This window comes from Mesorhizobium sp. M0938 (assembly GCF_040319125.1).
Taxonomy (GTDB): domain Bacteria; phylum Pseudomonadota; class Alphaproteobacteria; order Rhizobiales; family Rhizobiaceae; genus Mesorhizobium; species Mesorhizobium robiniae.
In genome coordinates this window covers 281610-475124 of sequence record NZ_JAMYNS010000004.1, presented here as the reverse complement: position 1 = coordinate 475124, position 193515 = coordinate 281610, and the positions used below count along the sequence as shown (strand labels likewise).

The 193515-nt window shown below is 62.0% G+C and carries 174 protein-coding genes, 5 tRNA genes, 3 pseudogenes and 1 riboswitch (1 of these 183 cut by a window edge); of the genes and pseudogenes, 91 read left to right on the top strand and 91 right to left on the bottom strand.

Features of this window, described 5'->3' with window-relative positions; all coding sequences use genetic code 11:
* Nucleotides 1-200 precede the first annotated feature (200 nt).
* Complete coding sequence (locus NKH73_RS09915; protein WP_352930731.1) at nt 201-1166, bottom strand: RgsD C-terminal domain-containing protein; 966 nt, start codon at nt 1164-1166, stop codon at nt 201-203.
* A gap of 155 nt (nt 1167-1321) precedes the next feature.
* On the opposite strand from NKH73_RS09915, the gene NKH73_RS09910 reads away from it, so the two are divergent.
* Nucleotides 1322-1906: a nitroreductase family protein gene (locus NKH73_RS09910; protein WP_352930729.1), complete on the top strand. Its 585-nt coding sequence runs from the start codon at nt 1322-1324 to the stop codon at nt 1904-1906.
* The gene (locus tag NKH73_RS09905) at nt 1907-2515 is read left to right on the top strand and encodes a flavin reductase family protein (RefSeq protein ID WP_352930727.1); all 609 of its coding nucleotides are present in this window, start codon (nt 1907-1909) and stop codon (nt 2513-2515) included. It abuts the gene before it with no gap.
* 67 nt (nt 2516-2582) lie between these two features.
* Here NKH73_RS09905 and NKH73_RS09900 read toward each other — a convergent pair whose 3' ends face one another.
* The gene (locus tag NKH73_RS09900) at nt 2583-4496 is read right to left on the bottom strand and encodes a hybrid sensor histidine kinase/response regulator (protein WP_502893869.1); all 1914 of its coding nucleotides are present in this window, start codon (nt 4494-4496) and stop codon (nt 2583-2585) included.
* Nucleotides 4497-4822: 326 nt separating this feature from the next.
* Between NKH73_RS09900 and NKH73_RS09895 the strand changes: the two genes are divergently transcribed.
* A complete protein-coding gene (locus NKH73_RS09895; protein ID WP_352930723.1) occupies nt 4823-6262 on the top strand; it encodes a DUF7125 family protein in 1440 nt (479 codons plus the stop codon).
* A complete protein-coding gene (locus NKH73_RS09890; RefSeq protein ID WP_352930719.1) occupies nt 6259-7311 on the top strand; it encodes a sensor histidine kinase in 1053 nt (350 codons plus the stop codon). Before NKH73_RS09895 ends, NKH73_RS09890 begins: the two co-directional genes overlap by 4 nt.
* 163 nt (nt 7312-7474) lie before the next feature.
* Here NKH73_RS09890 and NKH73_RS09885 read toward each other — a convergent pair whose 3' ends face one another.
* Complete coding sequence (locus tag NKH73_RS09885) at nt 7475-8365, bottom strand: HpcH/HpaI aldolase/citrate lyase family protein (RefSeq protein ID WP_352930717.1); 891 nt, start codon at nt 8363-8365, stop codon at nt 7475-7477.
* A 3-nt stretch (nt 8366-8368) separates the two neighbouring features.
* Complete coding sequence (locus NKH73_RS09880; RefSeq protein ID WP_352930716.1) at nt 8369-8821, bottom strand: MaoC family dehydratase; 453 nt, start codon at nt 8819-8821, stop codon at nt 8369-8371.
* A gap of 218 nt (nt 8822-9039) precedes the next feature.
* Here NKH73_RS09880 and NKH73_RS09875 point away from each other — a divergent pair, with 218 nt between their 5' ends.
* Complete coding sequence (locus NKH73_RS09875; RefSeq protein ID WP_352930714.1) at nt 9040-10161, top strand: DUF2336 domain-containing protein; 1122 nt, start codon at nt 9040-9042, stop codon at nt 10159-10161.
* On the opposite strand, the pseudogene NKH73_RS09870 reads toward NKH73_RS09875, so the two are convergent.
* Nucleotides 10158-12220: pseudogene (locus NKH73_RS09870) on the bottom strand (FUSC family protein). The gene NKH73_RS09875 and the pseudogene NKH73_RS09870 sit on opposite strands and share 4 nt — an antisense overlap.
* Before the next feature lie 40 nt (nt 12221-12260).
* Nucleotides 12261-14312 (bottom strand): DNA topoisomerase IV subunit B, encoded by a 2052-nt coding sequence (gene parE / locus NKH73_RS09865; RefSeq protein WP_352930713.1) that lies wholly within the window; start codon nt 14310-14312, stop codon nt 12261-12263.
* 260 nt (nt 14313-14572) lie between these two features.
* Between parE and NKH73_RS09860 the strand changes: the two genes are divergently transcribed.
* The gene (locus NKH73_RS09860) at nt 14573-15742 is read left to right on the top strand and encodes a GGDEF domain-containing protein (protein WP_352930711.1); all 1170 of its coding nucleotides are present in this window, start codon (nt 14573-14575) and stop codon (nt 15740-15742) included.
* An 85-nt stretch (nt 15743-15827) separates the two neighbouring features.
* Here the strand turns inward: NKH73_RS09860 and gcvP are convergent, their stop codons facing one another.
* The 8 genes from gcvP to NKH73_RS09820 all read right to left on the bottom strand — a co-directional run bounded on the left by gcvP (nt 15828) and on the right by NKH73_RS09820 (nt 24831).
* Nucleotides 15828-18638 carry an aminomethyl-transferring glycine dehydrogenase gene (gcvP, locus tag NKH73_RS09855; protein ID WP_352930710.1) on the bottom strand — a complete coding sequence of 937 codons (2811 nt, stop codon included), beginning with the start codon at nt 18636-18638 and terminating at the stop codon, nt 15828-15830.
* 16 nt (nt 18639-18654) lie between these two features.
* Nucleotides 18655-19023 carry a glycine cleavage system protein GcvH gene (gene gcvH / locus NKH73_RS09850; protein WP_352930708.1) on the bottom strand — a complete coding sequence of 123 codons (369 nt, stop codon included), beginning with the start codon at nt 19021-19023 and terminating at the stop codon, nt 18655-18657.
* An 8-nt stretch (nt 19024-19031) separates the two neighbouring features.
* A complete protein-coding gene (gcvT, locus tag NKH73_RS09845) occupies nt 19032-20150 on the bottom strand; it encodes a glycine cleavage system aminomethyltransferase GcvT (protein ID WP_352930707.1) in 1119 nt (372 codons plus the stop codon).
* A gap of 148 nt (nt 20151-20298) precedes the next feature.
* Nucleotides 20299-20385, bottom strand: a riboswitch (glycine riboswitch).
* A gap of 174 nt (nt 20386-20559) precedes the next feature.
* A complete protein-coding gene (locus tag NKH73_RS09840; protein WP_352930705.1) occupies nt 20560-21348 on the bottom strand; it encodes a molybdopterin-binding protein in 789 nt (262 codons plus the stop codon).
* Between the two features lies 1 nt (nt 21349).
* Nucleotides 21350-22231 carry a cytochrome b/b6 domain-containing protein gene (locus NKH73_RS09835; RefSeq protein WP_352930703.1) on the bottom strand — a complete coding sequence of 294 codons (882 nt, stop codon included), beginning with the start codon at nt 22229-22231 and terminating at the stop codon, nt 21350-21352.
* A gap of 113 nt (nt 22232-22344) precedes the next feature.
* The gene (locus tag NKH73_RS09830; RefSeq protein WP_352930701.1) at nt 22345-23028 is read right to left on the bottom strand and encodes a DUF1345 domain-containing protein; all 684 of its coding nucleotides are present in this window, start codon (nt 23026-23028) and stop codon (nt 22345-22347) included.
* 134 nt (nt 23029-23162) lie between these two features.
* Nucleotides 23163-23630, bottom strand: coding sequence for a YaiI/YqxD family protein (locus NKH73_RS09825; RefSeq protein ID WP_091597173.1), 468 nt, complete (start codon nt 23628-23630; stop codon nt 23163-23165).
* Between the two features lie 73 nt (nt 23631-23703).
* Nucleotides 23704-24831, bottom strand: coding sequence for an S-(hydroxymethyl)glutathione dehydrogenase/class III alcohol dehydrogenase (locus NKH73_RS09820; RefSeq protein ID WP_352930699.1), 1128 nt, complete (start codon nt 24829-24831; stop codon nt 23704-23706).
* A 201-nt stretch (nt 24832-25032) separates the two neighbouring features.
* Here NKH73_RS09820 and NKH73_RS09815 point away from each other — a divergent pair, with 201 nt between their 5' ends.
* Both NKH73_RS09815 and dnaE read left to right on the top strand, forming a co-directional pair.
* Entirely contained in the window at nt 25033-27045 is a 2013-nt protein-coding gene (locus tag NKH73_RS09815; protein WP_352930697.1) for an acetyl-CoA carboxylase biotin carboxylase subunit, read from the top strand.
* A gap of 196 nt (nt 27046-27241) precedes the next feature.
* Nucleotides 27242-30769, top strand: coding sequence for a DNA polymerase III subunit alpha (gene dnaE, locus NKH73_RS09810; protein WP_352930695.1), 3528 nt, complete (start codon nt 27242-27244; stop codon nt 30767-30769).
* Between the two features lie 58 nt (nt 30770-30827).
* Here dnaE and NKH73_RS09805 read toward each other — a convergent pair whose 3' ends face one another.
* The 3 genes from NKH73_RS09805 to NKH73_RS09795 all read right to left on the bottom strand — a co-directional run bounded on the left by NKH73_RS09805 (nt 30828) and on the right by NKH73_RS09795 (nt 32860).
* On the bottom strand, nt 30828-31376 hold the full coding sequence (locus NKH73_RS09805) for a dihydrofolate reductase family protein (protein WP_352930772.1): 549 nt from the start codon (nt 31374-31376) through the stop codon (nt 30828-30830).
* A gap of 219 nt (nt 31377-31595) precedes the next feature.
* Nucleotides 31596-32522 carry an SRPBCC family protein gene (locus NKH73_RS09800; protein ID WP_352930693.1) on the bottom strand — a complete coding sequence of 309 codons (927 nt, stop codon included), beginning with the start codon at nt 32520-32522 and terminating at the stop codon, nt 31596-31598.
* Nucleotides 32519-32860, bottom strand: a complete 342-nt coding sequence (locus tag NKH73_RS09795) for an ArsR/SmtB family transcription factor (protein WP_352930691.1) — start codon at nt 32858-32860, stop codon at nt 32519-32521. The genes NKH73_RS09800 and NKH73_RS09795 overlap by 4 nt, the downstream gene beginning before the upstream one ends.
* A 218-nt stretch (nt 32861-33078) precedes the next feature.
* Between NKH73_RS09795 and NKH73_RS09790 the strand changes: the two genes are divergently transcribed.
* Together NKH73_RS09790 and NKH73_RS09785 are read left to right on the top strand one after the other, a co-directional pair.
* Nucleotides 33079-34089 carry a methyltransferase gene (locus tag NKH73_RS09790; protein ID WP_352930689.1) on the top strand — a complete coding sequence of 337 codons (1011 nt, stop codon included), beginning with the start codon at nt 33079-33081 and terminating at the stop codon, nt 34087-34089.
* Between the two features lie 102 nt (nt 34090-34191).
* Nucleotides 34192-34995: a potassium channel family protein gene (locus NKH73_RS09785; RefSeq protein ID WP_352930687.1), complete on the top strand. Its 804-nt coding sequence runs from the start codon at nt 34192-34194 to the stop codon at nt 34993-34995.
* A 103-nt stretch (nt 34996-35098) separates the two neighbouring features.
* Here NKH73_RS09785 and NKH73_RS09780 read toward each other — a convergent pair whose 3' ends face one another.
* Nucleotides 35099-35980 (bottom strand): DMT family transporter, encoded by an 882-nt coding sequence (locus NKH73_RS09780; RefSeq protein ID WP_352930685.1) that lies wholly within the window; start codon nt 35978-35980, stop codon nt 35099-35101.
* 186 nt (nt 35981-36166) lie between these two features.
* Here NKH73_RS09780 and NKH73_RS09775 point away from each other — a divergent pair, with 186 nt between their 5' ends.
* Nucleotides 36167-36673, top strand: a complete 507-nt coding sequence (locus NKH73_RS09775; RefSeq protein ID WP_352930683.1) for a hypothetical protein — start codon at nt 36167-36169, stop codon at nt 36671-36673.
* A 265-nt stretch (nt 36674-36938) separates the two neighbouring features.
* On the opposite strand, the pseudogene NKH73_RS09770 reads toward NKH73_RS09775, so the two are convergent.
* The 3 genes and pseudogenes from NKH73_RS09770 to NKH73_RS09760 all read right to left on the bottom strand — a co-directional run bounded on the left by NKH73_RS09770 (nt 36939) and on the right by NKH73_RS09760 (nt 40786).
* A pseudogene (locus NKH73_RS09770) lies at nt 36939-37999 on the bottom strand (alpha/beta hydrolase family protein).
* Nucleotides 38000-38200: 201 nt separating this feature from the next.
* Entirely contained in the window at nt 38201-39274 is a 1074-nt protein-coding gene (locus NKH73_RS09765; protein WP_352930681.1) for a helix-turn-helix domain-containing protein, read from the bottom strand.
* Nucleotides 39275-39457: 183 nt separating this feature from the next.
* On the bottom strand, nt 39458-40786 hold the full coding sequence (locus NKH73_RS09760; protein ID WP_352930680.1) for a DNA polymerase IV: 1329 nt from the start codon (nt 40784-40786) through the stop codon (nt 39458-39460).
* A gap of 67 nt (nt 40787-40853) precedes the next feature.
* Here NKH73_RS09760 and NKH73_RS09755 point away from each other — a divergent pair, with 67 nt between their 5' ends.
* Both NKH73_RS09755 and NKH73_RS09750 read left to right on the top strand, forming a co-directional pair.
* The gene (locus NKH73_RS09755; RefSeq protein WP_352930678.1) at nt 40854-41429 is read left to right on the top strand and encodes a GNAT family N-acetyltransferase; all 576 of its coding nucleotides are present in this window, start codon (nt 40854-40856) and stop codon (nt 41427-41429) included.
* A 166-nt stretch (nt 41430-41595) separates the two neighbouring features.
* The gene (locus NKH73_RS09750; RefSeq protein ID WP_352930676.1) at nt 41596-42306 is read left to right on the top strand and encodes a DUF6065 family protein; all 711 of its coding nucleotides are present in this window, start codon (nt 41596-41598) and stop codon (nt 42304-42306) included.
* 605 nt (nt 42307-42911) lie between these two features.
* On the opposite strand, the gene NKH73_RS09745 is transcribed toward NKH73_RS09750, so the two are convergent.
* Both NKH73_RS09745 and NKH73_RS09740 read right to left on the bottom strand, forming a co-directional pair.
* A complete protein-coding gene (locus NKH73_RS09745; protein ID WP_352930674.1) occupies nt 42912-43694 on the bottom strand; it encodes an anti-sigma factor family protein in 783 nt (260 codons plus the stop codon).
* Nucleotides 43691-44233 carry an RNA polymerase sigma factor gene (locus tag NKH73_RS09740; RefSeq protein ID WP_352930672.1) on the bottom strand — a complete coding sequence of 181 codons (543 nt, stop codon included), beginning with the start codon at nt 44231-44233 and terminating at the stop codon, nt 43691-43693. Before NKH73_RS09740 ends, NKH73_RS09745 begins: the two co-directional genes overlap by 4 nt.
* Before the next feature lie 119 nt (nt 44234-44352).
* On the opposite strand from NKH73_RS09740, the gene NKH73_RS09735 reads away from it, so the two are divergent.
* Nucleotides 44353-45780 (top strand): S8 family serine peptidase, encoded by a 1428-nt coding sequence (locus tag NKH73_RS09735; RefSeq protein ID WP_352930671.1) that lies wholly within the window; start codon nt 44353-44355, stop codon nt 45778-45780.
* A gap of 62 nt (nt 45781-45842) precedes the next feature.
* Here NKH73_RS09735 and NKH73_RS09730 read toward each other — a convergent pair whose 3' ends face one another.
* Nucleotides 45843-46496: a hypothetical protein gene (locus tag NKH73_RS09730; RefSeq protein ID WP_352930669.1), complete on the bottom strand. Its 654-nt coding sequence runs from the start codon at nt 46494-46496 to the stop codon at nt 45843-45845.
* Nucleotides 46493-46792, bottom strand: coding sequence for a DUF3572 domain-containing protein (locus NKH73_RS09725; RefSeq protein ID WP_128242743.1), 300 nt, complete (start codon nt 46790-46792; stop codon nt 46493-46495). The genes NKH73_RS09730 and NKH73_RS09725 overlap by 4 nt, the downstream gene beginning before the upstream one ends.
* Nucleotides 46793-47042: 250 nt before the next feature.
* Here NKH73_RS09725 and NKH73_RS09720 point away from each other — a divergent pair, with 250 nt between their 5' ends.
* The gene (locus tag NKH73_RS09720; protein WP_281035461.1) at nt 47043-47399 is read left to right on the top strand and encodes a response regulator; all 357 of its coding nucleotides are present in this window, start codon (nt 47043-47045) and stop codon (nt 47397-47399) included.
* A 33-nt stretch (nt 47400-47432) separates the two neighbouring features.
* Nucleotides 47433-48806, top strand: coding sequence for a PleD family two-component system response regulator (locus tag NKH73_RS09715; protein WP_352930666.1), 1374 nt, complete (start codon nt 47433-47435; stop codon nt 48804-48806).
* A 403-nt stretch (nt 48807-49209) separates the two neighbouring features.
* Here the strand turns inward: NKH73_RS09715 and rpmG are convergent, their stop codons facing one another.
* The 8 genes from rpmG to NKH73_RS09675 form a co-directional block, all read right to left on the bottom strand.
* Nucleotides 49210-49377, bottom strand: a complete 168-nt coding sequence (gene rpmG, locus NKH73_RS09710; protein ID WP_006201775.1) for a 50S ribosomal protein L33 — start codon at nt 49375-49377, stop codon at nt 49210-49212.
* A gap of 171 nt (nt 49378-49548) precedes the next feature.
* The gene (locus tag NKH73_RS09705) at nt 49549-50007 is read right to left on the bottom strand and encodes a YqfO family protein (protein ID WP_352930664.1); all 459 of its coding nucleotides are present in this window, start codon (nt 50005-50007) and stop codon (nt 49549-49551) included.
* 104 nt (nt 50008-50111) lie between these two features.
* On the bottom strand, nt 50112-51287 hold the full coding sequence (locus tag NKH73_RS09700; protein WP_352930662.1) for an MFS transporter: 1176 nt from the start codon (nt 51285-51287) through the stop codon (nt 50112-50114).
* Nucleotides 51288-51308: 21 nt separating this feature from the next.
* The gene (locus NKH73_RS09695; RefSeq protein ID WP_352930660.1) at nt 51309-52043 is read right to left on the bottom strand and encodes an NUDIX hydrolase; all 735 of its coding nucleotides are present in this window, start codon (nt 52041-52043) and stop codon (nt 51309-51311) included.
* Nucleotides 52044-52115: 72 nt separating this feature from the next.
* Complete coding sequence (locus NKH73_RS09690; RefSeq protein ID WP_352930658.1) at nt 52116-52568, bottom strand: DUF983 domain-containing protein; 453 nt, start codon at nt 52566-52568, stop codon at nt 52116-52118.
* Nucleotides 52568-54874 carry a ribonuclease R gene (gene rnr, locus NKH73_RS09685; protein ID WP_352930657.1) on the bottom strand — a complete coding sequence of 769 codons (2307 nt, stop codon included), beginning with the start codon at nt 54872-54874 and terminating at the stop codon, nt 52568-52570. Before rnr ends, NKH73_RS09690 begins: the two co-directional genes overlap by 1 nt.
* A gap of 6 nt (nt 54875-54880) precedes the next feature.
* Complete coding sequence (gene topA, locus NKH73_RS09680) at nt 54881-57508, bottom strand: type I DNA topoisomerase (RefSeq protein ID WP_352930655.1); 2628 nt, start codon at nt 57506-57508, stop codon at nt 54881-54883.
* A gap of 452 nt (nt 57509-57960) precedes the next feature.
* On the bottom strand, nt 57961-58338 hold the full coding sequence (locus NKH73_RS09675; protein ID WP_352930653.1) for a COG4315 family predicted lipoprotein: 378 nt from the start codon (nt 58336-58338) through the stop codon (nt 57961-57963).
* 173 nt (nt 58339-58511) lie between these two features.
* Here NKH73_RS09675 and NKH73_RS09670 point away from each other — a divergent pair, with 173 nt between their 5' ends.
* The 4 genes from NKH73_RS09670 (at nt 58512) to NKH73_RS09655 (ending at nt 63652) form a co-directional block, all read left to right on the top strand.
* Nucleotides 58512-59258: a cytochrome c biogenesis CcdA family protein gene (locus NKH73_RS09670; RefSeq protein ID WP_352930651.1), complete on the top strand. Its 747-nt coding sequence runs from the start codon at nt 58512-58514 to the stop codon at nt 59256-59258.
* A gap of 136 nt (nt 59259-59394) precedes the next feature.
* Nucleotides 59395-60756 (top strand): bifunctional UDP-N-acetylglucosamine diphosphorylase/glucosamine-1-phosphate N-acetyltransferase GlmU, encoded by a 1362-nt coding sequence (gene glmU / locus NKH73_RS09665; protein WP_352930649.1) that lies wholly within the window; start codon nt 59395-59397, stop codon nt 60754-60756.
* Nucleotides 60757-60991: 235 nt separating this feature from the next.
* Complete coding sequence (gene glmS / locus NKH73_RS09660) at nt 60992-62815, top strand: glutamine--fructose-6-phosphate transaminase (isomerizing) (RefSeq protein WP_352930647.1); 1824 nt, start codon at nt 60992-60994, stop codon at nt 62813-62815.
* A gap of 78 nt (nt 62816-62893) precedes the next feature.
* Complete coding sequence (locus NKH73_RS09655; RefSeq protein WP_352930645.1) at nt 62894-63652, top strand: DUF502 domain-containing protein; 759 nt, start codon at nt 62894-62896, stop codon at nt 63650-63652.
* On the opposite strand, the gene recG is transcribed toward NKH73_RS09655, so the two are convergent.
* Nucleotides 63604-65712, bottom strand: a complete 2109-nt coding sequence (gene recG / locus NKH73_RS09650; RefSeq protein ID WP_352930643.1) for an ATP-dependent DNA helicase RecG — start codon at nt 65710-65712, stop codon at nt 63604-63606. The genes NKH73_RS09655 and recG overlap by 49 nt on opposite strands.
* Nucleotides 65713-65805: 93 nt before the next feature.
* On the opposite strand from recG, the gene NKH73_RS09645 reads away from it, so the two are divergent.
* The 6 genes from NKH73_RS09645 (at nt 65806) to NKH73_RS09620 (ending at nt 73001) form a co-directional block, all read left to right on the top strand.
* Nucleotides 65806-66093: an FAD assembly factor SdhE gene (locus NKH73_RS09645; protein ID WP_352930641.1), complete on the top strand. Its 288-nt coding sequence runs from the start codon at nt 65806-65808 to the stop codon at nt 66091-66093.
* 12 nt (nt 66094-66105) lie between these two features.
* A complete protein-coding gene (gene mfd / locus NKH73_RS09640; RefSeq protein ID WP_352930639.1) occupies nt 66106-69603 on the top strand; it encodes a transcription-repair coupling factor in 3498 nt (1165 codons plus the stop codon).
* Nucleotides 69604-69782: 179 nt separating this feature from the next.
* On the top strand, nt 69783-71156 hold the full coding sequence (locus NKH73_RS09635; protein ID WP_352930769.1) for a class II 3-deoxy-7-phosphoheptulonate synthase: 1374 nt from the start codon (nt 69783-69785) through the stop codon (nt 71154-71156).
* A gap of 301 nt (nt 71157-71457) precedes the next feature.
* Nucleotides 71458-71877, top strand: a complete 420-nt coding sequence (locus NKH73_RS09630; RefSeq protein ID WP_352930637.1) for a GFA family protein — start codon at nt 71458-71460, stop codon at nt 71875-71877.
* A gap of 74 nt (nt 71878-71951) precedes the next feature.
* Complete coding sequence (locus tag NKH73_RS09625) at nt 71952-72311, top strand: diacylglycerol kinase (protein WP_352930635.1); 360 nt, start codon at nt 71952-71954, stop codon at nt 72309-72311.
* 102 nt (nt 72312-72413) lie between these two features.
* Nucleotides 72414-73001, top strand: coding sequence for a hemerythrin domain-containing protein (locus NKH73_RS09620; RefSeq protein WP_352930633.1), 588 nt, complete (start codon nt 72414-72416; stop codon nt 72999-73001).
* A 3-nt stretch (nt 73002-73004) separates the two neighbouring features.
* Here NKH73_RS09620 and NKH73_RS09615 read toward each other — a convergent pair whose 3' ends face one another.
* Nucleotides 73005-73601, bottom strand: coding sequence for a DedA family protein (locus NKH73_RS09615; RefSeq protein WP_352930631.1), 597 nt, complete (start codon nt 73599-73601; stop codon nt 73005-73007).
* The gene (locus NKH73_RS09610) at nt 73598-74161 is read right to left on the bottom strand and encodes a DUF1003 domain-containing protein (RefSeq protein ID WP_352930629.1); all 564 of its coding nucleotides are present in this window, start codon (nt 74159-74161) and stop codon (nt 73598-73600) included. The genes NKH73_RS09615 and NKH73_RS09610 overlap by 4 nt, the downstream gene beginning before the upstream one ends.
* Before the next feature lie 90 nt (nt 74162-74251).
* Between NKH73_RS09610 and NKH73_RS09605 the strand changes: the two genes are divergently transcribed.
* The 5 genes and pseudogenes from NKH73_RS09605 (at nt 74252) to gltX (ending at nt 81082) form a co-directional block, all read left to right on the top strand.
* The gene (locus tag NKH73_RS09605; RefSeq protein WP_352930627.1) at nt 74252-74965 is read left to right on the top strand and encodes a DNA-3-methyladenine glycosylase I; all 714 of its coding nucleotides are present in this window, start codon (nt 74252-74254) and stop codon (nt 74963-74965) included.
* Nucleotides 74966-75101: 136 nt separating this feature from the next.
* Nucleotides 75102-76817: an NAD+ synthase gene (locus tag NKH73_RS09600; protein ID WP_352930625.1), complete on the top strand. Its 1716-nt coding sequence runs from the start codon at nt 75102-75104 to the stop codon at nt 76815-76817.
* Between the two features lie 55 nt (nt 76818-76872).
* Nucleotides 76873-77286 carry a GNAT family N-acetyltransferase gene (locus tag NKH73_RS09595; protein ID WP_352930623.1) on the top strand — a complete coding sequence of 138 codons (414 nt, stop codon included), beginning with the start codon at nt 76873-76875 and terminating at the stop codon, nt 77284-77286.
* Between the two features lie 489 nt (nt 77287-77775).
* A pseudogene (locus NKH73_RS09590) lies at nt 77776-79579 on the top strand (ABC transporter ATP-binding protein).
* A gap of 129 nt (nt 79580-79708) precedes the next feature.
* The gene (gene gltX / locus NKH73_RS09585; RefSeq protein ID WP_352930621.1) at nt 79709-81082 is read left to right on the top strand and encodes a glutamate--tRNA ligase; all 1374 of its coding nucleotides are present in this window, start codon (nt 79709-79711) and stop codon (nt 81080-81082) included.
* Here the strand turns inward: gltX and NKH73_RS09580 are convergent.
* From NKH73_RS09580 to NKH73_RS09570, 3 genes are all read right to left on the bottom strand, one after another.
* The gene (locus tag NKH73_RS09580) at nt 81000-82145 is read right to left on the bottom strand and encodes a DUF2865 domain-containing protein (RefSeq protein WP_352930619.1); all 1146 of its coding nucleotides are present in this window, start codon (nt 82143-82145) and stop codon (nt 81000-81002) included. The two genes, gltX and NKH73_RS09580, sit on opposite strands and share 83 nt — an antisense overlap.
* 82 nt (nt 82146-82227) lie before the next feature.
* A complete protein-coding gene (locus tag NKH73_RS09575; RefSeq protein WP_352930617.1) occupies nt 82228-84552 on the bottom strand; it encodes an NADP-dependent malic enzyme in 2325 nt (774 codons plus the stop codon).
* A 210-nt stretch (nt 84553-84762) separates the two neighbouring features.
* A complete protein-coding gene (locus NKH73_RS09570; protein ID WP_502893870.1) occupies nt 84763-85593 on the bottom strand; it encodes a LysR family transcriptional regulator in 831 nt (276 codons plus the stop codon).
* Between the two features lie 145 nt (nt 85594-85738).
* Here NKH73_RS09570 and NKH73_RS09565 point away from each other — a divergent pair, with 145 nt between their 5' ends.
* Nucleotides 85739-86815, top strand: a complete 1077-nt coding sequence (locus tag NKH73_RS09565) for an alpha/beta fold hydrolase (protein ID WP_352930613.1) — start codon at nt 85739-85741, stop codon at nt 86813-86815.
* Nucleotides 86816-87113: 298 nt separating this feature from the next.
* Here the strand turns inward: NKH73_RS09565 and NKH73_RS09560 are convergent, their stop codons facing one another.
* A complete protein-coding gene (locus tag NKH73_RS09560; RefSeq protein WP_352930611.1) occupies nt 87114-88058 on the bottom strand; it encodes a LysR family transcriptional regulator in 945 nt (314 codons plus the stop codon).
* A gap of 138 nt (nt 88059-88196) precedes the next feature.
* Between NKH73_RS09560 and NKH73_RS09555 the strand changes: the two genes are divergently transcribed.
* Nucleotides 88197-89165: an MBL fold metallo-hydrolase gene (locus NKH73_RS09555; protein ID WP_352930609.1), complete on the top strand. Its 969-nt coding sequence runs from the start codon at nt 88197-88199 to the stop codon at nt 89163-89165.
* A gap of 308 nt (nt 89166-89473) precedes the next feature.
* Here the strand turns inward: NKH73_RS09555 and NKH73_RS09550 are convergent, their stop codons facing one another.
* Nucleotides 89474-90253, bottom strand: coding sequence for an SDR family oxidoreductase (locus NKH73_RS09550; protein WP_352930607.1), 780 nt, complete (start codon nt 90251-90253; stop codon nt 89474-89476).
* A gap of 120 nt (nt 90254-90373) precedes the next feature.
* Between NKH73_RS09550 and NKH73_RS09545 the strand changes: the two genes are divergently transcribed.
* Nucleotides 90374-91195, top strand: a complete 822-nt coding sequence (locus tag NKH73_RS09545; protein ID WP_502893871.1) for a UDP-2,3-diacylglucosamine diphosphatase — start codon at nt 90374-90376, stop codon at nt 91193-91195.
* 127 nt (nt 91196-91322) lie between these two features.
* Nucleotides 91323-92540, top strand: coding sequence for an MFS transporter (locus NKH73_RS09540; protein ID WP_352930605.1), 1218 nt, complete (start codon nt 91323-91325; stop codon nt 92538-92540).
* Here the strand turns inward: NKH73_RS09540 and dgcA are convergent.
* Complete coding sequence (dgcA, locus tag NKH73_RS09535; protein ID WP_352930603.1) at nt 92511-93494, bottom strand: N-acetyl-D-Glu racemase DgcA; 984 nt, start codon at nt 93492-93494, stop codon at nt 92511-92513. The genes NKH73_RS09540 and dgcA overlap by 30 nt on opposite strands.
* 78 nt (nt 93495-93572) lie before the next feature.
* Here dgcA and NKH73_RS09530 point away from each other — a divergent pair, with 78 nt between their 5' ends.
* The 4 genes from NKH73_RS09530 to NKH73_RS09515 all read left to right on the top strand — a co-directional run bounded on the left by NKH73_RS09530 (nt 93573) and on the right by NKH73_RS09515 (nt 97686).
* Nucleotides 93573-94760 carry an ABC transporter permease gene (locus NKH73_RS09530; protein ID WP_352930601.1) on the top strand — a complete coding sequence of 396 codons (1188 nt, stop codon included), beginning with the start codon at nt 93573-93575 and terminating at the stop codon, nt 94758-94760.
* A gap of 1 nt (nt 94761) precedes the next feature.
* Nucleotides 94762-95583 carry an ABC transporter ATP-binding protein gene (locus NKH73_RS09525; RefSeq protein WP_352930599.1) on the top strand — a complete coding sequence of 274 codons (822 nt, stop codon included), beginning with the start codon at nt 94762-94764 and terminating at the stop codon, nt 95581-95583.
* A 14-nt stretch (nt 95584-95597) separates the two neighbouring features.
* Entirely contained in the window at nt 95598-96971 is a 1374-nt protein-coding gene (locus NKH73_RS09520; protein ID WP_352930597.1) for an MlaD family protein, read from the top strand.
* A 100-nt stretch (nt 96972-97071) separates the two neighbouring features.
* Entirely contained in the window at nt 97072-97686 is a 615-nt protein-coding gene (locus NKH73_RS09515; protein ID WP_352930595.1) for an ABC-type transport auxiliary lipoprotein family protein, read from the top strand.
* Nucleotides 97687-97887: 201 nt separating this feature from the next.
* On the opposite strand, the gene NKH73_RS09510 is transcribed toward NKH73_RS09515, so the two are convergent.
* From NKH73_RS09510 to NKH73_RS09480, 7 genes are all read right to left on the bottom strand, one after another.
* The gene (locus NKH73_RS09510; protein ID WP_352930593.1) at nt 97888-98796 is read right to left on the bottom strand and encodes a carbohydrate ABC transporter permease; all 909 of its coding nucleotides are present in this window, start codon (nt 98794-98796) and stop codon (nt 97888-97890) included.
* A gap of 1 nt (nt 98797) precedes the next feature.
* Entirely contained in the window at nt 98798-99736 is a 939-nt protein-coding gene (locus tag NKH73_RS09505; protein WP_352930591.1) for a carbohydrate ABC transporter permease, read from the bottom strand.
* 105 nt (nt 99737-99841) lie between these two features.
* Entirely contained in the window at nt 99842-101167 is a 1326-nt protein-coding gene (locus NKH73_RS09500) for an ABC transporter substrate-binding protein (RefSeq protein ID WP_352930589.1), read from the bottom strand.
* Between the two features lie 39 nt (nt 101168-101206).
* Nucleotides 101207-102295 carry an ABC transporter ATP-binding protein gene (locus NKH73_RS09495; protein WP_352930587.1) on the bottom strand — a complete coding sequence of 363 codons (1089 nt, stop codon included), beginning with the start codon at nt 102293-102295 and terminating at the stop codon, nt 101207-101209.
* Between the two features lie 289 nt (nt 102296-102584).
* Nucleotides 102585-102824, bottom strand: coding sequence for a DUF2188 domain-containing protein (locus NKH73_RS09490; RefSeq protein ID WP_065008174.1), 240 nt, complete (start codon nt 102822-102824; stop codon nt 102585-102587).
* Between the two features lie 30 nt (nt 102825-102854).
* The gene (locus NKH73_RS09485; protein WP_352930585.1) at nt 102855-103148 is read right to left on the bottom strand and encodes a DUF982 domain-containing protein; all 294 of its coding nucleotides are present in this window, start codon (nt 103146-103148) and stop codon (nt 102855-102857) included.
* A 97-nt stretch (nt 103149-103245) separates the two neighbouring features.
* On the bottom strand, nt 103246-104349 hold the full coding sequence (locus tag NKH73_RS09480) for an NADH:flavin oxidoreductase/NADH oxidase (RefSeq protein WP_352930583.1): 1104 nt from the start codon (nt 104347-104349) through the stop codon (nt 103246-103248).
* Between the two features lie 202 nt (nt 104350-104551).
* Between NKH73_RS09480 and NKH73_RS09475 the strand changes: the two genes are divergently transcribed.
* Together NKH73_RS09475 and NKH73_RS09470 are read left to right on the top strand one after the other, a co-directional pair.
* The gene (locus NKH73_RS09475) at nt 104552-105130 is read left to right on the top strand and encodes an NUDIX domain-containing protein (protein WP_352930581.1); all 579 of its coding nucleotides are present in this window, start codon (nt 104552-104554) and stop codon (nt 105128-105130) included.
* Between the two features lie 262 nt (nt 105131-105392).
* A complete protein-coding gene (locus tag NKH73_RS09470; protein ID WP_352930579.1) occupies nt 105393-105671 on the top strand; it encodes a hypothetical protein in 279 nt (92 codons plus the stop codon).
* 123 nt (nt 105672-105794) lie between these two features.
* Here NKH73_RS09470 and NKH73_RS09465 read toward each other — a convergent pair.
* Nucleotides 105795-105880, bottom strand: a tRNA-Leu gene (locus NKH73_RS09465).
* 506 nt (nt 105881-106386) lie between these two features.
* Here NKH73_RS09465 and NKH73_RS09460 point away from each other — a divergent pair.
* Together NKH73_RS09460 and ade are read left to right on the top strand one after the other, a co-directional pair.
* The gene (locus NKH73_RS09460) at nt 106387-106566 is read left to right on the top strand and encodes a hypothetical protein (protein ID WP_352930577.1); all 180 of its coding nucleotides are present in this window, start codon (nt 106387-106389) and stop codon (nt 106564-106566) included.
* Nucleotides 106567-106976: 410 nt separating this feature from the next.
* The gene (ade, locus tag NKH73_RS09455) at nt 106977-108788 is read left to right on the top strand and encodes an adenine deaminase (RefSeq protein WP_352930575.1); all 1812 of its coding nucleotides are present in this window, start codon (nt 106977-106979) and stop codon (nt 108786-108788) included.
* A 26-nt stretch (nt 108789-108814) separates the two neighbouring features.
* Here the strand turns inward: ade and NKH73_RS09450 are convergent, their stop codons facing one another.
* Together NKH73_RS09450 and NKH73_RS09445 are read right to left on the bottom strand one after the other, a co-directional pair.
* A complete protein-coding gene (locus tag NKH73_RS09450; RefSeq protein ID WP_352930573.1) occupies nt 108815-109978 on the bottom strand; it encodes an alpha/beta hydrolase in 1164 nt (387 codons plus the stop codon).
* A 152-nt stretch (nt 109979-110130) separates the two neighbouring features.
* Nucleotides 110131-111198 carry an alpha/beta hydrolase gene (locus NKH73_RS09445; RefSeq protein ID WP_352930571.1) on the bottom strand — a complete coding sequence of 356 codons (1068 nt, stop codon included), beginning with the start codon at nt 111196-111198 and terminating at the stop codon, nt 110131-110133.
* A 335-nt stretch (nt 111199-111533) separates the two neighbouring features.
* Between NKH73_RS09445 and ilvA the strand changes: the two genes are divergently transcribed.
* Entirely contained in the window at nt 111534-112790 is a 1257-nt protein-coding gene (gene ilvA / locus NKH73_RS09440) for a threonine ammonia-lyase IlvA (RefSeq protein ID WP_352930569.1), read from the top strand.
* Between the two features lie 24 nt (nt 112791-112814).
* Complete coding sequence (locus NKH73_RS09435) at nt 112815-113369, top strand: DUF1697 domain-containing protein (protein WP_352930567.1); 555 nt, start codon at nt 112815-112817, stop codon at nt 113367-113369.
* A gap of 23 nt (nt 113370-113392) precedes the next feature.
* Here NKH73_RS09435 and NKH73_RS09430 read toward each other — a convergent pair whose 3' ends face one another.
* Nucleotides 113393-113686 (bottom strand): DUF2218 domain-containing protein, encoded by a 294-nt coding sequence (locus NKH73_RS09430; protein ID WP_352930565.1) that lies wholly within the window; start codon nt 113684-113686, stop codon nt 113393-113395.
* 29 nt (nt 113687-113715) lie between these two features.
* Nucleotides 113716-114156 (bottom strand): lactoylglutathione lyase, encoded by a 441-nt coding sequence (gene gloA / locus NKH73_RS09425; protein ID WP_352930563.1) that lies wholly within the window; start codon nt 114154-114156, stop codon nt 113716-113718.
* Nucleotides 114157-114374: 218 nt separating this feature from the next.
* Between gloA and NKH73_RS09420 the strand changes: the two genes are divergently transcribed.
* From NKH73_RS09420 to NKH73_RS09405, 4 genes are all read left to right on the top strand, one after another.
* Nucleotides 114375-114968: a cold-shock protein gene (locus NKH73_RS09420; RefSeq protein WP_473635089.1), complete on the top strand. Its 594-nt coding sequence runs from the start codon at nt 114375-114377 to the stop codon at nt 114966-114968.
* Nucleotides 114969-115071: 103 nt separating this feature from the next.
* Nucleotides 115072-115596 carry a DUF192 domain-containing protein gene (locus NKH73_RS09415; protein ID WP_352930559.1) on the top strand — a complete coding sequence of 175 codons (525 nt, stop codon included), beginning with the start codon at nt 115072-115074 and terminating at the stop codon, nt 115594-115596.
* 16 nt (nt 115597-115612) lie between these two features.
* The gene (locus NKH73_RS09410) at nt 115613-116380 is read left to right on the top strand and encodes an alpha/beta fold hydrolase (RefSeq protein ID WP_352930557.1); all 768 of its coding nucleotides are present in this window, start codon (nt 115613-115615) and stop codon (nt 116378-116380) included.
* Nucleotides 116381-116459: 79 nt separating this feature from the next.
* The gene (locus NKH73_RS09405; RefSeq protein ID WP_352930555.1) at nt 116460-116960 is read left to right on the top strand and encodes a GNAT family N-acetyltransferase; all 501 of its coding nucleotides are present in this window, start codon (nt 116460-116462) and stop codon (nt 116958-116960) included.
* Between the two features lie 6 nt (nt 116961-116966).
* On the opposite strand, the gene NKH73_RS09400 is transcribed toward NKH73_RS09405, so the two are convergent.
* On the bottom strand, nt 116967-117566 hold the full coding sequence (locus NKH73_RS09400) for an HD domain-containing protein (protein WP_352930553.1): 600 nt from the start codon (nt 117564-117566) through the stop codon (nt 116967-116969).
* A gap of 145 nt (nt 117567-117711) precedes the next feature.
* Between NKH73_RS09400 and cysE the strand changes: the two genes are divergently transcribed.
* A complete protein-coding gene (cysE, locus tag NKH73_RS09395) occupies nt 117712-118560 on the top strand; it encodes a serine O-acetyltransferase (RefSeq protein WP_095489508.1) in 849 nt (282 codons plus the stop codon).
* 145 nt (nt 118561-118705) lie between these two features.
* On the top strand, nt 118706-118909 hold the full coding sequence (locus NKH73_RS09390; RefSeq protein ID WP_013531334.1) for a DUF3126 family protein: 204 nt from the start codon (nt 118706-118708) through the stop codon (nt 118907-118909).
* Nucleotides 118910-119254: 345 nt separating this feature from the next.
* Here the strand turns inward: NKH73_RS09390 and NKH73_RS09385 are convergent, their stop codons facing one another.
* On the bottom strand, nt 119255-119986 hold the full coding sequence (locus NKH73_RS09385; protein WP_352930550.1) for a hypothetical protein: 732 nt from the start codon (nt 119984-119986) through the stop codon (nt 119255-119257).
* A gap of 135 nt (nt 119987-120121) precedes the next feature.
* Between NKH73_RS09385 and NKH73_RS09380 the strand changes: the two genes are divergently transcribed.
* Both NKH73_RS09380 and NKH73_RS09375 read left to right on the top strand, forming a co-directional pair.
* The gene (locus NKH73_RS09380) at nt 120122-120460 is read left to right on the top strand and encodes a DUF6949 family protein (protein WP_352930548.1); all 339 of its coding nucleotides are present in this window, start codon (nt 120122-120124) and stop codon (nt 120458-120460) included.
* Nucleotides 120461-120484: 24 nt separating this feature from the next.
* Nucleotides 120485-121012, top strand: a complete 528-nt coding sequence (locus tag NKH73_RS09375; protein WP_352930546.1) for a gamma carbonic anhydrase family protein — start codon at nt 120485-120487, stop codon at nt 121010-121012.
* Between the two features lie 39 nt (nt 121013-121051).
* Here NKH73_RS09375 and NKH73_RS09370 read toward each other — a convergent pair whose 3' ends face one another.
* The gene (locus NKH73_RS09370; protein WP_352930545.1) at nt 121052-121276 is read right to left on the bottom strand and encodes a YjiS-like domain-containing protein; all 225 of its coding nucleotides are present in this window, start codon (nt 121274-121276) and stop codon (nt 121052-121054) included.
* Between the two features lie 174 nt (nt 121277-121450).
* Here NKH73_RS09370 and NKH73_RS09365 point away from each other — a divergent pair, with 174 nt between their 5' ends.
* Nucleotides 121451-123463, top strand: coding sequence for a BTAD domain-containing putative transcriptional regulator (locus tag NKH73_RS09365; protein WP_353018181.1), 2013 nt, complete (start codon nt 121451-121453; stop codon nt 123461-123463).
* 106 nt (nt 123464-123569) lie between these two features.
* Here NKH73_RS09365 and NKH73_RS09360 read toward each other — a convergent pair whose 3' ends face one another.
* The 3 genes from NKH73_RS09360 to NKH73_RS09350 all read right to left on the bottom strand — a co-directional run bounded on the left by NKH73_RS09360 (nt 123570) and on the right by NKH73_RS09350 (nt 126026).
* Nucleotides 123570-124178: a transglutaminase-like cysteine peptidase gene (locus NKH73_RS09360; protein ID WP_352930541.1), complete on the bottom strand. Its 609-nt coding sequence runs from the start codon at nt 124176-124178 to the stop codon at nt 123570-123572.
* A 475-nt stretch (nt 124179-124653) separates the two neighbouring features.
* Nucleotides 124654-125271 carry a PilZ domain-containing protein gene (locus NKH73_RS09355; RefSeq protein WP_352930539.1) on the bottom strand — a complete coding sequence of 206 codons (618 nt, stop codon included), beginning with the start codon at nt 125269-125271 and terminating at the stop codon, nt 124654-124656.
* A 116-nt stretch (nt 125272-125387) separates the two neighbouring features.
* Nucleotides 125388-126026, bottom strand: coding sequence for a PAS domain-containing protein (locus NKH73_RS09350; RefSeq protein WP_352930537.1), 639 nt, complete (start codon nt 126024-126026; stop codon nt 125388-125390).
* A gap of 399 nt (nt 126027-126425) precedes the next feature.
* On the opposite strand from NKH73_RS09350, the gene NKH73_RS09345 reads away from it, so the two are divergent.
* Nucleotides 126426-127184, top strand: coding sequence for a rhomboid family intramembrane serine protease (locus NKH73_RS09345; protein ID WP_352930536.1), 759 nt, complete (start codon nt 126426-126428; stop codon nt 127182-127184).
* 258 nt (nt 127185-127442) lie between these two features.
* The gene (locus NKH73_RS09340) at nt 127443-127874 is read left to right on the top strand and encodes a CBS domain-containing protein (protein WP_023798170.1); all 432 of its coding nucleotides are present in this window, start codon (nt 127443-127445) and stop codon (nt 127872-127874) included.
* Nucleotides 127875-127925: 51 nt separating this feature from the next.
* Here the strand turns inward: NKH73_RS09340 and NKH73_RS09335 are convergent, their stop codons facing one another.
* A complete protein-coding gene (locus tag NKH73_RS09335) occupies nt 127926-128183 on the bottom strand; it encodes a YjhX family toxin (RefSeq protein ID WP_352930533.1) in 258 nt (85 codons plus the stop codon).
* A gap of 291 nt (nt 128184-128474) precedes the next feature.
* Here NKH73_RS09335 and gatB point away from each other — a divergent pair, with 291 nt between their 5' ends.
* Complete coding sequence (gene gatB / locus NKH73_RS09330; protein ID WP_352930531.1) at nt 128475-129974, top strand: Asp-tRNA(Asn)/Glu-tRNA(Gln) amidotransferase subunit GatB; 1500 nt, start codon at nt 128475-128477, stop codon at nt 129972-129974.
* Nucleotides 129975-129978: 4 nt separating this feature from the next.
* The gene (locus tag NKH73_RS09325; RefSeq protein ID WP_352930765.1) at nt 129979-130467 is read left to right on the top strand and encodes a GNAT family N-acetyltransferase; all 489 of its coding nucleotides are present in this window, start codon (nt 129979-129981) and stop codon (nt 130465-130467) included.
* Between the two features lie 71 nt (nt 130468-130538).
* Here the strand turns inward: NKH73_RS09325 and NKH73_RS09320 are convergent, their stop codons facing one another.
* From NKH73_RS09320 to panB, 3 genes are all read right to left on the bottom strand, one after another.
* Nucleotides 130539-131936: an ArnT family glycosyltransferase gene (locus NKH73_RS09320; protein ID WP_352930529.1), complete on the bottom strand. Its 1398-nt coding sequence runs from the start codon at nt 131934-131936 to the stop codon at nt 130539-130541.
* A gap of 163 nt (nt 131937-132099) precedes the next feature.
* Complete coding sequence (panC, locus tag NKH73_RS09315) at nt 132100-132951, bottom strand: pantoate--beta-alanine ligase (RefSeq protein WP_352930527.1); 852 nt, start codon at nt 132949-132951, stop codon at nt 132100-132102.
* A complete protein-coding gene (panB, locus tag NKH73_RS09310; protein ID WP_352930525.1) occupies nt 132948-133790 on the bottom strand; it encodes a 3-methyl-2-oxobutanoate hydroxymethyltransferase in 843 nt (280 codons plus the stop codon). The genes panC and panB overlap by 4 nt, the downstream gene beginning before the upstream one ends.
* Before the next feature lie 227 nt (nt 133791-134017).
* Here panB and NKH73_RS09305 point away from each other — a divergent pair, with 227 nt between their 5' ends.
* The 3 genes from NKH73_RS09305 (at nt 134018) to NKH73_RS09295 (ending at nt 135552) form a co-directional block, all read left to right on the top strand.
* The gene (locus NKH73_RS09305; protein WP_352930523.1) at nt 134018-134416 is read left to right on the top strand and encodes an NADH:ubiquinone oxidoreductase subunit NDUFA12; all 399 of its coding nucleotides are present in this window, start codon (nt 134018-134020) and stop codon (nt 134414-134416) included.
* 126 nt (nt 134417-134542) lie between these two features.
* Nucleotides 134543-135118: a DUF2155 domain-containing protein gene (locus tag NKH73_RS09300; RefSeq protein WP_502893872.1), complete on the top strand. Its 576-nt coding sequence runs from the start codon at nt 134543-134545 to the stop codon at nt 135116-135118.
* Between the two features lie 65 nt (nt 135119-135183).
* The gene (locus NKH73_RS09295; protein WP_095489491.1) at nt 135184-135552 is read left to right on the top strand and encodes a hypothetical protein; all 369 of its coding nucleotides are present in this window, start codon (nt 135184-135186) and stop codon (nt 135550-135552) included.
* 29 nt (nt 135553-135581) lie between these two features.
* Here NKH73_RS09295 and aat read toward each other — a convergent pair whose 3' ends face one another.
* The 6 genes from aat to NKH73_RS09265 form a co-directional block, all read right to left on the bottom strand.
* A complete protein-coding gene (gene aat, locus NKH73_RS09290) occupies nt 135582-136199 on the bottom strand; it encodes a leucyl/phenylalanyl-tRNA--protein transferase (RefSeq protein WP_352930520.1) in 618 nt (205 codons plus the stop codon).
* Between the two features lie 29 nt (nt 136200-136228).
* The gene (gene accC / locus NKH73_RS09285; protein ID WP_352930518.1) at nt 136229-137572 is read right to left on the bottom strand and encodes an acetyl-CoA carboxylase biotin carboxylase subunit; all 1344 of its coding nucleotides are present in this window, start codon (nt 137570-137572) and stop codon (nt 136229-136231) included.
* A gap of 19 nt (nt 137573-137591) precedes the next feature.
* Nucleotides 137592-138050, bottom strand: coding sequence for an acetyl-CoA carboxylase biotin carboxyl carrier protein (accB, locus tag NKH73_RS09280; protein WP_352930516.1), 459 nt, complete (start codon nt 138048-138050; stop codon nt 137592-137594).
* Between the two features lie 26 nt (nt 138051-138076).
* The gene (gene aroQ, locus NKH73_RS09275) at nt 138077-138511 is read right to left on the bottom strand and encodes a type II 3-dehydroquinate dehydratase (protein ID WP_352930514.1); all 435 of its coding nucleotides are present in this window, start codon (nt 138509-138511) and stop codon (nt 138077-138079) included.
* Nucleotides 138512-138760: 249 nt separating this feature from the next.
* Nucleotides 138761-139564, bottom strand: a complete 804-nt coding sequence (locus tag NKH73_RS09270) for a DsbA family protein (protein WP_352930512.1) — start codon at nt 139562-139564, stop codon at nt 138761-138763.
* Between the two features lie 84 nt (nt 139565-139648).
* Nucleotides 139649-141043 (bottom strand): M48 family metalloprotease, encoded by a 1395-nt coding sequence (locus NKH73_RS09265; RefSeq protein ID WP_352930510.1) that lies wholly within the window; start codon nt 141041-141043, stop codon nt 139649-139651.
* Between the two features lie 194 nt (nt 141044-141237).
* Between NKH73_RS09265 and NKH73_RS09260 the strand changes: the two genes are divergently transcribed.
* Both NKH73_RS09260 and NKH73_RS09255 read left to right on the top strand, forming a co-directional pair.
* Nucleotides 141238-142386: a pyridoxal phosphate-dependent aminotransferase gene (locus NKH73_RS09260; protein WP_352930508.1), complete on the top strand. Its 1149-nt coding sequence runs from the start codon at nt 141238-141240 to the stop codon at nt 142384-142386.
* Between the two features lie 5 nt (nt 142387-142391).
* Entirely contained in the window at nt 142392-143321 is a 930-nt protein-coding gene (locus tag NKH73_RS09255) for a glutaminase (RefSeq protein ID WP_352930506.1), read from the top strand.
* Nucleotides 143322-143427: 106 nt separating this feature from the next.
* Here NKH73_RS09255 and NKH73_RS09250 read toward each other — a convergent pair whose 3' ends face one another.
* A complete protein-coding gene (locus NKH73_RS09250) occupies nt 143428-146391 on the bottom strand; it encodes an Rne/Rng family ribonuclease (RefSeq protein WP_352930504.1) in 2964 nt (987 codons plus the stop codon).
* Between the two features lie 674 nt (nt 146392-147065).
* Here NKH73_RS09250 and NKH73_RS09245 point away from each other — a divergent pair.
* The 6 genes from NKH73_RS09245 to NKH73_RS09220 all read left to right on the top strand — a co-directional run bounded on the left by NKH73_RS09245 (nt 147066) and on the right by NKH73_RS09220 (nt 154547).
* Nucleotides 147066-148343, top strand: coding sequence for an N-acetylmuramoyl-L-alanine amidase (locus NKH73_RS09245; RefSeq protein WP_352930502.1), 1278 nt, complete (start codon nt 147066-147068; stop codon nt 148341-148343).
* Between the two features lie 213 nt (nt 148344-148556).
* Nucleotides 148557-151010, top strand: coding sequence for a penicillin-binding protein 1A (locus NKH73_RS09240; RefSeq protein ID WP_352930500.1), 2454 nt, complete (start codon nt 148557-148559; stop codon nt 151008-151010).
* 201 nt (nt 151011-151211) lie between these two features.
* Nucleotides 151212-152343 (top strand): peptide chain release factor 2 gene (prfB, locus tag NKH73_RS09235; RefSeq protein WP_352930498.1). Its coding sequence is split into 2 segments (ribosomal slippage): nt 151212-151277 and nt 151279-152343, totalling 1131 coding nucleotides; the frame shifts between segments, so codons are not numbered across the junction.
* A 443-nt stretch (nt 152344-152786) separates the two neighbouring features.
* Nucleotides 152787-153173 (top strand): hypothetical protein, encoded by a 387-nt coding sequence (locus tag NKH73_RS09230; protein ID WP_352930496.1) that lies wholly within the window; start codon nt 152787-152789, stop codon nt 153171-153173.
* A 190-nt stretch (nt 153174-153363) separates the two neighbouring features.
* Nucleotides 153364-153732 carry a GFA family protein gene (locus tag NKH73_RS09225; protein ID WP_352930494.1) on the top strand — a complete coding sequence of 123 codons (369 nt, stop codon included), beginning with the start codon at nt 153364-153366 and terminating at the stop codon, nt 153730-153732.
* 164 nt (nt 153733-153896) lie between these two features.
* Entirely contained in the window at nt 153897-154547 is a 651-nt protein-coding gene (locus NKH73_RS09220) for a YiaD family glycine zipper/OmpA-like lipoprotein (RefSeq protein ID WP_352930492.1), read from the top strand.
* Between the two features lie 54 nt (nt 154548-154601).
* On the opposite strand, the gene NKH73_RS09215 is transcribed toward NKH73_RS09220, so the two are convergent.
* Both NKH73_RS09215 and NKH73_RS09210 read right to left on the bottom strand, forming a co-directional pair.
* Nucleotides 154602-154877, bottom strand: a complete 276-nt coding sequence (locus tag NKH73_RS09215; protein ID WP_352930490.1) for a DUF2798 domain-containing protein — start codon at nt 154875-154877, stop codon at nt 154602-154604.
* Nucleotides 154878-154911: 34 nt separating this feature from the next.
* Nucleotides 154912-155796 (bottom strand): NmrA/HSCARG family protein, encoded by an 885-nt coding sequence (locus NKH73_RS09210; RefSeq protein ID WP_352930761.1) that lies wholly within the window; start codon nt 155794-155796, stop codon nt 154912-154914.
* A 127-nt stretch (nt 155797-155923) separates the two neighbouring features.
* Between NKH73_RS09210 and NKH73_RS09205 the strand changes: the two genes are divergently transcribed.
* Nucleotides 155924-156817 (top strand): LysR family transcriptional regulator, encoded by an 894-nt coding sequence (locus tag NKH73_RS09205; RefSeq protein ID WP_352930488.1) that lies wholly within the window; start codon nt 155924-155926, stop codon nt 156815-156817.
* A 203-nt stretch (nt 156818-157020) separates the two neighbouring features.
* Here NKH73_RS09205 and NKH73_RS09200 read toward each other — a convergent pair whose 3' ends face one another.
* From NKH73_RS09200 to NKH73_RS09170, 7 genes are all read right to left on the bottom strand, one after another.
* Nucleotides 157021-158658 carry a DEAD/DEAH box helicase gene (locus NKH73_RS09200; RefSeq protein WP_352930486.1) on the bottom strand — a complete coding sequence of 546 codons (1638 nt, stop codon included), beginning with the start codon at nt 158656-158658 and terminating at the stop codon, nt 157021-157023.
* A 191-nt stretch (nt 158659-158849) separates the two neighbouring features.
* Entirely contained in the window at nt 158850-159623 is a 774-nt protein-coding gene (locus NKH73_RS09195; protein ID WP_352930484.1) for an NAD kinase, read from the bottom strand.
* Between the two features lie 488 nt (nt 159624-160111).
* Nucleotides 160112-160873, bottom strand: coding sequence for an MBL fold metallo-hydrolase (locus tag NKH73_RS09190; protein WP_352930482.1), 762 nt, complete (start codon nt 160871-160873; stop codon nt 160112-160114).
* 3 nt (nt 160874-160876) lie between these two features.
* The gene (locus NKH73_RS09185) at nt 160877-161941 is read right to left on the bottom strand and encodes an ABC transporter ATP-binding protein (protein ID WP_352930480.1); all 1065 of its coding nucleotides are present in this window, start codon (nt 161939-161941) and stop codon (nt 160877-160879) included.
* The gene (locus NKH73_RS09180) at nt 161938-162720 is read right to left on the bottom strand and encodes an ABC transporter permease (RefSeq protein WP_352930478.1); all 783 of its coding nucleotides are present in this window, start codon (nt 162718-162720) and stop codon (nt 161938-161940) included. Before NKH73_RS09180 ends, NKH73_RS09185 begins: the two co-directional genes overlap by 4 nt.
* Nucleotide 162721: 1 nt before the next feature.
* A complete protein-coding gene (locus NKH73_RS09175) occupies nt 162722-163588 on the bottom strand; it encodes an ABC transporter permease (RefSeq protein WP_352930476.1) in 867 nt (288 codons plus the stop codon).
* A 13-nt stretch (nt 163589-163601) separates the two neighbouring features.
* Nucleotides 163602-164708, bottom strand: coding sequence for a polyamine ABC transporter substrate-binding protein (locus tag NKH73_RS09170; protein WP_352930474.1), 1107 nt, complete (start codon nt 164706-164708; stop codon nt 163602-163604).
* A 91-nt stretch (nt 164709-164799) separates the two neighbouring features.
* Here NKH73_RS09170 and NKH73_RS09165 point away from each other — a divergent pair, with 91 nt between their 5' ends.
* Both NKH73_RS09165 and NKH73_RS09160 read left to right on the top strand, forming a co-directional pair.
* On the top strand, nt 164800-165414 hold the full coding sequence (locus tag NKH73_RS09165; protein ID WP_352930472.1) for a TetR/AcrR family transcriptional regulator: 615 nt from the start codon (nt 164800-164802) through the stop codon (nt 165412-165414).
* A gap of 135 nt (nt 165415-165549) precedes the next feature.
* Nucleotides 165550-166116, top strand: a complete 567-nt coding sequence (locus NKH73_RS09160) for a DUF2569 family protein (RefSeq protein ID WP_352930470.1) — start codon at nt 165550-165552, stop codon at nt 166114-166116.
* 30 nt (nt 166117-166146) lie between these two features.
* Here the strand turns inward: NKH73_RS09160 and NKH73_RS09155 are convergent, their stop codons facing one another.
* The 4 genes from NKH73_RS09155 to NKH73_RS09140 form a co-directional block, all read right to left on the bottom strand.
* Nucleotides 166147-166752, bottom strand: coding sequence for a cupin domain-containing protein (locus NKH73_RS09155; protein ID WP_352930468.1), 606 nt, complete (start codon nt 166750-166752; stop codon nt 166147-166149).
* Between the two features lie 199 nt (nt 166753-166951).
* Nucleotides 166952-167146: a hypothetical protein gene (locus NKH73_RS09150; RefSeq protein WP_352930466.1), complete on the bottom strand. Its 195-nt coding sequence runs from the start codon at nt 167144-167146 to the stop codon at nt 166952-166954.
* A gap of 216 nt (nt 167147-167362) precedes the next feature.
* The gene (locus NKH73_RS09145) at nt 167363-167602 is read right to left on the bottom strand and encodes a hypothetical protein (protein WP_352930464.1); all 240 of its coding nucleotides are present in this window, start codon (nt 167600-167602) and stop codon (nt 167363-167365) included.
* Between the two features lie 178 nt (nt 167603-167780).
* A tRNA-Thr gene (locus tag NKH73_RS09140) sits at nt 167781-167856 on the bottom strand.
* A gap of 158 nt (nt 167857-168014) precedes the next feature.
* On the opposite strand from NKH73_RS09140, the gene NKH73_RS09135 reads away from it, so the two are divergent.
* Nucleotides 168015-168182: a hypothetical protein gene (locus tag NKH73_RS09135; protein WP_352930462.1), complete on the top strand. Its 168-nt coding sequence runs from the start codon at nt 168015-168017 to the stop codon at nt 168180-168182.
* Between the two features lie 254 nt (nt 168183-168436).
* Nucleotides 168437-168793, top strand: a complete 357-nt coding sequence (locus NKH73_RS09130) for a hypothetical protein (RefSeq protein ID WP_352930460.1) — start codon at nt 168437-168439, stop codon at nt 168791-168793.
* On the opposite strand, the gene NKH73_RS09125 is transcribed toward NKH73_RS09130, so the two are convergent.
* Nucleotides 168761-169255: a YbaK/EbsC family protein gene (locus NKH73_RS09125; RefSeq protein ID WP_352930458.1), complete on the bottom strand. Its 495-nt coding sequence runs from the start codon at nt 169253-169255 to the stop codon at nt 168761-168763. The two genes, NKH73_RS09130 and NKH73_RS09125, sit on opposite strands and share 33 nt — an antisense overlap.
* 61 nt (nt 169256-169316) lie before the next feature.
* On the bottom strand, nt 169317-170201 hold the full coding sequence (bhcR, locus tag NKH73_RS09120; RefSeq protein ID WP_352930456.1) for an HTH-type transcriptional regulator BhcR: 885 nt from the start codon (nt 170199-170201) through the stop codon (nt 169317-169319).
* Between the two features lie 203 nt (nt 170202-170404).
* Here bhcR and gcl point away from each other — a divergent pair, with 203 nt between their 5' ends.
* The 3 genes from gcl (at nt 170405) to NKH73_RS09105 (ending at nt 174110) form a co-directional block, all read left to right on the top strand.
* Entirely contained in the window at nt 170405-172186 is a 1782-nt protein-coding gene (gcl, locus tag NKH73_RS09115; protein WP_352930454.1) for a glyoxylate carboligase, read from the top strand.
* Between the two features lie 13 nt (nt 172187-172199).
* Nucleotides 172200-172997, top strand: a complete 798-nt coding sequence (hyi, locus tag NKH73_RS09110) for a hydroxypyruvate isomerase (RefSeq protein WP_352930452.1) — start codon at nt 172200-172202, stop codon at nt 172995-172997.
* Nucleotides 172998-173219: 222 nt separating this feature from the next.
* Nucleotides 173220-174110, top strand: a complete 891-nt coding sequence (locus tag NKH73_RS09105) for a 2-hydroxy-3-oxopropionate reductase (RefSeq protein ID WP_352930759.1) — start codon at nt 173220-173222, stop codon at nt 174108-174110.
* 4 nt (nt 174111-174114) lie between these two features.
* Here the strand turns inward: NKH73_RS09105 and NKH73_RS09100 are convergent, their stop codons facing one another.
* Together NKH73_RS09100 and NKH73_RS09095 are read right to left on the bottom strand one after the other, a co-directional pair.
* Entirely contained in the window at nt 174115-174609 is a 495-nt protein-coding gene (locus NKH73_RS09100) for a hypothetical protein (RefSeq protein WP_352930450.1), read from the bottom strand.
* Between the two features lie 11 nt (nt 174610-174620).
* A complete protein-coding gene (locus NKH73_RS09095) occupies nt 174621-175469 on the bottom strand; it encodes a TrmH family RNA methyltransferase (protein WP_352930448.1) in 849 nt (282 codons plus the stop codon).
* A 201-nt stretch (nt 175470-175670) separates the two neighbouring features.
* On the opposite strand from NKH73_RS09095, the gene NKH73_RS09090 reads away from it, so the two are divergent.
* A tRNA-Tyr gene (locus tag NKH73_RS09090) sits at nt 175671-175755 on the top strand.
* 70 nt (nt 175756-175825) lie between these two features.
* Nucleotides 175826-175899: transfer RNA gene (locus NKH73_RS09085), tRNA-Gly, on the top strand.
* 233 nt (nt 175900-176132) lie between these two features.
* Here the strand turns inward: NKH73_RS09085 and NKH73_RS09080 are convergent.
* From NKH73_RS09080 to NKH73_RS09070, 3 genes are all read right to left on the bottom strand, one after another.
* Entirely contained in the window at nt 176133-176804 is a 672-nt protein-coding gene (locus tag NKH73_RS09080) for a peptidoglycan recognition protein family protein (protein WP_352930446.1), read from the bottom strand.
* A 182-nt stretch (nt 176805-176986) separates the two neighbouring features.
* Nucleotides 176987-177412 carry a GFA family protein gene (locus NKH73_RS09075; RefSeq protein ID WP_352930444.1) on the bottom strand — a complete coding sequence of 142 codons (426 nt, stop codon included), beginning with the start codon at nt 177410-177412 and terminating at the stop codon, nt 176987-176989.
* Between the two features lie 36 nt (nt 177413-177448).
* Entirely contained in the window at nt 177449-178336 is an 888-nt protein-coding gene (locus NKH73_RS09070; protein ID WP_352930442.1) for a DMT family transporter, read from the bottom strand.
* Between the two features lie 307 nt (nt 178337-178643).
* On the opposite strand from NKH73_RS09070, the gene tuf reads away from it, so the two are divergent.
* The 12 genes from tuf to rpoC all read left to right on the top strand — a co-directional run.
* Nucleotides 178644-179819 carry an elongation factor Tu gene (tuf, locus tag NKH73_RS09065; RefSeq protein WP_352930425.1) on the top strand — a complete coding sequence of 392 codons (1176 nt, stop codon included), beginning with the start codon at nt 178644-178646 and terminating at the stop codon, nt 179817-179819.
* Between the two features lie 167 nt (nt 179820-179986).
* Entirely contained in the window at nt 179987-181654 is a 1668-nt protein-coding gene (locus tag NKH73_RS09060) for a COG3904 family protein (RefSeq protein WP_502893873.1), read from the top strand.
* Nucleotides 181655-181764: 110 nt separating this feature from the next.
* A complete protein-coding gene (locus tag NKH73_RS09055; protein ID WP_352930438.1) occupies nt 181765-182250 on the top strand; it encodes a group II truncated hemoglobin in 486 nt (161 codons plus the stop codon).
* Between the two features lie 162 nt (nt 182251-182412).
* Nucleotides 182413-182488 (top strand) — tRNA-Trp (locus NKH73_RS09050).
* A 371-nt stretch (nt 182489-182859) separates the two neighbouring features.
* Entirely contained in the window at nt 182860-183063 is a 204-nt protein-coding gene (gene secE / locus NKH73_RS09045; protein WP_029352158.1) for a preprotein translocase subunit SecE, read from the top strand.
* Nucleotides 183064-183090: 27 nt separating this feature from the next.
* A complete protein-coding gene (nusG, locus tag NKH73_RS09040) occupies nt 183091-183618 on the top strand; it encodes a transcription termination/antitermination protein NusG (RefSeq protein WP_006333333.1) in 528 nt (175 codons plus the stop codon).
* A 173-nt stretch (nt 183619-183791) separates the two neighbouring features.
* A complete protein-coding gene (rplK, locus tag NKH73_RS09035; RefSeq protein WP_029352163.1) occupies nt 183792-184220 on the top strand; it encodes a 50S ribosomal protein L11 in 429 nt (142 codons plus the stop codon).
* A gap of 4 nt (nt 184221-184224) precedes the next feature.
* The gene (gene rplA, locus NKH73_RS09030; RefSeq protein WP_095488825.1) at nt 184225-184923 is read left to right on the top strand and encodes a 50S ribosomal protein L1; all 699 of its coding nucleotides are present in this window, start codon (nt 184225-184227) and stop codon (nt 184921-184923) included.
* A 392-nt stretch (nt 184924-185315) separates the two neighbouring features.
* Entirely contained in the window at nt 185316-185834 is a 519-nt protein-coding gene (gene rplJ / locus NKH73_RS09025) for a 50S ribosomal protein L10 (protein WP_065011395.1), read from the top strand.
* A gap of 54 nt (nt 185835-185888) precedes the next feature.
* Complete coding sequence (gene rplL, locus NKH73_RS09020) at nt 185889-186266, top strand: 50S ribosomal protein L7/L12 (RefSeq protein ID WP_023680442.1); 378 nt, start codon at nt 185889-185891, stop codon at nt 186264-186266.
* Between the two features lie 253 nt (nt 186267-186519).
* Nucleotides 186520-190656 (top strand): DNA-directed RNA polymerase subunit beta, encoded by a 4137-nt coding sequence (gene rpoB, locus NKH73_RS09015; RefSeq protein ID WP_352930435.1) that lies wholly within the window; start codon nt 186520-186522, stop codon nt 190654-190656.
* 151 nt (nt 190657-190807) lie between these two features.
* A protein-coding gene (rpoC, locus tag NKH73_RS09010) for a DNA-directed RNA polymerase subunit beta' (protein WP_352930433.1) crosses the window boundary here: on the top strand, nt 190808-193515 show its 5' portion. Its footprint extends 1489 nt past the window's final position; only the first 2708 of its 4197 coding nucleotides appear in the window; it begins with the start codon at nt 190808-190810; its stop codon lies off the right edge, out of view.

Below are 193515 nucleotides of genomic sequence, written 5' to 3'. Positions count from 1 at the left end.
CTCGTCGGCACCATCAAGCCTGACGAATGCGCAAACTACTTCAACAACGCTGGATATGCTTCCGTAAAAACATGAAAGACTCTAGCGCCCGCCGAACCGCGCGGCCGCGGCCAAATCCTGCCGCGACGCATGCGCAAGGCTGCCTGATCAGCCAAATCATAGGCTGCTGGACGCCAAACCCGCACGGCACTTCGGATGGTTTAGTCGGCGCCTTCCTGGGGATCGATCGCCGAGGCCTCGGTGGCGAGGACCTCGATTTCCTTGTTCTGCCCGGCCACGACCGTCAAATCCTGCTGGTAGATGCGGTCGCGGTTCTTGGCGATGATGGTGTAGTCGCCCTCGGCCAGCACCATCGAGGCAAAGGCGCCGACGGTTTCCTTGATGGGATCGCCGGATTCGTTGAGCAACGACCAGGACGTGTCGGCAATTGCCTCTCCGCCCGGCTCGCGCACCAGCTTCATGGTCATCTCCGCCGCATGATGCTCGACCGCCGCTTCGGTCAGCTTGCCGGCCTCGACGCGGATGTCGGAGCGGATGACGGCATTCACCGAGCCGTAGGTCGAGACGACGTGGTAGACGCCCGCGTTCAGCCGCACGACACTGTTCGGCTCGACGTCGGGTATGATCAGGGCGCGATCGTGATTGGCTTCGGCTTGGCCCTCATAGATCGAAAAGCGCAGCTTCTTCGGCGGTATGCGCACGCCGCCCGACAGCACGGCATCGAGCTTCAGGCCGCCGGCATCGAGCACGAGGCTTTCGCGCTTGGCGTCCTTGCCGACGGTAATGCGCTTGGTTGCGCCGGCTCGGCCGTAGGAGGCATGGACCAGATAGCTGCCGGGCTCGAGCTGAAACACCGCGCTGCCGCCATGGGCGGAAGCGACCATCGGCAGTTTGCCGTCGCCGGTCGGTTCAGGCTTGAAGACGCGCCAGACGATGCCGCGCGTGATGTCGGCGCCCTTGTCCGTCAATTGCGCCGACAGCGTGATCGCCCCGCTGCTCCCCAGCGCCAGCGATTTCTCGTTGCTCGGAGACGCATAGCTCGAAATTCCGGGAAGCTTTAGATCGCTAAGGCCGTCCACATCCTGCGCGACGGCGGACGAAACCGGCACCATGAACAGTGCGGTGCCAAGCCAGATTGGGAAAAGACGCAGGAACCCCTCAAACATGCCTTGCTTTGAAGCCCAAGGCGGTGGCAATTTCAAGGCTTAAGAGTCCGGACCAAGTCTGTTTCGAGCTCTACCGTCCGGCGCGCCGCGCCAATGCCCAAGCCGCCCGATGTCCGATGGTGCGCTTCAGCTCAAATCCTAGGAGACTTGCGCCCATGGCGTCGCCGATCATCGACTTTCTGCTGACCCGAAATTCCGCGCCGATCCCGGAGTTGAAGGAACCGGCGCCCAGCGACGCCGACATCGCGACGATGATTGCCGCCGCCTCGCGGGTGCCGGACCATGGCCGGCTGGAACCCTGGCGCTTCATTCTCTACCGGGGCGAGGCGCGCGTGGAGATCGGCAAGAAGTTGGCAGCCCTTGCCGAACAGCGCGAAGGGCCTCTGCCGGAGGGCCGCCGCAACCAGGAATTGGCGCGTTTTTCGCGCGCGCCGCTGGTGATCGGCGTAGTATCGAATCCGAAGGAAAACCCAAAAATCCCGCAATGGGAGATGTTCCTGTCGGGCGGCATGGCGGCGATGAACCTGATGATATCAGCCAATGCGCTGGGTTATGGGACCAACATGATCAGCAACTGGTATTCCGATGTGCCGGAGGGCAGGGCGATCCTGGGGCTGGCGCCGCATGAGCGCGTTGTCGGCTTCGTCCATATCGGCTCCTACCAAGGGCCGGCGCCGGAGCGGCCGCGGCCCGATCCGACAAAACTCTACGCCGACTATGCAGGACCCTGGGTGGGCTGAATGTTCTACGAGCCGGCAAAGGGTCATGGGCTACCGCATGACCCGTCCAAGGCGATCGTGGCGCCACGGCCGATCGGCTGGATCTCGACGGTGAACAAGGCCGGCAAGATCAATCTCGCCCCCTACTCCTTCTTCAACGCATTTTCGACCAGACCCTTCATCGTCTGGTTCTCGTCCGAAGGCGAGAAGGACAGTGCCACCTTCGCCGAAGAGACAGGTGAGTTCGTCGCCAACCTCGTCAGCCGCGATCTCGCTGAAAAAATGGCCCGCACGGCGGTCGATGCGCCGCGCGGTGTCAGCGAATTCGACTATGCCGATCTCATCATGGCGCCTTCGCGCCTCGTTGCGCCGCCCCGCGTGGCGGCGGCGCCGGCGGCGCTCGAATGCCGGGTGACGGAAATCCTGCGGCCAAAGGCGCTGGATGGGACGCCGACCAGCGCTGTCGTCGTTGCCGGCGAAGTTGTCGGCGTGCATATCGACGATGCGTTCCTGAACGACGGTCTGTTCGATATCGTCAAGGCGGGCAATGTCGGCCGTCTCGGCTATATGGATTATGCCAGTGTCAGCGAGATCTTTTCGATGCGCCGGCCGCGCTGGGGAAGAGATTAGGGCTGGGATAGAATTAAGCACTTGGTTCTTGAAGGCCGGCTCGCTCTAGCAGTTGGTAATCCGGTGACTAAACGGCAGTGCTGGCTATCGCGCTCGCTAATTCGTGTTCTGTGAACGGCTTGCTGAGAATCTTCATCTCCCTAGCACCCGGCAGCTCAGCGTAACCTGTCGCTATGATTACGGGAACATTCGGCCACTTATCCTTGATTGCATCGAACAGCTGTAGGCCAGTCATCTTCGGCATCGCGTGGTCCGTTATGACGAGGTCGAACGACTGCTCCTCCAACAGTCGAAGCGCTGCCGTTGCCGAATGCGCCTCCGCAACCGTATGCCCAAGGTCCTCAAGCATGGCAGCGGTATTCAACAGCACCAGGGCATCGTCATCCACTGCCAGGATTCGCAGAGGGGCAACCTCGGTGGTTTGCTGGCTGAGGACGTCCTGCTCGCGCGCGAGATCTGAGGTCGTGGCAGCCACCGGCAGCCACATTTCCGCGGTCGTGCCTGCTCCCTTGCGGCTCCGGAGAAGCAGGCGCCCGCCCATCTGTTCCATCATCCCATGCACCATCGAGAGACCCAGGCCGGTTCCCTTGCCAACGCCTTTTGTGGTGAAGAACGGTTCCGTCGCGCGGGCAAGCGTCTCGTCGTCCATTCCTTCGCCGCTGTCAGTTATCGAAAGGCAGACATATTGGCCTGGTGCCAAACCCGCATCCCGGACTTGGCTGGCGCTTTCCTGCCGGGCGGAGATCAAGATCGTCCCGCCGTCGGGCATGGCGTCCCTGGCGTTGACGCAGAGATTAAGCAGTGCGAGTTCGATTTGGCTTTCATCAACCATGACCTGGTTGAGCGAAAGCGGGAATTTGGTCTCTATAATAGCCCTGGAGCCTAGCGATCGCTCCAACAACTCCTTCATTCCCTGTATCAGCCCAATGATTTCGACAGGCTTTGGGTCGAGTTGCTGCCGCCGGGCAAAAGCCAGCATGCGCTGCGTCAACGACGCGCCCCGCTGCGCGCCGAGCACGGCATTGTCGAGGAGACGCAATAACTGTGGATCGTCGGGCAGCCGTTTGCGAAGCAACGCGAGGCTACCCAAAACCGCCATCAGCAGATTGTTGAAGTCGTGAGCGACGCCGCCTGTCAGCTTGCCGATCGCATCCATCTTTTGTGAATGGAAAAGAGCCTCACGCGCCTGGTCCAATGACTCCTGCGCCTTCTTGCGTTCGGTGATGTCGCGCGTGATCTTCGCAAATCCCAGGATCTTGCCGTCGTCGTCCCGAATTGCGTCGATGACCACGTGTGACCAGAACCTGGTGCCGTCCTTGCGTACCCGCCAGCCTTCCCGTTCAACGCGTCCTTCACGAGCAGCGGTCTCCAGCGCACGCTGCGGACTGCCTCGCTCGCGATCTTGCGGCGTATAGAACTGCGAAAAGTGCTTGCCGATTATTTCATCTGCCGAATAGCCTTTGATGCGCTCTGCGCCCGAGTTCCAGCTCGTGATTATTCCTTCAGGGTCGAGCATATAGATCGCATAGTCCGTCACGCCCTGAATCAGACGTTGAAACTGCTCCTGGCTTTTGCGCAGTTCCTCCTCGGCTTTCTTTCGCTCGGTAAGATCGCGGGTGACTTTGGCGAAGCCGGTCAATTGGCCGCTAGGGTCGCGGATCGGATCAATTACGACATGAGCCCAGAAACGAGTCCCGTCGCGGCGGACCCGCCAACCTTCGCTCTCGAACTTGCCCTCGCGGGCTGCTATTTCCAGTGCCTGCGCGGGCAGACCGCTTTCCCGATCCTCAGCCGTATAAAAAAGTGAGAAATGCTGACCAATGATCTCGCCGGAGAAATAGCCTTTGAACCGCTCGGCGCCTGCGTTCCAGCTGTTCACGATCCCCGAGGGATCCAGCATATAGATTGCGTAGTCGGTGACGGCCTGAACGAGAGTGCGATAACGATCCTCGTCGCCGACATTGGTTGTCCGTTGGATCATTCCCCCATCCATCTTCTTGGCTTAACCATACAAAATGCCATCGCGCAGCATTGGTTCCCGGCGACGTTCAAGAGCAATGCGCAAAACGACTGCGACAGGGTGCTCGTTATGGATCCCTGCCGGCGATGCGACGGCCCACACCGCATTTTCAGGTTATTCGAGCTGACAACTTGCCTTGCACGGGCGCGCCGATTACAGAAAAACGAGTTCAGAGAATTGAGGCGCCTCAACAAGCGGCCGACAGGTTTGCCCGCTGTCATCTTTCGAACGCATTTGATACCCGACGATGGGCTTGCGGTTCCCAACCTGTTGGACACGAGGCAAACATGGCAGAGCGAAAGAAACAGCCCGTTGTAAGTTCCGGTATCGCCGGCTTGGACGAAATTCTCCGCGGTGGACTGCCAGCTTCGAATTTTTACATTGTGCAAGGCGATCCAGGCGCAGGCAAGACAACCACTGCTTTGCAATTTCTGCGCGCGGGGGTGGCGGCCGGTGAGCGCTGCATCTATGTCAGTCTTTCGCAAACCGCCTCCGAGCTCGAAGCGATTGCGTCTTCACACGGCTGGACGCTCGACGGAATTCGGGTCGAAGAACTTTCAGCTTCTGAGACCGTGAGTGGCGCAGCCGATCAGACCATTTTTCAGACCGCCGACCTTCGGCTGGATGAGACACGGAAGGCGATCGAACGCGCGATCGAAGAACACAAACCACATAGGCTGGTTTACGATTCCCTGCTTGAAATCCGGCTGATCACCGGCGACACGCCGAGGTTTCGCCGCGAACTGATTGGCTTCAAGGCTTTCCTCGCCAAACGAGGCATTATTGCGATGCTTCTCGACACACAAACCAGCGGCGGCGATCATAACGGCGAGGAGATAGAGGGCATCGCTCACGGCGTGATCCGGCTTGACAAATCCCTTGAGGATTATGGTGCCGTACGCCGTCGCATCGAAGTAAGTAAGATGCGCGGTGTGCCCTATGCCGACGGTTATCACGACATGGCCATTCGCGAGGGCGAAGGCGTCGTCGTGTTCCCGAGGATTGTACCCGGTTCGGCCACCGACGTTGCCAAGCCGCAACTGATCAAATCCGGGGTGGATGCCCTCGACGAGATGTTCGGGGGAGGCCAGGAGTCAGGAACGATCACGCTCGTGATTGGCCAGTCCGGGACCGGCAAGTCGACGATGTCGTCGCTTTACGCCACCGCGGCTCTTCAGCGCGGCGAAAGTGTTGCCCTTTTCCTATTCGAGGAGCGGCTGGAGACATTCTTTCGCCGGTCGGAGGGCTTGGGGATGGATCTGCGGCAGTTCCACAAGGACGGTCAACTGGTCATCTACGATTTCAGCCCGAACGAGATCTCGCCGGGCGAGTTCGGCCAGATCGTGCAGCAAGTGGTCAGCCGCAACAATACGCGCGTTGTGGTGATCGACAGCTTCACCGGCTATCTGAATTCGCTCCCACATCGCGAAAAAGCGGTCCTCGATATCCAGTCTCTCCTCAAACATCTCGCGCGTGCGGACGTGCTGACCATGCTCATTGTCGCTCAGCATGGATTGCTTGGACAAAATGTCGGGATCGACGTGGATGTCAGCTTTCTCGGTGACACGGTGCTTCTTCTTCGCATGGCCGAGCATGAGGGCCGGCTAAGGCGCAATATTACGGTCGTCAAGAAGCGCCACGGCCCGCACGACCTCGATGTCCGGGAACTCTTCATCGCGAGTTCCGGTGTTTCGGTCGTTGCTTACAATCCTTTGCCTGAGACGTGAGCGACACCGAGCATAACGGTGTGGGAACACTCGATTGGGTACTTATATTGGCGCCCTACCGCAAGGACGCCTCCTACACGGCCTCCCTGCTGCAGGAACGCGGCGTCCGGGCCAAAGCAGCCAGCACGGCAGACTTGGGAAATCTGCTTGCAGAATCGCCGGGAGTGCTTGTCGTTACGCATGAAGCCCTAGATCCAGTGGCAATCGCTACAATCGCCAGCTTCCTTCAACACCAGCCGAACTGGTCGGAAATTCCCATAATAGTCCTGCTCGACCGTGCGGCGTCTCAGGTGCGCATCCAAGCGGCCTTGAATGCCGCCTGGCCACGTTCACGCCAGATATTCTATCAACGTCCCGTGGCGGCGCTGGAACTGATAAGCGGCATCCAGTCCGCACTCCTCACCAGAGCCCGCCAGCGCGACGTGCGCGATTACCTTGAGCGGGAGACGGAGCTGCGCCACGAGCTAAACCATCGGGTGAAAAACATCCTGGCAACCGTCGTATCCATCTTCGAGATGACGCGGCGCGGTGCAACCTCGGCAGACGGCCTCGCAGAAGATTTCAAAGGACGATTGAGAGCTTTGTCGAATGTTCATTCTGCGGTCTTTGCTGCAGGAGGTGAGACGGTGCCTTTGATGGATGTCGCCAATTCTATCCTTGCGCCATACAGTTCGGAACGGCAAAGCGGCGTCATCATCGAGGGACCTGAGGTGCTGCTTTCGCGCGAGGCCGGCACAACCCTCGCCCTCTGCCTTCATGAACTCGCAACAAACGCCATCAAGTATGGTGGTCTATCCCAGCCCGAAGGCCGGATTCGTCTGGAATGGAAGATTACCTCGAGCTCGGAACCAGCGTTGACGCTGACGTGGATCGAATCGGGGGGGCCGTTGGTCATCGACCCCTCGCGCGTAGGATACGGAACACGGTACATGCGCGCCGCTTTGACCAGTCTGTTTGGAGAGCCTCCTGATCTTATCTTCGCGCCGGATGGTCTGCATTTCTCGGTCCGCGGTCTACTTTCCCGCCTCTCTCCAGAACCAACCGACTAGACTGGCGGCACCGTTGGCTCGTTGCGGCGGGCAACGCCATGATCAGTGCTGCGCATGGTGAGCGGCAGGCCTATCGGGCTGTTCCGTCAATTTCGCGGAACGGATGAGCCGCCTCCCGGCAGGACGCGAGCAGCCATCGTCGGAAGAGCCCGGCGTCGCGCGATCAGACTAAATCAGGCCAAACTCCGGTCGCCCTAGCGCGTGCCAGAAGCCGTTCTGCGAGCCGGAGATGCGGCCGGTCGTACATCTTGCCGTCGATGCCGACGACGCCGGGATTTCCAGCCGCCTCGAATGCCTGGACGATCGCCCTGGAGTGTTTCACCGCCTCGGTCGACGGCGTGAAGACGGCGTTGATGACCGGGACTTGCGCCGGATGGATCGCCATCTTGCCGGTGAAGCCGTCGCGTTCCGCTTCTGCGCACTCGGCTTCAAAGCCGGCCATGTCGCGAAAACCGGGAAAAACCGTGTCGATCGCAGCGACTTCTGCGGCACTTGCGGCGAGGATGGTCATGGTGCGGGCGAAACGGAACACATCTGTGTAGCGGCCATTTTCGTCGCGGGCCGCGCGCGCGCCGATCGCGGCCAAGAGATCTTCCGCGCCCCAGGTGATGCCCGCCAGCCGCGCGCTTGCCTTTGCGTAGGTCGCAGCAGCCAGCACGCCGGCGGCCGTTTCGGTGACGATCGGCAGAATTTTGATACCGCCGTCCGGTACGCCGTTCTCGGCCTCGTGCACCCTGAGCTTGGCCGACAGATGCTGCACGTCCTGTCCGCTGTTCGACTTCGGCAGCATGATGCCGTCGGGTTTCACCGGCACGACTGCAGCCAGATCGTCATCGGTCAGGCCGGTCGAGAGATCGTTGATGCGTATATAAATCGCGGAATTGGTTTGATGACGGTGTTCAGTGATAAAGTGTGCTGCGGTGTCGCGCGCCAACACTTTGTTTTGGGGCGCGACCGAATCCTCGAGGTCGACGATGACAACGTCGGCGCCGGCGCCAAACGCCTTTTCCAGCTTCTTTTCGGAATCGCCGGGAACGAACAGCAGCGAGCGCATCGGTCAGGCTGCCTTCTTCATCATCATCGCCTGCCTCGTGCATTTGGCAACCAACATGTCATTCTGATTGTAGGCGCGGTGCTCGAACTCGACGATGCCGCGGTCCGGCTTCGATTTCGAGTCGCGCACCGACACCACCGTCGTCTCGACGCGGATGGTGTCGCCGTGGAACACCGGATGCGGAAACACCGTCTCACTCATGCCGAGATTGGCAACGGTGGTGCCGACGGTGATGTCGTTTACCGAAATCCCGATCATCAGGCCCAGCGTGAACAGCGAATTGACCAGCGGCTTGCCCCACTCGCTCTTTGCGGCGAAGTCGAAGTCGATGTGCAGCGGCTGCGGGTTCAGCGTCATCACCGAAAACAGCATGTTGTCGCTTTCGGTAACGGTTTTGCGCAGCGTGTGCCGGAAGACGTGGCCGACGACGAACTCTTCCAGATAAAGCCCGGCCATGGTCGATGGTCCTCCGATGCGAAGATTCAGAGTATCAGAGCGTACTTTCCGAAGGGAGGCACATCGCTCTAAGGGTTGATAGGCGCTGCATAGCGCGCTCGCAAGCCAGTTAACAAATCAAGCCAGTTAACAAACATGGTGAACCGTTCGTAAACCATTTCTGTCTACGGTCTTCACTGGGGACAGAACGGGCTTGGGCTAGGGGCGTAGCGGACGGCATGGTTGTTTCGCATTTCCTGAAATGGATTTACACGGCAAGGGTCTCGGAGCGCGCCGCGGCGGCAAGCGCACTGGCCCGCGCCTACATCAATGCCGATCTGCCTTTCGAGGACCGCTGCGCGGCTGAAGCGGCGCTGACCCTGCTGCTCGACGATGCCTCGTCGAAGGTGCGGCTGGCGATGGCGGAGGCGCTGTCGATGAGCCATCACGCGCCGCTGCAGATCATCAGTGCGCTGGCGTCCGACCAGCCGGAAGTCGCAAGCCTGGTGCTGGCACGTTCGCCGATGCTCACCGATGCTGATCTGATCGACCGCGTTGCCCGCGGTCAGAAGGCGACGCAGAAACTGATCGCGGATCGTCCGCGCGTCTCGATGGCGGTCGCCGCGGCGATTGCCGAAATCGGCGAGCCGGAAGCCTGCGCCACGCTGCTCGCCAACAGCGGCGCCGACATCGCTTCGCTCAGCTTCCGCCGTATCGCCGAGCGCCACGGCCATCTGTCCCTGGTGCGCGAAGCGCTGATCACTGACGCGCGTTTGCCTGCCGACTGCCGGCATATGCTGCTGATAAAACTGGGTGAAACCCTTAAAGGCTCGCCGCTGGTGGTGGCGCTGATGGGACATGCCAGAGCCGAGCGCGTCATGCGCGATGCCTGCGTCAAGGCTTCCGTGACACTGATCGAAGGCACGCGCCGCGAAGAGCACGCGGCGCTCGTCGAACATCTGCGCCTGCGAGGTGCCCTGACCGCAAGCTTCATCATTCGCACCATCGCGCATGGCAAGGTCGACTTCTTCGGCTCGGCGCTGGTCGCGCTCAGCCAGCAATCCGAACAACGGGTGAGGGCGCTGCTGGCCGGCGGGCACGATGTGGCGCTGCAGGCGCTGTTCCGCAGTGCCGGCCTTGCCGCGGCCACGCATGCGATCATCCTGCGCGCGCTGAAGATCTGGCGCGAGGTTGCCAATGGCAAGCGCCTGGCCGGCGTTCAGGAAGTCAGCTGGCTGATGCTGAAGGAACTCGGCGGCCAGTCAGCCGAAGGCGATCTCGCCGGGCTGGTGAAGTCAATCCATCTTGACGCGCTGCGCGAAAACGCGCGGGGTCATGCGCTGGCGATCGCGGCGGCTTAGAGTCCATTCTTCGCAAAGAAATGCGGAAAATCCTCGATCGCCCCGGCGATGATGCGTAGCGAGGCTGCGATCTGCAACATTTCGGTGGCGTCGCTTCGCTCGGTAACGGCAGCTGCATACTGCCGCGCGACAGTGATGATCGCCGTTTGCGGTTCGTCGGGTCGCCGGAAGAGCAGTTCGCGCGCCAGTTCCCGCAGGAAATGGGTGATTGAAAGCGCGGTTTCGGCGGGGATCGCTGAACTTTGCTGCGCATTGCGCAGCCGCAGGATTTCAAGGCCGACTGTGACGGCGGCTATGCTGCCGCCGAGAACGACATCGCCTTTCTTGCCCATGCGCTGCATGAGCGGCATTAGTTGATTAACCCGGTCATAGGCGAGGCTTTCGAACGCCTCGCGTCTTGGCACGCGCTGATGCAGGCAGAGGCGCGCCAGATCTTCCCGCATGGCTCGCAAGATGCGGCCGACGGTGACCCACGGATCGGCGGGCAGCACGATGACGAAGACGCCGATCGCCAGAAGAATGCCGACCACGACGGAGGCCGAGCCGGCGAAGAACGGTCCGGGGTCGTAGGACATGGCCTGATGCGGATTGAGGAAGGCGAGGAAATTGATGGCGAAGGCGGTCGCCACGCCGACATAGTGCGGATTGGCCATTGCCAGCGCCGCGGGCACCAGGATCGGCACGACAAAGAGTGCGAACCAGCCGAAGCCAGGCAAAGCGGGGAGCGCGACCTGGCCGACTAGAAATGCAAAGGGCAAGGCCAACAGCGTTCCCTTGAAGAAGCCCCAGGCCGATTGCACGGGATCGGGACGCGCGGCAAACAGGCTGGAGACGACGGCGACAAGGATGACTGTGCCCGCCGCTTCGGACCATTTTGTCGTCAGCCAGAAGGCGGCGACCAGTAGTGTGGCAAGTGCCGCGCGCACCGCGTTTCGCCACGCGGCGTGGTAGTCGCGATGCACGACCAGCGCCGGGTACCTGCGTTCACGTGTGCGGCGCGAGGCCGGCGTTCGTAACGCGTCCAGACCGCGCAGCACTTGCTTTAGGGCCTCCGCAAAATCGGCGGCGATGGTGAGGCGGGTGACTGCGCCGCTGTCATCGCCTCGGCCTGCCGCCATGTCGGGCGTTTGTCGTGCCCTGTCGGCGATCGCGTCGAGCCGCGTCACCCAGGGTGCCGTGTCGTTCAACGCGTCCGGCTTGGCTGCCAGTTCGCCGACTAGGGCCTGCAACTCGGTGCGCACCGGTATGAGGGCCGCGTTTTTCGGTGCGGCATGGGCATGCAGCGCGCGCGCCGCGGACAAGGCCGACAAAAGCTGGCCGATGGTGCGGCGGACCGGATAGGCGCGCGTCGCGAAGCTCGGCGCTTCCAGCCTTGCATAGGCTCGCATTTCACCCAGCGTCTGGGCGTCTGCGATCAGTTTTCGGTGCAGGTTGGCTAGCGTTGCTGCGTCGCCGCCGGAGAACGCGCCGCCAGCATAGGCCGCAAGGTCGAGGATACAGCGCTTTAGCCTGCCGATGATGGCGTCAGCCGCCAGTTTCGGCAGGATCAGCCGGCTGGTCAGGGCGGCGCAGACGATGCCAAGCGCGATCTCCGCACAGCGCGCCACAGCGAGATCGACAACGAGATGTGGCTGGCCGAAAGCCGGTAGCCCGATGATCATCGCCGTATAACCGGCAAGCGCCGCGCCATAGGCTTCAGGGTTGCGGAGCAGCGACGAGACGAGGGTACAAAGGCCTATCCAGACGGCAAGCGCCGTGACGAGTAGCCAGAGGTTGGCGCCAAGACCGTGGTGGTGCCGATTGCCGCCAGCGCGCCGGCCAATGTGCCGAGCAGCCGATAGAAGCCCTTCGCCAGCACCATGCCGGCGACCGGCTGAGCAACGATGAACACCGTCATCATCGCCCATTGAGGGTGGTCGAGCTTGAGCGCGTAGGCGGCGAGGAGTGCGATCAGTCCGGCAGAAACCGTGCGCAGAGCGAAAATCCAATCCGAGCGCGTTGGTGGCGTCAGGCCGGCGATTCTCGCGGCAAGATCGCTCCGCAGCCGGTCCCAGATCACACGCTCATCTCCACATTCGATGCGAACGGGTAGAAGATGCTCAGATATCCAGCACTTCCGTCGCGGCGAACTCCGCGCGTTCCTGGATGAAGCGGAAGCGGGCTTCCGGCTTGGTGCCCATCAGCGCGTCGACCGCGTCCTTGGTGGCGGTCTCGGCGTCGATCACATCGACCCTGAGCAGCGTGCGCTTCCTCTGGTCCATGGTTGTTTCCTTGAGCTGGGCAGCCATCATTTCGCCGAGCCCCTTGAAGCGGCCGATTTCTACCTTGCCGCGTCCGGTGAATTCGGTGCGCAGAAGCTCATCCTTGTGTGCATCGTCGCGGGCGTAAGCGACCTTGCCGCCTTGCCGGATCGAATAGAGCGGCGGCACCGCCAGATAGAGATGGCCACCGCGGACCAGGTTCGGCATCTCCTGATAGAAGAAGGTGATCAGCAACGAGGCGATGTGGGCGCCGTCGACGTCGGCGTCGGTCATGATGATGACCCGGTCATAGCGCAGATCCTCGTCGCGGTATTTTGAGCGTGTGCCGCAGCCAAGCGCCTGGATCAGGTCGGAGATCTGCTGGTTGCCGGCAAGCTTGTCGTTGCCGGCGCTGGCGACGTTCAGGATCTTGCCGCGCAACGGCAGAACTGCCTGGCTGGCGCGGTCGCGCGCCTGTTTTGCCGAGCCGCCGGCCGAATCGCCCTCGACGATGAAGAGCTCAGCGCCGGCCGCGGCATTCTGCGTGCAGTCGGCGAGCTTGCCGGGCAGGCGCAATTTGCGCACAGCGCTCTTGCGCGACACTTCCTTTTCCTGGCGGCGGCGCACCCGTTCGTCGGCACGCGCGATCACCCATTCGAGCAGCTTCGAGGCTTCCTGCGGGTTGTCGGCCAACCAGTGATCGAAGGGATCGCGGATGGCGGTCTCAACGATCCTGATCGCCTCGATCGTCGCCAGCCTGTCCTTGGTCTGGCCGACGAATTCCGGCTCGCGGATGAATACCGACAGCATGCCGGCCGCCGAGATCATGACGTCTTCCGAGGTAACGATCGAAGCACGCTTGTTGCCGACCAGATCGGCATAGGCGCGCAAGCCTCGCGTCAAGACGTTGCGGAAGCCGGCCTCGTGCGTGCCGCCTTCGCCGGTCGGAATGGTGTTGCAGTAGGAATTGAGAAATCCGTCGCCGCCGAACCAGGTCACCGCCCATTCGAGGGAGCCATGGCCGCCTTGCCTGTCGCTCTTGCCGGCGAAGATTTCGCGAGTGACCTGGAATTCGTCGCCGAGTGAGGCTTTCAGATAATCCTTGAGGCCACCTGGAAAATGGAACTCGGCCTTGGCCGGCGTCGTGTCCTTCTCCTTGATCAGCGAGGGGTCGCAGGTCCAGCGAATCTCAACGCCACCGAACAGATAGGCTTTCGAGCGCGTCATGCGGTAGAGCCGCGCTGGCTCGAAAGCAGCACCCTTGCCGAAGATCTGCTCGTCGGGATGGAAGCGGATTTTGGTGCCGCGGCGGTTATGCACCTCGCCGAGTTGCTCCAGACCGGTCACCGGAACGCCGCGCGAAAAACGCTGGCGGTAGAGCTGGCGGCCGCGTGCGACCTCGACCTCGAGATGGTCCGACAGCGCGTTGACGACGGAGACGCCGACGCCGTGCAGGCCGCCCGAGGTCTCGTAGACCTTGCTGTCGAACTTGCCGCCGGAATGCAGCGTCGTCATGATGACTTCGAGTGCCGGCTTCTTGAATTTCGGGTGCGGATCGACTGGAATGCCGCGACCATTGTCGGTGACGGCCAGATATCCGTCGGCGGAAAGCTCGACATCGATGAAGGTCGCATGGCCTGCCACCGCCTCGTCCATCGAATTGTCGATGACCTCGGCGAACAAATGATGCATCGCCTTGTCGTCGGTGCCACCAATATACATGCCAGGCCGGCGCCGCACCGGCTCCAGCCCTTCGAGAACCTCGATGTCGGCGGCGCTATAGCTCTCACTGCCGTCGCGGGATGCCGGGCGCTTCGCCGCCTGCACCAGCGGGTCGGCCGGGCGCGCGGCGGCGCGAACCGGTTGCGGCTGCTTGTCCATCGTGCCGAAAAGATCGTTATTGTCGTCCATGCTGGTCCTGGATTCCGATGCTGCGAATCACCACCCGATACTGCCACGCTTTTTGCGGGCAGGCGACGGAGGTTCCTGTTACGTTCGAGGATAGAGCCTCTTACTGCAAAACCATTCCACAACCAAGCGGCAGCTTGGCGCATCGACGCTTTGTAAACCTTGTCCGAAGGTTGCGCCGGAAGGTTGGCCGAAAAACGGTATCAGCGCACTGCCGCTGACCTAGAATGCAGCGGAACTCCTGAAGAGGCTGCCGCTTACGCATGTTGGATTACAGTTCGCTCCTGCTCGCGGCGGCGCTGTCGGGCACGTGCCTCAGCATCACCATGTTTGCGATCTGGTTCACCGCGCCACAGGCACGCTCTATGCTGACGGTGGCGTGCGGCATTCTTGTGCTCGTCGTGCATGTGGTCTTGTTTTGGCACTATGCCAGGGGTCCCAGCCCCTGGCTTTGCCAGATTGTGCTTGCGCTTCTCAGCCTGGGCTTCCTGATCCTGTGCCTGTCGGCCATGCAATATCTCGGCATGCGCGACTATAGGCGCGCGGTTCTGCCGACACTGGCTGCGATGGCCGTTTGCGCGGGCGCGACGTATCTCGGGTTTGACGGTGTCGGCTTCATCATCACCTACACGACGGTAACCGCGCTGCTCCTGGCTATGGGAGTGATTTTCTGGATCAAAGGGGATCATGACAGCCGGATATTGCTGGTCGTTTCGTTCCTGAGCGGCGTCTGTGCGCTGTCCTTCGGACTTTGCGGCGCGGTCCTGCTGGTCAAGGGCCAATGGGTGCTCGGCATTGCGCCCGACAACTGGGCCGAACGGTTGAATTCCGTCGTGGCGGTCGCCTGCATGACCGGGCTCGGTGCTTTGACGCTCTCGCTCCACCATTTGCGGGCGCAGATCGAATTAAAGGCCGAGACCATGACCGACCCACTGACCGGGCTGATGAACCGGCGGGCGTTAACGGCATTCTACGGTGAACGGGTTTTCGGTCCGTTCATGTCCGTCGCCATATTCGACCTCGATCATTTCAAGAGGACGAACGACGTATTCGGTCATCCCGTTGGCGATCAGGTTCTGCGCCGCTTCGCCGCTGTCATCAGGAAATACGCCAGGACCGGGGTCGACGCCTTCCGGCTGGGCGGCGAGGAATTCGTGCTGGTCATGTCTCGGATGACGGAAGACAAGGCTTATGACATTGCGAGCAAGATCAGCGTCGCCTTCGGCACGGAAGTCGTCGCCACCCAGCTTGGTCCGTTGCGTAGCACAGTCAGTGGCGGCATCGGCTTTGGCGGGACAGACGGCACCAGTCTCGACGATGTGCTGGCCGAAGCCGACGCGGCACTCTATGCGGCAAAGCGCGCCGGTCGAAATCGCGTCGTCGCCCAGAACAAGGCGAGCAAGGCCGACGCGCCGGCCTTACGTTCTGCCTGATTGAGGCTTCTATCTTAGCTTAGACTCTTGCCCGAAAACCGGATTCCACTTTGTGCTGCGCTGACCTTCGGTTCGGGATTATGGTCTACTCCGCCGCCCCCAGATATTCCGACAGCGGCGGGCAGGAGCAGACGAGGTTGCGGTCGCCGGCGACATTGTCGATACGCGATACCGGCGGCCAGTATTTGGCTGATGTGTCGGCGTCGCCGGCCGGATAAGCCGCCTCCAAACGCGAATACGGGTGGGTCCACTGGGCCGCCAGTGCCTCGGCGGCGGTATGCGGCGCATTGACCAGCGGATTGTCGGCCAGGGGCCATTCGCCTTTCGCCACCTTGGCTGCCTCGCCCGATATCGCGATCATCGCTTCGCAAAAGCGGTCGAGTTCGCCCTTGGGTTCGGACTCGGTCGGCTCGACCATTAGCGTGCCCGCCACTGGAAACGACATGGTCGGCGCATGGAAACCATAGTCGATCAGCCGCTTGGCGATATCGTCGACGCTGATGCCGGCGCTGTCCTTGATCACGCGGGTGTCGAGGATGCATTCATGCGCGACGCGTCCGTGCCTGCCTTTGTAGAGCACCGGGAAATGCGCCTCGAGCCGCGTCGCGATGTAGTTGGCGGAAATGATCGCCGTCTCGGTTGCCTGCTTCAGGCCCGAAGCGCCCATCATGCGGATATACATCCAGGTGATCGGCAGGATCGAAGCGCTGCCGAACGGTGCGGCCGACACGGCATGGCCGGAGCCTTCAGTGACGTGGCCGGGCAGATATGGCTTGAGATGCGCCTTGACGCCGATCGGGCCGACGCCGGGGCCGCCGCCGCCATGCGGGATGCAGAAGGTCTTGTGCAGGTTCATGTGGCAGACATCGGCACCGATGTCGCCCGGCCGAGCGAGGCCGACCAGCGCGTTGAGATTGGCGCCATCGAAATAGACCTGGCCGCCATGCTCATGGATCAACGCGCAGAGGTCACGCGCGCCTTCCTCGAAGACGCCATGCGTCGAGGGATAGGTGAACATCAATGCCGCGAGGTTCTGCGCATGCTCGGCAGCCTTGGCCTTCAGATCGTCAACGTCGATGTTGCCGTCTTCGGTGCAGCGCACGACGACGACGCCCATGCCGGCCATCGCCGCACTCGCCGGATTGGTGCCATGCGCCGATGACGGAATCAGGCAGACCGTGCGGTGGCTTTCGCCGCGTGAGCGGTGATAGCCGCGAATGGCGAGCAGCCCGGCATATTCGCCCTGGCTGCCGGCATTGGGCTGCAGGGTCGCCGCGTCGAAGCCGGTGATCTCCGCCAGCCAGGCTTCCAGCTCGCCGATCATGGCGCGGTAGCCGGCCGAGTGGCTTGCCGGTGCGAAGGGATGCAGATTGGCGACGCTTGGCCAGCTTACCGGCATCATCTCGGCGGCGGCGTTGAGCTTCATGGTGCAGGATCCGAGCGGGATCATGGCACGGTCAAGCGCCAGGTCCTTGTCGGCCAGCCGGCGCAGGAAGCGCATCATCTCGGTTTCCGAGTGGTTTTCGTGGAACACCGGCTGACTGAGAAACTCCTTGCCGCGTGGCTGCCCTGGCATAGTGCGCCCGGCAGCGGGGCCCGCCTTGGCGCCGAACAGCGCCGCGATCGCGTCCAGATCGGCATCGGTCGAGGTCTCATCGAAGCTGATGCCGATGTGGTCAGCGTCGATGACGCGCAGCAATCGGCCGGTCTTTTCGGCGGCGGCGGCGATCGCGTCGGCTCTGCCCTTCACTTCCACCGTCACCGTGTCGAAGCGGCGTGCGCCAAGCACCGAAACGCCTGCTGCCTTAAGGCCGGCTGCCAGGCTGCTGGCCAGCGTGTGAATGCGCTCCGCAATCGCCTGCAGCCCGGCGGGACCATGCCAGATCGCATAGGCCGTCGCCATGTTGGCGAGCAGCGCCTGCGCGGTGCAGATGTTGGAGGTCGCCTTGTCGCGGCGGATATGCTGCTCACGCGTCTGCAAGGCGAGACGATAGCCGGGGCGGCCTTTGCTGTCGGTAGACTGGCCGACAAGGCGGCCGGGCATCAGCCGCGTCAGCCTGTCGGAAACGGCGCAATAGGCAGCGTGCGGGCCACCAAAGCCCATCGGCACGCCAAACCGCTGCATCGGGCCGACAGCGATGTCGGCGCCAAGCCTAGCCGGTGCCTCGGTCAGCGTCAGGCCTAGCGGATCGGCAATGAAGACGACCAGCGCGCCTGTGGCACGGGCCTTCTCGATTGCCGCCCTGTGGTCGCCATAGACGCCAAACGTATCGGGCCATGAGACGAGCAACGCCGCGGTGTTGTCGTCGATCGTGTCGCCGTCGACCTCGATGCCGAGCGGCTCGGCGCGGGTGCGCACGACGTCGAGCGTCTGCGGATGCGGGGTGCCGGCCAGCGCTACTTTGGTTCGCTTGTCGCGATGATGGCGCAACGCAATGCCGACCGCCTCGGCCACCGCCGTCGCCTCGTCGAGCAGCGAGGCCGAGGCCACCGGCAGACCGGTTAGTTCGGTGACCAGCGTCTGGAAATTGAACAGCATTTCGAGCCGGCCCTGGCTGATCTCGGCCTGGTAGGGCGTGTAAGCCGTATACCAGGCCGGGTTCTCGAACAGATTGCGCTGGATGACCGGCGGCACATGGACGCCGTGGTAGCCGGCGCCGATGAAGCTCTTCAGAACTGTATTGCTCGCCATTGTCGCCGAAAGCTCGGCCAGCGCCTCCGCTTCGCTCGCCGGTGCCGGCAAGGATAGCGGCCTGTCGAGCCGGATCGATTTCGGCACTGCCTGGCTGATCAGCGTCTCGACTGAGGGAACGCCGATCGTCGCCAGCATGGCTCTGACATCGTTGAGGCCAGGGCCAATATGGCGGGCCGAGAAGGGGTAGGGTGCTACAGTCATCTTCCTGGTCCTGCTATCAACCAATATGGGCTTTGTAGGCCGCCTCATCCAGGAGACCTTCGAGCTGGCTCTCGTCGGCCAGTTTCATCTTCCACAGCCAGCCGTCGCCGGTCGCCGCCGAATTGACCAGCGACGGATCCGACGACAGCGAGGTGTTGGCCTCGGTGATCTCGCCGTCGACCGGTGCATAGACGTCCGATGCAGCTTTGACGGATTCGACCACGACGGCGGTATCGCCCTTGGCCAGCTTTTTCCCAAGCTCCGGCAATTCGACAAAGACGAGATCGCCGAGCTGTTCCTGCGCATAGTTGGTGATGCCAACGGTAGCGACACCGCCTTCGACGCGGAGCCATTCGTGATCTTCGGTGAAATAGGTTTTTGCCATGAGAAGGTTCATCCTTTGCGATAGCGATGCGGCGTGAAGGGCAGGGGATTGATATCGATCGGGATTTTCGTCCCGCGAACGTCGGCGAAGAGTTTTGCTCCAGGTTTGGCCAGCGCTGTCTGAACGTAGCCCATGGCGACCGGATGGCCGGCCGAAGGGCCGAAACCGCCGGAGGTGACATGGCCGGCGGGATTGTCGTTGGCGTCGAAAAGGGCAGCACCGGCGCGCACCGGCTGGCGGCCTTCCGACTTCAGGCCGACGCGTTTCTGCGTCGGGCCGCGCTCCAGGATTGAACGCAATGCATCGGCACCGATGAAAGCGCCAGAGGCGCGAACTTCCTTTGGGATAGCCCACATCAGTCCGGCGCTGGCCGGGTCGATCTCAGGCGTGATGTCCAGTCCGTGCAGGCACAGGCCTGCTTCAAGCCGCAGGCTGTCGCGGGCGGCTAGCCCGACCCACATCACGCGCTCGTCCTCAAGCAATTTGGCGACGAGATTTCGCGCGTCGGCTTCCGGCAGGCCGATCTCGAAACCGTCTTCACCCGTATAGCCCGACCGGCTCATGAACCAGTTCTCGCGGGGCTCAAAGCCATGCATGAACAGCAGTGTTCCGTTCTCGATGCCGGCGCGGGACAGGGCGGCCCAGGCTTCGGGCCCCTGAATGGCCAGGAAGACGCGGTCGAGTGCGTCCACTTTGGCTCCAAAACCACTCTTTGTGTCAGAATCCACGGCAAAAGCGCGCAGGTGCTTTTCGTCGGCTTCGGCATTGCCGGCATTGGCGACGACCATGAAGCGTTGCTGTCCGAGCCTGGTGACGATCAAATCGTCGATGATGCCGGCGGCTTCGTTGAGAAAGAACGTGTATTTGGACTGGGAAATCTCAAGCGCGCCGGCGTCGAGCGGGCATGTGCGATTGAGCAGCGCCTCGGCGCCCGGCCCACTGATCTCGAACAGCTTCATGTGCGAGATGTCGAACAGGCCAGCATGCTCGCGGGTGTGAAGGTGCTCCTTCATCACGCCGGCCGGATAGGTCAGCGGCATCGACCAGCCGGCGAACGCGCCAAAGCGCGCACCGGCGGCCACGTGAAGGTCTTCGAGGGGAAGGTGTTTGGTATCGTCGCCCGTCATGTCGTCTCCAGAGTCGCACGCAATCGGCCGCGAATGGCGGCCAGTCCGTGCCCCTCTGTCTGAAGCCTGAGAGACTCGCGCCCCGTAACTCTGTCGGCAGCGCTTACACCTTCGGCGCGGGGGCAAGCCCCGACTTTCCAGAGTGTCTTTCCCGTCTACGGTTCTTTTGCCTGAGAGATTTCGGGCGATTTCCCCTTCGGCGGCAGCTCTCGCTGCTCTCTCCCGCAAACAGGTAGGACTCAATGTGAGCCCTCGACTCGTTATCCATAGCCTGTGGGCGACACCTTGTCACCTGCCAGCGACACCTTACCGACAAGTCTTCGCTGACCATGCCAGAAATCCACCCGGCGCTGAGGCCGCTGATCGACAAGCTCGCTTAGGCGGTTGCAACAGCGTCGCGCCGGTTCGGTCAAATGCCGCCGTACCAGTCGTAGCCATTGTCCTCCCAGTAGCCGCCCCTGCCGCCGCCGATGGCGGCGAAACTGTCGACCAGTTCGATCTTGCGGAGATATTTCGGCATCTTGTAGCCGATCTGGCGCTCGACGCGGACACGCAACGGCGCGCCGTTCTCGACGGGCAGCGGCTTGCCGTTCACGCCATAGGCAAGGATCGTCTGCGGGTGACGGGCATCGATCAGGTCGATCGAGCCGTAATATTTGACGTCGCCGGACAGGCTGCGATCGATCGTGTCGAGACAATGGAACATCACGTAACGCGCCTGCCGCTTGACCACCGCCTGCTCCAGCACCAGCGACAGCGGGGTGCCGGTCCATTTGGCGATACAACTCCAGCCTTCGACGCAGTCGTGACGGGTGATCTGGGTGCGGCTTGGCATGTTCATCAGTTGGTCGCGGCTCAGCGATAGTGGCTTTTCGACGAGGCCGGAAACCTCGAGCCGCCAGTCGGCGAAATTGTTGGCGAGCAGGCCCTTGTAGACATCGTCGCCCGGCGCGGTGACGCCATTCGGCCGCTGCGGCTGGCGAATGTCGGCTTCGGTGAATTCCGGCGCCAGCGAATCGCCGGCAAGCAGGCGTTGCGCGCGCCAGGTCAGGCCGTTGGCGCCTTCGAGGAAGCTGCGCAGCCCGTCGCCGACGCCAAGCTGGCTGTCGAAGGCATCGCAACCCGACAGCATGATACCGGAGACGCCGAGGCTGGCCGAGGTCAGGAATTTTCTGCGGCTGATCACAAACTTCGCCATCTCACGCACTCCTCCGGGGCGTCTTGCTGCCTTGCGCCGGCGGATCGGTTCGGTACCAGCCGGTGATGATGGAACGCAGCTCGTTGATCGGCCCGGCGGCGAAGATCATCAGCATATGGATGATGAAGAAGGCGACGAGCAGCAGCATCACGATGAAATGAATCGTCCGCGCCGTCTGCCGGCCGCCGAGCAGATCGTTGAGGAACGGCAGCACGGCGTTCATGCTCGGCGACATGGCAAGGCCGGTGATGATCATCAGCGGCAGCAGCACGAACATGACGCCGCCATAGGCCATCTTCTGCAGCGTGTTGTACTCGCGCCTGTGGTGGAACTTGAATCTGGCATGATCGACGATGTCTCGCGGCAAGCGCTTGAGATCGTCGATACGCGGAGCAAGATCGCGGCGCAGATGGCCGTCGATCAGGCTGGCGACCAGCCAGACGACCAGCGTCGTGGTCAGTATCCAGGCGAAGAAGAAATGGACGACGCGGGCGGTGCCGAGGTCGTAATAGGAGGGGATCGTCGCCCAGGACGGGAAAGCCCGGGACGTCTCCCGACCCGCCGGTCCCGACCAGCCGAGCACACCGGTGGTATCGAAGCGCCTGCCGAAGATTTCGGTGTAGCCGCGCGGGCCGTTTGCGGTGTTCTCCGCGCCGATGGCGAAGATGGTGTTGTCATAGGCGAATCCCGACTCCTTGCCGATATAGAGCTGGGGGCGGGCGTTGAAGATCTGCAGGCCGGAAAGCAACATGAAGAACAACGAGATGGCCCAGAGCCAGTGCGTCAGCCGGGTCCAGCGCGACTGCCGGTAGATTAGCGTCGCCTCCTGCGGCGCGGAAGTATCTGGCACGGCGGTGGATTGGCTCCTGGCAACCGATTCCATTTTTTCGCGTCCTTCCGGCCGCTCAGTCGGCCTTTGCGATCGTTCTCCTCCCAATACGTTGCCAGCCAAAGCGATGTTTCATCCGATCACGGAATTATTACGGCCTGCCGACATTACCGGCTCCCGAGACTGACGGCGAGGTTGACGGCGGCGGCGACGATCACTGTATTGAAAAAGAACGACACGATCGAATGCAAGAGCACGATGCGACGCATTTGGGTGGTCGAAACCGCGGTATCGGAGGTTTGTGAAGTCATGCCGACAGTGGTCGAGAAATAGAGGAAATCCCAGCCGTCAGGCCGCTCCTTACCGGCAAACACGACACCGCCGACGGGCTTTTTCTGCTTCGCTTTGCTGCCGGGGTCGGTCTCTTCGTCGTTCAGCCAGTAAACATGGGCGTAGTGCAGCGCCGTCATGGCGTGGATGGTGAACCAGCCGAGCGGGATCGACAGCAGTGCGAAGGTGAGTTCGACAGGATGCGCGCTACCCTCCCGATTGATCAATTGAAACAACGAGATAATCGCGACGGCGACGACAATCAGCGTCACGGCAAAGATGACCAGCACCGGCTGATCGGTGGCGCGGGCATTCTTGCTCAGATAGCGGTCAGTGAGCAGCGGCATCTGGGCGACGACAATGATGGTGTAGGCGGCGAAAAACGCGTTGGCGCCGATCGAAAAGGCGAGCGGCGTGCGCAAGGCCAGCGCGATCGCCAGCGCCACCACACCGATGCAGGCCGATACCGCGAACTGCATGTGGCGGTGCAGTGGTTTCTTCAGGGGCATCTCGGTCGTCATGGCCCGGCCTCTGGTGGCGGTCTTACCGCCGCTCGTCTGTTGAGACTCGGACATTATAGCACTTTGACTGTACGCGTGATGCCGAGGACCGATTCCCGGTTCTGCTGCGCTGACCTCCGGTAGGGATCGAAGCGCTAGCCCAGCGCAGCGGATTTCAGCGCACGCCGCAAGATGCGGTCGAGTTCGCCGAGAAACCGCGAGCGGTCCTGCGGCGCGAAACTGGCGTTGTAGCCCTTGCTTTCGCCGGTCTCGCGCAGGTGCTGCTTGAGGTCGCGCATCGCCACCGCCATGCCGATCGTTTCCGGCGTGAACGGGCGCCCGGTCGGCCCAAGCACGTGGGCGCCGAGCGCCACGGTGCGGGCGGCAAGCGGGATATCTGATGTCACAACGATGTCGTTGGGCTTGGCATTGTCGACGATCCAGTCGTCCGCCGCATCGGCGCCCTTGGACACGACGACATTGCGGATCATCGGATCGCGCGACGGGCGCAGGCCGCCATTGGAGACGAAGGTGACGACGACGCCATGGCGCTCGGCGACTTTCTCGACCTCGGCCTTCACCGGACAGGCATCGGCGTCGACGTAAATTGCGGGTGCGGGCATGGTTCATTCCAACGCGTGTGGGCGGTCGCTATCTCGCGGTCCAAGTTGCGATACCAGCGGCTTGTGGTTCTCGTCAGTAAACCACCACGCTCCTGATGCTCTTGCCCTCGTGCATCAGGTCAAAACCCTTGTTGATGTCTTCGAGCTTCAACGTGTGGGTGATCATCGGGTCGATCTCGATCTTGCCGTCCATGTACCAGTCGACGATCTTCGGGACGTCGGTGCGGCCACGCGCGCCGCCGAAGGCGGTACCCATCCAGGTGCGGCCGGTGACGAGCTGGAACGGCCGCGTCGAGATCTCCTGGCCGGCACCGGCCACGCCGATGACCACCGACTTGCCCCAGCCGCGATGCGATGCCTCAAGCGCCTGGCGCATCACCTTGGTGCTGCCGGTGCAGTCGAACGTATAGTCGGCGCCGCCGATCTGGTCGGCACCGCGCTTGGTCATGTTGACGAGATAGGGCACGATATCGCCATCGATCTCCTTCGGATTGACGAAATGCGTCATGCCGAATTTCTCGCCCCATTCCTTCTTGTCGTTGTTGAGGTCGACGCCGATGATCATGTCGGCGCCGGCAAGGCGCAGCCCCTGGATGACGTTGAGGCCGATGCCGCCGAGGCCGAAGACGGCGGCCGTGGCGCCGATTTCGACCTTGGCCGTGTTGATCACCGCGCCGATGCCGGTGGTGACGCCGCAGCCGATGTAGCAGATCTTGTCGAAGGGCGCGTCTGGATTGACCTTGGCCACCGCGATCTCGGGCAGCACGGTGAAATTGGAGAAGGTCGAGCAGCCCATATAGTGGAAGATCTTGTCCTTGCCGATCGAGAAGCGCGACGAGCCGTCCGGCATCAGGCCTTGCCCCTGAGTAGCGCGAATGGCGGTGCACAGATTGGTCTTTCTGGACAGGCACGACGGGCACTGCCGGCATTCCGGCGTGTAGAGCGGGATGACGTGGTCGCCCTTCTTGACCGAGGTGACGCCCTTGCCGATATCGACGACGATACCGGCCCCCTCATGGCCGAGGATCGCCGGAAAGATGCCTTCGGGATCGGCGCCCGACAGGGTGAATTCGTCGGTGTGGCAGATGCCGGTCGCCTTGATCTCGACCAGCACCTCGCCGGCGCGCGGGCCGTCGAGGTCGACCTCCAGGATCTCCAGCGGCTTTCCGGCGGCGACAGCGACAGCGGCACGGGTTTTCATCAAACATCTCCTCTCAGGGCAAATCTGCAATTGGGGCCGAGCATTAGCGTATCTGCAGGTGCTGGACTATGGGACGAATTGACAGTTGGTAGCCGGGTTTTGGTCGGCGGTGGCCGACTTGCATCCGGGATAGCCGTCAACTGCCTTGACCGGCCGGGCGAAGCCCATCAAAGAAAAGGCAGCCGAGGGAACAAAAACCGCATGTTCACAAAAATCCTGATCGCCAATCGCGGCGAGATCGCCTGCCGCGTCATCAAGACGGCGCGCAAGATGGGCATCGCCACCGTGGCGGTCTACTCGGACGCCGATCGCGACGCAGTGCATGTTGAGATGGCCGACGAAGCGGTGCATATAGGGCCTTCACCGGCCACGCAGAGCTATCTGGTGCCGGAGAAGATCATTGCTGCCTGCAAGGCGACCGGTGCTGAAGCCGTCCATCCCGGTTACGGGTTTCTGTCGGAACGCGCGTCGTTCTGTGAGGCGCTGGAGAAAGAAGGCATCATCTTCATCGGCCCAAAAACCAGAGCGATCAAGGCGATGGGCGACAAGATCGAATCGAAGAAATTCGCCAACGCCGCAAACGTGTCGACCGTACCCGGCTGGCTTGGCGTTATCGAGAACGCCGATCATGCCGAGAAAATCGCCGGCGAGATCGGCTATCCCGTGATGATCAAGGCCTCGGCCGGCGGCGGCGGCAAGGGCATGCGCATCGCCTGGAGCAAGGCCGAGGTGCGCGACGGGTTCGACCGGGCGCGGTCGGAGGCCAAAAGCTCGTTCGGCGACGACCGCGTCTTCATCGAGAAGTTTGTGGTCGATCCGCGCCACATCGAGATCCAGGTGCTGGCCGACGCACATGGCAACGCGCTTTACCTCGGCGAGCGCGAATGCTCGATCCAACGCCGCAACCAGAAGGTCGTCGAAGAGGCGCCTTCGCCTTTCCTCGACGCCAAGACCCGCAAAGCCATGGGCGAGCAGTCGGTGGCGCTGGCCAGGGCGGTCGACTACCAGAGCGCCGGCACGGTCGAGTTCATCGTCGACAGCGAAAAGAACTTCTATTTCCTTGAAATGAATACGCGATTGCAGGTCGAGCACCCGGTGACCGAGCTCGTCACCGGCATCGATCTGGTCGAGCAGATGATCCGCATAGCTGCCGGCGAAAAGCTCGCTATCAAGCAGAGCGACGTCAAACTGAACGGCTGGGCGGTCGAAAGCCGGCTCTACGCCGAGGACCCGTATCGCAATTTCCTGCCGTCGATCGGCCGGCTGACGAGATACCGGCCACCAGAGGAGGGACAGCTCAGCGATGTCGTCATCCGCAACGACACCGGCGTCACCGAAGGATCTGAAATTTCGATGTTCTATGACCCGATGGTCGCCAAGCTGTGCACCTGGGCGCCGACGCGGCTTGCGGCAATAGACGCCATGTCCGAGGCGCTGGACAGCTTCGTTGTCGACGGCATCGCGCACAACATACCGTTCCTGGCGGCACTGATGCAGCATCCGCGCTGGCGGGATGGTCGACTGTCAACAGGTTTTATCGCTGAGGAATATCCCGACGGGTTCGCGCCGATCGTGCCTGACAGCGAGGAAAAGGCCGTTCTGGCATCGATCGCCACTGCGGTCGAACTGCTGCGCCGCGACCGGCTCGACCGGCTTGGCGGGCGGTTGGCGCCGCATTCGGGTGCGCTGAAACGCGACTGGGTGGTCAAGATCGGCGAGGATTACCTTTCGGCTTCCATTCTCGAAGGCATGATCTCCATTCCGATGGAGCTCCATCTGTCGATCGATGGCGGCAAGGCGCTGACGGTGGTGTCGGACTGGCGGCCGGGCGATCTCATCTGGCGCGGCACGGTCGGCGACCGAAGAATCGCGGCGCAGATCCGGCCGGTCCTGAACGGGTTTGGCATCGCCTGGAAAGGCATGTCGGTGACAGCCCGCGCCATGCTGCCGCGCACCGCCGAGCTCGAAAGGCTGATGCCGGAAAAAGTGGCGCCGGACACGTCGAAGATGCTGCTCTGCCCGATGCCGGGCCTCGTTGTGTCGATCGCCGTTGCCGAGGGGCAGGAGGTCAAGGCCGGCGAGACGCTGGCCGTGGTCGAGGCGATGAAGATGGAAAACGTGCTGCGCGCCGAGCGCGATCTCACCGTGTCGAAACTCAACGCGAAGCCGGGCGACAGTCTGGCCGTCGATGCGGTGATCATGGAATTCGCGTAAGGCTGTAAAAAAAACCGCCTCGCCGGCGGGCCGTTGGCGCAAATCAGCACCATGCATATATTCCTAGCATAAATGCCGTCACAAAGCAATGGATCGCAAGCTTGCAGGGCTCGAATCGCAAAGCTGGACTCGCATCGTCCGGTGCCGGACAATACAACTCCATCGACTGAGTCCTTTCAAGCGGCGCTAAAAAAGCATGGCGAATGAGACACTTCCACGCGACCCGTTGCGGCGCGAAGCCTTTGTAAAGGCGTCGAGACCGGAAGTGCCGGCGCGGCCGTTCATCCATCTGCGCGTGCATTCGGCCTATTCGCTGCTCGAAGGCGCCTTGCAGCTCGGCACGGTTGTCAGCCATGCGGTCAAGGACGAGGCTCCAGCCATCGCCGTCACCGACACCAACAATCTGTTTGGCGCGCTCGAATTCGCCCAAAAAGCGGTGAAGGAGGGCATCCAGCCGATCATCGGCTGCCAGACGACTCTCGCCTTTTCCGGCGAAGCCAGCGATAGCCAGCGCGACCGCAGGCGGCAGGGCCCGGAGATGCGGCCGGTGGTTCTGATCGCGGCGACCGAGGCCGGTTACAGCAATCTGGTCAGGCTGGTCAGCCGGGTCTATCTCGAAACGCCGCCCGGCGAGGCTGTGCATCTGACGACTGAGATGTTGCAAGGCCATTGCGACGGCCTGATCTGCCTCAGCGGCGGGCCGCGCGGTCCGATCGGCAACGCTTTGAAAGAGGACCGCCGCGATCTCGCCGAGACACGGCTTTTGGCGCTCAAGGCGCTGTTCGGTGACCGCCTCTATGTCGAGCTGGAACGGGTTTCCGGCTATGACCGCGCCATCGAGCAATCGTCCGTCGATCTTGCATACAGCAATGACCTGCCGCTGGTCGCCACCAACGAGGCGTTTTTCTCGTCGCGCGACGACTATGAGGCGCATGACGCGCTGATCGCCATCGCCGAAGGTTCGGTGGTCGCCGTCGACAATCGCCGGCGCCTTTCGCCCGACAATTTTCTGAGAAGCCAGGCCGACATGGCGAGGCTGTTCGCCGATCTGCCGGAGGCGATCGACAACACCGTCGAGATCGCGCTGCGCTGCTCCTACTATCCCAAGACGCGCAATCCGATTCTGCCGCGTTTCACAGGCAGCGATGTCGCCGACAACGACGCCGCGCTGAAGGCAGAGGCCGACGAACTGCGCCGCCAGGCGCACGAGGGGCTGGATGCGCGGCTCGCGGCGCATGGGCCCACACCCGGCTATACGGTCGAGCAATATCGCGAACGGCTCGATTTCGAGCTCGGTATCATCGAGAAAATGAAATTCCCCGGCTATTTCCTGATCGTTGCCGACTTCATCAAATGGGCCAAGGCGCAAGGCATTCCGGTCGGGCCGGGCCGCGGTTCGGGCGCCGGCTCGCTGGTGGCGTATTCGACGACCATCACCGACATCGATCCGCTGCGTTTCTCGCTGCTGTTCGAGCGCTTCCTCAATCCCGACCGCGTGTCGATGCCAGACTTCGACATCGATTTCTGCCAGGACCGGCGCGAGGAGGTGATCCGCTACGTCCAGCAGAAATACGGCCGCGACCAGGTCGGCCAGATCATCACCTTCGGTACGCTGCAGGCCCGCGCGGTGCTGCGCGATGTCGGCCGCGTGCTGCAGATGCCCTATGGCCAGGTCGACAAGCTATCCAAGATGGTGCCGTCGAACCCGGCCAATCCAGTCAAGCTCGCCGACGCCATCGCCAACGAGCCGCGCTTTGCCGAAGAGGCCGAGCGGGAGCCGATCGTGCAGACGCTGCTCGACATGGCGCAGAAGCTGGAAGGGCTCTACCGCCACGCCTCGACCCATGCCGCCGGCATCGTCATCGGCGACCGGCCGCTATCGGAACTGGTGCCAATGTACCGCGACCCGCGCTCCGATATGCCGGTCACCCAGTTCAACATGAAATATGTGGAGCAGGCCGGGCTGGTTAAGTTCGACTTCCTCGGCCTGAAGACGCTGACCGTGCTGGAGACCGCAGTCAAGCTGATCCGCCGCCGCGGCATCGAGATCGATCTCGCGCACATTCCGCTCGACGACCCCGATACCTACGCCATGCTGTCGCGCGGCGAAGTGGTCGGCGTGTTCCAGGTGGAAAGTGCGGGCATGCGCAAGGCGCTGATCGGCATGCGGCCCGATTGCATCGAGGATATCATCGCGCTGGTCGCGCTTTACCGGCCGGGACCGATGGAGAACATCCCGACCTATAACGCCAGAAAGCATGGCGAGGAGGAGATGGCGTCGATCCATCCGAAGATCGACCATCTGGTGAAGGAGACGCAAGGCGTCATCGTCTATCAGGAACAGGTGATGCAGATCGCGCAGGAGCTCTCCGGCTATTCGCTGGGCGAAGCCGATTTGCTGCGCCGCGCCATGGGCAAGAAGATCCGCGCCGAGATGGACAAGCAGCGCGAGCGCTTCGTCTCGGGCGCCGTCGAGCGGGGCGTTAGCAAGCCGCAGGCCGACTTCATCTTCGATCTGCTGGCAAAGTTCGCCGACTACGGTTTCAACAAGTCGCATGCCGCCGCCTATGCGGTCGTCTCTTATCAGACGGCCTATCTGAAGGCGCACTACCCGGTCGAGTTCCTGGCCGCGTCGATGACGCTCGACATGGGCAACACCGACAAGCTCGCCGATTTCCGCCAGGATGCGCTGCGCCTCGGCATCGATGTCGTGGCGCCCTCGGTGATGACGAGCTTCCGTCCCTTCGAAGTTGGCGAGAACCGGATCTTCTATTCGCTGGCCGCGCTCAAGGGCGTCGGCGACGCGGCGGTCGAGCACATCGTCGCCAAGCGCGGTGAAAAACCGTTCAAGAACCTCGCCGATTTCTGCGAAAGGGTCGATCCGAAAATCGTCGGCAAGCGGGTGTTCGAAAGCCTGATCATGGCCGGTGCGCTCGACTGCTTCGGCCACGACCGCGCCGCGATGATGGCGGGCGTCGAGCGGATGATGGGGCTGGCGTCGCTGGCGCAGCAGAATGCACTGTCGGGCCAGCACGACATTTTCGGCGCCTCGCTCGGCGCGCAGTCGCAGGCGCTCAACCTGCCGGCGACCGACCCATGGCTTGCCGCCGACCGCCTGCACCGTGAATTCCAGGTGGTCGGCTTCTATCTCTCGGCCCATCCGCTGGACGAATACAAGGCGGCGCTGCAGAAGATGCGGGTGCAGACCTGGGCCGAATTCTCGGCCGCCGTCAAGCGCGGCGCTGCCGCCGGCCGGCTTGCTGGCACCGTCACCACCAAACAGGAGCGCAAGACGCGCACCGGCAACAAGATGGGCGTCGTGCAGTTTTCCGACACGTCAGGCCAGTATGAAGCCGTGCTGTTTTCCGAAGGTCTGGCGCAGTATCGCGACCTGCTCGAGCCCGGCCGTTCGGTGGTGATCACCGTTTCGGCAGAGGACAGGCCCGAAGGCGTCAATCTTCGCATCCAGACCGTGCAGTCTCTGGAAGACGAGGCAAGCCGCATCCAGAAGGCCCTGCGCATCTTTGTCAGGAATGACCGACCGGCATCGGCGATTCAATCGCAGCTTACCCAACGCGGTGACAGTCAGGTGAGCATTATCGTCATCAAGGATGAGGCGCAGGGCGAGGTCGAGATCGAACTGCCCAATCGTTACCGCGTCTCGCCACAGATCGCGTCGGCCATGCGCGCGGTGCCGGGCGTGGTGGAAGTGGAACTGGTGTGAGCTAGAGCGCTTTGCGTTTTGGTGGAATAAACCCCGCGCTCTGAGAGCAGATAGATCGTCATTGTATGCTCTCCGGCGCGTAATGGAGGATGACAACACCTGACTTGAGCGTCCTCGTCTCCAGATGCTTCAAGAGTATTCGGTTCGGGCCGCCCTTGAAGAGCGGCGTGCCTCTCCCGAGAACGACGGGGTTGATCCCGAGGTGATACTCGTCGATCAGGCCGTGCTCCATCAGGGTCGCCGTGAGGTCGGCGCTGCCGAACACGAAGATGTCTCCGCCGTCCCTGGTCTTCAGCTTGGAGACTTCTTCCGCGACATTGCCGTTGAGGAGCTTCGTGTTGTTCCAGTCGGCGCTTTTCAGCGTGCGCGAGAAGACCACCTTCTCGATCTGATTCATGAAGTCCGCGATCCAGCCTTGCTCGGAGGGCCAATAGGCTGCCATGAGCTCGTAGGTCACGCGGCCGAAGATCAGCGTGTCGGCCTTTTTCTGGGTCTCACGAATGTAGTTCTCGAGTTCTTCTTCGAAAACGAACCAGCTGATGTCCCTGTCCGGACCTTCGAAGAATCCGTCGACGGTCACCATGTCCCATATGATCAATTTTCTCATAGGATCCTCCTCTTCGTGTATCCCTTTGTGAATTCTCGGCCCTATCCCGCGAAGCGGAAGCGCATGTTGGAGATCTGCCCCGCTTTCGAGATCTCGGGTCTTCCCCAGCCCGATCGGCTCCATGCCCTCCTGGATGCTATTGCCGATGAGGACAGGCGCGACATGGATGAGGACCTCGTCCGCAGGCCCTAATTCGAGCCGACGGGAAGTCGCAGTATTTCAGCGGGATGCGACGAAGCGTTCCAGTTTGCCCAGAGTTTGCAGTCCCAGTTCCACTGCACCGAAGCCCTTCGCTTCCTGGAACTCGGCAGCCGTGCTGAATACCATGCCCAGCGTTACCTTCGTTGCCCCGTCCTGATCCTCGAACGAGGCCCAGGCGTCGGCATGTTTCGGCCCGTTCTCGCCCCAATGCAGCGTATAGCCGATCCTCTCCTCGGGCCGGACCTCGTTATAGAGATGGTGGTTCGGGAAGACCGTGCCGTCAGGCGCGATCATGTCGAATACCCATTCGCCGCCCGTTCGCAAGTCGATCCTCTTTGTTCGACAGGAGAAGCCTTCCGGCCCCCACCATTGCGGCAGCGTTTCAGAGTTCATCCAGGCGCCCCACACGATGGATCGTGGCGCCCGAATTACCCGCTGCAGCACCATGGTTCGTTCCGCCGCGCCCGCGAGGTTGTCTAGTCCCGCGCCGAAGCCTTCCCGATAGCCTGCCTCCATGTCCTGCGCCAGCGAGGAAAGCTGCACCGTTACGACCAACCGGCTGCGCTCGTCCGCGCCTTCGAAATCGGCTGTCACCAGCGCGGCCGATTGCGTCACGCCTTCGGACGAGATTACCTCGTAGTTCACGCTGCACAGCGCCGGCTTCAACGCCAGCCAGCCGCACTCGCAGCGGATGTCCGGCTGGCCCTCTACTTTGCAGAGCGAGACTTCGCGTCCACCCACCCTGGTGTCGGCCTCCAAGAACTCCACGGTGACCGAGGGCGATGGCGCAGCCCAGATCGCCCGCGCGGCCGGGGCCGTCCATGCCTCCCACAGCGCCGCCAACGGCGCGGCCACGTCCCGCTCGAAGGTCAGCGTCGCAAAGCGGTCTTTCCTATCGTCAGGCACCGCGCGGGTCGCACTGTTTGTCGGGAGGTTCTGTGTCATTCTGCGCGCTCCTTCATCACATTCATTACAAACGCGTCCAACCGGTCGAGCCGAGCTTCCCAGATGGCCCGCTGTTCATCGAGCCATGTCCGCACCGGATCCAGAGCCTCGGGTACGATGGCGCAGGTGCGTATTCGCCCGTCTTTGGAGGTGGAGATCAACCCTGCTTCCTCCAGCACAGAAAGGTGCCGCATTACCGTGGGCAGACGCAGTCCCGTGGGACCAGCCAGATCCGTTACCCGCGCAGGTGTTTCGGCGAGCCGGGTCAGGATCGACCGGCGGGTCGGATCAGCCAGCGCATGAAAGAGTAGCGATAGATCAGGGTCATGCTTAGCCATGTCGCTAACTATCGCCTGACCAGCTGGTGACGCAAGCGAAAACTTCGTCAAGTCGCTAAGTTTTTTCGCCCACCACGCGGAGTCCTTGGAGCATGGTTCCGTCTGTTTCGACGGCGTTACGCCACTCAGCGCCGGCATTATCCGGTTACAATGCCGTTGGTACTATGAGCTCGGCTCGCCATACGGCCTGGCTCTTTTGGTGGCCGGGGGAGTGTGTCGTGGATGAGCGGACAGCCGCTGCCGAACTCCAGAAGATGGTCAATGGGTTCCAGGTATCTCAGGCGATATGCGTCGCCGCCACGCTGGGCATCGCAGATCATCTCAAGGATGGGAAACGCACCAGCGACGAACTTGCCGTGTTGACCGATACCCATCCGCGGGCGCTCTACCGGCTGCTGCGCGCCCTTGCGTCGGTCGGCGTGTTCCATGAAGCGGAAAACCGGTTCTTCTCACTGACCCCGGTTGGCGCCGCGTTGCGATCCGATGTTCAGCATTCGGTCGCGCCGTGGGCTATCCTGGCCGGACGGCCATATTTCCGTCAGGCATGGAGCGATCTGCTGCACAGTGTCAGTACCGGTGAAAACGCCTTTCGCCACGCTTTTGGCAAGGGCGTTTGGGAATACCGGGCAGAGCATCCGGAAGAGTCCGTCACCTTCGACCGGGCGATGACGGCCATGTCGCGTGGTGTCGCCGCCGCGGTAATCGCGGCCTATGACTTCCGGCCGTTCTCTGTCGTCATGGATGTCGCGGGCGGGCAGGGCGCGCTGCTTGCCGAAATCCTCCGCCGCAATCCCGGCCAGCGCGGCATTCTGTTCGATCAGCCGCAGGTCGTGGCGAAGGCAGGCCCGGTCTTTGACGCCGCGGGTGTGGCCGATCGATGCGATATCGTCGCCGGCGATTTCTTCGTCTCGGTTCCCGAGGGCGCCGATGCGATTGTGCTTAAATGGATCCTGCATGACTGGGACGACGACACAAACATCCGGATCCTGAAAACCTGCCGCCGGGCGATGCGCCCAGAAGGCAAACTTCTGGTGCTTGAGAGCATTCTGGCGCCGCCCAACGAAGGCGCCAGCGCAAAATTCGGCGATCTGAACATGCTGATCATGCCGGGCGGGCAGGAGCGCACGGCGGAAGAATTCAGGTTGCTGCTTGCGGCATCGGATTTCCGGGTCGCGAATATTATCGAAGCCGGACCTCGCATCAGCATCATCGAGGCGCAGCCGGTCTGATTGCTTTCCGGGTTTGAAACTCTCCGGATGTTCTCAACCAACGGCGGCTTCCGCTGCTCTGCCCACTGGACGGCTGTCGCAGCGAACGTTATCGCAGTTGTCATGAAGGCGGCAGACAAGGACGGAGCGCAGGAGTTTTCAGCCTTGGCACGGCTGCGCGATACGTTGCGCAAGCTTTATCACGGGCGCACGCCCGCGGCTTTCCGGTTCCAACTGGCGGCGATCATCATCGACCTTGCCATCATCGCCTTCTTCATCGCCACACCTGTGATCCAGGAGTCGTCTTCGTTCCTCTGGCTTGACTATTCGGTCGCAGCACTTGTCGCCGCCGACATGATTGCACGGCTGCTTGCCTCAAACGACATGCTGCGCCTGATGAAACAGCCGACGTCGTGGGTCGACGCCTTTATCCTGCTGACGCTGCTGATGCCTTCGGCGCTGGCCAATCTGGGGTTCCTGCGCATATTGCGGCTGTGGTCGCTGTCGCGCAGCGGCTCCCTGTGGCGGCATTTCGAGATGCGCGGCCTCAAAAAATGGCGCGAGGCGAGCCACGCAGTCATCAATCTCCTGACATTCCTGTTTGTCGTCACCGGTTTCGTCTACACCTTCTTCTTCCGCACCGGGGCCGGTCTCGAAGGCTATGTCGACGCGCTCTATTTCACCGTCGCCACCGTGACCACGACCGGTTTCGGCGACATCGTCCTGCCTGGAATAGCCGGCAAGCTCACCGCCATCGTCACCATGATCATCGGCATATCGCTGTTCGTCAGGCTGGCGCAGGCGCTTTTCCGGCCCGCCAAGGTCTTCTTCCCGTGCCCGCAATGCGGCCTTCAACGACACGAGCCCGACGCCGTCCACTGCAAGGCCTGCGGGCATCTCCTCAAGATACCCGACGAAGGCGACTGAAACGCGAGGCTAGAGCGCGGTTTTTGTGAGACAAAACAGCCCTCTGGCTCTTTGCTTTGACGCGTTTTGTCGGGCGCCAAACAAAGACGCTTGGCAGCAAACGCTAAGACGCTGCCACTTCCGCAGGTTTGGTGGCTTTCTTCTGCAGGTTGAGCAGATTGCCCATCAGGATCAGCAAGGCGCCGCCGGCGGTGAAGGCGTCGATCTGCTCCTGATAGAGCAGCCAGCCGATCAGCGCCGACAGTGGCACGCGTAAAAAATCCATCGGCGAGATGACGGTCGCGTCGGCATAGGCAAGCGCGCGGGCCATGCAGAAATGCGACGACATGCCGGTGAAGCCGATCAGCAGGATCCACGGCCACAGTTCGAGCGGCGGATTGCGCCATTGGTAGAGCGCCGGGGCAAGACCGAGCACCGACTGGATGACCAGCATCCAGAAGATGATGCACACGACGCTGTCCGTCCGCGTCAGCGATTTGACCAGAACCACTGATATACCGAAGCAGACCGCGGCACCTAGCACGATGACATGTCCCGGATCGACGGAGCCAACGCCCGGACGGACGATGATCATCACGCCGATCAATCCGAGCACGATGGCCGCGAGTCTTGGCCGGCTTAGTCTTTCGCCAAGAAAGCCGACCGCCAGAATGGCCGTCCAGATCGGCGTCGTGAATTCGATCGAGATGAGTACGGCCAGCGGGATCAGCGTCAGAGCGTAAAGCCAGGCTGCCTGACCTGTATAGTGAATAACGTTGCGGGCGATATGGGCGATGGGTCGTTTCGTGCGCATCGCAGCAAAGCCGCCTGACATCATCACCAGCGGCAGGAGTATGAAAAAGCCGATCACCGAGCGCAGCTCCACCACCTGGAAAACGTTCAGCTCGGCGGTCGTGGCGCGACCGGCGACCGACATCGCTAGAAACGAGGCGACCGACAGCGCCATCCAGAACGCGGCCTTGGGGATCGAGGGTGAGGGTGCCATGCGCGCTATGTCGCAAGCCCGGACTTTCACTGCAACCGCTAAGGCGATGCATTCGGCTGGGCCAGATGCTGCGCGTTGCAAAACAGTCATGTTGAAGGCGGAACCTGCCATGGCGGCAGGCGTTGATTCTCAGTATTGATCCCAGAAGGAAGTGCCTTGTTTCCGATCTCAACGAGGAGAGATTCGATGAAATCATTTGCACCATTTGCACTTGCCGGCTGCCTGACGGCTGCAGCTGGCGCGGCTCACGCCGACGAAGCCGATTTTCTCCGCTCGTTCCAGGGCAATTTTACCGGGAAGGGGACTGTCAAGGTAACCACCGAGGCACCGACGGTGAACGTCTCCTGCCGCTTCAGTTCCGACGCGACATCGAACTCATTGTCGCTGGACGGCACCTGCCGCGGTCTCGTCGTGGTGACGCGCGCCATCAGCGCCGACCTGAAGTCCAGCGGGACGAAGTACACCGGCACCTATGTCGGATCCCGCACCGGGCCAGCACAACTCAGCGGCAGGCGCTCGGGCAATGCCATAAATCTCGGCATTCGCTGGGCGAAGGAGGTCAATGGCGATCGCACGGCGCAAATGACGGTCGAGAAGAACGGCGAGGACGGCATGCGGCTGACCGTTATCGACGTCGACCCGAAAACCGGCGAGCGCGTGATGACCAGCCGGATCGATTTGCGGCGCACTTGATCTTCTCGTCTGGCATGATCTCTTCGGAAAACCGGTTTTCCACTTTTCGCTTACGCGGCTCTCCGGTTCGGGATCATGGTCTAGCCAGTTGTGAAAATCTGACGCTTGGTACCTGACGCGAAAGACGGCTCGGGGTGGCTAGCAGTCCTTGCGGTTGTCGCAAAAATCAGTCGCGAAACTCTCACTTTGCGATAGGCAAACCACTCATTGGATGGCCAAGGCAAAACTCTCGCGAATTCAGGATTTTGCGAAACCATGCTGCCCATCAATGTTCCGTCTTCAGCGCTCGATCAAAAGCCTCAGTGACCATATTGACCAACTGCTTATGAATTTCGAGGCGGGGTGTCCTCCTCCGTCCGAGCAGATGCGATCTCCGATCTTTTCGGAATCAGCGATCTCGGCCGCGCCGGGTTTGCATACGCCAAACATGCTGTAATGGCTCGCATCCTCGATCGTGGAATACTTACCCTCCGGAATGGCCTTAGCTATCCCGGAAGCGAGCGCGGTCCGAGGGATCTTTCCTGGTCGGCCAAGGTTCACGATCTCGACAGGAATGGAAACCTCCGAAAACGTATTGGTCTGAAACACGTCCACCGGCGCAGGATCAATCGCCATGGCAAACTGAATTTTTCTGTCTTCATTGTTCCGACCAGCCAGCTTCATATCCATGGCGTGAAGATCAACGCCGCTTTGCCTTACCCAACCGCAAAGCGAGGGATTGAGGGCGTCGGTGTCGCAGTAGCTTGCCAGACGGATTGGGTCGATACGAGCGCCGACAAGCGCCAAAACAGTGTTTCCGCCCGCCGAAAGCCCGAGTGCGCCGACCCTGCCGGCTTCGAGGCTTTCCTTAAAAGGCGCATCCTTCTCGATCGCATCCAAGGTCGCTGTGATATCGGCAGGCCTCAGCCAAAGCTTCATCGTCTCTGCTGCTGATCTGTTCGCCCCGGCGTTCCCGGGATGAGTAGGAGCCAACACGATGAACCCCTGTTTCGCCAATGGCGTTGCAATCCAACTCATAGCTTGCGGAGTTCCTCCCAAGCCAGCGCCATGGGATAGCAAGATCAGTGGATATTTTCCGCGCGAGATCGGGGCTTCGGCCATGGCGTCCGTTCCCACGAAAAATACGCTCTCGCCAAGCGTGACAGGTTTGCCGCCTGGGTCCGCCGGATACCAAACGGTCACGGCAAGATCGCTGCCTCGCTCTTTGGAGGGAGCCACAATCTGGCGCACACCGACAAATTCGCTGGCAGAAGCCGAGTGATGCGCCATCAGCATGGGAGAGATGATGCCGCAAAGCAATGTCGCGAGTTTTATCAACAATTTCATAGGATTTCCTCGTATGGCCTTCATCCTCGGCACGCTGCTGATCTTCATCCGCATTCTGATTTTATGCTGACGGAGACGAGCGTGGGGTCAGGCTGAAACTTGCCCAAAAGAGAACACGGCGCGCCCTCTAACACGATCTTGGACGTTCGAGATCGCGATTCAGGTCGTTTCGTGCGATGACTTTGGCCGGAGGGCAAAGGGCTACGAGGCGGGCGCTTCCGTTCGCGCATCGGGCGCGGGAGATGTCTCGCCGCCCTTGCGCCGATAGCTGCTCGGCGTCATGCCTGTGACGCGTAGGAATTCCCGATTGAAGTTCGATTTTGTGCCGAAACCAGATTCCAGCATGATGACGGTCACCGGATCGCGTGTCGTGACCAGCCGTCGTTTGGCATCGCTGACCCGGTATTCATTCACAAGTTGTGAGACGTTGCGGCCGTGAATCCGGTTCAGAGCGCCGGAAATCTGGCGTCCCGGGATGCCGGCACGTCGTGCAAGACGCTCCAGCGTCAAATCCGGATCGCGATAAAGATGTTGCTCCCGCATTAGAGCATCGACCCGGCCTGCTATTGCTTCGTCGTCCTCGATGCTTGTTGACGCTGGCAATGCGGAGGAGGAGGCGAAGTCGTCCGCAGAGGAATTTGTCTCATTGTCGGGATGAGCATTGTCTGCGACCGTGGCGGCATAACCGGCGACCGCCAACCATAGAACGCTCGCAACGCTTAGAAGCGTTCGCGCCTGCTGGCCATCACCAAGGACGAGATCGAGCGACACTATTGCGTCGATTAAGGCTGTCACAACAAGCATGATGGCCACTGCGACGAGTGCTTTATGTGCGGTCCATTCATCGGTGATACGTACGGCGGAAAGAGCGCCCGGCCCCTTCCGGGCAACCCTTAGAAGCGCAAGACCATATCCGAGGTAGATGGCAAAGAGAACGATATCGATTGGTGCGCGCCAGAAGGCGACGAGAATTGCAACGATGCTCGCCGGTACCAGGTGCGGCAGTATGTCGGTGGGTCTTACAAGCCTATTGCGACGGAGCTGGTCGAAAGCTGCAAAGGTGAGCGCGGGAAGGACCGCCGCGACGACTGGCTGAATAAAACGGGCCGGATCCCAGCCAACGTTCCAGTTCAGTCCCGACAAGACTGCCTGAGCGGCAAAAGTGGCGACGAGCAGAGGAAACAGCCATAGTTTCCGTTCTCCCTGCCGGATCATCCGCACCAAGATGAGGCAAAGAACAATGGAGATGACGAATGGAAGCGGTATCGAAGGCATGAGTGACCATTACCACGGACGGTTTTTTTAGTCGTATGCGTCAGTCTAGGATTCGCAAAACTCCCGATTAAAGCGACAGTTTCACACCCGGCTTTTGCGACATCGCGTAAATCAAGTTTTGCGACATTCTCCAAGCTTCGGGCCCAACAGGTATTCCGCATTGGGGGTACCAAGCGTCAGACGCTAGTCCTCAATCGGCTCGGGCGGGTGGGCATTGCTGCCCTTGCCGAAGGTATAGCCCGTCTCCACCGCCTTGCGGCCGAACTTGTCGCGCAGCGTATCGATGGCGCCTTCGGCCATCGCGCGCTTGCGCGACTGGATGTCGACGAGGTCTGGCGGATCGGCCTTTTCGTCGTTCGAGAGGTCGCTGACACCGATACCGAGCAGCCGGTATCTTGTGCCGTTCGCCTCCTTGCGCAGCAGCTCGAGCCCGGTCGAAAAAATGCGGTCGGCCAGCCGTGTCGGGTCGGCAAGCTGGCGGTTGCGCGTACGGGTCTTGAAATCCTGGGTCTTCAGCTTCAGCACGACGGTGCGCCCGGCAATGCCGGATTTCTTCAGCCGCCCCGAAACCTTTTCCGACAGTGCTCTCAGCACCGAAACCAATTCATCCAGGGAAGCGATGTCGGTGTCGAAGGTGGTCTCCGCCGAGACGCTTTTTGCGTCCTGGTCGGGATGGACGCGGCGTTCGTCCTCGCCGCGTGAAAGATGATAGAGCCGGTCGCCCATCACGCCGTAGCGGCGCATCAGGTCGCTGCGCTCCATGCGCTGCAGCTGGCCAATCATCCGGATGCCGTCCCGTTCAAGCGTGGCGGCGAAGGCTTTTCCCACCCCCCAGATCAGCGTCACCGGCTGCTCGGCCAGAAAGCCTGACGCTTCGGCCTCGCCGATCACCGAAAAGCCGCGCGGCTTGCGGAAGTCCGACGCCACCTTGGCCAGGAACTTGCAGTAGGAAAGTCCTGCTGAAACGGTGATGCCGATCTCCTTCTCCACGCCGAGCGCGAAGCGTGCCAGCACCACCGCAGCCGGCAGGCCGTGCAGGCGCTCGGTGCCGGCAAGGTCGAGGAATGCCTCATCGATGGATATCGGTTCGACCAACGGCGTCAGCGCCTGCATCATGGCGCGCACCTCACGGCCAACGCGTGCATATTTTTCCATGTTCGGCGGGATGACGACCGCTTCCGGACAGGCTTCGAGCGCTTTGAACATCGGCATTGCCGAGCGCACCCCGTGGATGCGGGCGATGTAGCAAGCGGTGGATACGACGCCGCGCTTGCCGCCGCCGATGATCAACGGCCGATCTTTCAGGGCCGGGTTGTCGCGCTTCTCGACCGCCGCGTAAAAGGCGTCGCAATCGATATGGGCAAGATGCAGCCGGTAGAGCTCCCGATGGCGGGCTAGCCGTGGGCTGCCGCAGCGTTCGCAGCGCCGTGCCTCGCTGCGCTGGAAGCTCAGGCAGTCGCGGCAAAAACCGTGATCGGGATTGTTGACAGAGGCCGCCATCGCTGCGAACATAAAGAGAACAAATGCAATGGTACGTCAGGACGGACGCCACGACAAGCGGCGGGCCGGGAGAGAGATCATGAATACGACCATAGCGCCACTGGTGCCCGAGCTTTGGGCGGATTTCGAAGATCTTTTTGGTAAGCAAGGTGCCTGCTACGGCTGCTGGTGCACGCATTTCCGGCTGTCGCCGGCAACGCGCCGCGCCAGCAACCGGGAACGGAACAAGGACCACATCAGGGCGCGGATCGAGGCCGGGCCGCCGCCGGGCCTGCTGGCGTTCGAAGATGGCAAGGCGGTCGGCTGGATGCAGATCGGCCCGCGCGCCGACGTGCCCGAATGGAACAATAAGGGCAGGGGATCGGCACCGGTCGATCCCGCTGACGCCACGGATCCCGGCGTCTGGGCGATTTCCTGCTTCTTCATCCGCGTCAAGGCGCGCGGCAGGGGCGTCAGTCATCGCCTGGTCGAAGGCGGTATCGAATTTGCCCGCCAGAACGGCGCGCGGCTGGTCGAGGCGTGTCCGATCGACCTGTCGAAGGATTCGCGTTCGATCGGGCTGTTCGTCGGCTCGTCGCGGGTCTTCGAAAAAGCCGGTTTCGAGAGGCTGGTCGAGCGCAAGGCCGGCCGGCCGCTGATGCGATTGGTGCTTTAGCTGCGAGCTTGCGCGCCGTTGTCGCGGCAGTCGCTTGAACCATGATGGCCGGCCTGCATGGGCTGACGAGACGGCGCCAATGGACGGCCTTGCCGATACAATGCGATCAGCAGGAATAAATCCTTCTGCGGTTCGTTCCTCCTCGGATTTTCCATGGAGGCTATCGATGTTTCATTTTTCCCAGACCTCTCGTTCGATCCGGTTTCTCTGCCGGCCGGAAGACCATGGCGTCATCGCCCCGCCAGTGGCGGCCAAGACGGTCCTGCCGGACTGGTTCCGCAAATTGCCGGCGGTCGATTCGCAGCATGCGTCAGCTACCAACAATGGCCTCACTATCAAGCGCTGCATGCCGTTTCTCGATGCGATGACGACCGGCTGGATCCTGCCGCTCGCAGCGACCGTCCGCCTTGAGATCAAGAATGGCGGCCGCACGGTCGATGCCGGCTGGGAGTTCGACAGGACTATGGTGAGCAATCATGGCGCCCATCAGGTCGCCGGCAACCCGAAGGAACCGGGTCCGCCTTGCAAGTTTCACAACTACTGGTCGATCCGTACTCCGCCGGGATGGAGTTCCTTGTTCCTGCCGCCGCTCAACAGGCCGGCTCAGCCTTTCGAATGCGTCGCCGGCATTGTCGATACCGACACCTATGCAGCCCACATCCATTTTCCGTTCTTTGCGACCGCGCCAGACGGCCTCTACGTCATCGAAAAGGGAACGCCGCTCGTCCAGGTCATTCCGATCCGCCGCGAAGGCGCGGCACTGAAGGCGGAGATCCGGGCGGAAACCGGCGGCGAGGCGACGGAGCGCGAAACCGTCTACCGCAACACGATTGCGAGCGAAGGCTGGTATCGCAAATGGGCCCGCGCAGCCCGTTAGACTTTTTCTCGGAGAAGAATGCGAAACGGGGCCGCTGGGGCCCCGTTTCTTTTTGGATCGATAGAGCGGATTTTCAGATCGAAGCGTACTGCCGCTCTACCTCTGAAGTCCGTTGCTCTAGCGCGACCGCCAGGTGCGCGACCACCCGCGATCCGAACCATTCGAGTTCGAATTGGAGGAGCTGTTCGACGATGAGTTCGAATTCGAGTTGCTCGACGAATTGGAGCTGGAATTCGACGAACCGTTGGACGAAGAGTTCGAGCTCGAATTGCTCGACGAATTAGAGCTGGAATTCGATGAACCGTTGCTCGACGAATTGGAGCTCGAATTTGACGAACTGTTGCCCGCGACGATGAAGGAACCGTCGCTTTGGCTGGTCATTGCGGCCGGCGGACGCTCGGTTTCCAGGGGCGCCGGATACTCCTTCGCCTGCGCCGCCGTGCTCGCGAGCGCTGCCATTCCTGCGACCAGTGTCGACTTGAGTTTCCAGTATCTTGTCATGGTAGTTACTCCTTGTTTCAGACTGGACCGGCAGTTGCGGTCCGGCGGAGTAACGGGCGATTGCCGGCTTTATTCCATTCAGGAGCAAGCCGGCCGCCGCAGCTTCACTTCCGATCCTTCTGACGGACCTCGGTCAGCGCTTGAACTTCCTCCTCGGCTGACATCGGCGCGCCTGCTTCGATCGCCGAGAGATAAGCGTCGAGGGCTTCGGTCGACGAAGCCGGGGCGTACCCTCCGGCGTCGCCGGGCGCTACGACCGCGAAGCTGACGCGCCATTCGTCGCCGGAACGGCAGGCGACCGACACGACCGTGGAGCGGTTCTGAGAGTCGACCTCGAATTCGCGGCACAAATCCTGCGAATTGTTGCGGAAGGTGGCGATAGCCCGGAACCGGTCGCTAATCCCGGCGAGCCTGATTTCCTTCCCGGATTCGACCGTTTCAAGGGCTTGGCCGAGGGCTGGCCTGATGACGCCGGCAACCCACAGCCCGCCCTGTGCGCGTTCGTTGGTGCCTGCAGCCCAATACCCTGCGAGCGCGCCGACGACGGCCGCGAGAGAGGCGGCAATTGGCAGCATCCATTGAGACCTGGATCGAGGTCCCGCTATCCGCCCGCCGCCGAAGGGCAATACCGATGCCGTCCTCTCGCCGGCGCGCCTGGCCTCGATCATCTGCTCGACGGCCGCGACAAGTTTTTCGGGAACCGGCTCGTCGAGCAGCGGCTTCAGCGCGACCTGCGCCTGCGCTCTGGTTTCGATGAACATAGCGACCCTGGTAACCAGACGGTCGTCGGTTTCCATCGCCCGCTCGATCCTGGCGGCCATGTCGGGATCAAGCTCACCGTCGGCGAACTGCATCAGGATCTCGTCCGAAAAAATCTCCTCGGTCATTTGCTAGCCCCTTTTGTGACCGCAGAACGGGTGGGAGCCATGGATATTCCAGTGGCGTCCGCCAGATTCTTCCTCGCCCGGGCCAGCCTGCTCATCACCGTCCCGATTGGCACGGCAAGAACTTCCGCGGCTTCCTTGTAGGAAAGCTCTTCGACACAGACCAGAAGCAGCACGTCGCGCTGATCGTCGGCGAGCTCGCCGATGGCTTGCGCCACGCTGTTCAGCGCCAGCCGCGCTTCCATCTCGCGCTCGCCGGAAACGCCGGCGATGTCATGGCGCCCGTCGATATCTTCCTGCGGGCCGGCTGTCTTGCGCTTGCGGATGTCGTCGATCCACAGATTTCGGAGAATCTTGAACATCCAGGCGTCGAAGCGCGTCCCCCGCTCGAAGCTCTGCTCGTTGGCGAGCGCCCGCTCGCAAGCTCGCTGGACAAGGTCGTCCGCCAAGTCGCGGGACCGGCAGAGCGCAATCGCGAACCGCCGCAGATTCGGGAGAAAGGCGACAAGCTGATCTTGGACGCGGTCGGTTTTTTCCGGCATGTTGCTCCAAGCTCTGGAATAAAGCGGCCCCGCGCCCGTTCCTCGCAACGCTAGCTTATTGCCGGATGGGTCCGCTAGCCTCGCGATGTTGAAAATCGGCAACGGCCGGAAGGGAGATTATGAGCGACACCTCATGGCTGAGACCAAAAGCCCTGCTGGCGTTCTGGGTAGCTGTCGCGTTGCTGGTCGATCCCCAGGCGCCGAGCGGCCAGATGGCGTTCGGCGAGTTTGGACCGAAATCGGCGTTCGCCGATGACGATGGTGGCGGTGGTGATGATGGTGGTGACGATGACGGCGACGGTCGATCTAGCTCGTCCTCTGATCGTTCGGGAACGGTTCCTCGCTGGTCGACCCGACCGTTTCGCACACTGACCGATCGGTTTCTTCCGCGACCGCCAAGACGCGGCGGCGGCAGGCGCGCGCAACGGCCCGTCGTCCCTTTGCCGTCTCGGGCGCCGGACCAGATCGTGGCCACCGGGCTGAGTTCGGCTGAAATCGGTCGGCTTCAGGCAACGGGCTTCACCGTCCTGGACCGCGCCGACATCCAGCTTCTGGGGTCGGAGTTGGTCCGGCTGCGCATACCACCCAATACGCCGCTGGAGGCTGCGCGCGATCTTGTCATCGACGCCGCTCCGCGGTCGACAGCAGATTTCGTGCATTACTACCGGCCCGGACAAGAAGCCGAATGTGCCGGACCTCACTGCGCCGCCGCCGGCCTGATCGGCTGGCCGGCCCATATCGGTCTTCCCGCCGGCTGCGGCGGCAATGTCACGATCGGCCTCATCGACACGGCGATCAATCCCGCGCATGCCGCCCTCGCGAAAGGCCGGGTCGAAGTTCTTCGCCTGTCGGACGACGGCTTTCCCGAGTCCGGCCGCCAGCACGGCACCGCCGTCGCGGCCCTGCTCGTCGGTGGCGCCGACAGCCGCACCCCAGGCCTCCTGCCGCACGCCAGGCTTATCGCGATCGATGCGTTTCACCGGGGCAATCGCCAGGATGACCGCTCGGACGCCTATGATCTTCTTCGCGCGCTCGATCTTCTTTCCATGCGCGGCGTGCAGGTGACGAATATGAGCCTGTCAGGTCCTGCGAATGCGCTTCTTGAGCAGTTTGTCCGAAGACTTGCAGAACGCGGCATGGTGATCGTCGCCGCCGCCGGCAATGGCGGTCCAAGGGCCGGACCGTCCTATCCGGCGGCATACGCGGATGTGATCGCGGTGACGGCGGTTGATCGCATGAAACGTCCCTACAGGCGTGCCGGCCGCGGCGAGCATATCGACCTGGCCGCCCCCGGTGTCGAAGTGTGGACCGCCGCTTCTGTCAGCGGCGCCCGGTCGAAGACCGGCACCTCTTTCGCGGCGCCGTTTGTTGCCGCCGCAGCGGCGTTGATGATGTCGGCAAACAGCAACGCCACGCCAGCCGACATTCATGACGCACTCGGCAAATCGGCGGAAGATCTCGGCGCGCCGGGCAAGGACGCCGTCTTCGGCTGGGGCCTACTCAATGCCCGCGCCGCTTGCGCCGTCATACCGAAGAAGGCGACCTGACGCTATCGCACCGACGCCACAGCGCCTGTGACGGCATGGTCTGCACTGGCCGTTTGTGCGCCTTACAATCCGAGCGCCGCCGCGATCTTCGGCGCGGCTTCGCGCCAGTCCTCGACCACAACGATGTCGTCGGGCATCGGTGGCAGGAAGGCGCGCATCGAATTCTCGGCCATCAGATGGAAGAGATGGGCATCGGCGACCGAATTGCGCGTCGATACCAGATTGTTCGGCTGGTCGTCGACGAAGGCGACCGGCCGGCCCTTGTTCCCACGTAGCTTGGCCACCGCTGGACCCTTTGCCATTTCGGTGGTCAAGAGCGGATAGGTCAGCCCGAGGGCATCGAGATGGGCGCGGCGAACCGCGCGATGCTTGTGTGGCATGGCCGTCAGCATGACGATCTCGGCGCGGTCGCCGAGTGTGGTCAGCGCCTCGGCGGCGCCGTCGGTTATGCTTTGCCAGTCGGCCTGCGCATGGAAGAACTCGTCCAGAAGTGCGGTCACCTCCGCCTGCTCGACCAACCGGCCGCTCGCCTGTTCGGCGATGTTGCCGGTCAGGCGGAAGGAGGCAAAGGTCAAGCCGAAGCCGCGTGCTTGAAGAAAATGCGGAAACGGCCTGATGAATTCGAGCACGACGTCGTCGACATCAAGCACCAACAGCGGCCGGTCGTCGGCGGCCAGTTCCTCGATTTGCCGCGCAGTTTCGGGATCGTCGCTCATATGGAATGCTCATGATTGTCGTCGCCAAGCGGCAGCGCCCGCAACGCCTTGCCGACGGAAGCCGGCGGCGTGCCGGTTTCCTCGGCGAACCGCATGAGCGTCGGCTCATGAGCGAGGATGAACTGCAGCACGCCGGCCAGGAACCCCGGCTCGCCGGCTGCCTGGCGGATGGAATGCGCCTCGATGCCGGTGATCGCCAGGAAACGGGGCAGAAGTTCCGGATCGGCGGCGACGAAGCCCAATGCCTTCACGGCAATGGTTTCCGCTTCCTCGCGCATTGACGCTGCGTTTGCCATCACTACCTTCTTGTGCGGTGGAATGAGTCTCTTTTTGGCAGTAATCGCAAGCGTCGCCTGCGGCAAGCCATCTGCCTCTGCAATGCGGTGTTCGAGGTGAAATCCGAAGCTTTTCCGGCAGTCGGTTTCCGTTTCGTCAATTATATTGCCGTAGAGTCGAGTAGGGTTTGGTGCGTGCCGGCGAGGGCGCATGACGGCAACCTTCGAGCGGAAGGCGGGCCGGGACGGGAAATCGATGCCTAAGAAGGTCATGATCGTCGAGGACAATGAGCTCAACATGAAGCTCTTCCGGGACCTCATCGAAGCGAGCGGTTACGAGACGGTACGCACGCGCAACGGCCTGGAAGCGCTGGATCTGGCGCGGCTGCACAGGCCGGACCTCATTTTGATGGACATCCAGCTGCCCGAAGTGTCGGGGCTGGAAGTGACCAAATGGCTGAAGGAGGACGACGACCTCCATGTCATACCGGTCATTGCCGTCACGGCATTCGCAATGAAGGGCGATGAGGAACGCATCCGCCAGGGTGGTTGCGAAGCCTATATTTCCAAGCCGATCTCGGTGCCGCGTTTCATCGAAACCATCAAATCTTACCTGGGCGATGCCTGATGCGCCCTTCCAGCCGAGCCGGAGCTTCATGAGATGACTGCGCGGATCCTCGTCGTCGACGATATCCCTGCCAATGTGAGGCTGCTCGAGGTCCGATTGCTTGCCGAATATTTCGAGGTGCTGACCGCCACCAACGGGCTGGACGCGATCGAGACCTGCGAAAACGGCAAGGTCGATGTCGTACTGCTCGACGTGATGATGCCCGACATGGACGGGTTCGAGGTCTGCCGGCGGCTGAAGAGCGATCCGGCGACGTCGCACATCCCCGTCGTCATGATCACGGCGCTCGACCAGGTTTCGGACCGGGTGCGCGGCCTCGAGGCCGGTGCCGACGATTTTCTGACCAAGCCGGTCAATGATCTGCAATTGATGACGCGCGTCAAAAGCCTAGTCAGGCTGAAGTCGTTAACGGACGAACTGCGCCTCCGCGCCTCGACCACGCGCAACATCGGTATCGAGGAGCTGTTGAGCCGCAACTTCGCATCGGCAGACACCACGCCGAAGGTTCTGCTGATCGACGAGCGCAAGCCCTCCATCGAGCGCATCCAGAAAATGCTGCGCGGCAGCGCCGATCTGGACATTGCCACAGATCCACATGCCGGCTTCTTCCAGGCGGCCGAGACGTCCTATGAATGCGTGATGATCTCGACGGCCTTTGCGGACTTCGATCCGCTTAGGCTCTGCTCGCAACTGCGTTCGCTCGATCGTACTCGTTTCCTGCCGATCATCCTTCTGGCGCAGGAAGGTGAGGAGGGGCGTATCATCCGCGGCCTCGAACTCGGCATCAACGACTATCTGATGCGGCCGATCGACCAGCAGGAGCTGACGGCTCGGCTGCGCACGCAGGTGCGCCGCAAGCGCTACAACGACCAGCTGCGCGCCAGCGTTACCCAGACCATCGAGATGGCGGTGACCGACGCCCTGACGGGATTGCACAATCGCCGTTATCTGGACAGCCATCTGCAGACGTTGTTCGACCGCGCCGTGGCGCGGCGGCGGCCGCTGTCGATGATGATCACCGATCTCGACCGCTTCAAGACCATCAACGATGCGCATGGTCACGACGGCGGCGACGAGGTGCTGCGCGAATTCGCTCGGCGGCTGCGCAAGAATGTGCGCGGCATCGATCTCGCCTGCCGCTTCGGTGGCGAGGAGTTCGTGGTGGTGATGCCGGACACGGACGGCGCAGTCGCCGAAAAGGTCGCGGAGCGCATTCGCGCCGAAATCGCCCAGATGCCGTTTGCAGTCGGTCACGACGGCAAGACCATCGAGGTTACCGTCAGCGTCGGCGTCTCTTCGGTGCTGAAGGGCTTGGACTCGGTTGCCGGGCTGATGAAACGCGCAGACCTCGCGCTCTATGAAGCCAAGAGCGCCGGCCGCAATCGCGTTGTCGCCAAGGCGGCTTAGCGCCGATTATCCAGTCGGTGCGACAGGGTTACGAATTTACCTTAACGCAAGCGATTCGCAGGGCTTGGTTAAGAAATTGTTGATTTTCACAGGCCGTTGCGCAAATGTGCAGACCAATGACGGAACCGGCGCGAGGGTAGATCGCCGGGTCGATCCGAAGAATACCCCATGATTCAGGTCCGCCGCATCTCCTGGGTCCGTGGGGTCGGCCGGCCGGCGCTGGCACATAGTGGCCTCCTCGTACCGCTGCCAAACGCCGACCGGCCCCCTCTTTCCAAAATGACATCGAGACTCTGCGCTAAGCCTTGGGGCTAAGCATTGGAAATTTCGGACTTTTCTAAGCCTTGAAAACCAAAACGCCGCCCCATGGGACGGCGTTTCGGTGTTGCGGAGGAAAACCAGATTACTTGATCTTGGTTTCCTTGAACTCGACGTGCTTCTTGGCGACCGGATCGTATTTGCGGAACGACAGCTTGTCCGTCTTGGTGCGGCTGTTCTTGCTGGTCACGTAGAAGAAACCGGTGTCGGCGGTCGACAGAAGCTTGATCTTGATGTTTGCGGCTTTGGCCATGTTGTTCGTCCGTTATGTTCGTGGAGTTCTAGCCGCTGGAGCACGGGGAAACACCCGGACGCGGGAAACTTGGCGCGACACATAAAGAACGCGCCCGGAAAGTCAACCCCGCGAGGCTTCGGCGCAGTCTCTTACGTGCCGCACCAGAATATCAGCCAGCAACGTTCCTGACTATGCGTCTTCCCTAACCGGCGGAGCCACCTTCTTCCAGTCTCCCGTGGTGTTCCACCAGCGGTTCGGGTTGGAGCGGTCGTCCAATCCCTTGGAGCGGCTGGCAAGGATCGGTTGAATGCGGATCACGGGCTCTTGATAGCTGTGGGCCTGGAATATCGCTTCGACAATACGGGCAGCCAATGCCTGGTCGTCGGGCAATTCGAACGACACTTCCACCGTGCCATGCCGTCGGCGCAATTCCGTCTCGGCGCCGGCGGCCGCGCCTTCGAGCGGCCGGTAGCGCTCGATGCCGTGCGCCGACTGATAGGCATTGCTGTCGTATTTGCCCATGGTGAGCGGCGCGATAGCGACCACCGCTTCCATGATGCGGTCGACATCGGAGGCCGGCGCTTGAAAGGTCACAAGCAGCAGCAATTCCATCCGTACCGATATCGTTTCAAACCCGGAGTCGATCATGATGGCATCCTCAGCGTAGTGGTGGTGGTGCTGACAATCTATCCAGGTGCTGCTGACACGGTTATGTCAGCAGCCTCTCGCCACGAGGCATCGATCGGCCCTTTCTAAAGGATTTTTCGGACGAGCCTGATGCCGACCAGCGCGATATAGAAGGCGAAGAACACGCCGAGCGCCCAGCCGAAGCCCGAGGGGCCGAAAAGGTCCATGCCGATGCCGATCGCTTGCGGGCCGAGCACCATGCCGACACCGTAGCAGAGCACGAAGGCGGCGTTGGCGGAGGCCAGTTCGTGGCCGGAAAGCTGGGAGCCGAGATGGGCGAGGCCGATCGTGTACATCGCTGCTACCACGCCGCCCCAGACGAACAGAAGCGCCGCCATCAGGTGCCAATTCTGCGCGAAGTGGGGCATGAAGATGGTGCCGGCAAGCCCGATGGTTGCACAAGCCAGAAGCAGGTAACGACGGTCGCTGACACGGTCGCTGATCATGCCGAGCGGGATCTGCAACAGCACGTTGCCGAGACCGATCATGGTGAGCAGGAGGGCGGCGTCGGCCTCTGAGTAACCGATGCGGCTGCCATAGATCGGGAACAGCGCAAAGCCGCCGGTCTCGACCGCGCCGAATACCAGCACCGCGGCGGTCGCCGTCGGCACCAACCAGATGTAGCGCAGGAAGTTGCTGGTCTCGCCATTGGAGACAATCGTCGGGCTCTCGTTGCGGGCGGCCAGAACCGGAATGGCGGCCAGCGTCACCAGTGCCATGATGACGCCGAAGGGCAGGAAGCCGGTGCTGCCGAGATGGGAGAACAGCCACGGCCCGGCGGCAAAGCCGAGCGACAGCACGGTGGCGTAGATACCGAGGACCAGGCCGCGCCGGTGCGGCGGCGCCGAGGTGCTGATCCAGAATTCCGACAGGATGAACAGCACCGTCAGCGCGATGTGCAGCAGGATGCGCAGCGGGAACCACATCCAGAAGTCCGGCGCGAAATGGAAGCCGACAAAGGCCAGCACTCCCGTGGCGATCATGGCCAGCATCGTCCAGGCGACGCCGAATCGCATGGCGAGCGGGGTGGCGAGCGGTGCGCCAGCGATCGAGGCGAACCCGGCGACAGCGGTGTTGAAGCCGATCATCGACGCGGAATGGCCGCGCGTTTCGAGGATGACGCTGAGCAGCGGCATGCCGAGGCCGATGGCAATGCCGACGACGCTGATCGACGAGATCGCAGCGATCATCGGCAGCCAGTGTACGCGTTCTTCGACCTCTTGCTGGGTATCGACCGTCATGGGATGTGAATGCTCTATGCTTTACAGAATTTCGCGGACGAAGCGATTGCGGACAAGCCGGTAGAACGGCACGGAACCGCCGGGGCGCAGCAGCGGATCGTCGACGAGCCGCTTCTCCAGCTCTTCGAGGATCGCCCTGGTGATGTCGGGAATATCGGCCCGCCTGGCCTTGGCGAGCGGCAGCCAGACCAGTTCCTCCAGCTCGTTGGTCGGGCCGCCGTCCGGCAGTTCCACGGCGACGTCTTCGCGCCAGGCGCTGAAGAAGCGCGTGTCGAAGCGCCGCACGCGGTTCGGCGGCGTGATGGCACGCGCGATGAAGCGCAGCGCTTCCAGAGAAGGTTTTACGCTGTGTTCGGCAAACCCTTGCCAATCGCGCCTGCTCGTCGCGAAGGCGCCTTTCCGGCCGATCAACAGGCCTGCCTCCTCATAGGTCTCGCGGATCGCCGACAGGGCGATGGCGCGGGCGCGGGCCGGACTGATGCGGCCAACGCCGGCGGTCAGCCTCGTTTGTTCCTCGGGGTGCAACGCGGTGGCGACGGGGATTCGGCTGTCGGCAGGATCGGTGCGGCCACCAGGAAAGACGAATTTCCCCGGCATGAAGGCATGACGGGCGTGGCGCCGGCCCATCAACACCTGGAACTCGTCGCCCTTGCGGTCAAGCAGGATCAGCGTCGCGGCGTCGCGCGGACGTATGGGCTTGGCGTCGAGCGCGATCCGCTCGACCTTGTCGACTTCCGCCTTGGTCATACCGTCCATGCGCACGACCTAGCGGAATCTTCTCCGATGCGAAAGTGGCGTCCAGCCATGCCGATTGCGCCAGCCTCGGTTTCAAGCCTCGGGATGCGACTCGATCAGATCTTCTTCCCCGCCGAAGCCATGCATATAGAACGCCCATTGCAGGCCTATGACGGCGCCCTTGACCGGCTGCAGCAAGACGACTGCCATGAGGATGGTCAACGGCACCCAGATAGCGATGTGCTGCCAGGTGGATAAGGTGGAGGTCGCTTCGACGCCCATAAACGCGCCCAGTACGATGTGGCCAACGATGACCACCACCAGATAGGCAGGCAGGTCGTCGGCGCGGTGGTGATGAAGCTCCTCGCCGCAGCGATCGCATTTGTCGACCGTCTTGACGAAAGCGCGAAACAGCTTTCCTTCGCCGCAATGCGGGCAGCGGCCAAGCGCGCCACGCTTCATCGCCGTCCATAACGGGCGGGCGACCCGGCCCGAGTGATGTTCGCCGCCGAAAACATGTTGGTTCATTTTCAGTTCGCTTGGCATTACCGTCTCCTGCCGCGCGAGCCTGGACGCGATTGCGACGCCCGGGCGCGGCCTTTGGCCTTGTGAAACGACCTGACAGAGCCGGGCAGCGGCTTTGGGTCGGTCAGCATCTCGAAACGCATCGCGCCGGCCATAGGCGCCACCTCGATCAGGCGAACCTCGACGCGGTCGGCAAGCTGATAGCCCTTGCCGGTGCGTTCTCCGAAAAGCGATCGGGCAGTTTCATCGTATATATAGTAATCGCCGTCGAGACTTGACACCGGGATGAAACCATCTGCGCCATACTGCGGCAATTGGACAAATAGTCCCGATTTGGTGACGCCCGAAATGCGCGCGTCGAAACGCTCGTCGACGCGCTCGGCCAGATAGGCGGCGATCAGCCGGTCGACCGTGTCGCGCTCGGCGGCCATGGCACGGCGCTCGGTGGCCGAGATCAGCGCGGAAACTTCTTCCAGCCGCTCCGCCTCGTCCTGCGTCAGTCCACCCGCACCAAAGCCGAGCGCGGCAATCAGCCCGCGATGCACGATCAAGTCGGCATATCTGCGGATCGGCGAGGTGAAATGCGCGTAGCGCTTCAGATTGAGACCGAAATGGCCGATGTTGCTGGGCGAGTACTCGGCCTGCATCTGCGAGCGCAGCACCACCTCGTTGACCAGCCCCTCATGGTCGGCGCCGCGGACGCGATCCAGGATGCCGTTGAACTGGTTAGGCCGCATCTGCGCGCCGCGGGCCAGCGACAGGCCCAGCGTCTGCAGGAATTCGCGCAGCGATTCCTGCTTGGCGAGCGAAGGCGCGTCATGAATGCGATAGACCAGCGCCTGCCGTTTCGCCTCCAGCGTCTCGGCAGCCGCGACATTGGCCTGGATCATGAACTCTTCGATCAGCTTGTGCGCGTCGAGCCGCTCCGGCACGATCACCCGATCGACAGTGCCGTCCTCCTTGAGCAGGATTTTCCGCTCCGGCAGGTCGAGCTCCAGCGGCTGGCGCGTGTCACGGCCGCGCTTCACGACGGCGTAGGCATCCCACAGCGGCTTCAGCACCGTGTCGAGGATCGGGCCGGTCTTGTCGTCCGGCGCGCCATCGATCGCGGCCTGCGCCTGTGGATAGGCGAGTTTCGCCGCCGATTTCATCATGACGCGGTGGAACGAATGCCTGAGCTTATGGCCATCGGCCGAGAAGGTCATGCGGACCGCCAGCGCCGGGCGGTCCTGGCCTTCGCGCAGCGAACAAAGGTCATTGGAGATGCGCTCCGGCAGCATCGGCACGACGCGATCCGGGAAATAGACCGAATTGCCCCGCTTCAGCGCCTCGCGATCGAGCGCGGTGCCATAGCGCACATAGGCGGCGACATCGGCAATCGCCACGGTGACGACCACACCGCCGGGGTTCTTCTCGTCCGGATCTGATACTGCGAACACCGCGTCGTCATGGTCCTTGGCGTCGGCCGGATCGATGGTGACCAGCGGCAGGTCGCGCCAATCCTCGCGGCCGGCCAGCGCCGCCGGTTTGACCGCATCGGCCTCGGCGATGACGTCTGCTGGAAAAATATGCGGAATGTCGTGCGCGTGGATGGCGATCATCGAGACCGCCTTTTCGCTGGTCAGCGAACCCAGCACCGCCAGCACCTTGGCTCTGGGCAGCCCGTAGCGGGAGGCTCGCGCCGGCTCGACCTCGACCAGATCGCCGTTCTTGGCGCCGTTCTGGAATTCCTTGTCGACGACCAGCTCCGGCTGGCGTCTTTCGACAGGCTCGATGCGGAAGGTACCGTCCTGCAGCACGCGAAAGACGCCGAGAACGGCATCGGTGCGCTTCTCGAAGATCTTCATCACCCGCCCGGTATACGCTGGGCCCGTCACGTCATCGGTTGGAAAGGTTTTGGCTAACACGCGGTCGCCGATGCCCGGTGTCGGGCCGCCGCCGCCACGCGACACCCGGATCGCTACGACAGGAGGCTCGCCAGGGCCCACGGCTTCGGTCGGGTGCGCCAGCAGCACGCCGTCGGCGTCGCGGCCAAAAATGTCGAGCACGGCGACATGGGGCAGGGCGCCGACACGGGCCAGCCGCTTGCGCTCCTTGGTCAGCAGGCCCTCGTCCTGCAGGTCGCGCAAAATATCCTTCAGCCAGATACGGTCCTCGCCGCGCAGCGCGAACGCCTTGGCGATGTCGCGTTTGCCGGAGCGATCCGGATTTTCGGCGATGTAACGCAGGATTTCGTCACGGGACGGCCGGTAGTCGTCTTTCACCTTGGCGCGGGTATCGGCGGTGCGCGGGTCGCCGCGGCTTCGTCCGGTGATCCTGCGCGCCACGATGTCCTATCCCTTTTTGTTGGCCGCTTTCTTGGCCGTCGGTTTTTTGGCTGCCGCAGGCTTTTTGGCAGGTGCGGCCGCCTTGCGGAAGGGCTTTCTGCCGCCATTGCCACCCTTGGCTTCCTTCTCGGCAATCAGCGCCACCGCGTCCTCGATCGTCACCGACTGCGGGTCCTTGCCCTTCGGCAGCGTCGCATTGACCTTGCCGAAATTAACATAGGGCCCGTATTTGCCGTCACGCACGACGATCTTGCCGCCGCCCGCCGGATGCTCGCCAAGTTCCTTCAAGGCGGCGGGCGTGCCGCCATTGCGGCCGCCCGGACCCTTCAACTGTTTCTCGGCGATGACCGAAACGGCGCGGTTGAGACCGATCGAGAACACGTCCTCGATGCTTTCGAGATTGGCGTAGGTGCCGTCGTGCAGCACGAACGGACCGTAGCGCCCCAGTCCGGCCGAGATCATCTTGCCGGATTCCGGATGCTTGCCGACGTCGCGCGGCAGCGACAGCAGGGCGAGGGCCTTTTCGTGGTCGATCGAATCGACCGTCCAGCCCTTGGGCAGGCTGGAGCGCTTGGCTTCCTTGCCGTCGCCGCGCTGGATATAGGGGCCGAAACGACCGCTGCGCAGGGTGATTTCCTCCGCCGTGTAGGGATCCTTGCCCAACACCTTGGTGCCGTCCTCGCCATTGCCGTTTTCGCCATTGGGATTGGCGGCGTCGCCAAGCTGACGGGTGAACGAGCATTCGGGATAGTTCGAGCAGCCGACGAAGGCGCCAAACTTGCCGAGCTTCAGCGACAGGTTGCCGGTGCCGCATTTCGGACAGATGCGAGGGTTCGAACCGTCTTCCCGCGCGGGAAACACCAGCGGTGCCAGTTCTTCGTTGAGCGCGTCGAGCACGTCGGTGACACGCAATTCCTTGATGTCGGCGACGGCGCCTGAAAAATCCTTCCAGAAATCGCGCAGCACGTCCTTCCAGGCGAGCTTGCCGTCGGAAATCTCGTCGAGTTTTTCCTCGAGTGAGGCGGTGAAATCATATTCGACATAGCGCTCGAAAAAGCTTTCGAGAAAAGCCGACAGCAGCCGGCCCTTGGCCTGCGGCAACAGCTTGCGTTTGTCCATGCTGACGTAGTCGCGGTCCTCGAGCGTCTTCAGGATCGCCGTGTAGGTCGAGGGACGGCCGATGCCGAGCTCTTCCAGCTTCTTGATCAGCGAGGCTTCCGAATAGCGCGGTGGCGGCTCGGTGGTGTGCTGGGTGGCGTTGATCGCCTCGCGGGCGAGCTGTTCGCCGGCGCGGATCTCAGGCAGACGGCGGTCTTCCTCGTCTTCCGAATCCTCGTCCTTCTGGTCGGTGTAGGCGGCAATGAAGCCGTCGAAGCGAATGACTGAACCGATGGCGCGCAGCTCCGCGGTGCGGGGGCCGTTGACCGCCTCGATCTCGGCCGTAGTGCGCTCGATCTCGGCCGGCTGCATCTGGCTGGCGATGGCGCGTTTCCACACGATTTCGTAGAGCCGTGCCTGGTCGGCATCGAGATATTGCCTGACCGAAGCGGGCGTGCGCATGAAATCGGTCGGGCGGATCGCTTCGTGCGCTTCCTGGGCGTTCTTGGCCTTGGTCGTGTATTGGCGCGGCTTCTCCGGCAGATATTTTGGGCCGAACTCCTTGGCGATCGCATCGCGCGCGGCAGTGATCGCCTCGGGCGCCATCTGCACGCCGTCGGTTCGCATATAGGTGATCAGGCCGGTGGTCTCGCCGCCGATGTCCATGCCTTCATAGAGCCGCTGCGCCACCTGCATGGTGCGGTTTGCCGAAAAGCCGAGGCGCGAGGAGGCAGCCTGCTGCAGTGTCGAGGTGGTGAAGGGCGGACCTGGATTGCGCTTGGTCGGCTTGGCTTCGACCGAGAGCGCCTTGAAGGTCGCGCCTTCCAGCATCGCCTTGATGTCGTCGGCCTGCGCCTTGTTCGAAATGTCGAGCTTTTGCAGCTTCTTGCGGTCGAAGGCGGTCAGCCGTGCCTCGAAATTTTCCTTGCGCGGCGTGCCGAGAATGGCAGCGATCTGCCAGTATTCCTCGCGGATGAAGCGCTCGATCTCCGATTCGCGATCGCAGACGAGACGCAATGCCACCGACTGGACGCGGCCGGCGGAACGGGCGCCCGGCAGCTTGCGCCACAGGACGGGCGACAGCGTGAAACCGACGAGATAGTCGAGCGCACGGCGGGCGAGATAGGCGTCGACCAGCGGCGCATCGATCTGGCGCGGATTGGCCATCGCTTCCAGCACCGACGACTTGGTGATGGCGTTGAAGACGACGCGGCTGACCGGCTTGTCCTTAAGCGCGCGCTTCTGCTTCAGCACTTCCAGAACATGCCAGGAAATGGCTTCGCCCTCGCGATCCGGATCGGTGGCGAGGATCAGGCCGTCGGCGTCCTTGACCGCCTTGGCGATGTCGGCAAGACGTTTGCCCGAGGCGGTGTCGACAGCCCATGACATGGCAAAGTCCTCGTCCGGGCGCACCGAGCCATCCTTGGCCGGCAGATCGCGGACGTGGCCGAACGAGGCCAGGACCTTATAGTTCTTTCCGAGGTACTTGTTGATTGTCTTCGCCTTGGCCGGCGATTCGACGACGACGACGTCCATGAGGTCTCATATCAGTTGTGATGCGGCAGAAGAATTCCGCTGCGCGCGACGAAATCGTACAATTTGTCGCTCACATGGCCGGGCTTTTGCATCCGGTCAAGGGGAAGCGCCCAAAATGCAGTCCTGCATTGAGTGCACAACCCAAGAGCGAGTTATGTGATATCCGCATTCCAGATAAGGGGAGCGGCTGCCCTATCGTTGGACAAGCCGGCAATGAATCCGGAAGAAACGGGACAAATTCCTCCGCGGATATAAGAGAAACATCGATCATGCGCCAGCCCCAGCTGAACAGAAGCCCGGCATGATGCTCTGTGGGAGGGCAGGAGAGGCGTGGCGAGTGGGGCTCATATGCCCAGCGGACACAGTACCAGGATCTGGCCGCCGGAAGGCCTGTGGGGATACTCGGCGGCCAGCGATTTCCCGCCGTCAAGGCAGGGATGCAGGTTCGGAGCTTAGTCGGCCTTGGCTATGTGCCAGACGCCGCCGACGCCGTCGCCGGTCACATCGCCAGCCTTCTTGTCCTTGATGAACGTGTAGAGCGGCTTGCCTTCATAGGCCCACATCTTGGTGCCGTCGGTGCGCTCGACGATCGTCCATTCGCCGTCGGCCTTGGCATCAGCCTCGGCTTTCAGCGGCGGCCAGTTGGTGGCGCATTTGTCGTAGCAGTTCGACTTGCCCGTCTCGTCCTTATCGTAGGTATAAAGGGTCATGCCGTTGGCATCGGTGTAGATCTTGGTGCCGCCGACATCGGCTTCCTTCCACGCTTCGGCGGCATAGGAGGCGGCGGTGCCGAGCAAAAGCAGCGTCAGCCCGACTGTGATCGATTTCATGAGGTTCTCCCTGATATGATCGAGAAGCGCGCGGAAAGTCGCGGCCTCGTTGCATCAACGCACGTGGTGTGTCGTTTCTTCCTCGATGCAGGGCGGCAACTTGCCACGCAATGGTGATTGGCGGACAAGCCCGTGCGCCGCTATATCGGCGCCGCTACGGTTGGAGTTCGGAAATGGCATTGGATATAGGCTATGTCAGCGCGGTCGGGGCGGGGGCGATCTCGTTCCTGTCGCCTTGCGTGCTGCCGCTGGTGCCGCCCTATCTCTGCTATATGGCCGGCGTGTCGGTCGATGATTTCCGCGGCAATGCCGGCGTAACGGCCAAGGCCGAGGCGCGCAGCGCGCTGCTTTATGCCTCGATGGCCTTCGTTCTCGGCTTCTCCACCGTGTTCGTGGCGTTGGGCGCCGGCGCCTCGACCATCGGCCGGCTGCTGCGCGTCTGGCAGGAACCGCTGGCGATGGCTGCGGGCGTGCTGATCATCCTGATGGGATTGAACTTCCTCGGCATTTTGCGCATCCCGCTGCTGTCGCGTGAGGCGCGTTTCCAGTCGCAGGGCAAGCCGGCCAGTATTGTTGCCGCCTATGTCATGGGACTTGCCTTCGCCTTCGGCTGGACACCCTGCATCGGACCGGTGCTGGGACCGATCCTGACGCTGGCCGGCGGCCGCGAGACGGTGGGCGAGGGCGCGGCTCTGCTTGCCGCCTATTCGCTCGGCCTCGGCATACCGTTCCTGATCGCGGCGATGTTTTCCGGCGCCTTCATGCGCTTTCTCGGAAAGTTCCGCGTCCATCTCGGCCGTGTCGAAAAGGCGATGGGCGCACTGCTGGTCGTCGCCGGCGTCTTTTTCCTGACCGGAGGCGTGCAGGCGGCGTCCTACTGGCTGCTGGAAAATTTCCCGGTGCTGGGGCAGTTGGGGTAGGACTCTTGAGCCGTGGACCCGTTGATTAAGAGTCAGCTGCTCTACCGTCTCACCGGAATTTAACCGCATTGGTGCAGCATGGCGCCAATGCTAGACATGCGTTGATTCCCAACCCTTTTCATATGGTTGCCATTCCATGAGCCAGAGAACCTGCCTGTCCGTCATCCTCGCCGCCGGCGAAGGCACGCGCATGAAGGGCGCCGTGCCGAAAGTGCTGCACACAATCGCCGGCCTGCCGATGGTCGCCCATGTCGTGAGAGCTGCCGAGGCCGCCGGAGCGGGCGACCAGGCACTGGTGATCGGCCATGGCGCGGAAGAGATGCGCAAGGCCACGGAAAAGTTCGCGCCGAAGGCGGAAACCTTCATCCAGGAAAAACGCCTCGGCACCGCACATGCCGTTCTGGCTGCTCGTGACGCGATATCAAAGGGTTACGACGACATCCTGGTAATGTTCGGCGATACGCCGTTGATCGATCCGGAGGTGCTGACTGCTGCGCGCTTGAAGCTGGCCGAAGGTGCTGCCGTCGTTGTGGTCGGCTTCCGCACGTCAAATCCTTCCGGCTATGGCCGGCTGATCGAAAAAGGCGGCAAGCTCGTCGCCATCCGCGAGGAGAAGGACTGCACCGACGAGGAGAAGAAAATCACCTTCTGCAATGGCGGGCTGATGGCGGTCGCGGGCAAGCACGCGCTGCAGCTGCTTGATCAAGTCGGCAGCAACAACGCCAAGGGCGAATATTACCTCACCGACATCGTCGAGATCGCCGGCGGACAGGGTTTTGATGTCGTTGCCGCAGAAGCCGGCTTCGAGAATGTGCTCGGCATCAACAACCGCGCCGAACTCGCCGAAGCTGAAGGCATCTGGCAGCAGCGCCGGCGGCGTGAGGCCATGCTCTCCGGCGTCACGCTGATCGCGCCCGAAACCGTGTTCTTTTCCCACGACACTGAGATCGGCGCCGACACTATCGTCGAACCCAATGTCTGGTTCGGACCAGGTGTGAAGATCGCCACGGGCGCCAAGATCCATGCTTTCAGCCATATCGAAGGCGCCACCATCGCCTCGAACTGCGATGTCGGCCCGTATGCGCGGCTGCGGCCGGGTGCCGATCTCAAGCTGAAGGCCAAGGTCGGCAATTTCTGCGAGGTCAAGGGAGCCACGATCGAGGAAGGCGCCAAGGTCAACCATCTGACCTATATCGGTGATGCCCGCGTCGGCGCCGGCGCCAATATCGGCGCTGGAACCATCACCTGCAATTATGACGGCTATTCGAAGTTCTTCACCGACATCGGCGAGGGCGCTTTCATCGGCTCGAACTCCTCGCTGGTGGCGCCTGTTACAATCGGCAAGGGCGGCTATATCGCTTCGGGAAGCGTGATCACCGAAAGCGTCCCCGACGATGCGCTGGCCTTCGGCCGCGCCCGCCAGAGGACGCTGGCCGGCAAGGGCAAGGAATTGCGCGAGCGTTTTGCTTCGGCCGCGGCGGCCCGGAAAAAAGCCTAGCCGCTACGACTGCATCATGTCTTTGACGGATTTCGGGAACCGCTGGGCGCGGTAGTATGCGCGTACGGAAAAACCGAGCGATTGCGGTAACCGGATTGCAAGGGCGCTCTGGCATGGTGCATGTGTGCAAGAGCAGTTCCGGCTGATACGGGACGAAACGCAATGTGATTTTCGCGGCAGCCCGGCCGTCTCTAAATGGCGCTGGGTTTCATGCCGGAATCGGGGGCAAACGTCTATGTGCGGTATTGTCGGAATTGTCGGTCACTCGCCGGTCGCGCCACTCATCGTCGATGCGCTGAAAAGGCTCGAATATCGCGGCTACGATTCCGCCGGTGTCGCCACCATCGAGCATGGCAAGCTTGGGCGCCGCCGCGCCGAGGGCAAGCTGGTCAATCTCGAGCGCCGGCTGAAGGACGAACCACTCGACGGCACGATCGGCATCGGCCACACGCGCTGGGCAACGCATGGCGTGCCGAACGAAACCAACGCGCATCCGCATTTTTCCGACGGCGTCGCCATCGTCCACAACGGCATCATCGAGAATTTCGCCGAATTACGCGACGAGCTGATGCGCGACGGCTACAAGTTTTCATCGCAGACCGACACCGAGGTCGTCGCTCATCTGGTGGCGCGCGAACTGGCCAGGGGCCTGAAGCCGGTCGAGGCCGCGCACCAGGCGCTGAAGCGGCTTGAAGGCGCCTTTGCGCTGGCCATCATGTTTAAGGGAGACGAGGACTTGATCGTCGGCGCGCGCAACGGCCCGCCGCTGGCCGTCGGTCATGGCGAGGGCGAGATGTTTTTGGGCTCCGATGCCATCGCGCTTGCCCCGTTCACCAATTCGATCACCTATCTGGAGGACGGCGACTGGGCGGTTGTGCGCCGCAACGAGGTCGCCATCTTCGACATGGACGGCAACAAGGTCGACCGCAAGCGCCAGCAGTCGCTCAGCACCAGCTTCATGGTCGACAAGGGCAATCGACGCCATTTCATGGAGAAGGAAATCCATGAACAGCCCGAAGTGATCTCGCACACGCTGGCGCATTATGTGGATTTTGTCAGCGGTGTCTCGAAGCCGCTCGACCTGCCGTTCGATTTCGCCAAAATCGACCGGCTGGCGATTTCGGCCTGCGGCACCGCTTATCTGGCCGGCCTGATCAGCAAATACTGGTTCGAACGCTACGCACGGCTGCCGGTCGACATCGATGTCGCTTCAGAATTCCGTTATCGTGAAATGCCGCTGTCGAAGACCGACGCTGCGTTCTTCATCTCGCAATCGGGCGAGACCGCCGACACGCTGGCGTCCCTGCGCTATTGCCGCAAAGCGGGCATGAAAATCGGCGCGGTCGTCAATGTCCGCGAATCGACGATGGCGCGAGAATCCGACGTCATCCTGCCGACGCTGGCCGGGCCGGAGATCGGCGTCGCCTCGACCAAGGCCTTCACCTGTCAGCTTTCGGTGCTGGCTTCGCTTGCCGTGCGGGCCGGCGTGGCGCGCGGAACGATTTCGCATGAACAGGAGAAGGCCCTGGTGCGCGCGCTGTCTGAAGCGCCGCGCTATGCCAATCAGGTCCTGAAGCTCGACGAGCAGATCGAAAAGGTCGCGCGCGACCTCGCCCACTACAAGAACGTGCTTTATCTCGGCCGCGATACCAATTTCCCGCTGGCCATGGAAGGCGCGCTGAAGCTCAAGGAAATCTCCTACATCCACGCCGAGGGCTATGCCGCCGGCGAATTGAAGCATGGGCCGATCGCGCTGATCGACGAGAACATGCCTGTCATCGTCATTGCCCCGCATGACCGCATCTTCGAAAAAACCGTATCGAACATGCAGGAAGTGGCGGCGCGCGGCGGCAAGATCATCCTGATCACCGACAGCAAGGGCGCCGCGCACGCCACGGTGAAGACGATGGAAACGATCGTGCTGCCGGATGTGCCGGAAATCATCTCACCGATCATCTACGCGCTGCCGATCCAGATGCTTGCCTATTTCACCGCGGTATTCATGGGCACCGACGTCGACCAGCCGCGCAACCTGGCGAAATCGGTAACTGTGGAGTAAGCGTGGTTTAAAAAATTCGCAGTTCCAAAGCCGAATGCGCTTCACTAATGTGCGCCGCAATCAGCGCTGCGGTGAATCATGTCGGATGCTCCCAGAACTTCAGGCATGACCCGGCTGCGGAATTATTTCCTGACAGGCTTTGTCGTCTGCGCGCCGCTGGCGATCACCGCCTACATCGCTTGGTCGTTCATCGGCTGGGTCGATTCCTGGGTGAAACCCTATATTCCGGCGCGCTACAACCCCGATAGCTATCTGCCGGCGCCGGTTCCGGGATTCGGACTGATCGTCGCTTTGATCCTGATCACCCTGATCGGTTTCCTGACCGCCAATATCGTCGGCCGCGCCATCGTCAACTTCGGCGAGCGGCTGCTCGGCCGCATGCCGCTGGTGCGCGGCATCTATGGCTCGCTAAAGCAGATCTTCGAAACCGTGCTGTCGAACAAGGGCGAGATGTTCCGCCAGGTCGGACTGGTCGAATACCCGCGCAAGGGCGTCTGGTCGCTGGTCTTCGTCGCCAGCGAGAAGGAAACCGAGATCAACCAGAAGCTCGACCAGGAAGGCAACCCGCTGATAGCGGTGTTCATGCCGTGCACGCCCAACCCGACCACCGGTTTCCTGATGTATGTGCCGAAATCCGATGTCGTGCTGCTCGATATGACCATCGAAGACGGTGCCAAGCTGATCGTCTCGGCCGGGCTGGTCGCACCGGAGGTCAAAACGAAAATGGTGACATTGAACGGCAAGCAGATCGGCGTTCAGATCGCCAATCCACCGGTGGGTGTCGGGCCTCAGCCGGCGCGCAAGAGCCGCACCGCTTCGTCGCGGCCGAACAAATAAAGCAGCATGCGAAGGGCTGCGCCGCGTTCGGATTGCAGCTCGGGATCGCGCGACAGGATCAGCCGTGCGTCGTCGCGGGCGGCTTCGAGCAGGTCGGCATGCGCCTCGATGCGCGCCACCTGGAAGCCCGGCGTGCCGGACTGGCGGGTGCCCAGCAGCTCGCCTTCGCCACGCAGCTTCAGATCCTCCTCGGCAATGCGGAATCCGTCCTCGGTCTCGCGCATCACCGACAGCCGGCGCGTTGCCGTCTCGCCGAGCGGGTCCTTGTAGAGCAGCACGCAGGAGGACGGTTTTTCGCCGCGCCCGACCCGGCCGCGCAATTGGTGCAGCTGGGCGAGGCCAAAGCGCTCGGCATGCTCGATGACCATGATAGTCGCATCCGGCACATCGACGCCGACCTCGATGACCGTGGTGGCGATCAGGATGCGTGTCTCGCCGGCCTTGAAGGCGCGCATCGCCTCGTCCTTGTCGGCGCCCTTCATGCGCCCGTGCACCAGGCCGATCTGTTCGCCGAACAAAGGCTTCAGCGAAGCAAAACGATCCTCTGCCGACATCAGCTTGATCTCTTCGGACTCCTCGACCAGTGGACAGATCCAGTAGATCTTCTGGCCGTCGGCGACGGCGTCGCGCATGCGCCCGACCAGTTCGTCGAGCCGTTCTAGCGGCAGGGTGACGGTGCGGATCGGCTGGCGCCCGGCCGGTTTTTCGGTCAGCTTCGAAACATCCATATCGCCGAAAGCGGTCAGCACCAGCGTGCGCGGGATCGGCGTCGCCGTCATAACCAGCATGTCGGGCGCGTCGCCCTTGGCGGTGATGGCAAGCCGCTGGTGGACGCCAAACCGGTGCTGTTCGTCGATGACGGCAAGGACGAGGTCGTGGAATGTCACCGTTTCCTGGAACAGGGCGTGGGTGCCGACGACGATGTCGATCTCGCCACTCGCCAGACCGGCCAGCGTCTCGGTGCGCTCGCGACCCTTTTCGCGACCGGTGAGGATGGCAATGCGCAAGCCGGCTAGCTCCGCCAAAGGCGCAATCGTCGCAAGATGCTGGCGCGCCAGGATTTCGGTCGGCGCCATCAATGCCGCCTGGCCGCCGGCCTCGACGGCGCGCGCCATGGCGAGCAGCGCTACAACCGTCTTGCCGGAGCCGACATCGCCCTGCAAAAGCCGCAGCATGCGTTCTGGATCACCGAGATCGGCATTGATCTCGGCCAGGGCGAATTCCTGGCTGGCAGTCAGTGAATAGGACAGGGCTTTGCGCAGCTTTTCGACGATGCGGCCATCGCCGACCAATGGTCGGCCGGACAGGCGGCGGACTTTTGCCCGCACCAGCGCCAGCGACACCTGGCCTGCCAGAAACTCGTCATAGGCGAGACGCCGCCAGGCTGCGCCGTCGACCGACACGTCGATCGGATCGCCGGGATTGTGGATGCGGGCGAGCGCGTCGCGGAAGGCAGGAAAGGTCTGGCGGCGCATAAAGGCGTCGTCTTGCCATTCCGGCAGCACTGGCAGGCGAGCGAGCGCCTGGCCGATCGCCCGGCGCAGCACTTTTCCAGAGAGCCCGGCCGTGAGCGGATAGACCGGCTCGACCAGCGGCAGGTTTTCCGCTTCGCTGGCCAGCGCGATATGGTCGGGATGAACCATGGTCGGGCGGCCGTTGAACCATTCCATGCGTCCGGAGACCACGACATGCTCGCCTTCGGGCATCGCCTTTTCGAGGTAGGCGGCGTGCGCATGGAAGAAGGTTAGCGCGATCTCGCCGGTGTCGTCATGGGCGTAGACCCGGTACGGCACCGATCTGTTGCCGCGCGGTGGCGGCTGGTGGCGGTCGATGCGCACATCGAGAGTGACGATCGCGCCTTCGGCCGAACCGGCGATACCCGGTCGGTTGCGGCGGTCGATCACCGTGTGGGGCAGCACGAACAGAAGATCGCCGGCGCGCGCTGCCCGGTCGCCGAGATCGGCCGGCACCACCTTTTCGATCAGTGCGCCGACCTTCGGCCCAACGCCGGCAAGCGAGATGATCGGGACAAACAGCGGATCGAGGAGGGAAGGGCGCATGATGTCAGCTTATGTCGCGACGGCCGCAGCGCAAAGGCTGACACCGCCGTCTATCCACGCTATATGCGCCGCTTCAGGCAAGGATGCGGGACAATGACAGGAACAAGACGATCCAGCGAGGGGCTCGACGTCCGCCGCCGCAAGCTTCTGTTTCGCTCCTGGCATCGCGGCATGCGTGAAATGGACCTCATTCTCGGCAGTTTCGCAGACGCCGAGATCGGCGCCTTGACCGGCGACGAACTCGACCAATATGAAAGGCTCCTCGACATTCCCGATACCGAATTCCTGGCCGTGGTCACCGGCGAACGCCCGATTCCCGCTGGTATCGACTGTGCTGTCCTGCAAAAGATCCTGGCGTCGCGCCAGGCGATGACATTCTGAACACGTGATTTCATGAGCCTGATTCCCACTATCGGTCTGCCCAAGGGCCGTGCCGGCCAGTTCGTCGTCGACGGCGTCGCCGACGGCTATGAAGCCTTTGCGCTGGTGCAGGCCGCGCACGAGATCGCGCCTGCTAAGCCAGTGCTGTTCGTGGCGCGCGACGGCCAGCGACTGCCCTCGATCGTCGAGGCGCTCTCATTTGCAGCACCCGGCCTGCCGGTGCTGGAACTGCCGGCCTGGGACTGTCTGCCTTACGACCGCGTCTCGCCCGGCTCGGATGCCGCCGCACGGCGGCTCGATGCGCTCACCGCGATGATTGCGCTGGCGAAAAAACCGCACCGCGCCGTCGTTCTGACCACCGCCAATGCGCTGCTGCAGCGCATTCCGCCGGCAAGCCTCGTCGAGGCGCAGACCTTTCACGCCAAACCCGGCAACCAGATCGACATGAACGCACTGGTATCGCGGCTGGAGATATCAGGCTTCGAACGGGTGCCGACGGTACGCGGCGTCGGCGAATTCGCGGTGCGCGGCGGCATTCTCGACCTGTTCGCACCCGGCTGGAGCGAAGCGCTGCGGCTCGATTTCTTCGGCGACACGCTGGAATCGATCCGCGTCTTCGACGCCGCCACGCAGCGCACCACCGGCCAGCGCAAGTCGATGGCGCTGCAGGCGATGAGTGAAGTGGCACTGACGCCGGAAACCATCAGCCGTTTCCGCCGCAGCTACATCGAAGCCTTTGGCGCGCCCTCGCGCGACGACGGGCTCTATGCGGCGGTCAGCGAGGGACGGCGTTTCGCCGGCATGGAGCATTGGCTGCCGTTCTTCTACGAGCGGCTGGAGACGGTGTTCGACTATCTGCCGGATACGCCTGTCGTGTTCGACCATCTGGCGCATGAGGCGCTGACCGAGCGCCATGCGCTGATCCTCGACCATTACGAGGCGCGCAGGAAGCAGGCCGACGGCGCGCTGAAGGACGCCGTTCCCTACAAGCCGGTGCCGCCGGACCTGCTTTATCTGTCGCCCGAAAACCTCATCGCCTCGCTTGGCCCGCGCGAAGCGATCGACTTCACGCCGTTCGACGCGCCCGACGCCGGAGCGAAAAAAGTCTTCCATGCCGGCGCGCGGCATGGCCGTAGCTTTGTCGAGGAGCGCGCCGACCCCAACATCAACGTCTTCGACGCCGTCGTAAAACACATTGCCGATGAGCGGGCCGACCGCCGCCGCGTCGTCATCGCCGGCTGGACCGAAGGTTCGCTTGACCGGCTCGGCCAAATCCTGGCGGAACATCATCTCGGCAATCTCAAGCCGATCGCCACGCTGGCCGAGGCGGAGAAGCTCGAACCGGGGCAGGCGGCACTTGCCGTGCTGCCGCTCGAATCCGGCTTCGAGACCGAGAAACTGGTCGTCATCGCCGAGCAGGACATTCTGGGCGACCGGCTGATCCGCCGCTCGAAGCGCAAGAAGCGTCCTTCCGACTTCATCGCCGAGGCCTCGGCGTTGTCCTCCGGCGACATCGTCGTCCATACCGACCACGGCATTGGCCGCTTCATCGGGCTGCGCACCATCGAGGCGGTCGGTGCGCCGCATGATTGCCTCGAAATCCATTACGCCGGCGACGACCGGCTGTTCCTGCCGGTGGAGAACATCGAACTTCTGTCGCGCTATGGCTCTGACACAGCCGAAGCGACGTTGGACAAGCTTGGCGGTGGCGCCTGGCAATCGCGCAAGGCGCGGCTGAAGCGGCGGCTGCTCGACATGGCCGGCCAGTTGATCCGCATCGCCGCCGAGCGGCAGATGCGTGCCGCTCCTTCGCTGGTGCCGGCGGAGGGCCTTTATGGCGAGTTCGCCGCGCGCTTTCCTTATGAGGAAACCGACGACCAGCAGACGGCGATCGATTCGGTCATGGACGATCTGGGCGCTGGAAAGCCGATGGACCGGCTGATCTGCGGCGATGTCGGCTTCGGCAAGACGGAGGTCGCCCTTCGCGCCGCCTTCATCGCGGCGATGGAAGGGTTTCAGGTTGCGGTGGTTGTCCCGACGACGCTATTGTCACGCCAGCATTTCAAGACTTTTTCGCAGCGCTTCTCCGGCCTGCCGATCCGCGTCGCTCAGGCCTCGCGGCTGGTCGGCGCCAAGGAACTGGCCGAGACCAAGAAGGGCATCGCCGAAGGCACGGTCGACATCGTCGTCGGCACTCACGCGCTGCTCGGCGCCTCGATCTCGTTCAAGAATCTCGGCCTGTTGATCATCGACGAAGAACAGCACTTTGGCGTCAAGCACAAGGAACGGCTGAAGGACCTGAAGAGCGACGTGCACGTACTGACGCTGTCGGCGACGCCGATCCCGCGCACGCTGCAGCTGGCATTGACCGGCGTGCGCGAACTGTCGCTGATCGCCACCCCGCCGGTCGACCGCCTGGCGGTGCGCACCTTTATCTCGCCGTTCGACCCGCTGGTCATCCGCGAGACCCTGCTGCGCGAGCGCTACCGCGGCGGTCATTCCTTCTACGTCGTGCCGCGCATCAGTGATCTCTCGGAAATTCATGATTTCCTTCGGGAATCCGTGCCCGAGCTGAAAGTGGCCGTCGCTCACGGACAGATGCCGCCCGGCGAGCTCGACGACATCATGAATGCCTTCTACGACGGCCAGTACGACGTGCTGCTGTCGACCACCATTGTCGAATCCGGCCTCGATATCCCGACCGCCAATACGCTGATCGTACACCGCGCCGACATGTTCGGCCTGTCGCAACTCTACCAGTTGCGCGGCCGCGTCGGCCGCTCGAAGGTGCGTGCCTATGCATTGTTCACGCTGCCGGCCAACCGCAAGCTGACCGACACCGCCGAGCGCCGGCTGAAGGTGCTGCAGTCGCTCGACACGCTCGGCGCCGGCTTCCAGCTCGCCAGCCATGATCTCGACATCCGCGGGGCCGGCAATCTTCTCGGCGAAGAGCAGTCTGGTCATATCAAGGAGGTTGGCTTCGAGCTCTACCAGCAGATGCTGGAAGAGGCTGTCGCCGAGGCGAAGGATTCCGGCGAGGTTCAGGATGGCGGCTGGTCGCCGCAGATCGCCGTCGGCACCGCGGTGATGATCCCGGAGAGCTATGTTCCGGACCTGCAGTTACGGCTGGCGCTCTATCGCCGCCTTGGCGACCTCGAAAACACCGAAGAGATCGACGCCTTCGGCGCCGAGCTGATCGACCGCTTCGGCCCGCTGCCGGAGGAAGTGAAGCATCTCTTGAAGATCGTCTTCATCAAGGCGCTCTGCCGCAAGGCCAATGTGGAAAAGCTCGATGCAGGGCCAAAGGGCGTCGTCATCCACTTCCGCAAGCGGGAGTTCTCGAACCCCGTCGGACTGGTTAGGTTTATCGGAGAGCAGGGCTCGCTGGCCAAGATCCGGCCGGATCACAGCGTCGTTTTCGTTCGCGACTGGCCAACACCTGAAAAGCGGCTGGCAGGATCCGCCGTCGTCATGACGCAATTGGCTCGGTTGGTGGAGAAGGCTGCGTAGCAAGGCGTTTCTGGTGCTTCAGCCAATGACTACGCCGGCAGTTTTGCCGCGCCACGCCATTCGCCACACGTCCAAATCCGGTCTAGAATAGGAAATCGGCTTCGTGTAAGGAGCCGCGATCCCATATTGGGGCGAATGGCGGGCGATAGCACCCGCTGGAAAGAGCGTTGGGTGCAACGATGACGAAATGGTCGCCGAATTCGTGGAGAGCAAAGCCGATCCAGCAGGTTCCTGCCTATCCGGATCTCAATGCGCTAAAGAACACGGAAGCCCAGCTTGCCAGCTTTCCGCCGCTGGTTTTTGCAGGTGAGGCGCGCAAGCTGAAGAAGCAGCTTGCTGCTGTCGCTGCCGGTGACGCATTCCTTCTGCAGGGCGGCGATTGCGCCGAGAGTTTCGCCGAGCATGGCGCGGACAACATCCGCGACTTCTTCCGCGTCTTCCTGCAGATGTCCGTGGTGCTGACCTTCGCCGGGGCGCAGCCGGTGGTAAAGGTCGGTCGTGTCGCAGGCCAGTTCGCAAAGCCGCGCTCGTCCGACAACGAGACCAAGGGTGGCGTGACGCTGCCCAGCTATCGTGGCGACATCATCAACGGCATCGAGTTCGACGCAAAGTCGCGCATTCCCGATCCCGCACGCCAGGAGATGGCCTACCGCCAGTCGGCGGCGACGCTCAACCTGTTGCGCGCCTTCGCTCAGGGCGGCTACGCCAGCCTGGAGAACGTGCATCAATGGATGCTCGGCTTCGTGTCGGACAGTCCGCAGGGCGAGAAATACGGTGCGCTCGCCAACCGCATCACCGAAACAATGGACTTCATGAAGGCCGTCGGCATTACGTCGGAGACAAATTACGCGCTGCGCGAGACCGATTTCTACACCAGCCACGAGGCGCTGCTGCTCGGCTATGAGGAGGCGCTGACCCGCGTCGATTCGACCTCAGGCGACTGGTATGCAACCTCCGGCCATATGATCTGGATCGGCGATCGCACCCGCCAGCCCGATCATGCCCATGTCGAGTACTGCCGTGGCATCAAGAACCCGCTTGGCCTGAAATGCGGCCCATCGCTGACGCCGGATGGCCTGTTGCAGCTCATCGACCTGCTCAACCCGGAGAATGAGCCCGGCCGGCTGACGCTGATCGCGCGCTTCGGTTCCGACAAGGTCGCCGACCATTTGCCGAAGCTGGTGCGCGCGGTGAAGAAGGAAGGCCGCAGCGTGGTGTGGTCGTCGGATCCGATGCATGGCAACACCATCGAGGCCGCTGGCTACAAGACGCGACCTTTCGACCGCATCCTGAAGGAGGTGCAGACCTTCTTCGAGGTGCATCGCGCCGAAGGCACGCATCCGGGCGGCATCCATATCGAGATGACCGGCAAGAACGTCACCGAATGCACCGGTGGCGCCCGCGCCATCACCGCCGAGGAACTGCAGGATCGCTACCACACCCATTGCGACCCGCGCCTCAATGCCGACCAGGCGATCGAGCTGGCATTCCTGGTCTCGGACCTGCTCAAGAAGAGCCACCCGGTCCAGCACAAGCAGGCCGTGAACGGCTGATTTCAGCCGCCAACGGAATTCACGGCCAAAGAAGCGCCGGAGAAATCCGGCGCTTCTTTGATTCAGTCAGCGGCCTCATTGTGCTGATCTCCCGAAATTCGCTTTGAATTCCACTCGCCTTGCGACGGAGGCGCCGATGGCCAAACCGGTCAGCGCCCGCATTCCAACCGCTTCGTGCAACTTGCTGTGCGGAACATGCCCGCCGAATGTCGCATTTGCTTGGGCACAACCGCCGTAAAACTGGAATCCTGACGGGATGCCGTGGACGGCGAGTGGGATGGCGATTTCGTTGGAGGCCGAGATGGATGACAATCACAGCGGATCATGCCTGTGCGGAGCCGTGCGGTTCAAGACGCGGGGGCCCTTGCGCGGGGTGATCTATTGTCACTGCTCGCAGTGCCGGAAGCAGACCGGGCATTTCGTAGCCGCAACCGCTGCCAAGGACGCCGACATCGATATCGAAGGGAAGGATGCGCTCAGCTGGTATGGTGCTTCCGATGTGGCCAAGCGCGGGTTCTGCAGCACCTGCGGTTCGCTGCTGTTCTGGAAGCATGGCGAACTGGACTCGATTTCGATCATGGCCGGCTCCTTCGACAGGCCGTCAGGCCTCTCCGGCCAAAGCCATATCTTCGTCGGCGACAAGGGAGATTATTATTCGATCGACGATACGCTGCCCCAGTTCGAAAGGTCGGCCCCGTCGATCAAGGTCGCCGACGAATGATTTTGCAGCGATAGCCTTATTCCCTTGATCCGGCCATTGCGCTATCCCCTGCCGGTGATTCGGAAAGGTTTGGTATGCAGCGGCTGATCGATGCTTTCTTCAATTCGGTGCGGGCGTTTCAGAAATTGGCCGCCAGCGAAAAAGCCTTCCAGCAGGAGCTGATGCTGCTCGTGCTGGCGCTGCCGCTCGGCTGGTTTGTTTCGGTGTCCTGGCGCGGCTATGCGCTGCTGATCGGCGCGGTGCTGCTCTTGATCATGGTCGAAGTGCTGAACACCGGCATCGAGGCAGCATGCGATGCGTTCAGCCGGGAGTTCAACGTCGATATTCAGCTCGCCAAGGACTGCGGTTCGCTGGCGGTGCTGATTTCGGTGGTGATCGTTGCCGGCATCTGGGGCATCGCCATCATCGAGCGCATTACGGGGCTACCGATCTAGTATCTCACCTCTTATATGACGGTCACCACGGCCTGATCCCGACCATGAGCTATTCCGAAAACCGGCATGCGCTTTTCGGGATCATGGCCTGAGGAGACCGTCATGGGTGAAGGTGCCGATTCTCTGCTGCTCGAGCGGGCAGGCCTGCCGGACGATCTGCGCTGGCTGACCGAAAAATATCCGCGAGAGGTCTGGCAGGCACATTCCAACATTCACGGCATCGCCAACATGTGGCTGCAGCGGCACGACATGTTCCGCGAGCTCGGCGGCATGCTGACCAACGGCATTGGCGACTATCGCGAGGGCAGGCTGACGGCGCCGGAGTTCGCGCGCTGGTTCGCGCCGCGCCTCAACCATTTTCTCGGGAATCTCGACGGCCACCACAATGTCGAGGATCAGCACTATTTTCCGGTCTTCGCCAAGGCGGAGACAAGGCTGAAGGGCGGATTCGAGATTCTCGATGCCGATCATCACACGATCCATGAAGGGCTGGAGCGCAATGCCGAGACGGCGAACGCCTTCATCCGCACGCTTCAGGAGAGCGAGGACAAGCAGCGCTTTGCCGCCGATACCTATGCCAACGAGAACAGCCGGCTGATCGCCATGCTGACCCGGCACCTTGCCGATGAGGAAGACCTGATCATTCCGCTGATCCTCGACCGTGGCGACCGGGCGCTCGGTGTCGGCTGATCCTCACCTCTCCTTAACGTCGCTGGCACGTTCTTTCTTGGCGACATGGTGAGCGACGAACCAGGCGAGGGCGGCCGCTGCCAGGCCAATCGCCAGAGCGATCAGCAGTCGCTCGTGACGGGCCAGCGCCTGCCCGACGATGCGCTCCGCGCCCAGCCCGAAGACATAGCCGATGGCGGCGAACAATGCGGCCCAGATGATCGATGAAATGGCGTTGAGGATGACAAAGCGCGTCACGGCAATACCGGACAGTCCTGCCGCGATGCCCCCGACCAGGCGCAGGCCATAGATAAAGCGGTTCGACAGCACGAAAATGTCGGGATGGCTGGAGACAAGACGATAGGCGTGGCTGAAGCCCGGCCGGCCCCTCAATTTGATCACGAGCGGATGGTCGGCGAAGCTTCGGCCGAGGGTGAAAAAGAAAGTGTCGCCGACAAAGGCGCCGATGGCCGCCGCCAGAAACGCCTGCCACAGGACGAAGGCATGCTGATGCGCGAAAAAACCGCCAAGGAGGGCGGCACTTTCGCCTTCCGCGATACAGCCTAGAAAGACGGCAATCAGCCCATATTGCTCTATGAGATTATGGATGGCATCCGTCATGGACGCGTCCGCTGCTTCGACAGAATCTCGTCGATCCGCTTCACCTGTTCGGCCAGTTGCGCGATCTCGTCACGCATGCCGACGATCTGGCTGTGGCGCAGTTCGTCCAGCTTCTCATGCAGCGCCATGATCTCGATCTCGGCCTTGAGATTGACCTCGTAGTCGTGCGCGGCATCGATACGATCGCGCTCGGTCTGGCGGTTTTGCGCCATCATGATCACCGGCGCCTGCAGGGCCGCCACCATGGAAAGCACGAGGTTGAGGAAAATGAAGGGATAGGGATCGAAGGCATCGCGCGTCAAAAGCCAGACATTGCCTGCCGTCCACACAATCAGGAAGGCGATGAAGGTCAGGATGAAGGACCACGAACCTCCGATCCGGGCGATGGTGTCGGCGAGGCGGTCGCCAAACGTCTGGTGAAAAGCGACGGCTTTGTTGGTGTCCTTCGCGATTGTGGTGCGTTCGAGCGTTGATTGCAGCACCTGACTCTCAAGTGCGCTTAGCCCGTCTGGCCTTCGCTTCAGCCAGCGGTTTGCCAGCTCTTCGATCGTCTTGTTCATTGTCGCCTCCGTCGTCAGCGTCCGCGATAGACCTAGAGGCTGCCGGTTCGCACGGGAAGTGGTAGATTGACGCGATAAGGTGAGGAAACAATGATGGATTTTCAGAGAATCCGCGCCCGCGCGGCCAAACGCAAGGGCGGGGAAGCTGCGCTGGCGTCGCTGCTGGGTCCCATGCCTGACAACGCCGCGGTAGCTGACATTACAGACGACCGCATCCTCTCGACCATGGCCGAGCGTGTTTTCGCCGCTGGTTTCGTCTGGCGCGTCATCGAGCAGAAGTGGCCTGGTTTCGAAGAGGCATTCCTCCGCTTCGAGCCGAAGCGGCTGCTGTTCCAGCCGGACGATTTCTGGCACGATCTGACAGCCGACCAGCGCATCGTGCGCAACCCGCAGAAGATCAAATCTGTCCGCGACAACGCCGTGTTTGTCGAGCGAGTGTCGAAGGAACATGGCGGCTTCGGCAGGTTCCTCGCCGATTGGCCGGCCGACGACCAGGTCGGGCTGATGGCCTATCTCGGCAAGCATGGCAGCCGGCTTGGCGGCCACACCGGCCAGTATTTTCTGCGCTGGCTGGAGTGGGACGCCTTCATCGTCTCGACCGACATGGCCGCGGCGCTGCGCGACGCCGGTCTGGATATTGCCGAAAGCCCGACGTCGAAGAGGGATCTCGACAGGATCCAGAACCAGATCAATGCCTGGGCGGCGCAAACCGCGCTGCCGCGCCGGCACATTTCGCGCATTCTGGCGATGTCGGTCGGCGAGAACCATTCGCCGGAAGCGCTGCGCGAATATATGGGTGAATAGGACAGAACGACGTGCCGATCGGTCCGACACGATCGACATCCTCGATCGGACTGACACGAATGACATATGTCTTCGGTCTGGGTGGTCCAAATGAACGCCATTGCCCGGGCAATTCTGTCGCGCTAAGTCAGCAGGCATGACCGACAAGACCGCTTCCGACATATTGCGCGTCGCCGTTGCCCAGCTAAATCCGACGGTGGGCGACGTCGCCGGCAATCTCGCCAAGGCGCGCGAGGCGAGGGCGGATGCCGCTCGCCAGGGCGCAGACCTCGTTCTGTTCACTGAGCTTTTCCTCGCTGGCTATCCGCCCGAGGATCTGGTGCTGAAGCCTGCATTCCTGAAGGCCTGCGAGCGAGCGGCGCAGGATTTTGCTGGCGATACCGCCGATGGCGGGCCGGGCGTCATCATCGGCACACCGCTGAAGCGCAAGAGCGGCACGCACAATTCGATCATCGTTGCCGATGGCGGCAAGATCCTTGCCGAGCGCTACAAGCTCGATCTGCCGAACTACGGCGAATTCGACGAGAAGCGCGTCTTCCAGGCCGGCCCTGAAATCCAGGGGCCGGTCAATTTCCGCGGCGTGCGTTTGGGGATTCCGATCTGCGAAGACATATGGGGCGATGTCGGTATCTGCGAGACGCTGGCCGAAAGCGGCGCTGAAATCCTGCTCGTGCCGAACGGCTCGCCCTACTATCGCGGCAAGGTCGACGTTCGCCACCAGATCGTCATTCGACAGGTTATCGAATGCGGATTGCCGATCATCTACGCCAATCAGCTTGGCGGCCAGGACGAGCTGATCTTCGACGGAGCGTCGTTTGCCATCGGCGCCGACAAGACGCTTGCCTTCCAGATGAGTCAGTTCGAGGAGACGGTCAACGTCACCACCTGGAAGAGAAGCCGTGCCGCCGCAGGCGTGCAAAATGGGAATAACTCCGAGGGCTGGGTCTGCTCCGAAGGGCCGATGTCGAGGATCCCAGAAAAGGAGGAGGCCGATTATCGCGCCTGCATGCTAGGCCTGCGCGATTACGTCAACAAAAACGGCTTCAAGAATGTGGTGCTCGGACTTTCCGGCGGCATCGATTCGGCGATCTGCGCCGCACTTGCCGTCGATGCGCTCGGCGAGGAACGGCTGCGCGCCGTGATGATGCCCTACCGCTACACTTCTAAGGACTCGCTCAAGGACGCCGAGGATTGCGCCCGTGCGCTCGGCTGCCGCTACGACATCGTGCCAATCTTCGAGCCGGTGGAGGGATTCCTGCATGCACTGACGCAACTTTTCGAGGGCACCAAGGAAGGCATCACCGAGGAAAACCTGCAGAGCCGCGCGCGCGGCACCATTTTGATGGCGATCTCCAACAAGTTCGGCTCGATGGTCGTCACCACCGGCAACAAGAGCGAGATGTCGGTTGGCTACGCCACGCTCTACGGCGACATGAATGGCGGCTTCAACCCGATCAAGGACCTCTACAAGATGCAGGTCTACGCGCTGTCACGCTGGCGCAATACCCACGTGCCGCCGGGCGCGCTGGGCCCTTCCGGCGAGGTGATCCCGAACAACATCATCGACAAGGCGCCATCGGCCGAACTGCGCGAGAACCAGACGGACCAGGATTCGCTGCCTCCCTATCCGGTGCTGGACGACATCTTGGAGTGTCTGGTCGAGAACGAGATGGGTGTCGACGAGATCGTTGCCCGCGGCCACGACCGGGCGACGGTAACGCGCGTCGAGCATCTGCTCTACATCGCCGAATACAAGCGCCGGCAGGCGGCGCCCGGAGTGAAGATCACCAAGAAGAATTTCGGCCGCGACCGCCGCTATCCCATCACCAACCGGTTCAGGGATGGCGGATAGGCGCCGTTTCTCGCTCCTGTGAAATGGCTGCGGCCGGACGATCAGTGGGATAGCCATGCCTGACTGTGAAATCAGCTTCGACGTGTCGCGGATCGATTTCCGGGCGACCTCCGACCTTTTGATGGCAAGCTACTGGGGCAGCGGGCGCAGCGACGAACTCCACCGCCGCGCCTTTGCCAATTCGCTTTGCGTCGGCGCTTATCTCGATGGCAAGCAAATCGGCTTCGGCCGGGCGATCACCGATCGCACGGTGTTTGCCTATCTGGCCGATATCATCATCTGGCCAGGACATCGCGGGCGAGGCATCGGCACGCGGCTCGTCCAGGCGCTTATCGATCATCCGGATTGCAAGACAGTCACCCACTGGAGCCTGTCAACCAACGACGCTCACGCGGTTTACGAGAAACTCGGCTTCAGGCCGTCCACCGATGGCCGCTATATGCGGCTCGACCGCATTCCGGCAGCCTGAGCGGCGGCGACGGCGTACAACCCGCGATTGTTGCAAAATGGTCTCACCGTTAGACCAGATGCGCTTTCGGTCGCTCGCTGGCTTGGCGTGGCGGTGAGGCGTCTCTATAAACGCCTTTCCGCGATTCCTACGCGTCGGCCCGAAAATCGGCATCGATTTTCGGAAAGTACGATGCGCAGATTCAAAGTTAGAGCGTACTTTGTGCGTCCAAATGGACGCACGTCGCTCTAATGGGAGGACCGAATGGCAGGATTTGACATCGTTATGCGAGGCCGCGAAGCCTAGGTCTCAGATGGCGCGCCGGAAGGTTTTCACCTTCACGGCCAAGCCTATCTGACAACAGGCGTTCGTCGATGCCGGTCGCCGCCCGTATTGGGCGAGCCGCCAAATATGCCGAACCTCCGCATTCACGGGCGCTAATTCGCCCAAAGCGGGTTTTTTCAATTTTCGACCTTACCGGACCGGGCTCGTTTGCGCCCGAATGACATCATGGCTCGTTTTCAGATAGATTTGCGCGCGGGCGCCTTTCGCAGCGTTCTTGGCTTCACGCTCAGCCATTGGCGGCGCCAGCCGTGGCGGCTTTCGCTCATCATGGGCACGTTCTTGCTGTCGACCTCGGCCGACGTGCTGACGCCGCTCTATTCCGGGCGATTGGTCGATGCCGTCGCCAGCAGCGCTACGGCCGATGAGATCGCGTGGAACGCAGCCATGGCGGCGTTTTCCATGCTGGTGGCGCTGGCGCTCGCGGGCGTCGTTCTGCGCAACCTCGCCTTCATGGGCATCACTGACCTGACGCTGAAGATGATGGCCGACATTGCCGCCGACGCCTTCCACCGTGTTCAACGGTTTTCCACCGACTGGCATGCCAACAGCTTCGCCGGATCGACCGTGCGCAAGATAACTCGCGGCATGTGGGCGCTCGACTTGCTCAACGACACCATCCTGATCGCGCTGCTGCCGTCGCTCGTCATGCTCGTCGGCTCGACGCTGCTGCTCGGCTGGTTCTGGCCGCTGATGGGTGCCGTCGTTGCCGCAGGCTCGGTGCTGTTCATCGCGGTGACCGCGATGTTGTCGCTCGGCTATGTCGCGCCGGCGGCAAGGCTTGCCAACGCGTGGGACACGCGCCTGGGCGGTTCGCTGGCCGACGCGGTGAGCTGCAACGCGGTGGTCAAGGGCTTTGGCGCCGAGGAACGCGAGGAAACGCGCCTCGCCAAAGTCGTCGCCAGATGGCGCGCCCGCACGCGCCGCACCTGGGTGCGTGGCACCGTCAACGGCACCGCGCAAGGGGTGATGCTGCTGCTTCTGAGAACAGCGGTGATCGGCTTCTCCTTGCTTTTGTGGACGTGGGGGCAGGCGAGCGCCGGCGATGTCACCTTCGTGTTGACCTCGTTCTTCGTGTTGCAAGGCTATTTGCGCGATATCGGCACGCATATCCGCAATCTGCAGCGCTCGATCAACGACATGGAGGAACTGGTCGACTTCCAGTCCGAGCCGCTCGGCATCGAGGATGCGCCCGGCGCCAAGCCGATCCGCATCACCGACGGCCGCATCAGCTTCGACAACGTCACCTTCCATTATGGCAGCCACCGCCTACCGCTCTATCGTGACTTTTCGGTGGATCGCGCCGGGCGAACGCGTCGGGCTGGTCGGCCATTCGGGCTCAGGCAAGACGACCTTCGTCAAGCTGATCCAGCGCCTTTACGACGTGAATGCGGGAACGATCCGGATCGACGGCCAGGATATTGCCGGGGTGGCGCAGGCGTCGCTGCGCGGGCAGATCGCCATCGTCCAGCAGGAGCCGATCTTGTTCCACAGGTCGCTGGCCGAAAACATCGCCTACGCTCGGCCGAGCGCCACGCAAGCCGAGATCGAGCATGCCGCGCGGCTGGCCAGTGCGCACGACTTCATCGTCGACCTGCCGAAGGGTTACGGCACGCTGGTCGGAGAGCGCGGCGTGAAACTATCGGGCGGCGAGCGCCAGCGGGTGGCGATCGCACGTGCTTTCCTTGCCGATGCGCGGATCCTCATTCTGGACGAGGCGACGTCGAGCCTCGACTCGGAATCGGAGGTGCTGATCCAGCAGGCGATGGAGCGGTTGATGGTCGGCCGCACGACGCTGGTCATCGCGCACCGGCTTTCGACGGTGCGGGCGCTGGACAGGCTTCTGGTGTTCGATCGCGGCCGCATCGTCGAAGAGGGGTCACATGATCAGCTGATCCGGCTGCAAGGCGGCATCTACCGCCGGCTGTTCGAGCGCCAGGCGCTCGAATTGACCAAGGGACTGGTGATCTGACGGAGTGCTGCGCGTCTTGATGGACGCGCGGCGCTCCAGCCTTTTCATCGCCTTCGTCATGTTCTATGTCTGCCGCCAGGCGCGGGGGCGTGTCTTGTCAATACGAAAATCATCCGGTACGCCCCGTTCATGACAGTTACCGTCCGTTTCGCCCCATCCCCGACCGGCCGCATTCACATCGGCAATGCGCGCACCGCGCTGTTCAACTGGCTGTTCGCCATGAACAATAAGGGCCGCTTCATCCAGCGCTTCGACGATACCGATGTCGCGCGCTCGACGCAGGAATTCTCCGACGCCATTCTCTACGACCTGCATTGGCTGGGCATCTTTCCTGATGCCACCGAATATCAGTCACGGCGCTTCGAGATCTACGATGCGGCGATGGAGAAATTGAAGGCGGCGCGCCTGCTCTATGCCTGCTACGAAACCCCGGAAGAGCTCGATCTCAGGCGCAAGGTGCGCCGCACGCGCGGCCTGCCGCCAGTCTATGGCCGGGAGGCATTGACGCTGACGTCGGAGCAGGTCGCCGAATACCAGGCCGATGGCCGTCGGCCGCACTGGCGCTTTCTCCTGCCCAATTTCACCAGTGATCCCTTGGCGCCGGAACGTACCGAAATCCACTGGAACGATCTGGTTCGCGGTGAAGAAACTGTCGATCTTGCGTCGCTTTCCGACCCGGTTCTACTGCGCGAGGACGGCACCTATCTCTACACTTTGCCCTCGGTGGTCGACGACATCGAAATGTCAGTCAGCCATATCATTCGCGGCGACGACCACGTCACCAATACGGGCGTGCAGATCGCCCTGTTCCAGGCGCTGGGTGCCGAGCCGCCGGTGTTCGGCCACCACAACCTGTTGACCACCGCATCAGGTGAGGGCCTGTCGAAGCGGACCGGCGCGTTGTCAATCGAAAGCTTGCGCGAGACCGGCATCGAGCCGATGGCCGTCGCTTCGCTGGCCGTGCTTGTCGGCACCTCGGAAAATGTCGTGGCGGTGCCTGACATGGCCGAGCTTGCCCGGCGCTTCGATCCGGCCGCGGCGTCGAAATCCGCCGCCAAATTCGATCCGGACGAGCTTTTCGTACTCAACCGCACGCTGCTGCACCATATGCCGTTTTCCGAGGCGCGCGACCGGCTGATCGTGTTCGGCATATCAGGCGAACAGGCCGAGCCCTTCTGGTTGGCGGTGCGCGGCAACCTCGACAGGCTGGCCGATGCGGCAATCTGGTGGCGCACACTTCGCGACGGCCTGCAGGAGCAGCCGGACTTTTCCGATGTCGACCGCGATTTCCTTCGCCAGGCGTTCGACCTGTTGCCGGAAGACCCGTGGGATGGGTCGGTCTGGAAGGAGTGGACGGGCAGGATCAGGGAAGCGACCGGCCGCAAGGGCAAGGCGCTGTTCATGCCGCTCAGGCTGGCGCTTACCGGACAGCCTTCGGGGCCGGAGCTGGCGGATTTGTTGCCGCTGCTGGGTCGGGAAGGAACGCTGGCCCGACGGCCCTGACCTTGCGCTGTTCCGGCGGCAGCAGAGTCGTCGGCGGGGGTTTAACCAAAGTCTCGGGGTCGGCGCCTGGATCGGGTCTGGCAACAGGCACCGGAAAGAACGACGTGGTCTCTCCATCGGCTTCAGTCTGTTCCGGGCTTGGCGGATTGCCGGCAATGATCTCGAAATTCTTTGCGGCGTTGCAGCCGCAGGCCGGTGGGCGCGACCTTTCGGGCTGCTTGTAGAGATAGGCGGTCGGCAGTTCGCTGTAGGGCCTGCCGGTTATCGAAGACGTCATGTCGGCCGAATCGTCGCCAATGCCGCGCGTATAAAACACCTGCATCTCAGTGCCGGGGCAACTCGAATCGCAGTTCTTCTGGTCGCGCTCGAAATCGCCCAGCGAGGCGGCGTTCGACATCGGGAAGAAATAGCCGTCGCAGGTGCGCACGCACATTGTGCGGAATTCGCCGCCAAGGCGCGGCGGGTCCATGCGGTTTGGCTGATTGACCATGGCGCGGAAACCGCGATTTTCGCCAGGATCGCTCGGCTTGTCCAGCGCATCGGGCCGACTTCTGGCGTCGCCCAATAGCCGATCGAGCAGATTTCCTTTGCCGTTTTCACGGCTCGCTGCCCGCAGCGGCGCGCGCTTCGGAGCGACGATACTGTTGCGGCAGCCATTGGCGTCGAGCGACGCCAATATGCGGGCGCGATCGCGCCGCGAGCCGCCGCCGGCGAGCTGCGCGCGCTTCGCCTGCAGGGCATCGAGATTGGTGTTCATGCGGCCAAGCGTGGCGTCGAGTGCGGCGCAGGCGTTTCGATTGCGGTCGAGCAGCGAAAAGCCGCAGCCGGCGCTGTTGCCCTGGCGGCTTGCCTTTGCAATCTGCTCGCGCTGCCGCACGATCGCGTCGTCATATTTCCTGAGCAGCGCCGGCTTGCCGCCGCCACCGCGCGAAGCGGCCGCGAGGTCGGCCTCCAGCTGGCGGCAAACACGGGAGGCGGCCTGCGGCTGGGTGACGGCAAAGCCTAATAACGCGAGGGCGGCGAGCAGCGCCGCGGCACGCGTCAGCTTCCACCCTCCGCCCATCGCCCAGAACTCCGTTATCCGCCCATCGCGAATCTACCGCATCTGCGGCTGCTGTTTGCTTAGCCTACCGCGAACGGCTGCTTTAGCCCAGATTTACGACCGCCTGCGCCTTGTGGGCGGCTTCAACCACCGCGAGCGCCGTCATGTTGACGACACCGCGCGACGTCACCGATGGCGTCAATATATGCGCCGGCCTGTCGGTGCCGAGCAGGATCGGCCCGACATGCAGCGCGTCCATCATCGTGCGCAGCGCGGTGAGCGTGATGTTCGCCGAATCGAGGTTGGGGAAGACCAGCAGATTGGCTTCGCCCTTCAGCCGCGAATGCGGATAGACGCGCTGGCGCAACTCCTCAGACAGAGCCGAGTCGGCATGCATCTCGCCGTCGCATTGCAGGTCTGGCGCGATGCGCGCCAGGATCGCCGCTGCCTGCCGCATCTTGAGCGCGCTTGGCGAATCGCGTGAGCCGAAATCCGAATGCGACAGCAGCGCCGCCTTGGGCTCGATGCCGAAGCGCTGGATTTCTTCGGCCGCCAGCACCGTCATCTCGGCGATCTCCTCGGCCGTCGGATCGACGGTGACATGGGTGTCGGTGAGGAAAATGATGCCGCGCTGCGAGATCAGCATCGAAAGCGTCGACAAATCATGGTCCTTGATACCGGCGCGTGGGCCGATGATCAGGGTGACATTGCGCAGATGCCGCTCGAAACGGCCTTCGAGGCCGCAGACCATGGCGTCGGCATCGCCGCGCTTCAGGGCAAGTGCTGCGATCACCGTATTGTCGGTGCGCACCATGGTGCGCGCAGCCTCCGTCGTCACGCCGCGCCGGCCGGCCAACTCGATCAAAAGGTCGACATAGTGACGATAGCGGGGATCGTCCTCGGGATTGATCAGGCCGAAATCGACGCCGGGCTTGATGCGCAGACCGTAGCGTTTCAGCCTGACCTCGATGACATGCGGGCGGCCGATCAGGATCGGCTCGGCAATGCCTTCCTCCAGCACCACCTGTGCAGCGCGCAGCACGCGCTCGTCCTCGCCGTCGGCATAGATGACGCGCTTGGCATTCGACGTCTTGGCCATCGTGAACACCGGCTTCATGACCAGGCCGGAGCGGAAGACGAAGCGGTTCAGCGTGTCGATATAAGCGGCAAAGTCGGTAATCGGCCGTGTCGCGACGCCGGTATCGCAGGCGGCCTTGGCGACGGCCGGCGCGATGCGCAGGATCAGCCTGGGATCGAAGGGCGAGGGGATCAGGAAATCAGGCCCAAAGATCGGCGTTTCGCCGGAATAGGCGCGGGCGGCGACATCCGACGGCTCTTCGCGGGCAAGGGCCGCAATCGCCCGCACGGCGGCCATCTTCATCTCTTCGTTGATGGCGCTGGCGCCGCAGTCCAGCGCGCCACGGAAAATGTAAGGAAAACAGAGTACGTTGTTGACCTGATTGGGGAAATCGGAACGGCCGGTGCAGATCATCGCGTCGGGTCGTGCTGCCCGTGCCGCTTCCGGCATGATCTCGGGATTGGGATTGGCCAGCGCCAGGATCAGCGGTTTAGGGGCCATATGATGAAGCAATTCCGGTTTCAGCACGCCGGCGGCCGAAAGACCCAGGAACACGTCGGCGCCCGGCAGCACATCGGCCAGCGTGCGCGCCTCGGTGTCTTTCACATAGGGGTCTTTCCAGCGGTCCATCTCGTCGACGCGGCCTTTGTAGGCGACGCCGAAACGGTCGGTGACCCAGATGTTTTCGACGCGCGCGCCGAGCAAAACCAGCAAGTTAAGGCAGGCAAGGGCAGCTGCCCCCGCGCCGGAGGTGACGATCTTGATGTCGGAGATCGTCTTGCCGGCAAATTCGAGCCCGTTGAGCACGGCGGCGGCGACGATGATTGCGGTGCCGTGCTGGTCGTCGTGGAAGACCGGTATGGCCATGCGGGCCTTCAGCCGCTCCTCGACCTCGAAACATTCGGGCGCCTTGATGTCTTCGAGGTTGATGCCGCCGAAGGTCGGCTCCAGCGCCGAGATCGTCTCGACCATGCGCTCGATGTCAGGCGCGTCGATCTCGATGTCGAAGACGTCGATGCCGGCGAACTTCTTGAACAGCACCGCCTTGCCTTCCATCACCGGCTTGGAGGCCAGCGGGCCGATATTGCCGAGGCCGAGCACCGCCGAACCGTTGGAGACGACGCCGACCAGATTGGCCCGCGCCGTATAGTCGGCAGCGGTTGCTGGATTGTCGCGGATTTCCAGGCAAGGCGCAGCGACGCCGGGCGAGTAGGCAAGCGCCAGATCGCGCTGGTTGCCGAGCGGTTTCGTTGCCTGGATTTCAAGCTTTCCAGGCCTTGGATGCTTGTGGAAGTAGAGTGCGGCTTCGTCGAGGTCCGACCGGGTTGCTTTTTTGCTTTCGCCTTCCATACGGGCCTCCCTGCGATCCTGCCGTGAAGCCTTTTAGCATGCAGCGTTGGTTTTTCACGATGCCAAATGACGCAACCGCCAATTAGGCCAACTGGCCGTAAAAAACACATCTATGTCAGTCTGTTGCGCCGAAACGCTTACCTTTATTGTCACGGCCGGTGCGGGTCGCGTCGAGCGCATTGCGCGATCGGCGTCTCGGATCGTGGACGGTCAAGTCAGGTCTAAAACCTCAAGCAGTTTCCAGACGCTATCGACAATGGTCGGCCGTGGCCGCCGTTTCGCAATCACGGCAAGTCGCCACGCTGGCAGCGATGCGTCGGCGATCGATGCATACCGGACGCCCTCGAATACGAGACGCTGTGTCGATCGTGGCAGCAGCGCCGCGCCCAAGCCGGCGGACACGAGCGAGAGCATGGTCAGGGCCCGCGTTGCCTCCTGGACGATCCGAACGTCAAGGCCGGCGCTGGTGAACATGTCCAGGATACGCGCATGGAGCGCCGGGCCTTGTGCAGCCGGAAACATGATTAGCCCGTGGCGGGCGATCTCCGCCAGCGTCACCGCGTGTGGCTGCCGGTCATCAGGCAGGGCGGCGACAAGATCTTCAGCAGGATAGTCATGGACGTCGAGACGTTCGTCTGTCCCGAGCGGCGGATGCACGAACCCGATGTCGATCTCACTCAGCGACAACGCGGCAATCTGCTCATTGGTGGACATCTCGATGAGCTTTGGATGGATATCAGGATATTTCTCGCGAAGCCGGGACAGGAGTTGCGGCAGATGCTCGTAGAGAGCCGCCGACACGAAGCCGATCCTGATCTCGCCGGCTTCGCCGTCATGCGCTGCGCGGGCGACGTGAAGCGCCGAATCGGCGTGACGCACGGATGCCCGGGCCTCGTCCACGAAGGCCATGCCCGCGCGCGTCAAGGCTATGCGGCGGTTGGCCCGCTCGAACAGTTTGACGCCGAGCTCCTTCTCAAGACGTCCGATCGATTGGCTAAGCGGAGGCTGCGCCATGGCCAGCCGCAGTGCGGCACGCCCCATATGCAATTCCTCCGCTACAGCGAGGAAATGTCGCAAGTGCCGAAGTTCCATATCCTGACGATATCAAAAACCATCAAAAACGTCATCGATAAGATATCGAATAGCTGACAGTCTTTTGCGGAACGCAATTGTCCCCGGAGATGTCATGATGTCCCACTTCGCCATCTTTCCCCTCGTGCTCACAGCAGCCATGATGACCGCCGCTCCAGTACCGGCAGGAGAGCCGGATCTCGTCCGGGCCGACCGGTTCGTCGAACTTCGGACCGGCGAGCGCCTCTTCGTCCGGGAGGTGCGCCGCCCTGGGGTCGCTCCCGAAGCCAACTCTGCCGTCCTCCTCATCCATGGCGCACGCGTGCCCGGCGTTGCGTCCTTCGATCTGCCTGTTGCGGGCGGGTCGCTTGCCGCCGACCTCGCGGCGGACGGGCACCATGTCTATGTCCTGGACCTTCGCGGCTACGGCGCATCGAGCCGCCCTGCGGCGATGAACAGGCCGCCGGATCAGTCCGCTCCCCTGATGCGCACCGAAGATGTCGTGGCGGACATTTCCGCAGCGGTCGACGCCATCGCGAAATGGAGCGACGTTTCAAGGGTCAGCCTTGTCGGCTGGGCCACCGGCGGACATTGGGCCGGCGCCTATGCCAGCCGGTTCCCGCAGACAGTTGATCGGCTCATCCTCTACAACACCCTGTATGGAGGCTCAAACCGACACCCAACCCTTGGCCCCGGTTCGCCGCTTGAAAACCCTGACCGGCCCGGGACGTTCAACGTCCAGGCGTTCGGCGGTTATCGGCTGAATACACGTCCAAGCCTGTTCACTGCCTGGGACGACAGCATCCCGGTCGCGGACAAGGCTCGGTGGCGCGATCCTGCGGTCACTGCTGCCTACGGTGATGCGGCACTCGCCTCCGACGAGACGGCGTCGACGCGCCAACCGCCGAGTTTCCGCTCACCGAGCGGCGCCATGGCCGACAGTTTCGAACTGGCGTTCGATCGCCGGCAATGGTCGGCGGCGGCACTCACCATGCCCGTGCTCGTCGTCCGTTCCGGACGGGATTTCTGGAGCCGGCCGCAGGATGCGAAGACAATCGCAGACGAAGCACCAAAAGCGGAGCGTCTGGACATCCCGGACGCCACGCACTTCGTGCATCTCGACCGCGAGGCCGCAGGACGGGGTGTGTTCCTTGACGCTGTGAAGCGGTTTCTCGGTCGCCCGGAGGGATGAACCATGAAGGGTCGTTTATGTGTCCTGCGGGAGCAGCAGCCGCAACGGTGTAGGTCGACCGCCTTCAGGCTTTGCGGCTACCGTCCAGCCGACAGTTACTCACTGCGCGGTTGCGGGGCTACGCCTATCTCCGCCGCGCCACATCGCGGTTCTCCCGCCTCCGCCATTCCCTGCGCGTACAAACGCCAGACTTCACTAGAGCATTTTGCAGCCAAGTGGAATCACTTGGCGTCGCAGAAATGCGGCTAAAACAAATAGATAGAGCGGGATGCTCGGTTCAATTTGAACGCATCCCGCTCTACGCCGGCGCCGTTTCCTGGATGTGCACGCTTTTTTCGTCACCGATGAACGCACCCATCGCGGCGAGGTGGTCGGCGAAGCCAGCAACGAACCGCCTGACCTTCAACGGAATGAAGCGGTTCGATGGATAGACCGCATGCACGTGATGCGGTGCGTAGTGCCAGTCCGGCAGCACATATTCGAGCCGCCCTTGGGCGACGAGCGGGTCAAGTATCACCTTGTGCCCGAGGCCGATGCCGATGCCAAACAGCAGTGCCTGCTGGTTAAGGAGCGAATTGTTGGAGCACATGGTGGGCCGGATCCGCACCTCGGCCTTTTCGCCGCCTGGGCCGGTGAGCGGCACGATATCGCGGGTCGTGATGTGGGCGTAAAGCAGGTAGTCATGCCCGGCAAGATCCTCTGGGCGCCGCGGTCGGCCCATCCGGTCGAGATAGCCGGGCGTTGCCGCGAGACGTCGCTCCATCACACCCAACTTGCGCACGACCAGCCGATCATCATCGATGGTCCCCATGCGGATCACAACGTCGAGCCTCTCCGCGATCACGTCGACGAAGCTGTCGGTCAGCGCCACGTCGAGCATCAGTTCCGGATAGGTGCGCTTGAACTCGATTAGATAGTTGCCGAGCACACCGGCACCGAAGCTGGCCGGCGCGCCGACGGCAAGGCGTCCGCACATCTTCGATTCGAGGCAGCCGACGCTGCGGTCCGCCTCCTCGATGCGCTCAATGATGTCGCGGGCGCGCTCCAGATAGCGCCGGCCGGCCTCCGTCGGCGAAACATGGCGGGTCGTACGGTCAAAGAGCCGGACGCCTAAACGCTTTTCCAGTGCGCGGATCTGCTGGCTGACGGCCGGCTGGCTCAAGCCCAACTCGCGCGCTGCCGCCGAGAAGCTGGCGGTATCGCAGACGCGTACGAAGCTGGCCAGCTCGGTCAAGCGGTCCATAATGGCAACTCCCCGTCGTGATTAATAAGCAAGAGTAATAGCCGATATAACAAACCGGCAAGTTCAAAAAGCTGAACCTATGAAGTAGACCCGCCTCGCTCTACCCGCTGCGCTATGATCCCAATCGGAGATTATGCCATGACGCTTTCCCGCCGTCATTTCCTCGCCAGTGCCGGCCTAGCCGGCGGCGTCCTTCTAGCCGGCGCCTCCGTTCCGGCACTGGCCCGCGCGCCACTGGCTAATGCCCCCACCATTGGCGCGCTGCGCCGCAAGGTGGGTTCGATCGAGGTCACGGCGCTGCTGGACGGCTATATCGACATTAAATCGGAGCTTTTCATCGGCCTCGTTGACGCCGAGGCGGGGCGTCTGGCGGAGGCCAGCTTTGACAAGCCCGGACCGCGGCGCACGCCCGTCAATGCCTATCTCGTCAATCTTGGAGGCCGGCTGGTGCTCATCGACGCCGGTATGTCGGGCGGCAGCGGTCCGGCGCTCGGCCATCTTCCCGCGGCTTTGCAGGCTGCCGGCGTTGCTCCCGCCCAAGTCGACACTTTGCTGATCACCCACATGCATCCCGACCATATCAACGGGGTTCTGACCTCCGCCGGCGAGGCGCTGTTTCCCAATGCGGAGCTCGTCGTCACCGCCACTGACTACGCCTTCTGGCACGACGACGCGAACATGAACCAAGCGCCGGACGAGGCAAAGCCGTTCTTTATCGGGGCACGCCGGGCTGCTGCCGCTTATGCGGACCGCCTGCGGCAAGTGGACGGCGAGCGCGAGGCGGTCGGCTCGATCAGCACAGTGCCGTTGCCCGGCCACACGCCGGGCCATGCCGGCTTCATCGTTGAATCGGACGGCGACGCCCTGTTCATTTGGGGCGATGTCGTGCATATGGCGACTTATCAGTTCGCCCGCCCGGACTGGAGCATCGCGTTCGATGTCGATTCCAAACTGGCCGCCGAAACGCGCAAGCGGACGCTCGACCGGGTCGCTGCCGACCGGATGCTGATCGCCGGAATGCATTTGCCGTTCCCCGGTTTCGGACATGTCGCGCGCGACGGCCAAGCCTATCGCTTCGTGCCGGCCGAATGGGCCTATGAACTGTAGTGGCGGCCAGTGGGGAAGGGGCCATCATGGCCCCGCTGCGCAACACCACACCCGCCGCTCGCCAGCGCAGCCGATGTCTTTCTTGATCTTCCCGAGTCGCATCGGAATCGTGGCGATAGGCGCGATCTGCCTCGGCTGCCAATTATGATCTGTCGCGAAATTCAGTTCTGCGCACCCGACTTCTGCGACAGATATGATCCATGGCGACGGCCACCTGCAAGGCCTGCTTTCAGAGCCGTCACTCGCTGACAAGAACGGCCGAGATCGATCACCTCCCGGCGTTCCCAGCGGGTACCAAGCGTTAGGTACTAGAACGCGCTGACATAGGCGCCGCCATCCACCGGCAGGTTCTGTCCGGTCAGATAGCCGGCATGAACCGAGCATAGGAAGGCGCAGATCTGGCCGAATTCCTCCGGCGTGCCGAGCCGCTTGGCCGGAACGTTGGCGGCTGCCTGGGTCTTGCGCGCCGCGGCGGCAGCCGGATCTTCGGGAGTGCCGGCTTCGTGCGGGGGGCGCAGCCGGTCGGTGTCGAGCTTGCCCGGCAGCATGTTGTTGATCGTCACATTGCGGTCGATCACCGTCCGCGCAACGCCGGCAAGGAACGAAGTCAGGCCGGCTCGCGCGCCGGACGACAGATCGAGGCCGGGAATGGGAACATAGACCGACAGCGAGGTGATGTTGACGATGCGGCCGAAGCCGCGCTCGGCCATGCCGTCGATCACAGCCTGAACCAGCTCGAGCGGAGTCACCATGTTCTGGGTGACGCCTTCGAGGATCTTTGCGCGGTCGAGCTCGCGGAAATCGCGAAACGGCGGACCGGCATTGTTGTTGACGAGGATATCGGGATCGGGACAGGCGGCAAGCAGCGCCTTCTGCACCTCGGGTTTGGAGACGTCGCCGACGATCTCGGTCACCTTGACGCCAAATCTTTCGCGCAGTTCGGCGGCGGTCTTTGCCAGTTGGTCGGCGTTGCGCCCGTTGACGACCAGATCACAGCCGGCCTCGGCCAGCGCCATGGCGCAGCCGCGCCCAAGGCCCTTGCTCGAAGCACAGACGATGGCCTTTTTTCCGCGAATACCGAGATCCATGGCGATTTCTCCTCTGATTCTGCGCGGCAACCTACTCTTGGGACTGGACCAATCGCAACCGTCATACGGTTGTTGCATGAATCGGGGCATAGCCAGCGCGAAAGCAACGGTGAGAATCCCATGCCTGGCGCAGAGCCCCGCACTTTCCGCAGCATGTTCATCTCCGACGTCCATCTCGGATCGAAGGCGGCGAAGGCCGAGTTCCTGATCGATTTCCTGCGCCATCACGACGCCGATATCATCTATCTCGTCGGCGACATCGTCGACGGCTGGCGGCTGAGACGGAGCTGGCACTGGCCGCAGAGCCACAATGATGTCGTGCAGAAATTGCTGCGCAAGGCGCGCAAGGGTGCCAGCATCACCTACATCGCCGGCAATCACGACGAGTTCGCGCGCCAGTTCCAGGGCGTGCATTTCGGCGGCATCGTCGTCGCCGACCGTGCCATTCACGAGACCGCCGACGGCAGGCGCTTGCTGGTCATTCATGGCGACCAGTTCGATACCGTCGTCCACAATGCGCGCTGGCTCGCCTATCTTGGCGACTACGCCTATGACGCGGCCATGCTCGTCAACCGCGTGGTGACGCGGCTTCGCCAACTGCTCGGCCTGCCTTATTGGTCGTTTTCGTCCTGGGCCAAGGTCAACGTCAAAAAGGCGGTGAATTTCATCGGATCGTTCCAGACCATGCTGACCGAGGAAGCGCGCCGCTCGCATGTCGACGGCGTGATCTGCGGTCACATCCACCATGCCGCGATCGAAAACTATGAGGATGTGCAGTACATCAACACCGGTGACTGGGTGGAGAGCTGCACCGCGGTGGTCGAGCATTTTAACGGCCAGATGGAGATCCTGCACTGGGCGCACGTCCTGCCGGAGGCTCCGGTCGGCAGCGAAGTGCTGGTGCCGATCGATATCAAGGGCAGGGCAGTCCAGGCGGCGTGATCAAACCCGGCCCCATCTTGCTCTAATCGATTAGTCCAGCGATACCGCGGACTTTTTCAGCATGTTATGAAATTGCGTGCGCTGCAGGCCGACTCGGCCGAACGCCGTGCCGACGGATTGCCTGCTGATGTCCTCCCTGCCGCCGCTTTCACCCGAACAGCTCGTCAAGCCGCGTCATTTCGAGCTGCGCATGAGCCTGATTTTCTTCACGCTTTTCGTGCCGCTCGGGACGCATTTGCCATACTTTCCGCTGTGGCTGCAGGCAAAGGGCTTTGATGCCGAGCAGATAGCGGTGATTCTCGCGGCACCGATGTTCCTGCGTGTGGTGACGACGCCATTGCTTACGGCACTGGCCGATAGGGCGAGCGACCGCGCCCATGTCTATGTCGCGCTGATGGCCGCGTCGCTGGCGCTGTCCGCCGGTTATTTCCTGACGCCCACCTACGCCATCGTGCTGGCCGTTTCGCTGGCGCTCGCCGTGGTCTGGACGCCGCATTCGCCGATCGCCGATTCGCTGGCGCTGTCGGGGGTGCGCCGCTTCGGCTCCAACTACGCAAGCATGCGCAAATGGGGATCGATCTCTTATCTATGCGCAAATCTGGCGGGCGGTTTCATCCTGGCGGCGACCGGCGCCCAGGCTGTTCCGGTGATCATCTTCGTGGCGTTTGGCGCCGCACTTGTCGTCGGACTGATCGCGCCGCGGCTTGGCCGTCCCCGCCGTGCTTCGCCGCTTTCGGCGGCCGACATCCAGCAGTCGGCACCCAAACTCCTCAACGCCTATTTCCTGTATTTCTCCATCGGCGTCGGCGTCATCACCGCCAGCCACGCGTTTCTTTACGGTTTTGTGTCGATCTACTGGAAATCGATCGGCATCGGCGATCAGGTTGTCGGCCTGCTGTGGGGATGGGGGGTGGTGGCCGAGATCTGCATGTTCATGATCTTCACTCGCGTTTTTGGCTCCTTCTCGGTGGTGTCGATCATGGTGATGGCCGGGATCGGCGCAATCGTGCGCTGGATTGCCTTCCCCTTGATCTGGCCGCTTGGCCTCGGGGTCGCCGGGTTTTTCGCAGTCCAGACGCTGCACGCGGTGTCCGTGGCGCTGGTTCTGATCGGCTTGCAGAAGATGATCGGCGAGACGGTCTCGGAAGAGCGCACCGGGGCCGCGCAAGGCATTGCCTATTTCTCCAACGGCTTTTTCACGGCCGTGGTGACGCTCCTTTCCGGCCCGCTTTACGACCGCTTCGGCGTGGACGGGTTCTTTGCCATGATCCCGATCGCCTTGATCGGCTTGGCGCTGATCGGACTTGCGGCGCGTTCAGCCCCACAGCGTCGTATCAGGCGGTGACACCAGCGAACCCTCGTAGACGAGACCGGGAACACGGTCGCGGGCAAGCAGCAGCGGACCGTCCAGATCGACGAAATCGGCATCCTGGGCCAAAAGCACGGCCGGCGCCATCGCCAATGAGGTGCCGACCATGCAGCCGACCATGATGCCAAGACCCAGTTCGCGGGCGCGATCGCGAAGGGCAAGGGCTGCGGTCAAGCCGCCCGACTTGTCGAGCTTGATGTTGACGGTGTCATAGAGGCCGACAAGCGCTTCCAGGTCCTTCGCCTCATGAACGCTTTCGTCGGCACAGATCGGCACAGGATGCGCGATGTGGCGAAGGATGCCGTCACGGCCCGCAGGCAGCGGCTGTTCGATCAGCGCGATGCCGTGTTCGGCGGCAAAGGCGAGGTTTTCCACGATGGTGTCGTCCGTCCAGCCCTCATTGGCGTCGAGGATGATGCGGCTTTGCGGTGCCGCCCCAGTGACGGCACGGATACGGGCCATATCGTTGTCGCCGCCGATCTTGACCTTGAGCAGCGGGCGCCGGGCGTTGGCGCGGGCCTGTTCGGCCATCGCTTCGGGCTCGCCGAGCGACAGCGTGTAGGCGGTCTCGAGCGCCTTCGGCGGAGCCGCGCAGATGCTGGAGGCGACCGGCTTGCCTGTGATCTTAGCCTCCAAGTCCCAGAGCGCGCAGTCGATGGCGTTGCGCGCCGCGCCCGCCGGCATGGCGTCGAGCAACGCGGCCCGGCTGATGCCGCCTTCAATCTGCTGCCGCATCGCCTCGATCGCATCGCGGACGCCGTCCATCGTTTCGCCATAGCGCTTGTAGGGAACGCATTCGCCGCGGCCTGTATGTTCGGCTTGGCTGATCGTGCACGCAATCACCTCGGCTTCGGTCTTCGAGCCGCGCGAAATGGTGAAGGTGCCGGCGATGGGAAAGCGCTCGGCCTCGACCGAAATGACACGCGCCATATTTTTCTGCTCCGGCTGTGCGACAACGAGCTTGTCGGCAAATCGACAGGTGGGTTCCGTCAGGCTAAACAGGACGCCATGTTGACCATCCGCAAACGCTTCGCAAGCGGCAAGACCGCCAAGGAAGCCGACCACCAGCCGCGCGTTGCGGTCGGTGAGGAGGGCGACGTTCTGGGCTGTGCCTTCTCCGGAAACTGGACGACCCGCACCGTGACGCTGGTCGACGCCGAGATGCGCAAGATCGAGAAGCGCAGCGGTTTCCAGACGCTGGCGCTTGACCTTTCGCATATCGAGAAGATGGATACCGCCGGCGCCTGGCTGATCGATCGCCTAGTCAGCGCCTTCGAAAAGAAAGGCGTCGAGATCAGGCTGCAAGGGCAAAGCGAGATTGCCTCGATCCTGCTCGGCGCCGTCGGCGACGCGGTTCGGCGCGAACCCGAAACTGGCGGCGCGAAGCCGCCCAACATCATCATTCGCGCGCTCGAGGCGGTTGGCCGGCGCGTTTATGAGATGCGCGACGATTTCCTGTCCTCGATGAACATATTGGGCGCCACGATACGCGGCTCGCAGATGAAGCTCGGTCGCGGCCATGCGGTCAATCCGGCGGCGATCTTCAACCAGATCGATCGCATGGGCGTCGGCGCCATTCCGGTGGTGGTGCTGATGTCGGCCATCGTCGGTGCGATCGTGGCCCAGCAAGGCGCTTATCAGCTCAGCTATTTCGGCGCCGATATCTTCGTCGTCGATCTGGTCGGCGTGCTGATCCTGCGCGAACTCGGCGTGCTGATGACCGCGATCATGATCGCCGGCCGCTCGGGCAGCGCCATCACGGCGGAAATCGGCTCGATGAAGATGCGCGAGGAGGTCGACGCGCTGAAGGTCATCGGGCTCAATCCGATCGGCGTGCTGGTGTTTCCGCGGCTGGTCGCGCTGGTGATCGCACTGCCTTGCCTGACGATCATCGCCAATTTCGCCGCACTTGGCGGCGGCATCGCGGCGGCGTGGCTCTACTCCGACATAGCGCCTGCCGCGTTCATCGACAGGCTGCGCGTCGCCATCGATCTCAGCACCATTTTTGCCGGGCTGATCAAGGCGCCGTTCATGGCCATGATCATCGGCACGATCGCCTCGGTCGAAGGGATGAAGGTTGGCGGCAGCGCCGAATCGTTAGGACAGCACGTGACCGCCTCGGTGGTGAAGTCGATCTTTGTGGTCATCATCCTCGATGGGCTTTTCGCCATGTTCTACGCGGCGATCGAGTTCTGAGATGGCGACGCAAGGCAACACAAAGGCGACTGGGGTGGCGGAAGGGGCCGACGAAGACGAGATCGTGCTTTCCGCGCACGACATCACCGTGTCCTTCGACGACAAGGTCATTCTCGACAGATTGTCGCTCGATATCAGGCGAGGCGAGATCCTCGGCTTTGTCGGCGCCTCCGGTGCCGGCAAATCGGTTCTCCTGCGCACCATCCTCGGCCTGGTGCACAAGCAGTCGGGAACGATCAAGCTGTTTGGCGTCGATGTCGAAAAGGCGAGTGAGACGGAGCGTCTTCGCGTCGACATGCGCCTTGGCGTGCTGTTTCAGCACGGCGCGCTGTTTTCGGCGCTGACAGTGCTCGAAAACGTGCAGGTGCCGATGCGCGAATATCTCGATCTGCCCAGAAAGCTGATGGACGAGTTGGCGATGCTCAAGGTCGAATTGGTCGGGTTGCCGCCGGATGCGGCGCAGAAATTCCCGTCCGAGCTTTCCGGCGGCATGATCAAGCGTGCGGCGCTGGCGCGCGCGCTGGCGCTCGACCCCGACATCGTGTTCCTGGACGAACCGACGTCCGGCCTCGATCCGATCAGCGCGGCCGAGTTCGACGAACTGGTCGTCAAGCTGCGCGATACCATGGATCTGACCGTGTACATGGTCACGCACGATCTCGACACGCTGTTCACCGCTTGCGACCGGGTCGCCGTGCTCGGCAACAAGAAAGTGCTGGTCGAAGGCACGATCGACGACATGCTCAAAAGCGAGGAACCCTGGGTGAAATCCTATTTCCGCGGAAAACGTGCGCGGCAACTTGATCTTGCGGCGCGCGCATAGCCATAAGTGGGTAAATGGAAACCAGAGCCAACTACGTTATTGTCGGCATTTTCACGCTAGCCGCGATCCTGGCAGCCTTTGCGTTCGTCTATTGGACGGCCGCGATCGGCGACAGAGGTGAGACGGCAATGCTACGGGTGCGCATTCCGGGATCGGCTTCCGGCCTTGGCCGCGGCAGTTTCGTACTGTTCAACGGCGTCAGGGTTGGCGATGTCAGGCGCGTCTATATCGATGTCGACAATCCGACCGCGGCAATCGCCGATACCGAGATAGACCGCATGACGCCGATCACCAAATCGACGCAGGCCGATATCGGCCTTGCCGGCCTTACCGGGCAGGCCAATATCGAACTCAAGGGCGCCGACCCCAAGGAAGCGAAGCTTCTCGACCAGGCGGAAGCGGAGGGCAAGGTGGCCGAGATCGTCGCCAATCCGTCGGCGGTCACCAATTTGTTGCAGACGGCGCAGAACATCTTCACCCGTGCCGATACGGTTCTCACCCAGCTCGAAGGCTTCACCAAGGACGTTCGCGGGCCGCTGACGCAGACTGTCAACAACGTGCAGACCTTCTCTGATGCGCTGGCCAAGAATTCCGACGGCATCGACAAATTCCTCGCCAGTGTCAGCTCGTTGTCGGACGAGTTGAGAGGCGTCTCCGGCAAGCTCGACGGCACGCTTAAGGCGGCGGAAGGGCTGCTCAACGCCGTCGACAAGGACCAGATCAAAAGCATCGTCGCCAACGTCGATACGGTGACCACGAACCTGAAGGAAACTTCGAAGCAGTTCGACAGGGTCGTCAGGAATGTCGACACGGCGGTGGGATCGATCAACGATTTCGCCCAAAGAACGCAAGGCACCCTCGCCAAGGTCGACGGCGTTCTCGACGGCATCGATCCGGCACAGGTTCGCACCGCGCTGGCCAACATCCAGAAGGCCAGCGAAAACGCCAACGAGGCTGCAGCCGATATCGCCAAGGTGACCAGTAAATTTGCCAACCGGGCTGACGATATCGATCAGACGATCAAGGACGCACACCAACTCGCCGGGCGCCTCAACGACGCTTCGGTGCGTGTCGACGGCATCCTGGCCAAGGTCGATACATTGCTCGGCTCAGGCCAGGCCGACGGCATGATAGCCGATGCCAGGAACACGCTGAGATCGTTCAAGCAGGTCGCCGACACGCTGAACGCCCGCCTCGGCACCATCACCGACAATCTGGCGCGATTCTCCGGTCAGGGCCTGCAGAACGTCGAAGCGCTGGTTCAGGACAGCCGCCGTTCGATCACCCGTATCGAAGAGGCAGTGACGGATCTCAGCCGCAATCCGCAGCGGATCCTGTCGGGCGGCGAAGGCGAGGTTCGGCAGTTCGACGGCAGGGTGCGGCGTTGACTTCGGCTTTCGCCCGCCCCAAGAACAGCAGGCAAACACGCTGCGAGTGCGGATTGCTCATACGATTCGGGGACAACGGGGATCGCGTGTGAAGTCAGTCGTGCTTAAATTGGGCGGGGTCAGATCGGGCGGGCTCAAAGCGGGTGCGGCATTGCTTGCGCTTTCGCTGGCCGGTTGCGCGGCGTTGCCGGGCGGTGGACCGGCGCCTCTGGACACATTCGAACTCTCCGCACCGCCGCTCGATGCGCGCGGTCACAGCCGCCGCCAGATTCTCATCGCCCAGCCCTCCGCGCTCAAGGCGCTGGACAGCCAGAACATCGTCATCAAGCCGTCCGCACGCTCGATCCAGTACCTCAAGGGCGCGCAATGGGCCGATCGGCTGCCGCTGATCGTGCAGGCGCGGCTGGCCGAGACATTCCAGCGCTCGGGCAGCTTCGCCGGTGTCGGCAAGCCGGGCGAGGGGCTGGCGATCGACTATCAGGTGATCGTCGAGATCCGTTCCTTCGAAGTCCGGGTCGAGGGCGGCGAACAGGCCGAGGTTGACCTGTTCGTGCGGATATTGAACGACCGCAACGGCGAGGTGCGGGCCTCCAAGAGCTTCACCGCGACCGCGCCCGTCTCTGGCAGCGGCAATCAGGCCTATATCGGCGCCCTCGACAGCGCGTTCGGCGATGCGGCCAGGGACATCGTCCGCTGGACCGATTCAGTGATCTGATCCACATCGAATTGTTGGACGATTGGCGTTGGCGATGTCGGCGCGGCCTTTCATTGCCTGCCGGGCGCCGATTCCACAAATGGCCGGTCGAGCGCCAGCTTTTGCCTGAAGCGATTGCGCTGGCTGCCGCAGCCCTGCAGCTTGACCGGCACCCGAGGCGATGGTGCGCGACGCATCGCGACCGCGCGTTTGCGGCGGGCGTTATTCCTTCACCGCACCGGTCATCGAGGAGACGTAGTGCTCGACGAAGAACGAATAAAGCACGACCACCGGCAGCGAGCCGATCAGGGCTCCAGCCATCAGCGCTCCCCATTCATAGACGTCGGAGCGGACAAGTTCCGTCAGCACTCCGACCGGCACAGTCTTGTTCTCGGACGACTGGATGAACGTCAGCGCATAGATGAATTCGTTCCATGACAGCGTGAATGCGAATATGCCGGCGGAAATCAGGCCCGGCACCGATAGCGGCAGCACGATCTTGGTGAGGATCTGCCACCGGCTCGCCCCGTCAATGAGCGCGCATTCTTCCAGTTCGAACGGGATGGAGCGGAAGTAACCCATCAGCAGCCAGGTGCAGAACGGGATCAGGAAGGTCGGGTAGGTGAGAATGAGCGCGAAGGGTGTGTCGTAAAGCCCAAGGTTGAACACCATCACCGACAGCGGGATGAACAGGATCGACGGCGGCACGAGATAGGCGAGGAAGATCGCTAGCCCGACGTGCCGCGCCCCCGAAAACCTCAGCCGTTCGATCGCATAGGCCGCGAACACCGCGGCCAGAACCGACAGGAACGTGGCGGCGGTGGAGATGATGATCGTGTTGAGCAGCCAGCCCGGATAGGACGTATCGAACAAGAGATAGCGAATGTGCTCGAAGGTCGGATGCACGACCCAGAACGGGTTGAAATTAGCGTAGTCGGTCATCTCGAGATTGGGCTTAATCGCCGTTATCGTCATCCAGTAAAACGGGAACAACAGCACGATGACAAACAGCAGCAACGGCAGATAAACCGTCACCACACGCTGCGGCAGGCTCTGAAGGTAGCCCATGCCGCCTTCATCGAGTTCCGGCCGTTTCGTCTTCCTGGTCGGGGCGCTCTTGATCACAGCCATGTCAGTCTCCGCCGCCCTGTTGCCATTTGCGGCGTTGCAAGCCGAAATAGCTGAACAGGATCGCCGCAAGCAGGAACGGGATCATGGCGACCGCTATTGCGGCGCCCTCGCCAAGCTGGCCTCCGGAAATGCCGCGCTGAAACGACAATGTCGCCATCAGATGGGTGGCATTGACCGGTCCGCCGCGGGTCAGCACATAAATCAGCTGGAAATCGGTGAAGGTGAACAGCACCGAAAACGTCATGGTGATGGCGATGATCGGCGTCAGCAGCGGCAGTGTCACATAGCGGAACAACTGCCAGCGGCTGGCGCCGTCCAGCGTGGCTGCCTCGTAAAGCGACTGGGGAATCGTCTGCAAGCCGGCAAGCAGCGTGATGGCGACGAACGGAATGCCGCGCCACACATTCGCCGCGATAACCGAAGCACGCGCGTTCTCCGGATCGCCGAGGAAATTGATGCGATGGTCGATCAGCCCCATTTCCATAAGCGCCCAGGACAGGATGGAGAACTGCGAATCGTAGATCCACCAGAAGGCGATGGCCGACAGCACCGTCGGCACCACAAACGGCAGCAGGATGATGGCGCGGAAGAACGATTTGAAGGGAAGGTTTTGATTGAGAATAAGCGCCAGCCAGAGGCCGAGTGCAAACTTCAGGATCGAGGCGCTTATCGTGTAGAGCAAGGTGTTGAAGACGGAGAGCCAGAAGACGGCATCATCCCACAGATATTGGTAGTTTTCGGTGCCTATGAAAATACCGGGGCGGCCGATGCGGGCATCCGTAAAGCCGAGCCAGACGCCGAGCCCGAGCGGATAGGTCAGGAAGACCAGCAGCAGCGCCGCCGCCGGCAGCATGAAGCCGAAGCTAAGCGCGTTCCGGCTTTCGCTCAGGCGAGACAGGATCGACGGACGCGGCTGAACGGCAGCTGACGATACGGCCATGCGACGGCTCCTCATGAAGTCTGTGGCATCGCGACCGAAGCGGCCGCCACGCGATTGCGGAACCAGGCCGGGCAGCGTGGTCGCGGCTGCCCGGCTGGGCTGCGATCAAACGCGATAGTAGCGGTTTGCGCGCTTCTCCGCCTCTTCCATCGCCTCCTGGGGCGTGGCCTGGCCGGTCACGGCCTTGGCGAACATGTCGACCAGGACATAATCGGCCATGGTCGCCGCCGAGGCGTAGCCTAGCGGCCCGGCGTAGCCATTGGGACGCAGCGTCGCCGAGGCCTTGGCGTAAGCGGCATTGTTCGGGTCGGCCGTCCACACAGGATTGTTGTCGAAGGCTTTGAGCGTCTGGCAGCAGTAGCCGGCCGAGGAGGTGATCCACTCCGCCATTTGCTGTTCCTCGAACATGAACTGCAGATAGGCCTTGGCCGCGTTGGGATAGGGCGTGTAGTCGAAGATGACGGCCGTGGTCACCTGGAACAGCTCGACGGATTTCCCGACAGGACCGATCGGCAGGTTGGTCGTGCGGATATCCTTGGCGATTTCAGCCAGTTTAGGATCGTTGTCCTTGTTGATCTTGGCGGTGTTGTACGCAGAAATGCCGTTGGCGATGACACTGAGTTCGCCGGCCAGGAAGGCGCGGTTGTTGTTTACGTCGAGCCAGCTTTCGGTGCCGGGGATGAAGGTTTTGTAGAGCTCCTGCGCGTATTCGATCGCCTTGAGGGTCTCGGGGCTGTTGATCGTCACCTTTCCGCTCTCGTCGACCATCTGGCTGCCGTGGCTCCACAGCAGCCAGTGAGCGTAATTGTTGCCGTCGCCGACGCCATGGCCGTGCGTGAAGCCGGCCGGATGTCCTTTTGCCTGCAAGGCCTTGCAAAGCTCGAGGAGCCCTGCCGTGTCCTTCGGAAACTCCGAGAAGCCGGCTTCCTTCACCCAGCTTTCCCGGTAGACGATGGCATTGCCGATGGTGGCGAGGGGCAGGCCGAGGAATTTTCCCTCCCGCGTCGCATACTGCTTGGGTCCGTCGTGCCAGCCGCCGTATTTCGAGCCGAGATACTCACCCAGTTCCGTGACGTCGTGCAGCTTGTCGGGGTACTGGTGCGGGTCGTCGAACCAGACCAACATGAGGTCTGGACCGGAGCCGACATTGGCGGCAACCGCCGCCTTGGGGCGAATGTCCTCCCAGCTTTCCTTGTCGACGCGAACCTCGACGCCCGTCGCCTCGGTGAACCGCTTGGTGTTGGCCAGCCATTGATCCTCATCGCCCTGCACGAAGGGTGACCAACGCAGCATCCGCAGCTTTGCGCCTTCCTCGGGCTTGTACGTCAACCCATCCTGGGCAAAGGCCGGAGAGCCGACGAACCGGCTTCCCAACATGCCCGCTGCGGCGCCGGCGCTGGTGCGGATCACGTCACGTCTGGTGAATTTCATGCTCGTTTCCTCCTGTTATTCGTTGCCGTGGTGGGTGTCTTACTGTTCGCTGCGCGTCTTGAACCGCTTTCCGGTTTCGCCGTGGAAGAGATGGATGAGGCCGGGCTCGGCGGTGAGCCGTATGGTTTCGCCCGGCGTGAAGGAATGGCGCTCCCGGAAATTGGCGACGATCTCTTCGCCGCCTTCTGTCCGGCCGATGACCTGCACTTCCGATCCGCTCGGCTCGACCACCGCGACGGTGACCGGAATGCCCTGGTCGCCGGACAGCCGCAAATGCTCGGGCCGTATTCCCAGCACCACCGGCTCGCCATTTCCAATGGAAAGCGCTGTGGCCAACGGAACCGAAACCCCGCCGGAGCCGCGAAACGACGGTGAGCCGCCATCTGACGTGACTTCGCCCTTGAGCATGTTCATGGCGGGCGAGCCGATGAAACTGGCGACAAAGAGATTATCCGGCCTGTCGTAAAGTTCCAGCGGAGGCCCGATCTGCTCGACGATGCCGTCATGCATGACCACGATCTTGTCGGCCATGGTCATGGCCTCGATCTGGTCGTGGGTGACATAGACCGTGGTGGTCTTCAGGCGCTGGTGCAGTTCCTTGATCTCGGCACGCATCTGCACCCTGAGCTTGGCGTCGAGATTGGACAGCGGCTCGTCGAACAGGAAGACCTGGGGATCGCGCACGATAGCCCGACCCATGGCGACGCGCTGGCGCTGGCCGCCGGAAAGCTGTCGGGGATAGCGCGCCAGCAGCGGCACCAGTCCCAGGATTTCGGCGGCGCGCTGAACGCTGGCACCGCTTTCGGCTTTCGAAACGCCCTTGAGCATGAGCGAGAACGCCATGTTCTCGGCGACCGTCATATGCGGGTAGAGCGCGTAGTTCTGGAAGACCATGGCGACGTCGCGTTCTTTTGGCGCAACGTTGTTGACGACACGATCGCCGATTGCAATCTGGCCGCGCGAGATCTTTTCCAGACCGGCGATCATTCTGAGAAGCGTCGATTTTCCGCAACCCGAAGGCCCGACCAGCGTGACGAACTCGCCGTCGTCTATATCCACGCTGACGCCGTGGAGAATCTCGACGGTGCCAAATGATTTGTAAACATCGCCAATCGCTACAGACGCCATCGATTTCCTCCCGAATGCTTCCTGCGACGTCTTCGAAGGAAACCGCTTTCTTAACCGGTCCGCGCCGCTCCCAAGCTCCTCCCTGGTCACGCGCGATGCTGAAACGGTAGCGCTACCAAGCCTGCCTGTAAAGCGACTGTCTGGCAAGCGCTCGCCTTCGTCGCTCCTGACCGTCAGCGTTCCCAGCGGGACTGAAATTCGGCATATCAGGGATCATAGCAAGAGAATGGCTTGCCAAGCCCCAGCGCTTAAACCGGAGGTGCTACAAGCCGTCAGCAACGACACCAGTCTAATCGGAAACTTCGGTTTGCGGCCGGTCCCGGCCATCGGCAAGCTCGTCGTGCCATTTGCCGTCGGCGTCCTCATATTGGATGCCGTCGGTGGTGCCGGCGACCTGCTGTTCGGCCGAAGCGATCTCGGCGGCGCGCAGCGCATCCTCGTGGGTAGGGAACGTTTCCGAAAATGTCGAGCCGACCTTGTAGGCCCAGCCCCCGTCATGCTCGACGATCTTGTAGGTCAGCTTCGCCATGAAGTCCTCCGGTTCAAAAGCCCCGTCTGCTCAATGCAGTCTGTCTTCGGGCAGCCTGCCGTCGGGCAATTTCTCTTCTGGAACCAGCACGTCCGATTCCTTCGCGGCTTCGACCAATGCCCGGCGCGCGTCCGCTGTCGAACGATAACCTTCCAGCACTTTTAGGCAAGTGTCGAGAGCATCGCGATGCCGAGGACCGCGATTGAGCGGCCATACCGTCATCAGACACTCGGCCGCTTCCTGGGTGCTGCGGATTTCACGGTATTTGCCGACATGGCCGAGTTCGACCACGACCGGCTTTTCAAAAGGCTTGTTGTCGATCATCGCCGCCAACGCGGAGCGGCCGATTTGGTTGCAACACTTACGCTGATCCCGGCGTAAGGTCGTAAGCGCTGCCGTTCAGCCAGTGGAAGCTGGCCGGTCAGCCCGCCGCCTTCATCCAGTGCTGCATCGTCGTCACCGAGCGGGCAAGCTGCGGCGCCGGGTGGATACTCTCGCCGAAGGTGGCCGCGGCGCGCCAGCCCCAGCGCGGGTCGGCGAGGAAGGCGCGGGCCAGGGCCACCATGTCGGCACGGCCCTCGGCAATGATCGCCTCGGCCTGCTTCGGGTCGTCGATCAGGCCGACCGCCCGCGTCGGGATGCCGGCGCCTTTGCGCACGGCTTCCGCCAGATGCACCTGGTAGCCTGGACCTGTCGGCAGCTTCTGCAACGGCGAATTACCGCCGCTCGAGCAGCAGAGATAGGCGACGCCCTCCGCCTTCAGCGCCTTGGTCACTTCGATCGCATCCTCGACGTCGAAGCCGCCATCGACCCATTCCTTGACCGACAGACGCGCTCCGAGCATCAGCTTGGGAACGGCCTTTCTCACCGCCTTGGCGATCTCGACGACAAAACGCATGCGGTTCTCCAGCGAACCGCCCCAGCGGTCGGTGCGCTGGTTGGAAAGCGGCGACAGGAACTGAAAGATCAGATAGCCGTGCGCTGCGTGCAATTCGATGAAGTCGAAGCCGGCCCGTTCGGCCCGTCTTGCCGCCTCGGCGAAACGTTCGATGATCTGCAGGATCTCCTCGTCCTCCAGCGCGCACGGCACCTGCCAGCCCGTATCGTAAGCGATTGCCGAGGCAGACACGATCGGCCACGGGTCCTGATCGGCCTCCAGCGGTCCGCCGCCTTCCCAAGGTTTCTGGTTGGAGGCCTTGCGGCCGGCATGGGCAAGCTGCGTGCCGAATTTGGTGCCTGGAGCGGCGACGCGCTTTGCGGCATCCAGCGCGCGCCGGGCGGCTGCTTCGTTGTCTTCGGAATAAAGGCCGAGGCAGCCATGCGAGATGCGGCCGCGCCGCTCGACGTCGGTCATCTCGACGGTGACCATGCCGGCACCCGACATCGCCAGGTTCATCCAGTGGTAAAGGTGCCAGTCGCTGGCCGAACCGTCATCTGCGGAATACTGGCACATCGGCGCGATCGCGATGCGGTTGGGAAAGGTGAGGCCGTCAAGCGTGATCGGCTGGAAAAGCGATATGGTCATCAGAAAACTCCGGGAGGGGTTGTCGCTATTTAGGCAATGGATTGCGCCGGCGCCATACACGAGGCGGTGAAGCGCGCCTCTGGACCAATTGTTGTCGGGATTGCGCAGAGGCCATGCGCAAGATCAAAGTGCTACAGCGTCCTTGCGCGCCCTAGGGGACGCGTGGCGCTGTAGTCCTCGCGCCGGCAGCACGGAGTTGACCATGGAAGACCGCATTCGTATCCGTTCGGAGGAAGTCCTTTCCGACGACTGGGCCATCCTGAAAAAGACCGTCCTCGATTATCGCCGGCGCGACGGGCAATGGGAGACGCAGATCCGCCAGACCTACGATCGCGGCGACGGGGCGGTGATCCTGCCTTACGACCCCGAGCGCTCGACGGTTCTGCTCGTGCGGCAGTTCCGCTACCCAGCTTACGTCACCGGCCACCGCGAGCCGCTGATCGAGGCCTGTGCCGGCCTGCTCGATGAACACGATCCGGAAACCTGCATCCGCAAGGAGGCGGAAGAGGAGCTCGGCTACCGGCTGAAGGACGTCGAACGGCTGTTTGCGCCCTATATGAGCCCGGGCAGCGTGACCGAGCGGCTTTGGTTCTTCGTCGCGCGCTATTCGCCGGCCGACCGCATCTCCGACGGCGGCGGCGCGCCGTCGGAAGGCGAGGACATCGAGGTTCTGGAAATGCCGCTCGATGAGGCTTTGGCCGGCATTGCCGACGGCCGCATCGTCGACGCCAAGACGATCATCCTGATCCAGCATCTGAAGCTGAACCCGATCCAGGCCTGAGCCTGTGCATGGGCCAGGACTTCGCGAGAGCGCGCGCCAGCAGGCCGGCCGGCTGAAACGCGTTGGCACGAAGGGGTTTCTCCTGGTCTTGAATGTTGCTCTGCTGGTCTGTTACCGGCGCCTGAGCCAAAATGGTGCGGACGGCAATCGAACTCGTAGGATCAGAGAGACTGATTTTAGGTCCGTTGAGGCCCTTGCGCATTGCTGATAGGCTGACGTGGCGGCAGCAGGGGAAAGAAAAAAGAGAAAAAGGGGAAAGTCCATGATCAACCGCAGTTCGTTCGCTCGCGCAGTCGCCGTTTGCGGCATGCTGGCGCTCTCGTCAGTGGCCGGCAACGGCTTGGACGGCGTCTCGGGCTTCCGCTTCGTCGGCGCTGCGGAGGCAAAGACAATCGTCATCCAGAGGACAACCATCTACATCAACACTCTGCCCAAAGGATGTGTAAAGACCACCTACAGCGGCGGCATCGTCGTCTGGAAATGCGGTACGAAATATTACCAGCCCTACAACAACCGCTACGTGCTCGTTTACATCAAGTAAGGGCGCAGGCCTCCGGGGAGACGCTTTACAGCAGCCGGTGCTTGCGACACATCGCGCGCCGGTCGCCGCAACAGGGGCGTTCCCCAGAGGTTCTCCATTGCTTGGAAGTGCCGCAGCTTGGAGTGGTGCGGACGACGGGACTCGAACCCGTACGATCAGAGATCGAGGGATTTTAAGTCCCTTGCGTCTACCAATTCCGCCACGTCCGCAGGCAGTCCTTTTCAGACGCCAGCCAAAGGCCGTCAAGCCATCTTCTGCCATCGCTGAGATATGGAACAAAAAACCGCTTTGCTGGCCGTCGTTGGCGGGACTCAGCACCCTGACCGAACCGACAGCGTAGCTGCCGCCGCCCAGCCAGCGGCAATCCGCTCGCCTGCGTGGGCCAGTCACCCACTGAAATTCAACAAGATCGCTGGAACCATTTGGTGGCGGCTGAGTTTCGGGCTGAAGTACTGGAACCCCGAACATGGCAGAGTTTGACACAGGACAAGGGAAGTCTGTTGCCAAAGCCGTACGGCAATTGATCCGTTCCGAAGACAATCGCCGGCATTTGCACAACGTACTAAATCTGGCTGTCGACCGGCGATTGCCCGGCGCTCTTGCCGCGTTGCTCGAGGCGCTTGATCAGACCGGACGGGACCCATTTCCGCAATGCCGGAGCCCAAACGAGCGATAATTGGGCAAACGCGCTAAACCTCTCATAGCTCATGGCTCCATGGCTCAACGCTACGACATCGAGAAGACACCTGAAGGCACCTGGGACATCATAGATGTGTTCACTGGCCTGCCGGTTGTCGAGGTGGGCATTCCCTTGATCGACATGCCGATCGAAGAGGCCGACGATCTGGTCGACCTTCTCAACTGCCGCGACAGGCAGCAGCGGGAGGATAGCTGACGCCGCTTCCCAGGTCGAGGTCTGTCGCGAAGCGCATCCCCCGTTCGGACGATGCGTTCGGGCGTTCAGCTCTGGTAGAAAGCACCTAACGTCGATTCAAGGATCAGCCAACGAGAGGAAGCTGATTTGCCGTAACCGGAATCGCATTTCCGGCTGGTGCAATAGCCATGGACGGCGCCGAAAACAAAAAACCCGCCTCAGGCGGGCGGGTGTTTGGCGCAAATCAGCACCATGTCCGAATTACTAGCATAACTGCCGTCAAAGAGCAATGGATCGCGCGCTCGAATCGCGACACGAGCCTCGAGTTTCGCAAACGAGACGCGAAATGCCGAAGAGCGCTCAAGCAATCCGCTGATCTCGCTGGTCAAAATCCCCGCGGCTTGGCACAGTCGAGAAAACAGGAATCTCCCATGGCCAAGACCGCGAATGCAACGAAACCCAAACCTTGGACCGAGGTGGCGACGCATCTGGTCGACGTGGCGATGGGCAGGAAACCCGCCGATCTCGTCATCCGCAACGGGCGATGGGTCAACGTTCATTCCGGCGAGATCATCGCCGGCACCGATATCGCCATCGCCGGCGGCCGCTTCGCCTATTGCGGGCCGAATGCCGGCCACGCCATCGGGCAGGGCACCAAGGTGGTCGATGCCGGCGGGCGCTATCTGGTGCCGGGCCTTTGCGACGCGCATATGCACGTCGAGAGCGGCATGGTGACGGTGACGGAGTTCTGCCGCGCCGTCATCCCGCACGGCACCACCTCGATGTTCATCGACCCGCACGAGATCGCCAACGTGCTCGGCCTGCCGGGCGTGCGGCTGATGCATGACGAGGCCGTCGCCATGCCGATCAACGTGCTTGTGCAGATGCCATCCTGCGTGCCCTCCGCGCCGGGGCTGGAGCATGCCGGCGCCGAGCTGACGGTCGCCGACGTTGCCGAGGCGATGAGCTGGGAGAACATTATCGGGCTCGGTGAAGTGATGAATTTTCCCGGCGTCGCGGCAAACGATCCGGTGATGTCAGGCGAGATCGCCGCGACGGCGAGGGCGGGCAAGACCGTCGGCGGCCACTACGCCTCGCGCGATCTCGGCCTGCCGTTCCACGGCTATGTCGCCGGCGGCCCCGAGGACGATCACGAAGGCACGCGTGCCGAGGATGCCATCGCCCGCGTCCGCCAGGGCATGAAGGCGATGCTCAGGCTAGGCTCGGCCTGGTATGACGTCGCCGCGCAGATCAAGGCGGTGACGGAGAGCGGGCTCGATCCGCGCAATTTCATCTTGTGCACCGACGACAGTCATTCCGGCACACTTGTCCATGAAGGCCATATGGACAGGGTGGTCCGGCACGCCATCAGCCAGGGATTGAAGCCGGTGACGGCTATCCAGATGGCGACGCTCAACACCGCCCAGCACTTCAAGCTGGAGCGCGAGATTGGTTCGATCGCGCCGGGACGGCTCGCTGATCTGCTGATCGTTTCCGATCTGGCCGCGATGACCATCGACGAGGTCTATGGTCGCGGCGTCAGGCTGGCCAAGGGCGGCAAGCTCGAAATCGACATTCCAGCCTATGACTATCCGAAGACGGCGAAGAACACCGTCAAGCTCGGCAAGAAGCTCAAGGCAGGGGATTTCGACATCGTGGCGCCCACGGGCGCCAACGAGGTCAGGGTGCGGGTCATCGGCGTGATCGAAAACCAGGCGCCGACGCGCGCGCTCGAGGCCGATCTACCGGTGGAAGACGGGCTGATCGGCATGGACCGCCGCAACGACGTCTGCCAGATCGCGCTGGTCGAGCGTCACCGAGGCACCGGCGGCGTCACCAACGCCTTCGTCTCCGGCTTCGGCTATATGGCCGACTGCGCCATGGCCTCCAGCGTGGCGCATGATGCGCACCACATCATCGTCGTCGGCACCTCCAAGCAGGACATGGCACTGGCGGTCAACCGGCTGGGCGAGGTCGGCGGTGGTGTCGTGCTGTTTTCAAATAGCAAGGAACTGGCGCTGGTCGAAATGCCGATCGCCGGGCTCATGTCGGACGAGCGCGCCGAAATCGTCGCCGCCAAGGCCGACAAGCTGACCGAGGCGATGCGCGAGATGGGCTGTTCGCTGAACAACGCCTACATGCAGCACTCGCTGCTGGCGCTGGTCGTCATCCCGGAACTGAGGATTTCCGATGTCGGCCTGATCGACGTGACGACCTTCCAGAAGGTTGATTTGTTTGTCTGACATCGACCAAGGGCGAGCCGCGCCGCTCACCCGCCGGTGGCGATGGTCAGCACCCTGAACGGGGTGGTGATGACGATCTCGGCAACGGAGCCGACGGCCTTGCCGATGCCTTGGCCGAGATTGTCGATCTGGGCCGGGGCGGTCTCTTCGGACGCCAGACCGGCCGGGGCGCGCAGCCGGTCGCCGAGTAACTGCACCAGGATCGGATTGTCGGCGAATTTGGCGTGGTTCAGCCGGTCACCGCCTTTCGTCTTGGTCAGGTCGACCACCGAGACACCATAGCTGGCGAGGTCGGCCGCATCGCCATAGTCGCCGACGCGCGGCTTGTCACCGGAGATCAGGGAGGAGAGCCTGAGGGCGCGATCGTCGCCCGAAAGCAGTATGGCGAACGGCTTGTCGGGCTTGCCGTAGCGGATCATCTGCTTTTTGAACACGTCGACATCGATATCGGGCGAGGCAAGGATGACATAGCCAAGCTTGTCGCCGAGATCGCGGTCGCCGGTGATGGCAAGTTGGCGCAGCGCCTCCATCGTCACCCATGTGCCCATCGAGTGGGCGATGATGTCGATGCTCTTGACCTTCGTCTTGGCCAGCATGCGCAGCGTCTGTTCGAGATCGTCGCGCGCGGCGTTGGCGCTTTCCTTGTCGTAGATGTAGCCCGTGGTCTTGCCGCTCGATGCCCATGAGAACAGCACCGGCGTGCCGGGATACTTCGTGTCGTGCGCGATTTGCGTCAGCCGGTACACGCCGTCGTCGAAACCGTTGTTGAAGCCGTGCACGAAAACCAGCGCGCGGTTGCCGCGCATGGCGATGTCGGCGCCGACCGCTTTGGCGAATTGCGGGGCGTCTTCGTAGAAGGCGACATTCGTCGCGGTGAAATCCTTCGCTGGATTGCTGTTCGCGGACCCTTTGACGCGCTCGATTGCACCGAGCTGATGGATCTTCGGAACCGTCACCCCGACCCGGGCAAAGCTGGTGGTCAGCGAGCGATTGCCATCGAACACCTGCCGTGGGTCTTTCGTCGCTTTCTCGCGTGTGGTGGCGACGAAGATCTCATGCGTGGCCGCGATGTCGGAGGCAGGCACCGTCACAGTCGTCACGTTGAGAAGGTCGTGTGTCTTCCGGCCGGCGCAGCCCGTAACAGCGAGCGCAAACGCCACGACGAGAAAAATCTTCGAACGCACGATCACGCAGGCTCCCGCGAGGGGGACGTCGACCCTGTGACGTCGCTCGCTATTTCGATAAAGCCAGAGGCCGACCTGGTCCAGTTGAAAGTGATCCGATGGTGCCGCAATCGTGAACATGCACGACGAAAGCCTCCGGAACTGACCGTCGAACGCACCTACTGTCCGAGCAGGTGAATTCGATCGGTCACCTCACGGTCGCTGGCAAATCCGTCATCCTCGCGCAGCCGCTGACCGATCATCTTCACCAGTTCGGGGTTATCGGCGAACTTGGTGTGGTTGAAGCGATCCGATCCCTTGACGCTGGAGAGATCGACGACGCTCACGCCATAGTCGGCGAGGTCGGCCGCGTCCGTGTAGTCGCCGACGCGCGGCCGCGAGCCGGCGATCAGGCCGGAGAGCCGCAGCGCCCGGTCGTCGTCGGACAGGAGCAGGATGAAGGGCTTGTTCGGCTTGCCGTAGCGGCGCATCTGGCTCTTGAACACGTCGACATCGATGTCGGGCGAGGCCAGCACCACGTCGCCGAGTTTGCCGCCGAGATCGCGGTCGCCGTTGATGGCGAGCTGGCGCAGCGCTTCCATGGTGACCCAGGTTCCCAGCGAATGGGCGACGATGTCGATGCGGCGCGCGCCGGTCTGGGCAAGCATCCTCAGCGTCACTTCCAGTTGGTCGCGGGCAGCACTGGCGCTCTCCCTGTCGTAGACATAGTCCCTGGTCTTGGCGCCCGACGCCCAGGAAAACAGCACCGGTGTGCCGGGATAACCGGAATCATGGGCGATCTGGGTGACGCGGTAGACCGCGGCGTCGAAGCCGGTGTTGTAGCCATGGACGAAGACCATGACGCGGCCGCCGCGCGCTGCGATGTCGGCGCTGAGCGCGCTGGAGAATTGCGGCGCGGTGTCGTAGCCGACGACCTCGGACGCCATGAAGTATTTGGCCGGGTCGTTCGACTTGCCGCGCGAGCGCCGCTCGATCCGGCCCGTTTCGTGGCTTCCCGGCACGGTGACGTTGACGCGGGCATAGTTCAGCGTGGCCGAGCGTTCGCGGTCGAAGACCTTGCTGGGGTCGTCGGAGCGCTTGCGCGTCGTGGCGATGAAGATCGAGTGGTTGCCGGCAATTTCCGTCACCGGCGCGGAAACAATGGCGCTGCCGAGCAGTTCCTCGGTTTGCCGGCCGCCGCAACCGGCGACAAACAAGGCAAGCGCAATGATACAAATCTTCTTCAACTCTGAAATTCCACTCCGGCCGAAAGGCCTATCCAACCTCCGCGAACCCTCCCGGACAGTCGAAGTGCGGCAGAAGTAAGTCATGTCCAGCCGAATTGCGCTCAGCGTCTGGCGACGGCTATCGCACTGTTGCGCGAAAGCCAGAACGGCGGCAGGCATGAGGGGCGGCGCCGACATCGAAAATTGGTCATTCCAACATCAGTTGGAGGCTTCTTTGTCTGAACGATTGCCCTGATCAAACGCACGCGCCGTGTGCTAGGTTTGTGACCATCGCGTCGCGGCAAGCCAATGCGCGCTGCGTTCCCAGACGACATGCGATTCGGGGTGATCTTGCCATGAATAGTTTTTCCTCCCGCGTCGCTGCCGCCGCTGCCGCGATCCGCCAGATTTTCCCGGAGACGCCGCTGCAGGAAAACGACTATTTGTCGAAGAAGACGGGAGCGCGGGTTCTGCTGAAACGCGAGGACCTGTCGCCGGTGCGCTCCTACAAGATCAGGGGCGCCTTCAACTTCTTCCGCAAGGCGCTCGACGCCGGCAACGATGCCGAGCTGTTCGTCTGCGCTTCCGCCGGCAATCATGCGCAGGGCTTTGCCTTCGTCTGCCGTCATTTCGGCAGAAAGGGCGTGGTGTTCATGCCGGTGACGACGCCACAGCAGAAGATCGACAAGACGCGGCTGTTCGGTGGCGAGTTCGTCGAGATCAGGCTGGTCGGCGACTTTTTCGACGACTGCTACCGCGCCGCCTTCGAATTCACCGAAAGCGCCGGCGCGCATATGGTGCCGCCGTTCGATCATAAGGAGATCATCGAAGGGCAGGCGACCGTCGCCTACGAGATATCAGGCCAGATGCCGGGCGCCCGCATGCCGGACATTGTCATGCTGCCGGTCGGCGGCGGTGGCCTGGCCGCTGGCGTCACGCATTATTTCGCCGACCAGCAACGCGATATGCGCTTCGTTTTCTGCGAGCCGGCCGGCGCGCCGAGCCTGCGCGAGAGCCTTGCCACCGGCAAGCGCATCAAGCTCGCCAAGGTCGACAATTTCGTCGATGGCGCGGCGGTGGCCGAGATTGGCCGCGAACCGTTGCGGCATCTCAGGGCGTTTGCCGCTGAGGCCGTGCGGCTGATCCCGGAAAACCGGCTTTGCGCGACGATGATCGAGATGCTGAATGTCGAAGGCGTGGTGCTGGAACCGGCCGGCGCGTTGGCGATCGACGCGCTCAAGGACTTTTCGAAGAAGGAAATCAGAGGCAAGACCATCGTGGCGGTGGTTTCGGGCGGCAATTTCGATTTCGAGCGGCTGCCGGATGTGAAGGAAAGGGCGCTGCGTTTCGAGGGGCTGAAGAAGTACTTCATCATCCGTTTTCCGCAGCGGCCCGGTGCGCTGCGCGACTTCCTCGAATTGCTGGGACCCGACGACGACATCGCCCGCTTCGAATATCTGAAGAAATCGGCGCGCAATTTCGGCTCGGTGCTGATCGGCATCGAAACCAAGGACCGCCGCAATTTCGAGCTGCTCAACGCGAACTTCGAGGCCGAGGGCGTCCAATATCAGGACATCACCGACAATGAGACGCTGGCCGGGTTCATCATATGAGCGCCCGACTATGAGTGATCAAATATGAATGCCCGGGCGAAAACCTTCGTCGCGCTATTTTCCGGCATCAATGTCGGCGGCAAACGCATCGTCAAGATGGCCGAACTCCGGTCGTTCTACGAGGAGCTCGGCTTTCGCGATGTCGCCACCTATGTGCAGAGCGGCAACGTCGTGTTCCGCTCGGCAAAGGGTGATGCGGCTACGCTGACCAGACAGCTGGAAGCGGCCTTCGAGAAGAAATGGGGGTTTTATTCGCGCATCATGGTGCGCGATCTCGGTTGGCTCGAGCGGCTGGCGGCTGAAAACCCTTATCCGGAGATCGCCGGAGAGCCGACCAAGCTTCACGCCTATGCGCTGGAGCGCACGCCGACACCTGAGGAGACGGCCCGTCTTTCGGAGAAATGCACCGGTCCTGAAAGCTTCGAGATCAAGGGCGACGTGCTTTACCTGCATGCACCGGAAGGTCTCGGCAAATCGGTGTTTGCCACCCTCATCCCGCGCACGCTGAAAGTGCCCGGCACCGCGCGCAACTGGCGCACGGTGCTGGCGCTGCTGGAGATGGCCGGCCAAGGCGGCTGAACGAGGCGGCTGAAGGAGGCCGTCTACGCTGCCGGCGCCCGCTTCCAGTCGAACGTCAGCTCTTCGCGGAAAGCGAAGCGTTTGATGTGGTCGGCGACGACCGTTTCCAGGCGCTCCAGCGAGCCGGCTTCGTCGGCGCTTACCGCGATGTGGAGCGCTGCCGCATCGGCGTCCAGAACCGTACGGCCGAGTGAGAGGTCGATCGTCCCGTGGTTCGGGTCGAACTCGACGGGAAACTTGTGCGCCCAGTGCTTGCAGAGCTGCTGCAGATAGCGGCTCGCATGTTCGGTGGCGACATCGACATGGCTGGTTGGCATGAATGGATTCTTCCCGATAATGTGATTGGCTACCAGCCTCCGGTATTCGGCATCGAGGCCCAAGGCTCGGCCTTGGCCTTTGCAGGGCCTTTTTGCAAAAGCTCGATCGAGATGCCGTCCGGCGATTTGACGAAGGCCATGTTGCCGTCGCGCGGCGGCCGGTTGATGGTGACGCCCTTGTCCATCAGCTGCTGGCAGGTAGCGTAGATGTCATCGACCTCATAGGCGAGGTGGCCGAAATTGCGGCCGCCCTTGTAGTCTTCAGGATCCCAATTGTAGGTAAGCTCGATCAGCGGCGCCTTGTCGGCGATGCCGCTTTGCTCGTCTTCAGAAGCGGCGAGGAAAATCAGCGTGAAGCGCCCCTGTTCGTTTTCGTGGCGGCGCACTTCCTTGAGGCCAAGCTTGTTGCAGTAGAAATCGAGCGACGCACCGATGTCGGCGACACGGACCATGGTGTGGAGGTAGCGCATGTGATTTCCTCGAAATGTTGCGGTGAGCGGCGGAACATAAGGGCCACCCGGCCAAAGGGCAATTGCCGATAGCCAGTGGCGCCGGCAAACGACAAATCCGGTATTCCTGCAATCAACCGTGAAAAAAGGCACGTCAGGTCTTGCACAGACCGGAAGCGGCAGTGTTAATCTAACGTCAAGAATCAGTTGCGGTATTCTTGGAAAAAGGGGGCGTTCTTATGGGGGAAAAGGCCTCTTTCATGGGGCGGGACGGAATCGGTAACGCCTTGCGAAGGGACGAGAGCGACGACGCGGCCGATCTTGTCGAGATTGCCGGCGCCATCAAATGGTTCGACGTGGCCAAGGGTTACGGTTTCATTCTTCCCGATGACGGCGCTTCCGGCGATATTCTCCTCCATGTGACGTGTCTTCGAAAGGACGGTTTCCAAACCGCATTGGAAGGCGCGCGCGTCGTCTGTCTCGTCAAGCACGGTGAGCGTGGATTGCAGGCGTTCCGTGTGCTCTCCATGGATCTCACCACAGCGGTCCATCCGGCGGAGATGCAGGAGCAGCGCACCCATGTCTCGGTGACACCGGAAAGCGGACTGGAGCGGGCGCTGGTGAAATGGTTCAACCGCACCAAAGGGTTCGGTTTCCTGACCCGGGGCGAGGGCACCGAGGACATCTTCGTCCACATGGAGACGCTGCGCCGCTACGGCATTACCGAGCTCAGGCCTGGGCAGGTCGTGCTCGTCCGCTTCGGACGTGGCGACAAAGGCCTTATGGCTGCCGAAATTCACCCGGATATGGGTACCTTGCCGGCCTCGCACTAAGGTCGCATCAGGATGCGACCCTTGTGCTTTTGCTTGACCATGATCTTTTCCGACCTACGGTTCGGGATCATGGTCTAGGACGATTTCCGGCCGAGGATTTTGGATGACTCACAGGAACTGGCTGACAACGGGCGTAGTCTGCGCTGCGATTGCCTTTATCGTCGCCACGGGCGCTTTCTTCCATTCGCAGCAACCGGCTTCGGCAGACAGCCGGGCGATGGTGCTTGCCGTCGACCCGCAGCCGCTGGTCGCGGTGACGAAAGGCGGCGAACGCTCCTTCTCAATCGAAATCGCCGACACCTCCGCCGAGCGCGAGGCCGGCCTGATGTTTCGCGAGGAGATGGCCGACGATCATGGCATGCTGTTCGTGTTCGAGGAGGCTCGGGAGGTGAGTTTCTGGATGAGAAACACGCCGATGCCGCTCGACCTGATCTTTGTCGGTCAGGACGGCAAGATACGGGCGATCAAGCAAGGCGAGCCGCAATCCGAGGCGATGATCTCGCCCGGCGAGCCGGTTCGCTTCGTGCTCGAACTTAAGGCGGGCACCGCCGCCAGGAGCGGCATCGAGGACGGCGATCTGTTGCGTCACCCGGCAATCGGCACTGCGCCCAACGCCAATGCCAACTGACCGGGACCAGCCTCCGGTGCAGTTTTTCTCCCATGACGGTTTCGACCTCGCCTTCCTCGATCGCCAGCCGGCATCGGGGCAGGGCGATCCGGTGCTCATGATCCACGGCTTTGCCTCGAGCCATTACGTCAACTGGGTGTCGCCCGGCTGGTTCAAGACCTTGAACGATGCAGGCTACCGCGCCATCGCCTTCGACAATCGCGGCCATGGCGCCTCGTCGAAAAGTTATGACGAGGCCGCCTATACGCCGGACCGGATGGCGTCCGACGCTGCGGCCCTGCTCGGCCATCTCGGCATCGAACGCGCCCATGTCATGGGCTATTCGATGGGCGCGCGGGTATCGGCGTTCCTGGCGCTTTCCGATCCGGACAAGGTAGCGACACTGGTGTTCGGCGGCCTTGGTATCGGCCTTGTCGATGGCGTCGGAGATTGGGATCCGATCGCCGATGCGCTGCTGGCCGAGGACCCGAGCACGATCAGCCATGCCCGCGGCCGATCGTTTCGCGCCTTCGCCGACCAGACCCGAAGCGACCGGCGGGCGCTTGCCGTCTGCATCGTCGGTTCGCGGGCGTCAATGAGCGAGGGCGATGTCGCGCGCATTGCGCAACCGACCTTGATTGCCGTCGGAACCAAGGACGACATCGCCGGCTCGCCCGACGAACTGGCCGTCTTGATGCCGAACGCTAGGGCATTTCACATCGACGGCCGCGACCACATGCTGGCCGTCGGCGACAAGACCTTCAAGCAGCGGGTGCTGGAGTTCTATGCCGAAAATCCGCTTTGAACGAGTGGCCGCCGCGCATGATCCGGCGCTGATCTAGCCAGGCCGCAAGTCTCAGTTCTCAAACCTTGCGCGAGTTGCCATGGTCGACCTTCTCGTCACCTATCTGGAGATGACGGAGCCGCCGTCCAGCGACGCTTGTCCCACCCCGGTATTACACGCGACGGTTACGCGCGAAACGCTTGGCATCGCCGATTACATCAGCCTCTACCGCGCCGTTGGCCAGTCTGTGCAATGGGACCAGCGGCTGCGCATGTCTTCAAGCGAGCTCGAAGATCTTCTCGCCAGCCCGTCGACGCATATTCACGTCTTGCGCGTCGATGGCGAGGCCGCCGGCCTGTGTGAATTCACAGGCGTTGGCCAACCGGTTGTCGAACTGACCAATTTTGGCCTGATTCCCGCTTTCCAGAGCCGTAGGCTTGGACCCTACTTGCTTGACCAATCGCTACGCGCCGTCTGGTCGCATGGGCCCGAAAAACTCTGGCTGCACACCGACACCCACGACCATCCCAGCGCGCAATCGGTCTACAGGCGTGCCGGCTTCAAGGTCTATGCGCAACGCATGGAGACGTTTCCGGACTAGAACCTGTCATGCCTCTAACGCTTCGATCGACCGCGCCACGTTTTGCCTGGCTTGGGGTTCGAACCGATGCCGGAATTCTTCGGTGTGAAAAATATGCGGGCGGGCGAGAAAACTCTTCAGAACAGCACTGCGGCCGGCACGCCACATAGGCTCCTCCACCCAGCCATATTCGCGGCGAACCGCCTGTTCATAGGCATCGAAAGCGTCAGGCGCCGCACCCAGGATCGCCAGGTCCATGTCGAGAAACAGCGCTGCGTCGCGCACGGCATTGTCGTCGCTAAAGTGTGGCAATTCATGCGTGGCGGTGGCGATGATCATCGCCATGATGCGGCCGAGGCGCTCCGTATCCGTGCGGCCGGCGAGCTTTTTCTCGGCAAGGGCGGCACTCTTGGTCTCGTTGTCCTTGGCCCGGCTGTCATAGATGGCATCGTGGAACCATATCGCCGCCTCGACTGCTTCGGGATCTTGCAGCGATGCCCGATAGTCGTCGGCCAGCGCCAGCATCGCCTCGATATGGGCAAGGCTGTGATAGTGGCGGCCGTCGGCCCGATAGAGCACGGAAAGCTCGTGCTTCAGCGGTTCGTCGATCAAGGGTTCGTTTTCCATGGCCGCTTGAATTTCCGTGAACCAAATCCATTTGACAAAGCACTAAGGAAAATTGAGTTCAATCGTGCTATAATTTTGCTTATATGTGCGGCCGGAGAATAGGCAAGCCGCCAAGCCGGAGACGGTAGATGGCCGGAGACCATAGATGAACAGCGTTACGATTGCCCGCCCCACCATGGTGAAGCCGATCGACCCGATCTGGCGCTCGATCCGCGACGAAGCGATGGAGGCGGTCAACCGCGATCCGCTGCTGGCGGCGTTCCTCTATTCGACCATCCTCAACCAGGAAAGCCTGGAGGAAGCGGTCATCCATCGGCTGGCCGAGCGGCTGGCCCATCAGGATATCGGTTCCGATCTCATCCGCCAGACATTCAAGGCGATGGCAGCCGACGACAAGGACTGGGCGTCGACGGTGCGCGTCGACATCCAGGCCTATTATGATCGCGATCCGGCCTGCGACCGCTTCATCATGCCGGTGCTCTATTTCAAGGGTTTTCATGCCATCCAGACCCACCGGCTGGCGCATTGGCTGTGGAACCAGGGCCGCCAGGACTTCGCGCTCTACCTGCAGAGCCGGTCGTCCTCGGTGTTCCAGACCGACATCAACCCGGCCGCCCGCATCGGCAAAGGCATCTTCCTCGACCACGCCACCGGCCTCGTCGTCGGCCAGACGGCGGTGATCGAGGATGACGTGTCGATCCTGCACGGCGTGACGCTGGGCGGCACCGGCAAGGCCGGCGGCGATCGCCATCCCAAGATCCGCTACGGCGTGCTGATCGGCGCCGGCGCCAAGATCCTCGGCAATATCGAGGTCGGCCATTGCTCAAAGATCGCGGCAGGTTCGGTGGTGCTGTCGCCGGTGCCGCACAACAAAACGGTTGCCGGCGTGCCGGCCCGCGTTGTCGGCGAGACCGGCTGCGACCAGCCTTCGCGGCAGATGGACCAGCTTTTGCCTTCGCAGACGATGGACCACGTCGTCAGTTTCGATATCTGAGGCCAAGGCGCTCGGACGTACGGCTGAATTCCGGTTGTATGCGCCGGGTGGCGTCTGGTTCTCTCGCCGGCTTGCCTTTACATCGCCATTGTCGACGTGCCAGAAGCGCGTTCAAACGAGCAAGACCGACGATCGGAGAAGACTTTTGAAGCCGGACGAAATCAGAAAGCTGGACGCCTATTTCAAGCGCGTCTTCCAGAACCCCAAGCTTGAAGTGAAGGCACGGCCGCGCAAGGACGATTCGGCCGAGGTCTATGTCGGCGACGAATTCCTCGGCATCGTCTTCAAGGACGAGGACGACGGCGACTATAATTTCTCGATGGCCATCCTCGATATCGATCTGGCCTGAGCCGGGGGTTTGCGGCTGGCGGCAGGTCGCCATGCATTCGTCATCCTAGGGCGAAGCGAACGCGAAGCGGAGCGCAGACCCTAGGATCCTGTGTGTTGTTCCGGTGCTATAGTTGAAGTGGGAAGGAGACCGAGAGGATCCTGGTCCTCCTTTCGAGGACAGGCCGTGGCACTGCATATTTTGCATCGCTTCGGCGCTCGAAAGTCACGGGATGGATCCTCGGGTCTTCGCGGTCCGCTTCGCTCCCACTCCGCCCGAGGATGACGAACGAGAGGCTTTTCCCCAATTTCCGCCGTTTGCGATTGGCCCCAAAGCGAGTCGTATAATCCCTTCAGACACAACGCGTTAGCGCCCTGTCTTCAGCATGCGCGCAGCCTCGCTGGCGATGGCTGCGTCGAGCGTCTGCCAGTCCATCAGAAATTCCTTGGGAAAACGGTAGGTGAGGCTGAGCTTGTCGCCGACCAGGATGTCGCGTTCGCAGGGCGCCAGCGATTGCGCAGCACTCGGCCCGCTCAGGCAGCGGGCCACGAACGGGTCCTTGCCCCGGCGATTGCCGACCGCCAGCACCTCATTGAGATAGCCTGATTTTTCGGTGAAGCCGTAGAGCGTCGTGTCGCCTGGGCCTGATGTGCCGGGTTGGGCGATCAGTGCGCTGTAGATCGGCGCGAAGCGGCCGCTCATGTCGCGCGACATTATCTGCCGTTCGAGCGAGAGGAAGATGATGTTCTTGCGAAGTCCGGTGTTGTTGAAATCGTCGCGGGCGGCCTCGCTGTAGCCGTCCATCTCGGGATAGCGCAGATAGAGGTCGAGGCGCGAGGCGATGCCGTCGCGCCGGGCCTGGTCGAAGCGTATGAGATTAGCCGGCGCGGCGATGACATTGTTGCCGATCACGACCTCGTAAATCGTCCTGTCGTCGGTATACCCGGCCATGGCGATCGAGCGGCCGAACCATTTGCCGCCAAGGCTGATCGCCACCGAAAGCACTGCCAGCGCCGCGAACACGTAGAACACCCGCTTCATAAGCTTGGAATCGACGACGGTGAGTTGCGGACCGTTGGCGGTGGCTGCCTGCTTCATCGCGATCCCCAGTATCGGCCGCCTGTCCCAAGGTGTCTTCTTGAGTGTCCTTGAGCGGCACATGTGGCGCGGCACGGCTCTTGCAACGCGCCTGTCGACACGACTGTGCGGTTTCATGGTAAATGGAAGGTAAAGATGGGTCCGGTCGAACACACACTCTTCGCTTTTATGGTTGGGCTGACGGCGTGCGGCCTGGTCGGATCGGCAATGGAGCTGATATCAGGCCGCAAGCTTGCCTTTGCCGAACCCTATGTTTCGCCAAGGCATATGCTGCGCTCGTTGGCCGCGACGGCATGCGCCGGGCCCTTGATGTTCGCCAACGAGGCCCTTGACGCTTGGCGGCGGGGGCGCATTTCGGCACCGGCGCTGATCTCTTGCGGTTGCACCGCGACGCTCTGGGCCTTGGCACTGGGCGTCGTGCTGATCGACATTGCGTCCAGGGCGGGCATGCTCCTAGGCTCTGCGAACGTTTAGTGTGAGACGATTCGGGAGACGAAAATGCCGCTCTATGCGATCGACGGAAAGGCACCGGGTTTCGAGGACGCGGATAGCAATTGGATCGCGCCCGACGCCACTCTGATCGGCGATATCCAGGTCGGCCGCAACGCCGGCTTCTGGTTTGGCGTCGTCATACGTGGCGACAACGAGCCTATTTTCGTCGGCGCCGACACCAATGTGCAGGAACACACGGTCATGCACACGGATGTCGGTTTTCCGCTGACCATCGGGCAAGGCTGCACGATCGGCCATCGGGCCTTGCTGCATGGCTGCACGGTCGGCGACAACAGCCTGATCGGCATGGGCGCGATCGTGCTGAACGGCGCGAAGATCGGCAAGAATTCGCTGGTCGGCGCCGGCGCCCTGGTCACGGAAGGCAAGGAATTTCCTGACAATTCGCTGATCATCGGCTCGCCCGCGCGTTTGATGCGTGCGCTGGACGATGCCGCGGTCGCCGGGTTGCGCGCTTCGGCCGCGCACTACGTCGCCAACGGCAAACGCTTCAAGGCGGGGCTGAAGAAGGCATAGCGGTCGGTCGTGGATATGCTGCGCAGTGGTGCGCTGAATTTACCGCATCGACATCAACTTCGTGATCAGACCTGCCTTGATGTTGAGCACGGGTCGATGGGCCTCCGGATGACCGATGTCGTTCAGTTGATCGGGCGTCAATTCGGCTAGTGCCCTGCGTCTTGCGACGCTCCGCCACCAATCCCTTAAGGCGGCGATTGCTACACTTTTCAGGCCGGATACAAACAATTGTCTTTTCGACGCGCGAGTTTCAGTGTGAGCCATTTTTAGTCTCCCATTTCGAGATTTGCGGATGGGAGCGTGTCACGCCGGTGTTTTCGGGCTGTTCGGTTGTGCGTGAAAAAAACGGAAAAGCCCGACGAGCCGCCGTTAAATCGGTGTTAAATCCATCTACCGAAATGCTATTCTGCCGCGGCGATCAAAGTCTGGAGACGATCTTTGCGCATCAGGTTGTTGGGCGGCCTCGAGGTTACTTCTCCGGAGCGCCGGCCCGTCCGTTTCGCCACGCGCAAGACTTCGCTTCTTTTTGCCGCCCTGGTGCTGGCGGGCCGCCGCGGCCATCGTCGCGAGCAGCTCTCCGAAGCCTTTTGGCCAGGACGAGGCAATGGCCAGGCCCGCAATAGTTTGCGGCAAGCGCTGGTCGATATCAGGCGCTCGTTCCCGACCAGCAAAGATGCCACCATCTACATCGATGGGGATCAGGAAGCCGTCGCGCTGATTGCCGGTCCGGATGAAGCGGACATTTCGATCTTCGACCGGAAACTGGAGGAGGGCCGAGCGGCCGATCTCGCCTTCGCTGCCGATCTCTACCGTGGTGGCGTGCTTGCCGGGGAAGCCATTCCTGAGGAACTGGATGAGTGGTTTGGACCCTATCTGAACAGGTATCAGCGCAAGGCGCTGCAGTTGGTGGATCGGCTGAGCCTCGCGCTGCCCATACCCGGCTCGGCTGAAGAGACTGCCTGCGAAGGGCTCGCCGAGAGATTGCTCGCCTCAGATCCTACCGCGGAGGCCGCGCATCGGGCGCTGATCCGGATCCATGCTCATCGCGGTCACGAAAACGCCGCCTTGCGCCAGTTCGAGCTCTGTCGGACGGTTCTGAAAAAGCAGCTGGATGCCGAGCCGGAGGCGCAGACGAGCTCACTGGCGGCTTCGTTACAGTCCCGCGAACGAACTGGACATCAGCAGCCGGGGCCAAGCTCTGGCGTTGCGGCGCCGGCGCCTGTGCTGGCAGTCCCGACGGGACACGATGATAGACCGTCGGTGGCAGTGTTGCCGTTTCAAAATCTGAGCGGCGATCCAACGCAGGACTATTTTGCCGATGGCATTGTCGAGGACATTATCACCGTCCTGGCTCAATTCCGTCATTTGTTCGTCATCTCCCGGAACTCGAGCTTCACGTATAGGGAACGGGCTGTCGACATCAAGCAGATCGGGCTGGAGTTGGGCGTCCGCTATATCGTCGAGGGAAGTGTGCGGAAAGCGGGTGAGCGCCTGCGCATCACCGGACAACTCCTCGACGCTTCGAGCGGCCTCCACCTGTGGGCTGACCGTTTTGAAGGCACTCTAGCCGAGGTTTTTGATTTTCAGGACCAGATCGCCTCGAGCATAGTCGGCGCGATCACTCCAAAGGTCGAGGAGGCGGAAATTGAGCGCGCCAAGCGCAAGCCGACTGAGGACCTCAACGCCTACGACTATTATCTGCGCGGGTTGGCGTCCCACGACCGAGCGGTCAACACCAAGGAAACCATGGATGACGCTCTGCGGTTCTTCATGAAGGCGATCGGCTGTGACCCGGTGTTCGCTGCCGCCTATGCCCGGGCGGCGCGCTGCTATGCGGCGCGAAAGAGCAACCGCTGGATGATCGATCGCTCAGAAGAGACTGCCGAGGCGACCCGACTGGCAAAGAGAGCGATCGAACTTGGGTGGGACGATGCAATTGCCCTTTCGTACGGCGGATACGTGCTCGGCTATGTAGGCGGCGATGTGGAGGAAAGCGCGGCTTGCATCGAACGTGCGCTTGGCCTGAACCCGAACTTGGCTGCGGCGTGGGGTTACAGCGCCTGGGTTCAAGCGTGCTTAGGTGAGCCGGAGAAAGCGGTCGAGCGCGCCGCGCAGGCAATGCGCCTCAGTCCGTTCGATCCTCGCTTTTTTGTTTGGGAATTTTGCACCGCGCTCGCTCACTTTTGTGCCGGGCGCTACAACGATGCTGCTGAGTGGGCGAAAAGGTCTTTGCGCTCGCAACCAAACTACGCGAGTGCGACGCGTGTGGCGACGGCAAGTTGCGTCTTAGCCGGTCGGCTTTCGGAGGCCGAGAAGATGATGGCTCGCCTGCGCGAACTCGATCCTACGTTGCGGCTATCGAATCTCGGCGAGGTGCTGCCGCCGTTTCATCGGCCTGACGATCGCAGCAGATATATCGAAGGCCTTCGCAAGGCGGGCCTGCCGGACTAAGACGGTCAGAAAAGGTGGAGCCGGCCCGGGGACGGGGCCGGCTCCTAAAACCCGGTCGTTGGGGACGGGGAGGGTGGGGACTCGACCGGGTTTTTGCGTCGCGTCCTTAGCGGACGCTGGCGACCGCGTCGGAGCGGCCGTCGTTGATCGTTACCCAAGCGCCCGAATTCTGGCTCGATTGGCGCTTCAGGTAGGTGTAGTCGGTGTTGGTCCAGGACAGCACCTTGGTCTCGAGATTGTCGAGGATGAACTCTCCGAGGCTGGTGCGCACGGTCAGCACCGCGTGGCCGTCTCCATTCGGCTGGCGCGCAACCGTCATCAGCAGGTCCCCGGCCGGTATGCCGATGTTCATCAACGCGCGGCGCTTTTCCAGCGCATAGTCCTCGCAGTCGCCGAAGCCGCTGTTGGGATAGGACCAGACTTCTTCCTTGCCCCACAGTTCCATGTCGGTGCGCGGCATGATCCTGGTGTTGACCGAATTGTTGATGCTGACGATCTTCGCCCACAATTTGCGGGTCAGCTCGACCGGCGCCTGCTTCGGCGTGCGCTGATTGCATTCCTGCGGAATCTTCTGGCAGAATTCGTAATGGCCGACCGGCTGTGTGGTGCGGCTGCCGGTGTGCATGAAGGCTGGTCCCGCTGCGTACGCCGTTCCCCAGGCGGTAAGCTGCATCGCCATCGCCAAGAGCAACAGCTTGCCCCTCGTCTTCTTCATCGTCCAGTCTCCCCGTTTGAGGAGACAATGACACGATTGAATTTATTCGACGCAAAAGCTCGAAGTAGATATTAAGTAAAACGCCAATAGAATAAACATAAAATTTGAATCATTTCAGTACAAAATTGTTGACGCGTTTCAGCGGAGCCGCGTCGGGTCGACAAAAATCCGTCTGAAAATGGCCGGGCAATCGCTCAGGCTTGCGCTGCCCCTCATCTGCCTGCCGGCATCTTCTCCCCGTTTACGGTGAGAAGGGGCTGGTCGCAACCTTGGCGCCCTCCCAGAAACGCTGATGATTGGCGAATTTTCAATGAAGGCGTCCTTCTCCCCATTTACGGGGAGAAGATGGCGGCAGCCAGATGAGGAGGGCGCCGACATTGACAATCGATCGCCTTTATACGGATCGGACGCCATCATTTGTCTAAATCGACTGCCCTGGAAAATGGGCCGGTTCGACTGCGCAATCTGTCGTCTGTCAGGTTCCGGATGCGTTGAATTCGGAATCGAGTGTTTCGGGCCGCTGGATGACGGCGAACTCGATGGCGACGCCGTCCTCGAAATGGCGCACCACCTGTCCGTGCATGGTGCCCAGCGTGACCTGAATGCCGATTGCCGGCTTGACGTCGATCTCGACCGCCGCGCCCGAAAGCGACAGGTCGATGATGCGGCATTGGTACTCGCGCCCATCGGCGAGCTGAAGCACGCTGGTCGGGTTGCGCGGCGCCACGCGCTCATGACGGCGATCTTCCGGCAGATCGAGCTCGTGCTTGTTGGCAAGCCAGGTCAACTGCGCGGCAAGCTTGTCCTTCTTGCGTTCCGACGCGATGACAGTCATCGCAAAGCCATCCTGCAAGATGCGGGTGACGACGCCTTCGATGCGGCCGATGTGGTCGATATAGGCGATGACTTTCTCGCCCGGCATGCCGATGCGTTCGGTGCGAAGCGCGACATCGCCCGGTGACATGTCGACCACCTGGCACGGATGTTCGGTGCGATCCTCCAGCATGAAGCGCCCATAGATCTTCACGCCGACGCGCTGAAAGTTACGCCTTTCAGCTTGGGACGGCGCGGTGTCGACCGCCGCTGACCTCATGACGCCTACACCCCGTCTGGCATTCCACGCGTTGATGCAAGGAACCTCAACGGAAAACTATAGCAAGTCAGGTTAACAAAGGGGAAAGTCGGTCGCCGCTACTTTAGCGTTCGGGATTATTCCTCGCGGCCGCCGTCGAACACGACCAGATGACGGATGCGGCGCGCCTGGCCGAGCGCCGAAATCGTTTCAGGCGGATCGAGTTCCGACGGGACAAGCGAGGGAACGTCGATGGCCGGCCGGTTCTTCAGCAGCATCGGTTCGTTTTCCGGATCGACGACGCGGATCGAATCGATCAAGGCGTCGGCGATTGGATCCGCACCCAGCCAGAAGGGCTTTTCAGCGGCGCTTATCACGCCGAGGCAGCGCGGATTTTCGACGCCGCCGTCGAGCGGCAGGGCAAGCAACTCGAATTTGCCGGAACGCTCGTTGCGGCTGAAACCTTCATAGGTGATGAGCACTACGGATTTCTGGTCGAGGACGCCGTGGATCAGTTTTGAGACAAGCCGCTGGTCCTTCTCGCGCCACAGCGACGGGAAGGAAAAGCCTTTGAGTTCACGACCATAGACCGCGCAGAGCCTGGTGCCGGCGAGCCGGAATACCGCTTCGCCGCGCGTATCCTTTTCCAGGATAAATGTGTCGGCCAGTAGCGACTTGATGTCGGCTGGTTCGATTTCCGAACGCTTCGGGGCAGGGCGCCCACCACGCAGCCGGTTCCAATAATGGAACAGCGTGATCGATCCGTTCTGGTTCATGCTATGCTGCTCCGCGCAATCTGTCGTCTGCTGTCCCATCGGTGAACAGAAGGGCGCCCTCCGATGACCTACATGCGTTGCGGAGCAGGATGCGTGCCAGCATCGTTAACACTTGTTCACGGGTCGGGGCCGTTAAGGTTAACAAATGGTTTACGTTGCACCTCGCTCAAGCCCGTGGCACGCTAAAACCACTCCAGAAACGGTCGTTTTGCAGCGATCGGCAGCATTTCAGTCAAGAGTTTGGGGAGCACGGGGGCTCGACCAGCCGTTCAAGGGCAACCTTGGACGGCTTCTTTTTGATTCGCGCCCATTTCGTTCTCGCGTCGATTCGCCCTTTGTGATTCGGTTGGCCATGGCCTAGATGCTCGCCAAGTCGAAGCAGGACCGAGTGCTAGCCACATGAGCGAACCAGAAAGCCCATCGGGAACCGAACAGGGCGAGGGCGGGCCAGTCAGCCGCGAGCCGGAACGGCGCCGCGAGCCGGTATTCAACATGCCGCCCATTGTTCTGGCGATTATCGGGGTCTGCGTCGTCGTTCACCTGATCCGGTTCTACTGGCTTACCGATGACCAGGATTTCTCCCTGCTGATCCGGACCGCTTTCATTCCGATCCGCTATTCCGGTCGCTTCGACCTCGACTTCTATGCGTTTTCGAGCCCCTTCACCTATGCCTTCCTGCATGGCGGCTTTGCTCACCTTGCCATCAACATGGTCTGGCTGGCGGCGTTCGGCTCGCCGCTGGCAAACCGCTTCGGCGCGCTTCGGTTCAGCCTGTTCTTCGCGGCGACGGGGCTGGCGGCGGTTGTGCTGTTCTGGGCCGTGCATCCGCTCGGCCAGGCGCCGCTGGTCGGCGCATCGGGAGCGATTTCTGGCATGATGGGGGCAGCTGCCCGCTTTGGTTTCCGCATCGACCGCTCGTCCGGCAAAGCCGCCTTCGCCGGCGCGCCAATGCCAATGGCGGCAGTGTTCCGCTCGCGCGGGGTTATGACTTTTCTCGCCATCTGGATGGTGATCAATCTCGTTACCGGCCTCGTTGCCTTTGCGCCTGGCATCGACAGCCAGATCGCCTGGGAGGCCCATATTGGCGGTTTTGTCGCCGGCTTCTTCGGCCTGCGCGCCTTCGATCGGCGGCGGCAGGCGGAAGAGTCCACGGCCTAAAGCATGTCGCCCAAAAGTGCGTAGCGGTTTTGGGACAACGACATGCGATGCGCATTGAGACGCCGCACTTGAAATGCAATCGATCGCGGCGCACGATGTTTCCCACAGCGCCGCGTGTCCTCTTGGGCGCAAGGACGCTGTAGAACTTTGATTTGCGGCGCATGATCCTTTCCGACAATCGAGGCTGATTTTCGGGGTCATGCGCAGAAGGAAAGCCGGTCAGGGCAGGAACCGGCAAGTAAAACTGAGGAGGACGCCATGACTGTTAAGGCAATTCTCGAGCAGAAAGGCCATGACGTGTTGACGCTCGGGCCGAACGAAAAGCTGAGCGAGGCCATTCGCATCCTGGCCGAACACAGGATCGGCGCGCTGGTCATCACCAATGGCGATCACAAGATCGTCGGCATTCTTTCCGAGCGCGACGTCGTGCGGGTCCTCGCCAGGGAAGGAGCCGCCGCACTGGACATTGCGGTACGTTCGGCAATGACGCCCAAGGTGAAGATCTGCAATGAGAACCACACCGTCAACGAGGTCATGGAGATCATGACGAGCGGCCGTTTCCGCCATCTGCCGGTGGAAAAGGACGGCCTGCTCGACGGCATCGTCTCCATTGGCGACGTGGTCAAGCGGCGCATTGAGGATGTCGAGCGCGAGGCCGCCGAGATCAGGGCCTACATCGCGACGGCCTGAGATCGTCGGCAAGGAACCGCCGACCGCTATACCGGCCGGCGGACTTGCCCATCACCTGTTGTCGAGTTCGGCACGGACGAGTTCGAGCCCGCGTCGGGTAATGCGGTAAGGTCCGCCACCCGCCGAGGAGACCGCTCTCTTCCGCTTCAGTTTGCGAAACAGATCGAGATCGACGCCAGGATAGTGCCAGCCATCGCGGGTCAGGCATTTGACGGAGGCGATCCGCTTCTTCTCGTTCTTTTCGATTTCGATGCGCCCGCCCTGCGCAAGCAGATGCAGGATGCGCTGTTCAGTGCGCGAAATGTCCATGTGATAGAATTCCCGGGAAAACGAAAAAAGCCGCCGCCGCGAGAGTTCGCAGCACGGGGTTTCAGGTCTTCTGCCCTGCCTCACTGAGAGGTCAGGGCCTTACCGGGACTGAGCGTAAGTGGACATCCACTCTCCATTAGGATGAGCGGCATATAGGCGAAAGCAGCGGAAAAGGCCAGCCCGCGGCTTTGCGCTTGTCTCGCGGAACGGTTTGCACTAGCCAAGGCCAACGCGTTTCGTGTGCTATTTATGCGAAACGAGCGATCCATAAATGCGATACTGCAGGCTACTATGACCCTCATCGATACCCGCACGCCCGACGCCAAGCGCCTGATATCAGGCGCAACCGGCGACTGGGAGATCATCATCGGACTTGAGGTCCACGCGCAGGTGACTTCGGAGGCAAAGCTGTTCTCCGGCGCCTCGACGGCTTTCGGCGCGCCGCCGAACGCAAATGTCAGCCTGGTCGATGCGGCGATGCCGGGTATGCTGCCGGTGATCAACGAGGAATGCGTCAAGCAGGCGATCCGCACCGGCCTCGGGCTGAAAGCCGAGATCAACCACAAGTCGGTCTTCGACCGGAAAAACTATTTCTATCCCGATCTGCCGCAGGGATATCAGATATCGCAGTTCAAGCAGCCGATCGTTGGCGAGGGCAAGGTGATTGTCTCCGTCGGCCCGGACCGGCAGGGCGAATTCGAAGATATCGAGGTCGGCATCGAGCGCCTGCATCTGGAGCAGGATGCCGGTAAGTCGATGCACGACCAGCATGCGACCATGTCCTATGTCGATCTCAACCGCTCCGGCGTGGCGCTGATGGAGATCGTCTCCAAGCCCGACATGCGCTCCGCCGACGAGGCCAAGGCCTATGTGACCAAGCTGCGCACCATCGTTCGCTATCTCGGCACTTGCGACGGCAATATGGACGAGGGTTCGCTGCGCGCCGACGTCAACGTTTCGGTGCGCAGGCCCGGCGGCGAATTCGGTACGCGCTGCGAGATCAAGAACGTCAACTCAATCCGCTTCATCGGCCAAGCGATCGACTACGAGGCGCGTCGCCAGATCGCCATCCTGGAGGACGGCGGCAAGATCGACCAGGAAACGCGGCTGTTCGACCCCAACAAGGGCGAGACGCGCTCGATGCGTTCCAAAGAAGAAGCGCACGACTATCGCTATTTCCCGGATCCCGACCTTCTGCCGCTGGAATTCGACCAGGCCTATGTCGACGCGCTGGCAAAGGACCTGCCTGAACTGCCCGACGCCAAGAAAGCGCGGCTAATCTCCTCGCTTGGCTTGTCGACCTATGACGCCTCGATCCTGGTTTCGGAAAAGGCGGTCGCCGACTATTTCGAGAAGGTGGCTGCTGGTCGCGACGGCAAGCTCGCCGCCAATTGGGTCATCAACGATCTGCTCGGTGCGTTGAACAAGGCCGGAAAGGGTATTGAAAATGCTCCGGTTTCGCCCGATCAGCTCGGCGCGGTCATCGACCTGATCAAGGAGGGCACCATCTCCGGCAAGATCGCCAAGGACCTGTTCGAGATCGTCTGGAACGAGGGTGGCGATCCGCGCCAGCTGGTCGAAAGCCGCGGCATGAAACAGGTCACGGACACCGGCGCCATCGAGAGGGCGGTCGACGAGGTGATATCGGCCAATCCGGACAAGGTCGAACAGGCGCGCGCCAAGCCGACCATGGCCGGCTGGTTCGTCGGTCAGGTGATGAAGGCGACAGGCGGCAAGGCTAACCCGCAGGCGGTCAACGACCTCGTCAAGGCCAAGCTCGGGATCGAATAGAATGATGTTCGTCCGCACCGCTGGCGAGCGCGATCTTGCCGCGGTCCGCGCGTTGCTGGTCGAAACCTGGCACGCCACCTATGACAGCATCTATGGCGCTGACAAAGTCACCGAGATCACTGATGAATGGCATTCGATCGCCTCGCTCAGAGCGCGGCTGACGCGGCCGAATTCCGAATTCCTGGTCGCGGACGACGGCAAGCGGATCGGCGGCATGGCTTTTGCCGCAGCCACCACGGACGCGAAAATCGTCATGCTGAACCAGCTGTACGTGCATCCGGCCTGCCAGAGGCAAGGCATCGGCCAGGTGTTGCTGGAAGAGGTCGAAGCCAGCTTTCCGGAGGCGCGAACGCTGCGTGTCGAAGTGGAAGAGGCAAACGCTCCGGCCGTCGCCTTCTACCGCTCGAAAGGGTTTTTGCCCGCCGGCACCACCGCTGACTGCGGCGGCGGTTCAGGGTTGCCAGCGCTGATTTTCGAGAAGACGATCGGATAGATTTCTCTGCCGCACACGTCGCAGTCGGTTGCGTGCACTGGCAGCGCCGGTCGGTTGCGGTAGCCACGCCGTCAATGTCCTTCCTTGAGGACGACAAGATAGCCCCGTTCCACGCGAGCGCGGAAAGCAGCTTGCTCCGACATCAAAGGGTCCTTGGATTTGTCGACGACATAGCCGCCAGGATGGGAGCGAAGCCATTCCTCGGGATTGTCGGTGCTCTCAAACGGCTTCTGCAACCGGGCAAGGAAGCCGACCTCGTCCTGGTAATCGAAGGCGACAGCCCAGTCCGCATCCTTTCGCGCGTCGATGAAGTTGGCCAGCGGCATGAGGTCCTCGCGCTTGAAAACCGTCACTGATGCTACGGCATGGCCGACGCCGAAAATGGCAAGCAGGACGAAGGCCGAGTTTCTGAGCCGCATTAGTGGGATTTCCGCCATGAAGTACCCGAACAGGATGGCCACAAATGGCAACACCGGCACCATATAGTGAGGCTGCTTGCCGGATATCGCGCTGAAAACCAGTAAAACCGCGACGAACGAGAACGACAGCAGGCGCAACGCGCGCAGGTCCGGCGACCTCGTGTCGATCAAGCCACGTATGCGGGCGCCCAGCTTCAGCCGCCATGTTTCGGGTATGAAGATCCACGGTAAAAGCATGATCGGCATCAGCACGACATAGAAATAGAACGGCCGGCCGTGGGAGTTGTGCAGATTGCCGGTGACACGCCCTGCCGATTGGTTCCAGACAAGGTCGTAGACGAAGTCGCCTTTCGTCAGGATCGTCGCAGGCACCAACCAGATCGCCACTGGGATCAATGCAGCGAGAATTGCCAGACCGGCCCCGGCGAAGAATTTCGGCGTCGCCAGCCCGGCTTGCCGATCGCGCCAGAGCGGATAGAGCAGGATGGGGGCGCCGACATGGATGAGCACCACCGGACCTTTCGTCAAAACACCCAGTCCGATGAACAATCCCGCTAGGACCGCGTGCCGGCGGTTGCCGCTCCTGGCAAAGGCAAGCAACGACAAAAGTGCGGCGAGCACGAAGACCGTCAGCAGCATGTCGAACAGGATCAGTGTCGAATAAACGACGAAGATGGTGCTTCCCGCGACCAGCCAGGGGACTCGGCTTACAATGTCGTCGCGTTCGGGAAAGAGGGTTTTTGCCAGACGCGTCGTCAGCCAGATGACGAGCGACGACGAAACGAAGATAACGAGCATCGCCGCAATCCGGCTTGCGCCGAAAATGTTCCAGGCCAGATCGATAAGCCAGAACAGCAGCGGCGGCTTTTGCAGATAGGGCGCGAAATTCATCGTCGGAACGAAGATCTGCCCGCTCAGATACATCTCCCAGGTGACGCTGAGATATCGTGTTTCATCGACAGGCAGAAGCGGCCGGAAGGCGACCGCAATGCAGATCAATGCAAGCAGAAACAGATAGGGGAGCAGCCGCTCGACATGTGCCGGTATCAAGATTGAGGATCCGCGCCAGAAATCATTGTCATTCCAGCCGAGCTGATGCAGCGCTCCTGGAGCGCGCAGGACCGCACCATGATTTTGGCCGAATTGTAACGAAGTCGGCCTGGTGCTGCGGATTTTGGAAATGAGGCCGCGAATTCCTTAGTCGCGTCGCGCTTTAGGTGGAGGGAACTTCCACATTGTCGATCAGCCGGGTCTTGCCCAGCCAAGCGGCTGCGAGCAGGCGGCCGTCACGGTTTGGCCGCCAGGGGGCGAGGGTCCGGCTCTCGCGCGCTGCGACATAGTCGACTTTGTCGAAGCCGGCCTCGACAAGCGCGCGGCTGGCCTCGGCGGTTGCGCTGCCTTCGTCGCTGCCTGCCGCAAGTGCCACTGCTGCCCGGCGCAAAATGACGTTGAGCTGGCGCGCCACCTCGAGCTCGGCTTGGCCGAGATAGGCGTTGCGTGACGACATGGCGAGGCCATGCGCGTCGCGTACCGTTGGCGCGCCGACGATTTCCACCGGCAGATCGAGGTCGCGGCAGAGCTGCCTGACAACGCAAAGCTGCTGGTAGTCTTTTTCACCGAAGACCGCGTAATCGGGCAACGCCTGCAGTAAGAGCTTAGCCACGACCGTCGCGACGCCGTCGAAGAAGGTCGGCCGGAAATCCGATTCCAGCCCGGCGGCTGGTCCGCCGACCGAGATCTTTGTGGCGAAGCCGGCCGGATACATCTCCGCAACATCAGGGGTGAAGACGAGTTGTGCGCCGGCTTCGGCGAGCCGGTCGAGATCGCGGGCGAGCTGGCGCGGATATTTGTCGAGGTCTTCGCTCGGCGCGAACTGCGTCGGGTTGACGAAGATCGAAACCACACAGCGATCGGCCTTTGCCAGCGCGATCTCCACCAGCGAGATATGGCCGTCATGCAACGCACCCATGGTCGGCACCATGGCAACGCTGAAACCATCGCGGCGCCAGTCACGGATTTGCCCGCGAAGGGTGGCGACGCTGTCGACGACGCGGGGCCGGCTCATGCTTTGTTCTTGTCGGCTGCGGCGGAAAAGACGTGGCCCGGGCCGGGAAAAGTCCGACTTCGCACCTCCGCTGCATAGCTGGCTGCCGCATGCGATATGGCGCTGCGCAGGTCGGCATATTGCTTGACGAATTTCGGCACGCGGTCGACAGTCAGGCCGACCATGTCGTCGATGACCAGGATCTGGCCGTCGCAGTCGCCGCTGGCGCCGATGCCGATGGTTGGAATGGAAATGTGCCGGGTGAGGTCGGCGGCGACGGTCTCGACGGTGCCTTCGATGACCACGGAAAACGCGCCGGCCTTTTCCACAGCGTCCGCATCGCGAAAAAGTGCTGCCACATTCTCGTCGCTGCGGCCCTTGATCCTGTAGCCGCCGTCGCTTTCCACCGATTGCGGCAGCAATCCGATATGGCCCATGACCGGAATGCCGGCGGCGACGATCGCCGCGATCTGCCGGGCAACTGTGACGCCGCCCTCCAGCTTGACGGCCTGGCAACCGGTTTCGCCAACGATCCGCCGCGCCGAGGCAACGGCTTGGCGCGGCGTTGCCTCGTAGCTTCCGGCCGGCATGTCGACCACCACGCAGGCCCTGGCTGAACCCCGCATTACGGCTTGGCCATGGGCGATCATCATCTCCAGCGAGGCGCCCAGCGTGGTCTTGTGGCCATGGAGAACCATGGCGACGCTGTCGCCGACCAGAAGCAGGTCGACATGATCGTCGAGCAGGCGCGCGACGGGGTAGGTATAGGCGGTGAGGCAGACGACCGGCACGCCGCCCTTGCGCAGGCGGATGGAGCTGGCACTGATCCGCAGCTCAGGGTCGGATGCGTCCGGGGCCATCTTTACCTCCCTCAACCGTCAATCAGGCTGGTATCTGCATAGGATGCGCAGAGCTTTAGAAAGACGAGGCAGTCTTGGCAAGGCACCCTCGGCAGCGCAAAGGCCTGCATCGGGTTCTGACAACCATTTGAGCGGCTGGTGCGGCAAAACTCTTGCCTTGGCGAGGGCCTGACGCCATAAGCAGGAAACAGGTGTCGCCGCCGCGAGAGCTTGTCACGAGGATTTGGATGAAGACTTTCCTTCTGCAGTTTTTCACATGGTGGAACAGCCAGACGCTGGGAACGCGCTTCCATACCTGGCGGCATGGCAAGAAAGTCGGGCAGGACGAGGCTGGCAACGTCTACTACGAGGGCGGCGTCGATTCGGAAGGCCGCACCCGCCGCTGGGTCATCTATCGCGACTATTCGGAAGCCTCGATGATTCCGCCCGGTTGGCATGGCTGGATGCATCACCGCGTCGATGCCGCGCCGCCGAGCGACACCTACAAGCCACGCGACTGGCAGAAGCCGCATCAGCCGAACCTCACCGGAAGTGCCGCGGCCTATCGCCCCAAGGGCTCCATACTCAGCAATCAGCACCGCCCGCAGGTGACCGGCGATTACGACGCCTGGACGCCGGGGTCGTAACCGCTCGCCAGGCGCGGTTCGGTCCTTTATCGCCACAATTGGCGTTTAGCTGCTTGCCGATCTGACAGCAGCGACTAGCCTTGGGCGCGACAGAATCACCCCGGGCGCAAACCACCGGATCCTTGCATGAGCATTTTCAGCCGAATTTCGATGGGCGGACTGACGGCGGTCGCCGCTTTTGTCGCTTGCGCCATCGCCGCCGCACAGACGCTGGAGGCGCCAGTGGAACCGGGGGCACCGATGGAACTGGAGCCGCCAATGGAACCGGGGGCGCCGATGGAGCCGGAGGCGCCAGTGGACCCGGATGCGACAGTGGAACCGGATGCGACCGTGGCGCCGGCGACGCCGGCGGCACCAGAACGCATCACCAATCCCGTCGCCGAATTTGCCGGCATCGACAAGATCACCGGCCGCATCATCACCTTCGATGTCTATATCGACGAAACGGTGCAGTTCGGTGCTTTGCAGGTAACGCCGCGCATCTGCTATTCGCGGCCGCAAACCGAAGAGCCGAAGACCGATTCCTTCGTCGAAGTCGACGAAATCACGCTGGATCGCAAGATCCGCCGCATCTTCACCGGCTGGATGTTTGCCGAAAGTCCCGGCCTCAATGCCGTCGAGCACGCCGTCTACGACGTCTGGCTGAAGGGCTGCAAGCAGAAGTCGGACGTGCCGGCACCCGACGCGGCCAAAACCAATTAGAGCGCTGCGTCCTTTCGGAACTGCCCTGCCAGCCGCGCGTTAGGGCACGTGCGGAGGACGTTCCCATGATGGCCAACAAAGGCGAACTTCTCGAACTCGAAAAAGGGTTCTGGACCGGCGACGCAGCCTATTTCAAAGCCAATGCCGACACCGAATGCCTGGTGGCGTTCCCACAGATGGCGCAGGCGATGAGCAACGCCGATCTGGCCGAAACCGCGACGGACCCGAACCGCTGGCGCGATCTCGACATCGACCTCAAGGGCATCATCGAGCCGGGTAGCGACATTGTCATGCTGACCTATGAGGCCCATGCCACTCGCGAGAATGGCGAGCCTTATGCGGCGCTGGTCAGCACCGGCTATGTCCATCGCGTCAATGGCTGGAAGATGATGTTCCACGCACAGACGCCGCTGGAAGTTGCGGCAAAAGACTGACTGGACGGTCGTCAGGGAAAGACGGGTCGTCAGGGAAAGAAGACCGCTTCGCCCTTCAGCGCGTCAGCCAGCATCTTCTCGTACTTGCCCCTGGGGACGTCGACCGCCCCGAAGCGTTTGAGGTGGTCGGTGGTGAACTGCGTGTCGAGCAGCGCAAAGTGGCGTTCCTTCAGGCGCTCGACCAGATGCACAAGGCAGATCTTCGACGCGTCGGTTTCCCTGGCGAACATGCTTTCGCCGAAGAACACCCGGCCGAGCGACACGCCATAGAGGCCGCCGACCAGCCGGTCCTCGCGCCAGGCTTCAACCGAATGGCAATGACCCATCCGATGAAGTTCGACATAGGCCTCGCGGATCGGCGCATTGATCCAGGTCGACCGACGTTCTTCGCGCCTCTCGGCGCAGCCATCGATGGTCGCCTCGAAGTCGAAATCGAAACGGATGTCGAACTGCTTTTTCCGGATCGCCTTGCTCAGGCTCTTTGGTGTGTGAAAACCATCGAGCGGGATGATGCCGCGCGTCTCCGGCCGCACCCAGAACACTTCGGGATCGGTGGCACTTTCGGCCATCGGAAAGACGCCCGAGGCGTAGGCCTTGAGCAACAGGTCGGTCGGGATGCGATAGCCTGGCGCGTAAGGACGGGTCATCGCGGCATCATAATCTATAAGTTCGCGACCTAATCCTCTTTGGCCAGATATTTTTCCAGCCAGTGGATGTCATACTCGCCATTGGCGATATCGGCATTGCCGACGAGATCACGAAACAGCGGCAGCGTCGTCTTGATGCCGTCGACGACGAATTCGTCAAGCGCCCGCCGCAGCCGCATCATGCATTCGACCCGGTTGCGGCCATGCACGATCAGCTTGCCGATCAGGCTGTCGTAATAAGGCGGGATCTTGTAGCCGGAATAGACGCCGGAATCGACGCGGATGCCGAGGCCGCCCGGCGTGTGGAAATGGGTGATCGTGCCGGGTGACGGGGTGAAGGTGCGCGGATCCTCGGCATTGATGCGGCATTCGATGGCGTGGCCCTGAAAGCGGATATCTTCCTGGCGCACCGAAAGCCCGCCGCCCGAGGCGACGCGGATCTGCTCATGCACGAGGTCGATGCCGGTGATCGCCTCCGTCACCGGATGCTCGACCTGCAGGCGCGTGTTCATCTCGATGAAGTAGAATTCGCCGTTCTCGTAGAGGAATTCGATGGTGCCGGCGCCGGAGTAGCCGAGATCGGCGATCGCCTTGGCGCAGACGCCGCCGATATGCGCACGCTCCTCGGCATTGAGCGCCGGCGAGGGCGCTTCTTCCCAGACCTTCTGGTGACGGCGCTGCAGCGAACAGTCGCGTTCGCCGAAATGCACGCCGCGGCCGGCGCCGTCGCCGAACACCTGCACCTCGATGTGGCGCGGCTTTTCGAGATATTTCTCGATGTAGACGGCGTCGTCGCCAAAAGCGGCCCCGGCTTCCGAGCGCGCCGTCTGCAGCGCGACTTCAAGATCGGCCTCGCTACGCGCCACCTTCATGCCGCGTCCGCCGCCGCCGGCCGACGCCTTGATGATCACGGGATAGCCGATCTCGGCGGCGATGCGTCTGGCTTCCTTTTCCTCGGTGACCGCGCCGTCGGAGCCGGGCACCACCGGAATCCCAAGGCGCTTTGCGGTGCGCTTTGCCTCGATCTTGTCGCCCATGATGCGGATGTGGTCGCCGGACGGGCCGATGAAGGTGATGTTGTGGGCGGCGAGGATATCGGCGAATTTGGCATTCTCCGACAGGAAGCCGTAGCCTGGATGCACAGCGTCGGCGCCGGTGATCTCGCAGGCTGCGACGATCTGGTGGATGTTGAGATAGCTGTCGCGCGACGGCGGCGGCCCGATGCAGACGCTCTCGTCGGCGAGCCGGACATGCATGGCATCGGCATCGGCGGTCGAATGCACCACTACGGTCTGGATACCGAGCTCCTTGCAGGCGCGCAGCACCCTCAGTGCGATTTCGCCGCGATTGGCGATGAGGATTTTCTGGAACATGTTTCGGCTGTTCCCGGCTCTATTCGATCACGACGAGCGGCATGCCATATTCGACCGGCTGCGCATCCTCGAACAGGATCGCCGTCACCGTGCCGGCGCGGGGCGAGGGGATCTGGTTCATCGTCTTCATCGCTTCGATGATCAGCAGCGTCTGGCCTTCCTTGACCTGCTGGCCGACCTCGATGAACGCCTTGGCGTCGGGCGACGGCGCCAGGTAGGCGGTGCCGACCATGGGCGAGGCGACCGCGTTCTTGGATATCTCGGCCGCTGCCGGCGCGGTTGCGGCCGCCGGCTGCGCTGCCGGCGGCGCATAGACGGGCTGCGGTGCGGCGACCGCATGGACGGCCGGCGCCTGTCGCGACACGCGCACCTTCAAATCGCCCAGCTCGACCTCGATCTCGGTGAGGTTGGTGTCGTTCAGTATGCCCGCCAGATCGCGAATAAGCTGCTGGTCAACACCGTTCTTCTTTATCGACATTTTCGAGCCTTCTGTTTGTTGGCCGGTCATAGGCGTGCGGCCACCGCCTGCAGCGCCAGCGTGTAGCCGAGCGGCCCGAACCCGCAGATCACGCCGACGGCGACCGGCGAGACCATGGAGACGTGGCGAAATGATTCCCGCGCATGGATGTTGGAGAGATGAACTTCGACGACGGGCAACGGCGCTATGGAGCGGATGGCATCGTGAATTGCGATCGAGGTGTGGCTGTAGGCGCCTGGATTGATGACGATGCCGACAGCCTTGTCGGCGGCTTCCTGGATCCAGTCGACGAGGTCGCCCTCATGGTTCGACTGACGGAAATCGATCTCGAGCCCAAGTGTCGCGCCTGCCTGTTTGCAATCGTCGGCGATCGCGGCAAGCGTCTTGCCGCCATAGATGCCCGGCTCGCGCTTGCCGAGCGCGTTGAGGTTGGGACCGTTCAAGACGAAAACCGTTTTCAAAACGCCGACCTTTCCCAGTGTGGCTAGCCACACTGGCAATTTATACATTTGTGATGTGGTGGATTTGAAGTTCCTGAACGCCGGTGCCACGAAAGGAGCAGGAACTTCAAATCCACCACATCAGCGCCGGCATCAGCCGGCGCACTGGGCCTCTATAATGGGCTTAGACGCCTGCGAAAAGAGCGCAAGTGGGTTCTTTCGCTGTCCACAACAGGCGGAAAATCGCCTGCGCCGAAAACCAGCGGTCGATCAGAGTGCGGCCTTGGCCGCCTCGATCTTCTCCGCCAATACTTCTTGCCCGAGCGCCCCGAACACCACCTCATTGCCGACCACATAGGAGGGCGTTCCGGTGATGGCCAGCTTGTTGGCAAGGTCATAGGTCTTGGAAAGGGCCTCGGCGATCGACGGGTCCTTCATCTTCTCGCGCAGCGTCGCCTCGTCGGCGCCGAGCGAAAGCGCTACCTTGATGGCCGCCGCTTCGGTGGCGCGTCCCTGGGCGCCGAGCAGCGCGTTGTGGAACGCTCCGTATTTCTCCGGCATCATCAGGTGGAAGGCCATCGAGACGACGCTCGCCTTCTGCGAATCCGGGCCTAGGATCGGGAACTCCTTGAGCACGAAGCGCAGGTCCGAATCGGCTGTCGTCAGCGTCTGCATGTCCTCCATGGCGCGTTTGCAGTAGCCGCAATTGTAATCGTAGAACTCGACGATGGTGACCTTGCCGTTCGGATTGCCGACGACGCCGTCGAAGGCCGAGTTGAAGATCTGGTCCTTGGCATTTTGGATGATGGCGAGACTGGCGACGCGCTGCGCCTCCTTTTGCTTGGCCTCGAGCGCTTCCTGAGCCTCCAACAGCACTTCCGGGTTCTTCAGGAGATAGTCGCGGATAATGCCCTCGACTTCGGCCCGGTCGATCTTGGTGTCGGCGGGCGCCGTCTGGGCGATCTGCGCGGTATCGGCGTTTGCCGTTTGCGGGCTTCCGGTCACGAACCCGAAACCCAGCATGGCGAGAGCGACCGCCACTCCGGTGGTGCCCAGCAGAATTCCCTTGTTCATGGTCCCTAAATCCTTCGCCTGGTTCCGGCCCGATTGGTGTGACCCGATTGATCCACTATATGTCGCCGCGCACGGCCGGAATGTTCACTTTTTCTTGCCTGACGGTGCGTAGTTTATGATGTCCTGAGCGCGGATCCAGCCCGGCTCGCCGCGTCTCATTTTCATCTGCGCACGCATTGCGAAGATTTTGGCATCCTTGTAGGCGCCGGAATAGAAATGGCCTTCCGCGGTCGCAAGGTCCGCGGCCGGGATTTTGCCGAGCTCGCCATAAGCCTGCGCCAGATAGCGGTATCCGACCGCGTTTTCCCGGTCGCGCCCGAGGCCTTTGTTGATCTGCACCACTGCTTTCTCCAGGGAATCGGGCGTGCCGACGGCCATCAGCGCCTGGCCGTAGGAGACCGGCAGCAGCCCGGATCGCGCCGGATCGAGGCTGACCGCCTTGGCGAAGGCTTCGGCGGCATCCCTCGGCTTGTTCGCCTTCATCAAGATGTCGCCGCGCAACTCCTGGAAATAGGGGTTCTTCGGCTGTGCCTTGATCAGCGCGTTGGTCTTGGCCAGCGCCTTGGCCAGATTGCCGTAGAGATAGGCCGTTTGCGCATCGCCATATTGCGAGGCGAGGCTGCCCGGGTTCTTGCGCATCAGCCGCGATGCGGCGGCCTGACCTTCCATGTAGGCGGCGATCTTGATGCGCATCATGTCGTGCCGCTGCTGCAATGCCGGCGGATTGATTTTGTCGACATAGGGGCTCTGCTTGACCAGCACTTCGAGATTGGCGATGCGTTCCCGCGGCAGCGGATGGCTGATCCGGTAGGGATCGACCTGCGCTCCCGACAGCGAGAGCGCACTCTGGAAGCGACCGAAGGTCTTCAGCATGCCCATGCCTGACTGGCCTGTGGCATTGAGATAGGTTATCGCCGAGCGGTCGGCGGTCATTTCTTCGGTGCGCTGATAGGCGAGAATACTGCGCTGCGCCATCTCGCCGCCGCCAGCCGCAACTCCCATGCCGGCGCCGGCAAGGCCTCGGCTTTTGGAGGTGGCGCCGGCGACGATGGCACCGGCGCCAAGCAGCGTCGCGATAATGGCCATTGTCTTGGCGCGTTCGAGCTGGTTGCGCAATTTCTGCTGGTGCCCGCCGGCAATGTGGCCGGCTTCGTGGGCGATGACGCCGATGATCTCGTTGGGTGTCTCCGCCGACATCAGGGCGCCGGTGTTGATGAACAGGCGAGGTCCGGCAACGAAGGCATTAAAACTCTGGTCATTGACCAGCACGATGTCGACGCCGTCTTCCGGCAGGCCCGCGGCCTTGAAGATCGGCCGCGCATAGTCGCGCACCAGCGCTTCGATCTCGGCATCTCGCACCACCGGCACGTTTTGCGCGAAGGCGCTGACCGTGCTGGTCACAGCGACGGTCGCGGCAAGCGAAAACGTGGCGAAGACGCGCGATGCCCTGGCAATCGTCGATTTGGGTCGGCTCAACATGGCAGGTCCACTGGTAGACGAGCGGGCGAAGGATGAAAAGTCGGCGCTGAAACTTTACTGAACTTGTGATCCTCACATCAATCGGGCATTTGTGCGGCGCTGGACACCAAAGCTCGGCGCCGGCAGCCGGCAAGGTCAACCCAAAGCCGACCCCCAAAGGGCCGACCCCAGGGGCTGATAAGGAATGAAGTCAAATGGTTGTATCGCTTTCGCGTCGCGGCGAAGTCGAGCCGTTCCACGCCATGGACATTCTGGCGGAAGCGAATCGGCTAAAGGCCAAGGGCGTACCGGTTGTTTCCATGGCCGTAGGCCAGCCGTCCGATCCGGCGCCGGCCGGTGTCAGGGAAGCGGCGAGGAACGCGTTGAAAATGGGGCGCATCGGCTACACCGATGCGTTGGGCCTTGCGGGCCTGCGCGAGGCGATCGCGCAGCATTATGCCGACCACTACGGGCTTGACGTCTCGCCAAGCCGGATCGCCGTCACCACCGGATCGTCGGCCGCCTTCAACCTGGCCTTTCTGGCGATGTTTGATCCAGGCGACCGTGTCGCCATCGGCGCACCCGGCTATCCGGCCTATCGCAATATCATGGCGACGCTCGGCATCGAGATCGTCGAGATCGAGCTCAACGGTGATGCCTATCTCCACGCCGGACATCTGAAAGCCGCGCATCGCGAAAAGCAGCTGAAGGGCGTGTTGTTCGCCAGCCCGGCCAACCCGACCGGCGCGATCATACCGGCCGACGAGCTGTCGGCGCTGGTGACGACGGCGAAAGAGCTCGGCATCGCCGTGATCTCCGACGAGATCTATCACCGGCTGGCTTACGCTGCGCCGGACACCACAGCGCTTGCCTATGACCCCGATGTCACGGTGATCAATTCCTTCTCGAAATATTACTGCATGACCGGTTGGCGCATCGGCTGGATGGTGCTGCCGGAACAATTGGTGCGGCCGGTTGAGCGCATCGCCCAGAGCCTCTACATCTCGCCGCCGGAACTGTCTCAGATCGCCGCGATCGAGGCGTTCGAGGCGACGCAGGAGCTTGAGGCGGTGAAGGCGCGCTACGCTTGGAATCGCGAGCTTTTGATGAAACGGCTACCCGAACTCGGCTTCACGCTGGCCGCACCGATGGACGGCGCCTTCTACGCCTTCTGCGATGTCACCAGGCACACCAACGACAGCATGGCCTTCGCGCGCAAAATGCTGGCCGAGGCGCATGTCGCGGCGACGCCCGGCCGTGATTTCGATCCGCTTCAAGGCCATCGAACCATGCGCTTTTCCTATGCCGGCAGCCACGATGAGATGGCCGAGGCGATGATGCGCATCGAACGCTGGCTGAAGTAGCGCCAATGCCGGAACTCGAACAGGCTTTGACCGAAATTGCCGCCGAGATGGCGGAGCGCACGGATCGCGGCGACGTCGCGACCTACATTCCGCAACTCGGCAAGGTCGACCCGAAGAAGTTCGGCATTGCCGCCGTGACCAATGACGGTCGCGTGCTGGTGGCGGGCGACGCCGATGAGCCGTTTTCGATCCAGAGCATTTCCAAGGTGTTCACGCTGACTTTGGCGCTCGGCAATGTCGGCGATGCGCTGTGGCAGCGCGTCGGACGCGAGCCTTCGGGCAATCCGTTCAACTCGATCGTCCAGCTCGAGCATGAGAACGGCATTCCGCGCAATCCGTTCATCAATGCCGGCGCCATCGTCATTTCCGACATTCTGCTCGCCGGCCATCAGCCGCGCGAGGCGATCGGCGAGATCCTGCGCTTCATCCAGTTCCTGGCCGACGACGAGACCATTATCATCGACCGCGAGGTCGCCGCTTCGGAACGCGCTACCGGCTTTCGCAATTTAGCGCTTGCCAACTACATGAAATCATTCGGCAATCTCAACCACGCGCCGGATTTGGCGCTAGGCGTCTATTTCCACCATTGCGCCATCGCCATGAGCTGCCGGCAATTGGCTGTGGCCGGTCGCTTCCTCGCCAATGGTGGTAACAACCCAGCGACCGGCCATTCCGTCGTGTCTGCCGAGCGCGCCCGCCGCATTGGCGCGATGATGCTGACCTGCGGTCACTATGACGGCTCAGGTGATTTCGCCTTCCGCGTCGGCATTCCCGGCAAGAGCGGCGTCGGCGGCGGCATCTTGGCGATCGTGCCGGGCGTGGCGTCACTTGCCGTATGGTCCCCCGGCCTCAACGCCAACGGCAATTCCAGGCTGGGCTCGGTCGCGCTGGAACGGCTGGCGAAGATGATGAACTGGTCGGTCTTCGCGCCATAGAGCGGTTCATCGTTTCACGGAAACGCCGAACAAGAGAAATCCCGCGCCGTCTTTGGACGGCGCGGGATTAATTTGATTAAGAGATCATACTAAGCAACTGAAAAGCTTAAAAGAAACCTTTCTTCTGCCACCAGCCGGCACGCTTCGGCTTGTCCTCGGTCTTTGCCTCATCGGCAACGGTCGAGGACACGATAGGCTCAACCGGAGCATCTACCGGTACAGGCTTGCGTCGCGATGGGCGGACCTTCGGCTTTTCGTCGAGGGCGGCCACGGCTGTTTCTTCGGAAACAGCTGCGGGAGCCTCGGCGGAGTCTTCGGCAGGCGGCGCCTCGGCGACGACGTCCGCCGCGGCCTTCTTCGGCTTGGCAGCGCGGCGTGGCTTCTTCGGCTTCTCGGCGCTCGGCACGTCGTCGTTGGCCGGAGCAAGATCCGCCGGCTCTTCAACCGGCGTTGCGGCTAGCGGCCCGCTGGAGACGGCCACAGCATCCGGGACTTCGCCTGCGAGGCCGTCAGCCGCCTCGGCAGTGCCTGCCTCGATCTCGCCTTCGCCGTCTTCACGGCGATTGCGCTTGCCGCCACGCTTGCCGCGCCGGCGCTTCTTGCCCTGACCGTCGTCCGGCCCTTGACCGTCATCCGACGCTTCCACGGCCTCGGTGACGCCGACCTGCTCTTCGTGGGCCGCTTCGGCGCCTTCATCGTCCGTGGCTTCGGACACGCCATCGGCAGTGGCCGAGAGGGGCGCACCTTCCACTGGGGCGCCATGCTCGCGGTCGCGATCCTTGCCACCGCGCCGTCTCCGGCGCTTGCGGCGCTTGCGGTCGCGGCCTTCGCCGTCCTCGCTTGGCCTTGGCTGCTGCGGCTGCTGGGCTTGGCGCGGTTGCTCCGCCGGTGCAACAGCCTCGTCCTCCTCGTCAATGACGATTTCGTCCGCAGGCTCTTCCGGCTCGACATAGGCGGGCAAGGTGCGCATCTCAACGAAGCCTTCAGGCTTTTCCGCCAGCGCGCCGCGGAAGATCGCATAATGCTGGGCGCCGACCGTATCGTCGGCTTCGACGGTGATGGTCAGGCCGAAGCGGCTTTCGAGTTCCACCAGCGTGCCGCGCTTGTGGTTGAGCACGTAGAGCGCGGTCGCCGCCGGCGTCCGCACCGTGATGTGGCTGCGCGAATCCTTGAGCAGGAATTCCTCGATCGCCCGCACCACCATCAGCGCGACAGACGAATCGGACCTGACATGGCCGGTGCCGCCGCAATGCGGGCAAGGCTTCATGGTCGATTCCAGCACGCTGGCACGGATGCGCTGGCGCGACATCTCCATCAGGCCGAAATGCGAGATGCGGCCGACCTGGATGCGGGCGCGATCGTTCTTGAGATGATCCTTCAGCCGCTTCTCGACGGAGCGATTGTTGCGGTTCTCCTCCATGTCGATGAAGTCGATGACGATCAGGCCGGCGAGATCGCGTAGCCTCAGCTGCCGCGCGACTTCCTCGGCCGCCTCCAGATTGGTGTGAAGCGCTGTGTCCTCGATCGAGTGCTCCTTGGTGGAGCGGCCCGAGTTGACGTCGATGGCGACCAGCGCTTCGGTCTGGTTGATAATGATGTAGCCGCCGCTCTTCAGCGTCACCTGCGGCTGCAGCATGCGGTCGAGCTGCGCCTCGATGCCGTTGCGCACGAAGATCGGCGTGGTGTCGCGGAACGGCTGCACCACCTTGGCGTGGCTCGGCATCAGCATGCGCATGAAGTCCTTGGCCTCGCGATAGCCTTCTTCGCCGGAGACCAGGATCTCGTCGATGTCCTTGTTGTAGAGGTCGCGCACCGAGCGCTTGATCAGGCTGCCTTCCTCGTAGACCAGGGCAGGGGCCGTGGACTGCAGCGTCAGATTGCGGACGTTTTCCCAAAGCCGCATCAGATATTCGTAATCGCGCTTGATCTCGGCCTTGGTGCGGCTTTCGCCGGCCGTACGCAGGATGACCCCCATGCCCTGCGGCACTTCGAGGTCGGCGACGACCTCTTTCAAGCGCTTGCGGTCCTGTGCGTTGGTGATCTTGCGCGAAATGCCGCCGCCGCGCGCCGTGTTGGGCATCAGCACCGAATAGCGGCCGGCGAGCGACAGGTAGGTGGTGAGCGCCGCACCCTTGTTGCCGCGTTCTTCCTTGACGACCTGCACCAGAAGGATCTGCCGGCGCTTGATCACTTCCTGGATCTTGTATTGGCGGCGCACCGGCTTGCGGCGGTTGCGCGCTTCTTCCAGAGCATCCTCGGCGCCGACCGATTCGACCTCGTGGTCATCCGAATGGGAGGAATGCACCTCTTCAAGCATGCCGCGATCGTTGTCGGTGGACGTGGCTTCGCCGACCGAGTCCGGCTGCGGCACGGCTTCGGAAATTACATCCGCTTCGATGCTGGCGGCGATGGAGTTTGGACCGCCTTCGGAAGGCCCAGTTTCATCATGAGACGTCTCATCATGATGCGCCTCGCTATGGCTGGCTTCACCGTGACTGGCGATATCCTCGCGATGTTCGGAAGTCTCGGATGCAGTGTTCGCATTTTCGGAAACGGCATCGCCGCTCTCCGCGAGCGCATCGCCGCCGTTCTCGTTGAGTTCGCCGCTCTCATTGGAATCGGGGGAATCGGCAGAACCGGCAGAATCCTCGTCGGCCGCACCTGCATCACGCTTGTGTTCGCCGCGGTCGCGGCTCTTGCCGCCGCGCCGGCGTCCGCGCCGGCCGCGATCGCGGCTCTGGCGGTCGTCGCCTTCGCCGTCCTCGTCGTCCTCGTCTTCGGCCTCCTGCGCTTCCGCGCGCAGCAGCGCCTGACGGTCGGCGACCGGAATCTGGTAGTAATCGGGATGAATTTCACTGAAGGCGAGGAAACCGTGACGGTTGCCGCCATATTCGACAAAGGCTGCCTGAAGCGAGGGTTCGACGCGGGTTACGCGGGCGAGGTAGATATTTCCTTTGAGCTGCTTCTTGTCCTGGGATTCAAAGTCGAATTCTTCAATACGGTTACCGCGAACGACGACAACACGTGTTTCCTCCGGGTGGGAGGCGTCTATCAGCATCTTGTTGGGCATTATTTCGTTTCCCCCCGGCAGCCGTCAGCCGCAGCTTGCGGGGCAAAGCCCGCCGCTGTGAGTGTGGATGAACATGGGTGCCGGGCAATTGAACGTCCGCCGGCCGCGGCCTGAGCGCCATGACGGTGCCGCCCGCAGCCATAATGGCGCGGTTTGCTGCGGACCTTTCCATGATTGCGCTTGAAGCCATCGTAACCAGCAGAACCTTTTTGAACCAAAGCCCGGAAAAACCGGACCAGCTTGTTTGCTCGTACAGAGCCGGCGCGGGACAATCCCGGCCGTTTTCCTCACGCAGGCGTTTCCCCCGCCACGGGCTCGCACCTGCGAAATTCGTCGCGACCACCTGATGCCTTTTTCGCCTGAAGCGAAAGGAGCCGTCGTTCATCTGACCTGTAGCAGGAAGCTGCGGAGAAGGACGGTTCCAGGATTGCAGTGATCCACCATCGCTTTTATGATTTGGCGGGTTGGAAGGCAACCCCGATTTCCGATGCCGGCAAAAAGCAGTTCCGCAACGGAAGCACGCTTTAAGCCTTTGGATGAAAAGGCTTGGTTAACCTTCTCTGGATACCAATCGTTAATCGAGTTCACGGCCTAACCGGCATTTCGACAAGACGCCGACACTCCGACAAGCAAGATTGGGCGCCTGGCGCCAAACCGGAGCGACTGGAATAAAGATGGGACTGGCAGTCTTCACGCACAAGGGCAGTCGTGCCGGAGGCATTTTCTTCTACGCTGCCTGCTTGCCCGTTGCTTGCCTGCTGTTGCTGGTTATCGCTTGCCTGGCCTTTTCGCCGGTTTCCTTTGCTGCCGAGGCGTCGCTTGCTGCGACGAGCTACAAAATGGCGGGCGACGCCACCAAGATGCGCATCGTCATGAATTTCGACCGCGAGCCCGACGTCAAATGGTTCCTGCTGCGCGGTCCCCACCGTCTGGTCATCGACCTGCCAAGCACGAAATTTGCCATCAAAGCCAAGGATCTGAAAGCGCGCGGCTTGGTCAGGGGCGTGCGCTACGGCGATCTCGGCGAGGGGGTATCGCGGCTGATTCTCACCGGCAAGGGGCCGTTCGCCGTCGACAGGCTCGACGTGCTCAAGAATGAAGACGGCACCGGTTACCGCATCGCCATCGACATGTCGGCGGCGTCCGCGCGGGAATTCGACGCTGCTCTTGCCAATCAGGCGCTGACCACGGGCTCGACGGTTTCCTCCGACAAGGGCGGCAGGATCGGCACCGGGCCGGTCTCCAATCCAGGCCATCGCTTCACCGTCGTCATCGATCCAGGCCATGGCGGCATCGACGGCGGCGCCGAGGGCATGAACGGCACGGTCGAGAAGGACGTCACGCTGGCCTTCGCCAACGAACTGCGCGCCAGGCTTGCGGCAGCCGACAAATATGACGTGTTCCTGACACGCGAGACGGACCAATTCCTGCGGCTGGACGATCGCGTGCGCATCGCCCGCCAGCACGAGGCCGATCTGCTCATTTCGATCCACGCCGACACGATCAGGGTCAAAGGCATTCGCGGCGCAACCGTCTACACGGTCTCCGATAAGGCTTCCGATCCCGAGGCGCAGGCGCTTGCCGACCGTGAAAACCTTTCCGACCAATTCGCCGGCATGGAAATCAAGGACGACAACAAGGAAGTGACCGACATCCTGATCGACCTGATCCGCCGCGAGACGCACAGCTTTTCGATGAGTTTCGCCCACACTTTGGTCGGCCAGCTTTCCACCAGCGTCGGCCTGATCAACAATCCGCAGCGTTCGGCCAGCTTCAAGGTGTTGAAGGCGCCGGATGTCCCCTCCGTGCTCGTCGAACTCGGCTATCTCTCGAACGCCAAGGACGAGGCGCAACTGCTCAGCCCGGATTGGCGCGGCAAGGCAGCCCAGAGCATAACCAATGCCATCGCTCTGTTCGCTTCAGCCAGGGCCGGAGCAGGAACCGGAGGCTGAGATGCCCGCCGTCGCCCACAACCACAGGCAGCGTTGCACGACGACAACACCCGGCGCTTTTATTTCCGCCATTCGAAGCCGAAATCCCATGCTGCCGTATTTTACCCACATGGTGGCGACATGGGTTTTCGATTACCGGTCGGGATCGTCTCGAAAGCTTGCGCGAAAGGCGGCTTCGTTTAGGAGATTCCCGAACCAAGGACTGGAGCGGGCATGATTCGTCTCATTGGCTATTTTTTCGGCATCGGCACGGCGTTGGCCCTTTTGGTCGCGGCGGGCGTGGCGATCTATATCAGCCACTTGTCTAAGGATCTGCCCGACTACGAGGTCTTGGCCAAGTATGAACCGCCGGTGACGACCCGCATCCACGCGTCCGATGGTGCGCTGATGGCCGAATATGCGCGCGAGCGGCGTCTGTATTTGCCGATCCAGGCGGTGCCGGATCGTGTCAAGGCGGCCTTCCTGTCTGCCGAGGACAAGAACTTCTACAATCATCCCGGCATCGATATGACCGGCCTTGGCCGCGCAATCATGGTCAATCTGCAGAATTTCGGCTCGGGCAAGCGCCAGGTCGGCGCTTCGACGATCACCCAGCAGGTGGCGAAAAACTTCCTGTTGTCCTCGGACCAGACCTACGAGCGCAAGATCAAGGAGATGATCCTCGCCTTCCGCATCGAGCAGGCCTATTCGAAGGACCGCATTCTCGAACTCTACCTCAACGAGATTTTCTTCGGGCTTGGTGCCTATGGCGTTGCCGGCGCGGCACTTACCTATTTCGACAAGGCGGTGAATGAACTCACCGTGGCGGAGGCTGCCTATCTGGCGGCTTTGCCGAAGGGACCCTCCAACTATCATCCCTTTAAATATGCCGACCGTGCCATCGAACGCCGCAACTGGGTCATCGACCAGATGGTCGACAACAGCTACGTCACGCAGGAGGAAGGCGCGAAGGCCAAAGCCGAGCCGCTCGGCGTCACACCGCGCCGGACCGGCACTTATCTGTTCGCCGGCGAATACTTCACCGAGGAAGTGCGTCGCCAGATCAGCGCACGCTACGGCGAGAATGCACTCTACGAGGGTGGCCTGTCCGTCCGCACGACGCTCGATCCCAAGATGCAGCTCATCGCCCGCAAAGCCATGCAGAACGGCCTGATGAAGTTCGATACGCTGCGCGGCTATCGCGGGCCGGTGAAGACCATCAGCGTATCCGGCGACTGGGGCGTGCCTTTGAGCGAAGTCAAGGGACTTGACGACGTGCCCGAATGGTCGCTCGCCGTCGTGCTCGACAGCTCTGAGAGCGGCCTGTCCATCGGCCTTCGGCCGACGCGGCAGATCTCGGGCGAACTCGTCAAGGATCGCATCGAAGGCACCGTCAGCCGCGAGGACATGAGCTTCGCCATGCGTCATGTAGTCGACGGCAAGACCGTCAAGGCCAAGTCGCCGGCGGATGTGCTGAAGCCGGGCGACGTCATCTTCGTGCAGAAGAAAGAGGGTACGGACGGGGCCTATATCCTGCGCCAGGCGCCCGAAGTGGAAGGCGGCTTGATCGCCATGGATCCGCATACCGGCCGTGTTCTGGCCATGGTCGGCGGGTTCTCCTACGCGCAATCCGAATTCAACCGTGCCACGCAGGCCATGCGGCAGCCGGGTTCGTCGTTCAAGCCGATCGTCTATGCGGCCGCCCTCGACAATGGCTATACGCCGGCTTCGGTGATCATGGACGGGCCGATCACCATCAAGAGCGGCAACACGACCTGGACGCCGAAGAACTACGATGGAAGGACAGCTGGCCCGGCGACCTTGCGGTCCGGCATCGAGAGGTCGCGCAATCTGATGACTGTGCGCCTTGCCAACGACATGGGCATGAAGCTGGTCGCTGAATATGCCGAGCGCTTCGGCGTCTATGATCGTCTGGCGCAATATCTGCCGATGGCGCTGGGGTCGGGCGAGACGACCGTGATGCGCATGGTGTCGGCTTATTCGATCATGGCCAACGGCGGCAAGTCGATCAAGCCGACGCTGATCGACCGCATCCAGGATCGCTACGGCAAGACGGTGTACAGGCAGGACGAACGCGGCTGCGAAAACTGCAACGCCGCCGAATGGCAGAACCAGCCTGAGCCGGAACTGGTCGACAATTCCGAGCAGGTGCTCGATCCGATGACCGCCTATCAGATCACCTCGATGATGGAGGGCGTCGTCGAGCGCGGTACCGGCGCCACCGTCGCCGAACTCGGCCGCCACATCGCCGGCAAGACCGGAACGACAAACGACGAGAAGGATACCTGGTTCATCGGCTACACGCCCAATCTCGTTGTCGGGCTTTACATGGGCTACGATCAGCCGAAAGGTCTTGGCAAGGGCGCGACCGGCGGCGGCCTCGCCGCGCCGATCTTCAAGGACTTCATGCGCGTGGCGCTGGACGGCACGCCCAACGTCGATTTCAAGGTCCCCGAAGGCATGAAGCTGATCGCCATCAATCGCAAGACCGGCATGCGGGCCAACCCAGGCGACGCCGGCGCCTTTATCGAAGCCTTCAAGCCGGGCACCGGCCCCGCCGACAGCTATTGGGTGATCGGCATGGATGCGGACAGCAAGGCCTCCGGCGGATCGCTGTCGCCTCAGGCCAACCAGGCCATCCAGTCCGGCGGTGGCGGGCTCTATTGACAGCCGCAACATGCGGTTGGGCCGGACCTCTTCTTGTTTGACCATGATCTTTTCGGAAAACCGCTTTTCGCTTTTCGCGATCATGGTCTAGCCGGCCATTCCGCTTTACAGGCGGCAGTGCCGTCCCTATGTATCGCGCCAACCCCGAGCGCTATTTTCAGTTAACGGGCATCATTTCAGAACAGGACAGAACGGCCAGCCATGCGCGCGGAAACGCAGAATATTGTCGATGAGATCAGGCAGGCGATAACCCTGCTGAGGAGGCATCTTTGACTGGGATCAAGCTATAAAGCGGCTTGAATACCTGAATGTGCGAGCCGAGGATTCGAGCCTCTGGAACGAGCCGCTGGAGGCGCAGAAGCTGATGCGTGAGCGTCAGGGGCTCGAGGACGGGATCGCCGCGGTCAAAGGCCTCACCCAGGCGCTGGAAGACAATATCGGCCTGATCGAGCTTGGCCAGGAGGAGGGCGACGAGAGCGTCGTCGCCGAGGCGGAAGCGGCGATCCGCTCGATGCGCGGCGAGGCAAAGGCCCGCCAGATCGAGACGCTGCTTTCTGGCGAGGCGGACGCCAACGACAGCTATCTCGAAGTCCATGCCGGCGCCGGCGGCACCGAAAGCCAGGACTGGGCCTCGATGCTTCTGCGCATGTACACGCGTTGGGCCGAGCGCCGCCGCTTCAAGGTCGAGGTGCTGGAAGTCCATGACGGCGAAGAGGCCGGCATCAAGTCCGCTACGCTGCTGATCAAGGGCCACAATGCCTATGGTTGGCTGAAGACGGAATCCGGCGTCCACCGTCTCGTGCGTATTTCGCCTTATGACAGCAATGCGCGCCGTCACACGTCCTTCGCCAGCGTCTGGGTCTATCCCGTGATCGACGACACGATCGAGATCGACGTATCCGAATCGGATGTCCGCATCGACACCTATCGGTCGTCCGGGTCGGGCGGCCAGCACGTCAACACCACCGATTCGGCGGTCCGCATCACCCATCTCGCCACCGGCATTGCGGTCGCCTGCCAAGCCGAGCGCTCCCAGCACAAGAACAAGGCGAAGGCCTGGGAGATGCTGCGCTCGCGGCTCTACGAGGAAGAGCTGAAAAAGCGCGAGGCGGTGGCGAACGCCACCGAAGCGTCGAAGAGCGATATCGGCTGGGGCCACCAGATCCGCTCCTACGTGCTGCAGCCCTACCAGCTGGTGAAGGATCTGCGCACAGGCGTCGAGAGCACAAGCCCGTCAAGCGTGCTGGACGGGGACCTCGACGATTTCATGGAGGCCTCGCTGTCGCAGCGCATCGAGGGCGGCGCCGGCGAAATGGTTGCCGATATCGACTGAAGCTCCGACGTCAAAGCAGCAAGCAACATCACGCTAGAGTAACAGGCTCTCACTCTAATTGAGCGGTCGCTTTATAGCGTTGTTTTTTCATCGATTTTTCAGAACGACTTCTACTTCAGGGGTAGATTCTGCCGGCCTGCGGGCGCCTAGCCAGGAACCACTGCGAGCTGAATCTCGTTATCTGCGATCCCGTCTGCCGGGGTTGATGAAGTCACTCTCGTCGACCCCGGCAGTCTGGTTCCGGCTGCAGATGTCGGCGCTCAGCTTGCACAGCAATTTTCTTGCGCCAACAAAGGAATCAGCCCAGCATTCGAAGGCTGGGGGAAAAAAGCATTTATGGCCGGACGCGGCGTATCTGCGACCTGACGATCCGGCCACTGGGAAGACACGTTCCGGGAACGGGCAAGCGAAACGCTTGACAACCGTCGATAGGAATTGCGCCCATGCCTGCTTTCACAACCCGACCGGCCTCAGCCGTCAACACGGCGCGCCGCCTCCTGAATTCAATCATCGCGGTGGTGGCTGTGACGGCCGCCATCGTGACATTTGCAGCACCCGCTCTGGCGCATGACGCCAAGCCGACCGCGGCGAAGCCGCAAGGCTGGAGTTACCCTTTCTCCTGCTGCTCGGGCTATGATTGCCGCGCGGTCTCGCAAACGTCGATCAGCGAGCGCCCGGAGGGCTACGTCATCAAGGGGACAGGCGAGGTCGTGGCCTACACCGACACACGGATCAAGAATTCGCCCGATGGCGAATATCACTGGTGCTCGGTTGCCGGCGCCAATGATGGAAAGACCATCTGCCTGTTCGTGCCGCCGTCATCGTTTTAGTGCATGTCGCCCAAAAGCTTGCCCACGGGCCTGACCCGAGGGTGCGCAGCGGTTTTGGGATGACGACTTGCATCAAAAAAGATTGAAGCACTAAGCGTCTGACGCAGGCAAGCGGGCCTGCTGACAGACGGTTGTCAGAAGCGTCTTTGCCTTGTCGCGCAGACGGTAGGCAATCGTGAGGAAGTCGTTCATGACCATAAAGGCAAGCTGCCACTGCAGAGCGACGACATTCGAGGTTTCGGAGGCGCCGCAAACGGTGACGCAATGCACCTGCTCCTTCTGCTCGAAGCGCGGCTCGTTGTGGGCCTATTACACGCCGTCGCAATTCAAGCTCACCAGCCCGCTCAAGAATGTCTCGTTCTACCGGTGGGGGTCGAAAACGATCAAACACGGCTTCTGCGCCACCTGCGGCTGCGGCACTTTCACCGAAACCCCGGACTGGTCGACCGGCAAGCCGGACTTCGACAACCCGAAGATCAGCGTGAACTCGCGCCTGTTCGACGACTTTGACCTCGGCCAGATCGAGGTCGTCGTCATCGACGGCAAGAATCTCTGGTAGCCGATCGAAATCGCGCAACATCGCGGCTGTGGAATTGACCGGGAAAAGCCATAGCCAGCCGCTTTTCCCGTTCCGCTTTTCGCCGCATTTCATGTTACAACGAACCCGGAAGGGCTGATATGGCGCGCCGTCGGCGTGGCCGCGGTTTGAAGAGGGACTACCCAATGAAAAAGACTGTGCTCGTCGCCGTGGCGACGGCTGTACTCGTGAGCGCCTGCACCACCACCGATCCGTATACCGGAGAGCAGAAGGTTTCCAATACTGCGGCCGGCGCCGGCATCGGCGCACTGGCGGGTGCTGGGCTCGGCCTGCTTGCCGGCGGCAACGATCGCCGTAATGCGCTGATCGGGGCTGGCGTCGGCGCGCTCGCCGGCGGCGCCATCGGCGCGCACATGGACCAGAACGAGGCCGAACTGCGACGGCAGCTTCAGGGTACCGGCGTCAGCGTTACCCGCACCGGCGACCAGATCATTCTCAACATGCCGTCCGACATCACCTTCAACGTTGACCAGGACGCGGTGAAGCCCGGCTTCTATCAGGTGTTGAATTCGGTCGCACTTGTGCTGAACAAGTTCCGGCAGACCACGGTCGACGTGTTCGGCCACACCGACTCTACCGGTGGCGACCAACATAATTTCGACCTGTCGCAGCGCCGCGCGCTGGCCGTCGCCAACTATCTGTCAGGGCAGGGCGTCGATTCTCGCCGCTTCGCCGTCACCGGCTTCGGCAAGACGCGTCCGATCGCTTCCAACGCAACGGCCGACGGCCGCGCCCAGAACCGCCGCGTCGAGATCCAGCTTTCACCGCTCACCTGAGCAAGCCGGCATCGAACATGAAGACGGCCCCGCAAGGGGCCGTTTCTGTTTGGATTAGGGTCGGACCGGCTGATCGACAATTGCCGCAACGATCCGACGCACGATCGGAAGGACAATCAGCAGGCTCGGAAACGCAACAAGCCATGATACGCCCCATGCGTATGACCAGGTCGCTACGAAACCGCTAGTCCAGCCCGTGCCGATCGCCGTCGAAACCGCCGAGATGATGCAGGTCATGAGAATTGAAAGAACGAACGGCATGACCACAGCACTGTAGGAAGGTGGCAGTTTTCTCAGCTTCAACGTCTTCTTTTGCGGTGATGCTTGCATGGAAGTCTCCCAGTCGGAAAATGCGTGAGCGCGATCAGGCGTTCTGTGCCGTTTGCAGGGCCAGTTCTCGGATAAAGCTTCGTAGCGAACGCGGCTCGCGGCCCAAGGCGGCACGCAATGTCAGGCTGTTTCCGCCGAGACCATATTTGGCGTAGTGGTCATGGACTTTAGCCAGCAGCTGCAATTGGCGGTCGTCGTGGGGAAGGCGGGTATTCGCTGCCCACTCGCCAAAGGTCGGCTCGCCAGCAGAGATCGGGCGGCCAAGTTCCTCGCTGATCATTGACACGATCTCTTCCCGGCTATGCATACCGTCCGCGCACAGCTCAAGGGTCGCATAAGACAGCTGCGCTTCGGTCAGTGCGATCGCTGCCACTTCAGCGACATCGCGGTAATCGACACGCGCCAGCTTTGCCGTCTTTGGAAACGGTTCCGAGAAAACGCCGTCCCTAACGATGAACGGCCAGGCTGCTGCGAGGTTCTGCATGAAATTGGCAGGATGCAGAATGGTGTATTCCATCTTCGTCGAGTAGAGAGCATCCTCGACCGGCACCTTGCTCGCATGGTTTTTTAGCCTCGTATTGGTCGGCTGGATCACCGACGAGAAGACGAATTTTCGAACGCCTGCTCGTGCTGCAGCCTCGACCATGGCAACACCCATGGCTGCTTCATCGGGGGCAAGAGCCGGTCCGATATGAAAGACGCCGTCGACGCCCTCGACGGCATTTTCGAGGCTCTGAGGGTTGCGCAAATCTCCGGTCACGACCTCGGATGCCCCGAGCCTCCGGGCCTTTTCGGCGTTCGCGGGGTCGCGAATGAGCGCTCGAACGCTGGCATTGCGGCGGATAAGTTGAGGCACGATTAATCCGGCAAATCGGCCTGTTGCGCCCACGACCAGAACGGTTGGATTGAGTGCTCGCATGACAATTCCCTTCGACCGAAGCTTGCCCTTATCGGGATTTCTTCCAGGGAAATAAAAAGTCTCGAACAGCGTTACAATTCTTTGGATCTGCGATAGTTTATCTCGATTTTCGAGAGAAATGGACATCATGAGCCGGATAGATGATTTTGAAGCTTTCATGGCAGTCGTCGAGCACGGAAGCTTGACGGCCGCCGCACGCCGGCTGAGCCGCTCGCTGCAATCGATCAGCCGGTCTTTGGCGACGCTGGAGGAATCCGTCGGGGTCGAGCTTGTACAGCGGACGACGCGCCGTTCGACACCAAGCGAAGCCGGATTGGTATTTTTCCACCGCATCAAACCCGCGATCGACGAAATAAACGACGCCAGGCTTCAAGCCGCCAACCAACGATCGGAACCATCAGGCATTCTGCGCGTGAGCGCGCCAGTTCTGTTCGGCCCGGATTTCGTTGTACCTGTCATCGCCGACTACATGCAGATGTATCCGCAGGTCGAGGTTGACCTCCAACTCGCCGATGGGTTTGTTGATCTTGGGACCGATGGCCTCGATCTCGCGATACGGATCGGCAATTTGCCGGATTCCAGCTTGCGAGCCAGACGCTTGGGCGCGTTGCGGCGCGTCGTATTTGGCTCGCCTTCCTACCTTGAACGCCGTGGCCGACCAACGCATCCCTTGGAACTGAGCAAGCACAGTTGCATTGTTCGAACCTCCGACCAGCGTCCGGGTGAATGGATGTTTCAGATCGAGGGGAAACCTCGGGCGGTGAAAGTGGCTGGCGGTTTTCGATCCAATTTGATGGCACCGATCTATGCGGCCGCAGTTCACGGATTGGGTTTGGGCTACTCGCCCCTTTGGCAGATAAGGCATTTGGTGGATGATGGCCGCCTAGAGGTGGTTTTAAGCGACTTCGAGCCGATGCCGGTACCGATGCACGCCGTGTGGCCGGAAGGCAGATCATCTTCAGCCAAAGTTCGCGCGTTTCTGGATATGTTGCCGTCCCGCCTAGAATTCAAAAACCTGTAGGCACCGGATCAGACGAGGCGACGGAACGCGGTCGACGGCCTCGTGGTCATCGGCTTCGGCGAGACGCGGCGGCGGCCGACCGCGCCTAGAACCGGGACGTCGAGATCCAGCTTTCGGGCCACACCAGAGCAAAGCAAATGTCAGACACGAAAACGGCCCCGCAAGGGGCCGTTTTCGTTGGCATTTGAGAATTTCTTGTGTGGTCAGACCTTGGCCACGATGCGCATGAAAGCGGGCATGTCGTCGCCGAAGCCGACGGTCGCGTCATTGTCTTCCTGGCGATTGCGGGCAGGGCGGTTGCCGTCGCGCTGCGGCCTGGTATCGCCACGTTCCGGCGCACGCTGTTCGTTGCGATTGCGATCGGACGAAGCCTTACGCTCAGATGAAGGTTGGCGTTCGGGTGAAGCTTGGCGCTCGGTATTTTCCGAGCGGATCGCTTCCTTGCGCGCGCGCCGCTCGCCGGCATCGGCGACCGCGGTCTCGGCCACCAACGGCTCGCCCACAGTATCCGGTGCTGCATCTTCGCTTTGCCTAGCGTGGCTTTGCCTAGCGTGGCGTTCGCGCGGTTTGCGTTCGCCCCTGTCCTTGCGGTCGTCGTCCTTGCGGCCGGCACGGCGCGGCGCGCCGCGGCCACGGCGGGGAGCGTCGTCCTCTCCGCCCTCGCTGGCGACGACCGTCGACAGATCGCCGTCGTGCCACTCGATCTTGTTGCCGATCAGCCGTTCGATCGCGTCGATGTATTTCGTGTCGGACTTGGTGGCGATGGTGAAGGATTTGCCCGAGCGGCCGGCGCGGCCGGTGCGGCCGATGCGGTGGACATAATCCTCGGCATGGATGGGCACATCGTAATTGAAAACGTGACTGACATCGGGAATGTCGAGGCCGCGGGCCGCAACGTCCGATGCAACGAGGTAGCGCAATTTGCCGTCACGGAAATTGGCCAGCATCTGCATGCGCGCGCGCTGATCCATGTCGCCATGCAGCGCGCCGGCGTCGAAATCATACTTCAGCAGCGAGCGGAAAAGCTCCGAAACCTCGATCTTGCGATTGCAGAAGATGATGGCGTTCTTCAGCTCGGCATCCTCGGCCTTCATCAGGTTGCGCAGCGTCTCGCGCTTGTCCCAGGGTTTCGAGCCGGATTTCACCAGCCGCTGGATAATGTTGGTCGCAGCGGATGCGGCCTTCGAAACTTCGACGCGCACAGGCGCGTGCAGGAATTTCTCGGTGAGTTTGGTGATCTCAGGCGGCATCGTCGCTGAGAAGAACAGCGTCTGCCTCGTGAACGGGATCATCTCGCAGATACGCTCGATGTCGGGAATGAAGCCCATGTCGAGCATGCGGTCGGCCTCATCGATGACGAGGATCTCGACGCCGTTGAGCAGAAGCTTTCCGCGCTCGCGGTGGTCGAGCAGGCGGCCGGGCGTCGCGATCAGCACGTCGGCGCCGCGCTCCAGCTTCTTGTCCTGCTCGTCGAAGGACACGCCGCCGATCAACAGTGCGATGTTGAGCTTGTGGTTCTTGCCATATTTGACGAAGTTTTCTTCGACCTGCGCGGCAAGCTCGCGCGTCGGTTCCAAGATCAGCGTACGCGGCATGCGGGCCCGGGCCCGGCCTTTTTCTAGGCGGGTGAGCATCGGCAGCACGAACGAGGCCGTCTTGCCGGTGCCGGTTTGGGCGATGCCCAGAACATCCTTGCCGAGCAAGGCGTGCGGAATGGCGCCAGCCTGGATCGGCGTCGGTTCGGTGTAACCGGCATCGGTAACTGCGGAAAGGACCTTCGGCGACAGGCCGAGGTCTGCGAAGGTCAACGCTTCTTGAGCGATCTGGGCGTCTGAGGACAAGTTTGGCTGTCTTTGGCTGGTTCGGGGGCGCAACATAAACAGTCGCGGCAAGCGCCGCGCGCCTGCAAGATTGGTATTGCAGGTAGGCGCAAGCCCACGATTTGTCAACAGAAACGGGCGCGGAATGGCACGATTGTGAAGTCGTAACCTTAATCCCGATGCTTAATCGGGCTGTCTGTCACGATGCCGGTTCAATAGCGGAACTGTTCGGCGAGAATACGCTCGTTCCAAGAGTGGTTGGGATCGAACAGCAGCGTGGCTGTCGCCGTTGGCGATTCCCGTACCGTGACGGAGGTTACGGCCTTCACCTCCGTGTGGTCGGCGGCGGCGTTCACCGGCCGCTTTTCCGGCTCCAGAATGTCGAAACGAACGATCGCCTTGTTGGAGAGCAGCGCGCCGCGCCAGCGGCGCGGGCGGAACGGACTGACCGGGGTCAGCGCCAGCAGTGGCGCGTCGAGCGGCAGAATCGGCCCGTGCGCGGACAGATTGTAGGCGGTCGAACCGGCCGGCGTCGCGATCATCACGCCGTCACAGTTCAATTCCTCCAGCCGCATCTGCTCGTCCACGGTGATACGGATCTTGGCCGTCTGGTAGGATTGCCGCCACAGCGCAACCTCATTGATCGCCAGCGCCGAAATCGTTTCGCCTTCTGCCGTCACCGCCTGCATCTCCAAGGGACGGATCGTTTCGGCAACGGCTGCCGCAATGCGCCCCGTCAACCCACTGGCGCGGTACTCGTTCATCAGGAATCCGATGGTGCCACGGTTCATACCGTAGACTTTTTTTCCCGTGCTCATCGTCTCGCGCAACGTCTGCAACAGGAAGCCATCGCCGCCGAGGGCGACGACGATCTCTGCATTTTCGATGGATGCCTGGCCATAGCGCGCCGACAGGCTCTCCAGCGCCGCATTGGCGTCGGCGGTGCCGGACGAGACGAAGGCGAAACGGTTGGCGGCTTTGCTCATGGCTCCCCAATGGCGAAGGTTGGTGGCGACCGGCTGGTGGCGACCGGTTGCTGGGGCCGCGCCAGCGCCGGGTTAGCATGGGCGGGCAAATCTGCAAAGGAGGCAAGTGCTGCCCTCGACACGGGCGCCGTGAAGCGCGCCAGTCGGGTTCTCGCGCATCGTGTCGAGTGACAGGCGAATGTGATGGTTAAGACGGGGATTAAACTCTCGTAAAGCGGGATCGATCATGTTAGCCGGCAGTGGATGGGTGGCGCGGGGGCTAGCCAGTCGGACCGATCTATTGCCGATAACACGCCTGATTATCATCGTCCTGATGCTGGGAAGCTTTGCGCTTGCCTTTGCCCAACTGGTGCGCCAGTCCGAAGAGACGAGTTTAAGACCCCAGCCCACGGCTTCACGCTGCGGCGACGCCGCCGGCACACCGTGCCCTCAAAGGGCTTTGTGAATTCGCTAGGCACCGGGCAAGCCGTCCTACGAGAAGCCGATGCCTATCGCGCCTGCAGCAGATGGCAGCCGGCCTGCCGCTTTTGTGCGAGATACTCGTCGATAAGCTGGCGATAGCGCACCTTGCCGAAGCTCGGGAAGTGGCCACCGTGCACCACCGCAACATCGAGATCGCGCATCCGCAACAGCGTTTCGACGTAGTCGTCGACGGCTGAATGATAGACATCGTCGATCAGCGGCCCGTCATAGATGATGTCGCCGGAAAGCAGGATGCCGGTCTCCCTCTCGTAGAGCGCGATGCCGCCGGGCGAATGACCCGGCGTGTGGATCACCTCGAAGGCACGATCGCCGAGATCGACGACGTCGCCTTCTCCAAGCAGGCGGCCGGCCGGCGCCGGCAGGATATGGTAGCGTCCCGTGTCCCATCCGGTCGGTATGCCATCGAACATCTCATCATTCGCATAGCGGTCGGCGACCGTCCATTCGTTGCGCGGATCGGCGAGGATTTCTGCTTCGGCCCGATGAACGCAGCGGTCCGGAAATTCGTGGTGGCAGCCGATATGGTCGAAATGCGTGTGGCTGGCCACGCAAATGAGCTTGCGCTCGCTCACCAGCGGCACGTCGCGCCTGAGACTAAAATGGCCGAGGCCGGTATCGAACAGAAGATCGCGGTCGCGGCCGCGCACATGCCAGATATTGCAGCGGAAGAACGGTTTTATCCATGGTTCGTGGATCAACGTCACGCCATCGCTCATGCGGATGGTTTCGTACCATTGCGGGGCGTCGATGACTGGAAGCGTGCCCATGGCTCAACCCGCCAGAAGGATGATGTCGCCAGTGTCGCACGAGACCGCAACGATTTCGCCCGGCTGAACGGCTGATGCGGCAGGGACTTTGGCGATGAAGTGCACCGCAGGGTCTTTCTCGGAGACAGCAAGCACGCGCTTGAAGCTGCCTTGAAACACCACGTCGCTCACCGTGGCCGTGCCGAGCCTTACCGCGCCGCCGGCCGCGCCGAAAACGAGGTGCTCCGGACGAATGGCGAGGGCGACGGCCGTCCCGGCCGGCAATGTGCCGGGCAGCGAGAACGATCCAGTCTGCGTTGCGACGGTGATTGTTCCGTCCTTCGTCGCCGTCACCGCTCCCGAAATCAGCGTGCTTTCGCCCATGAAGGTCGCGGAAAACCGCGTTGCCGGCCGCGCATAGACGCGCTCGGGCGGTCCTTCGTCCTCGATGCGGCCATCATTCATCACCACGCAATGGTCGGCCAGCGCCATCGCTTCTTCCTGGTCGTGGGTGACATGGATGAAGGCAGTGCCGACGCGCTTCTGGATCGCCTTCAGCTCGTCCTGCATCTGCCGTCGCAGCTTGAGATCGAGCGCGCCGAGCGGTTCATCGAGCAAGAGCACTGCCGGCTCGATCACCAGCGCCCGCGCCAATGCGACGCGCTGCCGCTGGCCGCCGGACAATTGGTGCGGCTTCTTGTCGAAGGCAGTGGCCAGACCGACCAGCGCCAGTGCCTCGCGCGCCCGCGCGGTCCGTGTCGCGGCCTCGACGCCTTGCATGCGCAGGCCGAAGCCGACATTGCCGCCGACGCTCATATGCGGAAACAGCGCGTAGTCCTGGAACACCGTCGTCGTCGGGCGTTTGGCGGGCGGCACGGCGGTGCAGTCCTCGCCGCGGATCAGCACCTTGCCTTCGCTTGGTGTGACGAAGCCGCCGAGAATGGACAAAAGAGTCGTCTTGCCGGAGCCCGACGGCCCGAGCAGGATCGTGTAGCTGCCCGGCTCGATTTGCAGCGACACATTCTTCAGCACTATGTGCTGGCCGAAACGATGCGAGACGGCACGGACGTCAACCAAAGGCACGGTCATGCCGGCTTCCTCCGCAACAGCATCAGTTCGAACAATACCACCAGCACGATGGAGACGGCGAAGACCAGCGAGCCGACGGCGTTGGTCTTGGGATTGAGGCCTGAGCGCAGCAGGTTCCAGATCTCGACGGGCAGCGTGGTGTCGAAGCGCGTCAGCAGGAACGAGATCACGAACTCGTCCCAGGAAAAGGTCATCGACAGGAAGAAACCGGCAAAGATCGCCGGCGCCATGACAGGCACCGTGATCAGCAGCAGCACCTTCCATTCGGGCGCGCCGAGATCGCGCGCGGCGCGTTCGATGTTGATCTGGTGGTCGCCCATCTGGCTATAGATGATGGCAAAGCACAGCGGCAGGTTGATCACGACATGGCCGATGCCGGCGGCAAGCAGCGATTTTGGCAAGCCGGCCCAGTTGAACAGCACCAGCAGCCCCATGCCGATGATGAGATAGCTCACTGTCAGCGGCAGCGTGATCAGCCCGCGCAGCAGGGCCGAGGCCGGCAAGGCAAAGCGTGCAAAGCCCCAGGCAGAGAGAAATCCCAACGTGACCGCGGCAGCTGAAGAGAGGGCGGCCACTAGAAGCGAATTGATTAGTGCCGAGGTCAGCCGCGTGTCGGCGAGCACGGCGTCGTACCAGCGCAGCGACGGCCCGGTGAAGGGTGGGATCGGAAACGACGTCGCCTGCAGCGAAAACAGCACCAGCACGACGACCGGCAGGAAGATGAAACCATAGATGGCGGCGGCGTAGACCCAGGACGTGATGCGGACGAGAGTGCGCATCTCAGGCCCGCTCGATCTTCAGCCAGCGAGCGCAGGCGAGATAGGCGACGGTAACGACCGCCATCAGGATGATCGACAGCGCCGACGCGAGCGGAAAGTCGCCACGCCGGCCGATCTGCATCATCACCAGCTGCGGCATCAAAAGCTCGTTGTTGCCGCCGAGGATCTGCGGTGTGATGTAGTCGCCGATGCACAGCACAAAGGTGAGAAAGGCGCCGACCATGATGCCGGGGAGCGTCAGCGGCAGGATAATATGCAGGAACGTGCGTATCGGCCCGGCGCCGAGATCTGCGGCGGCCTTGCGGTAGCTCGGGCTGAGCTGCTTCAGATTGGCGAAGATCGTCAGCGTCAAAAGCATGACGAAGAAATGGACGAAGCCGATAATTGTGGCCAGCCGCGTGTTGGCGAGCTGCGCCGGCTCGCTGAACAGGCCGGAGCCGGTCAGCGCGCGGTTGATCACGCCGTTCTGCGCCAGCACCAGCAACCAGGAGTAGGAGCGCACGACATAGGAGGTCCAGAACGGCAGCACGGCCAGCATCAGCGCCAGCCGCTGCCAGCGCTCCGGCACCTGTTCGGCCAGGATCCAGGCGAAGGGGTAGGCGAGCAGCACCGAAACCACTGTGACGATGGCAGTGACCTGCAGCGAGTTCACCATCGCCTGCCAATAGGCCGGGTTATTGAAGAACTGGCTGTAGTTGGACAGTGTGAAGCCACCGCCGTCATGCGCAGTCAGGCTGGAAAACCCCATGGCCAGGAAAGGCAGGACGAAGAACAGCAGCGTCCAGCCGAGCGCCGGCGTGACCAGCGCCCAGGGCAGGGCACGGCCCGCCCGGGGTAGGGCACGCCCGCTGTTTGTGGCAGAGTTCACGACCGGAGATCGGTCACTGCGCCTGCAGCATTTCGGTCCACACGTCCTGCATCTTCTTGTCGAGATCGGCGTTCGGCGCCGGATAGGACTGGGCGCGGGCGAGGAAATCCGGCTGCTCGTCGAAGCGCAGGATCTTCTTCTGCTCGTCGCTCAGCGCCGCCTTGGCATTCGCCGGCATGCCCCAATAGCAGGCGGAGGTGGCAAGCCGCGCCTGGCCTTCAGGGCTCATAATGTACTGGATGAATTTCAGCGCCATGTCCTTGCTTTTGGAATCCTTGAACATGGCCAGCGACTGGGACCACAGCACAGCACCTTCTCTAGGAATCGAGAAGTCGAGGGCAGGGTTCTCCTTGGCCAGTCCGGCCGTCACCCACTCGCCACCGCCGACCAGTATGTCGACCTCGCCGGTCGCCAGCGCCGTCTGGCTGGCAGTCACCTCGCCGACCAGCTTGGCATTGGCTTTCATCTTGAGCAGCTCTTCCTTGATGGCAGGAAGGTCGGCTTCGGTCAGCTCGGCGGTCTTCTTGCCGATCGCCAGTGCTGCCATGCCGATGACCGGCAGGTAATAGTCATAGATGGCGATCTTGCCCTTGTACTTGTCGCTGGTCAGCGCAGCCATCGACTGCATGTCGGTGGGATCGACCTTGGTCTTGTTGTAGCCGATCGTGTTGTAGCCGAATTTTTCGGTGATGCCGTAACGCTTGCCGTCGACCACGGTGGAGCTGTCCATCTTCACCTGGGGAAAGAGGTCGGCGAGCGGCAGTTTGTCTTCCGGCAGAGGCTCGAACAGGCCCTTTTCGACGCCGCGCGGTATGTCGATACTGTCGATCACCATCACATCCCAGTCGCCGGGCTGCGACTGTTCGACAATCGCCATGCCGGCGCCGGTGCCCTCGAATTCCTTGACATTGACCTTGACGCCGTTGGCCGCCTCGAAGGGCTGCAGCAGCGCCGGGTCGGCGTGATCGCACCAGATCAAGGCGTTGAGATCAGCAGCCTGAGCAATGCTGCCCGTCGCCAGCAGCAGTGCTGTCGCGGCACATGCGGTGTGAAGACGGCTCTTCAGAACGGAAAGCGGGTTCGTAGTCGTTGGATTCGGGGTCTTTGGATTCATGGACATCGAGTGTTCTCCCTTGCCTTCTTGGCTTCTGGCAAAAAATTGAACCAATTCTAAAATTGAGTCAATTCTGTTTTCATGGCAAATAGCCGATATGAGTGGATTGCGGGCAAGGCAAAAGGCGGATCGGCACCGCCGCATCATCGAGGCGGCGGCGGAGCTTTTTCGCGACGCCGGCTACGAAGGCGCCAAGATCGAGACGATCGCGGCGCAGGCCGAGGTCTCGGTCGGCACGATCTACAATTACTACCAGAACAAGGGCGACATCCTCGGCGCCATCGTTTCGATGGAGGTCAACGAGGTGCTCAATGCCGGGCGCGGCGTCGTCGCCAACCCGCCGGCCAATGTCGGCGATGCGCTGGATACGCTGCTCGGCATCTATATCGAGCATTCGCTGCATTATCTCAGCAAGGAGATGTGGCGGCAGGCGATGGCGATCTCGACGCAACTGCCGGACAGCCCGTTCGGCCAAGCCTACACCGCGCTCGACCGGGCACTGACTGAACAGATCCGCGCGCTGATCGCGAGACTGCAGGCGATCGGCCTGGTGCGCCGGGATATCGACGGGCAGGCGCTGGGCGAGCTCGTGTTCAACAACATGAACATGATGTTCATCGAGTTCGTGAAGCGCGACGAGGCGAGAATTGCCGAGCTGCGGGCGGCGATACGAAGGCAGAACCGGATTCTGGTGGCGGCGATTGGGGTTTGAGGCGCGTAACTCTGTCAGGACCGGTCAGGAGAAACGAATTTTTTGGTCAAAGGCACCGGCTCATTAGAGTCTCCCCCTTGAGTTGTTCTAAAAACATGATACAGCCTAAGGCTGCATAAATGGGTGGAGGGGTAAATGGGTTTTTCGTTCTGGCACTGGGCAATACTGCTTTTGCTGATTGGGGTGCCTGTCTTTTTCGCTGTGCGGTCTGCGATCAAACCTTCACAGAATCCAGCGAGCCTCGTGGGATTTGGAGGCTGGCTAATGCTGCTTGCGATCCTTCAGGCTTTCTCCCCGCTACGCACACTCGTCTCATTGGGTTCATCGAGTGAAGGCTACCGACAGCTCATGACGCTCCCGAATGGCACTTTGGCGGTCTATGGCGAGGTTGCCCTCTTGCTGGCGTTTGTGGTGTTCCAGGTGGTTGTGCTCGTTACGATGCTGCGGCGGAGTTACCGCTTCAAGCAGCTATTCCTGTACCAGTGGTTTGTAATACCAATCGTGTTTATTCTGGACACGGCTTGGATTTCAGCGGTTCTTGGCATTCCAGTGAGCCAGGTGCTTGCCGGAAATGCGCTGATAGCGCCCATAGTGTCTTTTGCCCTGACCGGAATTTGGGTCGCCTACGTCTACAAATCAGTCCGGGTGAGGAACACGTTCACCAAGACGGGCGCGTCTGGTCAAGTCGTGAGCGCGTCGTAGAAGGGTTCGTCTCTAAATGCGGTGTCGAGATCAGGTAGCAGGAAGGCCTGCTCGATCGAGGATTTCGGCGGCCGGAGTGATATGTGCGTGCGGTTTGCAGTAGATGGGGTCGATCGCCCGATAGCCAAGCAGATTGGCGAGAGGTGCAAGGATACTCAAAGCCACCCGCTGGATCGCAGGTGGGGGCCGCGTGAAGACGATCACGTCGGCAAATTCCCTGGCGATGACCGCCGCTTGAAGCGGTGAAGGTCTGCCCTTCTTATCCACCTTGCCAGCATTGGCCAGGCCGAAGAGCATGCCGATCAGCAGTTCGAAACGGTTCGGGTCAATGTGGTTCGCACCGTGAGCCCGTTCGATTTCGATCAGGATCTGCGCCTCGTCGGTCTTGCTGCTGTTCCACCAATCATGTGCAACGCCTGCCTCGGCCGTGGCGGATTGGCCAGGTCCCAGACAGAAAGTCTTCCCGGCGATGCAGGCATCGAGCCGGCCGCTGAAGACGGTAAAACGTTCAATCATGTTCGGGTGGAAGTGCTCGCCTACCACCGCGGCCCCCGGCCGAGCGGTTAAATAAACGACGCCAGGCCCTTCGCCACGGTCTTCGGTGCCGCGCAGGATCACTGCATATTCGCCGGTCACCTTGTTCTCGTAGATATCTCCACAGCGTGACATGGATCAGCTCGCAGTTTCAGGACACCGCGCATCACAGGGAAAAAGATCCCGGTGCCGCAGCTTTCGCGAAATCTATTTAAAGCATGTGCTCCAAAAAGCGTAAGGGGCCAACGCGCCAAGCAATCCCGAGAGAGATAGTTGGCTCCCCGCGGGCACGATCGGCAATTTACCGAGCATGCTTGGGCCGTGCGCGCGGAAACGGCACGACGGTCAGTGGCGCCTTGCGGAATTCCGCGATGGCTATTTCCTCGATCAGGGAATCCAGCGCCTCGCTGACGCGTCGGCTCGTTTCATCCATGCCGCAGAGCCGGTTTTGGGCGCACTCCAAGAGCTCGCGCGCAGCGGCGAAGTCGCTTCGCATGACATCACCCATTTGATTTTACCCGCCGCCCGGACATTGTCGACGCGCTAAATTGAGCGATTGCTAATATACACAGGTGCATTTTAATCAAATGGCATTAAGTGGCCGGGAGGGCAGGGTTGCCGGCCGGTTCGCCTGCGCTGCTGCATCAGTTGGTTCGATTGAATTTTTTTGATGCCCAGACGTGATCCGAAGGGCTTCGCGTGGCAGGAAGGATTAGTACGATCTTGGCCGGCTTAGAAATTCCCTGGCGGCAGCGATTTGGCGTCTATGCTCGCGAAGGAAGGCCAGGCTGAAACAAACAGAAAAGGCCAGTCCTGAAAGGACTATCGTCGCTTGCGAGGTTGGATCAGGATCGGGAACCACCAGGAAGCGGAAACCGAACGCCAACGCGAGGGCAGCAAGACCACCATACATGCCGCCAATAAAGGGGGCGATCGTACGTTTTTGCTCCAACGGAGGCTCCTCTGTTCCCACTAGGGAATACCTATGGTTTCCCACTGGGGAATACCTGTGGTTTCCCATTCAGGGATATATGCGTTGAAGCTGATGTGCTACGGGCCTGGCCTGTGGAAATCGGGGATGAGCAGATTTCAAGCGACCGTGGAAGGCTCTCACACAAGAAGCGGTTTGCTGGTGCCCCCGGACGGAATCGAACCGCCGACCTTCGGTTTACAAAACCGCTGCTCTACCAGCTGAGCTACAAGGGCACGGCGCTCCGGTTAGCATATTTGTTGCGCCAGTAAAGACAAAACTCTGTTTTTGGTTTCCCATAAGCCCGCCGGAGCTGCCGGCGCGGGCATCCTGAAAACGGCCAATTCGCTTCCTATATTGATTGAAGGTGCAATCGCATGGGCGAGGGTATCGCATGATCAGACTTGTCGTCATTGCCCTGGTCGTCGTCGTGGCCTGGATTCTCCTGGTGAAGCTGATCAAGGATCTGAAGAGCGCCAACGTCGACTGGACCGGCGTCACCACCATCATCGGCTTCATCGCGCTCGCCTTCTGGCTGCGCCATATCACCGGCATGGGCTGAAGCCTTCCGCCGGCGGGGTGTCGACCTCCGCCGCCTACTGGTCATGATTGCGTACTGACTGCGAACGTCGCCGCTGCCGGCTTTGAGGAGAAGTGAACCGTTTCAGGCAAGGGAAAAAGGGGAACCCACTGCCCCTTTTTCAGCTGTCTGGGTTGGAAAATTGAACCCGGCACCGCAACCGGTTCCAGCGACGGATGTACAAGGATTTTTCGACAGCTTAGTCTGGCGGTGAAGGCACCAGAGGGAGAGGGCGCTTGGACGAGCACCAACCCAAGGAAGAGCAGATTGAGACGGATTTCCGCAACGGCACGATCACCACCGTCGGCATTCTACTGGCTTTCTCGCTGGGCTTCATCACGCATTGGGCCGCCAACCCGCTCCCTTGGGAAATCTATCACCTGGCAGCCGTCGTGCCGATTTTGATAGGCATTGCCTTGCAGATACGAGCGCTGCGGTTGCTGCTCGACACGACATCTCTACAGCGACGCGTTTATGAACGCGCCACCCGCATCTTCATCGCCGGCCTCATCTTCACCGCCTGCGGAGTTGGGCTGGCGATGCTGCTTGATTTCTACGACCTATCGACCAGGAGCGCGGTGCCCGGGGCCTAGCTCATCCTGACAGATGTCGCACCATTCGGCGCCAGTCAGCGCTGCCATGCGCTCGACGCCTATTTTCACCGCTGCATTGGTTGCGCCGGCCGCCGGCACGACCTGATCGTAGGCGCGCAGCGACACGTCGCAATAGACCGGCAACGGCGAGGCGAGGCCGAAGGGGCAGACGCCGCCAATCGGATGGCCAGTGATTTCGGCCACCTGCTCGGCAGCGAGCATGCGCGGCTTGCCGCCGAATGCATCGCGCGATTTGCGGTTATCGATGCGCGCGTCGCCGCGGGCGACGACCAGCATGACCCGGTCACCGACGCGCAGGCAGATGGTCTTGGCGACCTGCCCAGGCTCGACGCCGTGCGCCTCGGCCGCGAGCGCGACGGTCGCCGAGCTTGTCGGCGTTTCGATCACCTCGATGTCGGGGGCATATTCGGCGAAGAAGGCTTTGACGGATTGGAGACTCATGCGTCTTTCGGGCGTCGACTGGCGGAAGGTGGACGCAAACTTGGCCGTAGCCAGGCGGCTGTCAAGGTGAGCGCGCAGCGCCAATCTCGAAGAGTGAACCCGGTTCGGCGGCGCGGCTTGGTGAAGAAGGGGGCGGCAGACCACCAATCATCCTGGTTATTTCCGTTGCGGCTTCACGCACCAGGGGGCCGATTTCGGCCAGCCGCTCCGGTGTGACGCGCACCGTCGGCCCCGAGACCGAAACGCCGCCGATCGGCTCGCCGAACTCGTTGAAGATGGCGGCGGCGACGCAGCGCATGCCCGGATGCCGCTCCTCATCGTCGACCGACCAGCCGCGCAGTTTGATCCTCACCAAATCGTGGGCCAGTGCCGAAATGTCGGAAAGCGTGTTTTCGGTGAAGCGCTCCAACCCGGCCTTGCGAAGGATGATGGCGACACGTTCGGGGTCGAGATGCGCCAGCACCGCCTTTCCGATGCCCGAGGCATGGAAGGAACTGCGCGTGCCCGGCCGGAAGAAGGCGCGGATCGCCTGATGCGTCTCGACCTGACTGACGAAGACGACGCAATCATCCTCGGCGACGCCAAGATTGGCGGTCTCGCCGGTCTTCTCCATCAATTCCTGCATGACGGCGCGGGCGCGGTCGACCAGCTTGCGGCGGCGCAGAAATGCCGCGCCCATGCGATAGGTCTCGACGCCGATCGACCAGAGCTGGTCGGCGTTGTCGAACTCGACCATGCCGTGGTTTTCCAGCGTCGTCAGCATGCGGTAGGCGGTAGACGCGGCGAGCCCGCTCTGCGCGGCGATTTCGCTCAGCGACAGGCCGCTGCCTTCGGCGACGATGGCAAGGATGCGCAGCGCCCGGTCGAGCGACTGCACCGAAGCGGCTTCGGACGGACCGTGAAAGGCACGCGGGCGCCCGCGCTGGCGTTTTTCGGCAGTTTCCATGACGGCATTCTTGCCGATTTCGCGAAATGCGCAATGAAAAAGTTTTTCACTGATCCTCCTCGCCGAGTTCATGGAAAACGGAAAACGAAATTAAATCAGCTAGTAGAGACCATTTCTTAGAAATGAAAAAATATTCTGAAAAAATTGAAAAATAGTCGGCGCACTGGCATTCTCGGCCATCAACAAATTCCGTGGAGGCTGAAATGACCAGGATGCGCGGGGTCGACGCAGCGGTTCTCGTTTTGGAAAAAGAAGGCATTTCCTGCGCCTTTGGCGTGCCGGGCGCGGCGATAAACCCGTTCTATTCGGCGCTGAAGGCGAGGGGTACCATCCGCCACATCCTGGCGCGCCATGTCGAGGCGGCGTCGCACATGGCAGAAGGCTATACCCGAGCCAAATCAGGCAATATCGGCCTGTGTGTCGGCACTTCGGGTCCGGCCGGCACAGACATGATCACCGGCCTCTATTCGGCCGCGGCCGATTCCATTCCGATACTCTGTATCACCGGCCAGGCGCCGCGCGCGCGGCTGAACAAGGAGGACTTCCAGGCCGTCGACATCGCTGCCATCGCCGCACCCGTCGCCAAGTGGGCGGTCACCGTCATGGAGCCCTATCTGGTGCCGATGGCGTTGCAGAAGGCGTTCCACCTGATGCGTTCGTCGCGGCCGGGGCCGGTGCTGATCGATCTGCCGGTCGATGTGCAACTGGCCGAGATCGAGTTCGATATCGATGCTTATGAGCCGCTGGTGCCGTTCAAGCCGGCAATGTCGCGCGGCCAGGCGGAGAAGGCGTTGGCGATGCTCAACGCGGCTGAAAAGCCTGTGATCGTCGCCGGTGGCGGCATCATCAACGCCGACGCTTCGGATTTGCTGATCGAGTTCGCTGAGGTCACCGGCGTGCCTGTGATCCCGACGCTGATGGGCTGGGGTGCGATTCCCGACGACCACCGGCTGATGGCCGGCATGTGCGGGCTGCAGACGTCGCATCGCTACGGCAATGCGACGACGCTCGAGGCCGATTTCGTCTTCGGCATCGGCAACCGCTGGGCGAACCGCCACACCGGCTCGGTCGACGTCTACACCAGAGGCAAAAAATTCATCCATGTCGATATCGAGCCCACCCAGATCGGCCGTGTCTTCGCGCCGGATCTCGGTGTCGTGTCGGATGCCGGTGCGGCGCTGAAGATGCTGCTCGACGTCGCCACCGAATGGAAGACCGCGGGAAAGCTGCGCGACTGGTCGAGCTGGGCCAGGGAATGCCAGGGCCGCAAGAAGACGATGAAGCGCAAGACGCATTTCGACCAGGTGCCGCTGAAGCCGCAGCGCGTCTATGAGGAGATGAACAAGGCGTTCGGCCGCGACACCACCTATGTCACCACGATCGGGCTTTCGCAGATCGCCGGCGCGCAGTTCCTGCATGTCTACAAGCCGCGCAACTGGATCAATTGCGGTCAGGCCGGCCCGCTCGGCTGGACGCTGCCAGCAGCACTTGGTGTTCGCGCCGCCGATCCGCACCGAAACATCGTGGCGCTGTCCGGCGACTATGATTTCCAGTTCATGATCGAGGAACTGGCGGCCGGCGCGCAGCACAAATTGCCTTACATCCATGTCGTCGTGAACAATGCCTATCTCGGCCTGATCCGCCAGGCGCAGCGCGGTTTTTCGATGGATTTCGAGGTCAGCCTCGCCTTCGAGAACGTCAACCGCAAAGACGATCCCGAGGCTGGCTACGGCGTCGATCATGTCGCTGTCGCCGAGGCCATGGGCTGCAAGGCGGTCCGCGTGCGCAGGCCTGAGGAATTCGCCGGCGCCTTCGAGCAGGCGCAGCGCCTGATGAAGGAATACCAGGTTCCGGTGGTACTCGAATTCATCCTCGAACGCGTCACCAACATTTCGATGGGCACCGAAATAGACAAGATCACCGAGTTCGAGGAGCTTGCCGAACATCACGAAGACGCCCCCACGGCGATCGTCATGCTCGATTGAATGGGAGAAGTGAATGCCGCGTTTTTCAGCGAATCTTTCGATGCTCTTTGGCGAGCATGATTTCCTCGACCGCTTCGATGTCGCCGCCCGCGCCGGCTTTAGGAGTGTCGAATATATCGGCCCTTATGACCATGCGCCCGAGGTGGTTGCAGCGAGGCTGAAGAAGAACGGCCTGTCGCAGGTGCTGTTCAACCTGCCGGCCGGCGACTGGGCCAAGGGAGAGCGCGGTATCGCCGTGTTGCCGGATCGCGTTCCCGAGTTCCGGCAAGGCGTCGCCAAGGCGATCACCTATGCGCATGCGCTGGGCTGCGAACAGGTCAACTGCCTCGCCGGCATCGCGCCGCAGGGCGTCGAACGGAGTGTGCTGGAAGACGTCTTCGTCGAAAACCTGGCTTTCGCGGCGGAGAAGCTGGAACAGGCCGGCATCAAGCTGTTGATCGAGCCGATCAACACGCTCGATATTCCAGGCTTCTTCCTCAATTATTCGGAGCAGGCACTGGCGCTGATCGACCGCATCGGCTCGAAGAACCTGTTCCTGCAATATGACATCTATCACATGCAGATCATGGAGGGGGATCTCGCCCGCACCATCGAGGCAAACCTCGGCCGCATCGCGCATATCCAGCTAGCGGACAATCCCGGCCGTCATGAGCCGGGGACGGGCGAGATCAATTTTCCCTTTCTGTACAACCACATCGACAGCATCGGCTATTCCGGCTGGATCGGGGCGGAGTACAAGCCGAAGGCCGGGACGGAAGCCGGACTCGGTTGGTTCCGGGAGTTTGCCGGGCAGGGCAGTGCGGCGGCGTAGGTGCAGGAAAGTCGCGATTGAGGTCGAGTTCCTTCGTGCCCCCTCTGGCCTGCCGGCCATCTCCCCACGGGTAGGAGCTCGGCAGTTTCGGCGCCGGCTTTTTTCCCGACCTCTAAAATTGGCGAAAGCGGCGGCGGCATCCAATCTCCCTCCTTGTGGGGGAGATGGCCGGCAGGCCAGAGGGGGCGCGAAGGAACGCGGCCTTAGAAAAATACCAGGGAGATATCAATGGAAACCATCGGTTTCATAGGCCTCGGCATCATGGGCGCGCCGATGGCGGGCCATCTGCTCGACGCCGGCTATACCGTCGTCGCCAGCGACCACCGCTCGAAGCCACCGGCCGATCTCGTCGCCAAAGGCTTGAAGACCGTTACCGGCCACGGTGCCGTGGCCAAGGCCGCCGACATCATCATCACCATGGTGCCGGACACGCCTGAGGTGGCCGATGTGCTGTTCGGCGACAACGGCGTCGCCTCGGGTCTAACCGGGGGCAGACTGGTCATCGACATGAGCTCGATCTCGCCGATCGAGACCAAGGTTTTTGCCAAGAAGATCAACGATCTCGGCTGCGACTATCTCGACGCTCCGGTGTCGGGCGGCGAGGTCGGCGCCAAGGCCGCATCGCTGACCATCATGGTGGGCGGCGAGGAAAAGGCTTTCGAGCGCGCCAGGCCGGTGTTCGAGAAGATGGGCAAGAACATCACGCTGGTCGGCCCCAACGGCGTCGGCCAGACCACCAAGGTCGCCAATCAGATCGTCGTCGCGCTGACCATTGAAGCGGTCGCCGAAGCCCTTGTTTTCGCATCGAAAGCCGGCGCCGACCCGGCCAAGGTGCGACAGGCGCTGATGGGCGGGCTCGCCGCCTCGCGCATTCTGGAAGTCCATGGCGAGCGCATGATCAAGCGCAGCTTCGCCCCGGGCTTCCGCATCGAACTGCACCAGAAGGATCTTAATCTCGCTCTGGAAGGCGCCAAGGCGCTCGGTATCGCGCTACCCAATACTTCCGCGACGCAGCAATTGTTCAACTCCTGCACGGCCAATGGCGGGGCGAAGGAGGATCACTCAGCGCTGGTGAGGGCGTTGGAGCGAATGGCGGGGCATGAGGTGGGATAGGCACTTATCGGTGCAGTCCAAGTAAATTGCGCCACCGCTGCCCGAATCTCGGACGAGTGTTGAGGCGAGGCGGTGGACTTGCTTCGACATGTTCAAACGACCAGTCTTCTGCGAAGCACTCGAACATTTCGTCACGGAAATAAAACAGGAAATGGCGGGCTACGGGCAATTTGTCACCGATCATGTTCCAATCGCTGACGGTAGCCAGGGTCGGGTCGTCACCAACCAACTCATAAAATTCCCCCCATCCAGGGGCTAAAGCGCTGTAACGACAGCTGCCACCGAACCAAGCGTGATCGTTAGTGGGGTCAATTCGATATCGCGAGCAGTTTCGGAAACGAAGAATTCCCACGTCACCTTCGACAAATCGCTTGAACTGAAACGAGTTGAGCAGGAACCGGAGCAGGATATCGTTGCCAGACTGCTCCACCGAGGGATGGGGCGCATTCGGATCGGCGTTCCAGCTCTCGTTAAGTTTTGCGAAGCGCAGGTCAGCCATATCCAAGTCGCCTATTTGGCAGCCAAAAATTTCCTCGCTGCATAAAGGCTCACCGCCGCGGCATTCGACACGTTGAGCGAGCGGATGGCGCCGGGCATGTCGAGCCGGGCGAGCGTCGTCACCGTTTCGCGGGTCTTCTGGCGCAGGCCCTTGCCTTCGGCGCCCAGCACCAGCGCGATCTTTTCCCCGGAAAAGCTCTTTTCGAGTTCCGCCGGTCCGTCCGAATCGAGGCCTATGGTCTGGAAGCCGGCCTCGTGCAACTGGCCGAGGGCGTCGGCGAGGTTCTTCACCTCGATCTGGTCGATATGCTCCAGCGCGCCGGAGGCCGATTTTGCCAGCACACCGGATTCATGCGGGCTGTGGCGCGCCGTGGTGATCAGCGCGCCGGCGCCAAAGGCGACTGCCGAGCGCAGGATCGCACCGACATTGTGCGGGTCGGTGACCTGGTCGAGCACCAGCACCAGCGTCGTATCGCCGAGCGCGTCGAGACGCTTGGGCTTCAGCGGCTCGGCCTCGATCAGCACGCCTTGATGGACGGCATCGGAGCCGGTGACCTTGTCGATGTCCTTCGGCTCGACTAGTTCAGCCGTGAACGGCAGGGCGGCGAGATCGGCGATCGCCAGCCGCTCGGCCGCGTTGCGCGTCACCAGCATCTTTTTGATCCGCCGGCGCGGATTGTCGAGCGCTGCCCGCACCGTGTGCAGGCCGTAGAGCCGCACCAGGCCATCGGCGGGGATCTCGCCGGGCGGCACCGGCTGGCGTGGCCTGAACGCCGGCGCGCCGCCGACCTTCTCGTCGCGATGGGCGCGCCGCAGCTTGGCATAGTGGGTGTCTTTTGGGGTGCCTGATTTATTGCTCATGGCTGGCTTCTATAACCGCCTACTTCGGCTAAGGATATGGCACGTCGCGGCGGATTTCGAACAACAACGAAAAAGCCTGGCTGCGCGGTTGACACCCAATGGCCTTGCCGCCATAAGGCGCTTCGCTGATTTCGGACAAAACCAGGCGGTTTCGACCCTGATCAGCGTGAATGCCTCGTTGCAAGGCTTCGACGGCAGGCTGGAGAGGTGCCCGAGTGGTTAAAGGGGACGGACTGTAAATCCGTTGGCTTAGCCTACGTTGGTTCGAATCCAACCCTCTCCACCACTGCCAGCCCGGAGGCTTGAAACGCAAAAGCATCGGTTTTCGGATGAATCCGATGCTTTAACTGAAAGGCGCGGGTATAGCTCAGTGGTAGAGCAGCAGCCTTCCAAGCTGAATATGCGGGTTCGATTCCCGCTACCCGCTCCAGATCTCCATCCGCTGCCCGCCAGGGCCTAGCGTAGGATCCCCGAACAAAGGTCAGCGCTATTGAAACGCGCTTTGCGATCGGGATGATCCGCAAATCCATAGTTCGAAATGCTGGAGCTTCCGTAGCCCGTCCAAACGGACGCGTGGCGCCGCAGAAATGCGGCTAAAACGAACTGGGACAATCGATATTCGGCAGCCGGGCGGATTTGCCTTCCGCTTGGCTGCTGCACGCTTTACCGCATCCTTTTGAGGATCTCCCGCACCAGCGTGTTGAAGCCAGCTTGGAGTCCTCTGGCCAGGATTGGCCACAATTCATCGAGCAGACGCCTGATGGCCGTTTCGAGGGCCATGTCACGGCCCGGTCTGACCGGCAGATTAGGCATCGCCCCCATCGCCGCCGTCACATCCCGCCGCAGCCGGTCGCCACAGGCCCTCGCGCCAACGACCGTCGGGTCGAAAGGCAGGCGGGAAAAGTCCCATTTTCCGCGTTGCTCGATGCCGAGACTGCTTTCGACCTCGGCATGCGAAAGAACCGTTTTGGGCGTGACCTTGATGCGATAATATTTGCAAAGTTCGGTGACGACGACAATCAGCGCATCCCATTGCGTCCTCGTCATTGGATAGCGGCCGGCGTCGAACGGCCTTTCCTCCGCTCCGGCCATGCAGCACAGAGAAACCCCGATCGAGCCGCTGTTGCAGTTGAGGGTGTGAGCTGCGTACCCTGATTTCACCCTGCCGGAATTAAGTGCGATGGAAGGCCGGCCCCTAACGAGGCTGCCATTGCCTTCGACAAGTATATGATAGGCGTCCTTGTCGGTATCGCCGGCCGAATGCGAGCCAGCCGTCCAGTGGCATACGACCCGCTTCATCGGAACGTCGGGCATCCAGTCCGGCGGCAGTGCCACAGAAACCCCCCGCAACAATCGAGCGAACGGAATCACTATAAGTTCTTTGGCGGCGGATGTGATAACGAAACGATAATTAGGTTTAGCGTTTCTAACACTTGGTGAGCCGCCGCTAATCTATGGACGGGCTTGGGGCCGGTGCGATCATCCCTGTCGTCTGGCTGCCCATCACCACGTGCTCCTCATGTCACCACATGCTCTTCATATTGAGGCAGGTCATCGGTGATCGTGAACCACTTCGCCTTGGAGCCGACAAAGATGTGGTGCGTCGGGCGGATGGTCGGCTCATCGACAAGGGTTCCCATGGCGACGTGCACGAAAGCGCCGTCGCGGACGACCGAATAGAGCAATGAGCCGCAGGTCTTGCAGTGCGTGTCATGACCGGTCTCGTCGCCAAAGATCAGGAGGTTGTCGTCGCCTTCGGTCAGGCTCAGTCTCTCACGCTCGATGCCGGCAAACGGCTTGAAGGCTGAACCGGTGGTGCGCCGGCAGTTCGAGCAGTGGCAGTTCGCGGCATAGAGAAACTCATCGGCCACCGCATATTGCACGGCGCCACACAGGCACTTTCCGACGAGTGTCCGGTTGCCGGCATTCTCGTCGCTTTTCACGGGCTTCTCCATTTTAGCGGTGAATCACTGCTTAAACTAAGCGACCACGGTCAGCCGGCGCCTGCGCTCGTCGAGCGACACGATGGTCAGCCCGCTGGCCACCACCAGCAGGATGCCGCTGATCGCCAGCGCGTTCGGGAATTGCTGGAACACCGCCAGACCCGAAATGACCGCCCAGACGGTGAAGCAGTAATAGAACGGCGCCACCACTCCGGCCGGCCCGACGCGATAGGCCATGAAGATGAAGAAGTGGCCGAAGATCAGGAACAATCCGGCCCCGGCCATCAGCAGCAGATGATGCATCTCTGGCATTACCCAGCGCTCCGACATCAGATGCGCAACGCCTGAGCCGACCAGCACCACCACCACCGCCGAAATTGCAACGATCATTCCAGGCACGTCGGCGGCGACCCGCCGTCCGGCGAGATCGCGCGCGGCGGCGAATGCCGCGTTGCCGAGGGCCAGCAGGGCGTAGACCGAGATTCCCTGCATGGTCGGCTGCGCCACCATCACCGCACCGACGAAGCCGAGCCCGATCAGCGCCATGCGCAGGCCCCCGATCCGTTCGCCGAACAGGACAGCGGAGCCAATCAGCATGAGCAGCGGAGTGATTTGCCCCAAGGCGGTCGAATCGGCGATCTGCATGTTGGCGAGCGCCACCACGTAGCAAAGGATTGCCGCCAGCTCGAGCAGGTTTCGTTGTAACACTCTCCTTTCAAGGATCAGCGGGATCTGCTTGGCGTAGCCCAGCGAAAGCAGCAATGGGATGCCCCACAGCGTTGCCGCCGTCCCGCGCAGAAACAACACCTCATAAGGTGGCAGTCCTGCCGTCGCCAACTTCATCATGGTGTCGTTGACGACATAGGATCCAGTCGAAAGGATCATGAACAGCGGGCCGCGGATGGCAATCGGGATGAAATGCATCCGATCAGGAAATCAGACCGGCGCCACACCGGCAATGGGCCAGATCCGGCCGTAAAATCCGGCAAGGCGGACAGGCGCAGGCGGCGGTATCCATCCTGTGAATGCCGATGTCAGCGGAACCTATCTTCGCCCATTCCATTTCTTCCTGTTCGTTCCTATATCCGCGCCACATCCCCGAAACCGGATTACGGGTTCAGACCGGGTGAGCGCGCGCTCGGCCACAAGACACTTGTGTTTTTCGGCCGTAGTCGCTAATCGCCCCGCATTCGACTGAACTGAAGGTCCAGGCCGTCCAAGGAAAGAGACTATGGCAAAAGGTAAATTCGAGCGTACAAAGCCTCATGTGAACATCGGCACGATTGGGCACGTCGATCATGGCAAGACGTCGCTGACGGCGGCGATCACCAAGTATTTTGGCGAATACAAGCGCTACGACCAGATTGATGCAGCACCTGAGGAGAAGGCGCGCGGCATCACGATCTCGACGGCGCATGTCGAATACGAGACGGCCAACCGCCACTATGCCCATGTCGACTGCCCCGGCCACGCCGACTATGTGAAGAACATGATCACCGGTGCTGCGCAGATGGACGGCGCGATCCTGGTTGTGTCGGCCGCCGACGGCCCGATGCCGCAGACGCGCGAGCACATCCTGCTTGCCCGTCAGGTCGGCGTGCCGTCGATCGTGGTGTTCTTGAACAAGGTCGACCAGGTCGACGACGCCGAGCTGCTCGAGCTGGTCGAGTTGGAAGTGCGCGAGCTGTTGACCAAGAACGAGTTCCCCGGCGACGACATTCCGATCGTCAAGGGTTCGGCATTGGCCGCTTTGGAAGATTCCGACAAGAAGATCGGCGAGGACGCGATCCGCGAATTGATGGCTGCGGTCGACGACTACATCCCGACGCCGGTTCGTCCGCTGGACAAGCCGTTCCTGATGCCGATCGAGGACGTGTTCTCGATCTCGGGCCGCGGCACGGTGGTGACCGGCCGCGTCGAGCGCGGCGTGGTCAAGGTCGGCGAGGAGCTCGAGATCATCGGCATCCGTCCGACGACCAAGACAACCTGCACGGGCGTTGAGATGTTCCGCAAGCTGCTCGATCAGGGCCAGGCCGGCGACAACATCGGCGCGCTGCTGCGCGGTGTCGACCGCGAAGGCGTCGAGCGCGGCCAGGTTCTGGCCAAGCCCGGTACGGTCAAGCCGCACAAGAAGTTCGTGGCCGAAGCCTACATCCTGACCAAGGACGAAGGTGGCCGTCACACGCCGTTCTTCACCAACTACCGTCCGCAGTTCTACTTCCGCACGACCGACGTGACCGGCATCGTGTCGCTGCCGGAAGGCACCGAGATGGTGATGCCTGGCGACAACATCACGGTCGATGTCGAGCTGATCGTGCCGATCGCCATGGAAGAGAAGCTGCGCTTCGCCATCCGTGAAGGCGGCCGCACCGTCGGTGCCGGCATCGTCGTCACCATCAAAGAGTAATCGACACCGGCATCTGCCGGCCAGATCGAAAAGCAAAAGGGCAGTCCTCGGGCTGCCCTTTTTGCTTTCGGGGGCACCTGCGACATGCGCCTGCGCAGTCGTTCCAAAACCTGTTGCAAGCCTTCAAACCTCAACTAGTATAGGTTGCATCGCGGGGGCTTACCCAAATGGTTCCGTGGCACCGTTTGAATGGCCGGACATGGTGGACTCTGGGGCTAATCTGCCTGGCGTCGTTCCTTGTCATGGGGCACGCTGCCTTCGCGGCGAATACAAAAAAGTCCGCGCCGGATCTTGGCCCGGCGATGCGGTTTGTCGTCGTCCGCAGCAGCGCGCCTGGTTGCGAACCGACCTGCCCGGAATGGATATCGGCCGAAGGCTCGATAGAAGCCGGCACGCCGGCCCTGTTCAAGCGCACGCTCAAGGGGCTCGGCGGTCGAAAACTGCCTGTCGTCATGAACTCTCCCGGCGGCAACGTCGAAGCGGCGCTGGCGCTGGGCCGCCTGATCCGCAAGAACAAGCTCGATGTCGCGGTCGGCAAAACCCGGTTCATCGGCTGCCAGCCCGGTGTGAAGAACTGCAAGGAAAACGACGGCAAGGGCGCCCGTTATTTCGGCAGTCCGTATGCCGGCGGTGCCATCTGCAATTCTGCTTGTCCGCTGATGTTTGCCGGCGGCATTAGGCGCGTGGTCGGGCAATGGGCCTATCTCGGCGTTCATCAGATCACCACGACCTATTTCAGGACGAAATTGCAGTACCGGACCACCTATCGCGTGGTGAGGGGCAAGAAGAAGATCCTCAGCAAGAAGATCGTCGGCCGCAAGAACGCCGGCAGTTATAAGACCTACGAGATGAGCAAGCCGGTGGAGAAAAGACTGGCGGCCTATCTGAAGGAAATGGGCGTCGGCCAAGGCGTGCTCGAGACGATGAAAAGCACACCAGCCAGCAGCATCCAGCAACTGGCTCCCTACGACATGTTACAGACGAAGCTCGTCACCAGCCTGGATGCCGTCGATCTGCTGACCGCCGCGACCCTGTGTAACACCGATCCCGTGGCCGCGAACTGCAGGGAAATAGCGGCGCCGGCTGGCGAGGTGGTGGCATACACCAAGCCCGCTCCCGCTGCGTCGGTCGAACGCGAAACCGTCCAGCGGACCGATGTTGGCGATATGCGTTTCGTTCTGGTTCGAGGCAGGAGTTCTCTCTGCGATCCCAATTGTCCCGAATGGATCTCTGCGGAAGGCACGATTAGCGCCCAAACGCCGCAACGGCTGCGCCAACTGCTTGAGACGATGGGCGATCGGCGACTGCCCGTAATGATCAACTCACCGGGAGGTGACGTGCTCGGCGCTCTGGCCACCGGAAGGTTGATCCGGGAACGCAAGCTCGACGTGGCGGTCGCGCGGACGGACTTCATTGGATGTGAGCCGGACAAGGCGGATTGCACCGCCGAAGATGGCATCTATGTCGGGCTGACGATCGATGCGAGCGGCGAATGTGGCGCAGCCTGTCCGATCATGCTCGCCGGCGGTGTCAGGCGCCTTGTCGGCCCCCGTGCGCAGTTGACGGTGCATTCGATTGGGTTGGAGCAGACCGTCAAAACCTATCTCGAGGACATGGCAGTCGAACCCGGTCTGCTGGCGGTCATGCAGTCGATACCGGCTTCTCGCCATCGGCAGCTCGAACCCGAAATGATGTTGAAAGTCGGGCTGACGACCGGGCTTGAATCGGTCGATGAATTTACCGGCCCGACCATCTGCAAATCGGAGCCAATGCCGGAGAATCGCCGCGTGGTTCCGACGTCCGAGGTTCAGGCCGAAGTGCCGGTCAAATTGTAAGGCGCAGGCTCGGCAGCCGGCCCAAGCTGGCCATCGAGGCAGGTTGAGCGACGTTCGATAGTTCCGCTATCGTCCGAAGCAGTGACAGTCCGGCCAGTCGAGGATCGAGAATGAGCCAGGATACTCCGACATTGTTCGAATGGGCCGGCGGCAGCGAAGCGCTGAATCGCCTGACCCAAACCTTCTACAAAAAGGTGTCTAGGGATTCTGTCGTCGGCCCGGTGTTCAAAAACATGTCGCCGGACCATCCTGCCCATGTCGCGGCGTTCATCGGCGAAGTCTTTGGGGGACCGAAGACCTACAGCGAAAATCATGGCGGCCACCGCGAGATGGTGATGCACCATCTGGGCAAGCATCTGAGCGAGGAACAGCGCCGCCGCTGGATCAATCTGCTCGTGGACGCCGCTGATGACGTCGGGCTGCCGGACGATCCGGAATTTCGCTCGGCTTTCATGGCCTATGTCGAGTGGGGTTCGCGGCTGGCGAAGATGAACTCCAACCTTGACGCGACCTGTGATCCCGAGACCGAGCCGATGCCGGCCTGGGGCTGGGGGGTGCCCGGCGGGCCGTACAAGCCGCCGCCTCCCGGAAACTGACCAGATTGTGGTGGTCGGCTTGATCGTGAGCAATCAAAGGATCAAGGGAATGGCCGGAACGACACTTGGATTTCCGCAGATGAAGGCAGGGCAGTACGCACCCTCTTTACAGCGCGCGCGGAAGCTTTTAGGAAGCGCCTGCTGCGCCGATACGCGCAGGATACGGGCATAGCTCAGTTGGTAGAGCGGCGGTCTCCAAAACCGCAGGTCGTAGGTTCGAGCCCTGCTGCCCGTGCCATTTTTCGAAATGGCCAATTCATGAAAATTGTCTGGTCTTCCAAGCATTGGCCGTTTGAAAATCCGCCGGTGGCTTGCCATATAGGCTGTCTTGAGGCATAAGGGGCCATAGCCGGGACGGGACGACTGGATGGTTCCGAGGCGGCGTTTGGTCATAAAGCGGACACTTGCCACTTGCGTGGATCAAGAATCGGTTTTATGTAGACGAAACAGACACGCGACGCGTGGAGCTGGGAAGCCGGCTTTACGCGTCCGATTTGCATGGGCGAAATGATTGCGCTGATTCGGCGCGAACACAGGCTCAGGCGGCACATCCCGGCCAGCGGGATCATCCAGGAGATCCGGTCAACGGGTCTCGAAGACAGGCGGCACATGGCTTCGAAAACCACAAATCCTTTCGTCTTTCTCCAGCAGGTTCGCTCGGAGACCGCCAAGGTGACTTGGCCGTCGCGGCGCGAAACGATGATTTCGACGGTGATGGTCCTGGCGTTCGCTGTGATCGCGATGATCTTTTTCTTTACCGCCGATCAGCTCATGGGCCTCGCGGTCGAGCAGATTCTGGGCATCGGACGCTAAGTCCGGCGATTACGGAGAAGTCTTGAAATGACTGCGCGGTGGTACATCGTCCACGCCTATTCGAACTTTGAAAAAAAGGTCGCCGAGGACATCGAGAACAAGGCCAAGCAGAAAGGCCTGTCCGCTGACATCGAGCAGATCGTGGTGCCGACCGAGAAGGTCGTCGAGATCCGCCGCGGCCGCAAGGTCGATGCCGAGCGCAAGTTCTTCCCGGGCTACGTGCTCTTGAAGGCCAATCTGACCGACGCGGTGTTCTCGCTCGTGAAGAACACGCCGAAGGTCACCGGCTTTCTGGGTGATTCGAAGCCGGTGCCGATCACCGAGGCCGAGGCCCAGCGCATCCTGAACCAGGTGCAGGAAGGCGTCGAGCGACCGAAGCCGTCGGTCACTTTCGAGATCGGCGAGGCGATCCGCGTCTCGGACGGTCCGTTCGCGTCGTTCAACGGTTTCGTCCAGGAAGTGGACGAGGAGCGGGCGCGGCTCAAGGTGGAAGTTTCGATCTTCGGGCGCGCCGTGCCCGTCGATCTCGAATTCGGACAGGTCGAAAAGGGCTGATCCGAAATCCTCGTCGCCCATTCGGCGGCGAGGGGAGGCGGCGCGGAGATCGCGCGGCCAAAACGGGTGGAAGGCGAATGCGGCTTTGGCCGGCCGCATGAACCGCACCACCAGACTGCAACCGCCGGTGTTGCCCCGATGTGGGGCCGGCATGAGATAAAGGCAGGAAAGAGATGGCTAAGAAAATTGCAGGCCAGCTCAAGCTCCAGGTTTCCGCGGGCTCGGCGACACCGTCGCCCCCGATCGGACCGGCGCTTGGTCAGCGCGGCATCAATATCATGGAGTTCTGCAAGGCGTTCAACGCGCAGACCCAGGAAATGGAAAAGGGATCGCCGATTCCGGTCGTGATCACCTACTACCAGGACAAGTCGTTCACCTTCGTCATGAAGACGCCGCCGGTGAGCTACTTCCTGAAGAAGGCCGCGAACCTGAAGTCGGGCTCGAAGGAGCCGGGCAAGGTCAAGGCCGGAACGATCGGCCGCGACAAGGTGCGCGCCATCGCCGAGCAGAAGATGAAGGATCTGAACGCAACCGATATCGAGGGGGCCATGCGCATGGTCGAGGGCTCCGCCCGCTCGATGGGCCTGGAAGTGGTGGGCTGAGATCATGGCAAAGATTGCAAAGCGTGTATCGAAGACCCGCGAAGGCATCGATCCCAACAAGGCCTATGCCTTGGGTGATGCGCTGAAGCTGCTCAAGGACCGGTCGTCGGTGAAGTTCGACGAGACCGTTGAAGTCGCGATGAACCTGGGTGTCGACCCGCGCCATGCCGACCAGATGGTCCGTGGCGTGGTCAATCTGCCGAACGGCACCGGCCGTACTGTCCGCGTCGCCGTTTTCGCGCGTGGCGACAAGGCCGAGGAAGCCAAGGCGGCCGGCGCCGATATCGTTGGCGCCGAGGATCTGGTCGACATCGTCCAGAAGGGCACGATCGACTTCGATCGCTGCATCGCCACGCCGGACATGATGCCGCTGGTCGGCCGTCTGGGCAAGGTGCTCGGCCCGCGCGGCATGATGCCGAACCCGAAGGTCGGCACCGTCACAACCGACGTTACCGCCGCCGTCAAGGCGTCGAAGGGCGGCGCCGTCGAGTTCCGCGTCGAGAAGGCCGGTATCGTTCATGGCGGCGTCGGCAAGATCTCGTTCGACGTCAAGGCGCTGGAAGAGAACGTCCGCGCCTTTGCCGACGCGGTGAACAAGGCGAAGCCGGCTGGCGCCAAGGGCAACTACGTCAAGAAGGTGTCGGTCACCTCGACGATGGGCCCGGGCCTCAAGCTCGACGTTTCGACGCTGGCAGCGTCCTGATACGAACGATTTGGATCGGCCGTTAAAGGGCCGATCCGCAACAGAATTCCGGGCCTCCGATTATCTCGGCGGCCCGGTACCGGAAGTCGGAAGGCTTCCGGACATCCTGTCCGAGATTGCGGGCGGCCCCAAGCCTTTAGTTCAAGGGGGGCCTTAATTCATGTGGGCCTGCATGAGACGGGTGAAGACCGGACAACGGAGCGACTGCTCCAATGAAAGGTTCGAACCGTGTTTGCCTTTTGTCTGCGCACCATTCGGCTTGCCGGCTGGTGTGGCGAAAGGGGGCAGGATCCTCGAGCGTCGTTCGGGAGATCCGTTACTGGATGGCCCGGCCGGCAAAAGGCAACCCGACGCCTGTCCTCGTAAGGGCAGGGGTCAACTGGAGATAGGCAGTGGACAGAGCGGAAAAACGCGAACTCGTCACGGGCCTGAATGAAGCGTTTTCGGGCGCTGGTTCAGTCGTCGTGGCCCACTACGCCGGTATCACCGTCGCGCAAATGAACGACCTCAGGTCGAAAATGCGCGTCGCCGGTGGCACCGTCAAAGTCGCGAAGAACCGTCTCGCCAAAATCGCTCTTCAGGGCACGGACTCCGCATCGATCATCGACCTGTTCAAGGGACAGACGCTGATCGCTTATTCGGAGGATCCGATTGCGGCGCCGAAGGTCGCGTCCGATTTCGCCAAGGGAAATGACAAGCTCGTCATTCTCGGCGGCGCAATGGGCACCACCTCGCTCAACGCCGACGGTGTGAAGGCACTCGCCACACTTCCGTCGCTCGATGAGCTGCGCGGCAGGCTGGTTGGCATGATCGCCACGCCGGCAACCCGGATCGCCCAGATCGTCAATGCACCTGCGGCTTCGGTCGCGCGTGTCATCGGCGCTTACGCCCGGAAGGACGAGGCGGCATGAGGCCGTTCCTCGCTATCACAAACACACGTTCGAACCTTATGAAGGAATATTGCAATGGCTGATCTGGCAAAGATCGTAGACGACCTTTCGAAGCTGACCGTCCTCGAGGCGGCCGAGCTGTCGAAGCTTCTGGAAGAAAAGTGGGGCGTTTCCGCAGCTGCTCCGGTGGCGGTTGCCGCCGCTGGCGGTGCTGCGGCCGCAGCTGCTCCGGTCGAGGAAAAGACGGAATTCGACGTCGTCCTCACCGAGGCGGGCGCTCAGAAGATCAACGTCATCAAGGAAGTTCGCGCCATCACCGGTCTTGGCCTCAAGGAAGCCAAGGACCTGGTCGAGGCGGCTCCGAAGCCGGTCAAGGAAGCTGTTTCCAAGGCCGACGCGGACAAGTTCAAGGCCCAGCTGGAAGCAGCCGGCGCCAAGGTCGAACTGAAGTAAGCGTTTGATATTGGCGGGCGGCTTCGCGCCGTCCGCCACTCCCTTCGCGCGAAGGGAGGCTGCGTAACGCGAAGAGTACGAAAACCTCTTTCCTGAGGGCCGTAAACCGGCCTTCAGGAGACGGGTTTTCTCCCGTTTTGGCCAGCCACCGACAGGTAGCGGGTGAACAAATTAGGGGCCGCCGCCGAGGTGGCCGAGCATGCAAGGCGAGCCGCGGCGAGGTTCGCCCCGAGTTTAGAGCTAAGGAGCGACGATGGCCCAGACACAGACTTTCAATGGCCGCAGACGCGTACGCAAATTCTTCGGAAAGATCCCGGAAGTTGCGGAGATGCCGAACCTGATCGAGGTTCAGAAGGCATCCTATGACCAGTTCCTGATGGTGGAGGAGCCCAAGGGCGGGCGTCCTGACGAGGGACTGCAGGCGGTTTTCAGGTCGGTCTTCCCGATCTCCGACTTTTCCGGCTCCTCGATGCTGGAATTCGTGAAGTACGAGTTCGAAGGACCGAAATTCGACGTTGACGAATGCCGTCAGCGCGACCTGACCTATGCCGCGCCACTCAAGGTGACGCTGCGTCTCATCGTGTTCGATATTGACGAGGATACCGGCGCCAAGTCGATCAAGGACATCAAGGAGCAGGACGTCTATATGGGCGACATGCCGCTCATGACCTTGAACGGCACCTTCATCGTCAACGGCACCGAGCGCGTCATCGTCTCGCAGATGCACCGTTCGCCGGGCGTCTTCTTCGACCATGACAAGGGCAAGTCGCATTCGTCGGGCAAGCTGCTGTTTGCCGCGCGCGTCATCCCCTATCGCGGCTCGTGGCTCGACATCGAGTTCGACTCGAAGGACGTCGTGCACGCCCGCATCGACCGCCGCCGCAAGATTCCGGTGACATCGCTGCTGATGGCGCTCGGCATGGACGGCGAAGAGATCCTGTCGACCTTCTACAACAAGATCACCTACAAGCGCGCCGGTGATCATTGGCGCATCCCGTTCAATGTCGAGCGTTTCCGCGGCCTTAAGGCCGTTGGCGACCTGGTCGACGCCGACACCGGCGAAGTCGTCGTCGAGGCCGGCAAGAAGATCACCGCACGCCAGGCCAGGGCGCTTGGCGAAAAGGGTCTCAAGGCGATCAAGGCGACCGACGAGGATCTGCTCGGCAACTACCTCGCCGAGGACATAGTCAACTATGCGACCGGCGAGATTTTCCTCGAAGCTGGCGACGAGATCGACGAAAAGACGCTGAAAGTGCTTCTCAGCGCTGGCGATGACGAGATCAAGGTTCTCGACATCGACCACGTCAATGTCGGCGCCTATATCCGCAACACGCTCAACGTCGACAAGAACGAGAGCCGCCAGGACGCGCTGTTCGACATCTACCGCGTCATGCGCCCCGGCGAGCCGCCGACGCTCGAAACCGCTGAAGCCATGTTCAACTCGCTGTTCTTCGACAGCGAGCGCTATGATTTGTCGGCCGTCGGCCGCGTCAAGATGAACATGCGCCTCGAGCTCAAGGCCGAGGACACCGTGCGCGTGCTGCGCAAGGACGACATCCTGGCCGTGGTCAAGACGCTGGTCGAACTGCGCGACGGCAAGGGCGAGATCGACGACATCGACAATCTCGGCAATCGCCGCGTGCGTTCGGTCGGCGAGCTGATGGAGAACCAGTACCGCGTCGGCCTGCTGCGCATGGAGCGCGCGATCAAGGAACGTATGTCCTCGATCGAGATCGACACGGTGATGCCGCAGGATCTGATCAACGCCAAGCCGGCGGCTGCCGCCGTGCGCGAGTTCTTCGGCTCCTCGCAGCTGTCGCAGTTCATGGACCAGACCAACCCGCTGTCGGAGATCACCCACAAGCGTCGTCTCTCGGCGCTTGGACCAGGTGGTCTGACCCGCGAGCGCGCCGGCTTCGAGGTGCGCGACGTGCACCCGACGCATTACGGCCGGATCTGCCCGATCGAGACGCCGGAAGGCCCGAACATCGGTCTGATCAACTCGCTGGCCACGTTTGCGCGTGTCAACAAATACGGCTTCATCGAGAGCCCGTACCGCAAGATCGTCAACGGCAAGCTGACCAATGAAGTCGTCTATCTCTCGGCGATGGAAGAGGCCAAGCACCACGTTGCGCAGGCCAATGCCGAGCTCGACAAGAACGGTGGTTTCGTCGACGAATTCGTCATTTGCCGCAACGCCGGCGAAGTGATGATGGCGCCGCGCGAAAACGTCGATCTGATGGACGTCTCGCCGAAGCAGATGGTGTCGGTGGCCGCGGCCCTGATCCCATTCCTCGAGAACGACGACGCCAACCGCGCGCTGATGGGCTCGAACATGCAACGTCAGGCCGTGCCGCTGGTGCGCGCCGAAGCGCCGTTCGTCGGCACCGGCATGGAGCCGATCGTCGCCCGTGACTCGGGCGCCGCCATCGGCGCCCGCCGCGGCGGCATCGTCGACCAGGTGGACGCAACGCGTATCGTCATCCGCGCCACGGAAGATCTCGACCCCGGCAAGTCGGGCGTCGACATCTACCGGCTGATGAAGTTCCAGCGTTCGAACCAGAACACCTGTATCAACCAGCGTCCGCTGGTGCGTATGGGCGACCGGGTCAATAAGGGCGACATCATCGCCGACGGTCCGTCGACCGAACTCGGCGATCTGGCGCTCGGCCGCAACGTGCTGGTCGCGTTCATGCCCTGGAACGGCTACAACTACGAGGACTCGATCCTCTTGTCCGAGCGCATCGTCGCCGACGACGTCTTCACCTCGATCCACATCGAGGAGTTCGAGGTCATGGCGCGCGACACCAAGCTCGGGCCGGAGGAAATCACGCGCGACATTCCAAACGTCTCGGAAGAAGCGCTGAAGAACCTCGACGAGGCCGGCATCGTCTATATCGGTGCGGAAGTGCAGCCGGGCGATATCCTGGTCGGCAAGATCACACCGAAGGGTGAAAGCCCGATGACGCCGGAAGAAAAGCTTCTGCGCGCCATCTTCGGCGAAAAGGCATCGGACGTGCGCGACACGTCCATGCGCATGCCGCCCGGAACCTTCGGCACCGTCGTCGAAGTGCGCGTCTTCAACCGCCACGGCGTGGAGAAGGACGAGCGCGCCATGGCGATCGAACGCGAGGAGATCGAACGCCTCGCCAAGGACCGTGACGACGAGCAGGCGATCCTCGACCGCAACGTCTACTCGCGCCTGTCCGACGTTCTCGTCGGCAAGGAAGCGATTGCCGGACCGAAGGGGTTCAAGAAGGGCTCGAAGCTGTCGAAGGATACGCTCGACGAGTATCCGCGTTCGCAGTGGTGGCAGTTTGCGGTGGAGGACGAAAAGCTCCAGAGCGAATTGGAAGCCCTGCGTGGCCAGTACGACGATTCCAAGAAGGCGCTCGAACAGCGCTTCATGGACAAGGTCGAGAAGGTGCAGCGCGGCGACGAGATGCCTCCCGGCGTCATGAAGATGGTCAAGGTCTTCGTGGCCGTGAAGCGCAAGATGCAGCCCGGCGACAAGATGGCCGGCCGGCACGGCAACAAGGGTGTCGTGTCGCGGATCGTTCCGGTCGAGGACATGCCGTTCCTCGAGGACGGCACGCATGCAGATATCGTGCTCAACCCGCTGGGCGTGCCGAGCCGCATGAATGTCGGCCAGATCCTGGAGACGCATCTGGGCTGGGCTTGCGCCGGAATGGGCAAGAAGATCGGCGAGCTGATCGACGCGTACAAGACAGGCGGCGACATCAAGCCGCTGCGCAAGACGCTCGAGAGCTTCATGCCGGCTAACGACCGCAACGAGCCGATCCGCGACTATGACGACGAGAGCGTCGTTCGCCTCAGCGAGCAGATGCGCCGCGGCGTCTCCATCGCGACACCGGTGTTCGACGGCGCACACGAGGCCGACATCAACATCATGCTGGAGCAGGCGGGCCTGCACACCAGCGGTCAGTCGCAGCTCTATGACGGACGCACAGGCGAACCGTTCGATCGCAAAGTGACGATGGGCTATATATATATGCTCAAGCTTCACCATCTTGTGGACGACAAGATCCACGCGCGTTCGATCGGGCCGTACTCGCTCGTTACCCAGCAGCCGCTGGGCGGCAAGGCGCAGTTCGGTGGCCAGCGCTTCGGCGAAATGGAGGTCTGGGCGCTTGAAGCGTACGGTGCCGCCTACACGTTGCAGGAGATGCTGACGGTGAAGTCGGACGACGTCGCCGGCCGCACCAAGGTCTACGAGGCGATCGTCAGAGGCGACGACACGTTCGAGGCCGGCATTCCGGAGAGCTTCAACGTTCTGGTCAAGGAAATGCGGTCTCTCGGCCTCAATGTCGAGTTGGAAAACACCAAGCTCGACGACAACCCTGTCCGGCTGCCAGATGCTGCCGAATAGAGGCGCGGCCGAGTAAACAAGACATCCGGTCGCGGGAGACGGCTCCCGCGACCGGATGCAGAAATTTTCGGCCGGTGGGCCGACCACTCAGCGGGCATTCGGCCCGCGCTAGATGCAAGGGGTTTTCGAGGACCCCGAAAAGGAGAACGGCATGAACCAAGAGGTCATGAATCTCTTCAATCCCCAGGCGCCGGCGCAGGTGTTCGATTCCATCCGGATTTCGCTCGCCAGCCCTGAGAAGATTCTGTCCTGGTCGTTCGGCGAGATCAAGAAGCCGGAGACCATCAACTACCGCACCTTCAAGCCGGAGCGCGACGGCCTGTTCTGCGCGCGCATTTTCGGCCCGATCAAGGACTATGAGTGCCTGTGCGGCAAGTACAAGCGCATGAAGTACAAGGGCGTCATCTGCGAGAAGTGCGGCGTCGAGGTCACGCTGTCGCGCGTCCGCCGCGAGCGCATGGGCCATATCGAGCTCGCCGCGCCCGTCGCCCATATCTGGTTCCTGAAGTCGCTGCCCTCGCGCATCGGCACGCTGCTCGACATGACGCTGAAGGACATCGAGCGCGTCCTCTACTTCGAGAACTACATCGTCACCGAGCCCGGTCTGACCGCGCTGAAGGAGCACCAGCTTCTCAGCGAGGAGGAGTACATGATCGCCGTTGACGAATATGGCGAGGATAGCTTCACCGCCATGATCGGCGCAGAGGCCATTCACGATCTCCTGGCCGGCATGGACCTGGAGAAGATCGCCGGCGACCTGCGTTCGGAGCTGGCTTCGACCACGTCCGAACTGAAGCAGAAGAAGTATCTGAAGCGGCTCAAGGTCGTCGAGAACTTCATGGAATCCGGCAACCGTCCGGAGTGGATGATCATGAAGGTGGTCCCGGTGATCCCGCCGGACCTGCGCCCGCTGGTTCCTCTTGATGGTGGACGTTTCGCCACGTCCGACCTCAACGATCTCTATCGTCGCGTCATCAACCGCAACAACCGCCTGAAGCGGCTGATCGAACTGCGCGCCCCCGGCATCATCGTGCGCAATGAAAAGCGCATGCTGCAGGAAGCCGTCGATGCGCTGTTCGACAATGGCCGCCGCGGCCGCGTCATCACCGGCGCCAACAAGCGTCCGCTGAAGTCGCTGTCCGACATGCTCAAGGGCAAGCAGGGCCGGTTCCGCCAGAACCTGCTCGGCAAGCGCGTCGACTATTCCGGCCGCTCGGTCATCGTCACCGGTCCGGAGCTCAAGCTGCACCAGTGCGGCCTGCCGAAGAAGATGGCGCTCGAACTGTTCAAGCCCTTCATCTACGCCCGTCTCGACGCCAAGGGTTATTCGTCCACCGTCAAGCAGGCCAAGAAGCTGGTCGAGAAGGAGCGTCCGGAGGTCTGGGATATCCTCGACGAGGTCATCCGCGAGCATCCGGTGCTGTTGAACCGCGCACCGACGCTGCACCGCCTCGGCATCCAGGCGTTCGAGCCGATCCTGATCGAAGGCAAGGCGATCCAGCTTCACCCGCTGGTCTGCACGGCCTTCAACGCCGACTTCGACGGCGACCAGATGGCCGTTCACGTGCCGCTGTCGCTGGAAGCGCAATTGGAAGCCCGCGTGCTGATGATGTCGACCAACAACATCCTGCACCCGGCTTCCGGCGCGCCGATCATCGTGCCGTCGCAGGACATGGTTCTCGGTCTCTACTATCTCTCGATCGTCAACCAGAACGAGCCGGGCGAGGGCATGGTGTTTGCCGACATGGGCGAGCTCCAGCACGCGCTCGAGACCAAGGCGGTGACGCTGCATTCCAAGATCAAGGGTCGTTTCCGGACGGTCGACGCCGAAGGCAACGTCGTGTCGAAGATCCACGACACCACGCCTGGCCGCATGATCATCGGCGAACTTCTGCCGAAGAACGTCAACGTGCCTTACGAGACCGCCAACCAGGAGATGACCAAGAAGAACATCTCCAAGATGATCGACACCGTCTACCGCCATTGCGGTCAGAAGGAGACGGTCATTTTCTGCGACCGCATCATGGCGCTCGGCTTCAGCCATGCCTGCCGCGCCGGCATCTCGTTCGGCAAGGACGACATGCTGATCCCGGATGCCAAGATCAAGCTGGTCTCCGACACCGAGGCCTTGGCCAAGGAATACGAGCAGCAGTACAATGACGGCCTGATCACGCAGGGCGAGAAGTACAACAAGGTCGTCGACGCCTGGGCCAAGTGCTCGGAAAAGGTCGCCGACGAGATGATGGCCCGCATCAAGGCGGTCGAGTTCGAGGACAATGGCCGTCAAAAGCCGATGAACTCGATCTACATGATGTCGCACTCCGGTGCGCGCGGCTCGCCCACCCAGATGCGCCAGCTTGCCGGCATGCGCGGCCTGATGGCCAAGCCTAGCGGTGAAATCATCGAGACGCCGATCATCTCGAACTTCAAGGAAGGCCTGACCGTGCTCGAGTACTTCAACTCGACCCACGGCGCCCGCAAGGGTCTGGCCGACACCGCCTTGAAGACGGCGAACTCGGGTTACCTCACCCGTCGTCTGGTCGACGTGGCGCAGGACTGCATCGTCAACTCCGTCGACTGCGGCACCGACAAGGGCCTCACCATGCAGCCGATCGTCGATGCCGGCCAGGTCGTCGCTTCCGTCGGCCAGCGCGTTCTCGGCCGCACGTCGCTCGACGACATCACGCATCCGGTCACGGGTGAGGTTCTGGTCAAGGCCGGAACGCTGATGGACGAACGCGATGTCGAGCAGATCGAACAGGCCGGCGTTCAGTCGGTCCGCATCCGCTCGGCGCTGACCTGCGACGTCAGGGTCGGTGTCTGCGCGGTCTGCTACGGACGCGATCTGGCCCGCGGCAC

Excerpts from the sequence above, each read along its gene's own strand:
- NKH73_RS09915 (WP_352930731.1), bottom strand. The coding sequence starts at position 1,166 with ATGTTTGAGGGGTTCCTGCGTCTTTTCCCAATCTGGCTTGGCACCGCA.
- NKH73_RS09910 (WP_352930729.1), top strand. The coding sequence starts at position 1,322 with ATGGCGTCGCCGATCATCGACTTTCTGCTGACCCGAAATTCCGCGCCG.
- NKH73_RS09905 (WP_352930727.1), top strand. The coding sequence starts at position 1,907 with ATGTTCTACGAGCCGGCAAAGGGTCATGGGCTACCGCATGACCCGTCC.
- NKH73_RS09900 (WP_502893869.1), bottom strand. The coding sequence starts at position 4,496 with ATGATCCAACGGACAACCAATGTCGGCGACGAGGATCGTTATCGCACT.
- NKH73_RS09895 (WP_352930723.1), top strand. The coding sequence starts at position 4,823 with ATGGCAGAGCGAAAGAAACAGCCCGTTGTAAGTTCCGGTATCGCCGGC.
- NKH73_RS09885 (WP_352930717.1), bottom strand. The coding sequence starts at position 8,365 with ATGCGCTCGCTGCTGTTCGTTCCCGGCGATTCCGAAAAGAAGCTGGAA.
- NKH73_RS09880 (WP_352930716.1), bottom strand. The coding sequence starts at position 8,821 with ATGGCCGGGCTTTATCTGGAAGAGTTCGTCGTCGGCCACGTCTTCCGG.
- NKH73_RS09875 (WP_352930714.1), top strand. The coding sequence starts at position 9,040 with ATGGTTGTTTCGCATTTCCTGAAATGGATTTACACGGCAAGGGTCTCG.
- parE (WP_352930713.1), bottom strand. The coding sequence starts at position 14,312 with ATGGACGACAATAACGATCTTTTCGGCACGATGGACAAGCAGCCGCAA.
- NKH73_RS09860 (WP_352930711.1), top strand. The coding sequence starts at position 14,573 with ATGTTGGATTACAGTTCGCTCCTGCTCGCGGCGGCGCTGTCGGGCACG.
- gcvP (WP_352930710.1), bottom strand. The coding sequence starts at position 18,638 with ATGACTGTAGCACCCTACCCCTTCTCGGCCCGCCATATTGGCCCTGGC.
- gcvH (WP_352930708.1), bottom strand. The coding sequence starts at position 19,023 with ATGGCAAAAACCTATTTCACCGAAGATCACGAATGGCTCCGCGTCGAA.
- gcvT (WP_352930707.1), bottom strand. The coding sequence starts at position 20,150 with ATGACGGGCGACGATACCAAACACCTTCCCCTCGAAGACCTTCACGTG.
- NKH73_RS09840 (WP_352930705.1), bottom strand. The coding sequence starts at position 21,348 with ATGGCGAAGTTTGTGATCAGCCGCAGAAAATTCCTGACCTCGGCCAGC.
- NKH73_RS09835 (WP_352930703.1), bottom strand. The coding sequence starts at position 22,231 with ATGGAATCGGTTGCCAGGAGCCAATCCACCGCCGTGCCAGATACTTCC.
- NKH73_RS09830 (WP_352930701.1), bottom strand. The coding sequence starts at position 23,028 with ATGACGACCGAGATGCCCCTGAAGAAACCACTGCACCGCCACATGCAG.
- NKH73_RS09825 (WP_091597173.1), bottom strand. The coding sequence starts at position 23,630 with ATGCCCGCACCCGCAATTTACGTCGACGCCGATGCCTGTCCGGTGAAG.
- NKH73_RS09820 (WP_352930699.1), bottom strand. The coding sequence starts at position 24,831 with ATGAAAACCCGTGCCGCTGTCGCTGTCGCCGCCGGAAAGCCGCTGGAG.
- NKH73_RS09815 (WP_352930697.1), top strand. The coding sequence starts at position 25,033 with ATGTTCACAAAAATCCTGATCGCCAATCGCGGCGAGATCGCCTGCCGC.
- dnaE (WP_352930695.1), top strand. The coding sequence starts at position 27,242 with ATGGCGAATGAGACACTTCCACGCGACCCGTTGCGGCGCGAAGCCTTT.
- NKH73_RS09805 (WP_352930772.1), bottom strand. The coding sequence starts at position 31,376 with ATGAGAAAATTGATCATATGGGACATGGTGACCGTCGACGGATTCTTC.
- NKH73_RS09800 (WP_352930693.1), bottom strand. The coding sequence starts at position 32,522 with ATGACACAGAACCTCCCGACAAACAGTGCGACCCGCGCGGTGCCTGAC.
- NKH73_RS09795 (WP_352930691.1), bottom strand. The coding sequence starts at position 32,860 with ATGGCTAAGCATGACCCTGATCTATCGCTACTCTTTCATGCGCTGGCT.
- NKH73_RS09785 (WP_352930687.1), top strand. The coding sequence starts at position 34,192 with ATGAAGGCGGCAGACAAGGACGGAGCGCAGGAGTTTTCAGCCTTGGCA.
- NKH73_RS09780 (WP_352930685.1), bottom strand. The coding sequence starts at position 35,980 with ATGGCACCCTCACCCTCGATCCCCAAGGCCGCGTTCTGGATGGCGCTG.
- NKH73_RS09775 (WP_352930683.1), top strand. The coding sequence starts at position 36,167 with ATGAAATCATTTGCACCATTTGCACTTGCCGGCTGCCTGACGGCTGCA.
- NKH73_RS09765 (WP_352930681.1), bottom strand. The coding sequence starts at position 39,274 with ATGCCTTCGATACCGCTTCCATTCGTCATCTCCATTGTTCTTTGCCTC.
- NKH73_RS09760 (WP_352930680.1), bottom strand. The coding sequence starts at position 40,786 with ATGTTCGCAGCGATGGCGGCCTCTGTCAACAATCCCGATCACGGTTTT.
- NKH73_RS09755 (WP_352930678.1), top strand. The coding sequence starts at position 40,854 with ATGAATACGACCATAGCGCCACTGGTGCCCGAGCTTTGGGCGGATTTC.
- NKH73_RS09750 (WP_352930676.1), top strand. The coding sequence starts at position 41,596 with ATGTTTCATTTTTCCCAGACCTCTCGTTCGATCCGGTTTCTCTGCCGG.
- NKH73_RS09745 (WP_352930674.1), bottom strand. The coding sequence starts at position 43,694 with ATGACCGAGGAGATTTTTTCGGACGAGATCCTGATGCAGTTCGCCGAC.
- NKH73_RS09740 (WP_352930672.1), bottom strand. The coding sequence starts at position 44,233 with ATGCCGGAAAAAACCGACCGCGTCCAAGATCAGCTTGTCGCCTTTCTC.
- NKH73_RS09735 (WP_352930671.1), top strand. The coding sequence starts at position 44,353 with ATGAGCGACACCTCATGGCTGAGACCAAAAGCCCTGCTGGCGTTCTGG.
- NKH73_RS09730 (WP_352930669.1), bottom strand. The coding sequence starts at position 46,496 with ATGAGCGACGATCCCGAAACTGCGCGGCAAATCGAGGAACTGGCCGCC.
- NKH73_RS09725 (WP_128242743.1), bottom strand. The coding sequence starts at position 46,792 with ATGGCAAACGCAGCGTCAATGCGCGAGGAAGCGGAAACCATTGCCGTG.
- NKH73_RS09720 (WP_281035461.1), top strand. The coding sequence starts at position 47,043 with ATGATCGTCGAGGACAATGAGCTCAACATGAAGCTCTTCCGGGACCTC.
- NKH73_RS09715 (WP_352930666.1), top strand. The coding sequence starts at position 47,433 with ATGACTGCGCGGATCCTCGTCGTCGACGATATCCCTGCCAATGTGAGG.
- rpmG (WP_006201775.1), bottom strand. The coding sequence starts at position 49,377 with ATGGCCAAAGCCGCAAACATCAAGATCAAGCTTCTGTCGACCGCCGAC.
- NKH73_RS09705 (WP_352930664.1), bottom strand. The coding sequence starts at position 50,007 with ATGATCGACTCCGGGTTTGAAACGATATCGGTACGGATGGAATTGCTG.
- NKH73_RS09700 (WP_352930662.1), bottom strand. The coding sequence starts at position 51,287 with ATGACGGTCGATACCCAGCAAGAGGTCGAAGAACGCGTACACTGGCTG.
- NKH73_RS09695 (WP_352930660.1), bottom strand. The coding sequence starts at position 52,043 with ATGGACGGTATGACCAAGGCGGAAGTCGACAAGGTCGAGCGGATCGCG.
- NKH73_RS09690 (WP_352930658.1), bottom strand. The coding sequence starts at position 52,568 with ATGCCAAGCGAACTGAAAATGAACCAACATGTTTTCGGCGGCGAACAT.
- topA (WP_352930655.1), bottom strand. The coding sequence starts at position 57,508 with ATGGACGTCGTCGTCGTCGAATCGCCGGCCAAGGCGAAGACAATCAAC.
- NKH73_RS09675 (WP_352930653.1), bottom strand. The coding sequence starts at position 58,338 with ATGAAATCGATCACAGTCGGGCTGACGCTGCTTTTGCTCGGCACCGCC.
- NKH73_RS09670 (WP_352930651.1), top strand. The coding sequence starts at position 58,512 with ATGGCATTGGATATAGGCTATGTCAGCGCGGTCGGGGCGGGGGCGATC.
- glmU (WP_352930649.1), top strand. The coding sequence starts at position 59,395 with ATGAGCCAGAGAACCTGCCTGTCCGTCATCCTCGCCGCCGGCGAAGGC.
- glmS (WP_352930647.1), top strand. The coding sequence starts at position 60,992 with ATGTGCGGTATTGTCGGAATTGTCGGTCACTCGCCGGTCGCGCCACTC.
- NKH73_RS09655 (WP_352930645.1), top strand. The coding sequence starts at position 62,894 with ATGTCGGATGCTCCCAGAACTTCAGGCATGACCCGGCTGCGGAATTAT.
- recG (WP_352930643.1), bottom strand. The coding sequence starts at position 65,712 with ATGCGCCCTTCCCTCCTCGATCCGCTGTTTGTCCCGATCATCTCGCTT.
- NKH73_RS09645 (WP_352930641.1), top strand. The coding sequence starts at position 65,806 with ATGACAGGAACAAGACGATCCAGCGAGGGGCTCGACGTCCGCCGCCGC.
- mfd (WP_352930639.1), top strand. The coding sequence starts at position 66,106 with ATGAGCCTGATTCCCACTATCGGTCTGCCCAAGGGCCGTGCCGGCCAG.
- NKH73_RS09635 (WP_352930769.1), top strand. The coding sequence starts at position 69,783 with ATGACGAAATGGTCGCCGAATTCGTGGAGAGCAAAGCCGATCCAGCAG.
- NKH73_RS09630 (WP_352930637.1), top strand. The coding sequence starts at position 71,458 with ATGGATGACAATCACAGCGGATCATGCCTGTGCGGAGCCGTGCGGTTC.
- NKH73_RS09625 (WP_352930635.1), top strand. The coding sequence starts at position 71,952 with ATGCAGCGGCTGATCGATGCTTTCTTCAATTCGGTGCGGGCGTTTCAG.
- NKH73_RS09620 (WP_352930633.1), top strand. The coding sequence starts at position 72,414 with ATGGGTGAAGGTGCCGATTCTCTGCTGCTCGAGCGGGCAGGCCTGCCG.
- NKH73_RS09615 (WP_352930631.1), bottom strand. The coding sequence starts at position 73,601 with ATGACGGATGCCATCCATAATCTCATAGAGCAATATGGGCTGATTGCC.
- NKH73_RS09610 (WP_352930629.1), bottom strand. The coding sequence starts at position 74,161 with ATGAACAAGACGATCGAAGAGCTGGCAAACCGCTGGCTGAAGCGAAGG.
- NKH73_RS09605 (WP_352930627.1), top strand. The coding sequence starts at position 74,252 with ATGATGGATTTTCAGAGAATCCGCGCCCGCGCGGCCAAACGCAAGGGC.
- NKH73_RS09600 (WP_352930625.1), top strand. The coding sequence starts at position 75,102 with ATGACCGACAAGACCGCTTCCGACATATTGCGCGTCGCCGTTGCCCAG.
- NKH73_RS09595 (WP_352930623.1), top strand. The coding sequence starts at position 76,873 with ATGCCTGACTGTGAAATCAGCTTCGACGTGTCGCGGATCGATTTCCGG.
- gltX (WP_352930621.1), top strand. The coding sequence starts at position 79,709 with ATGACAGTTACCGTCCGTTTCGCCCCATCCCCGACCGGCCGCATTCAC.
- NKH73_RS09580 (WP_352930619.1), bottom strand. The coding sequence starts at position 82,145 with ATGGGCGGAGGGTGGAAGCTGACGCGTGCCGCGGCGCTGCTCGCCGCC.
- NKH73_RS09575 (WP_352930617.1), bottom strand. The coding sequence starts at position 84,552 with ATGGAAGGCGAAAGCAAAAAAGCAACCCGGTCGGACCTCGACGAAGCC.
- NKH73_RS09570 (WP_502893870.1), bottom strand. The coding sequence starts at position 85,593 with ATGGGGCGTGCCGCACTGCGGCTGGCCATGGCGCAGCCTCCGCTTAGC.
- NKH73_RS09565 (WP_352930613.1), top strand. The coding sequence starts at position 85,739 with ATGATGTCCCACTTCGCCATCTTTCCCCTCGTGCTCACAGCAGCCATG.
- NKH73_RS09560 (WP_352930611.1), bottom strand. The coding sequence starts at position 88,058 with ATGGACCGCTTGACCGAGCTGGCCAGCTTCGTACGCGTCTGCGATACC.
- NKH73_RS09555 (WP_352930609.1), top strand. The coding sequence starts at position 88,197 with ATGACGCTTTCCCGCCGTCATTTCCTCGCCAGTGCCGGCCTAGCCGGC.
- NKH73_RS09550 (WP_352930607.1), bottom strand. The coding sequence starts at position 90,253 with ATGGATCTCGGTATTCGCGGAAAAAAGGCCATCGTCTGTGCTTCGAGC.
- NKH73_RS09545 (WP_502893871.1), top strand. The coding sequence starts at position 90,374 with ATGCCTGGCGCAGAGCCCCGCACTTTCCGCAGCATGTTCATCTCCGAC.
- NKH73_RS09540 (WP_352930605.1), top strand. The coding sequence starts at position 91,323 with ATGTCCTCCCTGCCGCCGCTTTCACCCGAACAGCTCGTCAAGCCGCGT.
- dgcA (WP_352930603.1), bottom strand. The coding sequence starts at position 93,494 with ATGGCGCGTGTCATTTCGGTCGAGGCCGAGCGCTTTCCCATCGCCGGC.
- NKH73_RS09530 (WP_352930601.1), top strand. The coding sequence starts at position 93,573 with ATGTTGACCATCCGCAAACGCTTCGCAAGCGGCAAGACCGCCAAGGAA.
- NKH73_RS09525 (WP_352930599.1), top strand. The coding sequence starts at position 94,762 with ATGGCGACGCAAGGCAACACAAAGGCGACTGGGGTGGCGGAAGGGGCC.
- NKH73_RS09520 (WP_352930597.1), top strand. The coding sequence starts at position 95,598 with ATGGAAACCAGAGCCAACTACGTTATTGTCGGCATTTTCACGCTAGCC.
- NKH73_RS09510 (WP_352930593.1), bottom strand. The coding sequence starts at position 98,796 with ATGGCTGTGATCAAGAGCGCCCCGACCAGGAAGACGAAACGGCCGGAA.
- NKH73_RS09505 (WP_352930591.1), bottom strand. The coding sequence starts at position 99,736 with ATGGCCGTATCGTCAGCTGCCGTTCAGCCGCGTCCGTCGATCCTGTCT.
- NKH73_RS09500 (WP_352930589.1), bottom strand. The coding sequence starts at position 101,167 with ATGAAATTCACCAGACGTGACGTGATCCGCACCAGCGCCGGCGCCGCA.
- NKH73_RS09495 (WP_352930587.1), bottom strand. The coding sequence starts at position 102,295 with ATGGCGTCTGTAGCGATTGGCGATGTTTACAAATCATTTGGCACCGTC.
- NKH73_RS09490 (WP_065008174.1), bottom strand. The coding sequence starts at position 102,824 with ATGGCGAAGCTGACCTACAAGATCGTCGAGCATGACGGGGGCTGGGCC.
- NKH73_RS09485 (WP_352930585.1), bottom strand. The coding sequence starts at position 103,148 with ATGATCGACAACAAGCCTTTTGAAAAGCCGGTCGTGGTCGAACTCGGC.
- NKH73_RS09480 (WP_352930583.1), bottom strand. The coding sequence starts at position 104,349 with ATGACCATATCGCTTTTCCAGCCGATCACGCTTGACGGCCTCACCTTT.
- NKH73_RS09475 (WP_352930581.1), top strand. The coding sequence starts at position 104,552 with ATGGAAGACCGCATTCGTATCCGTTCGGAGGAAGTCCTTTCCGACGAC.
- NKH73_RS09470 (WP_352930579.1), top strand. The coding sequence starts at position 105,393 with ATGATCAACCGCAGTTCGTTCGCTCGCGCAGTCGCCGTTTGCGGCATG.
- NKH73_RS09460 (WP_352930577.1), top strand. The coding sequence starts at position 106,387 with ATGGCTCAACGCTACGACATCGAGAAGACACCTGAAGGCACCTGGGAC.
- ade (WP_352930575.1), top strand. The coding sequence starts at position 106,977 with ATGGCCAAGACCGCGAATGCAACGAAACCCAAACCTTGGACCGAGGTG.
- ilvA (WP_352930569.1), top strand. The coding sequence starts at position 111,534 with ATGAATAGTTTTTCCTCCCGCGTCGCTGCCGCCGCTGCCGCGATCCGC.
- NKH73_RS09435 (WP_352930567.1), top strand. The coding sequence starts at position 112,815 with ATGAATGCCCGGGCGAAAACCTTCGTCGCGCTATTTTCCGGCATCAAT.
- NKH73_RS09430 (WP_352930565.1), bottom strand. The coding sequence starts at position 113,686 with ATGCCAACCAGCCATGTCGATGTCGCCACCGAACATGCGAGCCGCTAT.
- gloA (WP_352930563.1), bottom strand. The coding sequence starts at position 114,156 with ATGCGCTACCTCCACACCATGGTCCGTGTCGCCGACATCGGTGCGTCG.
- NKH73_RS09420 (WP_473635089.1), top strand. The coding sequence starts at position 114,375 with ATGGGGGAAAAGGCCTCTTTCATGGGGCGGGACGGAATCGGTAACGCC.
- NKH73_RS09415 (WP_352930559.1), top strand. The coding sequence starts at position 115,072 with ATGACTCACAGGAACTGGCTGACAACGGGCGTAGTCTGCGCTGCGATT.
- NKH73_RS09405 (WP_352930555.1), top strand. The coding sequence starts at position 116,460 with ATGGTCGACCTTCTCGTCACCTATCTGGAGATGACGGAGCCGCCGTCC.
- NKH73_RS09400 (WP_352930553.1), bottom strand. The coding sequence starts at position 117,566 with ATGGAAAACGAACCCTTGATCGACGAACCGCTGAAGCACGAGCTTTCC.
- cysE (WP_095489508.1), top strand. The coding sequence starts at position 117,712 with ATGAACAGCGTTACGATTGCCCGCCCCACCATGGTGAAGCCGATCGAC.
- NKH73_RS09385 (WP_352930550.1), bottom strand. The coding sequence starts at position 119,986 with ATGAAGCAGGCAGCCACCGCCAACGGTCCGCAACTCACCGTCGTCGAT.
- NKH73_RS09380 (WP_352930548.1), top strand. The coding sequence starts at position 120,122 with ATGGGTCCGGTCGAACACACACTCTTCGCTTTTATGGTTGGGCTGACG.
- NKH73_RS09375 (WP_352930546.1), top strand. The coding sequence starts at position 120,485 with ATGCCGCTCTATGCGATCGACGGAAAGGCACCGGGTTTCGAGGACGCG.
- NKH73_RS09370 (WP_352930545.1), bottom strand. The coding sequence starts at position 121,276 with ATGGCTCACACTGAAACTCGCGCGTCGAAAAGACAATTGTTTGTATCC.
- NKH73_RS09360 (WP_352930541.1), bottom strand. The coding sequence starts at position 124,178 with ATGAAGAAGACGAGGGGCAAGCTGTTGCTCTTGGCGATGGCGATGCAG.
- NKH73_RS09355 (WP_352930539.1), bottom strand. The coding sequence starts at position 125,271 with ATGAGGTCAGCGGCGGTCGACACCGCGCCGTCCCAAGCTGAAAGGCGT.
- NKH73_RS09350 (WP_352930537.1), bottom strand. The coding sequence starts at position 126,026 with ATGAACCAGAACGGATCGATCACGCTGTTCCATTATTGGAACCGGCTG.
- NKH73_RS09345 (WP_352930536.1), top strand. The coding sequence starts at position 126,426 with ATGAGCGAACCAGAAAGCCCATCGGGAACCGAACAGGGCGAGGGCGGG.
- NKH73_RS09340 (WP_023798170.1), top strand. The coding sequence starts at position 127,443 with ATGACTGTTAAGGCAATTCTCGAGCAGAAAGGCCATGACGTGTTGACG.
- NKH73_RS09335 (WP_352930533.1), bottom strand. The coding sequence starts at position 128,183 with ATGGACATTTCGCGCACTGAACAGCGCATCCTGCATCTGCTTGCGCAG.
- gatB (WP_352930531.1), top strand. The coding sequence starts at position 128,475 with ATGACCCTCATCGATACCCGCACGCCCGACGCCAAGCGCCTGATATCA.
- NKH73_RS09325 (WP_352930765.1), top strand. The coding sequence starts at position 129,979 with ATGTTCGTCCGCACCGCTGGCGAGCGCGATCTTGCCGCGGTCCGCGCG.
- panC (WP_352930527.1), bottom strand. The coding sequence starts at position 132,951 with ATGAGCCGGCCCCGCGTCGTCGACAGCGTCGCCACCCTTCGCGGGCAA.
- panB (WP_352930525.1), bottom strand. The coding sequence starts at position 133,790 with ATGGCCCCGGACGCATCCGACCCTGAGCTGCGGATCAGTGCCAGCTCC.
- NKH73_RS09305 (WP_352930523.1), top strand. The coding sequence starts at position 134,018 with ATGAAGACTTTCCTTCTGCAGTTTTTCACATGGTGGAACAGCCAGACG.
- NKH73_RS09300 (WP_502893872.1), top strand. The coding sequence starts at position 134,543 with ATGAGCATTTTCAGCCGAATTTCGATGGGCGGACTGACGGCGGTCGCC.
- NKH73_RS09295 (WP_095489491.1), top strand. The coding sequence starts at position 135,184 with ATGATGGCCAACAAAGGCGAACTTCTCGAACTCGAAAAAGGGTTCTGG.
- aat (WP_352930520.1), bottom strand. The coding sequence starts at position 136,199 with ATGACCCGTCCTTACGCGCCAGGCTATCGCATCCCGACCGACCTGTTG.
- accC (WP_352930518.1), bottom strand. The coding sequence starts at position 137,572 with ATGTTCCAGAAAATCCTCATCGCCAATCGCGGCGAAATCGCACTGAGG.
- accB (WP_352930516.1), bottom strand. The coding sequence starts at position 138,050 with ATGTCGATAAAGAAGAACGGTGTTGACCAGCAGCTTATTCGCGATCTG.
- NKH73_RS09270 (WP_352930512.1), bottom strand. The coding sequence starts at position 139,564 with ATGAACAAGGGAATTCTGCTGGGCACCACCGGAGTGGCGGTCGCTCTC.
- NKH73_RS09265 (WP_352930510.1), bottom strand. The coding sequence starts at position 141,043 with ATGTTGAGCCGACCCAAATCGACGATTGCCAGGGCATCGCGCGTCTTC.
- NKH73_RS09260 (WP_352930508.1), top strand. The coding sequence starts at position 141,238 with ATGGTTGTATCGCTTTCGCGTCGCGGCGAAGTCGAGCCGTTCCACGCC.
- NKH73_RS09255 (WP_352930506.1), top strand. The coding sequence starts at position 142,392 with ATGCCGGAACTCGAACAGGCTTTGACCGAAATTGCCGCCGAGATGGCG.
- NKH73_RS09250 (WP_352930504.1), bottom strand. The coding sequence starts at position 146,391 with ATGCCCAACAAGATGCTGATAGACGCCTCCCACCCGGAGGAAACACGT.
- NKH73_RS09245 (WP_352930502.1), top strand. The coding sequence starts at position 147,066 with ATGGGACTGGCAGTCTTCACGCACAAGGGCAGTCGTGCCGGAGGCATT.
- NKH73_RS09240 (WP_352930500.1), top strand. The coding sequence starts at position 148,557 with ATGATTCGTCTCATTGGCTATTTTTTCGGCATCGGCACGGCGTTGGCC.
- NKH73_RS09230 (WP_352930496.1), top strand. The coding sequence starts at position 152,787 with ATGCCTGCTTTCACAACCCGACCGGCCTCAGCCGTCAACACGGCGCGC.
- NKH73_RS09225 (WP_352930494.1), top strand. The coding sequence starts at position 153,364 with ATGACCATAAAGGCAAGCTGCCACTGCAGAGCGACGACATTCGAGGTT.
- NKH73_RS09220 (WP_352930492.1), top strand. The coding sequence starts at position 153,897 with ATGAAAAAGACTGTGCTCGTCGCCGTGGCGACGGCTGTACTCGTGAGC.
- NKH73_RS09215 (WP_352930490.1), bottom strand. The coding sequence starts at position 154,877 with ATGCAAGCATCACCGCAAAAGAAGACGTTGAAGCTGAGAAAACTGCCA.
- NKH73_RS09210 (WP_352930761.1), bottom strand. The coding sequence starts at position 155,796 with ATGCGAGCACTCAATCCAACCGTTCTGGTCGTGGGCGCAACAGGCCGA.
- NKH73_RS09205 (WP_352930488.1), top strand. The coding sequence starts at position 155,924 with ATGAGCCGGATAGATGATTTTGAAGCTTTCATGGCAGTCGTCGAGCAC.
- NKH73_RS09195 (WP_352930484.1), bottom strand. The coding sequence starts at position 159,623 with ATGAGCAAAGCCGCCAACCGTTTCGCCTTCGTCTCGTCCGGCACCGCC.
- NKH73_RS09190 (WP_352930482.1), bottom strand. The coding sequence starts at position 160,873 with ATGGGCACGCTTCCAGTCATCGACGCCCCGCAATGGTACGAAACCATC.
- NKH73_RS09185 (WP_352930480.1), bottom strand. The coding sequence starts at position 161,941 with ATGACCGTGCCTTTGGTTGACGTCCGTGCCGTCTCGCATCGTTTCGGC.
- NKH73_RS09180 (WP_352930478.1), bottom strand. The coding sequence starts at position 162,720 with ATGCGCACTCTCGTCCGCATCACGTCCTGGGTCTACGCCGCCGCCATC.
- NKH73_RS09170 (WP_352930474.1), bottom strand. The coding sequence starts at position 164,708 with ATGTCCATGAATCCAAAGACCCCGAATCCAACGACTACGAACCCGCTT.
- NKH73_RS09165 (WP_352930472.1), top strand. The coding sequence starts at position 164,800 with ATGAGTGGATTGCGGGCAAGGCAAAAGGCGGATCGGCACCGCCGCATC.
- NKH73_RS09160 (WP_352930470.1), top strand. The coding sequence starts at position 165,550 with ATGGGTTTTTCGTTCTGGCACTGGGCAATACTGCTTTTGCTGATTGGG.
- NKH73_RS09150 (WP_352930466.1), bottom strand. The coding sequence starts at position 167,146 with ATGCGAAGCGACTTCGCCGCTGCGCGCGAGCTCTTGGAGTGCGCCCAA.
- NKH73_RS09135 (WP_352930462.1), top strand. The coding sequence starts at position 168,015 with ATGATCAGACTTGTCGTCATTGCCCTGGTCGTCGTCGTGGCCTGGATT.
- NKH73_RS09125 (WP_352930458.1), bottom strand. The coding sequence starts at position 169,255 with ATGAGTCTCCAATCCGTCAAAGCCTTCTTCGCCGAATATGCCCCCGAC.
- bhcR (WP_352930456.1), bottom strand. The coding sequence starts at position 170,201 with ATGGAAACTGCCGAAAAACGCCAGCGCGGGCGCCCGCGTGCCTTTCAC.
- gcl (WP_352930454.1), top strand. The coding sequence starts at position 170,405 with ATGACCAGGATGCGCGGGGTCGACGCAGCGGTTCTCGTTTTGGAAAAA.
- hyi (WP_352930452.1), top strand. The coding sequence starts at position 172,200 with ATGCCGCGTTTTTCAGCGAATCTTTCGATGCTCTTTGGCGAGCATGAT.
- NKH73_RS09100 (WP_352930450.1), bottom strand. The coding sequence starts at position 174,609 with ATGGCTGACCTGCGCTTCGCAAAACTTAACGAGAGCTGGAACGCCGAT.
- NKH73_RS09095 (WP_352930448.1), bottom strand. The coding sequence starts at position 175,469 with ATGAGCAATAAATCAGGCACCCCAAAAGACACCCACTATGCCAAGCTG.
- NKH73_RS09070 (WP_352930442.1), bottom strand. The coding sequence starts at position 178,336 with ATGCATTTCATCCCGATTGCCATCCGCGGCCCGCTGTTCATGATCCTT.
- tuf (WP_352930425.1), top strand. The coding sequence starts at position 178,644 with ATGGCAAAAGGTAAATTCGAGCGTACAAAGCCTCATGTGAACATCGGC.
- NKH73_RS09060 (WP_502893873.1), top strand. The coding sequence starts at position 179,987 with ATGGTTCCGTGGCACCGTTTGAATGGCCGGACATGGTGGACTCTGGGG.
- NKH73_RS09055 (WP_352930438.1), top strand. The coding sequence starts at position 181,765 with ATGAGCCAGGATACTCCGACATTGTTCGAATGGGCCGGCGGCAGCGAA.
- secE (WP_029352158.1), top strand. The coding sequence starts at position 182,860 with ATGGCTTCGAAAACCACAAATCCTTTCGTCTTTCTCCAGCAGGTTCGC.
- nusG (WP_006333333.1), top strand. The coding sequence starts at position 183,091 with ATGACTGCGCGGTGGTACATCGTCCACGCCTATTCGAACTTTGAAAAA.
- rplK (WP_029352163.1), top strand. The coding sequence starts at position 183,792 with ATGGCTAAGAAAATTGCAGGCCAGCTCAAGCTCCAGGTTTCCGCGGGC.
- rplA (WP_095488825.1), top strand. The coding sequence starts at position 184,225 with ATGGCAAAGATTGCAAAGCGTGTATCGAAGACCCGCGAAGGCATCGAT.
- rplL (WP_023680442.1), top strand. The coding sequence starts at position 185,889 with ATGGCTGATCTGGCAAAGATCGTAGACGACCTTTCGAAGCTGACCGTC.
- rpoB (WP_352930435.1), top strand. The coding sequence starts at position 186,520 with ATGGCCCAGACACAGACTTTCAATGGCCGCAGACGCGTACGCAAATTC.